Origin of the sequence: Chitinophaga lutea (assembly GCF_003813775.1) — a bacterium.
In the GTDB taxonomy this organism is placed as follows: Bacteria; Bacteroidota; Bacteroidia; order Chitinophagales; family Chitinophagaceae; genus Chitinophaga; species Chitinophaga lutea.
Genome location: NZ_RPDH01000001.1, coordinates 1,095,757 through 1,326,442, shown reverse-complemented (window position 1 = coordinate 1,326,442; position 230,686 = coordinate 1,095,757). Strand labels below are relative to the sequence as shown.

The 230,686-nt window shown below is 54.4% G+C and carries 181 protein-coding genes (2 of these 181 running past the window's edge); 113 read left to right on the top strand and 68 right to left on the bottom strand.

Going from position 1 to position 230,686, the window contains the following annotated elements:
- The 3 genes from EGT74_RS05105 to EGT74_RS05095 all read left to right on the top strand — a co-directional run.
- Positions 1-929: the 3' portion of an NAD(P)/FAD-dependent oxidoreductase gene (locus tag EGT74_RS05105; protein ID WP_123845448.1), read on the top strand. Its footprint begins 631 nt before the window's first position; only the last 929 of its 1,560 coding nucleotides appear in the window; the start codon falls outside the window, past its left edge; the stop codon is at positions 927-929.
- A gap of 97 nt (positions 930-1,026) precedes the next feature.
- Positions 1,027-1,947 (top strand): ABC transporter ATP-binding protein, encoded by a 921-nt coding sequence (locus tag EGT74_RS05100; protein WP_123845447.1) that lies wholly within the window; start codon positions 1,027-1,029, stop codon positions 1,945-1,947.
- A 38-nt stretch (positions 1,948-1,985) separates the two neighbouring features.
- Entirely contained in the window at positions 1,986-3,287 is a 1,302-nt protein-coding gene (locus EGT74_RS05095; protein WP_123845446.1) for an ABC transporter permease, read from the top strand.
- 50 nt (positions 3,288-3,337) lie between these two features.
- On the opposite strand, the gene EGT74_RS05090 is transcribed toward EGT74_RS05095, so the two are convergent.
- Together EGT74_RS05090 and EGT74_RS05085 are read right to left on the bottom strand one after the other, a co-directional pair.
- Entirely contained in the window at positions 3,338-4,285 is a 948-nt protein-coding gene (locus EGT74_RS05090) for an NAD(P)H-dependent flavin oxidoreductase (RefSeq protein WP_123845445.1), read from the bottom strand.
- A 44-nt stretch (positions 4,286-4,329) separates the two neighbouring features.
- On the bottom strand, positions 4,330-5,322 hold the full coding sequence (locus EGT74_RS05085) for a sugar phosphate nucleotidyltransferase (protein ID WP_123845444.1): 993 nt from the start codon (positions 5,320-5,322) through the stop codon (positions 4,330-4,332).
- Between the two features lie 286 nt (positions 5,323-5,608).
- Between EGT74_RS05085 and EGT74_RS05080 the strand changes: the two genes are divergently transcribed.
- The 5 genes from EGT74_RS05080 (at position 5,609) to EGT74_RS05060 (ending at position 9,914) form a co-directional block, all read left to right on the top strand.
- A complete protein-coding gene (locus tag EGT74_RS05080; RefSeq protein WP_123845443.1) occupies positions 5,609-6,889 on the top strand; it encodes a serine hydroxymethyltransferase in 1,281 nt (426 codons plus the stop codon).
- Between the two features lie 136 nt (positions 6,890-7,025).
- On the top strand, positions 7,026-7,868 hold the full coding sequence (locus tag EGT74_RS05075) for an ABC transporter ATP-binding protein (protein ID WP_246008123.1): 843 nt from the start codon (positions 7,026-7,028) through the stop codon (positions 7,866-7,868).
- 12 nt (positions 7,869-7,880) lie between these two features.
- Positions 7,881-8,732 carry a hypothetical protein gene (locus EGT74_RS05070; RefSeq protein WP_123845442.1) on the top strand — a complete coding sequence of 284 codons (852 nt, stop codon included), beginning with the start codon at positions 7,881-7,883 and terminating at the stop codon, positions 8,730-8,732.
- A 10-nt stretch (positions 8,733-8,742) separates the two neighbouring features.
- A complete protein-coding gene (locus EGT74_RS05065; RefSeq protein WP_123845441.1) occupies positions 8,743-9,120 on the top strand; it encodes a GntR family transcriptional regulator in 378 nt (125 codons plus the stop codon).
- A 14-nt stretch (positions 9,121-9,134) separates the two neighbouring features.
- Positions 9,135-9,914, top strand: coding sequence for a hypothetical protein (locus EGT74_RS05060; protein ID WP_123845440.1), 780 nt, complete (start codon positions 9,135-9,137; stop codon positions 9,912-9,914).
- Positions 9,915-9,973: 59 nt separating this feature from the next.
- Here the strand turns inward: EGT74_RS05060 and EGT74_RS05055 are convergent, their stop codons facing one another.
- From EGT74_RS05055 to secA, 4 genes are all read right to left on the bottom strand, one after another.
- A complete protein-coding gene (locus EGT74_RS05055) occupies positions 9,974-11,149 on the bottom strand; it encodes a M20 metallopeptidase family protein (RefSeq protein WP_123845439.1) in 1,176 nt (391 codons plus the stop codon).
- Positions 11,146-11,565 carry an SPOR domain-containing protein gene (locus tag EGT74_RS05050; protein WP_123845438.1) on the bottom strand — a complete coding sequence of 140 codons (420 nt, stop codon included), beginning with the start codon at positions 11,563-11,565 and terminating at the stop codon, positions 11,146-11,148. The genes EGT74_RS05055 and EGT74_RS05050 overlap by 4 nt, the downstream gene beginning before the upstream one ends.
- A 10-nt stretch (positions 11,566-11,575) precedes the next feature.
- A complete protein-coding gene (gene deoC / locus EGT74_RS05045) occupies positions 11,576-12,253 on the bottom strand; it encodes a deoxyribose-phosphate aldolase (RefSeq protein WP_123845437.1) in 678 nt (225 codons plus the stop codon).
- 81 nt (positions 12,254-12,334) lie between these two features.
- A complete protein-coding gene (secA, locus tag EGT74_RS05040) occupies positions 12,335-15,652 on the bottom strand; it encodes a preprotein translocase subunit SecA (protein WP_123845436.1) in 3,318 nt (1,105 codons plus the stop codon).
- 379 nt (positions 15,653-16,031) lie between these two features.
- Here secA and EGT74_RS05035 point away from each other — a divergent pair, with 379 nt between their 5' ends.
- The 7 genes from EGT74_RS05035 to EGT74_RS05005 all read left to right on the top strand — a co-directional run bounded on the left by EGT74_RS05035 (position 16,032) and on the right by EGT74_RS05005 (position 25,187).
- The gene (locus EGT74_RS05035) at positions 16,032-17,321 is read left to right on the top strand and encodes an MFS transporter (protein WP_123845435.1); all 1,290 of its coding nucleotides are present in this window, start codon (positions 16,032-16,034) and stop codon (positions 17,319-17,321) included.
- Between the two features lie 87 nt (positions 17,322-17,408).
- The gene (locus EGT74_RS05030; RefSeq protein WP_123845434.1) at positions 17,409-18,572 is read left to right on the top strand and encodes a Gfo/Idh/MocA family protein; all 1,164 of its coding nucleotides are present in this window, start codon (positions 17,409-17,411) and stop codon (positions 18,570-18,572) included.
- A 153-nt stretch (positions 18,573-18,725) separates the two neighbouring features.
- Positions 18,726-19,778 carry a sugar phosphate isomerase/epimerase family protein gene (locus EGT74_RS05025; protein WP_123845433.1) on the top strand — a complete coding sequence of 351 codons (1,053 nt, stop codon included), beginning with the start codon at positions 18,726-18,728 and terminating at the stop codon, positions 19,776-19,778.
- A gap of 49 nt (positions 19,779-19,827) precedes the next feature.
- On the top strand, positions 19,828-20,226 hold the full coding sequence (locus EGT74_RS05020; protein WP_123845432.1) for a c-type cytochrome: 399 nt from the start codon (positions 19,828-19,830) through the stop codon (positions 20,224-20,226).
- Between the two features lie 16 nt (positions 20,227-20,242).
- The gene (locus EGT74_RS05015) at positions 20,243-20,965 is read left to right on the top strand and encodes a 3-keto-disaccharide hydrolase (protein WP_123845431.1); all 723 of its coding nucleotides are present in this window, start codon (positions 20,243-20,245) and stop codon (positions 20,963-20,965) included.
- Positions 20,966-20,968: 3 nt separating this feature from the next.
- Positions 20,969-21,700, top strand: coding sequence for a ThuA domain-containing protein (locus tag EGT74_RS05010; protein ID WP_123845430.1), 732 nt, complete (start codon positions 20,969-20,971; stop codon positions 21,698-21,700).
- Between the two features lie 97 nt (positions 21,701-21,797).
- Entirely contained in the window at positions 21,798-25,187 is a 3,390-nt protein-coding gene (locus EGT74_RS05005) for a ThuA domain-containing protein (RefSeq protein WP_123845429.1), read from the top strand.
- Between the two features lie 58 nt (positions 25,188-25,245).
- Here EGT74_RS05005 and EGT74_RS05000 read toward each other — a convergent pair whose 3' ends face one another.
- Positions 25,246-25,653: a transmembrane 220 family protein gene (locus EGT74_RS05000; RefSeq protein ID WP_123845428.1), complete on the bottom strand. Its 408-nt coding sequence runs from the start codon at positions 25,651-25,653 to the stop codon at positions 25,246-25,248.
- Positions 25,654-26,326: 673 nt separating this feature from the next.
- Between EGT74_RS05000 and EGT74_RS04995 the strand changes: the two genes are divergently transcribed.
- The 7 genes from EGT74_RS04995 (at position 26,327) to EGT74_RS04965 (ending at position 34,573) form a co-directional block, all read left to right on the top strand.
- Entirely contained in the window at positions 26,327-27,202 is an 876-nt protein-coding gene (locus EGT74_RS04995) for an EboA domain-containing protein (protein WP_123845427.1), read from the top strand.
- Between the two features lie 63 nt (positions 27,203-27,265).
- The gene (locus EGT74_RS04990) at positions 27,266-28,252 is read left to right on the top strand and encodes a TatD family hydrolase (protein ID WP_123845426.1); all 987 of its coding nucleotides are present in this window, start codon (positions 27,266-27,268) and stop codon (positions 28,250-28,252) included.
- A gap of 46 nt (positions 28,253-28,298) precedes the next feature.
- Positions 28,299-29,201 carry a UbiA-like protein EboC gene (gene eboC / locus EGT74_RS04985; RefSeq protein ID WP_246008122.1) on the top strand — a complete coding sequence of 301 codons (903 nt, stop codon included), beginning with the start codon at positions 28,299-28,301 and terminating at the stop codon, positions 29,199-29,201.
- 102 nt (positions 29,202-29,303) lie between these two features.
- On the top strand, positions 29,304-30,455 hold the full coding sequence (locus EGT74_RS04980) for a 3-dehydroquinate synthase (protein WP_123845425.1): 1,152 nt from the start codon (positions 29,304-29,306) through the stop codon (positions 30,453-30,455).
- Between the two features lie 32 nt (positions 30,456-30,487).
- Positions 30,488-31,699: a metabolite traffic protein EboE gene (eboE, locus tag EGT74_RS04975; protein WP_123845424.1), complete on the top strand. Its 1,212-nt coding sequence runs from the start codon at positions 30,488-30,490 to the stop codon at positions 31,697-31,699.
- Between the two features lie 45 nt (positions 31,700-31,744).
- Entirely contained in the window at positions 31,745-33,109 is a 1,365-nt protein-coding gene (locus EGT74_RS04970; protein ID WP_123845423.1) for an alkaline phosphatase family protein, read from the top strand.
- A 129-nt stretch (positions 33,110-33,238) separates the two neighbouring features.
- Positions 33,239-34,573, top strand: a complete 1,335-nt coding sequence (locus EGT74_RS04965) for a Gfo/Idh/MocA family protein (protein WP_123845422.1) — start codon at positions 33,239-33,241, stop codon at positions 34,571-34,573.
- A gap of 136 nt (positions 34,574-34,709) precedes the next feature.
- Here EGT74_RS04965 and EGT74_RS04960 read toward each other — a convergent pair whose 3' ends face one another.
- Together EGT74_RS04960 and EGT74_RS04955 are read right to left on the bottom strand one after the other, a co-directional pair.
- A complete protein-coding gene (locus tag EGT74_RS04960) occupies positions 34,710-35,048 on the bottom strand; it encodes an MmcQ/YjbR family DNA-binding protein (protein ID WP_123845421.1) in 339 nt (112 codons plus the stop codon).
- A 96-nt stretch (positions 35,049-35,144) separates the two neighbouring features.
- Positions 35,145-36,506, bottom strand: coding sequence for a 3-keto-disaccharide hydrolase (locus EGT74_RS04955; RefSeq protein ID WP_123845420.1), 1,362 nt, complete (start codon positions 36,504-36,506; stop codon positions 35,145-35,147).
- A 313-nt stretch (positions 36,507-36,819) separates the two neighbouring features.
- Between EGT74_RS04955 and EGT74_RS04950 the strand changes: the two genes are divergently transcribed.
- From EGT74_RS04950 to EGT74_RS04915, 8 genes are all read left to right on the top strand, one after another.
- Positions 36,820-37,401, top strand: a complete 582-nt coding sequence (locus EGT74_RS04950) for a DJ-1/PfpI family protein (protein ID WP_123845419.1) — start codon at positions 36,820-36,822, stop codon at positions 37,399-37,401.
- 121 nt (positions 37,402-37,522) lie between these two features.
- Complete coding sequence (gene atpG, locus EGT74_RS04945) at positions 37,523-38,410, top strand: ATP synthase F1 subunit gamma (protein WP_123845418.1); 888 nt, start codon at positions 37,523-37,525, stop codon at positions 38,408-38,410.
- 117 nt (positions 38,411-38,527) lie between these two features.
- Positions 38,528-39,682 carry an SMC-Scp complex subunit ScpB gene (scpB, locus tag EGT74_RS04940; protein WP_123845417.1) on the top strand — a complete coding sequence of 385 codons (1,155 nt, stop codon included), beginning with the start codon at positions 38,528-38,530 and terminating at the stop codon, positions 39,680-39,682.
- A gap of 218 nt (positions 39,683-39,900) precedes the next feature.
- Positions 39,901-41,676, top strand: coding sequence for an O-antigen ligase family protein (locus EGT74_RS04935; protein WP_158618008.1), 1,776 nt, complete (start codon positions 39,901-39,903; stop codon positions 41,674-41,676).
- Positions 41,663-43,192: a transglutaminase-like domain-containing protein gene (locus EGT74_RS04930; protein ID WP_123845415.1), complete on the top strand. Its 1,530-nt coding sequence runs from the start codon at positions 41,663-41,665 to the stop codon at positions 43,190-43,192. Before EGT74_RS04935 ends, EGT74_RS04930 begins: the two co-directional genes overlap by 14 nt.
- Before the next feature lie 105 nt (positions 43,193-43,297).
- Positions 43,298-44,638 carry a hypothetical protein gene (locus EGT74_RS04925; RefSeq protein ID WP_123845414.1) on the top strand — a complete coding sequence of 447 codons (1,341 nt, stop codon included), beginning with the start codon at positions 43,298-43,300 and terminating at the stop codon, positions 44,636-44,638.
- A gap of 70 nt (positions 44,639-44,708) precedes the next feature.
- Entirely contained in the window at positions 44,709-45,308 is a 600-nt protein-coding gene (locus EGT74_RS04920) for a hypothetical protein (protein ID WP_123845413.1), read from the top strand.
- Positions 45,289-45,855, top strand: coding sequence for a hypothetical protein (locus tag EGT74_RS04915; RefSeq protein WP_123845412.1), 567 nt, complete (start codon positions 45,289-45,291; stop codon positions 45,853-45,855). The genes EGT74_RS04920 and EGT74_RS04915 overlap by 20 nt, the downstream gene beginning before the upstream one ends.
- Before the next feature lie 163 nt (positions 45,856-46,018).
- Here EGT74_RS04915 and EGT74_RS04910 read toward each other — a convergent pair whose 3' ends face one another.
- The 5 genes from EGT74_RS04910 to EGT74_RS04890 form a co-directional block, all read right to left on the bottom strand.
- Complete coding sequence (locus EGT74_RS04910; protein ID WP_123845411.1) at positions 46,019-46,657, bottom strand: hypothetical protein; 639 nt, start codon at positions 46,655-46,657, stop codon at positions 46,019-46,021.
- A 159-nt stretch (positions 46,658-46,816) separates the two neighbouring features.
- On the bottom strand, positions 46,817-47,842 hold the full coding sequence (locus EGT74_RS04905) for a pyocin knob domain-containing protein (protein ID WP_123845410.1): 1,026 nt from the start codon (positions 47,840-47,842) through the stop codon (positions 46,817-46,819).
- Between the two features lie 109 nt (positions 47,843-47,951).
- A complete protein-coding gene (locus EGT74_RS04900; RefSeq protein ID WP_123845409.1) occupies positions 47,952-48,560 on the bottom strand; it encodes a 3-keto-disaccharide hydrolase in 609 nt (202 codons plus the stop codon).
- A gap of 137 nt (positions 48,561-48,697) precedes the next feature.
- Complete coding sequence (rny, locus tag EGT74_RS04895) at positions 48,698-50,263, bottom strand: ribonuclease Y (protein WP_123845408.1); 1,566 nt, start codon at positions 50,261-50,263, stop codon at positions 48,698-48,700.
- Positions 50,264-50,420: 157 nt separating this feature from the next.
- On the bottom strand, positions 50,421-50,714 hold the full coding sequence (locus EGT74_RS04890) for a cell division protein ZapA (RefSeq protein WP_119076914.1): 294 nt from the start codon (positions 50,712-50,714) through the stop codon (positions 50,421-50,423).
- 303 nt (positions 50,715-51,017) lie between these two features.
- Here EGT74_RS04890 and EGT74_RS04885 point away from each other — a divergent pair, with 303 nt between their 5' ends.
- Complete coding sequence (locus EGT74_RS04885; RefSeq protein ID WP_123845407.1) at positions 51,018-51,500, top strand: antitoxin Xre/MbcA/ParS toxin-binding domain-containing protein; 483 nt, start codon at positions 51,018-51,020, stop codon at positions 51,498-51,500.
- A gap of 29 nt (positions 51,501-51,529) precedes the next feature.
- Entirely contained in the window at positions 51,530-51,961 is a 432-nt protein-coding gene (locus EGT74_RS04880; RefSeq protein WP_123845406.1) for an RES family NAD+ phosphorylase, read from the top strand.
- 207 nt (positions 51,962-52,168) lie between these two features.
- On the opposite strand, the gene EGT74_RS04875 is transcribed toward EGT74_RS04880, so the two are convergent.
- Positions 52,169-52,474, bottom strand: coding sequence for a hypothetical protein (locus EGT74_RS04875; protein WP_123845405.1), 306 nt, complete (start codon positions 52,472-52,474; stop codon positions 52,169-52,171).
- Positions 52,474-54,906 carry a phenylalanine--tRNA ligase subunit beta gene (pheT, locus tag EGT74_RS04870; protein WP_123845404.1) on the bottom strand — a complete coding sequence of 811 codons (2,433 nt, stop codon included), beginning with the start codon at positions 54,904-54,906 and terminating at the stop codon, positions 52,474-52,476. Before pheT ends, EGT74_RS04875 begins: the two co-directional genes overlap by 1 nt.
- Before the next feature lie 479 nt (positions 54,907-55,385).
- On the opposite strand from pheT, the gene dnaB reads away from it, so the two are divergent.
- The 3 genes from dnaB (at position 55,386) to EGT74_RS04855 (ending at position 59,205) form a co-directional block, all read left to right on the top strand.
- Positions 55,386-56,960 (top strand): replicative DNA helicase, encoded by a 1,575-nt coding sequence (gene dnaB, locus EGT74_RS04865; protein WP_123845403.1) that lies wholly within the window; start codon positions 55,386-55,388, stop codon positions 56,958-56,960.
- An 84-nt stretch (positions 56,961-57,044) separates the two neighbouring features.
- Entirely contained in the window at positions 57,045-58,409 is a 1,365-nt protein-coding gene (locus EGT74_RS04860) for an MATE family efflux transporter (RefSeq protein ID WP_123845402.1), read from the top strand.
- A 91-nt stretch (positions 58,410-58,500) separates the two neighbouring features.
- The gene (locus EGT74_RS04855; RefSeq protein ID WP_123845401.1) at positions 58,501-59,205 is read left to right on the top strand and encodes an RsmE family RNA methyltransferase; all 705 of its coding nucleotides are present in this window, start codon (positions 58,501-58,503) and stop codon (positions 59,203-59,205) included.
- Positions 59,206-59,376: 171 nt separating this feature from the next.
- On the opposite strand, the gene EGT74_RS04850 is transcribed toward EGT74_RS04855, so the two are convergent.
- Both EGT74_RS04850 and EGT74_RS04845 read right to left on the bottom strand, forming a co-directional pair.
- Complete coding sequence (locus EGT74_RS04850) at positions 59,377-60,147, bottom strand: TerC family protein (RefSeq protein WP_123845400.1); 771 nt, start codon at positions 60,145-60,147, stop codon at positions 59,377-59,379.
- Positions 60,148-60,151: 4 nt separating this feature from the next.
- Positions 60,152-61,183, bottom strand: coding sequence for a quinone-dependent dihydroorotate dehydrogenase (locus tag EGT74_RS04845; protein WP_123845399.1), 1,032 nt, complete (start codon positions 61,181-61,183; stop codon positions 60,152-60,154).
- 76 nt (positions 61,184-61,259) lie between these two features.
- Here EGT74_RS04845 and EGT74_RS04840 point away from each other — a divergent pair, with 76 nt between their 5' ends.
- From EGT74_RS04840 to EGT74_RS04795, 10 genes are all read left to right on the top strand, one after another.
- On the top strand, positions 61,260-61,766 hold the full coding sequence (locus EGT74_RS04840; RefSeq protein WP_123845398.1) for an RNA polymerase sigma-70 factor: 507 nt from the start codon (positions 61,260-61,262) through the stop codon (positions 61,764-61,766).
- A 73-nt stretch (positions 61,767-61,839) separates the two neighbouring features.
- Positions 61,840-62,802, top strand: coding sequence for a FecR family protein (locus tag EGT74_RS04835; protein ID WP_123845397.1), 963 nt, complete (start codon positions 61,840-61,842; stop codon positions 62,800-62,802).
- Positions 62,803-62,826: 24 nt separating this feature from the next.
- Positions 62,827-65,475, top strand: coding sequence for a TonB-dependent receptor domain-containing protein (locus EGT74_RS04830; protein ID WP_123845396.1), 2,649 nt, complete (start codon positions 62,827-62,829; stop codon positions 65,473-65,475).
- Between the two features lie 17 nt (positions 65,476-65,492).
- The gene (locus tag EGT74_RS04825) at positions 65,493-66,341 is read left to right on the top strand and encodes a DUF4249 domain-containing protein (protein WP_158618007.1); all 849 of its coding nucleotides are present in this window, start codon (positions 65,493-65,495) and stop codon (positions 66,339-66,341) included.
- A gap of 46 nt (positions 66,342-66,387) precedes the next feature.
- Positions 66,388-67,566 carry a thiolase family protein gene (locus tag EGT74_RS04820; RefSeq protein WP_123845394.1) on the top strand — a complete coding sequence of 393 codons (1,179 nt, stop codon included), beginning with the start codon at positions 66,388-66,390 and terminating at the stop codon, positions 67,564-67,566.
- 233 nt (positions 67,567-67,799) lie between these two features.
- On the top strand, positions 67,800-69,440 hold the full coding sequence (locus tag EGT74_RS04815) for a DUF1800 domain-containing protein (RefSeq protein ID WP_123845393.1): 1,641 nt from the start codon (positions 67,800-67,802) through the stop codon (positions 69,438-69,440).
- A gap of 19 nt (positions 69,441-69,459) precedes the next feature.
- A complete protein-coding gene (locus EGT74_RS04810) occupies positions 69,460-71,040 on the top strand; it encodes a DUF1501 domain-containing protein (protein WP_123845392.1) in 1,581 nt (526 codons plus the stop codon).
- A gap of 172 nt (positions 71,041-71,212) precedes the next feature.
- The gene (locus tag EGT74_RS04805) at positions 71,213-71,545 is read left to right on the top strand and encodes a hypothetical protein (protein WP_123845391.1); all 333 of its coding nucleotides are present in this window, start codon (positions 71,213-71,215) and stop codon (positions 71,543-71,545) included.
- 70 nt (positions 71,546-71,615) lie between these two features.
- A complete protein-coding gene (locus tag EGT74_RS04800) occupies positions 71,616-73,976 on the top strand; it encodes a TonB-dependent receptor (protein ID WP_123845390.1) in 2,361 nt (786 codons plus the stop codon).
- Between the two features lie 22 nt (positions 73,977-73,998).
- Positions 73,999-74,568: a hypothetical protein gene (locus EGT74_RS04795; protein WP_220392813.1), complete on the top strand. Its 570-nt coding sequence runs from the start codon at positions 73,999-74,001 to the stop codon at positions 74,566-74,568.
- A gap of 107 nt (positions 74,569-74,675) precedes the next feature.
- Here the strand turns inward: EGT74_RS04795 and EGT74_RS04790 are convergent, their stop codons facing one another.
- The 3 genes from EGT74_RS04790 to EGT74_RS04780 form a co-directional block, all read right to left on the bottom strand.
- Entirely contained in the window at positions 74,676-75,875 is a 1,200-nt protein-coding gene (locus EGT74_RS04790) for a YncE family protein (protein WP_123845388.1), read from the bottom strand.
- Between the two features lie 335 nt (positions 75,876-76,210).
- Positions 76,211-76,675 carry a DUF983 domain-containing protein gene (locus EGT74_RS04785; RefSeq protein WP_123845387.1) on the bottom strand — a complete coding sequence of 155 codons (465 nt, stop codon included), beginning with the start codon at positions 76,673-76,675 and terminating at the stop codon, positions 76,211-76,213.
- A 90-nt stretch (positions 76,676-76,765) separates the two neighbouring features.
- Positions 76,766-78,562, bottom strand: a complete 1,797-nt coding sequence (locus EGT74_RS04780) for an ABC transporter ATP-binding protein (RefSeq protein WP_123845386.1) — start codon at positions 78,560-78,562, stop codon at positions 76,766-76,768.
- 286 nt (positions 78,563-78,848) lie between these two features.
- Between EGT74_RS04780 and EGT74_RS04775 the strand changes: the two genes are divergently transcribed.
- A complete protein-coding gene (locus EGT74_RS04775; RefSeq protein WP_123845385.1) occupies positions 78,849-80,987 on the top strand; it encodes an elongation factor G in 2,139 nt (712 codons plus the stop codon).
- Here the strand turns inward: EGT74_RS04775 and EGT74_RS04770 are convergent.
- The 5 genes from EGT74_RS04770 to ubiE all read right to left on the bottom strand — a co-directional run bounded on the left by EGT74_RS04770 (position 80,984) and on the right by ubiE (position 86,772).
- Positions 80,984-82,537 (bottom strand): YifB family Mg chelatase-like AAA ATPase, encoded by a 1,554-nt coding sequence (locus EGT74_RS04770; protein ID WP_123845384.1) that lies wholly within the window; start codon positions 82,535-82,537, stop codon positions 80,984-80,986. The genes EGT74_RS04775 and EGT74_RS04770 overlap by 4 nt on opposite strands.
- Positions 82,538-82,633: 96 nt before the next feature.
- Positions 82,634-83,965 carry a MutS-related protein gene (locus EGT74_RS04765; RefSeq protein ID WP_123845383.1) on the bottom strand — a complete coding sequence of 444 codons (1,332 nt, stop codon included), beginning with the start codon at positions 83,963-83,965 and terminating at the stop codon, positions 82,634-82,636.
- 111 nt (positions 83,966-84,076) lie between these two features.
- Positions 84,077-85,414, bottom strand: a complete 1,338-nt coding sequence (locus tag EGT74_RS04760; protein ID WP_123845382.1) for a dihydroorotase — start codon at positions 85,412-85,414, stop codon at positions 84,077-84,079.
- 18 nt (positions 85,415-85,432) lie between these two features.
- Entirely contained in the window at positions 85,433-86,131 is a 699-nt protein-coding gene (gene porT, locus EGT74_RS04755) for a type IX secretion/gliding motility protein PorT/SprT (protein WP_123845381.1), read from the bottom strand.
- Complete coding sequence (gene ubiE, locus EGT74_RS04750; protein ID WP_246008120.1) at positions 86,104-86,772, bottom strand: bifunctional demethylmenaquinone methyltransferase/2-methoxy-6-polyprenyl-1,4-benzoquinol methylase UbiE; 669 nt, start codon at positions 86,770-86,772, stop codon at positions 86,104-86,106. Before ubiE ends, porT begins: the two co-directional genes overlap by 28 nt.
- 116 nt (positions 86,773-86,888) lie before the next feature.
- Here ubiE and yihA point away from each other — a divergent pair, with 116 nt between their 5' ends.
- Positions 86,889-87,497 carry a ribosome biogenesis GTP-binding protein YihA/YsxC gene (gene yihA / locus EGT74_RS04745; protein ID WP_123845379.1) on the top strand — a complete coding sequence of 203 codons (609 nt, stop codon included), beginning with the start codon at positions 86,889-86,891 and terminating at the stop codon, positions 87,495-87,497.
- Here yihA and EGT74_RS04740 read toward each other — a convergent pair.
- From EGT74_RS04740 to EGT74_RS04705, 8 genes are all read right to left on the bottom strand, one after another.
- A complete protein-coding gene (locus EGT74_RS04740) occupies positions 87,494-87,967 on the bottom strand; it encodes a ribonuclease H-like YkuK family protein (RefSeq protein ID WP_119076844.1) in 474 nt (157 codons plus the stop codon). The genes yihA and EGT74_RS04740 overlap by 4 nt on opposite strands.
- 172 nt (positions 87,968-88,139) lie before the next feature.
- Positions 88,140-88,508: a CoA-binding protein gene (locus EGT74_RS04735; RefSeq protein WP_123845378.1), complete on the bottom strand. Its 369-nt coding sequence runs from the start codon at positions 88,506-88,508 to the stop codon at positions 88,140-88,142.
- Between the two features lie 89 nt (positions 88,509-88,597).
- On the bottom strand, positions 88,598-89,542 hold the full coding sequence (locus EGT74_RS04730; protein WP_123845377.1) for a TIGR01777 family oxidoreductase: 945 nt from the start codon (positions 89,540-89,542) through the stop codon (positions 88,598-88,600).
- A gap of 79 nt (positions 89,543-89,621) precedes the next feature.
- Complete coding sequence (locus tag EGT74_RS04725) at positions 89,622-90,128, bottom strand: GbsR/MarR family transcriptional regulator (protein WP_123845376.1); 507 nt, start codon at positions 90,126-90,128, stop codon at positions 89,622-89,624.
- 198 nt (positions 90,129-90,326) lie between these two features.
- A complete protein-coding gene (locus EGT74_RS04720; RefSeq protein ID WP_123845375.1) occupies positions 90,327-90,707 on the bottom strand; it encodes a VOC family protein in 381 nt (126 codons plus the stop codon).
- 313 nt (positions 90,708-91,020) lie between these two features.
- Entirely contained in the window at positions 91,021-92,688 is a 1,668-nt protein-coding gene (locus EGT74_RS04715; protein ID WP_123845374.1) for a pyruvate dehydrogenase complex dihydrolipoamide acetyltransferase, read from the bottom strand.
- 107 nt (positions 92,689-92,795) lie between these two features.
- On the bottom strand, positions 92,796-94,697 hold the full coding sequence (locus EGT74_RS04710; protein WP_123845373.1) for a DNA polymerase III subunit gamma/tau: 1,902 nt from the start codon (positions 94,695-94,697) through the stop codon (positions 92,796-92,798).
- Between the two features lie 129 nt (positions 94,698-94,826).
- Positions 94,827-95,987: a hypothetical protein gene (locus tag EGT74_RS04705; RefSeq protein WP_123845372.1), complete on the bottom strand. Its 1,161-nt coding sequence runs from the start codon at positions 95,985-95,987 to the stop codon at positions 94,827-94,829.
- A gap of 301 nt (positions 95,988-96,288) precedes the next feature.
- On the opposite strand from EGT74_RS04705, the gene EGT74_RS04700 reads away from it, so the two are divergent.
- From EGT74_RS04700 to EGT74_RS04660, 9 genes are all read left to right on the top strand, one after another.
- Positions 96,289-97,539, top strand: a complete 1,251-nt coding sequence (locus EGT74_RS04700; protein ID WP_123845371.1) for an efflux RND transporter periplasmic adaptor subunit — start codon at positions 96,289-96,291, stop codon at positions 97,537-97,539.
- Positions 97,540-97,550: 11 nt separating this feature from the next.
- A complete protein-coding gene (locus EGT74_RS04695; protein ID WP_123845370.1) occupies positions 97,551-98,900 on the top strand; it encodes an ABC transporter permease in 1,350 nt (449 codons plus the stop codon).
- Positions 98,893-100,362, top strand: coding sequence for a TolC family protein (locus EGT74_RS04690; protein ID WP_123845369.1), 1,470 nt, complete (start codon positions 98,893-98,895; stop codon positions 100,360-100,362). The genes EGT74_RS04695 and EGT74_RS04690 overlap by 8 nt, the downstream gene beginning before the upstream one ends.
- 166 nt (positions 100,363-100,528) lie before the next feature.
- Positions 100,529-101,119 carry a hypothetical protein gene (locus EGT74_RS04685; RefSeq protein WP_123845368.1) on the top strand — a complete coding sequence of 197 codons (591 nt, stop codon included), beginning with the start codon at positions 100,529-100,531 and terminating at the stop codon, positions 101,117-101,119.
- Positions 101,120-101,266: 147 nt separating this feature from the next.
- On the top strand, positions 101,267-101,890 hold the full coding sequence (locus tag EGT74_RS04680; protein ID WP_123845367.1) for an RNA polymerase sigma-70 factor: 624 nt from the start codon (positions 101,267-101,269) through the stop codon (positions 101,888-101,890).
- 64 nt (positions 101,891-101,954) lie between these two features.
- Positions 101,955-102,914, top strand: a complete 960-nt coding sequence (locus tag EGT74_RS04675; RefSeq protein ID WP_123845366.1) for a FecR family protein — start codon at positions 101,955-101,957, stop codon at positions 102,912-102,914.
- Positions 102,915-102,944: 30 nt separating this feature from the next.
- Positions 102,945-106,304 (top strand): SusC/RagA family TonB-linked outer membrane protein, encoded by a 3,360-nt coding sequence (locus EGT74_RS04670; protein WP_123845365.1) that lies wholly within the window; start codon positions 102,945-102,947, stop codon positions 106,302-106,304.
- A 10-nt stretch (positions 106,305-106,314) separates the two neighbouring features.
- A complete protein-coding gene (locus EGT74_RS04665) occupies positions 106,315-107,847 on the top strand; it encodes a SusD/RagB family nutrient-binding outer membrane lipoprotein (protein ID WP_123845364.1) in 1,533 nt (510 codons plus the stop codon).
- An 88-nt stretch (positions 107,848-107,935) separates the two neighbouring features.
- Positions 107,936-109,042 (top strand): hypothetical protein, encoded by a 1,107-nt coding sequence (locus EGT74_RS04660; protein WP_123845363.1) that lies wholly within the window; start codon positions 107,936-107,938, stop codon positions 109,040-109,042.
- A 32-nt stretch (positions 109,043-109,074) separates the two neighbouring features.
- Here the strand turns inward: EGT74_RS04660 and EGT74_RS04655 are convergent, their stop codons facing one another.
- A complete protein-coding gene (locus EGT74_RS04655; RefSeq protein ID WP_123845362.1) occupies positions 109,075-110,301 on the bottom strand; it encodes a purple acid phosphatase family protein in 1,227 nt (408 codons plus the stop codon).
- A gap of 259 nt (positions 110,302-110,560) precedes the next feature.
- On the opposite strand from EGT74_RS04655, the gene atpD reads away from it, so the two are divergent.
- Together atpD and atpC are read left to right on the top strand one after the other, a co-directional pair.
- Positions 110,561-112,060 (top strand): F0F1 ATP synthase subunit beta, encoded by a 1,500-nt coding sequence (atpD, locus tag EGT74_RS04650; RefSeq protein ID WP_123845361.1) that lies wholly within the window; start codon positions 110,561-110,563, stop codon positions 112,058-112,060.
- Between the two features lie 38 nt (positions 112,061-112,098).
- Entirely contained in the window at positions 112,099-112,350 is a 252-nt protein-coding gene (gene atpC, locus EGT74_RS04645; RefSeq protein ID WP_123845360.1) for an ATP synthase F1 subunit epsilon, read from the top strand.
- Between the two features lie 79 nt (positions 112,351-112,429).
- Here atpC and EGT74_RS04640 read toward each other — a convergent pair whose 3' ends face one another.
- Positions 112,430-112,981, bottom strand: a complete 552-nt coding sequence (locus EGT74_RS04640; protein WP_123845359.1) for a YqgE/AlgH family protein — start codon at positions 112,979-112,981, stop codon at positions 112,430-112,432.
- A gap of 1,040 nt (positions 112,982-114,021) precedes the next feature.
- On the opposite strand from EGT74_RS04640, the gene EGT74_RS04635 reads away from it, so the two are divergent.
- From EGT74_RS04635 to EGT74_RS04620, 4 genes are read left to right on the top strand one after another with little or no spacing between them, the layout of a single operon-like run.
- Positions 114,022-115,353 (top strand): sensor histidine kinase, encoded by a 1,332-nt coding sequence (locus tag EGT74_RS04635; protein WP_123845358.1) that lies wholly within the window; start codon positions 114,022-114,024, stop codon positions 115,351-115,353.
- Positions 115,354-115,407: 54 nt separating this feature from the next.
- Positions 115,408-116,214 (top strand): HesA/MoeB/ThiF family protein, encoded by an 807-nt coding sequence (locus EGT74_RS04630; protein ID WP_158618006.1) that lies wholly within the window; start codon positions 115,408-115,410, stop codon positions 116,212-116,214.
- A gap of 2 nt (positions 116,215-116,216) precedes the next feature.
- The gene (locus tag EGT74_RS04625; RefSeq protein ID WP_123845356.1) at positions 116,217-117,005 is read left to right on the top strand and encodes an alpha/beta hydrolase; all 789 of its coding nucleotides are present in this window, start codon (positions 116,217-116,219) and stop codon (positions 117,003-117,005) included.
- A gap of 9 nt (positions 117,006-117,014) precedes the next feature.
- Positions 117,015-117,833, top strand: coding sequence for an alpha/beta hydrolase (locus EGT74_RS04620; RefSeq protein ID WP_123845355.1), 819 nt, complete (start codon positions 117,015-117,017; stop codon positions 117,831-117,833).
- A 298-nt stretch (positions 117,834-118,131) separates the two neighbouring features.
- Here EGT74_RS04620 and EGT74_RS04615 read toward each other — a convergent pair whose 3' ends face one another.
- On the bottom strand, positions 118,132-119,043 hold the full coding sequence (locus tag EGT74_RS04615) for a S66 peptidase family protein (protein WP_246008119.1): 912 nt from the start codon (positions 119,041-119,043) through the stop codon (positions 118,132-118,134).
- A 156-nt stretch (positions 119,044-119,199) separates the two neighbouring features.
- Between EGT74_RS04615 and metG the strand changes: the two genes are divergently transcribed.
- From metG to lpxB, 7 genes are all read left to right on the top strand, one after another.
- Positions 119,200-121,284, top strand: coding sequence for a methionine--tRNA ligase (gene metG, locus EGT74_RS04610; RefSeq protein WP_181954730.1), 2,085 nt, complete (start codon positions 119,200-119,202; stop codon positions 121,282-121,284).
- Positions 121,285-121,413: 129 nt separating this feature from the next.
- On the top strand, positions 121,414-123,813 hold the full coding sequence (locus EGT74_RS04605; protein ID WP_123845353.1) for a 3-hydroxyacyl-CoA dehydrogenase/enoyl-CoA hydratase family protein: 2,400 nt from the start codon (positions 121,414-121,416) through the stop codon (positions 123,811-123,813).
- A gap of 32 nt (positions 123,814-123,845) precedes the next feature.
- On the top strand, positions 123,846-124,742 hold the full coding sequence (locus EGT74_RS04600) for an ABC transporter ATP-binding protein (protein WP_246008118.1): 897 nt from the start codon (positions 123,846-123,848) through the stop codon (positions 124,740-124,742).
- Positions 124,743-124,771: 29 nt separating this feature from the next.
- Positions 124,772-125,548, top strand: a complete 777-nt coding sequence (locus tag EGT74_RS04595) for an ABC transporter permease (RefSeq protein WP_123845352.1) — start codon at positions 124,772-124,774, stop codon at positions 125,546-125,548.
- A 70-nt stretch (positions 125,549-125,618) separates the two neighbouring features.
- Complete coding sequence (gene surE / locus EGT74_RS04590; protein ID WP_123845351.1) at positions 125,619-126,398, top strand: 5'/3'-nucleotidase SurE; 780 nt, start codon at positions 125,619-125,621, stop codon at positions 126,396-126,398.
- A 10-nt stretch (positions 126,399-126,408) separates the two neighbouring features.
- The gene (locus tag EGT74_RS04585) at positions 126,409-126,705 is read left to right on the top strand and encodes a hypothetical protein (protein WP_123845350.1); all 297 of its coding nucleotides are present in this window, start codon (positions 126,409-126,411) and stop codon (positions 126,703-126,705) included.
- A 59-nt stretch (positions 126,706-126,764) separates the two neighbouring features.
- The gene (lpxB, locus tag EGT74_RS04580; protein WP_123845349.1) at positions 126,765-127,859 is read left to right on the top strand and encodes a lipid-A-disaccharide synthase; all 1,095 of its coding nucleotides are present in this window, start codon (positions 126,765-126,767) and stop codon (positions 127,857-127,859) included.
- On the opposite strand, the gene EGT74_RS27000 is transcribed toward lpxB, so the two are convergent.
- Positions 127,849-128,016, bottom strand: coding sequence for a DUF6728 family protein (locus tag EGT74_RS27000; protein WP_181954729.1), 168 nt, complete (start codon positions 128,014-128,016; stop codon positions 127,849-127,851). The genes lpxB and EGT74_RS27000 overlap by 11 nt on opposite strands.
- Positions 128,017-128,104: 88 nt before the next feature.
- Here EGT74_RS27000 and EGT74_RS04575 point away from each other — a divergent pair, with 88 nt between their 5' ends.
- Both EGT74_RS04575 and EGT74_RS04570 read left to right on the top strand, forming a co-directional pair.
- Positions 128,105-130,654, top strand: a complete 2,550-nt coding sequence (locus EGT74_RS04575) for a beta-mannosidase (protein ID WP_123845348.1) — start codon at positions 128,105-128,107, stop codon at positions 130,652-130,654.
- Between the two features lie 4 nt (positions 130,655-130,658).
- On the top strand, positions 130,659-132,074 hold the full coding sequence (locus EGT74_RS04570) for an alpha-L-fucosidase (protein ID WP_123845347.1): 1,416 nt from the start codon (positions 130,659-130,661) through the stop codon (positions 132,072-132,074).
- A gap of 57 nt (positions 132,075-132,131) precedes the next feature.
- On the opposite strand, the gene EGT74_RS04565 is transcribed toward EGT74_RS04570, so the two are convergent.
- Both EGT74_RS04565 and EGT74_RS04560 read right to left on the bottom strand, forming a co-directional pair.
- Positions 132,132-132,953 carry a hypothetical protein gene (locus EGT74_RS04565; protein WP_123845346.1) on the bottom strand — a complete coding sequence of 274 codons (822 nt, stop codon included), beginning with the start codon at positions 132,951-132,953 and terminating at the stop codon, positions 132,132-132,134.
- A gap of 28 nt (positions 132,954-132,981) precedes the next feature.
- Entirely contained in the window at positions 132,982-134,013 is a 1,032-nt protein-coding gene (locus EGT74_RS04560; RefSeq protein ID WP_158618005.1) for a LacI family DNA-binding transcriptional regulator, read from the bottom strand.
- A 121-nt stretch (positions 134,014-134,134) separates the two neighbouring features.
- Here EGT74_RS04560 and EGT74_RS04555 point away from each other — a divergent pair, with 121 nt between their 5' ends.
- A complete protein-coding gene (locus EGT74_RS04555; RefSeq protein ID WP_123845344.1) occupies positions 134,135-134,698 on the top strand; it encodes an HPP family protein in 564 nt (187 codons plus the stop codon).
- Between the two features lie 447 nt (positions 134,699-135,145).
- On the opposite strand, the gene EGT74_RS04550 is transcribed toward EGT74_RS04555, so the two are convergent.
- Positions 135,146-137,656, bottom strand: coding sequence for a zinc-dependent metalloprotease (locus tag EGT74_RS04550; RefSeq protein ID WP_246008117.1), 2,511 nt, complete (start codon positions 137,654-137,656; stop codon positions 135,146-135,148).
- Positions 137,657-138,245: 589 nt separating this feature from the next.
- Between EGT74_RS04550 and EGT74_RS04545 the strand changes: the two genes are divergently transcribed.
- The 7 genes from EGT74_RS04545 (at position 138,246) to EGT74_RS04515 (ending at position 145,430) form a co-directional block, all read left to right on the top strand.
- Complete coding sequence (locus EGT74_RS04545) at positions 138,246-139,100, top strand: MotA/TolQ/ExbB proton channel family protein (protein WP_123845342.1); 855 nt, start codon at positions 138,246-138,248, stop codon at positions 139,098-139,100.
- A gap of 72 nt (positions 139,101-139,172) precedes the next feature.
- Positions 139,173-139,850 (top strand): ExbD/TolR family protein, encoded by a 678-nt coding sequence (locus EGT74_RS04540; RefSeq protein ID WP_123845341.1) that lies wholly within the window; start codon positions 139,173-139,175, stop codon positions 139,848-139,850.
- Positions 139,851-139,901: 51 nt separating this feature from the next.
- Complete coding sequence (locus tag EGT74_RS04535; RefSeq protein WP_123845340.1) at positions 139,902-140,489, top strand: ExbD/TolR family protein; 588 nt, start codon at positions 139,902-139,904, stop codon at positions 140,487-140,489.
- A 45-nt stretch (positions 140,490-140,534) separates the two neighbouring features.
- Positions 140,535-141,371 carry an energy transducer TonB gene (locus tag EGT74_RS04530; RefSeq protein ID WP_123845339.1) on the top strand — a complete coding sequence of 279 codons (837 nt, stop codon included), beginning with the start codon at positions 140,535-140,537 and terminating at the stop codon, positions 141,369-141,371.
- A 125-nt stretch (positions 141,372-141,496) separates the two neighbouring features.
- Positions 141,497-142,879: a tRNA uridine-5-carboxymethylaminomethyl(34) synthesis GTPase MnmE gene (mnmE, locus tag EGT74_RS04525; RefSeq protein ID WP_123845338.1), complete on the top strand. Its 1,383-nt coding sequence runs from the start codon at positions 141,497-141,499 to the stop codon at positions 142,877-142,879.
- A gap of 215 nt (positions 142,880-143,094) precedes the next feature.
- Positions 143,095-144,603: a hypothetical protein gene (locus EGT74_RS04520; protein WP_123845337.1), complete on the top strand. Its 1,509-nt coding sequence runs from the start codon at positions 143,095-143,097 to the stop codon at positions 144,601-144,603.
- A 458-nt stretch (positions 144,604-145,061) separates the two neighbouring features.
- Positions 145,062-145,430: a DUF1801 domain-containing protein gene (locus tag EGT74_RS04515; RefSeq protein WP_123845336.1), complete on the top strand. Its 369-nt coding sequence runs from the start codon at positions 145,062-145,064 to the stop codon at positions 145,428-145,430.
- Positions 145,431-145,498: 68 nt separating this feature from the next.
- Here EGT74_RS04515 and EGT74_RS04510 read toward each other — a convergent pair whose 3' ends face one another.
- The gene (locus EGT74_RS04510; protein WP_123845335.1) at positions 145,499-147,757 is read right to left on the bottom strand and encodes a glycosyl hydrolase family 95 catalytic domain-containing protein; all 2,259 of its coding nucleotides are present in this window, start codon (positions 147,755-147,757) and stop codon (positions 145,499-145,501) included.
- Between the two features lie 499 nt (positions 147,758-148,256).
- Between EGT74_RS04510 and EGT74_RS04505 the strand changes: the two genes are divergently transcribed.
- From EGT74_RS04505 to EGT74_RS04480, 6 genes are all read left to right on the top strand, one after another.
- A complete protein-coding gene (locus EGT74_RS04505; RefSeq protein ID WP_158618004.1) occupies positions 148,257-148,883 on the top strand; it encodes an RNA polymerase sigma factor in 627 nt (208 codons plus the stop codon).
- A gap of 110 nt (positions 148,884-148,993) precedes the next feature.
- Positions 148,994-150,199, top strand: coding sequence for a FecR family protein (locus tag EGT74_RS04500; protein ID WP_123845333.1), 1,206 nt, complete (start codon positions 148,994-148,996; stop codon positions 150,197-150,199).
- A 229-nt stretch (positions 150,200-150,428) separates the two neighbouring features.
- On the top strand, positions 150,429-153,686 hold the full coding sequence (locus tag EGT74_RS04495; RefSeq protein WP_158618003.1) for a TonB-dependent receptor: 3,258 nt from the start codon (positions 150,429-150,431) through the stop codon (positions 153,684-153,686).
- A 20-nt stretch (positions 153,687-153,706) separates the two neighbouring features.
- The gene (locus tag EGT74_RS04490) at positions 153,707-155,344 is read left to right on the top strand and encodes a RagB/SusD family nutrient uptake outer membrane protein (RefSeq protein ID WP_123845331.1); all 1,638 of its coding nucleotides are present in this window, start codon (positions 153,707-153,709) and stop codon (positions 155,342-155,344) included.
- Positions 155,345-155,453: 109 nt separating this feature from the next.
- Positions 155,454-156,578 (top strand): aryl-sulfate sulfotransferase, encoded by a 1,125-nt coding sequence (locus EGT74_RS04485; RefSeq protein ID WP_123845330.1) that lies wholly within the window; start codon positions 155,454-155,456, stop codon positions 156,576-156,578.
- A 28-nt stretch (positions 156,579-156,606) separates the two neighbouring features.
- The gene (locus tag EGT74_RS04480) at positions 156,607-157,614 is read left to right on the top strand and encodes a c-type cytochrome (protein WP_220392812.1); all 1,008 of its coding nucleotides are present in this window, start codon (positions 156,607-156,609) and stop codon (positions 157,612-157,614) included.
- A 143-nt stretch (positions 157,615-157,757) separates the two neighbouring features.
- Here EGT74_RS04480 and EGT74_RS04475 read toward each other — a convergent pair whose 3' ends face one another.
- The 4 genes from EGT74_RS04475 to EGT74_RS04460 all read right to left on the bottom strand — a co-directional run bounded on the left by EGT74_RS04475 (position 157,758) and on the right by EGT74_RS04460 (position 162,386).
- Positions 157,758-158,510: a LytR/AlgR family response regulator transcription factor gene (locus EGT74_RS04475; RefSeq protein WP_220392811.1), complete on the bottom strand. Its 753-nt coding sequence runs from the start codon at positions 158,508-158,510 to the stop codon at positions 157,758-157,760.
- A 12-nt stretch (positions 158,511-158,522) separates the two neighbouring features.
- The gene (locus tag EGT74_RS04470; RefSeq protein ID WP_123845329.1) at positions 158,523-160,430 is read right to left on the bottom strand and encodes a histidine kinase; all 1,908 of its coding nucleotides are present in this window, start codon (positions 160,428-160,430) and stop codon (positions 158,523-158,525) included.
- A 278-nt stretch (positions 160,431-160,708) separates the two neighbouring features.
- Entirely contained in the window at positions 160,709-161,044 is a 336-nt protein-coding gene (locus tag EGT74_RS04465) for a potassium transporter KefB (protein WP_123845328.1), read from the bottom strand.
- Positions 161,045-161,066: 22 nt separating this feature from the next.
- Entirely contained in the window at positions 161,067-162,386 is a 1,320-nt protein-coding gene (locus EGT74_RS04460) for a serine hydrolase domain-containing protein (protein ID WP_123845327.1), read from the bottom strand.
- Positions 162,387-162,622: 236 nt separating this feature from the next.
- On the opposite strand from EGT74_RS04460, the gene EGT74_RS04455 reads away from it, so the two are divergent.
- Positions 162,623-164,446 (top strand): glycoside hydrolase family 97 protein, encoded by a 1,824-nt coding sequence (locus tag EGT74_RS04455; protein WP_123845326.1) that lies wholly within the window; start codon positions 162,623-162,625, stop codon positions 164,444-164,446.
- 103 nt (positions 164,447-164,549) lie between these two features.
- On the opposite strand, the gene EGT74_RS04450 is transcribed toward EGT74_RS04455, so the two are convergent.
- Positions 164,550-165,383, bottom strand: a complete 834-nt coding sequence (locus EGT74_RS04450; protein WP_158618002.1) for a universal stress protein — start codon at positions 165,381-165,383, stop codon at positions 164,550-164,552.
- 204 nt (positions 165,384-165,587) lie between these two features.
- Between EGT74_RS04450 and EGT74_RS04445 the strand changes: the two genes are divergently transcribed.
- The 3 genes from EGT74_RS04445 (at position 165,588) to EGT74_RS04435 (ending at position 170,451) form a co-directional block, all read left to right on the top strand.
- Positions 165,588-169,505, top strand: coding sequence for a glycosyl hydrolase (locus EGT74_RS04445; protein WP_158618001.1), 3,918 nt, complete (start codon positions 165,588-165,590; stop codon positions 169,503-169,505).
- A 13-nt stretch (positions 169,506-169,518) separates the two neighbouring features.
- Complete coding sequence (locus tag EGT74_RS04440; RefSeq protein WP_123845323.1) at positions 169,519-169,845, top strand: hypothetical protein; 327 nt, start codon at positions 169,519-169,521, stop codon at positions 169,843-169,845.
- Between the two features lie 72 nt (positions 169,846-169,917).
- Positions 169,918-170,451: a DUF4240 domain-containing protein gene (locus EGT74_RS04435; protein WP_123845322.1), complete on the top strand. Its 534-nt coding sequence runs from the start codon at positions 169,918-169,920 to the stop codon at positions 170,449-170,451.
- Positions 170,452-170,513: 62 nt separating this feature from the next.
- Here EGT74_RS04435 and EGT74_RS04430 read toward each other — a convergent pair whose 3' ends face one another.
- From EGT74_RS04430 to EGT74_RS04390, 9 genes are all read right to left on the bottom strand, one after another.
- Complete coding sequence (locus EGT74_RS04430) at positions 170,514-171,737, bottom strand: right-handed parallel beta-helix repeat-containing protein (protein WP_158618000.1); 1,224 nt, start codon at positions 171,735-171,737, stop codon at positions 170,514-170,516.
- 231 nt (positions 171,738-171,968) lie between these two features.
- Positions 171,969-172,826, bottom strand: coding sequence for an N-acetylglucosamine kinase (locus EGT74_RS04425; RefSeq protein WP_123845320.1), 858 nt, complete (start codon positions 172,824-172,826; stop codon positions 171,969-171,971).
- A 9-nt stretch (positions 172,827-172,835) separates the two neighbouring features.
- Positions 172,836-174,116 carry a sugar MFS transporter gene (locus EGT74_RS04420; protein ID WP_123845319.1) on the bottom strand — a complete coding sequence of 427 codons (1,281 nt, stop codon included), beginning with the start codon at positions 174,114-174,116 and terminating at the stop codon, positions 172,836-172,838.
- A gap of 5 nt (positions 174,117-174,121) precedes the next feature.
- Positions 174,122-176,059 carry a hypothetical protein gene (locus EGT74_RS04415; RefSeq protein WP_123845318.1) on the bottom strand — a complete coding sequence of 646 codons (1,938 nt, stop codon included), beginning with the start codon at positions 176,057-176,059 and terminating at the stop codon, positions 174,122-174,124.
- Positions 176,060-176,080: 21 nt separating this feature from the next.
- A complete protein-coding gene (locus EGT74_RS04410) occupies positions 176,081-177,430 on the bottom strand; it encodes a DegT/DnrJ/EryC1/StrS family aminotransferase (protein ID WP_123845317.1) in 1,350 nt (449 codons plus the stop codon).
- Between the two features lie 33 nt (positions 177,431-177,463).
- Positions 177,464-178,285 (bottom strand): N-acetylmuramic acid 6-phosphate etherase, encoded by an 822-nt coding sequence (locus EGT74_RS04405; RefSeq protein WP_123845316.1) that lies wholly within the window; start codon positions 178,283-178,285, stop codon positions 177,464-177,466.
- Between the two features lie 26 nt (positions 178,286-178,311).
- The gene (locus EGT74_RS04400; RefSeq protein ID WP_123845315.1) at positions 178,312-179,523 is read right to left on the bottom strand and encodes a BT_3987 domain-containing protein; all 1,212 of its coding nucleotides are present in this window, start codon (positions 179,521-179,523) and stop codon (positions 178,312-178,314) included.
- Between the two features lie 25 nt (positions 179,524-179,548).
- A complete protein-coding gene (locus EGT74_RS04395; RefSeq protein WP_123845314.1) occupies positions 179,549-181,348 on the bottom strand; it encodes a RagB/SusD family nutrient uptake outer membrane protein in 1,800 nt (599 codons plus the stop codon).
- A gap of 15 nt (positions 181,349-181,363) precedes the next feature.
- Positions 181,364-184,444 (bottom strand): SusC/RagA family TonB-linked outer membrane protein, encoded by a 3,081-nt coding sequence (locus EGT74_RS04390; protein WP_123845313.1) that lies wholly within the window; start codon positions 184,442-184,444, stop codon positions 181,364-181,366.
- 241 nt (positions 184,445-184,685) lie between these two features.
- Between EGT74_RS04390 and EGT74_RS04385 the strand changes: the two genes are divergently transcribed.
- Positions 184,686-185,432, top strand: coding sequence for a DeoR/GlpR family DNA-binding transcription regulator (locus EGT74_RS04385; protein WP_123845312.1), 747 nt, complete (start codon positions 184,686-184,688; stop codon positions 185,430-185,432).
- 247 nt (positions 185,433-185,679) lie between these two features.
- Positions 185,680-186,126, top strand: coding sequence for a hypothetical protein (locus EGT74_RS04380; RefSeq protein WP_123845311.1), 447 nt, complete (start codon positions 185,680-185,682; stop codon positions 186,124-186,126).
- Positions 186,127-186,277: 151 nt separating this feature from the next.
- Here the strand turns inward: EGT74_RS04380 and EGT74_RS04375 are convergent, their stop codons facing one another.
- The 7 genes from EGT74_RS04375 to EGT74_RS04345 all read right to left on the bottom strand — a co-directional run bounded on the left by EGT74_RS04375 (position 186,278) and on the right by EGT74_RS04345 (position 191,714).
- Positions 186,278-187,459: an alpha/beta hydrolase family protein gene (locus tag EGT74_RS04375; RefSeq protein ID WP_123845310.1), complete on the bottom strand. Its 1,182-nt coding sequence runs from the start codon at positions 187,457-187,459 to the stop codon at positions 186,278-186,280.
- Between the two features lie 306 nt (positions 187,460-187,765).
- On the bottom strand, positions 187,766-188,089 hold the full coding sequence (locus EGT74_RS04370) for a hypothetical protein (RefSeq protein WP_123845309.1): 324 nt from the start codon (positions 188,087-188,089) through the stop codon (positions 187,766-187,768).
- Between the two features lie 257 nt (positions 188,090-188,346).
- Positions 188,347-188,763 (bottom strand): hypothetical protein, encoded by a 417-nt coding sequence (locus EGT74_RS04365; protein ID WP_123845308.1) that lies wholly within the window; start codon positions 188,761-188,763, stop codon positions 188,347-188,349.
- A 429-nt stretch (positions 188,764-189,192) separates the two neighbouring features.
- On the bottom strand, positions 189,193-190,173 hold the full coding sequence (locus tag EGT74_RS04360) for a hypothetical protein (RefSeq protein WP_123845307.1): 981 nt from the start codon (positions 190,171-190,173) through the stop codon (positions 189,193-189,195).
- A gap of 11 nt (positions 190,174-190,184) precedes the next feature.
- The gene (locus tag EGT74_RS04355; RefSeq protein ID WP_123845306.1) at positions 190,185-190,721 is read right to left on the bottom strand and encodes a hypothetical protein; all 537 of its coding nucleotides are present in this window, start codon (positions 190,719-190,721) and stop codon (positions 190,185-190,187) included.
- A 9-nt stretch (positions 190,722-190,730) separates the two neighbouring features.
- Positions 190,731-191,222, bottom strand: coding sequence for a hypothetical protein (locus tag EGT74_RS04350; protein WP_123845305.1), 492 nt, complete (start codon positions 191,220-191,222; stop codon positions 190,731-190,733).
- Between the two features lie 12 nt (positions 191,223-191,234).
- Positions 191,235-191,714, bottom strand: a complete 480-nt coding sequence (locus EGT74_RS04345) for a hypothetical protein (RefSeq protein ID WP_123845304.1) — start codon at positions 191,712-191,714, stop codon at positions 191,235-191,237.
- Between the two features lie 213 nt (positions 191,715-191,927).
- Between EGT74_RS04345 and EGT74_RS04340 the strand changes: the two genes are divergently transcribed.
- The 12 genes from EGT74_RS04340 to amaB all read left to right on the top strand — a co-directional run bounded on the left by EGT74_RS04340 (position 191,928) and on the right by amaB (position 216,148).
- Positions 191,928-193,784, top strand: coding sequence for a helix-turn-helix transcriptional regulator (locus EGT74_RS04340; RefSeq protein ID WP_123845303.1), 1,857 nt, complete (start codon positions 191,928-191,930; stop codon positions 193,782-193,784).
- Positions 193,785-194,143: 359 nt separating this feature from the next.
- Positions 194,144-194,575, top strand: coding sequence for a hypothetical protein (locus tag EGT74_RS04335; protein ID WP_123845302.1), 432 nt, complete (start codon positions 194,144-194,146; stop codon positions 194,573-194,575).
- Positions 194,576-194,607: 32 nt separating this feature from the next.
- Positions 194,608-197,385 (top strand): RICIN domain-containing protein, encoded by a 2,778-nt coding sequence (locus tag EGT74_RS04330; protein ID WP_123845301.1) that lies wholly within the window; start codon positions 194,608-194,610, stop codon positions 197,383-197,385.
- A 28-nt stretch (positions 197,386-197,413) separates the two neighbouring features.
- Entirely contained in the window at positions 197,414-199,624 is a 2,211-nt protein-coding gene (locus tag EGT74_RS04325) for a TonB-dependent receptor plug domain-containing protein (protein ID WP_123845300.1), read from the top strand.
- Positions 199,625-199,858: 234 nt separating this feature from the next.
- A complete protein-coding gene (locus tag EGT74_RS04320) occupies positions 199,859-201,529 on the top strand; it encodes a tetratricopeptide repeat protein (RefSeq protein ID WP_158617999.1) in 1,671 nt (556 codons plus the stop codon).
- A gap of 221 nt (positions 201,530-201,750) precedes the next feature.
- The gene (locus EGT74_RS04315; protein WP_158617998.1) at positions 201,751-204,831 is read left to right on the top strand and encodes a SusC/RagA family TonB-linked outer membrane protein; all 3,081 of its coding nucleotides are present in this window, start codon (positions 201,751-201,753) and stop codon (positions 204,829-204,831) included.
- A 22-nt stretch (positions 204,832-204,853) separates the two neighbouring features.
- Positions 204,854-206,374, top strand: coding sequence for a RagB/SusD family nutrient uptake outer membrane protein (locus EGT74_RS04310; RefSeq protein ID WP_123845297.1), 1,521 nt, complete (start codon positions 204,854-204,856; stop codon positions 206,372-206,374).
- A 65-nt stretch (positions 206,375-206,439) separates the two neighbouring features.
- Positions 206,440-209,529: a glycoside hydrolase family 2 TIM barrel-domain containing protein gene (locus EGT74_RS04305; RefSeq protein WP_123845296.1), complete on the top strand. Its 3,090-nt coding sequence runs from the start codon at positions 206,440-206,442 to the stop codon at positions 209,527-209,529.
- Positions 209,530-209,534: 5 nt separating this feature from the next.
- A complete protein-coding gene (locus EGT74_RS04300) occupies positions 209,535-211,424 on the top strand; it encodes an MGH1-like glycoside hydrolase domain-containing protein (protein WP_220392810.1) in 1,890 nt (629 codons plus the stop codon).
- Positions 211,425-211,428: 4 nt separating this feature from the next.
- Entirely contained in the window at positions 211,429-213,720 is a 2,292-nt protein-coding gene (locus tag EGT74_RS04295) for an aminotransferase class III-fold pyridoxal phosphate-dependent enzyme (RefSeq protein WP_123845294.1), read from the top strand.
- 14 nt (positions 213,721-213,734) lie between these two features.
- A complete protein-coding gene (locus EGT74_RS04290; RefSeq protein WP_123845293.1) occupies positions 213,735-214,628 on the top strand; it encodes a DUF1338 domain-containing protein in 894 nt (297 codons plus the stop codon).
- The gene (amaB, locus tag EGT74_RS04285) at positions 214,628-216,148 is read left to right on the top strand and encodes an L-piperidine-6-carboxylate dehydrogenase (protein ID WP_123845292.1); all 1,521 of its coding nucleotides are present in this window, start codon (positions 214,628-214,630) and stop codon (positions 216,146-216,148) included. The genes EGT74_RS04290 and amaB overlap by 1 nt, the downstream gene beginning before the upstream one ends.
- Before the next feature lie 105 nt (positions 216,149-216,253).
- Here the strand turns inward: amaB and EGT74_RS04280 are convergent, their stop codons facing one another.
- Positions 216,254-216,946: a WG repeat-containing protein gene (locus EGT74_RS04280; protein ID WP_158617997.1), complete on the bottom strand. Its 693-nt coding sequence runs from the start codon at positions 216,944-216,946 to the stop codon at positions 216,254-216,256.
- 227 nt (positions 216,947-217,173) lie between these two features.
- On the opposite strand from EGT74_RS04280, the gene EGT74_RS04275 reads away from it, so the two are divergent.
- The 6 genes from EGT74_RS04275 to EGT74_RS04250 all read left to right on the top strand — a co-directional run bounded on the left by EGT74_RS04275 (position 217,174) and on the right by EGT74_RS04250 (position 222,956).
- On the top strand, positions 217,174-217,926 hold the full coding sequence (locus EGT74_RS04275; protein ID WP_123845290.1) for a LytR/AlgR family response regulator transcription factor: 753 nt from the start codon (positions 217,174-217,176) through the stop codon (positions 217,924-217,926).
- On the top strand, positions 217,926-219,851 hold the full coding sequence (locus EGT74_RS04270; protein WP_123845289.1) for a sensor histidine kinase: 1,926 nt from the start codon (positions 217,926-217,928) through the stop codon (positions 219,849-219,851). Before EGT74_RS04275 ends, EGT74_RS04270 begins: the two co-directional genes overlap by 1 nt.
- Before the next feature lie 129 nt (positions 219,852-219,980).
- Positions 219,981-220,430 (top strand): hypothetical protein, encoded by a 450-nt coding sequence (locus EGT74_RS04265; protein ID WP_123845288.1) that lies wholly within the window; start codon positions 219,981-219,983, stop codon positions 220,428-220,430.
- A 12-nt stretch (positions 220,431-220,442) separates the two neighbouring features.
- Entirely contained in the window at positions 220,443-221,582 is a 1,140-nt protein-coding gene (locus tag EGT74_RS04260; protein WP_123845287.1) for a tetratricopeptide repeat protein, read from the top strand.
- A 106-nt stretch (positions 221,583-221,688) separates the two neighbouring features.
- Complete coding sequence (locus EGT74_RS04255; RefSeq protein WP_123845286.1) at positions 221,689-222,453, top strand: helix-turn-helix domain-containing protein; 765 nt, start codon at positions 221,689-221,691, stop codon at positions 222,451-222,453.
- A gap of 86 nt (positions 222,454-222,539) precedes the next feature.
- A complete protein-coding gene (locus EGT74_RS04250; RefSeq protein ID WP_123845285.1) occupies positions 222,540-222,956 on the top strand; it encodes a hypothetical protein in 417 nt (138 codons plus the stop codon).
- Here the strand turns inward: EGT74_RS04250 and EGT74_RS04245 are convergent.
- Entirely contained in the window at positions 222,953-223,567 is a 615-nt protein-coding gene (locus EGT74_RS04245) for a 5'-methylthioadenosine/S-adenosylhomocysteine nucleosidase family protein (protein WP_123845284.1), read from the bottom strand. The two genes, EGT74_RS04250 and EGT74_RS04245, sit on opposite strands and share 4 nt — an antisense overlap.
- Positions 223,568-223,638: 71 nt before the next feature.
- Positions 223,639-224,349 carry a Crp/Fnr family transcriptional regulator gene (locus EGT74_RS04240; protein WP_123845283.1) on the bottom strand — a complete coding sequence of 237 codons (711 nt, stop codon included), beginning with the start codon at positions 224,347-224,349 and terminating at the stop codon, positions 223,639-223,641.
- 86 nt (positions 224,350-224,435) lie between these two features.
- On the opposite strand from EGT74_RS04240, the gene EGT74_RS04235 reads away from it, so the two are divergent.
- The 3 genes from EGT74_RS04235 to EGT74_RS04225 are packed head-to-tail and all read left to right on the top strand — an operon-like array spanning position 224,436 to position 227,121.
- On the top strand, positions 224,436-224,843 hold the full coding sequence (locus tag EGT74_RS04235) for a glycine cleavage system protein H (protein WP_123845282.1): 408 nt from the start codon (positions 224,436-224,438) through the stop codon (positions 224,841-224,843).
- Complete coding sequence (locus EGT74_RS04230; RefSeq protein ID WP_123845281.1) at positions 224,843-225,442, top strand: class I SAM-dependent methyltransferase; 600 nt, start codon at positions 224,843-224,845, stop codon at positions 225,440-225,442. Before EGT74_RS04235 ends, EGT74_RS04230 begins: the two co-directional genes overlap by 1 nt.
- 23 nt (positions 225,443-225,465) lie before the next feature.
- Positions 225,466-227,121 (top strand): SulP family inorganic anion transporter, encoded by a 1,656-nt coding sequence (locus EGT74_RS04225; RefSeq protein WP_123845280.1) that lies wholly within the window; start codon positions 225,466-225,468, stop codon positions 227,119-227,121.
- Positions 227,122-227,310: 189 nt separating this feature from the next.
- Here EGT74_RS04225 and EGT74_RS04220 read toward each other — a convergent pair whose 3' ends face one another.
- Entirely contained in the window at positions 227,311-227,781 is a 471-nt protein-coding gene (locus EGT74_RS04220; protein WP_246008116.1) for a VOC family protein, read from the bottom strand.
- 160 nt (positions 227,782-227,941) lie between these two features.
- A complete protein-coding gene (locus EGT74_RS04215) occupies positions 227,942-228,772 on the bottom strand; it encodes an isocitrate lyase/PEP mutase family protein (protein ID WP_123845279.1) in 831 nt (276 codons plus the stop codon).
- Between the two features lie 248 nt (positions 228,773-229,020).
- Between EGT74_RS04215 and EGT74_RS04210 the strand changes: the two genes are divergently transcribed.
- Positions 229,021-230,686 carry the 5' portion of a TonB-dependent receptor gene (locus EGT74_RS04210; RefSeq protein ID WP_123845278.1) on the top strand. It continues 683 nt past the right edge of the window, so only the first 1,666 of its 2,349 coding nucleotides appear in the window; it begins with the start codon at positions 229,021-229,023; the stop codon falls past the right edge of the window.

Sequence of the window (230,686 nt, the reverse complement as noted above, 5' to 3'; positions counted from 1 at the left end):
AAGTGCATTTCGGGCAGAAGGTGACGGGGCTCCTCCGCAACGGCGACCGCATCACGGGCGTTAAAACCGCCAACGGCGAAAGCTGGCAGGCGCCTGCTGTCATATTGGCTACCGGGCATTCCGCCCGCGACATCTTCACCATGCTGCACGCGCAGCAGGTGCTGATCGAAGCCAAACCCTTCGCCCTCGGCGTACGGGTAGAACATCCCCAGTCGCTGATCGACAACGCACAATACCACAGCCTCTTCCGCGACGAATACCTGCCACCTGCCAGCTACAGCCTCGTTGAGCAGGTACAGGGCCGCGGCGTGTTCTCTTTCTGCATGTGCCCTGGCGGCATCATCGCGCCGGCCGCCACCGCGCCAGGCGAACTGGTGGTCAACGGCTGGTCGCCCTCCAAGCGCAATAACCCCTACGCCAACTCGGGCATGGTGGTAACGGTGGACGAAAGCGATTTCGCTCCTTTCGCCAAAGAAGGCCCGCTGGCCGCCATGTATTACCAGCAGATGGTGGAGCGCTCCGCCTACGAAGCGGGTGGGGGTAATTTCGTGGCGCCCGCCCAGCGCATGACCGATTTCGTGAACGGAAAAGTATCGGCCTCGCTGCCCGACTGCTCCTACATCCCCGGTGTGAAAAGCACAGACCTGCGCCAGGTGCTGCCCGCGGCGGTACACGTGCGCCTCCGCGAAGCTTTCAAGGCGTTCGGCAAAAAGATAAGAGGGTACTATACGGAAAATGCCATACTGGTCGCCACGGAATCACGCACCTCTTCTCCCGTGCGCATCCCCCGCGACGCGGATTCCCTCGAACATCCGCAGCTCAAAGGACTATACCCCTGCGGCGAAGGCGCAGGGTATGCCGGCGGCATCGTGTCTGCCGCCATGGACGGCGAACGCGTGGCGGAAGCCATTGCCCGGCAGATAGCATAAAGCCGGTTCGTATAGTGAATATTCGGGTTGGTGTATTATTATGAAAATCTAACATGAATTCTTTGGCTGCATTACCCCAATTGGGTAATTTAACAGCATGAACGTACTTGAACTGCAGCATCTGAAAAAGCACTACGCTACCCATAAAGCGGTAGACGATATCAGCTTCACCATCCCTAAAGGAAGTATTTTCGGGTTACTGGGCCCCAACGGCGCCGGCAAAACCACCCTCCTCCGCATGATCACCGGTATTTTTTATCCCGATGCGGGCAACATCATTTTCGACGGTAAACGCTTCGACCCCGAAAACGATGTGCAATACATCGGGTATATGCCGGAAGAGCGCGGTCTCTACAAAAAGATGAAAGTCGGCGAACAGGCGCTGTACCTGGCTCAACTGAAAGGACTGAGCCGGAAAGACGCCCTGGAGAAAATCGACTACTGGTTTAAAAAATTCGACATTACCTCATGGACCCACAAAAGAGTGGAAGAGCTCAGTAAAGGCATGCAGCAGAAGGTGCAGTTCATTTCCACCGTGATGCATCACCCCAAACTGCTGATCCTCGACGAACCCTTCTCCGGCCTCGACCCCATCAACTCCCAGCTGATCCAGAACGAGATCTTCGAGATGGCCCGCAACGGCACCACCGTGATCTTTTCCACCCACCGCATGGAGCAGGTGGAAGAAATCTGCGACCACATCGTGCTGGTCAACAAAGGCCGCAAGGTGCTCGACGGACCGGTGAAGCAGATCAAACAGGACTTCAAGCAGCATCTTTTCCATATCGCCCTCGACCAGCAGCCCAACCCGGCGCAGATGGCCACTCATCACTTCACCATCATCGGGCAGGAAGACAAAGCCTATACCGTAAGGCTGAACGAATACAGCCAGACGAACGACATCCTCAAACACTTTATCCATCACGATATACAGGTCAACGCATTCAGGGAAATATTGCCCACCATCCACGAGGTGTTCATCACCCAGGTGCGCAGTACGGAAATCGCAGCAGTATAAGACCCACGTATACCTATTATCACATTTAACGCAGTACCATGAACAAAATCTGGATAATCATCAAGAGAGAATACCTCACAAGGGTCAGAAAAAAATCATTCGTCATCTTTACCCTCCTGCTTCCCGTGCTGTTTGTAGGCATGTTCCTCATCCCCATTTTTGTAATGAAGAGCGGCGACGACGAGAAAGTGGCCGTGGTGGACGAAAGCAAAATATTCCAGGGCAAGCTGGCCGATGATGGCGGCGTGCACTATAAATTCATCGATGCCCGCATCGATACCTTAAAAAATACATACCAGCAACTGGGTTACACCGGCGTGCTGCATATTCCCGCGATGGACGTGAACCGTCCGCCCAGCATAGTGTACTACAGCAAAGGACAGATGAACGTGATGCTGAAAAGCAGCATGGAGCGCAAGCTGGAAAACGTGCTGGAAGACAAGCGCATGGAACTGGCCGGCATCGACAAAAACAAGCTGGAAGACATCCGGGCGGATATCGACATCGTGAACCTGGCCGGCAAAGAAGAAAAGAAGGGCAGCGCAGGCCTGGCGTACGCCATCGGTTATGGGGCGGCCTTCCTCGTATACATCATCCTGCTGGTATTCGGCACCACCGTGATGCGCGGCGTGATGGAAGAAAAGATGAACCGCGTGGCGGAGGTCATGGTATCGACCGTCAAACCTTTCCAGCTGATGATGGGAAAAATCGTCGGCATCGCCGGTGTGGGGCTCACGCAATTCCTTATATGGATGGTGCTGATCATCGGCTTGTACACCCTGATGGGCCTCTTCATTGATCCTGAAACGATGAATGCCGCCGCCAACAACGGCATGGCCGGCGGCCAGAACGAAACGGCGATGAAAGCCATGAAGCAGATCACTTTCGTGGTGGAGAGCGCCAACTGGCCCGTCATCATTTCCTGCTTCATATTTTATTTCCTGGGCGGCTACCTGTTTTACGCTGCGTTGTTCGCCGCGGTGGGCAGCCTGGTGAATGAAGATCCGAACGAGGCGCAGTCGCTCACGTTCCCCATCACCCTGCCTGTGATCATCTCCATCTTCATCATGTTTGCCGCCGTGCGCAATCCCAACGGGCAGCTGGCGGTGTGGGGGAGTATCATCCCCTTCTCGTCTCCCGTGGTGATGATGGCCCGCATTCCTTACGGGGTGCCCGGTACGGTGCCTTACTGGCAATTGGCATTGTCGGTGATTTTCCTGGTAGCTGGTTTCATCGGCACCACCTGGGTGGCCGCAAAGATCTACCGCACGGGCATTCTGCTGTACGGCAAGAAGGTGACGCTGAAAGAAGCGGTGCGGTGGTTAGGCAGAAAAAATTGATTGCCGGATAGAACTGAAACGGGTGCATTGCAAAGCAGTGCGCCCGTTTTTTATTCCGCCAGTTTTTTGCGGACGGCGTTGAATTCTTCCCAGATATGCTGCAGCACGGTGGCGGCGGGTTGTATGTCGCGGATGAGGGCGCTTACCTGGCCGATTTCGAGCTCGCCTTCGTCGAGGTTGCCGTCGAACATGCCGCGTTTGGCCCGGCCCCGGCCCAGCAGGGCAGCGAGTGTTTCGGCGTTGGCGCCGGCCAGTTCGGCCTGCCGCACGGCTTCAAAAAAAGTATTTTTCAGCAGGCGAACAGGAGTCAGTTTTTTGAGAGACAGCTGGGTGTCGCCCTCCTGTGCTTTGATCACGGCTTCTTTGAAGCTTTGGTGCGATGAGGCTTCGGGCGTGGCTACAAAACGGCTGCCCACCTGCACGCCCTCGGCGCCCAGTGCAAAAGCCGCTGCCATGGCTCTTCCGGAACCGATGCCTCCGGCTGAGATCACAGGTATCGACACCGCGTCCGCCACACCGGGTGTCAACACCATGGTGGTGGTTTCTTCGCGGCCATTATGCCCGCCCGCTTCGAACCCTTCGGCTACCACCGCATCCACACCGGCTTCCTGGCTCTTCAGCGCAAACTTCGAACTGGACACCACATGCACCACCGTGATGCCATGCTGTTTGAGCACGGGCGTCCAGGTTTTGGGATTGCCGGCGGAGGTGAACACGATGCGCACCCCTTCATCGAGGATGATCTGGATATGTTTGTCGATATCAGGATAGAGGAGCGGCAGGTTCACGCCGAACGACCGGCTGGTGGCTGCCTTGCATTTCTGGATGTGCTCGCGCAATACGTCGGGGTACATGCTGCCCGCGCCGAGTAAGCCCAGTCCGCCGGCATTGCTGACCGCGCTGGCCAAACGCCAGCCGCTGGCCCATATCATGCCGGCCTGTACAATGGGATAGTCTGTCGAAAAAAGCCTGGTAACGCGGTTGCTGTATGCGGCCATGTGAAATCGTATTGGTTCCTGGCCGGCAATTTAAGATAAAACGCTTAACCCAGGTCAATCTCGGTATTATCGCCGATGTTGAGGCTTTGGCTCAGCCCGCGGATATTGGCGTCGCTGCCGATGAGGGAAGATTTGAGCACCACCTCGTAAAGATTACTGAAAGAGCCGATGATGGAGTCTTTCACGATGGAATAACTCACCACGGTATTGTCGCCGATGGCCACATTGGGCCCGATGATGCTGTTTTTGATATTGCAGCCTTCGCCAATGCTTACGGGTGGGATGATGATGGTGTTTTCGTAAGGCAGCACCGGGTTGGTGGCCAGTTTGTATTTTTTAAGGAGGATGGCGTTGGTTTCGAGCAGGGTGTCTTTCCGCCCGCAGTCGAACCAGTTGCTGACCTTAAAGGCATTGAACTGCACGCCGTGCTCGATCATGCACTCCAGCGCATCGGTGAGCTGGAACTCGTCGTGCGAGCGCAGCTGCCGCTCGATGTTATCCTGCAGGCATTTGTACATCTGCTCCGTTTCCCGGATTTTGTACAGGCCCACCAACGCGAGGTTCGATTTGGGGATCTGCGGTTTCTCCACCACCCGGGTGATGGTCTGCTGATCGTTGATCTCCGCCACGCCGAAGCTGCGCGGGTCGTCGACTTTCTTCACGCCCAGCAGGGAGTGGGGATAATTGATCACTTCCTTGAAGTCGCATTCCACGATGGTGTCGCCGAGCACAATGAGCACTTCGTCGTTCTGCACCACTTCCCGTGTGAGCAGAATAGCGTGGCCCGTGCCTTCGCGGGAATTCTGCTGTACAAAATGCACCTTCAGGTCGGGGTACTTCTTTTCCACGTAATGCTGGATCTTCTCACCGAGGTAACCCACCACAAATACGAATTCACGGATGCCGGCTTCCACCAGCTGGTCTACGATAATGCTCAGGATGGTGCGGCCTGCCAGCGGAATCAGGGCTTTGGGCTGCGTATATGTATGTGGGCGCAGTTTGGTGCCTGCTCCTGCGACTGGAATGATTGCCTTCATGTATCGGGTTTAGAGATGGTTCACTGCGCGAATAAACCGTCGTCACATTACTATTTGCGGGCAAATTACGGAATCAATCAGTAATTATAAAGAAACATTCATCAGGCCACCCCGAAAAACAAGGGGCACGGGAGCCACCAGCGGCGCTTTATATTACGAAATTCGCACATTCGGGAGATAGGGGCCTTTTCTGCCATAAATTGACATTTGAGGCCCATCTGAATGCTTTTGCATTTCTTATTTATGAATTAGATGATTAATTTTGCGTCTTAAATTTTCCTTCACCATGCAAAGAGACCAGCAGATATTTGACATCATTGGCCAGGAACTGGAAAGACAGCGCCACGGCATTGAGCTGATAGCTTCGGAGAACTTCACCAGCCTTCAGGTTATGCAGGCCATGGGCAATGTTATGACCAATAAATACGCAGAAGGGTACCCCGGCCGCCGCTACTATGGTGGTTGCGAAGTGGTGGACCTGAGCGAACAACTGGCCATTGACCGTGCCAAACAGATGTTCGGGGCCGTATATGCCAACGTGCAGCCGCACTCCGGCGCACAGGCCAACGCTGCCGTTATGCTGGCCATCCTGCAGCCCGGCGACAAAATCCTGGGCCTCGACCTGAGCATGGGGGGGCACCTTACCCACGGTTCTGCCGTTAACTTCTCCGGCAAACTGTACCAGCCTTTCTTTTACGGTGTGAATAAAGAAACCGGCCTGGTGGAATACGACAAAATGGAAGAAGTGGCCCTGGCCGAAAAACCGAAACTGATCGTTTGCGGTGCCTCTGCTTACAGCCGCGACTGGGACTATAAACGCATCCGCGAAATCGCCGACAAAGTTGGCGCCTTCGTACTGGCAGACATTGCCCACCCCGCCGGCCTCATCGCGAAAGGGCTGCTTAACTCCCCCTTCGCGCATTGCCATTTCGTGACCACTACCACGCATAAAACACTGCGCGGTCCCCGTGGCGGTTTGATCCTCATGGGCCAGGACTTCGAGAATCCCTTCGGCCTGAAAACGCCCAAAGGTGAGGTGCGCATGATGAGTTCCCTGATCGACACGGCCGTTTTCCCCGGCATACAGGGCGGTCCCCTCGAACATGTGATCGCCGCGAAAGCGGTATCGTTCTTCGAAGTGCTGTCTGACGAGTACGACGTATACGCCCGCCAGGTGATCCGCAATGCCCAGGCCATGGCCCGCGCGTTTATGGAGAAAAATTACCAGATCGTTTCCGGCGGTACCGATAACCACCTGCTGCTGATCGATCTGCGCAATAAAAACATCAGCGGTAAAAAAGCCGAACAGGTGCTCGTGAAAGCAGACATTACCGTGAACAAGAACATGGTGCCGTTCGATGATAAGTCCCCCTTCATCACTTCCGGTATCCGCGTAGGCGTGCCGGCTGTAACCACCCGCGGTTTGCAGGAAGAGCACATGCCGCAGATCGTTGAGTGGATGGATAAACTGCTGCTCGATGCCGACAACGAAGGCCTCATTACCAAAGTACGCGGTGAAGTGAACGAATTTATGAAACAGTTCCAGCTGTATCCTGAGCTGGGTTAAGATAGAGTAATGGAATTTGAAGAGGGTGTACCGGATGGTGCACCCTCTTTTTTTTAACCCAACATTTGGAAATTTAAAAAATACTCCTACTTTTACAGTGTACTATTTAACTAGTACACTAAGTCAACTGAAACTTATGACTATGATATCCCTGCAACATCTGAATTTTTCCTACCGCAAAGGACGGCCGGTGTTAAGCGATCTGCAGCTCGATTTGCAGCCGGGCCGTATCTATGGCCTGTTGGGGAAGAACGGTGCCGGGAAAAGCAGCCTCCTGTATAACATTTGCGGCCTGCTGTTCCCCCAATCCGGCCACTGCAACGTGCTCGGCTTTAACCCCGCCCGCCGGCAGCCTGCATTCCTCCAACAGGTGTATTTACTGCCCGAAACGTTCGATCTGCCCGACGTCGGCATCGACGATTATGTAAGGCTGTATGCGCCGTTTTATCCCGCATTCGATGAGGCGGCCTTTAAAAAACACCTCGGTGTGTTTGATGTGCCTCACGGGCCAACATTGCACGCCCTCAGCCACGGACAGCAGAAAAAGGTACTGATCAGTTTTGCATTGGCTACGGGTGCCAAAGTTTTGCTGATGGACGAGCCGACCAATGGCCTCGACATCCCCTCCAAACGCCAGTTCCGCAAAGTGATCGCCGGCTGCCTCCGCGACGATCAGTGCATGATCATCAGCACCCACCAGGTAAAGGATCTCGACAGCCTCATCGATGATGTACTGATCCTGGAAGACAGCCGTATCATTCTCCAGGAGCCGGTCAGCCGCATTACCGAAAAACTCTCCTTCCGCCAGGTTATGAGTCTTGAGGAAACGGAGCCTCCCATTTACAGCGAGGGCGCACTCAAAGGCTACGCCGTGGTAGCCGTCAACCGCCGCGAAGAGCATTCCGGCCTGGATATGGAAATGTTTTTCAACGCCGTGATGGTGGAAAAAGAGAAAATCCTTCCCTTGTTTAACCGGTAAAATTATTCCCGTATGCAATTTTCGTTTACACGTTTCAACTTTCTGTTCAAACTGCAACTGGCTACCCACCTGCGGTTTTACCTCCTGGGTATGGCGGCGCTCACCGGTATCCTGATGGTCTTTATGCTGTTTGTCGCCAGCAACAACAGCGCGGGCCTGCATTACAACTCACAGCAGGTGATCTTCTTTATTGGTCTGCTGCTTGCGTCAGGCGTATATACCTCCACCATTTTCAGGCAGTTCTCGCAGAAAGCCGGGCGCATACAGGCCATCATGTTGCCTGTTTCCGCTATGGAACGCCTGGCGGTAGCCATTCTCTTTACACTGGTGCTTTTCCCGGTGCTATATACCATGATCTGCCTGGCCTGCCTGTGGCTGACCAATCTCGTTGACCTCTACGCGCTGGGGCATGTCAATCGTGTGTTCTTGCTGGATGATGGCATGCTGAGGGTATATCTCTTCCTGTTTTATTTCATGCAGGCCATGGTGATGCTGGGGGCCATCTGGTTCCGCCGGTACACCTTCGTCAAAACGGCGGTGATGGTATGTGTGGTGATACTCGGATTCCAGGGATTCAACGATGTAGTGGTCAGGAAGATGATGGCGAATGCCCGGCCCGCCAGGATGGAGGAGGTGTCCAAAAAGCTGGGTGAAGATGTAAGGGAGCTCCGGGTCGATGGTGCCAATCCGTTCTTTAACATCCTCGCGTCGGGGTACGCGGTAAGAGGCGATCGATGGGAACAGGAGTATTATGAAGTGAAACTGCCTTCTCCCTTATATGGAATAATGATGGCGGTATTGATTTTCTTCCCGTTTTTCCTATGGTTCATTACCCTGCTGAGATTACGTGAGCAGCAACTTTAAAAACTGACAAATGGAATTCAATAATACACTGGCCATTTACCTGCAGATAGCGGATTATGTGTGCGACCAGGTGCAGTTGCGTCACTGGCCGCCGGATGCCAAAGTGCCGTCGGTCCGCGAACTGGCCGTTACACTAGAAGTGAACCCGAACACCGTGATGCGCTCTTACGAGCACCTGCAGCAGCAGGGCATCATCTATACCCGCCGGGGCATGGGCTACTTCGTCAGCGACGACGCGGTGAAAAAAATCGCGGTGCTCCGCAAAGAGCAATTCCTCCAGGAAGAGCTTCCCCAATTTTTCCGGAAGATGTTCCTGCTGGGCATCGAACTGGATGAATTGAAAGGACGGTACGAAAAATATAAACAGCAGCATGTTAAAGCAAACTAAAATCTGGCAACCTCATGAAAACAAGCAGTAAATTATTGATCGTATTCTTCATATTGATGCCCGTGCTGATGGTGGTATTCAACCTGTTGCTGAAAGACCAGTTCGTGAAAGGCAATATTACCAGGAGAAGACCGGACTCGGCGAAGCCCCCTGTTATCCACGAACTGAAGCCGTTTAAATATGTGGTGTACAACGGTAAAGTGGTATACCGGAAAGGCGGCCGGGAAAAAACGATGAGCAACAACCAGCAGCTGCGCCTAGCGGTGGCCAGGGGCAATACCTATCGCATCGACATTGACCGGCGGTGGAAGGACATGCTGGAATACAGTTATCATGCCGATACGTTGTTTATCTCGTACAAGCTGAATGAGCAGGGCGATATGGACTTCTATTACTGGGGCGGATCGACAATCCTGTATGCTCCGGAGCTGGATGGTGTATCCGCAGGCGATGGTTCGGTGAGCCTCTGGCCCTGCCGCCAGGTAACCCCGCTGAAAGTAGAGGTATTACCTTCCGGCTCCATTTCTGCATTGGACGTGAATTTGCCGCAACTGCACCTGTCCGTAGCCGGCAATGCTAAAGTAGATCTTCAGCAGGCCGACATCGATACGCTGGCATATGACCTGAAGGCACAGAGTGAACTCTCGATCAAACAATCCTATACGATAAAAGCATTAAAACCTGGTATGGTGGATTCGACGAGCATCATTTCCATATCAGCAAGCGCGGCCAGAATGGTGGAGATGGTGCCATCCGGACTGCATGCGCCCAAGACTGTTGTTACGAAACAATAATTCTAGTCTCACTAAAAATGTCATAACCGTTCCGATATCGATCGGAACGGTTTTTATTTTCAGAATTGTGTAGCGAGGTAAGCCATGGTGCCGGCGCCGATTTCCAGCGCATTTTCATCCACGTCGAACAGGGGCGTGTGCACGCCTGCAGTGATGCCGCGGGCTTTGTTGCCGGTGCCCAGCCGGAAGAAGCAGGCGGGGATCACCTGTGAGTAGAAAGCGAAATCTTCGGCGCCCATGCGCAGCTCGGTGTCTTCCACATTATCGCGGCCGATGAAGTCTTCTGCCAGCGAGCGGGCGGTAGCGGTAACGCCTTCGTTGTTATATACCATGGGATAACCCACGAGGATATCTATGTCTATTTCCGCGCCCATGGCATGCACGAGCTCGGTGCTTTGTTTGCGGATAAGTTCGTGCGCCTTGAAACGCCATGTTTCGTCCATCGCCCTGAAAGTGCCCATCAGCTTCACTTCGCTGGGAATCACGTTGGTGGTGAAGCCGCCGTTGAATGCGCAGATGGACAATACGGAAGGGGAGAACGGGTTGTTGTTGCGGCTGATGATCTGCTGCAGGCTCACCACGAGGTTCGATGCAATCAGGATGGTATCGGCGGTGAGGTGGGGCGCGGCTGCGTGCCCGCCTTTGCTTTTTACCGTGATATAGATTTCATCTGCGCTGGCCATGTACTGTCCCGCCCTGAATCCCAGCTTCCCGGTTTCCATGGTGGGCAATACGTGAAGGCCCAGGATGGCCTGGGGTTTGGGGTTTTCGAGGGCCCCGTCTTTGATCATGAGGCTGGCCCCGCCGGGATGTTTTTCTTCACCCGGCTGGAACAATATCTTAACGGTACCTTCAAATTCGTCGCGCACTTCCTGCAGAATGCGGGCTGCGCCCAGCACTACGGTGGTATGCACATCGTGCCCGCAGGCGTGCATCACGCCGGGAGTTTGCGACTTGTAAGGTACGTCGTTCGCTTCTTCGATCGGCAGGGCGTCTATGTCTGCGCGCAGGGCAACGATCTTTTTATCTGGATTTTTGCCTTTGATCAGCGCCACGATGCCCGTGCCCGCCACACCGGCGGTGTAGGGGATGCCGTATTCGTCCAGTTTGGACTGTATGAATTTGGATGTTTCGTATTCCTGGAAAGAAAGCTCGGGATGGGAGTGTAAATGCCGTCTGCAGGCGATCAGGTCAGGTGTATATGCTTTGGCCAGCGATTGAATCCGCTCCTTCATTCTAATTCTTTTTCCGGTGATACGTTGATAATGGTAGGCACAACAAATACGCCTCCGCTGTAATGGTCTGCTAATTTGTTTCTGAGATCGGTGGCTTCCTGGCGGGTTTTGAAATCACCCACGCGCACCTTGAAATAAGGCGCTTCCCAGTCGAGGTAACTGCGGAATTCAGGGAACAGCTGCATGGCCTTCGCTTTTGCATCGTTGGCCTCGTTGCGTTTGTTGGTAGTGAGCACCTGCACGCGGAAGCCCGGCTGATTGCGGATGGCCAGGGTGTTGATATAGATCTGTTTTTTGATGAGAACGTCGATCCGGTTGTCTTTCACCACTTTCACATTGCCGCCGCCATTGTCCTGGGCGCGCAGCGCAAGCGCGGAAAACATCACGATCAATAAACAGCCTGTTCTTAATATCATATGTAAATAGTTAGTTTGTCTCTTTTTTACCGGCCAGTACGGATTCTTTCATAATGGCCACGCCTGAACTGGTGCCGATACGGGTGGCGCCTGCATCTATCAGATCCTTCGCAAATGCAAAGGTACGAACTCCGCCGGAAGCCTTGATATGGATATTGGCGGGCAGATGTTTGCGCATCAGGGCCACTGCTTCCACGCTGGCGCCTTTTTCGGCGTACCCGGTGGACGTTTTCACGAAATCCACCCCGTACTTCGCATACAGCTCGCAGCACCTGATGATCTCTTCCTCCAATAATATGCCACTTTCGATAATTACCTTGATGGACCGTTGTTTATTGCGGATAAGGGGCATAATGGTGGCGATTTCCTTCTCGAGGTACCCCCAGTCGCCATTACGGATAGCCAGCAGGTTGGCCACCATGTCCAGCTCGTCGGCCTCGTCGATGATGGCCAGCACCGTTTCGGCCACTTTGGCCTCTATGGCTGAATAACCGAAAGGGAACCCGGTAACGGTGGCTACTTTAGTGGGAGTGCTTCCCACGAAGGTCTTGGCCAGTTTTACAAAAGGGGGCGGCACGCACACGGCGGCAAAGTCGTATTCCACGGCCTCCATGCAGAGTTTTTTGATATCCTCCAGGGTGGTGACCGGTTTGAGTATGGTATGATCGATGTAGCGGTTCAGTTTCATGGTGACGGTTTATCCTTAAAAACACAACGGAGTTACGCCGGCCGACCGTGTAACTCCGCTATACATTATTCCGGTATGATTTTACAGGTCTTTACCATGACAGTTTTTGAACTTCTTGCCGCTTCCGCAGGGGCAGGGATCGTTACGGCCTACTTTCGGGCCTACGCGTACCGGCTCGGGACGGTGAGGCTCTTCGGCAGGGGCGTATTCTTCCCGGCGCTGCGCGGGTGCTGCGCCGCCGCCGTTGTCGAAATCCTGGTGGGAAGCGCGCATCCGGCTCATGTCGGTTTTTTCCTCATGGCCTTCGGTGATCTGCTCTTCCGGCTGCTGGCTGGGAATGCCTGACTTGCAGAGGAACGATACGATCTCCTTGCTGGTATCGGCGCTCATCTGTTTGAACAGTTCGAACGCTTCGAATTTATAGATCAGCAGCGGATCCTTTTGTTCGTACACGGCGCTTTGCACGGATTGTTTCAGGTCGTCCATGGCGCGCAGGTGCTCTTTCCAGGCTTCGTCGATCAAGGCGAGGGTGATGCTGCGTTCCAGTGCGGCTACGGTTTCGCGGCCTTCCGTTTCCACCACTTTTTTCAGCGGCGCCAGTACGTTGATGCCTTTCCGGCCGTCGGTAAACGGAATGGAAATGTTCTCGATATGCTGGCCCTGTTCTTCGTAGATCTTTTTGATCACGGGCAGGGTACCGTTGGTGAGCTCGGCGTTCCTGCGGCGGTAGTTGGCCGTGGCCTCGCCGTAGAGTTTCTCGGCGATCTCGTTCGTCTGGCTTTTCTGCAGCTCGTCTTCCGAGATAGAGGTATCTATCGCGAAGTTCATGATCACATCCAGCTTGAAGGCTTCGTAATCGCCGCTTTGACGGTGAGTGGTAACGATATTTTCTGCTACTTCGTAGAAGGAGTTGTCGGTGTCGATCGCGAGGCGCTCGCCAAACAGGGCGTGGTTACGTTTGGAGTAGATCACGGTACGCTGTTTGTTCATCACGTCGTCATATTCCAGCAGGCGCTTACGGATACCGAAGTTGTTTTCTTCCACTTTCTTCTGGGCCCTTTCGATGGAGCGGGTGATCATGCTGTGCTGGATCACTTCGCCTTCTTTATAACCCATCCTGTCCATCAGCGCGGCGATACGGTCGGAGCCGAACATGCGCATCAGGTCGTCTTCAAGGGAAACAAAGAACTGGGAGCTGCCGGGGTCGCCCTGGCGGCCCGCACGGCCACGCAGCTGGCGGTCTACACGGCGGCTTTCGTGCCGCTCCGTACCGATGATGGCCAAACCACCGGCCTCTTTCACGCCGGGGCCGAGCTTGATGTCCGTACCACGACCGGCCATGTTGGTGGCGATGGTCACCGCGCCGGGCAAACCTGCTTCGGCAACGATCTGTGCTTCACGGGCGTGCTGTTTGGCGTTGAGTACGTTGTGGGGAATCTTCTCGAAGGTGAGCATTTTGCCCAGCAGTTCGGATACCTCCACGGAGGTGGTACCTACCAGTACGGGGCGGCCTGCGGCCTTGAGGGTTTTGATTTCCTCTATAACGGCTTTGTATTTGTCGCGTTTGGTTTTATACACCAGGTCTTCGGCATCTTTACGGGTGATGGGAAGGTTGGTGGGGATGTTCACCACATCGAGCTTGTAGATTTCCCAGAACTCACCGGCTTCGGTGGTAGCCGTACCGGTCATACCGGCCAGCTTGTGGTACATCCTGAAATAGTTCTGCAGGGTGATGGTGGCGAACGTTTGTGTGGCGGCTTCCACTTTCACATTTTCCTTTGCTTCGATGGCCTGGTGCAGACCGTCTGAATAACGGCGCCCGTCCAGGATACGGCCGGTCTGCTCGTCCACGATCTTCACCTTTCCGTCCATCACCACGTATTCCACGTCTTTATCGAACAGGGTGTAGGCTTTCAGCAATTGCTGCACGGAGTGGATGCGCTCGGATTTGATGGCGAAATCCTGGAGCAGCTGGTCTTTCCGTAACATTTTTTCTTCCGCGCTGAGATCGAGCTTTTCCAGTTCGGCAATCTCGGAGCCGACATCGGGCATCAGGAAGAAGTTGGGATCTTCGCCGGCGCCGGTGATGAGGGCGATACCCTTCTCCGTCAACTCCACACTGTTATTTTTCTCCTCGATATGGAAGTACAGGCCTTCGTCTACCTTGGGCATTTCGCGCTGCTGGTCGGCAATGTAATAGTTCTCCGCTTTTTGCTGGAGCACCTTGATGCCGGGCTCGCTTAAATATTTGATGGTGGCGCTGTTCTTGGGGAGGCCGCGGTGGGCGCGCATCAGGGCCAGACCACCGGTTTTCGGGTCGTCTTTTCCTTCTGCGATCAGTTTTTTGGCTTCGAGCAGGTAGCCGTTCACCACTTTCCGTTGTTCTTCCACGAGGCGCTGGATGCGGGGTTTCAGGGCGTGAAACTCCTGCTCGTCGCCACGGGGAATGGGCCCGGAGATGATCAGGGGGGTACGCGCATCGTCAATCAACACGCTGTCCACCTCATCCACCATAGCGAAGTGGTGCTTACGCTGCACCATCTCTTCAGGGCTGTGCACCATGTTGTCGCGCAGGTAGTCGAAACCGAATTCGTTGTTGGTGCCGTACGTAATGTCTGCCTGGTAGGCCGCGCGGCGCTCCGGAGAGTTGGGCGTATGTTTGTCGATACAGTCCACGGTCAGGCCGAGGAACTCGAACAGGGGACCGTTCCACTCGGAGTCACGTTTCGCCAGGTAATCGTTCACGGTTACGATATGTACGCCCTGGCCGGCCAGCGCATTGAGGTAAGCAGGCAGTGTAGATACGAGCGTTTTACCTTCACCGGTCGCCATTTCGGCGATTTTACCCTGGTGCAGCACCGACCCGCCGATGAGCTGTACGTCGTAGTGCACCATGTTCCAGGTCACGGGCGTGCCGTTGGCATCCCAGGAATTGGCCCAGGTCACTTTGTCACCTTCGATGCGCAGATAGTTGCGGGTAACGGCCAGCTGGCGGTCGAGATCGGTAGCGGTGGCAGTGATACTGCTGTTTTCCTTCAGTCTGCGTGCTGTTTCCTTTACAACGGCGAATGCCTCGGGTAACAGCTGCTGCAGTATTTCTTCAATTTTTTTATCGCGGTCTTTAGTGAGTTTATCTATTTCGCGGTAGGTAAGATCTTTGGTGTTCACATCTTCTTCAGCTTCCGCCGCTTCTTTTTTGGAAGCGATCTCCCGGTCTATATCGGCCAGATGGGATTGGATACGTGCACGGAAATCCTGCGTTTTGCGGCGCAGGTCGTCGATAGGCAGGGACGACAGTTTTTCATACTCCTCATTAATCTGCTTCACGATGGGAAGGATCAGTTTGATATCGCGTTCAGACTTGTTTCCTCCAAAGAGCTTTGTTAAAAAACCTAGCATGTTAAAATTTCGATTTCGTAAGATAAAAGTAACCTCTGCGGCCGTTCTATATTGTCAAATATTGCGCCCGGCCGGGAGGTTGTGCCAAGGTGTCAGGCATGCGCCTTTTTTCCGAGGCTCGTAAAATTAGGAATTTTTAGGGGAAAACATCGAAAATAGCGTTCTATGCGGGGTTTTAATGAAAATTTAAGGAGCCCCGCACACAGCGGTGATGGCCGTTCATCAAAAAAATGACCTAATTTACCGCACCGCGCAATGCCGGATTGTTAAATTCTTAAATATATGGGGGCTATCCGTCATAAAAAGATAAGAATATGTAAATACTTTTTATAAATTTAAACGTTTTAATCACGCTATTGAATTTTATACAATCACGTCTATGAAGCAAATTCAGCCCAGGAGTCTTTTCGTTGCCAGTTGTTTGGCATTGCTTGTTACATCGCTATCCTTTGGAATCCGTGCCGGTATTCTCGGCCAGTTGGGTGTTCAGTTCCATCTCAGCGGGCAGGAGCTCGCGGTTATTACCGGTACCGCTTTCTGGGGCTTTCCCCTCGCCGTGGTGATCGGTGGTTTCATCGTAGATGCCATCGGCATGAAACGCCTGCTGGTAGCTGCCTTCGTGCTGCACCTGCTCGGCATCATCCTCACCATCAGCACACCTTATTTTTCTTCCGGCTTCTGGCCGCTGTTCATCTCCACTCTGTTCATCGGCATGGCCAATGGTACCGTGGAAGCAGCGTGCAACCCGCTGGTGGCCACCATTTTCCCGGACAACAAAACCACCAAGCTCAACCACTTCCACCTCTGGTTCCCCGGCGGTATTGTAGTAGGCACCCTGCTGGTGTTCTTCTTTAATGAGATCGGTCTGGGCTGGCAGCTGCAGGTAGCGACCATGATCATCCCCACGCTGATTTACGGGTATCTTTTCCTCCGCCTCGACTTCCCGGTAACGGAACGCGTAGCGGCCGGCGTGTCCAACAAACAGATGTACCGCTCCATCGCGAGCCCGCTGTTTCTCTTTATGTTTATCTGCATGTTTGGTACGGCCATCACGGAGCTGTTCACCAACCAGTGGATCGAAATACTGCTGAAAAATGTAACTACTTACGGCATTCTCATCCTGGCGCTCACCGCGGGCGTGCAGGTGCTGGGGCGCGCAGTGGCCGGACCTATCGTGCACCGGATGTCGCCCACCGGCGTGCTGCTGGGCTCCGCGATTTTGTCCGCACTCGGCCTGTACCTGATGGGCAGCGCAAGCGGCAACATGCTCTTCGTGGCGGCCATCATCTTCGGGATGGGCATCACCTATTTCTGGCCCACCATGCTGGGCTTTGTGTCCGAGAACATCCCTGAATCCGGCGCCCTCGGCATGAACCTGATGGGCGGCGCGGGCATGTTCGCCGTATCCATCTACACCATTTTTATGGGCGGTTTTTACGATAACATCATTGCGAAAAACCTTCCCGCCGGCGCTACCCTCGATGCCTACCGCTCCGCTGCGGCCGGATCAACGGAAGCCGCCGCATTCGCACAGGCGCAGGCGGTGGCCGGCCCCGAAATCATCAACGTGACGCTGGTGATCCCCATTATTCTGATCGTTGCATTCGGTGGCCTGTTCTTTTACATGAGAGGAAGGAACAAGCAGCAGTTGCAGACGGCCAATGCCTGATCAGGAAGTAAGCGCTGCATAATATTATAAATGCAGCCGCTGTGGAAAAACAATATTTACGAACACATAAAATCATACGTGATATATATGAACAGGAAACTTAGAATGGGAATGATCGGCGGGGGGAAAGACGCATTTATCGGCGCCATCCACCGCATTGCCGCCAACATGGACGGCCTGATTGAACTGAAAGCCGGCGCGCTGAGCATCAACCCCGAAGTGGCAAAAGACTCAGGGAAATCCCTCTTCCTCGAAGAAGACCGCATTTATCTTGATTTTAAAACGATGCTGGAGAAAGAAGCGACGATGCCGGAAGACAAGCGGCTCGACTTCGTGACCATCGTTACGCCTAACTTCGCGCACTTTGAGCCTGCCATGATGGCGCTGGACAAAGGGTTTAACGTGGTGATCGAAAAGCCGATCACTTTTACGCTCGACGAAGCCAAACAACTGAAGGCGAAAGTAGAAGAGACCGGCCGCACCCTGCTGCTGACGCATACTTACACGGGTTATCCCATGGTGAAACAGGCCCGGCAGATGGTGAAGAGCGGCGTGCTCGGCAAGCTGCGCAAAGTGTGGGTGGAATACCCGCAGGGCTGGCTCAGCAAAATGAGCGAGCGCGAAGGCAATGCACAGGCCGCCTGGCGCACCGACCCTAAACGTTCCGGTAAAGCCGGCGCGATGGGCGATATCGGTACGCATGCCGCCAACCTCGCAGAATATATTTCCGGTCAGAAAATCGATAAATTGTGCGCCGACCTGAACATCATGGTGGAAGGTCGCCTGCTCGACGACGACGGCGCCGTATTGCTCCGTTTCGACGGTGGCGCCGCCGGTGTGCTGATGGCTTCGCAGGTTGCCGCAGGTGAGGAAAACGCACTGAAAATCCGCGTGTACGGCGAAAAAGGCGGCCTCGAATGGGCGCAACAGGAGCCGAATACATTGCTGGTGAAGTGGCTCGACAAACCCACGGAAATCCTCCGTGCCGGTGCCGGCAACCCGCACCTCGACGGCTTTGCTACACACAACTGCCGCACGCCTGGCGGTCACCCCGAAGGGTACCTCGAAGCATTCGGTAACCTCTATCGCAACTTCGCCCTCACCCTGCAGGCTAAAATCGACGGCGTAACGCCCACGAATGCCATGCTCGATTTCCCGGGTGTGGACGACGGTATCCGCGGCATGGCGTTCATCGACATGGTGGTGAAATCATCCGCCAGCGACGCCAAATGGACCAGGTTTGAAATCTGATACCTGAGCAAAATCAGGCGCCATAAAGAGAAAGATCAGTGCGGGCCTCCGGGAAAGCACTGATCTTGAACCGCAAAGGTTTCATCCGGCAGGCATAAAAACAACCCGCCGGTCAGTGAACAAATAAAAAGTATCGCGATAAATTATTAACGGATGAAAACGATCAAAGGACCCGGTATTTTCCTGGCGCAGTTCCTCGACGATAAAGCCCCCTTCAATTCCCTCGACGCCATCTGTAAATGGGCGGCGGGCCTTGGGTTTAAAGGCGTGCAGATCCCTACCTGGGACGCGCGGGTGATCGACCTGCAGAAAGCGGCCGAGAGCAAAACATATGCAGACGAGATCAAAGGTATCGTGGAAAGCGCCGGCATGCAGATCACCGAACTGTCTACCCACCTCCAGGGCCAGCTGGTGGCATCGCACCCGGCTTACAACGAGCTGTTCGACAGTTTTGCGCCCAAAGCCGTGCACGGCAATGTGAAAGCCCGCACCGAATGGGCCGTACAGCAGCTGAAATATGCCGCCAAAGCCAGCAGCAACCTGGGCCTCAATGCCCTTGCCACTTTCAGCGGCGCATTGCTCTGGCATACGGTGTACCCCTGGCCGCAACGCCCCGCAGGGCTCGTGGAAACAGGATTTAAGGAGCTCGGCGACCGCTGGCTGCCTATCCTCAATGAAATGGACGCCCACGGCATCGACCTCTGTTATGAGCTGCACCCCGGCGAAGACCTGCACGACGGCATCACGTTCGAGCGCTTCCTGGAGGCCACCGGCAACCACAGCCGCGCCAACCTGCTGTACGACGCCAGCCATTTTGTGCTGCAATGCCTCGACTATCTTTCTTTCATCGATATCTACCACGAAAGAATCAGGATGTTCCACGTAAAAGACGCGGAATTCAATCCCACCGGGCGCTCCGGCGTATACGGCGGTTACCAGGGCTGGCTCGAAAGGCCCGGCAGGTTCCGCTCCCTCGGCGACGGACAGGTGGATTACAACGGCGTTTTCAGTAAATTGACCCAGTATAATTACTCCGGATGGGCCGTAATGGAATGGGAATGTTGCATGAAACACCCCGAAGACGGCGCCCGCGAAGGAGCACCTTTTATTCAGAACCACATCATCCGCGTCACCGAAAAAGCTTTCGACGATTTCGCAGGCACCGGTCCGGATGAAAATTTAAACAAAAGAATATTAGGTTTGTAAAACGACAATGCTAAAACGATTTCTCAATTATAACAAACAACCAATAAAGATGAAGAAAAACATATGGATGCCGGCTTGCCTGAGTCTGGCAATGTTCCTGGCAGCGTGCGGGGGCGGTGAAAAAAAAGCGGAAGAAAAAAAGGCGGAGGAATCCACTGCGCCGGCTGCAGACAACTCCATGGTACAGGATGTTGCCGGTAAAGGGAAAGAACTGATGGCTGCGCAGGATTGCGCCACCTGCCACAAGGAAACCGAAAAAGTGATCGGGCCTTCTTTCAAGGAAGTTGCGGCAAAATATCCGGCTACGGACGAAAACATCGCCACCCTGGCCGACAAAATCATCAAAGGCGGTTCCGGTAACTGGGGCGAAGTGCCCATGGCGCCGCACTCTGCGATTTCCCAGGACGATGCGAAAGAAATGGTGAAATACATCCTTTCGGTTAAATAGTTTTTAAAATCCGATTATGAAAAAAATACTATCCTCCGCGCTGCTGGCGGCCCTGTTGATGGGCTCCGTGGCCACATATGCCCAAAGCGGTCCTGCGTTGAGCAAAAAAGAGAAAAAAGCGGGATGGAAACTGCTGTTCGACGGCACTTCCACTGCGGGCTGGCGCGGTTATCTGAAGAAAGAAGCACCCGGCGCCTGGAAGGTGCAGGACGGTGCGCTTTTCCTCGATACCGACGCTAAAAAAGCCGGCGCTTCCGGCGGCGATCTCATTACAGACGGTGAGTACGAAAACTACGAACTGCAGCTGGAATGGAAAATCTCCGAAGGCGGTAACAGCGGCATTATCTTCGGCGTGCATGAAGACCCGAAGTTCAAAGCCACCTACGCCACCGGCCCGGAAATGCAGGTGCTCGACGATGCCAAACATGCCGACGGTAAAATCCACAAGCATAATTCCGGCGACCTGTACGACCTGATCGCTTCACCCGCCCGCTATGCCAAACCGGTAGGAGAGTGGAACACCGCCAAAATCATCAAAAAAGACGGTAAGCTCACCCTCATCTTCAACGGCCACAAAACCGCTGAAACGACCATGGCCAGCGCAGAGTGGAAAGAACTGGTAGGCAAGAGCAAATTCAAAACCTGGGAAGGTTTCGGCGCTTTCGCCAAAGGTCACATCGCTTTGCAGGACCATGGCGATAAAGTATGGTACCGCAACATCAAGATCCGAGAACTGTAATCTATGGTAAAGTATAAATACCTGCTGCTGGTGGCAGGCCTGTTCATCGTTGCCGCCGGCTCCGCCTTCAAAAAAGCGAAGCCCCGCATCCTGGTGTTTTCCAAAACCGCCGGCTTCCGCCACGATTGTATCCCCGATGCCAAACTCGCGATGCTCAAACTGGGCGCGGAAAACGGCTTCGACGTGGACACAACGGAAGACGCCGCCGTGTTCACCGCAAAAAAACTGCAGCAATACAAAGCCGTGATGTTCCTGAACACCACCGGCAATGTGCTGGACGATGCGCAGCAGGCCGCCATGGAATCGTATATCCGTAAGGGTGGTGGTTACGTGGGCGTGCATGCGGCCACCGATACGGAATACGACTGGCCCTGGTACAACCAGCTGGTAGGCGCTTATTTCCTCAGTCATCCCAATCAGCAAACGGCCACCCTCCGGGTCATCGATCGCAGCCATCCTGCCACGAAGCACCTGGATACGACCTGGATCCGCAGGGATGAATGGTACAATTTCAAAAGCATCGTGCCCGGCCTGAAGGTGCTGATCAAAATCGACGAACAGTCGTACAAAGGCGGCAAAAACGGCGACGATCACCCGATGAGCTGGTACCGCGAATTTGACGGCGGGCGCACTTTCTATACGGAACTGGGCCATACCAAAGAATCGTACAGGGAAGAAGCTTTTCTGAAGCATGTGCTGGGAGGAATTGAATACGCAATCCGTAAAAAGAAATGATCAGAAACCGTAATACGGCATTTTTCGTAGAGACGCATTGTACATGCGTCTCTACGTGCTTTAATAACAGCCACGTTTACATTACAATCACCCTTTCATGATGAAACAATTATCATTCCTGCTCCTGGGCGCCGCCATCGTTTTCGGCATGGCCTCGTGCAGCAAGTCTCGGCCCGGCAACCCTAAAGTGCTGGTGTTTACCAAAACCGCCGGCTTCCGCCATGCATCCATCCCTGCCGGCATCAAAGCGCTTCAGCAGCTGGGCAAAGACAACGGTTTTGAAGTGGATACCACCGAAAATGCGGAACGTTTTACGGAAGATTCACTGCAACAGTATGCCGCCGTTATTTTCCTGAACACTACCGGCGACGTGCTCGATAACCGCCAGGAAGCCGACTTTGAGCGGTATATCCAGGCGGGCGGCGGTTTCGTGGGTATCCATGCCGCTACCGATACGGAATACGACTGGCCCTGGTACGGCAAAATGGTGGGCGCCTATTTCAGCGATCACCCCGCCGGCACCGCCAAAGCCAAACTGACGGTAACGGATAAGAACCATCCTTCCACCGAAAAACTGCCGGATACCTGGGAGCATGTAGACGAATGGTACAACTTCAAAAAAGTGAACAGCGCCACTAAGGTGCTGATGAAAGTAGACGAAAAAACTTACCAGGGCGGCAAGATGGGAGATCACCCGATCAGCTGGTACCACGACTACGACGGCGGCCGCGCATTTTACACCGAACTGGGCCATACGACCGAATCTTATACCGAAGCGAATTTCCTCCAGCATGTGCTCGGCGGCATCCAGTACGCGATCGGCAAAAACCGTGTGCTCGATTACGCGAAGGCCACCTCGCAGCGTGTGCCGGAAGAAGACCGCTTTACGGTGCAGACGCTGACCAGCGGTGAATTTTTCGAGCCCACCGAAATGGCCATCCTGCCCAATCTCGATGTACTGGTAGCGCAGCGCCGTGGTGAGATCCTCCTGTATAACAACACCACCAAAGCATTGACACAGGTCGGTTTCCTGAACGTTTATCACAAAACGGAAGTGCCGAAAGTGAACGCGGAAGAAGGGCTCATGGGCCTCGCCGCCGATCCTGAATTTGCCAGGAACAATTTCATCTATCTTTTTTATTCCCCCGCCGATACTTCCGTGAACCGCCTCAGCCGTTTTGAATTCAAAGACAACAAGGTGGTGCCGGAAAGCGAAAAGATCATCCTGCAGTTTTATTCACAACGCGATATCTGCTGCCATACCGGTGGTTCCATCGCATTTGGCCCCGATGGCCTGCTGTACCTCTCTACCGGCGACAATACCACGCCGTTCGACGAGCCCGGCCAGCCTTACGTGAGCAAAGGATATGGCCCGGTAGACGACCGCCCCGGCCACCTGCAGTATGACGGCCGCAGAACCTCGTCCAACACCAACGACCTGCGCGGAAAGATCATCCGCATCCGCCTGAAAGCAGACGGTTCGTATGAAATCCCCGAAGGCAACCTCTTCAAGGCATCCGATAAAACCAAAGCCGAGATTTACGTGATGGGCACCCGTAACCCTTATCGTATTTCCATCGACCCGAAAACGAATTACCTCTATTGGGGTGAGGTAGGGCCCGATGCGGCGAACGACGATTCCACCCGCGGGCCGCGCGGCTACGATGAAGTGAACCAGGCGAAGAAGGCCGGCTACTACGGTTACCCGCTGTTCATCGGCGACAACAAACCCTACCGCGCGTATAACTATGAAACGGGCGAAGTAGGGCCTTATCACAACCCGGAGAAACCCGTCAATAATTCCCGCAACAATACCGGTTTAACGGAGCTGCCGCCTGCGCAGAAAGCATTCATCTGGTACCCTTATGGCAAATCGGAAGAATTCCCGCTGGTAGGCACCGGCGGCCGGAATGCCGAAGCCGGCCCGGTGTATTACAGCGATCTGTACCCGGCTGCCACGCGCTTCCCGGACTATTATAACGGCAAACTGTTCATCTACGACTGGATCAGGGGCTGGGTGATGGCCGTTACCATGGATAAAGACGGGAACTACCAGAAGATGGAACGCTTTATGCCTTCCGTTAAATTCAAGGCGCCGATAGACATGGAAATGGGCCCCGACGGGCGCCTGTACGTGCTGGAATACGGCAACGGCTGGTTCAGCAAGAACGCAGATGCAGGGCTGGTGCGCATCGATTTCAATGGCGGCAACCGTCCCCCGAAAACCGACCTGAAAGTAGACAAACTGACCGGCGGCCTTCCCTTCAAAGTGAAGCTGGAAGCAGTGGGCGCGAAAGACCCCGACGGCGATGCCGTAACATACCTGTGGAACTTCGGCAACGGCAGCACCAAAGAAACGAAAGAGCCTGTGGTGGAACAGACCTACACCGTAGCCGGTGAATATCCCGTGTTCGTGGACGTGATCGACAGCCACGGCGCCAGCGTGCGGAGTAAAATGATCAACCTTTACGCCGGGAACGAAACACCGGATGTGCAGATCAACGTAAGCGGGAACAAGATGTTCTATTTCCCCGGGAAGCAGGTGCAGTACAGTGTAACCGTGAAAGACAAGGAAGATACCGCCATCGATCAGTCGAACCTGTACATCAAAGCCATGTACATGGAAGGCCGCGATAAGGCCGGGCTGCCGCAGGGGCACCAGATCGTATCCGGCGCCATTGCAGGAAAGAACATCATCGAAACTTCCGATTGTAAAACCTGCCATAAAACGAATGAAAAGTCCATCGGCCCCAGCTTCATGGATGTTGCAGGCAAATACAAGGACGATCCGAAATCGCCCGATTACCTCGCAGACAAGATCATCAAAGGCGGCGGCGGCGTATGGGGCGAAACCGTGATGGCGGCGCATCCGTCTATCAGCAAGGGAGAAGCCAAACAGATCGTGGAGTATATTTTCTCGCTGGCCGGCAAATCGCAGCAGGAGCCTTCATTGCCGCAATCCGGCAGCGTTTCGCCCACGGTAGGCGGTGAGTTGAAAGACAACGGCGTGTTCTACATGATCGCCAGCTATACCGATAAAGGTGGCGCCGGTATCCGGCCCATCACCGGTACGGCCAACGTGGAGCTGCGCAACCCGAGGATGCAGGCGGAAAACTATAAAACCGCAGACGGTGCGGCCGTAGTGGAGATCAACGGGATGAAACTGCTGATACCGACGGCGAATGCGGTAGTTGGATATAAGGAGCTGGATTTTGCCGCTATCACCGGCATTGAGTTCACCTACTTCGTACAGGAGCCGCTGCAGCATGGTTATACCGTATCCGCGCACCTCGACAGGGCCGACGGTGAAAAACTCGGCGAAGTGAACATCGGCGCGGGCGCCAAAAAAGAAGCGCCCAATACGGCGGTGATCAGTTTCCCCGCGCGGACCGATAACAAACCGCACACGTTGTACCTGGTGTTCAAGGCAGACGCTGCCGAGAAAGCGCCGGTAGGCATCGATATCATCAAACTGCTGGCCAAGTAAAGCCGGCGGAGCATATCAAAAAAAAGGCCTGGTGCGTTTGCATCAGGCCTTTTTGATATCAGCGGATTTTCATCATTTTTTTACGCATCTTTTTGGCGCTTTTCTGGCCCGTATTCACGAAGTTCACCAATAGCACGATGACGATGATGAACAGCCCGAAAAACTCGCGGGTATCTTCTATCCAGGGTTTTTCCGCTTTCATGGTGCCGGCGATGTTTTCCGCCTGGTGCTCCGTCATCCAGCTGAGCACGCCGTCTTTGGCGAAAAACAGGTATACCGCGTAGGTCAGCGCGGCCAGGATGCCGAAAAGATACCAGCCTTTGTAATATTTACCCGCTACGGCCAGGGCGCAGAAAATGGCGCCGTAAAGGTAGATCGGCACCCATATGTACGGGTCCGGATCGTTAAACTGCAACGCCGCAAACAGCACAAACAGCACACAAAAAACAACATTGAAGATTTTCATGATAAATTGAGTGAAAATGAAACAGCTAAATTGTTTAAACTTACGGAAAATCTGCAATACAAAACGCCATTCGCCCAAGGGGAAAAATATTTTAAGAAAAAATGAGCCAGATGTTTGTGGTTGTTAAATTAATGTTATAATTTTAGAACATAAGATCAAACGGAATCGAACTAAACCTTTTGCATTATAAGAAACATCCACACTTTGACCGGTCAGCCATTAAAATATTAGCCTTTATAAATTCCACCTTGTTCAGCCTGAATTGCTGATCTGTACGCAAATCTGGAGGACCGGTCAATTTTATTCTTTTCTTGCAAAATCGTTTTTCCAAAGACAATGTTAAAATTTTGACACTTTGGTTTGAGCGCCGAACGATTTTTAATCCTTATATTGCATTGCAAAGGCCGGTACACGGTATCTTCAGTGAAAGAAACCGTTTCCGGGGCGCCATCCGGGCCTGGACGCAACAGGCGGATGGAGCTGACGAAACAAGAAAAATTGGGCTATGCCCCTGAAGAATATCCTGGTTACTAATCAGGTTTTAGAATGGCGGAAGGAGAGGCACTAGTTGCCTCTCTTTTATTTTACGGAAACACTCCTTCGTCCTCCCCGGCGAGACATGCTGAACCCGGCCGGGGCTTGAGACAGGGGGAAAAATTATTACTTTAGCCGAATGGGATACGCATACGATGAGCAACAAACAGGAGCACTGTTAGAGCAGATCATTTCTCGCCATACCACCGCAAAGCAGGCCCAATGGGTGGCCGACCGGCTCGCCGCCTGGCAGCAGCAACATGCCTTACAGCAATTCAATCTCGCATTTGCCGCCGCCCCGCGCTTCCTCGGCCGCGAACCGGTAGCAGTGGAAGAAGCGGAGGCTGCCGCATTGCCCCTTTCCCTGGAAGGGTACACCCTCGACCGCCTGTTCCGCATCTGGTGGCTGTTACAGATCCCGGCAGAGGATAAGGAACGGTATGTGGATATCATCGAAAACCTCTTCCATAGCGCCGAAATGAACGAGCTGGTAGCCCTGTACGGCGCCCTGCCCATGCTGGCCTGGCCCGAAGCCTGGAAGCTCCGCACCGCCGAAGGCATCCGCTCCAATATCGGCAGCGTACTGGAAGCCATCATGGAACGCAATCCGTATCCCGCGGCTTACCTCGACGAGGCTGCCTGGAACCAGCTGGTGCTCAAAGCCTTTTTTACTGAAAAACAGGTGCATCTCATCAGCGGCCTCGACCAGCGCGCCAACCCCGAACTGGCCCGGATACTGCTGGATTACAGCCATGAGCGCCGCGCCGCAGGCAGGGCCGTGCATCCCATGCTCTGGCGCCTCGTAGGGCCTTACATCAGCGAAGCCAGCTTCGAAGACATCGAACGCCTCTGGTTTTCAGAGTATAACGCCGAGCGCGAAGCCGCTGCCCTGGCATGTTATGCCTCCGGCTACGAGCCCGCGCGGCAGCTGCTCGATAAAAAACCGGAAATCAGGGCGGAAATCGAAGCGGGACAGCTGACCTGGGAAACCGTGGCACACCGGATAAATGACTAATTAATGCTATTCCGGGATGTGAATTTTATGATTAATTTAATGACAATTGTAATATAATTTAATATGTGTTGTAGTGCTCAGCTGACGGAAACGGATTTGGCGCCCCAATCAATGAACCCGGCCTACCTGGATGCGATCAAAGGCATGCGCTTTTTTGACCCGCATATCCATATGACTTCCCGTACCACCGACGATTACCAGGCGATGGCCGACGCCGGCGTAGTGGCGATTATAGAGCCCGCCTTCTGGCTGGGACAGCCCCGGACGGGCGTGGATACCTTCAAGGATTATTACAGCAGCCTCGTGGGCTGGGAACGCTTCCGCTCGTCCCAGTTCGGCATCAAACATTACTGCACCATCGGGCTCAATTCCAAGGAAGCCAATAACGAAAAGCTCAGCGAGCAGGTGATGGAAATACTGCCCCTGTTCATTTACAAGGAAGGTGTGGTGGGCATCGGCGAGATCGGTTTCGACGATCAGACCGCCCTCGAAGAAAAATATTACCGCGCACAGCTGCAGCTGGCCAGGGAAGCCGGTTTGCCCGTGCAGATACATACGCCGCACCGCGATAAAAAGCAGGGCACCCAGCGCAGCATGGACATTGCACTGGAAATGGGCCTCGACCCGCATATGGTGATCGTAGACCATAACAACGAAGAAACCGTGAAGGAAGTGCTCGATAGGGGTTTCTGGGCGGCCTTCACCATTTACCCTTTTACGAAAATGGGAAATGAAAGGATGGTGGAAATCGTCAAACAATACGGTACGGAGCGCATCATGGTGAACTCCGCGGCTGACTGGGGCATCAGCGATCCGCTGGCCGTTCCCAAAACCGCGGCGCTCATGCTGGAAAGAGGCATCGACAGGGCCGCCGTGGAACTGGTGACCTACCGCAACGCCATCACCGCCTTCGCACAAAGCGGCCAGATCAGCGAAGCTGATTTCGACAGCGTGAAAGAAATCGATCAGAGTCTCAAATACAACGGCAGCACCATTTTACGGGGCGGCCAACAGCCAAGGCCCAACAAACAGTCGACCATTATCCGGTAGGAGTGGCATATCCCTTGTTACCTTATCGAAAACCTTACTGAGAAACGTGAACTATATCTTATATAAACTGGGGGGGTATCTCCGCCTGATGAGGCCTGCCAACATTGTTACCGCTATCACGGATATCATGGCCGGCATTGCCATTGCCGGTTTTCTGAGCACGGGCCTGCACGATGTACAGGCGGTGCTGCAGGTGATTTGCCTGGCCATTGCCGCCATGGGCCTTTACGGCGGGGGCGTGGTGTTCAACGACGTGTTCGATGCCGACCTCGACCGCATTGAACGCCCTGAAAGGCCGATCCCCAGCGGCGCAGTGTCGCGCATACAGGCCGCCGTGCTGGGCATTTACCTGCTGCTGCTGGGCATACTGGCCGCATTCAGCGTGGGAGAGTGGCCGGGCGCCATTGCCGTCGCCATCGCCGTTACCGCCCTCGTTTACGACAAATGGGGCAAACACAATACCCTGCTGGGGCCCATTAACATGGGGCTGTGCAGGGGGCTGAACCTGCTCATGGGCATCAGCATCATCCCGCAAGCGATACCCCAATACGGCTGGCTCGCTTTCGTGCCCATCCTTTACATCGCCGCCATCACCATGATCAGTCGCGATGAAGTGCACGGCGGTAAAAAACGCACCCTCTGGATAGCCGCCGCCGGGTATGGCGTGGTTTGCCTGATCATCCTGGTGGAAGCCGCCATGCATCACAAACTGCCGCATGTCATCCCCTACATCCTCGTGTTTCTCTGGCTCATCATGCGCCCGCTGTTAAAGGCCATCCGCGAGCCCATCGGCCCCAATATCGGCAAGGCGGTAAAGGGCGGCATCATCGGCCTGATCGCCATGAACGCCGCATGGGTAGCCGCATTCGCCATCTTCCCCTATCCGCTGATCGTACTGGCCCTGTTACCCCTTTCTTTCCTGCTGGCCAGGGCCTTCGCCGTTACCTGAGCCACCCGCGCAGACCGTCAGAAAAAAGGGTGTTTTAATTACCCTTTTTCGTACTTTTAAACGTTTTTTAAAATTCAACGGACCTGCGTAGGGCGCATAGCTATGTCATACATTCAGCAATCATTCAATATTCAGTTTGAATACAGGGTTTTTTTCACCGAAAAATTATTCGATCCCGCCAATACAATTTTCGCCGACTTTCTGAACGCCCGTGCAACGGAAGGGACCCGCAAAAAGTTATTGTTTATCGTGGACGATGGTGTCACCAAACACCACGACTACCTGCAAAGCCAGATCACGGCGTATTGCAGCGGGCTCGACAATTATGAGCTGGTGCAGGACATCATTGTGGTGCCCGGCGGCGAAGCGGCGAAGAACGATCTGCAATTGTTTTACTGGCTCGTGAACGCGGTAGACCAGCATGGCATCGACCGGCATTCGTTCATCGTCTGCATCGGCGGCGGCTCCGTGCTCGACCTCGTTGGTTATGTGGCCGCAGTCAGTCACCGCGGCGTGAAACACATCCGCATACCCACCACCGTACTGTCGCAGAACGATTCCGGCGTGGGCGTGAAAAACGGCATCAACTACCACGGCAAAAAGAATTTCCTCGGCACTTTCGCACCGCCGGCCGCAGTGTTCAACGATGCGCATTTCCTGCATACGCTGGACGAGCGCGACTGGCGCTCCGGCATGATCGAAGCGGTGAAAGTGGCGCTGATAAAAGACGCGGCTTTTTTCGAGTGGATGGAAACTTACGCCCATCTGCTGGCCGAAGCCGATCCGCAGAGCCTGCAATATCTCATTTACCGCTGCGCCGAATTGCACATGGCGCACATCGGCGGGGCCGGCGATCCGTTTGAAAGCGGCTCTTCGAGGCCCCTTGATTTCGGCCACTGGAGTGCGCACAAGCTGGAGCAGCTGACCGACTTCGAACTGCGGCACGGTGAGGCCGTGTCGATCGGCATCGCGCTCGACAGCGTGTATTCCTGGCTGTTGGGCATGCTCGACGAAAAATCCCTGCACCGCATCATTCACCTGCTGAAAGCGCTGCGGCTGCCGCTGTACCATCCCCTCCTCGAAATAGAAGACGGCGAATCGGCCATCGTGGCCGGCATGGAAGAGTTCCGCGAGCATCTCGGCGGCAGGCTCACCATCTCGCTGCTGCGGGCCATCGGTAAAGGGGAAGAAGTGCATACCATGGACCTGGAGCTGCTGCGCAAAGCGGTAAACATGCTCCGCGAAAAATGGTAATACCCATCTCTTGATCTGAATAACTATATGCCATGTACACTCCATTCGGGCACCTTTCGTATTGTTCCAACATTCACGCAGGTGAAAACTGGGGAGAACACTTTTCTCAATTAAAAAAATACATCCCTGCCGTCAAAGCGCAGGTGCAGCCGGACGCGCCTTTCGGCATCGGCCTGCGCCTCAGCAACCTGGCCAGCCTCGAACTGTCGAAAGAGCCGGCGCTGGAAGAATTCAGGGACTGGCTGACAACGAACGACTGTTACGTGTTTACCATGAACGGTTTTCCGTACGGCGGTTTTCACGGCGAGCGCGTAAAAGACCAGGTGCATACGCCCGACTGGGCCACGGCCGAACGGGTGGCGTACACCATCCGCCTCTTCCGCATCCTGGCGGCTTTGCTGCCGGCGGGCATGGAAGGCGGCATCTCCACCTCCCCGCTGTCGTATAAACTGTGGCACCGCTGCGTGGAGGAACACAATGCCGTGATGGAAAGCGCCACGCTGAACATGCTGCTCGTAGTGGAACAGCTGATCAGCATACACCGCAACGGCGGGCCGCTCCTCCACCTCGATGTGGAGCCGGAGCCGGACGGCGTGCTCGAAAATTCCAAAGAATATATCGACTGGTATTTCCAGCACCTGCTGCCAGCAGGCGTGATGATGTTCGGTGAGAAATTCGGGATGAGCGAAGAAGAGGCCATCGCCGCCATCAAACAGCATGTGCAGCTGTGCTACGATGTATGCCATTTTGCGGTGAGTTATGAAGACCCACTGGTGGTGCTCGAGCGCCTGCATTATTTCGGCCTCCGCATCGGCAAGGTACAGATCAGCGCCGCCCTCAAAGCCTTGCTGCCGAAAGACGGCGGCCGGCAGCAAATCGTGGACGCGTTTAAGGATTTCAACGAATCCACCTACCTGCACCAGGTGATCGCCCGCAGGAGCGACGATAAAAAAATACATTACCCCGATCTGCCGGAAGCGCTGGCGGATGCGGAAAATATGGACGTGGAAGAATGGCGCGCGCATTTTCACGTACCGGTGTTCGTAAAGGATTTCGGTGTACTGAGTTCCACCCGCGACGATATCAGCCGCGTGCTGGCGCGGCAGGCCGCCAAACCGTTCACCCGGCACCTCGAGGTGGAAACTTACACCTGGGACGTATTGCCCCAGGGCCTGAAGCAGGAAATGGGCGCTTCCATTGCCCGGGAAATGAAATGGGTGCTGCAACAGTTGGAATTATCCTGAGAGCGGGGTAGCTTTGAAGCGGATTAGAAACGGAGAACGATATCTATGAGAAAAACTGTGGTATTAGACGTTGTAGGCCTCTCTGCAACGCTGGTTGGCGAACATACACCATTCCTGGCGGCATTTGCAAAAAAGCACCATCAGTCCACCATTGCACCGATGCTGCCGGCAGTGACCACCGCCGTGCAATCTACCTACCTCACCGGGCAATGGCCCAGCGAGCACGGGATTGTGGGGAATGGCTGGTACGACAGAACGGATGCCGAGATCAAATTCTGGAAACAATCCAATCACCTCGTGCAGGGCGACAAAGTGTGGGAGCAAGCCCGGCGCCTGCACCCCGGTTTCACCTGTTCGAAAATGTTCTGGTGGTACAACATGTACTCCAGCGCCGACTTCTCCGTAACGCCGCGCCCGCAGTATTTATCCGACGGCCGCAAAATGCCCGACTGTTATTCGCATCCCGCATCGCTGCGCGATGAGTTGCAGCAAGCGCTCGGGCAGTTCCCGCTTTTCCAGTTCTGGGGCCCCGGCGCCAACATCGTTTCTTCCCAGTGGATCGCCGATGCGTCCATCCTTACAGACAAATGGCATAACCCGAACCTGACGCTGATCTACCTGCCGCACCTCGATTATTGCCTGCAGAAATACGGACACGATTACACGAAAATAGCGCCCGAGCTGCAGGCGGTCGACAAGCTCTGCCGGCAGATCGTAGAGCATTATGAAAAGCAGGGTTGCGAAATCATCATATTATCCGAATATGGCATCACCAACGTGAGCCGTCCCATCCACCTCAACCGCCTGCTGCGCGAAAAAGGGCTGCTGTCCGTGCGCGTGGAGCGCGGCCTCGAGCTGCTCGATGCGGGCGCTTCCAGGGCTTTCGTGGTGGCGGATCACCAGTTCGCTCATGTATATATCAACGACCGCTCGTGCTACCGGCAGGTGCGCGAACTGATGGAACAGGTGCCCGGCGTGGAACTGGTGCTCGACCGCGACGGCAAGCGCACGCATCACCTGCACCACGAGCGCAGCGGCGACCTCGTGCTGGTAGCGGACGCCGAAAGCTGGTTCACGTATTATTACTGGCTCGACGATGCCAAAGCGCCCGACTTCGCGCGCATCGTAGACATTCACCGCAAGCCCGGTTACGACCCCGTGGAGATGTTTCTCAACCCCGCCGACCCGCTGGTGAAACTGAAAGTGATCGGGAAGGTGCTCAAAAAGAAACTGGGCTTCCGTTACCTGATGGATGTGATCCCGCTGGACGCCACCCTCATCCGGGGATCTCACGGCCGCATCGCGGAGAACGCCAAAGACCATCCCGTGCTCATCACCACGCAACCCGTGAAAAGCAACGTGGTGGCTACCGATGTGCATAACATCATCCTCGATCACCTGGCATTGTAACAGCGCCGTTCCGCTCATCATTATTTACACCGATAATCGCATTGGTTTCCTATTTTTATTTGCAACCGGTTGTATCCAACAGGGGCAGGGGTTGAACGCCCTTCCACGTAAACTGAAAACAATTTCAACATGAAACGCAGAGATTTCCTGAAAACCGGTACCATAGCCGGTGTAGGGGCAGGTTTAACCATTCTCAACTTTCCCGTGTTCGGGAAACATGCCCCCAGTAATAAAATCGTCATCGGTATGATGGGCGTAAACTCCCGCGGCAGCTGGCTGGCGCAGGTGGCCTCCAAACTCCCGGATGTGGAAGTGGGTTTTATCTGCGACGTGGAAGACGGCGCCATCCAGAAAGGCCTGAAAGCCGTGAGCGCACAGGCCCGCAAGCCGGAGGTGATCAAAGACGTCCGCAAAATGCTGGAGCGGAAAGACCTCGATGCGGTGATGATCGCCGCACCTGACCACTGGCATGCGCCGGCCGCCATCATGGCCTGCACCGCCGGTAAGGATGTGTACGTGGAGAAACCCCTCAGCCACAATCCCCAGGAAGGCGAATGGCTCGTTGCCGCCGCGCGTAAACACGGCCGCAAGGTGCAGATGGGCAACCAGCGCCGCTCCTGGCCGAACATGATACAGGCGGTGAAGGATGTGCGGGAAGACGGAATGATCGGCCGGGTGTACTATGCCCGCGGCTGGTATGTGAACGACCGCAAATCCATCGGCACAGGTAAAAAAATAGCGGTGCCTTCCACGCTCAACTGGGACCTCTGGCAGGGCCCCGCGCCCAGGAGCACGTTCCTAGATAACATTGTGCACTACGACTGGCACTGGCGCTGGGAGTGGGGCACCGGCGAGGCCTGCAACAACGGCACACATGAGGTGGACTGTATGCGCTGGCTGATGGGCGTGGACTATCCCGTGAAGGTGACATCTACCGGCGGCCGTTTCGCCCACAGCGGCGACGACTGGGTAACGCCCGATACGCAGGCGATCACTTTCGAATTTGAAGGCAACCGCGCCATCGTATGGGAAGGCCGTAGCTGCCATCCCTACAAACTGGAAGGCAGCGGCCGCGGTTTTACGGTATTCGGTGAAAAAGGGGCGCTTTACTGCGATGGGAACGACAGTTACCGCATCGTGGACAACAAGGGCGCGGTGATCAAGGAAGTGAAACAGAACAACAGGGAAAACCGGGACGCCACCAACGTGGTGAGCCCCGCCGGCGAGTTCCTCGACGCGGTGCATATCAGCAACTGGCTGGAGGCCATCCGCGGGAAGGCGAAGCTCAATTCGGATATCGAAGAAGGGCATAAAAGCGTGCTGCTCTGCCAGCTCGGGAATATTTCGCACCGGGCGGGCGCTATACTGCATACCGATCCGAAAAACGGGCACATCCTGCAAAATAAAGACGCCGCCAAATTCTGGGGGCGCACGTACGAGCGGGGATGGCAACCAAAATACTGATCGCAAAAAAGGCCGTATAAAAAACGCCAGGAGAATACAGGAAGGGATAACCGGTTCCTGCCAGGCGCTTGAATAAAGAAAGAGGCTGTATCAAAGTCCGATACAGCCTCTTTCGTTTTTATCGCAGCCGTTTCTTTTACCCCAGCTGTGCCTGTGTTTTTTTCGGTAATTTATTCCGTACCAGTGTGTACGACTCTTTCACCAGCGCTTCCAGCTCGCTTTTTTTCAGGGCGGAAGGTTTGCGGATGGCCACCCAGTGATGTTTCGCCATGTATGGCGCAGGAATGATCCCCTCGCGTTCCGTCAGCTCCTCGAAATTTTCTTCCGTGCATTTGAACGAAAAATGATGTGGCGGCTCCATGCCCACCACACAGAACATTTTGGCGCCCACGCAGAAACAGAGATCGGCTCCCCATTTCACGTCTTCCGTCACGGACGGCAGGCTGCTGCATATTTTCCGCAAAGCATCGATCATACGGCAAAGTTCGGCAAAAAAAAGACATCCCGAAGAGTCGGGATGTCGGTTGAAAAACAGTGAACAATGAAATAGTCGCTGACTATCTCAAAATCTTTATTTCAGCGTTTTGATTTTTATACTGCGGTAGCTCACGGCATCGCCGTGGTCTTGCAGCAAAATACGTCCTTTTTCGGCAAGACCGAAGTTCTCGAACTTTTCATATTTGCTGCGGGCCACCAGGGCCTTGAAAATATTGTCGCCTCTTACATAGCTCACTACAAGATGGCCGTTCAGCCAGTGTTCCACACGGTTGTTCGGGTACACCACCACGCGGCCGTGGTTCCATTCGCCCACCTTTTTATGGGAATTGCCGAATTTGTAAGCCGGGATCAGGTCGTACAGCGAACCGATTTTACGGTTGCCGGCCGCGCCCAGTTTGGCATCGGGATGCTTTTCGTCGTCGAGCACCTGGAATTCCAGGCCGATGGCGGAGCCCGTGTTGCCTTCTTTTTCCGTTACGAAATATTTCACACCGCTGTTGGCGCCTTCGGTGAGTTTGAAGTCAAACTCCAGGTCGAAAGCGGAAAACTCTTCGGTGGTCACGATGTCGCCGCCGTTGGTGGATTCTTTACCGTCGGAGGGCGCCACGTTGAGGGTGCCGTCTTTGATTTCCCAGCCTTTCGCGGGGAAGGCCGGTTTGTAAGCGCCGCGCCAGCCGTTGGTGGTGGCGCCGTCCCACAGGAGGCGTACCCCGTTCTGTTTTTCCTGCGCGGAGATATTGTTCGGGATGTTGTTCACCACGTAGATGCTGTCGTACGGAGCGTACTGGGAAGCAGCCGGATTTTCGATGATGCGGATGTTTCTCCAGTGGATCTTTTTGCCCACGTCTTCCTGTTTTTTACCGATGCCGTGTACCTGCAGGGCGATAAAGCCGGAGGGCAGTTCGGGATCGATGAGGTGCGCCGCCGGAACGCCGTTGATGAACGTGCGGATTTCGGGGCCGCGGCATTCGATCCGGTATTTGTTCCAGGCATTCGCTTTATAGGCGTTCTGCGCGGTGGGGTTCAGGTCGAGCGGATAGAGCCATCCGCGGCGCCCTTCTTCGTACACGCCACCGCTCCAGCGGCGGGGCGAAGGGTCTACCTCCATCTGGTAACCGAACACACGGCCGTTGTTGAAATCCGGCTTGCTCTGGCTGCGGAACTGGATGCCGGAGTTGAAATCCCGCTCCAGCTTATATTCTACCTCGAAAATAAAATCACCGTAGTTCTTTTCAGTGGCCAAAAAGGAATTCGGCTCGGCGATCACCGTGGTGCCGATAATTTCCCCGTTCTTCACTTCATAGGTGGCTTTACCGTTCAGCTGTTTCCAGCCTTTGAGGTCTTTACCGTTGAACAGGTTCTGCCATTTGCCGTTCTGCGCCTGCGAGGCTGTCATCAGGATTAATCCGCAGCCAAGAAGGAAATACTTTTTCATGGAACTTTGTTTGTATCAGAAAGCCGCTGTTTGCAATGCGGGCTCTTTTGCAATTTGCTGCTTCGTTTTTTTAGTTGACTCGTTAGTTGGCGCTCCCTGCCCGTAGTGGCGCCGCTCAAAGGCCCTCATTATCAGAATAAAAATGCCCTCGGCGGGAGCCAAGATAAATAAATCCTGTCAATATTTGCAAACGATTGCAAAAAAGTTATCTCACATGATTTCCGGTACCCAAGATAGCGAAATCTGCTTTTGGTAGTATGCTTTGGCAGAAATATCTTTATAAGATCAGTTGACCTTTTAAAATTTCTCCACTATGGCAAAGAAAAAAATAGTGTTCCTGACCGGCGATTACGCGGAAGATTATGAAACGATGGTGCCTTTCCAGATGCTGCAGATGATCGGGCACGATGTGCATGCCGTTTGCCCGGACAAGGCGGCCGGCGAAAAGATCATCACGGCCATTCATGATTTTGAGGGCGACCAGACTTACAGCGAGAAGCGGGGCCACCTTTTTGTGCTGAACGCCTCCTTTTCGGACGTTAACCCCGCGGAATACGACGCCCTGGTGATTGCCGGCGGCCGGGCCCCGGAATACCTGCGGCTGAACCGGAAGGTGATCGACCTGGTGAAGCACTTCGCGGGGGCAGGCAAGCCCATTGCGGCCATTTGCCACGGTATCCAGATACTGACGGCGGCCGACGTGGTCAGGGGCCGGAAACTCACCGCTTACCCCGCCGTGGAGCCCGAGGTGACCATGGCCGGGGGCACATATGAGTCTGTGAACGTATATGAGGCGGTAACCGACGGTAACCTGGTGACCGCGCCCGCATGGCCCGCCCACCCCCAGTGGATGGCCGCTTTCCTGCAGGTACTGGGCACTACGGTTACTTTGTGAATTCCTGACCAGAATCAGGAGAAATATATCGGACAGGTATTTCCGAATTATACCGCCTTTACTTACCTTTGCAGCCGAAATTGAAGGGGGAATCCTCTTTTATATAAATCATATATAATATATGTCTGGACAGCTTAAAGAAGTTCGTAACCGTATTAAATCCATCCAGTCTACCCAGCAGATCACCAAAGCCATGAAAATGGTAAGTGCTGCGAAGCTGCGCCGTGCACAGGATGCCATCGTTCAAATGCGCCCTTATGCCGAGAAACTGCAGGAAATGCTGCAGAACATCGTGAGCAATTCCGAAGGCGACATCGACATGGCGCTGGCTGCCAACCGCCAGGTAGAAAAGGTATTGATTGTGGCCATCACGTCAGACCGCGGATTGTGCGGGGCTTACAACACCAACGTGATTAAGCTGGCCAAACAGACCATCCGTGAAAAGTACGCCGCGCAGTTCGCGAAAGGCCACGTGGAAGTACTCCCCATCGGTAAAAAAGCATACGAACATTTCTCCAAAAACGGCTACAAGGTGAACGACCGCTTCTGGCAGCTGTTTACCCGCCTCACTTTCGAAAACGTGAAAGAAGCCGCCGCGGTGGCCCTGGATGGTTTCGTGAAAGGTGAGTACGACGCGGTAGACATCGTGTACAGCGAGTTCAAGAATGCCGCTACCCAGCGCTTTAAAGTGGAGCAGTTCCTGCCCATCGGCAAAGTAGAGCCGAAAGAAGGCGTTAAACAACAGAAAGCGGATTTCATTTTCGAGCCGGAAAAAGCAACCCTGATTGCCGAACTGATGCCGAAAATCCTGAATACACAGTTCTTCAAAGCCGTACTGGACGGTCATGCTTCCGAGCACGGCGCCCGTATGACGGCTATGGATAAAGCCACCGAAAACGCCGGCGAACTGCTGCGCAGCCTGAAGATCGAATACAACCGCGCCCGCCAGGCAGCCATCACTACCGAGCTGACCGAGATCGTGAGCGGCGCCGCAGCGCTGATGGGTTGATCTTATTCACAACTAATCAACAGCAGAATATTTATATTTCTAAAAGAATGTCAAAGGTCTTATTTTCGGCCTTTGACATTTTTGTTTTCGGCCGTGTGCCGTACAAATTGAAAGACCATGGAAATTTCTCAGCTCATACCGCATGTGGAAGCATTGATCTTCGCCGCAGACCGCCCGCTGCCGGCGGCCGACATCCTCGAGCTGCTCAATAATGCCCTGGCTTTCCTTGAAGACCGCGCCACCGCCGAACAGGTAGACGCCGCCATCGAGGCTATCCAGGAAAAATATAACTCGGAATTTTATGCCTTCAGCGTGCGCGAAAGCGGCGGCGGCTACCAGTTCCTGACCAAAAAAGATTATTACCAGACGGTGGCCCAGCTCAACGGTGAGAAGTTCCTCAAACGCCTCTCTACCGCAGCGCTGGAAACCCTTGCCATCATTGCCTATAAACAGCCCATTTCAAAAGGCGAGATCGAACATATCCGCGGCGTAAGCACCGATTATTCCATTACCAAACTGCTGGAAAAGGAACTGATCGTGATCTCCGGCCGCAGCGAGGAGCTGCCCGGCAAACCCTTGCTATATTCCACTTCCAAGGCATTCATGGATTATTTCGGCCTCAACTCCCCGGCGGATCTTCCCAAACTGAAAGAAGTATTCGAAGAGGATTTCGTGGCGCCCACCCAGCTGACACTCGAAGCCACCGAACCCGCGGAGGCCGTGGCCGAAGATGAAGATGGCTTCCTCGTGGTATCCGAAAACGGCGAACTGACCGAAACCACTACCATCGTGATGGACGATACACTGCCGGAAGAACCGACGGAAGAACACGAAGCGGAAGCGGGCGAAACTGCGGAGGAAACGGAGGAGGCAGCAACAGAGATAGCGGCTTCGGTGGAGGAAGAAGCGAAAGAACCGGGTGAAAAGAAAGGTGAGGAAGGGGATGATGAAGAGGAGGATGAGGATGAAGAGGATGATGAGGAAGATGAAGAAGAGGATGAAGACGAAGAAGAGGATGACGACGACGAGGATGAGAATGAGGATGAAGAAGAAGGCAATGAAGAAGAAGATGAAGAGGGGGAAGAAGGCGACGAAGATGGATCGGTTGAAGAAGGTGGGGAGCCGGAAAATACGATTGTCGAATTCAAGGAAGATGCATACGAAGAAGATGACGAAGAAAAAGCGGACGATGCGGATGCTGAAATTGAAGATGCCGACGACCGCCTGAGCGATGAAGAAGATGAGGAGGAAGGCGAAGAACCTAAAAGCTGATTTCCGATCGATATTTTATCCCTGCAAAATACTTGCAGGGATTTTTTTGCTCCTGCTATGCCATCGAAGCCGCCAACAGAACAAACAATTTTGCGATCCTTGTAAATCGAACATTTAGTGTTTGATTTGCAAGGAAGAGACTGCATGGGTTTACCTAATCTTCGCCTTACTAAATACGGGATTGATTTGAAGTTGTTTTTTTAATATATTTGGATCTTTTGGTAATACTTATGAGGATTTGTGCTTCAGTAGCAAAAAAGATTGGAGTTAGCCCGCTGATGTTATACCCACTCATTGCAGCTGCAATAATATTTGTTCCCAATGTAAGCGGGTGGCCAGCAACGCCAAGCGTTTATTTAGTCTTCCTGGGTTTTTCGATTTTACCGTTTTTTCTCATTAGTTCGGTAGCCAAAAGAATAAAGTTGAATGTAACCTGGCTTGATCTCGCGGTGGGTGTAGCCGGTATCTATTTCTTGGGTTGGTATATCTGGATGCCTTGCAGTAGCGATTATTTATTTGTCTTTTTGGCACTGGGGGGTGTTTACATTTTTTCCAGATGTTATAAGATTTGCCAAAATAACATCCAATATATCGTTGGGTTGTCTGTATATACTGTCATTTTATCATGTATTCCGGAGTTGTTTCGTGCCGTCCACGCTACACCATCGCCTTATGTTCCACTTAGGGGCTCCATTGGGAATTCCGGTTTGCTGTCAATTGCCTTGGCCTTATCATGTCCCATATTTATTGACGCAATTATCCGGAATTTTCCTCGTAACAGAACAAAAGCAAATGCGGCACTACTACTGTTCTGTCCAATATTAATTATTGTGGCTCAAAGCGGCTCCAGAACAGCAACGCTTATACTCGCTTTCGGCCTTTTGTTGCCCGTTGCCCGAATGATCAGCAACAGTGCAGGGAAAACCTTGTACTTCCTGTTTATGGGCTTTGCCGTTGCTTTGTCAGCCTGCTTGTCGGGCCTGACTGTAAAACAGGGGTCGGCCAACGGGCGTATATTGATTTGGAATGTGTCTATGGATATGTTTAGAGATAATCCCGTCTTTGGGGTTGGGCCCGGACAATATCAGGTTCAATATCTTGATTACCAGGAACATTATTTTCGTGATGATGCCGCAAGGATATCCAGAGCGGGTACCTATGCTGACAATAACCAATTAGCTTTCAACGAAGCGTTACATTGGACTGTTGAATTCGGTGTAGTTGGATTATTTTTGCTTGCAGTGATAATTTATCTCGCATTTAAAGGTGGAATGTCGCTTCTTGAAAACGGCTCTTGCGTTTCCTTTGATATGTTGTTTTTGTTTTTTGTCGCCTGTTCATTTTCATACCCCCTGCATATTACGCCCCTGCTGGTATTTTTTTTGATGCTGCTGGCTTCTTTGAGTAATGGGTTGCAGCCTATTCGAGCGGGCTACTTCTCGGCAGTTATTTCGGGAAAATATGCATCATTTTTTCTGATTATGATAGGTATGTCGGGAACAATTGCATCAATTAATCAATTTCGCCTGCACGTAAGATGGAAAAGTGCTTCGATGAGTATACTTTCCAACGAGGAAACTGCACTTAAAGAATACCAAGATCTTTACCCGTTCCTGCAATCGCGGGGGACATTTTTGTACAACTATGGAGCCGAGCTATTTGAGGTAGGGCGGTACCGGGAGTGCATTGAAGTTCTTGATAAAGCGTCGGAGCAATTCAATCACACGGATCTTCATCTATATTTGGGCAAGGCGTATGAGAAGCTCGGTAAACTGGATAGCGCAATATTCCGTTACACGAAAGCAGACTACATGATTCCCTCAAGATTTTATCCAAAGTATTTTCTGGCAATGTTATACCAAGCAAATGGTCAGCGGGATCTCGCCAAAGAGTTTGCTTACAAAATTCTTTCCATGAGTGCAAAGGTGCCGTCAAAGTCCATCGACGACATGAAGACCAAAATGCGTAAAATCATTGCAAATGAAGTGGAGTAAACATATTGTTTCCGGGCTGGTGGCTATTTTTTTTGCAATGGCAATCAGCGTCAGTTGCAGGCGCTTGCCTCCGGAGATTAGCAAAGTACTTGATGCGTCCAGGAATCGGAAAGAACTTATTGCTGCGATAGATCATTTTAGAAAAGAGGGGGCTAAGGAGGAATTGAAAGCGTGTTACTACCTAATTTCGCATCTACAAAACCATGCAACGATAGATATAGTACTTTCGGATACGTTAGGGCATACCTTGTGCCGAAGGGATGCCGGGTATCTTCAGGCGCTCAGAGAGAAATCTACTTCCCTCATAGGAAAATATGAGGCATATTTCCCGGTAAAAGTAATAAAATACGATGTAGATAGTCTGGGCGCATCGAGTATTATAAAGAATATTTCAATGGCTTATTCTGTAAGGCGTCAATTTCCCTGGGCGAAGAAATTAAGTGATGAAGTATTCATGAACTATGTGCTGCCTCATCGAATTGGAAACGAACAGTCGGAAGATTGGAGATCATTTTTTTTGAATCGTTACCAAAGCACGTTGCTGAATTTACCGGATTCTGCAACATCAATGGACGTCTATCGTCTATTGAATGAAGATCTTAACTCCTGGTTTGGTTATGACAAGAACTACAAACCAGTGATACCGTCACTTTCCGTGGGTCAATGTGCAGAGTTGAAAATAGGTGGATGCGAAGAAGTGGCCAATCTTCATGCGTTGGCGCTTCGAGCCGTTGGAATTCCCGCGGCCATAGAAATCGCTCCATTTTGGGGAAAATCAGATTTCGGCCACGCTGAAATAGTTCTGTTAGCTCCTAATGGAAAGCTGGCACCTCCTGATCCAGATCGATTCAGGGGCATTGCTGCCAAAGTATTTCGGAAAACATATGCAGTTTCTCCGAGCGCGGCAGACTCAATGCGGCTATTAGGGGAGATTCCTGAGAATATACCGCCGTTATTTGCTATTACCAATCTATTAGACGTTACCTCTGATAGAACATCGGTATCGGATGTGAGTGTTGAGCTCAATGCCGCCTTTACCAATTGCAGGGTAGCATACATTTGTGTATACAATAACGGCGAATGGACGCCGATAGAGTGGAGCGGGTTGAAGAATGGGCAATACGCAACTTTTCACGATATGGGCTGTGATATTCTTTATCATATTGCTTTTGTTAGTGGCGGTGAATTGATATTGTATGGAAATCCTTTTGTTCTCAAAGGCGTCAATAACCTTGATGTGATGAATGGTACGAAGATCTCATTTCCTGTTGCGAATGTTGAAAAGTTTGGCCCCAATGAGTGGAATCGCGTGGTTGCCGGAAGGGAATATTTGTTGTCAATATGGGATATTGATAATAAAAGATGGAGGCCTCTGACAAAAAAAAGATGTTCTCAGAACGGAGAGCTCCAGTTCAAAGATATTTTCTCTTCCCGCCTGTATAAATTAGATGATGTCTCCGCGCCAGGAACAGGAAGGCCTTTTTCGTTCCGCAGAGCAAAACAAATTTGGTGGTAAGGCATTCGAAATGTATTTTCGCGCCGTTGATTTAACCCGTTATTAAAATTTAACCCAGTAATCAAAAATCTCATTATTAGAGAATCCATTTAAACCAGCTTATCAATGCTAAAAAGATCCCTTTTATTTGCTCTCCTGTTATCTGCGGGGTTTCTAGTTTTTTTTGCCTGCAGAAAAGGTAGCGAGCAGAATGTAAAGCAATCTCAAGTTCAGAATCAAAGTTTATCAGTCATTTCGGTCAAAGAGGCCAAGTCCTGGTACGCGAACATGTTATCGTCGAAAGCCAATGCCAAGGGCTCGGAGGTTCTGGCGTTGGCAACTAGTTCAGACACCTATGCCGGCATTCCGGATTTTAATCGTTCTTTTTCAGTGGACCTGGGAAACGGTATGGGCATTCTCAAGGTGCCAATTGAGGAATATGCGGTATCTGGATACGGATTCCGCGACGTTCTGTTTCAAAAAGAAGCTGACAATTCCACAAGGTCATTTGTGATGGAAGTCCGGCTCGATCCGAACTACTTACGGGCCAAAATCCAACAGAAAGGAGTGCAGGATCAAAGTCTGCGATTTTATGTAGATAATAATGATTTTACAGGGCTTATTCTCATTTATAACTCAAGCAACCGTTTTGTTAGAGGAAGGCAAATGGTGAATGGGCAGGTTAAATATGAAATGGTGCCTTCTGGCGGTGCCAGTACCCTCACTGCCGTATCTTCCACGATGAGGACAGGCGGAATAGAGATTGATGGAGATAATTCAAGCGGTTACATCATTACAGGGGTTGAGATAATTGCACCAGCTCCCGAACCTCCACCGATGCCATGGTGGATATTTCCGCCTATAAGCACCGGAATTAATCCGCCGACACAACCTTTCCCAGTTGGAGGGAATGGCGCTGGTGGCAGCAGCAGTCCAAGTACAGAGTATAATAAAAATCCAACTACAGTAACGGCTGGACCCGGAGGGGGGTTAAAGTGTTCCAGTTTTAACTTTGTTGAGATTGTTAAAGTTGACCCCGAAGGATTTGGCGGTGGTTGGCAGGAATGCGCGGTTACCAATTTGCGGTTTACCGTGGTGCTAATTGACTTAAATACAATGGAGGTTAAAAATAGGATACCCGTAAAAATTGACAGCCCCATGTATTTCGGTATGCGTATTCGCGGCTGGAGCGACGAACATATTTCGCCAGGGAAAGCTGCTGAGCTTTCAGCTCAAGCGGTCAATGACGCTAGCGACAGGGTGATAAGAGAGTATAAAAATAACCTTACAGTATTGCCCGGCCAACTGCAAGCCAAGTTTATTGAGTACATTAAAAGTAATATGGTGTCAGCCGGTGGTGGAAGGGCCGACTTTACTGGTAGTAACACGACTATTTTCCGTCCGGTTAACGCAGCAGAGTACAAAATTCCGTTTATTAGCGACCTTTTTGGAAGTGGGTGTAATTAAAAAATGAAGTAATAACGGGTTAATACCTGGAACTTGTATAAAGTTCCAGGTATTTTTTAAATTTGATTTTATGGAAGAGGATATGTTGTCAATGTTTCTGTTGGAAAATATACATCGATATTTTCCACGATTGCCGCTCATTAATGAGATGAAGTATGCGGAAACTGCAGAAGTGAAAAGTTTGGGTCAACTTTGTCAGTACCACCAGGAGCACTCTGCTCAGTGGAATGCATTCCGAAAAATGGTAAAAGACACATTCCCCGGATACGTGGTGAAAGATCCTACACGATTATTTTTGAGGGACAGGTGTTTCCATCTTACCTTATGTATGGATAAAAACGAGGATGTCAAAGTACTTCACCTGTTCGTTAGTATCATTGTACCGTATTTTCATATCTGCAAAGCTGAATACAGGAAGTTTGAAATAGAACCTGGAAACATTTCGTTTCAGCGTATGAACATATATCATGAAATAAATGAAATGGCCGAAATGAAATCCGATGCACGCGCGTTATCTGAACTGGCTATTTCGAAATTCCGATTCGCACCGTTTCCAATTGAGTATTTGCATGTTCCCGTACAAGATATAGCAGTTGATGATATTACCATAAAGAGGTATGATTTTTTTGACGCCTTATTCCTGAATATAGATGAAAGCGGTTTTTTTTAATTTTTGGGTTGTTTTAGGGAGCTTTTTTGTTTCCGATGTTGCATTTGCGCAACAATCAGAACTTTTTAAAAGGGCTTTTCAGGGTATTGAGCTTGGACAATCGATAGATTCAATTCAGCATGCAAGGCAAATAGAAATTCAACCGGATAATGCGAAGCTGAAATCAATTGCATATGATAAAAGTGTGAATTACTACTTGCCGGCAGGAGCACGCCATGATTCTGTGTTTCATTTAAAAGTGGCAGGTTTTTTCATTAAAGTCAATGAGGAAGGCAAAATCAACGCAATGCAGATTGTTTGTTACTATAAGGCCGGTATCCTTCGCAACATGGTTGCGTCTTTAGGATGCTTTTATATCGCAGGTGGGGCTTCCGCAAGCGATGATGTTGAAGATGACTGTTTGAGATGTTTGGAAACCCTGAGTTTTTATGAATGGTATCTTACTGGGAAAAGCTTTTTAAGTTTAAATCTAACAACTAACTGGTTTTTGATGCCGGGTGGAGAAAAAAAGGAAGCCTTGGCTGTGTTAACATGGTATCCATCGTAAGTTATGCAAATCAGGAATTCATCTGACACGGAGATATCAATGTCCCGAATGTGTTATCGTTTAGTCTGGTACTGATCTTTATCTGCTTTCAAGAAATACAATTCTTATTCCCTTGCTGGAAATGATGAAGGAAATACAAACTTTAGGCGCGTAGCCCATCGTTTCACTCATTTAATGCACGCTCCACATAAGCCACCTTTCCGGATTCCTTTCGTATAAACACGCGGCTGCTGACATTCCCCATCCAGTCTTCCGTCGTAATGCGCAGCATGTTTTGCGCACCTATTTTGCCGCGGAATGTATACGCCCACGCCTGGCTTTTTTCTGAAAACACAGCATACCCTTTCTCTTCCTCGTACCCGGAACGGTGAACCAGGTAAATGGTGACCCGTTGCAGACGGGCCCGGGCCGGTTTAACGGACAGCAGTCCGCCACCCCGCGGCCGGCGCATCTTTTTGGTCACCTGCACGGTGACCGTCTGCTGGTCGACAGACAGCCCGATGTCCGGAATGCCCTCGCCGTGGAACGCATCCTTAAACGCCGCATTGTAAGCCGACTGCCCCGGCTTTGCTTTAGCCGCGTAATACTTTTTCTTTTCCGGGTCCAGAATGGCCGTTTTAGCAAACTCATTTGCTTTCCTGAACCGTTCGCGGTTCTGCAGCTGTCCTTTGGTTGGCGGCTTCTCGTAAGGCTTTGGCAGCTTGCAGATCACGGCCTTGCCATTCCGCTGCCTCACAACAAAAAGTCCCCCTACTTTCCCATACACGCCGTGCAGCAATACGTTGGTGGTGGATGTTGCCATAAAACAGGTTTTACAGTATATAACAGCGGCAATCGCAGATAGTTTATAAAGTGAAGAACCTTTTTTAAGCCTATGTGAAGCCTATGTAAACAGTTGACATAGGCTTCACATAGGGTATACATAGGTTGAAAACCAGCTTGTTACCTTATCGACATCCATTTAGGGGAGTTGTCGGCCGGCTTTTAGCTGTGTAATTTCCTTTTGCTGTGATTTTACCTGCTGCTGGAGGTCTATCATGTACAGCGTAAGCTCTTCAATCTTTTGCAGGAGCTTTTTATTCATCTCGCCTACATCCTGCCCCTCTTTTTCTACTTCGGCGGCGGAAGGGATTCCAGGCAGGCGCTGATGGGTTTTTATATGTTGTTCTACCTCCTGCAAAGAAGGCAGCGTATAACCGGGTTGGAAAACATAATCGGGCCAGCCGGTGGTGGTGACCTTTACTCTCTGCGCGGTGATGGTGCCGGCTACCGCCAGCTTTGACTGCGGATTGGTGGTGCCGATGCCGATGTTGCCGTTTCCTGCGAAAGGATTCAGCAGGATGCTCGACTGGCCCTGGCCTGCAATCATATAAATATCTTTACCGCCATTGGTATTTAAATCTGTGGCAATCTCTGCGACCGGTGTTTCGCCTTTGGTAAATACAATGGCGCTGGAGTTACTGCCGCCGTAGTGGTAGGCATCCAGGTATAGCGGGTTTCGCCCTCCTATTAGCGGGTGGGAAGCGGAAGCGCTTTTGACCTTAGCTGAACCGTTTACAAGAAGCGTGGAGGTGCCATCGTCGACAGGGTTGTTGACCAGTATCCGGGGAGCGCCGGTATGGAATATCTCCTGCCAGTTCTGCCACGCGCCGTTGTAATGAGACCGGAAGAACATCCTGTTGATATGTGCAGTCATCCCGAAAGTGATTTGCCCGCCCCAGTTATTACCGTCTCCTTCGCCGTTCCTGTGACGGATGTTAATAACGTTCCACCACATGCTGTTAAGCGGAGCGTTGGGAACATACGGATCAAAGCCTACGGAGCCTACAAAGGAACGGGCTGTTAATGCTGACGAGTTAAAGTCACCACTGGCCACATCGTGATAAGCGCCGGCTTTGGTAACCTGGGCTTCGGTTAACTGGCCGTGTACAGTATTAATGGAACATGCGGCGGTTAGCGCCAGGCAGAAAAATGGAATCCATTTCATAGGTCATTTTTATTGTGGGTTAAGAATAAAAACAAGATAAGGGTTTAAAATAAAAAAGCGGCCGCACCCATGGCGCAGCCGCATTTTTTAAATGCCGTGAAAAATGGAATTAAGACTTCAGTTCTTTCACGGTAATGTTTTTCCAGCGCACTTTGATGCCGCCGCCGGAGTGGATTTGCAGGGCGATCTGGCCGCCTTTTGCACCGATCTTCTCGTCGTCGAGGGTGATCATTTCCACGCCGTTGAGGTAAGTGGTGACGTTGTTGCCTTTCACCACCACTTTCATGGTGTTCCACTCGCCCATTTTCAGGTTTTTGTCTTTTTCAGCTGCCGGCTTGATGAGCCAGCCGCGGCCGTACGACTCGTAAATGCCGCCGGTGTTGCTGCCGGGAGGCGCTACTTCTGCCTGCCAGCCGGAGATTTTGGTGCCTTCCAGGGAGGAGTGGAAAAACACGCCGCTGTTGCCGTTGGCTTCCTGTTTGAATTGTACGGTCAGTTCAAAATCCTTGAACGTTTTGTCGGTAGCGAGGTAGCCGTACTCTTTGTCCGGGCCGCTTTCACATACCAGTTCTCCTTTTTCCACATACCACTTTTCCGTGCCGTGTATTTTCCAGCCGTCGAGGTTTTTACCGTTGAACAGCTTTTGTGTTTTCTGCGCGAAGGCAGTGCTGATGGAGAGCAGGCCCAGCACCGCCAGCGTCATGAATCTCTTTTTCATACAACCGTAGTTTTTTTGATAGGGGGTAAGATACCTAATCCTGCGTTCAGATGCAATAAAGGAGGGCTGAACGGCGGCACGAGATGACAAAAAAAGGCGCACCTGGGAGGGTGCGCCTTTTGAAAATATGTGACGGACTAGCGTGCTACGTTCACGGCCCTGCGTTCACGGATAACCGTTACTTTGATCTGGCCGGGGTATTGCATGTCGTTCTGGATTTTATTGGCGATCTCGAAGCTCAGGCGGTCCGCATCGTTGTCGGATACTTTTTCGCTTTCCACGATCACGCGCAGTTCGCGGCCGGCCTGGATGGCGTATGCCTTTTCCACGCCGTCGTAAGCCATGGCGAGATTTTCGAGGTCTTTGATCCTTTGCAGGTAGCTCTGCATGATTTCGCGGCGGGCGCCGGGGCGGGCGCCGCTGATGGCGTCGCAGGCCTGTACGATGGGGGAAATCACGTAAGCCATTTCCATTTCATCGTGGTGGGCGCCGATCGCGTTGACGATGGCCGGGTGCTCACCGTATTTTTCCGCCAGTTTCGCGCCGAGGAGGGCGTGGCTCAGTTCGGATTCTTCGTCGGGCACTTTACCAATGTCGTGCAGCAGGCCGGCGCGTTTGGCCAGTTTGGGATTGAGGCCCAGTTCGGCGGCCATCACGGCGCAGAGATTAGCGGTTTCTTTGGAGTGCATCAGCAGGTTCTGGCCGTAAGAGGAGCGGAAACGCATTTTACCGACCATCCGCACCAGTTCCTTATGCAGGCCGTGGATGCCGAGCTCGATCACGGTACGTTCGCCGATTTCCATCACCTGCTCTTCGAGCTGGCGTTTGGTTTTTTCCACTACTTCCTCGATACGGGCGGGGTGGATACGGCCGTCCTGTACCAGGCGTTGCAGGCTCAGGCGGGCGATTTCGCGGCGCAGCGGGTCGAATGAAGACAGTACGATGGCCTCGGGGGTATCGTCCACGATCAGGTCAACGCCGGTAGCGGCTTCGATGGCGCGGATGTTACGGCCTTCACGGCCGATGATCTGGCCTTTGATTTCGTCGCTTTCCAGGTTGAACACGGTGATGGCGTTCTCGATGGTCTGTTCGGCGGCGGTGCGCTGAATGGACTGTATGATGATTTTCTTGGCTTCTTTGTTCGCTTTGATCTTCGCGTCTTCGATGATTTCCTGGATGTGGCTGAGGGCCTGGGTGCGGGCCTCTTCCTTCAGGCTTTCGACGAGCTGGTGACGGGCTTCTTCAGCCGTGAGGGCCGCTACTTTTTCGAGGCGGCGGATATGCTCTTCCTGGTGTTTTTCCAGCTCGGAGCGTTTGATGTTGACCAGTTCGATCTGCCGGCCGAGGTTTTCCTTGATCGCCTCGTTTTCGGCAGCCTGTTTCTGCAGTTGTTCGGTTTTCTGGTTGAGGGTGTGCTCTTTCTGCTTGATGCGGTTTTCGGACTCGGAGATTTTCTGGTTACGCTGCATCACTTCTTTTTCGTGCTCGCTCTTCAGTTGCAGGTATTTCTCTTTGGCTTCCAGTAATCTGTCTTTTTTCAGGTTTTCGGCTGATAACTGGCCTTCCGCGATAATGCGTTTCGCCTGTTCTTCCGCTTCCTGAATCTTTATTTGGGTGTTTTTAGCAAAAATTAGTTTTCCGAGCAGTATACCTAAAGCCAGCGCAACGACCCCGGCCACTATGATCATTAAAGGATCTGTCATATTTCAATAAGTTTAAAAAGTATTTATAAATGCATCCCCGGCCCATTTTTGGCGAACAGGCGGGAACAGACCCGCGAAAATAACAAAAAAATAGCACCAAAGCACAGGGACGATGTGATAATGAGTTAATTAGGGATTAAAAATGCAGCACGGGCAGTTATTTCAAATGCTCATCCAGCAGATTGTCAAGGTGTTGCAGTTTTTCCAGTAAAAAAGGGGCCACGCCGGCCTGGGCTTTCCCGCCGCTCGTGGCGGGGTGAGTGGCGTACATGATGAGGGCCATGGCAATGTAGTCCTGGATGTCTTTGCCGGCATACGCCGCCTTGAATTCGATGATCTTTTCGTTCACCTCCTTCATAACGCGGCGCACGTCTTCCTCCTCCTCCGTCCGGATTTTTATCCGGTACGTACGGTCGGCCACTACAATATTGACAGGTATGAGTGTTTCCATTGTGTTTGGTTATACGTGGATAAGTGTGATGGCTACAAATGTAGTAAAATGAATCAGATGGCGCGTTTCCCCGGGATTTTTCATAAAAAGTCCGTTTCCCGGAGTTATTTTCTTTTGCAGGCACAGCCTGAAATGCAGGCTGCTGGCTGATATTTTTCTCCCCACATGGGAATAGCTTCAGTAAAATTCATGAAACATTTCACTAGTTTGGACAAATGTTTTGCACGTATCCGTGCAAAATGGCGCGCGACAGGGAAATATCTCCGCCGCGTACCGAATTTGTTCACCTAAAACAATCATGGCATGAATGCTTCGCCTGTAAAAGGCAAATCCGGAAAGGAAGAAAGGGAAAAAAGCTTCGTAAAAAAAGGCGGCGGGGATTTGCTGGACAGTTTTGAGTCGATCCTGGGTCTGCAAACAATTATGTTTACAGAAAAAGAGAAAATCGTAAAGCGCGGCATTTCCAAGGAACAACTCGCGGCCATCAAGGAGGTTTTCGAGTTCGATTACAACACGCTCAGCGATCTGCTGGCGGTTACCGACCGCACCCTGCATCTGAAAAAAGGGAAAGAAACGTTCAGCATGATCGTGAGCGACCGCATCATGGCGCTCGTTGAGCTATACAGTTACGGGTACGCCGTTTTCGGCGACAAGGACCTGTTCCACACCTGGATGAAAAGCCCCAACCGCGCGCTCGGCGGCCGCATGCCGCTGGAAGTGATCGAGACCCATCCCGGTCTGCTCGAAGTGAGAAGCCTCATCCGCAAAGTCAGGAAAGGGGTGTGATAGCATTGGCACGATGAAAAACAGCTGAAATGGAATTATTCAAACTGGGGCACCGGGAAGACGCTTACGACCTCAAAGGCGCCGATATGGAAAACGGCCGCTGGAACTACGCGGACGATCATTGCATCTACGTGTTCGATTCCTGGCCCCTCTGCATACTCGAAAGCAACATCTACACCACCACGGGCAAACTCCCGCCGACCATGGTGATTTCCGTACTGGACGTGCCGGACGGAAGCTGCCTGCTGTTCGAAGAAAACAGCCTCCCGCCGGGATGGCGGAACGAACCGCGCCCCAAAGCCTGCCTCGACCTGGGCTCCGCCGTACTCCGCGCCGCCGGGGCGCTGCTCCTGGGATTCCCTTCCCTCTACTGGCCGGGGCAAAAAAATTACCTCCTTAACCCCAGGCATGACCTGATGAAGGAGGTAAGTATCATTCGTATTGAAAAATGTAGTTACTAAAAGGGGGATGATGGTAGGGTACACCAGCGCGACCTGGGAGCCATCGTAACACGTTATTGAAAAATGCGCTTACTAAAAGAGGAATGATAGCGGGATACGCCCTGGTCTGTCGCTTTACCGGATGTCCGCGCCACACATTCCCGTTTCCCGGACTGGAGCCCCGTTCCATACACCGCCGTTTCCCCATTGCAAGCGGCGGCCGTTTCCCTACGAGTTCAGCAATGCAATGCACCGGTCTATTTCCCGGATGTAATCGTTGATCTTTCCCCGTACTTCTTTCCGGAACGCATCTTCTTCCTCGTTCAGGCCATTGCCCTGCGTAACGGTGGCAATCCTGGCCAGTTTCAGCTTTTCGTCGAGCGAAAGGATGGTGGCCTCCTGCCGGCGCAGCGCTTCCTGGTGCTCCAGCACCTGCTCGCGCAGCATGGCGTTGTCGGCCTGCGACTGCTGGAGTTTTTTGATCAGCTGCTGCAGCTTGTCTTCAATGCGTTGTATGTATTGTTCCAGTGCCATTATTTGCGGATCTCCGCCTGTAATTGCGTTTCGAAAGCTTTGACGAATTTGCTCATCAGCGCGTCCGTTTCCTGGTCGGTCAGCGTTTTCTGCCGGTCCTGGAAAGTAAAGCTGACAGCATATGATTTTTTCCCTGCGCCGAGTTTTTCACTCTCGAAAACGTCGAACAGGTTGATATGTTGCAAAAGGTTCGTTTTCACGGAACGGGCGGCGGTCTCCACGGCGGCGAACGTCACCTGTTTGTCCAGCACCAGCGCCAGATCTCTCCGCACGGCCGGGAATTTCGGGATCTCTTCAAAGAAGGTATCCTTCGTTTGCAGCTGCTCCAGCACCACATCCCAGTAAAAGTCGGCATACCATACGGGCTGTTTGATATCGAAGGCCTTCAGCTTCTGCGGGGCCACGCCGCCCAGTACCGCCACTACTTTCCCGTTCACGGTCACTTCGAATGCAGGCTGCAAACCATGCACGTTGGCGGCCGTCATTTGCGGAGCGGGCAGGGCCAGCTGCTGCAGGATATTGCCGATATAGCTTTTAAGATAATAAAAATCCACGGGTTGTGGCGGATGTACCCAGTTTTCCGGCAATTTCTGGCCGGTGAGGTACAGGCTCAGGTGGGCCGCTTCGGGATACTGGCCGGTCGCCTCGCGGGAATAGGTTTTACCGAATTCGAAAAACAGCAGGTCGTCGTTGCGGCGGTTCAGGTTGTACGCGATCCGCTCCAGGCCCGATTCGAGCATGGAAGGGCGCATCACGTCGAGGTCCGCGCTCAGGCTGTTCAGCATCTTCACCAGGCTGTCCGCATCGAGGTGCTGGTAGTACTGGCTGTTGGTGATGGAGTTGGTGAATATCTCGGAGAAGCCGTTGGCGGCGAGGTAATCGGCGATTTTTTCCTTCACCCTTTCTTTGTCCGGTTGTGCCTGGCGCGAAGGTACCATGCGCACGAACTCGGGGATGGGGATATTGTCGAGGCCGTCGATGCGCATCACTTCCTCCACGATGTCGGCGGGAATGGTGATGTCGGGTTTGTAGAGCGGGGGGCTGACTTTCAGGTCGGCCGCTGTTTCCGCATGAATGGTGAAGCCCAGGCTGTGCAGGATGTTTTTCACCTGTTCCGGGGCGTATTGATGACCGCTGAGGCGGTTGATGTAAGCGTAGGTCACGGAAATGGACGGGCTTTCGACGGGTTTGGGATATACGTCCGTCACCCCGGAAGCGGGCAGTCCGTGTGCGATTTCGCCGATGAGGGCTACGGCGCGCTCGAGCGCGAAAGGCGCCAGGCTCACGTCGAGCCCCTTTTCGAAACGCACGGCGGCGTCTGTACGAAGGCCGTGGCGCATGGACGTTTTTCGGATACCGGCCGCACTGAAATAGGCGCTTTCCAGGAAAATGCTGGTGGTGCTGTCTTTCACGCCGGAATTGAGGCCGCCGAACACCCCGGCGATACACATGCCGTTGTTCTCTCCGTCGCAGATCATCAGGTCGCCTTCGTCCAGCTTGCGTTCCTTGCCATCAAGGGAAACGAACACGGTGCCGGCGGGCAGGTTCTGCACGATCACCTTGCCGCCTTTGATCTGGTCCGCGTCGAACGCATGCAGCGGCTGGCCGGTTTCGTGCAGCACGTAGTTGGTGATATCCACGATATTATTGATGGGCCGTACGCCGATGGCCTGCAGGCGGTGCTGCATCCATAACGGGGAGGGCCCTATTTTGACGCCGGTAATGCTTTGGCCGCAGTAGCGGGGGCAGGCTTCGGTGTTTTTCACCTCCACGGCTATCTGTAAAGGCTGGTCGGCCGCGCAGGTAGTGTTGAGGCCGGGTTTGCGCACATGGTAAGCCTGAGTTTTTTCGCGGTTGTTGAGGTAGGCGCACACGTCGCGGGCCACGCCGATGTGGCTCATGGCGTCCATATGGTTGGGCGTGAGGCCGATTTCGTATACCCAGTCCTGTGCCGGTTTGAACAAATCCCTGGCGGCGAGGCCGGGTTGCAGGGCGGCGTCGAGCACCAGGATGCCGTCGTGACCGCTGCCGAGGCCGATCTCGTCTTCCGCGCAGATCATCCCGAAGCTTTCTTCCCCGCGGATCTTCGCTTTTTTCATGGTCAGGGGCTCGCCGGAAACGGGGTAGATGGTGGCGCCGATGGGAGCGACCACTACTTTCTGGCCGGCGGCCACGTTGGGAGCGCCGCATACGATGCTCAGCGGTTCCCCGTTGCCGATGTTTACTTTAGTTAATCGCAGCTTGTCTGCATTGGGGTGTTGTTCCACGCTCAGCACCTCGCCGATCACGAGGCCTTCGAGGCTTCCTTTCACGCTTTCAAACCGTTCCAGGCTCTCTACTTCCAGGCCGATGGCCGTCAATATCACAGAAAGTTCCTCCGGGCTGGGTTTTACCGGCAAATAGTCACATAACCAGTTATACGAAATTGTCATCTGTTATTCCTTCGGTACCAGGGGTACCGTTTTAATTTTGTGAAAATCAATTATTTCCGTCACATTTGCACCCCTCGTGCAGCCGTGGCGGCGCCGCGTAAAGTTAACAACTTCTGCTGTACGGAACGGGGGAAATTTCCGCAAGAAAAATGTGGAAAATCTTTTTGCACAGGAAGTGTGAATAATCGGAACTTTGCTAGGGATTTTTCCCGGTTTTGGTGGATAACCTCCCTCAAAACGGTGGATAACCCGGTATAGGTGTTAGCATAACCTGTGCGTTACTGACGAATAAATATAGTTCCGGAGAATCAGGGTTATATTGGAAAAATGCCGTTACCTTAGTTTTCCCGGCTTAAAAAAATTTACAATTTGTTAAAGTTGATGCCTGCAATGGAATGCAAAGAAAGTTGTAAAACCTGTTAGAGTCTAAGGAATCTTCGGTAACCATTTTTTTAACCTTACTTAACTAATTAACATAAATGGATCTCAATCTTAAGAAAGACCGTAACGCGCGTCGCAAGCCGGGTATCGACATTTCCACGATGGTGTATGGCAAGGTTCCCCCCCAGGCGAAAGAACTGGAGGAGGCGGTGCTGGGCGCACTGATGCTGGAAAAAGGCGCATTTGACACGGTCATCGAGATCCTCAAGGCAGAATGTTTTTACGTAGAGGCGCACCAGAAAGTGTTCGCCGCCATGCAGCGGCTGGCCGCCAAATCCATGCCGGTCGATATCCTCACCGTTGTGGAAGAACTGAAATCCACCGCTGAACTGGAAGCCGTGGGCGGCCCCTTCTTCATCAGCCGCCTCACCAACATGGTGGTGTCCTCTGCCAATATCGAAGCGCACGCCCGTATCGTGCTCCAGAAATTCATCCAGCGCGAGCTGATCCGGATTTCGGGTGAAATCATCAGTGAAGCGTACGAAGATACGGCCGACGTGTTCGACCTGCTCGACGCCGCGGAGTCGAAACTGTTCGAGGTGACCAACAACCACCTCCGCAAAAACTACGATTCCATCGACCGTATCCTGGTTAATACCATCAAACGTATCGAAGACCTCCGGAATAAAGGCGACGATATCACCGGGGTGCCTTCAGGCTTCCCCACGCTCGACAAAATCACCTACGGCTGGCAGCCATCGGATTTGATCATCCTCGCGGCCCGTCCCGCGGTAGGTAAAACCGCCTTCGCACTGAACCTCGTGCGGAACGCGGCGCTTCACCCCAAGTTCCCGAAAGGGGCGGCGGTGTTCTCGCTGGAGATGTCGAGCGGACAGATCGTACAGCGTATCCTTTCCGCCGAGTCCGAGATCAAACTCGAAAAAATCACCAGGGGTAAACTGGAGGAGTATGAAATGCGGAAATTGATGACCCATGGTATCGAAAAGCTGGCGAAAGCGCCTATTTTTATCGACGATACCCCCGGTCTGAACATCTTCGAGCTGCGTGCGAAAGCCCGGCGTCTCGTGCACAACCACGGGGTGGGTCTGATCATCATCGACTACCTGCAGCTGATGAGCGGCTCCAACGACGGCCGGAATACCAACCGCGAACAGGAGATCAGTAAAATCTCCCGCGACCTGAAGATGCTCGCCAAGGAGCTGCACATTCCCGTGATCGCCCTGTCGCAGTTGAGCCGTGATGTGGAGAAAAGGAAAGACGGCAACAAGATGCCCCAGCTGAGCGACCTTCGTGAATCGGGCGCCATCGAGCAGGATGCGGACATGGTTATGTTCATTTACCGCCCCGAATACTACGATATCACCACCAACGAAATGGGTGAGTCCAACAAAGGGGAAACGCACGTACGTATCGCGAAACACCGTAACGGCCAGCTCGATACCGTAAAACTCCGGGCAGTACTGGAGTTCCAGCGTTTCGAAGACGACGGTTTCGTAGACGGTCCCCCGCAGCAACCCGCCAGCAGCCCCTTCGCGGGCATGAAAGGCCACGGAGGCGGCGGGCACGATGAAGCGAAGATCTTCATCCAGAAAGGTTCGAAGATGAACGACATGAATTTTGACGACGACGCATTCGGAGATGCTCCATTCTAACCAGCGAAGCATCCCGATATATTAACGGAAAAGCCGGCGTCGACACCAGGACGCCGGCTTTTTATTTGAAACAGGACGGACACCATGAAGCAGTTATACAGGAAGTACCAGGCGCATTACCAGGACAATTTTCACCTCGCCTACCCCGTAGTCATTTCGCAGCTCGGCCACACGCTGGTGGGGCTGAGCGACAGCATCATCATCGGCCATACCGGCAAAGTGCCCCTGGCGGCCGTATCGCTGGGCAACAGCATTTTTACCGTGTTTATGGTAACGGGCATCGGCATGTCGTACGGCCTTACGCCGCTCATCGCGCAGGAAAACGGCCGCGGCAACCGCAGCAATTGCGGCTACCTGCTGTCGCACAGCCTCATCATCAACATCATCACCGGCATCGTGCTGTTCTTCGCCATCCTGGCCGTAGGCCATAATCTCGAACGGATGAACCAGCCGGCCGACGTGGCCGTGCAGGCCAAACTGTTCCTGCAGTACCTCGCGTTTTCTTTCCTGCCGCTGATGGTGTACCTCACCTTCAAACAGTTCGCGGAGGGGCTCGGCTTTACGCGCCAGGCCATGAACATCAGCATCGCGGGCAACGTGCTGAACATCCTGCTCGGCATCACGCTCGTGTACGGCCTTTTCGGCATGCCCAAAATGGGCATTGCGGGCGTGGGCATCGCCACGTTTACAGACCGGTTGCTGATGGGCATCACCATGGCCTGGTATGTGCTCACGTCGCCCCGTTTCAAGGAATACCTGCAAACGTTCAACCTGCGCAATATTCACCGGGCCACGATGAAAAAAATAGCGGGACTGGGCACGCCGGTGGCGCTGCAATATATTTTCGAAGTGAGCGCTTTCAGCGGCGCGGCGCTGATGGTGGGCTGGATAGGCGCTACCGAACTGGCCGCGCACCAGATCGCCATCAGTCTTGCTTCGATGACGTACATGATGGCCAGCGGCATCGCAGCCGCAGCCGGCATCCGCAGCGGCAACAACCTCGGCCGCGGCAACTTCACCGACCTGCGCCATTCCGCCATCGCCAGCTATCATATGGTGCTGGTGATGATGGGTATCACGGCCATCGTGTTCATGGCCGGCTACCGCCTGTTGCCCGCCATGTATATCAACGACCCGGCGGTGATCAGCGTGGCCTCCGGCCTGTTGCTCATTGCGGCGTTCTTCCAGTTGTTCGACGGTACACAGGTGGTAGGGCTGGGTGTGCTCAGGGGATTGGGCGACGTGAAAATTCCCACGATCATCACCCTGCTGGCGTACTGGGGCATGGGCCTGCCCGTGGGCTACCTGCTGGGCTTCCATTTCAACCTCGGCGTGCAGGGCATCTGGTATGGGCTGCTGCTGGGATTGTTAGGCGCATCGGTGCTGCTGTTTTTCCGTTTTCAGTCCATTACCCGCCGCCTCGAAAAGCAGCCGCAAAACGGGGCGTAGGGGCATTCTTTCTCACCGGGATATTTTCATGCGAGGGCATCCGGCCTGTGAAAAATCACCGTTGAACGGATGAAAGCTATAATTTTACACGATGGAATTACCGGTTTTTTATGCCCGGGATGCACAGTCCGGCTTTTATACCATGGATGAGCCCACATCCAAATACTGCATACAGGTGTTGCGGAAAGAAAAGGGCGACGCCGTGCTGCTGGCCGATGGCCGCGGTACGCGTTTCGAAGCCGTGATCACGGACGATCACCGTAAAAAATGCGTGGTGCAGGTCACCGAGCAGGTAGCGATGCCGGCGCCCGCCGTGCATTTGCGTATAGCCATCGCGTTTACCAAAAACGCCGCCCGCATGGAGTGGTTCCTGGAAAAAGCGGTGGAGATCGGGGTGCAGCAGATCGTGCCCCTCATCACCCTGCGCACCGAAAAAGAAAAACTCAAAACCGAAAGGCTGCAGAATATACTGGTATCGGCCATGCTGCAATCGCGGCAATGGTATTTGCCCCTGCTGTCCGAGCCTGCACCGCTGGAAAGCCTGATGGCCGCCACGGAGCAGCGTTTCATCGCCCATTGCCTGCCCGATGGGAAAATGCACCTGCTCGATGTGATGAAGCCGGGAGAAAACACACTGCTGCTCATCGGCCCCGAAGGTGATTTCGCGCCCGCAGAGATAGAACTGGCGCTGCAATACGGCTTCGTGCCCGTGTCGCTGGGGGATACCCGGTTGCGTACGGAAACGGCCGGGATGGTGGGCTGCACGCTGATGGCGGCGGTGAACCGGTTGAAATGAATTTGTCCGGAAGGCGGTTCTCAGGTGCTGCACAGGGAGTGAGAACATCCGGACGCCCGTGCAGGATTGGCTGAAATGCCGGTTTCAGGGAGCCGTGCGTGGTCAGGGAAAGATATAAAAAGGGGCTGTATCACATTTTGATACAGCCCCTTTTCTTTTTTATAGCATGCATTAAGGTTCCTGTTTGATCTGCGGTTCGCGCAGTTCCACCGGCGGAACGGTTTTCTTTCTCATCCGCATGTTCAGCAGTTCCACCGCAAAGGAGAACGCCATCGCGAAGTACACGTAGTTCTTCAGGTGGAAATCATGCACCACGGTGGGGTTCCAGCCTTCGATGATGAGGATGCCGCCTACCATGATGAGGAACGACAGCGCCAGCATTTTCAGGGTGGGGTGTTTGTGGATGAAGTTGCTGATGCGGGGCGCAAAAGCGAACATGATGACCATCGCGATGATCACCGCCACGATCATGATCTCCACGTGTTTGGCGAGGCCCACGGCCGTGATGATACTGTCGAAGGAAAACACCATGTCGATGAGGATGATCTGTCCCACCACGTTCATCAGGGTAGCGCCGCCTTTGCCGCCCTTCACCGTCGTTTCTTCCTCGCCTTCCAGTTTGTGGTGGATCTCGAGCGTGGTTTTCACCAGCAGGAAGAGGCCGCCGGCCAGCATGATGAGATCGCGGAGGCTGATGCCTTTATCAAAAATATGGAACAGGGGGTTCACGGCTTTCACGATGTAACCGATGCACAGCAGCAGGATTACTCGAACGGCGATGCCGGTGAACATCCAGATGCGGCGCGCCTGGTTCCTTTTGTGCTCCGGCAGGCGGTTCATCACGATGGATACGAAAATAACGTTGTCGATGCCCAGTACCACTTCCATGAGGGTGAGCGTCAGCAGGCTGATGAGCGAGTCGAGGGTCAGAAGTTCTTGCATAATGTTATTGGTGTTGAGATAATCCCTGGCAAATTTTCTTCACAATAGCGGGCCCCTCATAAATGAATCCGGTGTATACCTGAACGAGCGATGCGCCCGCGTCGAGTTTTTCCTGTGCGTCGGCGGCGGTAAAGATGCCGCCCACGGCGATAATGGGAATGGTGCCGCCCGACTTCCGGTGGATGTAACGGATCACTTCGGTGGCTCTTTCCTTGACGGGCAAGCCGCTCAGACCGCCGGCGCCGATCTGTTCCAGTTCCGCCTGCGGCGTTTGCAGGTTGGCCCGGCTGATGGTGGTGTTGGTGGCTACGATGCCCGCCAGCCCGGTTTCCTTTACGATTTCAATGATATCGTCGAGCTGTTCGTTCGTCAGGTCCGGCGCGATTTTCAGCAGGATGGGCTTCTGCCTGCTTTTCTGCATGTTCAGCGTTTGCAGGTGATGCAGCAATTGTTTGAGCGGTTCTTTTTCCTGGAGCGCCCGCAGGTTGGGGGTATTGGGAGAGCTGACGTTCACCACGAAATAATCCACCCCGTCGAACAGCGCATGGAAACACTTCTCATAGTCGCTGATCGCCTCTTCGTTGGGCGTTACTTTGTTTTTGCCGATGTTGCCGCCGATGATGATATTGGTCCGGCGTTTCTGCAGCCGTTTGGCGGCCGCCCGTGCGCCTTCGTTGTTGAAGCCCATCCGGTTGATGAGGGCCTGGTCCGCCGGCAGCCGGAACAGCCTGGGCTGATCGTTGCCGGGCTGGGGCAGCGGGGTGACGGTGCCGATTTCCACGAACCCGAAACCGAGATGTGCCAGTTCGTCGAGGTATTTTGCGTCTTTGTCGAATCCTGCCGCCAGGCCAACGGGGTTGGGGAAACGAAGGCCCCATAAAGTCCGCTCGAGGCCGGCATTTTTGGGCTGGCAGAAAGCGTCGAGCAGGTTTTTGCCGAACGGCAGCGCGTTTACAATCTTTAAGCCCCGCATCACACCGTGGTGGATGGTTTCAGGAGCGAAACCGAAGAGTATTTTCTTTATAAAACCGTACATGTTAGGGGCAAAGATATAAAATCAGGGCCTATTTGGTTAATCAGCCATAGCCGCCTAATTTTGCCACCGTTGTAACATGCTGGACCTCCGGACTTTTGAAAGGCTTTTTAAAGAGCACCACCCGCACTGCATCGCCTTCGCCGTACATTATACCGGCGACCCCTACGATGCGGAAGAAGTGGTGCAGCTCGTGTTTGCCCAGTTGTGGGAAAAGCGGGCGACCATCGAGATCACCGGCTCGGAGCGTTCCTATCTGTTTACGGCCATCCGCAACACCGCCATCAGCCAGTGGCGCAAACAATCCGTGCGCAGCGAAAAAGAAACCTCGTTCGGGCAGATGCAGGAAGTGGAAGTGCATTTTTCGCTGCAGGCCAAAGAGCTCGAAAAAAGGCTGGAGCAGGCGCTCGTCAAACTGCCGGAGCGCTGCCGGGAGGTATTTCTCCTGAGCCGCCGGCAGCAGCTGAAATATGCCGAAATAGCGGCGGTGATGGATATTTCCGTCAAAACTGTTGAGAACCAGATGGGTAAGGCGCTCAAAATACTCCACCAGGAGCTGAAAGAGTACCTGCACCTGTTTTTATGATATATCGGATAGGGGGAGCGGCTAACGGCAGGCGTCATCTATCCGGAAAACTGATTAACTATTACAACTGTACATGAGCAATTTGCAACCAGATGAGGCATTATATTCCCTGCTATGCAAGTATCTGCTGAATGAAGCGGATACCGTTGAACGGCAATGGGTGGAGGCCTGGCGCATGGAACAGCCTGTAAATGAAGAAGTGCTGAACGGGATCCGCCAGGTGCTGGAAGCGTCTGCTTCGGCCGCAGCCCATCCCGGCATCGACACGGGCGCCAGCTGGGAGCGCCTGAAAACAACCATCACCGCCGGCGGGGAAGAGAATGTAGTACCTATCCGCCGTCCCTTTCCCTGGCTCCGCATAGCCGCCGTTCTGCTGGTGGCCGTGGGCGCCGCGTTCTGGCTCTGGCCCCGCCAGGCGCAACAGGAAACAGCGTTTTCCGGCGGACAGAAAGCCGTGCTCAAAGACGGCAGCCAGGTGGCCCTGCAGCCCAACGCAGACCTCAAACTGGCGGGCGGCTTCGGGAAGAAGGAGCGCCGCGTACGGTTGACGGGCAAAGCGATCTTTACCGTGGCGCAGGACCCGGAAGCGCCTTTCGTAGTGGAAGTAGATCAGACTGAAATAAAAGTGCTGGGAACGGAGTTTACGGTGGATTACGGCCCTCAAACCGGACTTACCGTACACGTGAACAGCGGGAAAGTACTCGTCACAGACCGCCGGCATGGCGACAGCGCCGTGCTCACACCCGGCATGGTGCTGCGGCAGGAAGTAAAGGAAACCGGATTTTCAGTCGCGGAAAATATAATCAACTTGTCCAGCAAACAATTAGTGTTCCGTAATGTACCTTTACACAAAGTGCTGGCTGCCGTGGAAGCAGTGTACGATGTGGACGTGAAAGTGGCGGACAGCGCACTTTTACAGAAGGAGATCACTGCCAACTTTGAAAATGAGTCTATTGAAAACGTGATGGCCGCCATCACCTACATGACCAATTCTCAGGCCGAAAAAACCGGGCAGCAGCAGTTTTCCATTAAATAAGGGACCTAACTAAAAATTTAACGAATGTCGTTGGCGAGGACGCTCCTGCTGGGTTTGATCATCGCGTTGATCCCGATGCAGGTATTTGCCTGGAACTGGCGCACCAAGATTTCACTGTCGCTTAACAACCAACCCCTCTCTGCTGCCTGCGAATTGATCGAAAAGGAATACGGCATTCACTTTTCCTATAGTCGCGACGTGGTGAGCATGACCCGGCGCGTGTCCGTCAACGTAAAAGACATGCCCCTGCGCCGCGTGCTCGACCTGCTTTTCGACGACAGCAACATCCAGTATAAACGCATCGGCGACCAGCTGGTGCTCGCCTTCAAACACGCCGGCACCCGCACCATCAACGGTTTTGTGGAAGACGCCCTCACCGGAGAAAAACTCATCGGCGCCACCGTGTACATGCCCCACCTGCACACCGGCACCACCACGAATCAATTCGGCTTTTTCAGTCTCACCACCGCCAAGGACACCGGCACCCTCAACGTATCGTACATCGGTTACAACGCCGGCGCGGCGCAGCTGAAAGACAAAGAGAACCGCCTCGTCAATATCAAACTGTCGCCCTCCAATACCTTGCAGGAAGTGGAGGTGACCGACAACCTGCCGAAGCTCCAGGAACAGACGCAGATGAGCAAGCTCAACCTCGCCATTTCGCAGACCAAAACCATGCCCCGCATGCTCGGAGAAGCAGACGTGCTGCGCACGATACAGGCCATGCCCGGTGTGAGCGGCGGCGCGGACGGCTCCAGCGGTATTCATGTGCGCGGCGGCAGCCCCGATCAGAACCTCATCCTGCTCGATGGTACGCCCGTGTACAACGCCACCCATGCGTTCGGTATTTTTTCCGTGTTCAATCCCGATATGGTCAAGAACGTGGAACTGTACAAAGGCGCTTTTCCCGCGCGCTATGGCGGCCGTTTATCGTCGGTGGTCGATATTTCGATGAAAGACGGGGATATGTACGAATACCACGGCGAAGTGTCGCTCGGCCTGCTGGCGTCGAAGTTTATGGTGGAAGGGCCCATCGATAAAGGCAAAACCTCTTTCATCGTCACCGCCCGCCGCACATATGCGGATCTGATATTGCAGGACGTTGCGCACAAGCAGTTCAACCTCGGGGAGGAAGGCGAATTCTGGCTGTATTTCTTCGACGGCAACGCGAAGATCAATCATATCTTTTCCCCGAAAGACCGCATCTACCTCAGCGCCTACGGCGGCAAGGACCATATGACGGTAGACCGCAACCACCGTTTCGACAGCATCAACGGCATGCCCAAAAGGTACCACGAAGAAATGCGTTTCCGCCTCGGCTGGGGCAACCAGGCATATGCGCTCCGCTGGAACCATATTTTCAGTCCCCGGCTGTTCTCCAACACCACGCTCAATTATTCGCAGTTCTATTTCAACACCGACTACCGCTACAAATACATGGCGCTCGATACGCCGCTGGTGAAGGAATCCGATAACATGAACGGCCGCTATTTTTCGAAGGTGCAGAACGCCGGCGGGAAAATCGATTTCGATTATCGCCCCAATCCCGAGCACGCCGTGCGTTTCGGTTTGCAGGCTACCTACAATATCTTCCAGCCCGGCATCCTCCGGTTCAATAATATGTCTGACGACCTGCAGCTGATTGATACTGCTTACAACGATGAAACGTCCGGCGGGCTGGAACTGGCCCTGTATGCGGAAGACGACTGGAAGATCGGCAACTCCGTGCACCTGAATCTCGGCCTGCACGCCTCTTCTTTCATCGTGCCCGGCAGGGTGTACGCGTCGCTGCAACCGAGGATGGGTTTTCGTTTCCTGCTCCCGCAACGCTGGGCGCTGAAGATGTCGCATACCGTGATGACGCAGTACCTGCACCTGCTTACCAACAGCGCTACCTACATGCCCACCGATCTGTGGGTGGCCGCTACGGACAAGGTGCCGCCCATGCACGCCAACCAGGTGGCGCTGGGCCTTGCCAAAACCACGCAGAGCGGCATGTTCGAAATGTCGGTGGAAGGGTACTACAAGGAAATGCGGAATGTGATCGAATACAACGAGCTGTCGAACGATTTTCAATCCGCCACACCCAGCTGGGAAAGCAACGTGGTGACCGGCAAAGGCTGGAGCTACGGCGGTGAACTGATGTTGCAGAAAAAGAAAGGCGATTTCAGGGGCTGGATCGGTTATACGCTCGCCTGGGCCGACCGGCAGTTCCCGACCGTGAACCAGGGGAAACGATTCCCTTACAAATACGACCGGCGGCACGATGTGGAAGTGGTGCTCACGCAGCGCCTCGGCAAACGCTGGGAATTGTCCGCGCAATGGCAGTATTCCACCGGGGCGCCGTTGTCGCTTCCGGTAGGCAGCTACGAGCAGCAGGACGATCCTTCGCCGCACACCCCCGGTGGTACCGGCGGGCCCAATGAGATAGACATCGTGGGTAACCGCAACATGCTGCGCATGCAGGACGTGCACCGCCTCGACATCGGCGCCACGCATGTGAAACAGCGGAAAAAAACGCGCTACACGCTCAACATCAGCCTGTACAACGCATACAGCCAGAAGAACCCGTTTTTTTATTACTATAAACGCGACGACGACGGCAAACGCCAGCTCACAATGCTGAGCATTCTGCCCATACTGCCCAGCGTTACGTATGCGATCAGATTTTAAGAAAAATGGATCTCGTCATGAAAAAAACAGCAGCATTCATATCCGCCATTTTGTTGCTCGCGGCCTGCGAGAAGAGTGTGCATATACCCATTCCGTACGACGGCGATAAAATCGTGGTAAACAGCCTGATGCAGCCCGACAGTGTGCTGTACATCCGCGTTACGCGCTCGCAGCCGCCCGGCGCCACCAGCTTTCCCGCCATCAGGGATGCCGGCGTCACCGTGAAAGCCGGCGATCTGGAAGTGCCGTTGCAATGGCAGGAGATCGGCGGGAAGGGATACTTCGTTTCCACGCAGCCGGTGTCCGCCGCGCTGCGTTACACCATCCAGGTGGCGGCAGACGGTCTTGACACCGTGCGGGCGGCAGATACATTGCCCCGCCGCCCCGTGCTGGCCGACCCGTTCGCGCAGGTCCAGGGCAACCGTGTGAAGTTTACGCTGAAAGATGTGCGGGGGAAGGATTTTTACCGCTTCCGGCTGTACGCCGGGGAGATGAACGCGGCGGGGCGGATAGTGCCCGTGAAACGGCTGCGCTACAGGTTCGATCCCTCTTACAATAACAGCTTCACCGACCTGATCACCAACAACTACCTCGAAAGCACCCTCATCCCGGACGAGCGTTTCGACGGCCACAACATCGCCGTCGTGATGCAGACCGAACGGGTCAGCCAGCCCGGCGATTTCCTGGTGCTGGAAGTGACCGGCCTCACCTGGCACAGCTGGCAGTATCTCAAAACGCTCGAGCTGCAGAACGCCAATGAAGGCAACCTGCTGGTGGAGCAAAACCGTGTGCATACCAATGTGGCCGGCGGTTACGGTATATTCGGCGGGGTGAACGCCGCACATTTGAACATCGAGATCAAATAAGGCCTAAAATCCTTAAATTTGATTACACCAAAAAAAGGACCCAATCATGCAGGACGCATATATAGTAGCAGGATTCAGAACAGCGGTAACGAAATCGAAGAAAGGCGGATTCCGTTTTTACCGGCCGGACGATCTGGCCGTGGAGGTGATCACGGGTTTGCTCAAAACCATCCCGCAGCTGGAGCCGAACAGGGTGGATGATCTGATTGTGGGCAACGCGGTGCCGGAAGCGGAACAGGGCCTGCAGATCGGCCGGATGATTTCCGTGCGCGCGCTGGGTATCGAGGTGCCCGGCATGACGGTGAACCGGTATTGCGCCTCCGGCCTTGAAACCATCGGCATCGCCACCGCCAAAATCCAGAGCGGCCAGGCGCATTGCATCATCGCCGGCGGTACCGAAAGCATGAGCCTGGTGCCGGTAGCAGGATGGAAAACAGTGCCCGCTTACAGTGTGGCTTCCACCACGCCGGACTATTACCTCAGCATGGGCAACACCGCAGAGGCCGTGGCGAAAGAGTTTTCCGTGAGCCGCGAGCAGCAGGACGAATTTTCGTTCCGCTCCCATCAACGCGCCATCAACGCCATCCAGAACGGATATTTCAAAGGAGGCATTCTGCCCATTAACGTGGAAGAAATATATCTCAACGAAAAAGGGAAAAAACAGGCCCGCAATTTTGTGGTGGATACCGACGAAGGGCCGCGCCACGATACTTCGCTCGAGGTGCTCGCCAAACTCAAGCCCGTATTCGCCGCCGGCGGAACGGTAACGGCCGGTAACTCCTCGCAGACCAGCGACGGCGCCGCGTTTGTGGTAGTGATGAGTGAAAAGATGATGAAAGAGCTGAACCTGCAGCCCATCGGGCGGCTGGTATCCTGCGTGAGCGCAGGCGTGCATCCCCGCATCATGGGCATCGGCCCCGTGGCCGCGGTGCCCAAAGCCCTGCAGGTAGCCGGCAAAACGTTGCAGGACATCGACCTCGTGGAGTTGAACGAAGCCTTCGCTTCCCAGTCCGTAGCCGTTATCCGCGAACTGGGCCTCGACCCTGAAAAAGTGAATATCAACGGCGGCGCCATCGCCCTCGGCCACCCGCTCGGCTGTACCGGCGCCAAGCTCACCATTCAATTGTTGCAGGACATGAAACGCCTGAACAAAAAATACGGCATCGTGACCGCCTGCGTCGGCGGCGGGCAGGGCATCGCCGGTGTGATCGAGAATCTTGCGTAACAACGGATGTAATCAACATACGAAGGGCGCGCCAACCGGTGCGCCCTTCCTGTTTCCGGCCCTCTAACCCTGTGAAAATCATCTGCTTTCTGCGAACACTTGTCGTTTCGGGCGGCGGAACGTACATTTCATATAAAATAATATGATTGAATTAAACTTTTTACTAATTTGCTTTCGGAAAACCGCTATTATCCTGCCCTAACAGGGTAACAGCCCCTAAAACCGTATCCCAGATGGACCGTAGAGACTTCTTAACACTAGCCCCCTCCCGCAAAAAAACGTCGAAACCGGCGGCTGCCAGAACATATTCCGGCCTTGCGCCTTACACCGGCGAATGGGGAACGGCACAGGTGGTGCATTTGCTGAAACGCGCCATGTTCGGCGCCGCGCCGGCGGATGTGAAGCACTTCAGGGCAATGTCGATGGACCAGGCCGTGGATGCCCTGATCCAGAACAACACCGTTACGCCGGCTCCGCCCGTGAATAATTACAGCCAGGGTGCGCCGGACAGTACCGGTGTGGCGCCGGGCGCCACATGGGTGACCGCGCCGGAAGGGGACGAAGATCTCAACAACGACCGCCGCACGTCCTACAAAGCATGGTGGACGGGCGTGATGCTCAGTCAGCAGCGCACCATCCACGAAAAGCTGGTGCTTTTCTGGCATAACCACTGGGCTACCGAAACACAAACGATCGGGGATGCGCGTTTTATGTACCTGCATAACGTAACCCTTCGCCAATATGCGCTCGGCAATTTCAGGGCCATGGCCAAAGCCATTACCCTGGATCCCGCCATGCTCGTATATCTCAACGGATACCTGAATGAGAAAACCGCGGCCGACGAAAACTACGCGCGCGAACTGCTCGAACTGTTCACCTGCGGTAAAGGCCCCGCCTCGCTGTACCAGGAGGAAGACGTACGCGCCGGCGCGCACGTGCTCACCGGTTACAAAGTGGACAAGATCAACATCCGTTCTTATTTCGATCCCAGCAAACACGATATCACCAACAAACAGTTTTCTCCCTGGTTTTCCAACAAGGTGATCAGCGGGAAAACAGGCGAGATGGGCGCTACGGAGCTAGACGATATGCTCCAGATAATTTTCGCGCAGCACGAAGTGGCGAAGTTCATCTGCCGGAAATTCTACCAGTTTTTTATTTACTACGAAATAGACGATGCTACCGAAACCAATGTGATCGAGCCGTTGGCGAAAATATTCCGAGATGCGAATTATGAAATAAAACCTTTGTTGCTGGCGCTGTTCAAGTGCGAGCACTTTTATGATCCGCTGAACATGAGCTGCCTGATCAAAAGTCCCGTAGATTTCACCGTGGGCCTTTGCCGCGAATTCGGCGTCACCGTCGCTCCCGCGGCCGATTACGCCAACGCCTATCCGCAATGGCAGGCCCTGCAAAGCGCCGCCGGCCGGCAGCAGCAGAACATCGGTGATCCGCCGGGCGTGTCCGGCTGGGAAGCGTATTACCTCGCCCCGCAGTTTCATGAGCTCTGGATCAATACCGATACGCTGCCGCAGCGGAACATGTTTGCCGACCAGATGATCGGCAACGGTTACCGCGGTTTGCGCATCGACCCGATCGCATTCGCCGAACAGTTGTCCGATCCCTCCAACCCCGTGCTGCTCGTCAGGGATTCGCTCGATATCCTGTACAGGATGGGCGTGAGCGATACCACCAAAAGTTTCCTGAAAGACAATATCCTCCTCGGCGGTACAGAACAGGATTATTACTGGACGCAGGCATGGAACGTGTACAAGGCGGATACGTCCAACGCCGCCAATAAGGCCGTTGTGGTGCAGCACCTCCGCGCGTTGTACAAATACATCATGAACCTGTCTGAATACCATTTAGCCTGATCACGCTGAAAACCTATTTATGAAACGTAGAGACTTCCTCAAGTATACCGCTCCGGCAGCCATCCTGCCATCCTTCATCAACGGTTTTTCCGTGAAGGCTTTCGGCGCTTCGCCTTTGCTGGCGGCCCTGCAGGGCGCAGCTGAAGAAAACGACCACGTGCTCGTGATGATCCAGCTGAACGGCGGCAACGACGGGCTCAACATGGTGATCCCGCGCGACCAGTACGGCAAATACCAGGCTGCGCGCACCAATATCGCCATCCCCGAAGGCCGCGTGCTGGCGCTCGCCGGGCAAACCAAAACCGGCTTGCACCCGGCCATGACAGGCATCCGCGATCTGTATAACGACGGGCATGTGGGCATCATCCACAGCGTGGGGTACCCTTCGCCCAACTTCTCGCATTTCCGCGCCACCGACATCTGGCTCACCGGTTCCGATGCCAACGAAGTGCTGCCGACGGGCTGGGGAGGCCGTTACCTCGAAACGCAATACCCCGGTTTCCCCGTGGGATATCCCAACGCGGATATGCCCGACCCGCTGGCCATCCAGATCGGCTCCGTGGTGTCGCCCGCATTCCAGGGAACGGACGTGAACATGGGGATGGCCGTGACCAGCGCCACCGATTTCTACAACCTGCTCAACGGGGTGGAAGACCCCGTGCCCAACACCAAAGCGGGCAAAGAGCTGAAATATATCCGCCTCATCCAGAAACAAACCAACCGGTTTGCCGATGCGATCAAACTGGCGGCTTCCAAAGTGACCAACCAGGGCGCTTACCCGGCCAACAACCACCTGGCCCAACAATTGAAAATTGTGGCGCGCCTCGTGGCGGGCGGGCTCAAAACGCGCCTGTACATGGTGAGCATCGGCGGGTTCGACACACACGCCAGCCAGACCAACAGCGGCGATACCACCACCGGTTCGCACGCCAAACTGCTGGGTGACGTATCGTCTGCCGTAAAAGCCTTCATGGACGACCTGAAAGGCCTCAAAAAATCGCAGCGCGTGGTAGGGATGACCTTCTCCGAGTTTGGCCGCCGCATCCGCTCCAACGGCAGTATGGGCACCGACCACGGCGCCAGCGCTCCCATGATCATTTTCGGCGACTATGTGAACCAGCAGGTGCTCGGCAATACGCCCACCATGCCGGACTCCGCCGGGGCTTCGGACAATGTGCCCATGCAGTACGATTTCCGCTCCGTATACGCGTCGCTGTTAGAACAGTGGTTCTGTGTGAAAAGCACCGACCTCAACCACATCATGCTGCGCAACTACCAGAGCCTTCCGCTCGTGAACGGGCTGGCCTGCGGGGTGGTGACCAACATTCCCGGCATCAACGACGGGCTGCAGTTCATCACCAACTATCCCAATCCTTTCTCCGCCAAAACCACCATCGCCTACAAAACCAAGGGAGGCCACACCATGATCCAGGTGTTCGACACCATGGGCCGCCTCATCAGCACGCCGGTAGACAAAGTGCATGCCGCCGGTGACTACACCATCCCGTTCGACGGGGAGCGCCTCGCCAACGGCGTGTATTACGCCCGCCTGCAAAACGGGCCCATCCAGCAGGTGAGGAGCATGCTGAAGGTGAGATAAGGGCACGCGTGGAAATCATTTATGCATGTGTATCAGTGCAACAACGGACAGGATGCCACGGCATCCCATGATGCATAAAACAGGCGGGATAACGGCCATGTCAGGCATGCCCTAACCGCAACAATGTTGCAATCCTTCGATTTTATGTATCTTTGCCTTCTAAACCAGGCAGGTGAAGCAATTTTTCCAACAAATAGGAGCCATTTTACTGCTGGGCGTGTTTTGTTTATACATTACGCCCAGGGATTATGTGCACCATTTTGTGGGGCACGAAGATACCATCGACGAAGCCTGTAACCTGGTGTACACGGACGGGCCCGTGCTCTCCGGCCAACACCAGCACTGCGAATGGCTGCACTGGGAAGTGGAAGCCTATCTTCCGGGATATCACACAGCCGTCCCCGCCACGCCACACGAATATGCAACGCTTAGCCAAACGCTGCCGCTGCACATTTTTTCATATCCCGCTTATTACTTTTCCCTGCGCGCTCCCCCGCATGCGTAACCCCATCTCATCCGGTATTTTATCTGATTTTATTGCCGGCAGCACAGGCTGCCAATGATCTTCTGTACACATGCAAGTGATTAAAAAAATCGCATGGGCGGCAGTGTTGATGCAATTGATGTTTGCAGCGGCCGCCAGTGCGCAATGTACCATCCGTTTGAGCGGGACGGTTACCGACAGTGAAACGAAACAGCCACTGCCGGGCGCCACCATCGTTATCAAGGAGAACGGGCTCTCCGTCAAAAGCGACGACAAAGGCGTTTACCGGCTGGAAGGGCTTTGTCCGGGTTTTTATACCCTTCACATCAGCCACATCGGCTGCCTGCCGGTGGAAGTAGCCTGGCAGGTGAGTGCAGACGAGCGCCGTAATATCTCCCTGCCGCACAGCGTCACGCAGTTGCAGGAAGTGGCCGTTACCGGTCACGCCGCCAAAGAAGTGACCACCGCGCCGGTAGAATCACTCAGCGGGAAGGAACTGGAAAAAACGAGGGGGCTCACGCTCGGGGAAGCGCTGAAAAAAGTGAACGGCGTTACCTCGCTCACCACCGGGCCGAACGTATCCAAGCCCGTGATCAACGGCCTGCACAGCAACCGCGTGCTGATCCTCAACAACGGCATCCGCCAGGAAGGCCAGCAATGGGGCTCGGAACATGCGCCGGAAGTGGACCCGTTCCTCGCCAATAAAATGGTGGTGATCAAAGGCGCGGGCGCGCTTCGCTACGGTGGCGATGCGATCGGCGGCGTGGTGCTCGTGGAACCGAAAGCGCTGCCCGTAACGCCGGGCCTCGGCGGTGAGGTGAACTTCGCCGGTTTTTCCAACAACAGGCTGGGCGCCGTGTCGGCCATCATCGAACAGCAGGTGCCCAAACTGCCGGGCCTCAGCTGGCGGTTGCAGGGTACGCTGCGCAAAGGCGGCAACGTAAAAACGCCGGATTACTGGCTCGATAATACCGGCGTGGAGGAATACAATTTCTCCGGCGCCATCGGCTGGAAAAAACCGCAGTACGGCGTTGAACTGTTCTACAGTCAGTTCAACACCAACCTCGGCGTATTCGAAGGTTCCCACATCGGCAACCGCGAAGACCTCGACAACGTGATCAAACAACAGCGCCCCCTGCCGGAATTCACCGAAGGGTTTTCATATGATATCGAAAGGCCATACCAGCATGTGGAGCACGAGCTGTTCAAAATCAAAAGTTACCTGAACACCGGGAAAGCCGGCCGCCTCAACCTGGTGCTGGCCCGCCAGTTCAATTACCGCGATGAGCTGGACCGTAAATCCGCCCTCTCCGTCAACAAAATGAACCTGAATCTCACCACCTACAACGCTGAGTTGCTCTGGGATCATTTCAGCTGGAAAGGGCTGCGCGGCACCGTCGGCGCTACCGGCACCTACCAGGAGAACAGCTACCGCAGCAGGCTTTTTATCCCGAATTACGAGAGCCTGCAATGGGGGGCGTTCTGGACGGAGAAATGGGAAAGCGCCAACCAGCAATGGCTGGTGGAAGGCGGTATCCGCTACGACAACAAACAGTACTATAACCTGGGCGACAACGCCGGTGCGATCCATTATCCCGAACAGGATTATGCCAGCATCTCCGGCTCGCTCGGCGCACAATACCGCGTTACCGATAACTTTCACGTGTCGGTGAATGCCGCCCGCGCCTGGCGCCCGCCCGGTGTGAACGAACTGTATGCCACCGGCCTGCACCACGGCGCGGCGGTGTATGTGGACGGCGATCCGTACCTGAAACCGGAAGACGCCGCCAAGTTCAACACCACCCTGCACTACGATATCAGCGACAAACTGGAGGCAGATGTGAACCTGTATTACAACCACATCAGCAACTTCATTTTCCAGCAGCCGACAGACAGTATCGTGGTCACCATCCGCGGTGCGTTCCCTTACACGTTTTACCGCCAGTCCGACGTCACCATGAAAGGCATGGACGCGCAGGTGCGCTGGCAGTTCCTCCCGAAATGGCAGCTCACTTCCAAAGCCTCCATTCTGCGGGCTTACAACGAAACCGATAACGACTGGCTGATCAATATGCCCGCCGACCGGTTCGAGAACGAGCTGAGTTTTACGCCGGGGAACTACAAAGCGTTTAAGGAAAATTATATATCCGTTAGCGTTAGTAACGTGCTGAAGCAGACACGCACGCCCGCGAACCTCCAGGACAAAAACGATCCACGCGGCCAGGACCTGCTGGCGCCGCCCTCCGGGTACACGCTGGTGGGTTTGGAAGCCGGCAGTACGGTGCATTTCGGCAAGCAGCCCGTGTCGTTTATTCTCGGCGCTGCCAACCTGCTGAACACCCGGTACCGCGATTACCTGAACTTCTTCCGCTACTTCGCGGACGAGCCGGGCCGTAACATTTATCTCAAAGTAAAGATGCCCCTCCAGTTTGGAAAGAAAGCATCCATTTAAAACATTATAACCGACAATGAGTATGAAAAAGAACCTTCGACTGACCGTATTTGCCGCTGCCGCCGCACTGTTATTCGCCGCCTGCAAAAAAGAAAAGAACGAAACACCGACAGAGAACGCCAACGAAGAAATTACGACGGTGAAGCTCACGTTCACCAACGCCGCCAACGCAGCCGATAAGGTGGTGGCCACCTGGAAAGACCTCACCGGCAATCCGGTGATCGAGAAGGTGACGTTAAAGGCCAATACCACCTACAACCTCTCGACAGAACTGTTCGACGAGCGCAAGAACCCGGCCGATACCATCACGCATGAAATCGAAGAAGAAGCGGACGAGCACCGTTTGTTCCACCTCTTTTTCAGCAAGGCCAACGCCAACCTGCAGGATTCACTGAGCACCGTGGCTACCGTTACGCCGCTCGATAAGGACGGCAATAACCTGCCCATCGGCCTGGAAGTAAGCGTGGCCACCAAAGGCGCATTCACCGGTTATCTGCGGATGGTGGTAAGGCATCAGCCCGGCAACAAAAACGGCTCTTACGGCCCCGGCAGCACCGATGTGCTCACGGAGTTCCCGCTGGAGATCAAATAATATTTCCTGAAAACCCGGGAAAAAAAGGGACTGCCAATGATTTGGCAGTCCTTTTTTATGCGTGAGCTGGGGTAAAATACCGGGCCGACAGTAGGCCCCGGAGCAAGTTAATCGTCGCCGGCCTGGAGCCCTTCCTGGTCGCCGACTACTATCAGTTTGAATGGTTTGTTGCCCACCGGGATGGCGCTGAGCTCGCGCAGCGTGGCCGCTTCGAACATTTTCACATGGCCCGCGCCCTGGTCGGTCACGTAAACGCATTTGCGCGATACGGCGAAGTAAGGTTTCTGCGCGGCCGTGGCGCCGGCGGGAATGGCCGTTGTTATCTTACCTTCCTTTTTCAGCTGTGCGCTGCCGGCGTCGAATATTTTCAGCGTACCGTCGGTGAGCAGTACATAAAGATTTTTGCCCTCTTCGTCGAGCATGTACTGGTGAATGTTATTGTTTTCGTTTTTCAGTACCAGGGTGATTTTTTTCGTGGCGGGGTCGATTTTGTAGAGGCCGAGCGATACATAACCGAAAAAGTGCGGCAATGCCTTGTTGCCGAGCACGGTGCCTATCCAGGCGGTGCCGAAATCCGCCGGGTAGGGCACGAGCGACTGCTCGCCGTTCTGCGCTACCAGCAGGATGCCGTCGGGGCTGCCGAAGGCCGCCGTTTTACCGTTGCCCGCATCGCCATGGATGCCTTTGGTGGCGATGGTGGACTGGTGCAGTACCGTACCGAAGCGGTCGATGATCTTCACCCTTTCCGGCAGGGTGCCGGATACCGAGCCGTCTTTCTGCGTCACCGCAATCGTCTGGTCGTCGAAAATGACCATGGCGCCGTGATGAGGTGTGGCCACCGGCAGTACCTTGCCGGCCGCGCCTTCCAGCTCGCTGTCTTTAAACAGGCTGAGGCTGCCCGTACCGTCGTTGAAAATGGCATTGAGGCCGTTGTAGGCGTAGAAGTGGGTGGGGCCGGCTTCCGTGAATTTTTGTGCCGCCATTTCCGGGTTGTGCACATGCAGGTGCCCGCCGTGCTTTTCAATGCCCGAATTGAAAAACTCAACCGTGTTGGCCGCTCTGCTGAGGACGGCCGCAAACTGGCCGGTGCTGGTGGCGTACAGGGTGGGTTGCGCGGCTTTCACCGGGTACACCGTGGTTTTTTTGGAAAGCGGCTCCACCACGGTGATCTGGGCCTTGTCTACGTCAGATACCACCAGGCGGAGGTAGCCCGCTTCGGGTTGAACAGGGTCAGCAGGTTTGTCGTTCTTCCGGCAGCCTGCTATGATCAAAGCCAGGCCCAGCGCGGGAATTAGTAATCTTTTCATGTTGTCAGGTTATTTTAAGTGCAACTAAGTTGCAAATCTATATATTTGCATCGATGTTGCAAATAGTGATTTCAGCCTTTCTTCCTGTACAGGGTGTACCGGTCATACCGGATTAAGGCATGCGGCACACGTTTTCACGACCGTTCAAATAATCAGGAAATAAAAAAGTAACCGGGAAGAATTATATTTGTTAGTTGTTGCATCGTTAACAGGGAAACCTGTTTCAACATATTGAAATGTACTAAAGATGATCTGACATACTGCTCAGATTTTGGATGAAAAGCAAAAAGGGCCGTTTTTACGGCCCTTGATTAACAAGCTATCTTTATGTCTTTTTAATGTGAATGCCCTGCCGGATGCGGATGGGAGTGTTCACCATGCTTATGAACCGTGTCCGGCAGGCGCTCCGTCTCTTCGTCATAATACACGAAGAAATACAGATATATCGTGCGTGAAATGCGCATCAACCAGGGTTGCACCAGCACCAGTATTACCCCGTTCACCGCCAGCCAGTAAAAAATGCTGTTATCCCGCCAGGAGATACCAAAAAAGAACCAGTACCAGATCAGGTTGAATACGGAGAGGGCTACGGACAGCGCATAGCTGACATAACCTGTTCCGAACCAGAAGCCGGTTTCGAGCTCGAATTGCTGGTCGCAGACGGGGCAGCGGTCGTGCATGTCGAAGATCCTGGAAAAGCGCCAGTGGAACGGATTCTTGGTGCGGTACATATTACCCTTCCGGCACCGGGGGCATTTCATCTTCAGGATGCTGAGAAAATAATTCGGTCTTTTTGCCATGGTAGGGCAAAGTTACATTTTTTCCGCGGCGGTGTGCGATACTGCCGGCGGGCGCACCACCGTTTCCGCCGGTGCGCCGGCCGTATATCATCAGGCCGGTTGTGCCGATTCCTGCGTTTTGCGCTCACCGATCTGCTGGCGCCACATGGCGTAATAGAGGCCTTTTTCTTCGAGCAGGGTATGATGGGCCCCGGTTTCCACAATGCGGCCTTTTTCGAGCACATAAATGCGGTCTGCGTGCATGATGGTAGACAGTCTATGGGCGATCATCACCGTGATGTGCTCCTTGCTGGAAGTAACGTTTCTGACGGTTTGGGTGATCTCTTCCTCGGTGATGGAGTCGAGGGCGGAGGTGGCCTCATCGAACACCAGCAGCCTTGGGTGCCGCAGGAGCGCCCGCGCAATGGAGAGGCGCTGTTTTTCACCGCCGGAAATTTTGATGCCGCCTTCTCCGATCACCGTATCGATCCCCTTCTCCGCACGCGCCAGCAGGCTGTAGCAGGCGGCCCTTTGCAGGGCGCTCATCAGCTCTTCGTCGGTGGCGCGCGGGTTCACGAACAGGAGGTTTTCACGGATGGTGCCGGAAAAGAGCTGTGTGTCCTGCGTCACGAACCCGATCTGGTGCCGCAGCTCTTCTATGTCGATGGCGGAGGCGTCGATGCCGTTATACAGAATGCGGCCTTCGCCGGCTTTGTATAATCCCACCAGCAGCTTCACCAGCGTGGTTTTGCCGCTGCCGGAAGGGCCCACGAAAGCGATGCTTTCGCCGATCTTCACGTTGAAGCTGATATCGTCGAGCGCCTTGCCCAGCGCGGTGAGGTGTTTGAAACTCACATGGTCGAACTCCAGTTCGCGGATGCCCGACAGTTTCGGGGGATTCTGCGGGGTGGCTTCCACCGGCGTTTGCAGAATGCGCTCGAAATTCCCGAGCGATACTTCGGCCTCACGGTAGGCCAGGATGATGTTGCCCAACTCCTGTAGCGGACCGAACAGGAAGAACGAATAAAGCTGGAGGGTGAAGATCTGGCCGAGGGTGGCCGTGTCTTTATACACCAGGTACAGCAGCAGGAAGAGGATGCTCGACCGCAGCAGGTTCACAAAAGTGCCCTGCACAAACGCGATACTGCGCACGCTTCTCACTTTTTTCAGTTCGAGCAGCAGTATTTTCATGGTGTTGGCGTTGAGCCGGCGGATTTCCTGGTTGGTGAGGCCGAGGCTTTTCACCAGCTCGATGTTGCGCAGCGACTCGGTAGTGGCGCCGGCCAGCACGGTGGTTTCCTTCACGATGCTTTTCTGGATGAACTTGATCTTTTTGCTCAATACGTTCATCAGCCAGCCCAGCAGCACGCAACCGCCAAAGTATACGAATACGAGCGACCAGTGCACGCGGTAGGCGAACACCATCACGAACACCACGCCCACGAGGGTGGTGAAGAGGATGTTAATGAACTGGGAAATGAATTTTTCGGAGTCGACGCGCACCTTCTGCAGCACGGCCAGCGTTTCCCCGCTCCGCTGGTCTTCAAACTCCTGGTAAGGCAGCCGCATGGAGTGCCGCAGCCCGTCGGTGTACATCTGTGCGCCCAGCTTCTGGGTGATGGCGCTCACAAAATAATCCTGGAACGCCTTGGCGATGCGCGATACCATGGCCACCCCGATGGAGGCCAGCAACAGCATTAAAACGCCGTACAGGTATTCGTGCTGCCCGCGCGGTACTACAGGCTCACCGGTTTTGTTGTAAGAGTGGGGATGGGCGGCAAACTGGTCCACGATCTTTCCGAAGATCCAGGGGTCCATCAGGGAAAAAACCTGGTTGACGGTGGCGAGCAGCAATGCCAGCGCGATCAGCCACTTATAGTTCTGTAAATATTTCAGCAACAATTTCATTCGTACGTGTGGTTTTGGATGGTCGATGGGGCCGCACGGTTGTATGCGCAAAACGCACGCCGCCGGCTATATCCGGCAAAGTTAGGGTAAAATGGGCCTGTAACGGTGTTGGAACATCAATTTTAAGCTGTACTTATCACGGTATTTACCCTAAAAATTGCGTAATTTAATAGTACAAGCCGGGAAATATAAAAAGCCAGTAAGTAGCCTGAAAAACTGATACTATTCCCCTGACCGGCCATACGCAATAACCCGGCATCGCTCACCACGCTAAATTGCCTGCCGTATGAAAATGTATGATGAAAAACACCTGAAAAACGTTGTGCTCATTGGCGCTGCCAAGAGCGGCAAAACAACGCTGGCCGAGGACATGCTGTTCGAGGCCGGCATCATCAGTAAAAGGGGTACCGTGGAGGAAAGGAACACGGTATCCGATTACCACGAAGTGGAGTATGAGAGAGGTAACTCCGTGTACGCCACCACCCTGCATACGGAATGGAGGGATTACAAGATCAATATCATCGATACGCCCGGCCTGGAAGATTTTTCGGGGGAGCTGGTGTCGTCTATCCGCGTTTGCGATACGGCCGTGATGCTGCTGCACGCGTACAACGGGGTGGAAGTAGGCACCGAGCTCATCTGGGATTACGTGGATCGCTACAATAAACCAACCATCCTGGCCATCAACCACCTCGACCATGAAAATGCCAACTACCAGCAGGTGCTTGACCAGGCCAGACAATTCTTTGGCTCCGCGGTGACCGTGATGCAATACCCGGTGAACCAGGGGCCCGGCTTCAATGCCATCATCGATCTGCTGAAAATGACCATGTACCGCTTTCCGGCGGGCGGGGGCAAACCGGAAAAGTTGCCGATACCCGCGGAAGAAAAAGAGCAGGCGGACGTACTGCACAACGAGCTTGTAGAAAAAGCGGCTGAAAACGACGATGCACTGATGGAACTGTTTTTCGAAAAGGGGAGCCTAGATGAAGATGAGCTTCGGCAGGGGCTCAAGATCGGGATGATGAAACACCAGGTGTTCCCCGTGTTCTGCCTCAGCGCCCGCAACAATATGGGCAGCGGCCGCCTGATGGGATTCATCGACAACGTGGCGCCTTCGGCGGTGGAAATGCCGCCGGAACAAACGGAAGACGGCAAGGAAATCCCCTGCGACCCGGCCGGCCCCACCTGCTTGTTCGTGTTCAAAACGCTCCTCGAACCGCACATCGGCAAACTCTCGTTTTTTAAAGTGATGAGCGGGGAAGTGAAGGCAGGGCAGGAGCTCTACAACGAAAAAGGCAATACCACCGAACGCCTCAACCAGCTGTTCATTGCAGACGGTAAAAACCGGCAGCCCGTGGAGCGGCTGCGCTCCGGCGACATCGGCTGCACGCTCAAACTGAAAAACACCTTCACCAATCATACCCTCAATGAAAAGAATTTTACCGCACAGGTAGACCCCATTCATTTCCCGCCACCGAAAGTACGCGTAGCCATCGTGGCCAAAAACAAAGGCGACGACGAAAAGCTAGGCGAAGTGCTGGCGGAAATACACATGGAAGACCCCACGCTGGAAGTGGAATACAACCGCGAACTGAAACAGGTGATCCTGCATGGCCAGGGGGATCTGCACCTGGCGGTTACCAAATGGCGGCTGGAAAACGTCTACAACATGCAGGTGGAATACCTCCCCGCGCGCATCCCTTACCGTGAAACCATCCAGCGCCCGGCCATGGCTTCTTACCGGCATAAAAAACAATCCGGCGGGGCAGGGCAGTTCGGTGAAGTGTTCATGAAAATAGAGCCCTATTATGAGGGCATGCCCGTCAGCAAAGAATTCCCGGTGCGCGACACGGAAGAGATCGCCCTCAACTGGGGCGGTAAACTGGTGTTCAACAACTGCATCGTAGGCGGCGCGATCGATACGCGTTTCCTGCCTTCCATCCTCAAAGGCGTGATGGAAAAAATGCAGGAAGGGCCGCTTACCGGCTCCTATGTGCGCGATGTGCGCGTGAGCGTGTACGACGGTAAAATGCACCCGGTAGACAGTAACGATATTTCCTTCAAAATAGCCGGCATGATGGCTTTCCGCGAAGCCTTCCACCAGGCGGCTCCCCAATTGCTGGAGCCGGTGTTCGACCTCGAAGCCTCCGCGCCCGATGTGATGATGGGCGACATCATGAGCGAATTGCAAACACACCGCAGCGTGATCACGGGAATGGACAGCGGCAAGGCCAGCCAGGTGATCAAAGCGAAAATTCCGCAGGCGGAGCTCGACAAACTGTTCGCTTCGCTGCGCAACGTGACCCAGGGCAAGGCCAAGGTGAAAGCGGTGTTCGCCGAATATGCGCCGGTGCCGCCTGAAGTGCAGAAAAAATTAAGCGAAGAATACAAAAAGGTGGAGCAACAGAACGGGCAGCATTAAAAGGTCCTGCGCGCCCAGTTCTCCCGGTCGAGGCTCCTGAACTGTATCGCTTCTGCAATATGATGCGTGCCGAGTTCTGCATGCCCGGCGAGGTCTGCGATGGTTCGGCTCACTTTCAGGATGCGGTCGTATGCCCTGGCGGACAATTGCAGCCGCTTCATCGCCGATTCCAGCAGCTGCCGCGCCGCGGGCTCGAGCCGGCAATGCCGCTGCAGTTGCCGGTTATTCATGTGGGCGTTGCAGTGTACCATCTGTTCGTCGCCCGCAAACCGCTCCAGCTGGATGTTCCGCGCCGCCATCACACGCCGGCGGATAATTTCACTGGTCTCTTCCACCGCTTTGCCTGTAATGTCTGCCGGTTGCACGGGCGTCACTTCAATGTGCAGGTCTATCCGGTCGAGCAGCGGCCCGGATAATTTGTTGAGATAATGCTGCACGTTCCCCGGCGGACAGGAGCACTCCTTTTCCGGATGGTTGTAATACCCGCAGGGGCAGGGGTTCATGGAAGTAACGAGCATAAACCCCGCCGGAAACTCCACGGAGAGCGCCGCTCTCGCAATCGTCACTTTTCTTTCTTCCATCGGCTGCCGCAGCACTTCCAGCGCGGAGCGCCGGTATTCGGGCAGTTCATCCAGAAATAAAATGCCGTGGTGCGCCAGGGAGATTTCTCCCGGAACGGGAATGGTGCCGCCACCCGCCAGTGCGTAGTTACTGATGGTATGATGCGGTGCGCGGAAAGGCCGGTGTACGATCATGCCGGGATGGCCGGAGAGTTTGCCGGCCACGGAATGTATCTTGGTGCTTTCCAGTGCTTCGGCCAGGCTGAGGGGCGGCAGGATGGTAGGCAGGCGCTTCGCCAGCATGGTTTTGCCGGCGCCGGGCGGACCGATCAGGATGATATTGTGCCCGCCTGCCGCGGCGATTTCCATCGCGCGTTTGACGAACTGCTGCCCTTTCACTTCATCAAAATCGATGTCGAAATGGAACTGGTGATGCAGGAAATCCGCAGGCACGTTTCCTTTCACCGGCAGCAGCTCCGCCTTGCCTTCTAGGAAGTTCACCACCTCACTGAAATGCCCGGCGCCCAGGACATCAAGGCCCTCCACCATGGCGGCCTCGCCGGCGTTCTGTTTGGGCAGCACGATACCTTTGAAACCTTCCTGCTTCGCCCGCAACGCCATCGGCAAAGCGCCCCTCACGGGCCGCAGGGTACCGTCGAGCGAGAGCTCGCCCATGATGACGTAAGCCTCCGGTGAAACAGCGCAGGTGATCTGCCGCGATGCGGCGAGTATGCCGGTGGCGATGGGCAGGTCGTAAGCGGAGCCCGCTTTCCGGATATCGGCAGGCGCCATGTTTACCACGGTGCGCAGCCGCGGCATTTTAAAGCCGGTGTTCTTGATAACGGTTTCGATCCGGTAGGCGCTTTCTTTCACCGCATTGTCAGGCAGGCCGACGAGGAAAAATTTGGTGCCCTGGCCTACGTTGACTTCGATCGTAATAGTGATGGCTTCCACGCCGTGCACGGCGCTTCCGTAAATTTTAGTGAGCATATGTAACAAACAATGGTTATTCCGAAGATAAGAAATCCCGCTTGTTTTCTGTTGTACAAAAGAACACAAGCGGGATTGCGGAATATGGCGGGAGTTTTATTCTTTCATGCTGGCCAGCAGCTCGATCACTTTTTCTTTCTTCAGGATCAGATAACCCAGCTTCTCTTTGGCGATGCCGTCTCTCAGCTCGTACGTGAACCGCAGGTTGTCGTCGATCACCTCCGACTGGAAGTATTTGAAAATGATCTGGTCTTCGTTCTGTAGCTCTTCTGCGATTTCGTACAGGTGCGTGGAGAGGATGTAGAGGCACTGGTGATTGTGCAGCAGCCCGTTGATCACGGCGAGGGAACAGTTTTTCGCGTCTTCCACGTTCGTGCCCTTGAACATCTCGTCGATCAGGATGAGCCAGTTTTTACGGTCGCTGATTTTGATGATGGTGTTTTTGATGCGCTGCACTTCGTTGTAGAAATAACTTTCGCCTTTGAAGATATTGTCTTTCACATCGATGTTGCTGAGAATGCCGTGGAAAAAACTCAGCGTCATTTCCTTTGCCGGCACGCCCATGCCCAGGTGGGCAAGAAACACCGAAATGCCGACCGCTTTGATGAACGTGGTTTTACCGGCCATGTTGGCGCCTGTCAGGAAAATGAAGTGGCGGTGCGGGTCCATGGCGATATCATACGCCACCGGCTGCGGCAGTATCAGGTGATACAGCTGTTTGATGGCGATGTGCGGTTTCTGTTCTTCTGAAAAAGCCGGGAAGTTGAGCTTGAAATGCCGGATGGCCATGGCCATGCTGTGATACGCGTCGAGGCGGGTATACAGCTCGGTCAGTTCCCAGAGCACCTTTTTAAGCCGGCTGCGGATGAGCTTGTCGTACCGCAGGATCTGCACGAAGTTGAAGCGGCCGTTGGCCTTCAGTTCCGCTACCTCCTGGAACTCCTTGTGCTGGATGAGTACCCGCGCCCTTTCCAGGATGGAACGGAGGGTGGACGGTGCGTTCACGATGTCGACCGTATCCGTGAGATGTCTGAAACCGTTGATGAGGTTGATGATCTGGTCGAACGAAAACTTGATGAACCCGAAATCCGGCGCATAGATCGTTTTGGTGATCACGGCGTTGAGGTACAGCGCGGGCCCTTCCGAATTCGAAATCGGCTCTATTTCCGCATTCAGGTAATTTTCCACCACCACGATAGTGCCGTTGGAGATCATGGGCGGCCAGGCGCCTTCATGATCGAGCAGGTACTGCAGCATCTGCTGGCGGTTGTGAATGGCGGCGATGTCTTTCAGCGGGTTGCTGAAAAGCGTGCGCAGGTATTCGCGGCCGCCGGAGGTGGTACTGAAGTCGAGTTTATGGAACAGGGAATATTCATCTTCACGGTTGAAGATCGAAAGATCGAGATAGGTTGTTTTATCCAGCTCCATTCGCGGAAATTTATGTGAATTTACAGTGAATCGTATTAAGGAGGTAGATGCAGGATAGCAAAAATTCCACAGAAAATTTTTACGGCAGGGGATTTTCCCTGCCGTAAAAGCTTATGCGTTGAACAGCAGGCGCTGTCCGAGCTGATTTTCATTGAATTGCCCGTTTTCGTAAGCGAGGTGGCCGTTCACGAAAGTATGGGTGATGGCGGCGGGGAACGTATGCCCTTCGAAGGGGCTCCAGCCGCATTTGTAATAAATGTTGTTTTTCTCCACGGTGGTGGTGGCCGCCAGGTCCACGATCACGGCATCCGCAAAGTATCCTTCGCGCAGGTAGCCTCTTTCCCGGATGCGGAAACAGTCGGCGGGGGCATGGCTCATTTTCTGCACCATCTGTTCGATGGTGAAGCGGCCGGCCTTCACCTGCTCGAGCATCATCAGCAGGCTGTGCTGCACCAGGGGCACGCCGGACGGCGCCTGTACATATGTCTGCTGTTTTTCGTCCCAGGTGTGGGGCGCATGGTCGGTGGCGATGATATCCAGCTTGTCGCTGAGCAGGCCCTGCCAGAGCGCTTCGCGGTGATGCGGGGCTTTGATGGCGGGATTGCATTTGATCAGGTTGCCGTACTTCGTGTAGTCGTCTGCGGTGAACCACAGGTGATGCACGCACACTTCCGCCGTAATACGTTTTTCGGTGAGCGGCAGCAGGTTGCTGAACAGCTGTAATTCCTTTTCGGTGGAAATATGGAGGATGTGCAGGCGGGCATTGTGTTTTTTAGCGAACTGGATGGCCACCAGCGACGATTCGAAACAGGCTTCCTCGTTGCGGATGAGGGGATGGTCGGCCGCCGTGAGGGCGTCGCCTTTGTCCTGTTTGAATTTTTCCATGTTGGCGCGAATGATCTTTTCATCCTCGCAGTGGGTGGCGATGAGCAGCTCGGTTTCCGAGAAGATCTTCTCGAGGGTGAGGTAATTGTCTACCAGCATATTGCCGGTAGAAGAGCCCATGAATATTTTCACGCCGCACACGCGGTCTTTTTTGGCATTGGTTTTCAGTACTTCCTCGGCGTTATCGTTGGCCACGCCCATAAAAAACGAATAGTTGGCCAGGGAGCCGGCGGCGGCGATGCTGTATTTGTCTTCCAGCCTTTCCTGGGTCACCGCTTCGGGTTTGGTGTTGGGCATTTCCATAAAACTGGTGGTGCCGCCGGCTACGGCCGCACGGGCTTCGGTGGCGATGGTGGCTTTGTGGGTGAGGCCCGGTTCGCGGAAGTGCACCTGATCGTCGATAACGCCCGGCAGCAGGTGTTTGCCTTCGCCGTTGATTTCTTTGCCCTCCGCATTGATCTGCGGGGCTATTTTTTCGATGCGGCCATGACGGATGAGCACATCCTGCACGGTAGTGCGGCCTTCGTTCACAACGGCTATATTTCTGAGGATGATATTTTGCATCCGGCAAAGTTACAAAACTTAGCCTTGCAGATGGATGGAAAACACGATCATGCGCGAGTTCAGCTGGTCGATCACATTGGAGTACCGCAGGGCGGGATCCTTGATGTGCACATTGTTCAGCCCGCTGCTGATCTTGAATTCGGGGGTGAAGATGAAGGAGGGGAAATAAAACTCGAAACCCGCGCCCAGTTCGTACCCGTAGGTGGTTTTATTGATTTTGACGAGGTCTTCGGCTTTGCGGGAGTTTTTATTGGAGGCCAGGTCGTGGTCGATTTTCATCCCGGCGATCGTGTAAACGCGCATGTTGTTGATGCGGTCCGACTTGAACTTGATCTGCAGGGGGAAGCTCACTACGATGGATTCCACTTTCTTTTCGGTGTCCCTTTTGGGATAGTTTTCCTTATAAAAGAGGTTCTTGTTGGCAAAAAGCAGCTGGGGGTTGATGCGAAGGTCGAACCGGTTGCTGAGGCGCAGGTTGGCCAGCAGTCCGAGGTTGAAGCCTACGGTTTTGAGGGGCTCGGCTACCATGATGGAATCCTGGTGCAGGAAAATATCGGCATGGGTCAGCCGGAAATACGACTGGTTGGCGGCCAGGGTGATGCCGAAATAATAAGGTTTGCGGTCGTGCTCTTCCATATTGATTTGCGCCGTGGCCGGCAGTGCGCTGAGCAGCAGTAACAGCGCCCCGGTTAGCGGGTAGCGCAATAAATGGAACATATGCCGAATGTTAGCGTTTTGCATGTAACAGCCTGGAAGCCAACTTTGTGTAAAATATCGCACATTGCCTGCCCTTGCGGAAACGCTTTGACGGAGCTCGGCAGGTAAGAATAAGCTGCTTTGTTCCGCGCAATGTATTTCCCAATCCAGGGAGTAATATAACGAAAATAAAAGTTATATAATTGTTTTACGGGCGTTTTGGTGGGATTGGAAAATTCAAGTATCACCGCTTTCCCTCCGGGTTTGAGCACCCTGCACATTTCCGCGAGCCCCTTTTCCAGGTTTTCAAAGTTCCGCACCCCGAAAGCCGCCGTTATGGCATCAAACGTCGCATCCGGAAAGTTTATTGTTTCGCTGTCGCCCTGCTGGAGGGTGATGTAGCGGTCGAAACCTGCTTTGGTGACCTTGATGCGGCCCAGTTCCAGCATGCCTTCGGAGATATCGATGCCGGTGATATGGTCCGGCTGCAGCATGCGCTGGGCCATAATGGCCACATCGCCCGTGCCGGTGGCTACATCGAGCATTTTCTTAGGCTGCAGCGGCCTGAGCATCTTCAGGGCTTTTTTGCGCCAGATGACGTCAATGCCGAGGCTCATGAAATGGTTCATGAAGTCGTACTTGCCCGCAATATCATCAAACATGTGGGCGATCTGCTCCTTCTTGCTTAATTTTGACCCTTCAAAAGGGACCAATTTCTGTACATCTTTGCTCGCCATAGTGCCGCAAAGGTAGTTGAGGGGCCGCAAATGGAAAAATTATGGTGATCAAATCTGCAGAATACCTGATCAGTAATGTCGACTGGACGAAATGCCCGGTGGCCGATAAACCGGAATACGCCTTCATCGGCCGTTCCAACGTGGGGAAATCGAGCCTCATCAACATGCTGGCCAACCACGAAAAGCTGGCCAAAACGTCGGGCACGCCTGGTAAAACACAGCTGATCAATCACTTTCTCATCAATAAGGAATGGTACCTGGTGGATTTGCCGGGGTACGGTTTCGCGAAAGTGTCGCAAAGCCAGCGCAGAAGCTGGGAGCAGATGATCGAAAACTACCTGCGCAAACGTCCCAATCTCATGAATGTTTTTGTGCTGATAGACAGCCGGTTAACCCCCCAGAAGATAGACCTGGAGTTTGTGAACCAGCTCGGCGAGTGGCAAATCCCCTTTCAACTGGTGTTCACGAAGGCAGACAAAAATACACAGCTGGAAACCAGCCGTAATGTAAAGGCATTCCTGAACAAACTCCGCGAAACCTGGCAGTTCCTGCCCGCGAACTACGTTACGTCAACGGTAAAAAAGACAGGCCGGGATAAAATCCTGGAATTTATCGCGGAGATGAACGCCCGTTTCCAGGGCATCGCCTAATTCACGATCTTGTTGGCACAGCTGCTGCTGGCAAAGGCTTCCGGTTTGGCTTTGAAAGCGAAGCCCATGCCCAGTATGTAGCCCATCGCTTCCCGTAAAGCCAGGTTGCTTTTGAACTGCGGATTGGTGTTGATGTCCGCATGCACTTCCATGTCCACATCGTACTCGGTGAACAGGTCGCACAGCTCATAAGCGATTTCGATGCTTTTGGCCACTTCCACCAGCATTCTTTCTTTGATGGAATACACGTCGCGGGTTCTTTCGTTGTGAATAAACATAAACCCGCCGTGCCCTTCGCGAAGGAATACGATCACGGTGGCAAATTCGGTGTCAGGCCCTTTCACCTGGGAGTCGGTGCCGATGCAGACTTTTAAACGGTTGCCAAGGCCGGTTTCCCGGACGATGGCATGCCGCACTTCCTCCTTAATGGGCAGGTGAATAGGATCGCCATTAAATCTTCTCCATTTCATGCGTGTAAAATTTAAAATGAATACTAACGGTAACGGATATCCGGTCTGATGGGTCTTTGTGCCAAAGGGGGTAACAGGATGTATGAAGTATTATCCGAATATACGAATTTTACAGCAGTACAGCGAGGGACTGGGGTATAAATGGCCGGGTTGGGGAAATTGTGTGGATTTCTCAGAACTGCCCGGTGCTCAGCATCACCAGGGTGCAGGCTTCTTTGGGCTCGATGCCGTTTTCACGGGCAAGGGCGATCAGTTCGGTGTTTTCGGTGCCGGGATTAAAAATGATGCGTTTGGGTTTCAGGCCCAGGATGTAGTCGTAATACTCCTGCTGCAGGGTGGGGTTGAGGTATAACGTCACCGTATCAACGCCCTCTACCGCCGGATGCTCTTTGGTAATGGGGGTATCGCCGATCTGCCCGGCCCGTTTGCCGATGGCCACTACGGGATGCCCGCCGGCCCGCAGGCGGTTCACGGCCAGAAAGCTGTAGCGCTGCGGATTTTCGGAAGCGCCTATCACTACGGTCAGTTTGGGAGTGCTCATACCGTCCTTTCCCGCAAATCACATACCATCGTTGCTTACTGCCGTGGTGGCAGCCTGCCGCATGGCAATTGCATCATTTCCGACAGGAATTAGAAAAGATGATACTTCCGGCGCGGCAGTTCCCCGATAATCTGTTCCATCGCACCTTTCAGCGCCGGATACCGAAACCGGAACCCCGCTTCGGTGATGCGCGTGGGCAACACCCACCTGCTTTTCAATAAAAGTTCCGCTTCCGTGCCGATAAGAGCAGCGCCGATTTTAAGCATCCATGCAGCGGCTGGGAAACCGAAAGGCTGTCCGGCTGCTTTTCTTACGGTGGCCATAAACTCGCGGTTGGTAACAGGCCCTGGCGCCGCGCAATTATAAGTGCCGCTGCATTCGGGATGTTCATACAGCCATTCCATCATGCGGGCCACGTCGGTGATGTGCACCCAGCTGTACATCTGGCGGCCGCTACCCTGATGCCCGCCCAGACCGAATTTCACGAGGTTGAGATAAGGGAACATCACACCGCCCTGTTTACCGAGGGTAATGGCGATGCGGAGTACGGCCTTCCGTGTATGCGGAAGGGTTATTTCGTTGAACGTCTTTTCCCAGCGTTTGCACACCTGCACGGAAAAATCATCGTGGTATTCGCCGGTGAATTCGTCCATCGGCCGGTCTTCGGCATGCCGGTAAATGGTGGCGGAAGCGGAATTTATCCAGAGTGCCGGCGGATTTTGCAGGCTTTTGACGGCCTCGCCCAATATGGCGGTACTCTCCGTCCGGCTGGCGAAAATGGCGGCTTTATGGGCCTCCGTATACCGGCAGTTCACACTCTTGCCCGCGAGGTTCACCAGCATATCGGCCCCTTCGAGGGCCTGCATCCATGGACCGGCCGTTCGGCCATCCCACTGGATATAGATCACATTCTCGCGCGCGGGTTTGGGCTGCCTGCTGAGGATGATGAGGGTGTTACCGGGACTGAAATATTCGATCAGCCCGTCCCCGATAAATCCGGTGCCACCGGCGATAACGATCTTTTTGTTGTGCATGGCAGGGATGTTTTTAATCTTTCAGAAAATATTGAAACATAGGTGCAGGGATAAACAACAGATGAAAGGCGGCCGTTGATTAACGGATGACTTTCAGCAAAGTGCTGTAAAACCAGTTTTCTTCCGACTTGATGAATGCGTTGAGTGCGGCATCTGTCTGGTTGGCGAACTTCTGGATGTTCTGAATGGTTTCCCGGAAGGCTTTGACGTGTTTGTCCTTCTGGTCGCCGTCTACTTTATTGAGTTGCAGCAATACTTTCAGGATGGGGTCCAGCTCTCTTTTTTTCCTTTCACGGGCGATGGCGATGCCTACTTTCCAGATATCTTTTTCGGCCACGAAAAATTCTTTCCTTTCACCCGGCACCAGCATTTTCTCCACAATCCCCCAGTTCATGAGCTCGCGTACGTTCATGTTGGCATTGCCCCGGGAAATATCCAGCGCTTCCATGATCTCTTCGGCGCTCAGCGGGTCGGGCGCAATCAGCAGCAACGCATGGATCTGGGCCATCGTGCGGTTAACGCCCCATTGCGCGCCCAGCAACCCCCAGGCCTGGATGAATTGTGCTTTGGCTTCTGACAATTTCATATACCAAAGCTATAGAATGTTTTTGAACTTTCAAAAGTTATTGAAATATAATTTGGGAAGGAACGGGAGATTTGCAGGCGCCCGGTGTGAAATGAACGGGAACGGCCGACGGGCAGGTGCGATGGATATGGCAGTTTGGGTCAACGGGCACCATTTTTACGGATTGCCGGCCGGTCACAGGTCGTGTGCATCGGCCGTTTATTCATCCCCATACAACGCCACGCGGTTACCCTCGCTGTCCACTATGACCGCGTATTGACCGGCTTCGGGAAAAGGGGAGGCTTCCCGTTCTATCCGTCCGCCTGCCGCCAGCACGCGGTCGAGCACACCGGCTACGCCGCCGCTGCAGTAAAGGTAAACAAGGCATCCGCGCTGGCTGCTGAGAAAATCGGGGCCATGCACAATGGCGCCGCCAATGCCGCCTTCATCCGCATCAAACGGCAATAGCCCTCTGCGGTCCGCACCCTGAAAGTATTCCTGTATATCTGTCTGGAGGATGGCGCTGTAGAACTCCTTCGCCCGTTCGAAGTTCATAACAGGTATTTCAAACCAGCGAATGGCGTGTTTGACGTGCGGCATTGCGATTCATTTTGGGGGTATGAATATAAATTTAACAAAATATGGTGGCATTTTTAGAATTATTCTAAAAAATCGAACGGCGCTCACGCACACGTTTGCGGCGGCTGCAGTAAAGGAGCGCGGGTTGTCTGCGGTGGATGAAATGGTTACCGGATGATGATGGCGCCGCCCCTCTTCAGTAACGTTGCCGGGGCTGCGCGGAGCGTCGCGGCCCGGAAACCATCATACTGCTGCGGAATGCAGCCGGCAGAACGGGGCGAAATAAAAACGCCCCCGCGGGTGCGGAGGCGTTCCTGTCTATCAATGCAATAAACTATACGAACATTGTTACCGGGTTTTCCAGGAAACCTTTCAGGGTTACCAGGAAACGGGCGCCCACAGCACCGTCTACGGTCCGGTGGTCGCAGCTCATGGTCACTTTCATGATGTTGGCGGTCTTGAACTGGCCGTTTTCCACCACTACGGTTTCCTTGATGCCGCCTACAGCCAGGATGGCGGAGTCGGGCGGGTTGATGATGGCGGTGAACTGTTCGATGCCCATCATACCCAGGTTCGACACGGTAAAGGTGTTACCGGTAAACTCCTGCGGCTGCAGTTTTTTGTTTTTGGCTTTGTCGTTCAGCTGTTTGGTTTCGGCCGCGATCTGGGAGAAGCTCTTCTGATCGGCGAAGCGGATAACCGGTACGATCAGGCCTTCGTCTACCGCAACAGCCGACCCGATGTGGATGTGCTGATTGTGGCGGATGAAATCGCCCATCCAGCTGCTGTTCACGTCAGGGTGCAGGCGCAGCGCCATGGCGCAGGCTTTGATCACCATATCGTTGAAGGAAACCTTCACGGGAGAAACCTTGTTGATACCTTCGCGGGCTTCGATAGCCTTGTCCATGTTGATTTCCATGGTCAGGTAGAAGTGCGGCGCGCTGAATTTGCTTTCGCCGAGGCGGCGTGCAATTACCTTGCGCATCTGCGATACGGGGGTATCGGTATAACCTTCCTGGCCTGCGGGTGCGAATGCGGCCACTTTGGGGGCGGCTGCAGGGCCGCCGGCTGCGGGAGCAGCGGCAGGTGCGGCTTTGGAAGGAACGAAACTGTCAACGTCTTTTTTCACGATACGGCCACCGTCCCCGCTGCCGGGAACCTGGCGGATATCGATGCCTTTTTCCTCCGCCAGTTTTTTAGCGAGGGGAGAAGCTTTCACGCGGCCGTCGCCGGAGTCGGCTGCGGCAGCAGCAGGAGCTGCTTCGGTTGCGGCCGGGGCTGCAGCGGCGGGTGCGCCTGCTGCTGCGGCTTTGGGAGCGGCGCTACCTGCTTTTTCGGCAGACAGGATGGCTTCTATATTGGCTTCTTTTTTACCTACGATGGCGATAATGCCGTTCACTTTGGCGGCTTCCCCTTCGGGAACGCCGATATACAGCAGCGTACCGTCTGCGTAACCGATCACTTCCATGGTGGCTTTGTCGGTTTCCACTTCGGCCAGCACGTCGTCGCTCTTCACAGCATCGCCTACTTTTTTATTCCATGCTACGATCTTGCCTTCGGTCATAGTGTCGCTCAGCAGCGGCATACGGATAACCGTAGCGTCTTTCAGGGCCTGTTCCAGCGCGCCGTTATCGGCGGCGGGAGCGGCTGTGGCAGGTGCGGCGGGTTTTTCCTCGGCAGGAGCGGGAGCGGCGGCCTGCGCTGCGGGTGCAGCGGCTTTGGCGGCGCCACCGTTGCCTTCCAGCAGCGGTTTATAATCTTCACCGGCTTTCCCCACAATGGCGATGATCTCATTCACCTTTGCGGCTTTACCTTTCTCCACACCTATATATAACAACGTTCCGTCCACATAACCCACTACTTCCATGGTCGCCTTGTCGGTTTCCACTTCCGCAATCACATCGTCGGACTTAACGGTATCGCCTACCTTCTTATGCCATTCCGCAATCACCCCTTCCGTCATTGTATCGCTTAAAAGGGGCATTCTGATAACTTCTGCCATAGTGTTTCTTCGAAATTTTGCCCAAACCTACAAGTTTTTGCGCAAAAACGCAAAGCATACGGGTGGAGGGTGTTTAAAAAATAGATATTATCCAAAAAGGACCGGATTTAAAAATCGAGTTCCATGTTGAGCCTGTCTTTCAGCTCTTTCACCAGCGGATATTTTTCGATCATGCGGGCGAACTGCTCCCGGCTCGAGAGCGGGGCGGGACCGGTATCGGCCACTTCCTGCTGGCTTTCGTCGAGCGAAAGGGTGAGCACCAGGTCTTTATTCCGGAATTTCTTCTTAAAGAAATCGGCTATTTCGAGTTTTTCTTCTTCCATGAAGCGGAACTGCACGATGTTCCGGCTGATGAGCCCGATCTCTTCAGGGGCAAGCAGTACTACCTGCGCCAGCTGGAGGTTGCCCACGATGGTCATTTTATTGGCCTGGCGGAAGCGGTCGATGAATTCTTCCCAGTACACCACGAGGGCGCCGGCCGTTAAGGCGATGGTGGAAGAAGCGGCCGCGGCTGCGTTGGCGGTTTCGTGCTGCTGTTTGGCGGCCAGGGCTTCGCGCATGGCGACCAGGCCGGTGAGTTTGGTTTGCGGCGCTGCGGTGGCGGCGGGCTTGGGTGCCGGCGGCGGAGCAGGCGCGGTGTATGGCTGGGCGGCCGGAGCGGATGCTGCCGGCGGCGCGGGTGCGGCCTGTACGGGTTGGGCCGGCTGGGTATGGCCGGTATTGGCGGCGGGCGCCTGGGCGCCTTTCTCCACTTCTATCGTCAGGCGCGGTGCTTCGGGTGTGATTGTCTTACTGGTGGCGGGTTTGCCGTAAATAGGCTGCGCCATCGGGGCCCTCAGCCGTTGCGGGGCGCCTTCAGGAATCAGGTTTTTTTTTACCACTTCACCGCTCTGATCGTTGCTCACGAGGGTGACGGCCTGCTGCAGGTAACAAAGCCTGATCAGCGCCATTTCCACATGCAGCCGTTTGTTCCGCGCCATGCGGTAGCCGATCTCGGTTTCGTTCAGCAGGTGCAGCGCGGTCACCAGGTAAGCGGCGCTCACCCGCCCGCTCATCTGCCTGTAGCGGTCTTTGAGGTTGGCGCTTACTTCCATGAGGTGCAGCACCTTCTCTTCCTTGCACACCAGCAGGTTGCGGAGGAATTCGGCCCAGCCCCCGAGGAAGTTGTCGCCCTCGAAGCCCTTCTGGAGAATTTCATCGAAGATCAGCAGGGCGCCGGCCACGTCCTGTACGAGCACGGCATCCATCACCTTGAAGAAATAATCGTAGTCTAGGATGTTCAGGTGCTCGAGGGTGTTCTGGTAGGTCAGTTTGCCCCCGGTAAAACTCACGATTTTGTCGAGCGTACTGAGGGAATCGCGCATACAGCCGTCTGTTTTCTGCGCAATGAGGTGCAGGGCGTCGCCTTCCGCGGTCATGTGCTCTTTGGTCACAATTTCCTGGAGGTGGTCCACCGTGTCCTGTATGGTGATGCGTTTGAAATCGAATATCTGGCAACGGCTCAGGATAGTGGGCAATATCTTGTGCTTTTCCGTGGTGGCCAGGATGAAGATGGCATATGAGGGCGGCTCTTCCAGCGTTTTCAGGAATGCGTTGAACGCCGAGGAGCTGAGCATGTGCACCTCATCTATGATATAAATCTTGTATTTGCCGGCCTGGGGGGCGAAGCGCACCTGGTCTACCAGGGTGCGGATATCGTCTACCGAGTTATTGGAAGCCGCATCCAGCTCATGGATATTAAAGGAGCTGCCTTCGTTGAAGGTGCGGCAGGAATTACATTCGTTGCAGGCTTCCCCGTCTGGCTGCAGGTTTTCGCAGTTGATGGTTTTGGCCAGAATACGGGCGCAGGTGGTTTTACCCACGCCGCGCGGCCCGCAAAACAGGAAGGCATGCGCCAGCTGGTTGTTGCGGATGGCATTTTTAAGTGTCGTGGTGATATGGGCTTGCCCTACTACCGTTGAGAAGTTCTGCGGACGGTACTTACGGGCGGATACAATAAAATTTTCCATGATGGGACTTGACTCCTTTCCAAAGTTCGAAAGTAAAGCAAAAAGCAGGAATTAAAAAGTGAATTCGCTGCTCCGGGCTGGTGGCGGCTTCGGGGCTGGGAGGGCGCCCTTCCCTTTTGAGGCCGGGAATTACAGGATCGGGTGCCGTTTGAACTCCTTCTGCCGGTCGAACAGGTAACGGTAGGTCACCAGCCGGCGGCTCCGGTACGTGCCCAGGCTTTCGGCGATGTTGATCATTTTCGGGTTGAAGTCGCCGATCCACTGCATTTCATAATCGTCGTACAGGTGCTGCCCCTGGATGATGGCGGCGCCTTCCATGATCATGAACGCGTCAACGCCTTTGCCCTGGAACTCTGGCACCACCCCGAACACGATGCCGGTAAACTTCCGGCACGAGCCGGTCCATTTCAGCCAGAGGAACTGCAATTTCTGCAGCAGGCCGAATTTGCCGCCCATGTGTTTGAAGTACTGGTTCAGCTCCGGCAGGTTCAGCCAGCAGGCGATGGGCTCGTCGTTATGATAGGCGAACCAGACGATTTTCTCATCCATGGCGGGTTTCATCTTCCGGAAAATCAGCATGGTCTGCTCCTTGGTGATCTCCTTGCCGCCGCCATGGCCGGCCCAGGCTTTGTTGTAGATGGTGGTGAAGTCCTGCGCGAACTTGTCGAGCTGGTTCTTCCGGATGTGCCTGGCGGAGTAGGCGGGATCTTTGGCCAGCGCCGCGTGGCGGGTATAAAACTTCTCCTGCACGCGGTCTTTCACGTTCAGGGCGAAACAGATCTGGTTAAAAAACAGCCCGAACCCGTAGTTTTCGAACAGTTGCTGATAATAGGGGGGATTGTAGGCCATGCCGTAGGGCGGGTTTACATATCCTTCCACCTGCAGCCCCCACCAGCGGTCGCGGTCGCCGAAGTTGATAGGCCCGTCCATGGCGCCCATTCCCCTTTCCTGCAGCCACGTCTTGGCGGTATCGAACAGCAGGTTGGCGGCCTCCTGGTCGTTAATGCAGTCAAAAAAGCCGATGCCGCCTACGGGCACATCGTCGCCTTTGGTTTTATACCGCTTGTTGACAAAAGCGGCAATCCGTCCCGTCAGCCGCCCTTTTTCGTCCGTCATAATCCAGCGCACACACTCCCCCGAACGGAAAGTCTTGTTCCTTGCCGGGTCAAACACCTCCTCTATATCCTTGTCCAGTGGCTGGATCCAGCCCTCGTGCCCACGGTTCAGCTCCACATGCACGTCCAGGAACTGGCGGGCGGTTTTGGCATCATTGACAACAATTAATCGCATCGGGATCATTTTGCAAAAATAAAAGTTAATGTCGTTCCGTTAATACTTTCGTGCAGAGAGCCCTGTTTTTTTATTGTTTTATCCCGGAACCGGCATCGCCCATCACAATTAACATTTCGTTTAGTCTTCGGCGTATATATTTATGACAGAATGTTCCGCGTGGAATAATATTCTGAAGATTGTTGTCCCTTTTTTATGGAAAATAGGAACCCGTGCATCCCTGAAAGGAAACCAGAAGAAGCGGCATTGGATACCGAGCGCAATTTACCCTAGTCACATAACACACACATGCATTTGACCTATGTTGAAGAAAAAATGGTGGCTCATCGCCGCATCTCTTGTTGTTTGCCTGATCGTTGCCTATTACGTGTTTGCAAGCAAACCCACGGGCGTCATCCCGCTGGCTGAAGTAAAGAAAGGCCATTTCCGCGACGTGGTGGTCAGTGCCGGAGAACTGATGGCGGAAAACACCGTGTATATCCAGGCCCCGTCCGGCCTGCAGTCCAACCAGATTTACGAGGAGATCAAGATCCAGGACATGGCGGCCGAAGGCAGCCATGTAAAGGAAGGCGACTACATCGCTTCCCTCGACCCGGCCGTGGTCAACAAAAAAATCGGGGACGTGCAGCTGGAGCTCGACCGGGCGATCACCACCCTGTCGCAGACCTCGCTCGACACCACGCTGCAGATGCGGGAATCGCGTGACAATATGCAGAACCTCCGTTTCCAGATGGAGCAGAAAAAACTGGCCCTGGAACTGAGCAAATATGAGCCGCCGGCAACCATCCGCCAGGCGGAGCTGGACCTCGAAAAGGCGCAGCGAGACCTCAACCAGCTGATGGAGAAATACAAGATCCAGCAGCGCCAGGCCTCCGCCAAAATGGACCAGGCGGCCCGCGAGGTGAAGCGCCGCCAGGAGCAGGTGGCCAACCTGGTGGAGCTGCGCGACAAATTCCGCATCACCGCCCCCAAAAAGGGATTGCTCGTCTACATCGTGGATTATTCGGCGGGCGGTAAAAAGAAAGCCGGCTCGGCCATTCGCTCCTGGGACCCGCGCCTCGCCATGCTGCCGGACCTGTCGAGCATGATGTCCAAAACCTATATCAACGAAGTGGACATCAGCAAAATCAAAAAAGAACAGAAAGTGACCATGGGCCTCGACGCCTTTCCCGAGGTGAAACTCAGCGGCGTGGTGACCTCCGTGGCCAATATCGGCGAAAACCGCCCCGGTTCCAACGCCAAGGTGTTCGAAGTGCTCATCAAGCTCGATAAGGTGGATTCCATCCTGAAACCGGGCATGACCACCTCCAACAACATCCTCATCAACCAGATACCGGACAAACTGATCATCCCGCTCGAATGCGTGTTCAGCGAAAAAACGCACAGCTTCGTGTATATCAGTAAAGGCAACGCCGTTGAAAAGCGCGAGGTGAAACTCGGTAAAAGCAACGACGAAGAAGTGGTGGTGGAAAAAGGCCTGGAGAAAGGTGACCGCCTTTACATGGCCGAACCGCCGTCCGCGAAAGACAACAAGCTAACCCTCCTCAAATAAAAACGAACAGCATGCGAAAAATATGGGGAGCCCGTAACATGAACAATCTCAACATTGCGCTGGATTCGCTCGTGGCCAACCGTCTCAGGTCTTTCCTGACCGCGCTGGGCATCATTTTCGGCGTAGGTGCGGTGATTGCGATGCTGGCCATCGGCCGCGGCGCCAAAGAAGAGATCATGAACCAGATGAAACTGGTGGGCGTCAACAACATCGTGATCAAACCCGTACTGGAAGATAAAAAGGAGGAGGAAGAAAAAACGGCGGCCGGGAAAAACACAGAAGAAGAAAAGAAGAAGTTCTCCAAAGGCCTCAGCCTTCAGGATGCGCACAGCATCATGAAAATGGTGCCCACCGTGGAAGCCATCAGCCCGGAGATGATCATGGACCAGGACGTGATTTACAGCGGCAAAAGCAAGCGGCTGAAAATGGTGGGCGTGGAGCCGGCTTTTTTCGCGCTGAACAACATCGGCCTCTCCACGGGCAAGATGTTCAACGAGCAGCAATTGCTCGGCGGGGAAGGCGTCTGTATCATCGGCGCCGGCGTGAAAAGGAAATTCTTCATCTCCGAGGACCCGCTCGGGAAAGTGATCAAATGCGGCTCGCAGTGGCTGAAAGTGATCGCCGTTACGGACGAAAAACTGATCAGCAGCGCCACCAAGCAGAACCTCGGCATCCGCGACTACAACATGGATATTTACGTGCCCATCCGCACCACCCTCGTGCGTTTCCGCAACCCCGCCATCCGCATCGAGCACAGGGGCTGGTTTGAAGACGACGGCGGCAACAATAATCAGAGTAAAAATCCTTCCGTTCACCAGCTCGACCAGCTGGTGGTGAAAGTGCAGCAGCCCGAACAGCTCACCGCTTCCGCCGGCATCATCAGCCGCATGCTGAAGCGCCGGCACAGCGATGTGATGGACTTTGAAGTGAGCATTCCCGAGCAGCTGCTGCAGCAACAGCAGAAAACGAAAGACGTGTTCAACATCGTGCTCAGCGCCATCGCCGGCATCTCGCTGCTGGTAGGCGGCATCGGCATCATGAACATCATGCTCGCCTCCGTGCTGGAGCGCACCAAAGAAATCGGCATCCGCATGGCTTTGGGCGCGCAGAAAAGAGATATCGTGATGCAGTTCCTGTTCGAAGCCGTGCTCATCAGCCTTTGCGGCGGGGTGATCGGCATCCTGCTCGGGGTGCTGGGCGCGTATATCGTCGACAAGGTGGCCGATATCAAAACCATCATTTCCGTTATCTCCATCCTGTTATCTTTTGTACTGGCTTCTTCCGTAGGGCTCATCTTCGGCATCTCGCCGGCACGGAAGGCCGCTAACCAGAACCCGATTGAATGTTTACGCCATGCCTAGAATAAAGATTTTTTTACTGTCGCTTTGCACCTTTGCCACCGTTAGTCTATCCGCGCAACAGCAAATGGTGCTGCACGATGTGGTGGGCATGGCGCAGCGCAGCTCGCCTTCCTATTACCGCGCCCAGAGCCGCGCCATGAACTCGCTCTATGCCTACCGGTATTTCCGGGCCGGCCAGCTGCCGCAGCTGCTGCTGGACCTGCAGAATAACAGCAGCCCGCTCGGTGAAACCGTGGAAGTGTTGCAGCCGGACGGGAAAATCGAATACCGCCGCCGGTCTACTTCCAATACCTCCCTCGGCCTGGGCTTGCGCCAGATCGTGCCCTGGACGGGTGGTTCCTTTTCCGTGCGGTCAGACCTCGCACGGTTCGACCAGTTTTCTCCCGACAAGCGCACCGCCTACCTGGCCACACCTTTTTCCATCAACTACAACCAGCCGTCGGTGGTCTACAATCCCTATTACTGGGAACGGAAAATATCGCCCATTGTCTACGAAGAAAGCAAGCGCACGTATATCGAAGACCTGGAAAGGGTGGCGCTCGACGCATCCGATTATTTCTTCGCGGCGCTTTCCGCCCAGGTGCAGGAAAAGATCTACCAGCTCAATGTGCAGAATACCGACACGCTGTATAAAATCTCCAAGGGCCGCTTCGATCTCGGGAAGATCGCCGAAAACGAACTGCTGCAGATCGAGCTGAGCCTGCTGAACGCCAGCAACTCCCTGGAGCAGGCCACTTTACAGAAAGAGATCGCGTACCAGGAGCTGAAACGGTTTTTGAATATGCCGAAAGACGCGGCGATCGAACTGTCGCTGCCTAACAATACCCCCCTGTTCAATGTGCCGCTGGACAAGGCGATAGCCGAAGCCGGCAACAACCGGCAGAGCGTACTGGAGTTCCGCCGCCGGCGGCTGCAGGCGGAGCAGGATGTGGCCGAGGCGCGGGGCAACAGCGGGTATTCGCTCAATCTCCGCGCGCAGCTGGGGCAGTCGAACAACGACTCCACTTTCGGCGGTGTATACCGCGGTGGCGACGTGCAGCAGAATCTTTCCGTAGGTATCGCCATTCCGATCATGGACTGGGGCCGGGCACGCAACCGGGTAAGGCAGGCGAAGGCCAACCGCGATCTCATCGAAATAGACGTACAGCAGGCCGAGCGCTCCTTCGAGCAGGAAGTGTACCTGCAAACGCAGCAATTCAATATCCAGAAAAAACTGCTCGCCAGCGCCGCCAAGGCGGATACCATCGCCCAGCTGCGGTATGAGATCACCAAGCAGCGCTACCTGATCGGTAAAATCTCCATCACGGACCTCAACCTCGCCCAATCCGAAAAAGACGGCGCCAGCCAGAACTACATCCGCGCCCTGCGCTCCTTCTGGAACGCATATTATACGGTGCGGCGCCTGACGCTGTACGATTTTGAGCAGGACCGGAAAATCCGGTACGAGTTTATGGAAAGGTGAGAGGAGTCTTCCGGACGGGCCCGCTTCCCTGAAACGGAGCACAACCAAAGCCCGCTTAACGCCCTTTTGTGACCAGGCGCCATTTTACCCGATTATACAAATGCCGGATTTCCTGTAAATCCGGCATTATTTTTTCTGTGAAGAGGGTATGAGTCAAAAATGGATCATGTTTGCGGTACTGGGGGTTTTTATCGTGGCGCTGGGCATCAGGTCGTGCGCCGAACAGAAACGTACCGGCCAGCTCCTCCGCGAAAATGAGCGCCTTATCCGTGAAAACCGCGACCTCCGCAACAGTCTCACCCTCTCCAGCCGCACCGCCCAGCAGATTGCCGACCGGAAAGACATGCAGGTACAGGCCCAGGCGCAGTTCATCGACCGCCGGGAATATTTCCGCCGTAACTGGAAACAATACATCTCCGTCAATACCGGCGACTATAAAACCGGCTTCCTGGGAGGCATCAAAGACCTCCGGATCACCGTGCGCAACCAGACGGAGTACCCGCTCGACAATGCAGTCGTGCAGGTGCAGTATCTCCGCGGTAACGGCGGCGTTTTCAAAACAGAACAATATACGGTGCACAATATCCCCGAGAAGGGCGCGCTGAGCGTGCAGGCCTCCAACTCCCGGAAGGGCACCAAAGTGAATATCTCCCTCTTGAGCGTCACCAGCCAGCCCATGAACTTCTGCTGGTCGAGAGACAAACGCGCCGCCCCCGGTGATGCCGACCCCTGGGCCTGTGTGCCGGCGGCCAAATAAGCGTTAACAGCCCCGTTAACAAAAGGGTGCCTTGCCGCTATGCACGGTTCTGCTCCAATTGCGTATCTTGACATCAAAGAATGCCTTTACCGAAAATTAATCTCCCGATTCCCGGAATTTGCATTTATTTGATATTTTGTACGCCACATGTATATGAACACTGATGTGAACAATGAATACGCCACGGAAGATGATGTGCGCTTAAGCGAACTGGTCAGCCAGGGCGACGAAGCCGCATTCCGCCGCCTGTTCAACAAGTACCATCAACCTGTTTTCGGTTATGCCGTCAAACTGACCCGCTCCAGGGAAATAGCGCTGGATGCGGTGCAGGAGGTTTTTATGAAAACCTGGCTCAACCGCGGCGGCCTCGATGCCGGTTTGTCCATCAAAGCCTACCTTTTCACGGCCATCCGCAATTACGTGTTCGATTATCTTAAAAAAGCCATGCACAGCGAAAAGCTGCGCCAACATATCTTATATCACCAGCCCGGCAGCGAGGCGGGTACAGACCACCGGGTGATCATCCGGGAGCTGGAAGCCGCGCAGGCGAAGGTAATCGAGAGCCTTCCGCCGCAACGCCGGCAGATTTTTAAAATGAGCAGGTTAGAAGGCCTGAGCCACGAAGAAATAGCCAACAGACTAGGCATTTCCCGGAATACAGTGAAAGATCAGATTGTAAAAGCGTCACGCGTGATACGCGAACAATTGGGCGGCCATAACCACATGCTGGTCGCCATAGCCATAGCAGTAGCCTTTCAGACCGAAATGTAAATTTTTTTTCAGGCACAGTCGTCCCTCCTGCCTTCCCGGTCGTATTACTTACTGGAGACACATTATGGAGGAAAGGGAACACATTAAAACACTCTTTATTCGTTTGGCCGAAGGCGACGCCACAGCCGCAGAAAAGGAGCAGATCAGCGAATATTTGCTGGAGGGCGGGAGCGCCGATGACCTTCCCATGCCTGATGAACTGCAGGCTTACGGCCCGCAGATGACGGTGGAAGAGGCAGATCAGCTCTTCACGGCTATTACCGCAGCGCCGGTCCGTTACCGCCGCCTCACCTGGCCGCGGGTCGCTGCCGCCGCCGTATTGGTCGGTGCCATCGCTACCCTCTGCCTGTACTGGTTCAGCCGCCGGCCGGCCGATACCTTGTACACCGCCGAAGGCGTCTCCAAAACCGTCCACCTCAGCGACGGCTCGGTGGTGCAATTGAAAGCAGGTTCCGTATTAAAAGTACCCGGCCGTTTCGGGAAAGATAAAAGAGACGTGGAGATCACCGGCGCCGCCTTCTTTACGGTAGAAGCCGATGCCGGGAAGCCCTTCATCGTGCATACACCGCATGCGTTTGACGTGGAAGTGCTGGGAACGGCTTTCAACGTGGATGCCCGCGGCGGCAAAGCCAAAGTGGTGCTCACCAGGGGAAGCGTGAAAGTCATGGCCGCCACGCAGAAGGCCATCCGTGAAATGGTACTGAAGCCCGGTGAGATGGCCGATTTCGACCCTGCGGCCAGGACCTTGTCGCGGCGCCCGGTGAATACTTTATTTTATTCCGCCTGGAGCGATCACCTCATGACCTTCCGCAACGAAACGCTCGCGGGCGTGGCGCAACACATCCGGGAAGAGTTCGGGCAGGAACTGCGGTTTGCAGATCCTTCGCTGCAGCAGCTCGTTTTCACGGGTTACCTATCATCAGCTGATATTAGAGAAACGATAAAAACACTGGAACAGACTTTTGACCTGCAGGCACAACGTATCAACCAAACAATCATCCTAATTCAGAAAAAAACAAAGTAGTCATTACTCTTAACTAACGAATCCGAAGGTATGCGAATAACATTACTGGGCGGCTTGATCCTGCTTGGCAGCCATCAGTTTGCCTACTCCCAGACATACGCCACGTCGAAGATGATCCCTGCCAGGACCTATGGCGCCAGTGCGCAGCAGACCTCGCTGAGCACGTTGCTGGCCGACCTGGAGGCCGCGCTGAACGTGAAGTTCAGCTACAACGCGGCACTGATCGGACATAAAAAAGTACGTGCCGCCAGTGCGGCCACCCTGATCAAAAACGGCTGGGACCGCGAGCTCAGGGAGCGCCTGCAACAGGTGGGGCTGACCATGACGCCGAACGGCCTGCAGCATTATATCATCAAACCGGTGGAAGCGATCCCGTTCGTGCAGCAGCATACGATCACTGCGCCGGTGGAGCGCATCGAAGTACGCGGTGTGATCAAAGACTCCGCCACACAAGCCGCCCTCCCGGGCGTGGCGGTAGGCATCAAAGGCACGCTCATCGGGACCATGTCCAGCCCCAACGGCGAGTACAGCCTGAAAAACGTGCCCGATAACGCGGTGCTGGTTTTTAACATGCTGGGCTACCGCGCCCTGGAAGTGCCTGTGAACGGGCGTTCCTCCATCAACATCGAAATGGCTACGGAAAACCGGGTGCTCGACCAGTTTGTGGTGACGGCGCTGGGTATCAAACGCGAAGAAAAATCACTGGGCTACGCCGTGCAGAAAATTTCCGGCGATGCGGTGCAGACCGTGAAAGGCACCAACATCGGTACCGCCCTCACGGGTAAAGTATCGGGCCTGCTCATCAAAAACAGCACGGAGTTTTTCCAGGCGCCTTCCATCGAACTGCGCGGCGCCTCGCCGCTGCTGGTGATCGACGGGGTGCCGTACGGCAACCTTTCCCTGCGCGACATCAGCCCGGACGATATTGAAAGCATGGACATCCTCAAAGGCGCTACCGCCGCGGCTTTGTACGGCCAGCGGGGCGGTGCGGGCGCCATCATCATCGTCACCAAAAAAGGTAACAGCGGCAAAGGGCTTTCCGTTTCCGTGAACAGCAACACCATGTTCACCGCGGGTTTCCTCGCGCTGCCCAAAGGCCAGACCTCCTATAGCGCCGGCCTCGGCGGTGAGTACGACCCCACGGATTATGTATGGGGCGCCAAACTGGACATCGGGCAAAAAGCCATGCAGTGGAATCCCGAAACCAAACAGATGGAAAACATGGAACTGACCTCCCGCGGGAAAGACAACTTCCGCAACTTCCTGGAGACCGGGTATGTGACGAATAATAACATCAGCGTGGCGCAAACCGGCGAGTACGGGAGCTTCCGCGTATCGATGTCGCACATCCACGATAAAGGCCAGTACCCCAACGCCAAGCTCGACATGATGAACTTCACCGTGGGCGGCGAAATCAAGCTGGGCGACCGCTTTTCACTGGAAAGCCATATGGGTTACAACAAAAGGCTCAGCCCCCAGATTGCCGGTAAAGGGTATGGCGATCAGGGGTATATCTACAATATCCTGATGTGGACCGGTCCGGAATACGATCTCAGCAAGTACCGCGATTACTGGGTAACGCCGCACGAAAAACAGAACTGGATGTACAATGCCTGGTACGACAACCCGTACCTGATGGCGTACGAAAAACTGCGCGGCATCGACCAGAATACGCTCAACGCCAGCATCACCATGAACTATAAACTGTTCGAAGGCGCGAAAGTGATTTTCCGCAGCGGCTGGGATTATTACGGCAATAACGAAACGCGCCGCAACCCCAAAGGCATCAACGCCACCCGCGGCTGGCATGCGTTGGGTATGTATTCCCAGAACCGCGCCACCGGGTACAGCACCAACAACGATCTGATCCTGACATACGATAAAAAGTTTGGTGACTTTGCCGTAGACGCGCTCGCGGGCGGAACGGTGTATTATTACAAAGACGAGTACAACAACGCCTCCACCCGCAACGGCCTCAGTATTCCCGGCTTCTATTCACTGGCATCGTCTGTGGAAAGAGCCGATGTGACCGCTTCACAAAGCCGGAAGCAGGTGAACAGCCTCTTTGCGAAAGCCAGCCTCGGATGGCGTAACCGCGTTTTCCTGGATGTAACAGGGCGTAACGACTGGAGCTCATCATTGCCGAAGAATACCGGGTCCTATTTTTACCCTTCCTATGGCGCTTCAGTGGTACTGTCTGAGTTCATGCAAATGCCAGCCTGGCTTACATTCTGGAAAGTGAGAGGCTCGTGGGCGCAGTCTAAAAACGACATCCCCGTGTATGCTACCAACCGTACCTATACCATTACCAGTGCCGCCTGGGAAGCCTACAATGCCGCTACTTATCCAACGAATCTGCTGGGTGCCGACTCGAGGCCCCGGACGGACAGAACATGGGAAATCGGCTCCTCGGCGTATTTCCTGAAAAAAAGGATCCGGCTGGATGCTACTTACTATAATAAATTCACCTACAATCTGTTCAAGGAAGATGCCCTGATTTCTTCCGCATCCGGGTTTAGAGTCAAAGCGGTCAACATCGACGAAACGTACGTACGCCGCGGCATCGAGGTCACGGCCGATGCTACCGTGCTCAAACAGGGCAAGTTCCAGTGGGAGACCATTGTGAACTGGTCTACTTCCCGCCGGTATTACAAGTCGCTCGACTCCGTGTATTCCGCAGATAACCTCTGGACCAAAGTGGGCGCACGTACAGATGCTGCCACCGTGTACGCCTGGGAACGTGACCCCCAGGGTAACCTCATCCACCAAAGCAACGGCATGCCGCTCGACAGCGATTATCCTACCCGCATCGGCTACTCCGACCCCGACTGGATCTGGGGATGGGGCAACACCTTCACCTACGGCAACTTCAGCCTGTCTTTCAACTTCGACGGCAGGGTAGGCGGATTGCTGAACAACTACACCAACTCCAAGATGTGGGATACCGGGTCGCACCCGGACAGTGATAACCCCTGGCGGTACGATGAGGTGGTGAACGGGAAGACCAACTACGTTGGCGAAGGCGTGAAAGTGGTATCGGGCAGCGCGCAGCGCGACAAATACGGCCAGATCACCAAAGACGACCGGGTGTATGCGAAGAACGACAAGGCAGTGTCTTACGAAAGTTATGCCCGTAACTACCAGGGCGGCGTTGCCGGCGGCCTGCTGGACCCGACGTTCCTGAAGCTCCGCGACCTGTCGCTCGGCTACCGCCTGCCTGCCTCCGCGGCGGCGAGGATCGGCGCCCGCAGCGCCAGCGTGGCCATCACCGGGCAGAACCTGCTGCTGAAGACCAAGGAATTCCGGTTCGTGGATCCGGACAGCGGCAACGACGATGTGAGCTCTCCCTCGCTCCGTTACATTGGTATGAACCTCAAGGTGACCTTTTAAATTGAATGCAATGACCAGAAATATCACACGATACATCGTAGCTGCATTGGTTGTTATGGCGGCCGGATGCTCCAAGTTTGAAGAGATCAATACCAACCCGGACAAACCGACGCACGTAACGTCCGGCATGCTGGCCACCAGACTGATCCTGAACATCACCAAAGACGACATCTCCACGCAGAAAGGGTTCCTGCAAAACTTTATGCTGAGCAAATACATCGCCTGGTCCGAGTTCCCGGAGAACACGCAGTACAACAAGTTCGGTCGTACCGATTTCGACGGGCTGGTAATACTGAACAACGTGCCGCAGATGATCAAATATGCTACCGACCAGCAGAAGTACAATTCGTATAAAGGGTTGGGCCACTTCCTACGTGCCTGGAGATTTTTCCAACATACCATGCGGGTAGGTGATATGCCATATAGCCAGGCTCTGCTCGGTGAATCGGAGAATATCATCCAGCCCAAATACGATTCGCAGAAAGAAGTGTTCAAAGGCATCCTGGCCGAACTGGATTCCGCCGACGTGCTGTTTTCCAAAGGTGGCAAGTTCGATGGCGATCCGGTATATAACGGCGATGTGGCCAAATGGCGCAAGCTGGCCAATACCTTCCAGCTGCGCGTGCTCATCAACCTGTACAAAAAAACTGGCGATGCCGATCTGAAAGTGAAGGAACGTTTCCAGCAGATCGTGACCGGCCGCCCCGTGTTTGAAAGCAATGCGGATAATTTCGCGCTGAAATATTCCGACAAGGCAGGGCAAAAGTACCCCTTCTTCAAGGAAGGCAACCAGTTCATCATCTACAACATGGTGACCGACGTGCTGATCAACCGCCTGAAAACGCTGCAGGACCGCCGCCTGTTCTACTACGCGAAACCTTCGCCGGTACAGATCACGGCTGGCAAGCCGGTGAACGATTGGGATGCTTACAAAGGCGTGGACCCCGCCGCTATTTATTCCGACCTCAGCAAAGTGGCCAGCAGCAAAGATTTCAGTGGTATGAACGAACGTTATACCGAAATTCCGCAGGGCGAACCGTTTTGCCTGCTGAGTTATGCGCAGCTGAAATTCATGCTGGCCGAAGCAGGCGTAAGAGGATGGATCACCGGCGCGGAAGGATATTACAAGCAGGGCATTACCGCCGCAATGGAGTTCGTGGCTTCCAATACACCGGAAGACGTGCGTTTTCATCACAACATGAAGATAGACGCTGCCTACATCCTGACCTACCTGGCCGGCCCCGGCGTGGTGTTTGCAGCCACACCTGCCGCCCAGCTGGAGCAGATCATCACGCAGCAATACATCGCCACCTTCCTGCACGCACCGTTCAGCGGGTATTACGAATACCGCCGCACCGGCTACCCGGCCCTCCCGGTAAACCCGGCCTCCAACCAGAACGTGATGCCCGACCGTATCCCCAAACGCTGGCTGTACCCGCAGAAAGAGCTGGACTACAACGGCGAGCACGTGAAGTCGGCCATCGGCGCGCAGTATGGCGGGAACGACGATGTGAACGCGGATATGTGGATATTGAAAGACTAACTGTTACGAGGTGTTATACTGAAAAAGGACAGGCTGTTATGGCCTGTCCTTTTTTGTATATTCGCTTCAATCTTAAATTCCTGTATCTATGTTCATTTCAAAAAAACATTGTTTGCGCCTGTTCGCAATGGCGGCGATGGCCGCAGGTTCGGGCACACAGGCAACGGCCCAAAGCACTTTTTCCAGGCTGGACGTGTTGAATGCTGGTGATAATGCCACTTTTGTGTTCGGGAAAAACAGCACGGAGCACTATTTCATGCGGTATATTAACGCCAGCCCGGCCGTATTCGAGTATTTTAACGATGGTACAGAACATCTGATCGCTGAGAAAAGAACCAGTGGCATCATGTATTATCCCAAGCTTTTTCTCGATAAAGACCTGCTTGTGCAGGGCAATGTCGGTATCGGGACCAACACGCCGCTTTACAAACTGCATGTAGAAACACCGGCGAGCGTCGGGTTCCTGTTGCGGACCGTAAACTCTAGCGTACAAACACCGGCCGTAGATTTTTTAGACCATACCAGAGGCGTGGAGACGATAATCAGCAGTACGGATAACTCGGTTAACGGCACCTATATCGCATCGTACAGTAATCATCCGCTTTTATTTGGTACCAATGCGGGCACTACGCCTGCTGCCAAAATGAAATTGCAGCCCAATGGCGATCTTGTTGTGCTGGGCAATTCAAACTTCCTGGGAAACACATTCGTGGCGGAAACTGACTGGACCTATACCACCGCAAGCGGTAGCTGGCAGGTCGGCAGCAATCATCTCGGCGGTACGGGCAACCAGTTTTTTATCTGGAATGACCAGGACAGCAAATATCACTTTGTTGTGCAGCGGGTCACCGGGAATGTAGGGATTGGTGTAACATCACCTCCGGCTGATTATAAACTCGCCGTGGGCGGAACGATTGGTGCACGCAGGGTGAAAGTGACCAGCGAAACCTGGGCTGATTTTGTATTCAAACCCGGTTACAGTCTACGGACATTGCAGGATGTCGAGACTTTTATCAAAGATCATGGCCATTTGCCGGACATTCCTTCGGAAGCAACCGTGAAGAAAAACGGTATCGACCTGGGAGACATGAACGCCAGGTTACTGCAGAAAATCGAAGAGTTGACGCTGTACCTGATTGAACAGAAAAAAGAAATAAGCGAACTGCGCGAAGCAGTCAAAAAATTGAAGCAATAGAAAAGGAGCGGGTAAAACCGCTCCTTTTCGTTTTATCTTTTACTCCTCAAATCCACTTTCCCCACTTCCGTTCCGTCGTCTTTCAGCATCACGAGATTTAAATCCTTATTCATCGCTTTCACTTTGATCAGGGTACGGTTGCCGTCTTTGGGCCCGCCGCCGATCACGATCGGGTAGGCGTGCTGCCCGGCCACCGGCTGGTGTACGCCGTAGCGGTGGGTGTGGCCGGCGAGAAAGAGGTCTATTTTGTGTTTTTCGAACAGCGGCGCGAAGAGGCGGCGGCATTCCATGGGGCCGTGCCAGTCGCCCGAATAATAATGCGGGATGTGCATCATCACCACCCGGAAAGGCGCTTTTTTGAACTCCGGCGTCTGCACCACTTTCTGGAACCATTCTGCCTGCTGTTCGCGGTATTTGTCGAAATCGACGATGCCGGCATACACGGGGTGGTCGTCCGTTTTGTCTTCTCCCGTATCGATCACCGTAAAATGCACCGGTCCCCATGTTTTCGTGAAATAGTAGGGGCCGTCGAAATAATTCCCCAGTTCGCGGCGGAATTTACCCCGGGTTTCGTGATTGCCGCGGGTGAAGATGAAGGGTTTCACCGAAGCGAAGGCCTGGCCGGCGGGTTGGAGCAGGTGGTCGATGATCTGTTTTTCGTCCGTCTGGTAGTCGAATATATCCCCGTTGAAGAACACAAAATCGTACGGGTCTTTGTTCAGGCCCACCAGGTGGGGGATGCTTTGCGGGCGGTCGTGAATGTCGTTCAGCACCAGCCAGCTCACTTCCTGCGGTTTGCGCGCCGGTGTTTTGAAACTGAACATCTGGCTGCTGATGGTTTCGCCGTAGGTGAGCTTATAAGGCTGGAAATCAGCGATTTCCTTCGATTTGACGCAATAATAGTAAGTGGTGTCCGGCTGCAGGTTTTCGAGGCGCACCCGGTGCAGGGTATTGTAGGAGTCTACGATCCCGCCTTCGGAGTGGTGGGCCGTTTTTCCCAGCGTTTCGGTTTCCCCGTGCTCCACCCATGCGTAGGAGGGCCTGTTGCTCATCCACATGATGGTAACGGCCGTGGGCTCCGGGTTTTGGAGGTACGGCGGGCAGGCAAATGCGTATGCGGCCGGTTCGATGGCCGCTTCGGTGTCCGTAACGGCTTTGGCGGCGGCGGCCAGCGGCGTAAGGCCGATGCTGCCCATGATGCCGGCTTTGGTCAGGGTGCCGAGGAAATTCCGGCGGTCGGTAACGTGTTTTTCGCTCATCAGAGAAGGATTTTAAAGAATTGAGTAGCGGCGTAAAAATAGGGCGCGGAGACGGAAAATTCTATCTTATAACACAAACTTAATATGTGATCGGGCAAAGGGAAACCTGACGAAAATCACCTTTAAACAAATTCGTATTATTTTGGGTTTTCAGGCTTCAAACATTACCTTTGCGCAAATTTTGCGTTTAGTACATCACTCGTACTTTGTTGTGAGTTGCTGTTGTGAGTTGCTTTTAATTTATAAATCACTAAGAAATATGCCTAACACAGGTAAGATCAAACAAATCATCGGTCCCGTTGTGGACGTGCATTTTGAAGGAAAATTGCCCGAAATTTATAACGCCCTCGAACTCACCCGTGAAAACGGCCAGAAAGTGGTGCTGGAAGTGCAGCAACACCTGGGCGAGGACAGCGTTCGTACCGTAGCCATGGACTCTACCGATGGCCTGGTGCGCGGTATGGCCGTTACCGACAAAGGCGCCCCCATCAAAATGCCTACCGGTGATGCCATCAAAGGCCGTTTGTTCAACGTGGTAGGTGAAGCGATCGACGGTCTGGGCCAGCTGGACACGACCAACGGCGCTCCCATCCACCGTCAGCCTCCCCGTTTCGAAGACCTCGCTACCGATACTGAAGTGCTCTTCACCGGTATCAAGGTAATCGACCTGATCGAGCCTTACGCAAAAGGTGGTAAAATCGGTCTGTTCGGCGGTGCGGGTGTAGGTAAAACCGTATTGATCCAGGAGCTGATCAACAACATCGCAAAAGGCCACGCCGGTCTGTCCGTATTCGCCGGTGTAGGGGAGCGTACCCGTGAAGGGAACGACCTGATGCGCGAGATGATCGAAGCCAACATCGTACGTTACGGTGATAAATTCAAAGAATCCATGGAGCATGGCGGCTGGGACCTGGCGTCCGTAGACCGTGAAGCCCTGAAAGAATCACAGGCGACCTTCATTTTCGGCCAGATGAACGAACCTCCCGGCGCCCGTGCGCGTGTGGCCCTCTCCGGTCTGACCATGGCGGAATACTTCCGCGATGGCGACGGTACCGCAGGTGGCGGCCGCGACATCCTCTTCTTCGTAGACAACATCTTCCGTTTCACCCAGGCAGGTTCCGAAGTATCCGCGCTGTTAGGCCGTATGCCTTCAGCGGTAGGTTACCAGCCCACCCTGGCCACTGAAATGGGCCTGATGCAGGAGCGTATCACATCCACCAAAAACGGTTCCATTACCTCCGTACAGGCGGTATACGTACCGGCGGATGACTTGACCGACCCGGCTCCGGCAACTACCTTCTCCCACCTGGATGCTACCACCGTACTGTCCCGTAAGATCTCCGACAAGGGTATTTACCCTGCGGTGGATCCCCTGGACTCTACCAGCCGTATCCTGAGCCCCGCTATCGTGGGTGAATCTCACTACAACTGCGCACAGCGTGTGAAAATGATCCTCCAGCGCTATAAAGAGCTGCAGGACATCATCGCCATCCTCGGTATGGACGAGCTGAGCGACGAAGATAAACTCACCGTATCCCGCGCCCGCCGCGTGGAGCGTTTCCTGAGCCAGCCCTTCCACGTGGCAGAGCAGTTCACCGGTCTGAAAGGCGTACTGGTTCCCATCGAGGAAACTATCCGCGGTTTCAACATGATCATGGACGGCGAGGTAGACGAGTATCCGGAAGCAGCCTTCAACCTGGTAGGTTCCATCGACGATGCTATCGAAAAAGGCAAGAAACTGCTGGCTTCTGCCAAATAAGGCAGGCGGCCGGATGAACAATCACTAAACCGATTAACATGTTATTGGAAATATTGACACCGGAAAGAAAGCTTTACTCAGGCGACGTTTATGGCGTACAGCTGCCGGGTGTGGACGGTTCCTTCGAGATACTGGACCGCCACGCACCCCTGATCGCCGCCCTGGGCAAAGGCAAGATGAAGGTGCTGAAAGATAAGGCCCATATGGAACACTACACCATCGAAGGTGGTTTCGTGGAGGTGCTGAACAACAAGGCCACCGTGCTGGTAGAAGGCGCAGCCGTTGTTTAAACCGAAAAGGCATATAATACAGAAAGCCGGGCTTGACGCCCGGCTTTTTTTGTTTTATATCGAATCAGGTGGTATCGAATCAGTTGAGGGAAGGGTCGATGGGGAAATTGGCCATCATGGCGAAGTTGGTGCCTTTATCCTGGAGGGACTGCTTCCAGATCTCCTGCTCGTCGCCGGAAAAGAGGACGGGCGGGTTGATGCTGGAAATGATCCAGCTCTTTTCCGTCAGTTCCCCTTCTAGCTGGCCGCTGCTCCAGCCGGAGTAGCCGATGAAGAACTTGATCTTCTGCAGGTCGAGCACGCCGGCGTTGATCAGTTCCACCACGGCCGCGAAATCGCCGCCCCAGTAAATACCCGGGAATACTTCGGAACCGCCCTCGATGAGGTCGGGCAGCTGGTGAATGAAATGTATGGTGTCCATCTGTACGGGACCGCCGAAAAATACGGGGATGTTGGGGGTGAGCACTGCGGGGATGAGCTCGTCCAGTTTCTGTTCAAACTGCCGGTTCACCACGAAACCGAAACTGCCTTCTTCCTGGTGTTCGCACAGCAGGACGACCGTCCGGGCGAAATTCGGATCTTTCAGAAAAGGGTCCGCTATCAGCAATATTCCTGGCGCCAATGTATCCATACCTTTTTTCCTTGAGCTCAAACCAAATTTAACCAAGAAAAGGGAAAACAGGCGTTATTTTTTGGATAATTTGAAGGGGATGGGGACTTGGTCATTTTTATGATAAACGGGGCAGAAACGGCTGTTTAAGGGCTCCGGAGGGTATCCCGGAAAAAGAGGGGGAAAGACATGAGCAAACCCGCCACCAGCCAAACAATCAGAAAAACGCCCCACGCCAGGCGGGCCTTTGCACGGTGTTCAACGAACCTTCAACGAACGTCCAACGAACCTCCAACGAAGGATGAGAATTCCGGTGTTCCTTCGTTGAACACCCGGGGAAGCTTCGTTGATCCTTCGTTGAAAACGGCTCTTTCTGATATCTTCACCTATTCTGATGCTATTTTAACTTTCGGGCGGGCGCCTGCCCGGCGCATGGAATTACGGGTCGGTCAAACTACTTTACAGCCACCGGGTTGGCCGTTACCCGGGGGTAAAGCGCTGCGCTGCGCCCGGAGCGACAGTCAGGATTTCTATCTTATTGAAATACAATCTCATCGGACATATATCGCTTTCCGGTACCGACAACTGGCGCCTGCCTGAATGACGGCAACCACGCCCACGCAATACCGTCACGCATCCCCATGGAAGCGCTCTATCTCATTGAAATACAAATGAATCCGGGATTTACGGTTACGTACCCAGCAGCCGGGGAGTAGGGGAAAAGAAAAAGGGACCTAGACAGATCCCTTACCATTTTATCAACCAAAATCTAAATCGCTTATGGAACGAATCCACGTCGATGTATGTAGAAAGTTTATTCGCTTTTTTGTGTGTTATCTGTGTACTGCAAATTTGGTACCAGATGACAAGGCAAAGTTATGGAAACTGCTAAGAATTACAGCATAAAATCTGCGTTAAAATTACGTTAAAGTGGACGCTTTTTGCGGATCGCCCAATGGATAAGCCTTTTGGCGGTTTAATTTTGTATCATAGTTGCTATAGCAATTAGTTCTTGCGGAGGGGATTTTCCCTATATTTATCGTTTTATACCGGACCGTAACATGTTGCCTTTAAAGAAGATATTTCCTGTCATCATTGCATTGATCACCCTCTCGCTGCTGGGTATCATCTACATTCAATACAGCTGGATCACCAGTGCTGCGCTCATCAAGAAAGAAGAAAAACAGGAACGGATGGTCGAAGCGATCTCCGTTGTTGCGGAAGAAATGGTGGTGAGCAAAAAACAGCTGCGCAACGTGCTGAAAATGGATCAGTACAAACAGGCCGGCGTGGCGGGCTCCATTTTCATTCCCGAAGTAGTGAAGCCCAATGTATCCGTGAGCCAGCGTTTCACCCAACCCGAAGTGCGCGACATGCTGAAGAAAGCGATGAAGGACCGCAAGCTCGATACGGTGTTTGAATTCGGTATCGTCAGCAGCGGCCTCCCGCAACTGGCGTCTCCGCTTTTCGGAGAAAGGCTGCTGGGTGCGGCGGAAGATTCCCTGTTGTATGAGCGTTTCATTTCACCGCTGTTCGAAGACATCAACGAGCCCGCCACCGAGGCCCTCATCGTGTTCGTGCCGAAGAGCAGCTTCGCGGTTTTCAAATGGATGGGCTGGATGATTTTCGGAGGCATCCTGTTTACGATCATCATCGTCACCGCTTTTGCGCTCACTATCCGCACCATGCTGGGGCAGAAAAAGCTCTCCGAAATCAAAAGCGACTTCATCAACAACATGACCCACGAACTGAAAACGCCGCTGGCCACCATTTCGCTGGCCATCGACGCCATCGGCAACGAACGGGTGATGGACAATAAGGAAAAAATCCGTTACTTCTCCGGCATCATCAAGGAAGAGAACCGGCGCATGAACAAACAGGTGGAATCCATCCTGCAATCCGCCCTGATGGAAAAAGAAGAGATCACGCTGAACCTGCAGCCGATCGACGTGCACCAGCTCATTTCCAGCACCGTCGAAAACCTGCAGCTGCAGCTCGCCGGCAAGAACGGCCGGGTAGACCTGCAGCTCAACGCGCATCAGCCCATCATCAAAGCGGATGAAGTGCATTTTTCGAACCTCATTTTCAACCTGCTCGATAACGCGATCAAATACTCGAAAGATAATCTCGAAGTGCGCATCTCCACCAGCAACACCCGCAAGAACCTGGTGATCTCGATTGCGGACAACGGCATCGGCATGAGCCGCGACACGGTGTCGCGCATCTTCGAAAAATTTTACCGCGCGCATACGGGAAACGTGCACAACGTGAAAGGTTTCGGCCTGGGCCTCAGTTATGTGAAAGCCATCGTGGACGCGCACAAGGGCAAAATCAGGGTGGAGAGCATCCTCGGCAAGGGAAGCCGCTTCACCATGGAGTTCCCGCAGGAATAAAAACCGCTTTCTACCTATCTTTGTGGTTCATTCATGAATCAACAGCTACCATACATGCTCTCAGAAAAAGAACTGGAACGATATAAACACCCCATCGCCGTGCCGGGCATGGGCGCCGGCCTGCAGGAAACGCTGAAGAACGCGCGCATCCTCGTGATCGGCGCGGGCGGGCTGGGCAGTCCCCTCATCCAATACCTCAGCGCCGCCGGAGTAGGGGTGATCGGCATCGCGGACTACGGTGTGATACTGGAAGAAGACCTCCACCGCCAGCCGCTTTTCAACATGCAGGACCTGCGCAAGCATAAAGCCAAAATGGCCGCCAGCCGGCTGTTTTCCCTCAATCCGTGGAACAAGCATTACCCGTTCCTGTTACAGGTACGGCCCGATAATGCGGTGCAGGTCATCAGCGGGTTCGACCTCGTGATAGACTGCTCGCAGCACCGCGCCACGCACCTGGTGGTGAGCGATGCCTGCCTGCTGCAGGACAAACCTTTCATCACCGGTGAAGTGCATAACTGGGTAGCCTGGTGGGGCGGTTTCAACATGCTGCTCGACAATGGCAGCCGCTCCGGTTCGTACCGCTGCAACGAATTGCAGGTGGACGAGTTCCGGAACTTCGACGCCGGCGCCATGGGCGCCACGCATGGCGCTACGGCCCTGCTGATGGTGAACGAAGTGATCAAATACCTGGCCGGTGTGCCGGGCCTCGCGGGAAAAATGCACTCGTTCAACTACCTGCACCAGCAGTTCGAAAAAACGGAACTGGCGCTGGATGCCACGGGCGTGGCGGCCGTAAAGGAACGCGGCCTGCTCACGGCAGACGAGTACGGGCTTGAAGTGGTGCCCGACGTGGAAGACTAAACATGTCCCCAACGATCATATACATCATTGCCGGTTACCTCTTGCTGCTGCTCCTGGTGTATTTTATCCAGGAACGGTTCATTTTCAAGCCGGAGAAGCTGCGGGCGGATTTTGTGTTCCGGTACGACCAGCCTTTCAGCGAACTGTTCTTCGAACCGGCGCCGGGCGTGCGCATCAACGGCCTTCATTTTACGGTGGCGGAGCCCAAGGGCATTTTGCTGTATTTCCACGGCAATACCCGCAGCATCAAGGGCTGGGGCAAGTTCGCCAGGGACTTTACCCGCTACGGCTACGAGGTGGTGATGATCGACTACCGCGGTTTCGGGAAAAGCACGGGCAAACGCAGCGAGTCGCAGCTCATGCACGACGCGCAGTTCGTGTACGACTCCCTCACCGCCGTGCACCCGGAAAACCATATACTCGTGTACGGCCGCAGCATCGGCAGCGGGTTCGCCGCCAAACTGGCCAGCGACAATCATCCCCGCTACCTGATACTGGACGCGCCGTATTACAGTTTTGCCCGCGTGGTGAAACGTTTTTTGCCTATTTTACCGCTGCGCTGGGTGCTGCGCTATCACCTGCGGACGGATTTGTGGATCAGGAAAGTGCAATGCCATACGTACATCCTGCACGGCACCAAAGACCGGCTTATCCCCATCCGGCACAGCGAACATTTGCAGGCGCTCAATCCGCGGAGGATCACACTCATCCGCATCACGGGCGGCAGGCATAACAACCTGCCATCCTTTCCGGAATATCATGCATTCATCAGGGACATCCTGCAGGAATAAAACAGTCATATGGAACCGAAAAGCAAGACGCTGAAATATGTGAAGAAAATCGCCATCTGGGCCATCGCGCTGTATTTTACCGCGGGTATCGTGCTGTATTTCGTGCAGGATAAACTGATTTTCCACCCGGAGGTGCTGCCGGCCAACTACCAGTACAAATTCGACATCCCTTTCCAGGAGCTGCTCATTCCCGTCAATAAAAAAGTAAAACTGAGCGCCGTGCTGTTCAAGGCCGAGCGCCCGCGCGGCATGGTGCTGTACTTTCACGGCAACTCCAGCAATATCAACCGATACGCCAAAGTGGCGCCTGATTTTACCAGGCACGGCTACGATGTGCTGATGATGGATTACCGGGAGTTCGGCAAAAGCACCGGGCGGCTCACGGAAGCCGCCATGTACGAAGATGCGCTGCTGATGTACAAAGTGGCGCGCACGCGGTTCGCGCCATGGCAGATCGTGATTTACGGGAAGTCGCTCGGAACGGGCATCGCCGCCCAACTGGCCTCCGTGCGGGATTGCAAGCGCCTGCTGCTGGAAACGCCCTACTACAGCCTGAGCGACGTGGCCTCCGAAGCCGCGCCCATCTACCCGTACAGCCTGCTGCTCGAGTTCAATCTGCCCACCAACGAATACCTTCCCAAAGTTTCCGCCCCGGTCACGATTTTTCACGGCACCAAAGACGAAACGGTGCCCTATGCATCCGGGAAAAAACTGGATACGCTGCTCAAAAAAGGCGATGAGTTTGTGACCATCAAGGGCGGGAAGCACAATAACCTCCGCGAATACCCGCATTACCGGGAAAAGCTCGATTCCCTGCTGGCGCAATGAGGTGCGTCACACAAAGGCGGGAAAACACAATAACCTCCGCGGATACCCGCATATCGGGGGAAGCCGCATTAATTGCCGGCGCAATAAGGTGTGTCACACAAAGGCGGAAAAACATAATGACCTCCACGAATACCCGCATTACTGGGATTCGGTCCGGTAAAGGAATCCGGATAATCTCCTGAAATAATGTGCGACAAAAGACTGCCGGTGCAGCCAATCCCGGATTTGCACCCGGCAGGCCAAAGAAAAAGGCCGGATGGCCGGCCTTTGTGTTTATTCCAATTCGTTTGTGCTGTGATTATTTCAATTCTATCAGGCTCACACCCTTATCGCTCACCTTCAGTTCGTGCGGCATGCCCAGTTTGAGGGCGTAGTTCTGCTCCTGGTGCCCCACGGGGAAACCATAGGTGACCGGGTAATCGTATTCCTGCACGAGGTTGCGGATGATCTCATATTCGTTCTGGCCGAAGGGCGTGTCGGTTTCGCGCTCATCCGTGAACGAGCCTACAATGAGGCCCGCCAGATCGTCAAGCCAGCCGGCGCGTTTGAGGTTGTACATCATCCGGTCCACATTGTACCGGTACTCCCCGATATCTTCCAGCACGAGGATTTTGCCCTTCGTATTGATCTGCGAGCGGGAGCCCGATATGTTGGCCAGCAGGGAGAGGTTGCCGCCTACCAGGGCGCCTTTCGTTTTGCCGTTGCGGTTCATGGGATGGGTGTTACAGCTATAGCTGCTGCGTTTGCCCAGCAGTGCGTCGCGGAGGCTGCCCACATACACGTTTTCCGCCGTGGCTTTGGTGATGCCGCTGCACATGGTGGAGTGGATGCTGGCGATTTTATGCCGCTGCTGCAGATGGGCGTGCAGTGCGGTGATGTCGCTGTAGCCGCACAGCCATTTGGGGTGCTTGCGGAAACGGCTGAAATCGATACGGTCGAGGATACAGATCATCCCGTAGCCCCCGCGGCCGAAAATGATGGCCTTGATGTCCGGGTGGTCCATCATATCCTGCAATTCCTCCAGCCGCAGCTCGTCCGGGGCGGAAAAGTTGTGAAAACTGGTACCCACCGTAATGCCCAGGTGCACCCGGAAACCCCACGATTCGATTACACCGGCCGCATACTCGGCCGCGCTGAGTTCCATTTTACTGCTGGGGCAGGTGATGCCTATCAGGTCGCCTTTTTTCAGGTACGGCGGAATTTTGATCATTCTACAGAGCTTTAGTTTACCTTTGCTGATTAATATCAAATATAGAACGGGTACTTTACCCGGCGCACAAAATAAATGATATTGCCACAATTTTAATTTTTTAATAGGCCGGCGGCGTCATGAGCCGCCGGGAACCAAAAAGACGAATCAAAACTGATGAAGCAATTTAACAGATATCTGGTAACCGCGGCGCTTCCCTATGCAAACGGTCCCGTGCACATCGGCCACCTGGCCGGGTGCTACCTGCCTTCGGATATTTACGTACGGTATCTGAGAGCCCGGAAAACAGATGTAAAATTTGTATGCGGTACGGACGAACACGGCGTTCCCATCACCATCAAGGCGATGCAGGAAGGCGTGAACCCGCAGGACGTGGTAGACAAATATTACAAGATCATCAAAGAGAGCTTCGATACCATGGGCATCTCTTTCGACATATTTTCACGCACCTCGCGCCAGATCCATCATCAGACGGCTGCCGACTTCTTTAAAAAACTCTACGACGACGGGGTTTTCGAAGAGAAGGAGTCCGAACAATATTTCGATGAAGTGAAACAGGTGTTCCTGGCCGACCGCTACATCATCGGTACCTGCCCCAAATGCGGGAACGATAAAGCTTATGGCGACCAGTGCGAACGCTGCGGCAGCTCCCTCAGCCCTGACGAGCTCATCAACCCCCGTTCCGCCCTCAGCGACGCGGTGCCCGTGAAACGTACCACCAAACACTGGTACATGCCGCTCCAAAATTATGAGCCCTGGCTGAAACAATACATCATTGAAGACCACAAAGAGTGGAAAAATAACGTGTACGGCCAGTGCAAAAGCTGGCTCGACAACGGGCTGCAAAGCCGCGCCATGACCCGCGACAGCAACTGGGGCATCAAGGTGCCGCTGAAAGACGCGGAAGGCAAGGTGCTCTACGTGTGGTTCGACGCCCCCATCGGGTACATTTCCGCCACCAAGGAACTGACCGACCAATGGGCCGATTACTGGTGCAAGGACGATACGCGCCTGATCCATTTCATCGGGAAAGACAACATCGTGTTCCACTGCATCATTTTCCCGGCCATGCTCAAGGCGCACGGCGGGTTTGTGGTGCCAGACAATGTGCCGGCCAACGAATTTCTCAACATCGAAGGCGAAAAAGTGTCCACCTCCCGCAACTGGGCCGTGTGGGTGCACGACTACGTGAAGGATTTCCCCGACCAGCAGGACGTGCTGCGGTACGTGCTCTGCTCCACCGCACCGGAAACGAAAGACAACGACTTCACCTGGAAGGATTTCCAGGACCGCAATAACAACGAGCTGGTGGCTATTTTCGGCAACTTCGTGAACCGCACCATGGTGCTGATGCACAAGCTCTGCGGTGGGAAGGTGCCGCCCATGCACGCCGCCGCCAAAGATGCGGCCGACGACGCCATTTTCGCCATGCTGCAGGAAGCGAAGGTGAAAATCGCCGAGTCCATCGAAAACTTCCGCTTCCGCGACGCCCTGTCAGAAGTGATGAACGTGGCCCGCGAAGGCAACCGTTATTTACAGGAAAAACAGCCCTGGATACTGGCCAAAACACCCGAACTGCAGGCGCAGAACCAGCAGGTGATCGACAACTGCCTGCACGTGTGCCTGCAGCTCACCGCCAACCTCGCCATCTTCATCAATCCCTTCCTGCCGTTCACGGCGCAGAAGATCTGCCACATGCTGAAGGTGGTAGACCGGATGCTGGAGTGGGAGAACGCCGGCAGCATGAAACTCGTGAGCGTGGGGTATTCCCTGCGTGCGCCCGAACTGCTGTTCAAAAAGGTGGAAGACGAGCAGGTGAAAGCCCAGGTAGATAAGTTGCATGCCGGCCTTAAACAGTCGGCCGCCGCACAGCAGGCCGCTGCCACACCGGCCGCGCCCGTGAAAGAAAAGAAAGCCGAGATCCAGTACGACGATTTCGCCAAACTGGAACTGCGCGTAGGCACCATCACACAGGCCGAAAAAGTAGAGAAGGCGGACAAACTGCTGAAACTGACGGTAGACCTCGGCGACGAGCAGCGCACCGTGGTGAGCGGCATCGCCATGCACTATGCGCCTGATGTCATTGTAGGCAAACAGGTCACACTGGTGGCCAACCTCGCCCCGCGTAAAATGCGCGGCATCGAAAGCCAGGGCATGATACTGATGGCGGAAGATAAAGACGGGCGCCTCGTCTTCGTCAATCCTTCCGAAGCCGTAGCCCCCGGCAGCGGCGTCAGCTGATCATCAATTTAACATATCGTTATACGGCATCAACCCTGCGATTCTCCGGATATCGCAGGGTTTTTTATTTGCCCCCGGCTTTCCAACGACAAAAAATGCTAAATTCATTACTCAAAAGCTGGAAAAACTATGCAAAGAAGGATCAACAAGGTTGCCGTGCTCGGTTCCGGTGTAATGGGCTCAAGAATAGCCTGTCATTTCGCCGGCGTAGGCGTCAAGGTGTTATTGCTCGATATTGTGCCGAAAGAGCCCAACGATGCGGAAAAAGCCAAAGGATTAACGACAGACCATCCGGCCGTGCGCAACAGGATCGTGAACGAAGCGCTGCAGGCGGCGATCAAATCCAATCCCTCGCCCCTGTACACCAAATCCGCCGCCAAACATATCACCACCGGGAACTTTACCGACAACATGAAAGGTATAGCCGACTGCGACTGGGTGATAGAAGTAGTGGTGGAAAACCTCGATATCAAAAAGAAAGTGTTCGAACAGGTGGAGCAGTTCCGCAAACCCGGTACGCTCATCACTTCCAATACGTCCGGCATTCCCATCCACCTGATGACGGAGGGCCGGAGCGACGATTTCAAAAAACATTTCTGCGGCACCCACTTCTTCAACCCGCCGCGTTACCTGCGCCTGCTGGAGATCATTCCCACCCCGCACACCGATCAAGCGGTGGTGGACTTCCTCATGCACTACGGCGACCTCATCCTCGGCAAAACCACCGTGCTCTGTAAAGACACGCCGGCTTTCATCGCCAACCGCGTGGGTGTGTTTTCCATCATGGCCATCTTTCACATCATGCAGCAGATGGAGCTGGGGATAGATGAGGTGGATGCGCTCACCGGCCCTGTCATCGGCCGCCCGAAATCCGCCACCTTCCGCACGGCGGACGTGGTGGGCATCGATACGCTGGTGAAAGTGGCGAAAGGTGTGGAGGAGAATTGTCCGGAGGATGAAGCGCGCGACATCATGAAGATCCCGCCCTTCCTGCAGAAAGTAGTCGACAACAACTGGCTCGGCGATAAGACCGGGCAGGGTTTCTATAAAAAAACAAAAGGCGAGGGCGGCAAGGAAATCCTGACGCTCGACCTGAAAACCATGGAGTACGGCCCCAAACAGAAAGCGAAGTTCGCCAGCGTGGAAGCTGCCAAACCCGTCGAAGACCTGAAGCAGCGCATCAAAATGCTGGCTGCTTCCGGCGATAAAGCGGGGCAGTTCTACCAGCATTTCCATGCCCGCCTGTTTTCGTATATCTCTCACCGTATCCCCGAGATCGCGGACGACCTGTACAAGGTGGACGACGCCATGAAAGCAGGCTTCGGCTGGGAAATCGGCGCGTTCGAAACCTGGGATTTGCTGGGTGTGGAAGCCGGCATCAAGAACATCACCGATAAAGGCCTCACCGTGGCCCCGTGGGTGAACGAAATGCTGGCCGCAGGGGTCAAACAGTTCTACAAGGTGGAGAACGGGAAGAAGTTTTATTACGACCTGGCCACGAAGGCCTACAAGCCCGTGCCCGGCGCGGACAGCTTCATCATCCTCGAAAACTACAGCAGCAATATTATCTGGAAAAACAGCGCCGCCAACGTATATGATCTCGGCGACGGCATTCTCGGCCTCGACTGGAAAACGAAAATGAATTCCATCGGCGGCGAGGTGCTCGAAGGGCTGCACAAAGCCATCGACCTGGCGGAGAAAGACTTCCGCGGGCTGGTGATCGGCAACGACGGGGCCAACTTTTCCGCCGGCGCCAACGTGGCCATGATCTTCATGCTGGCGGCCGAGCAGGAATACGACGAGCTGGACATGGCCATCCGGCTGTTCCAGCGCAGCACCATGCGCATCCGTTATTCCTCCATTCCCGTGATCGTGGCGCCACACGCGCTGACGCTGGGCGGCGGTTGCGAAATGAGCCTGCATGCAGACAAGGTGCAGGCCGCGGCCGAAACCTATATCGGCCTGGTGGAGCTCGGCGTGGGCCTCATCCCCGGCGGGGGCGGCACCAAGGAACTGACGCTGCGCGCTTCCGACGAATACGAAGAAGGCCGCATCGAAATGCCCATCCTCCAGGAAAAATACCTCACCATCGCACAGGCCAAAGTATCCACTTCCGCGCAGGAAGGGTTCGAGCTGGGCATCCTGCGGCCGGGTGTGGACGATATCAGCTATAACCAGAGCCGCGTGATCGCCGACGCCAAGGAAAAAGCCATCGAGCTGGCCAACGAAGGGTATACCCGCCCCATCGAACGGACAGACATCAAGGTGATGGGCCGTTCCGCCCTCGGGGCCATGCTGGCCGGCGTGAACGGGATGAAATTCGGGAACTACATCTCCGAGCACGACGCCAAAATAGCCCAGAAGCTGGCCTACGTAATGTGTGGCGGCGACCTGAGCGAACCTACCCTGGTGAGTGAACAATACCTGCTCGACCTCGAAAGGGAGGCTTTCCTCAGCCTTTGCGGAGAGCGTAAAACGCTGGAAAGGCTGCAAAGCGTCATAAAAACAGGTAAACCGCTGCGTAATTAGTTATATATTGCATTAATTTTAATATCATTTCATTGGAACAGCAGCAACAAATTCTATCCCTGCACCAGATCTCGAAGCGCTACGGGGCCATCCAGGCTTTGAACGATGTGTCATTTTCCGTGCCCCAGGGCAGCGTATTCGGGGTACTGGGACCTAACGGCAGCGGCAAAACCACGCTCCTCGGCATTATCATGGACGTGCTGAAGGCCAATGCCGGCACTTACAGCTGGTTCGGGCTGCCCCCGCACGAAGACCAGCGCAAGCGCATCGGTTCCCTGCTCGAAACCCCCAACTTCTACCACTACTATTCCGCTGCGCGCAACCTGCAGATCACCGCAGCCATCAAAGGCCGCGGGGCCGACGATATCGAGCGCGTACTGAAACTGACGGAACTGTGGGAGCGAAGAGATTCCAAATTCAGCACGTTTTCGCTTGGCATGAAACAACGCCTCGCCATCGCGAACGCCCTGCTGGGCGGCCCCGAAGTGCTGCTGCTCGACGAGCCCACCAACGGCCTCGACCCGGCCGGCATCGCCGAAATACGCGAGCTTATCCGCAAGCTCGGCCAGGAAGGCACCACCGTGATCATGGCGAGCCATCTGCTCGATGAGGTGGAGAAAGTATGTACCCACGTGGCCATTCTCAAAAAAGGCGTATTGCTCACTTCCGGCCATGTAGACGAAGTGCTGGCCGCTGAGGATATGATCGAAATGGGCGCGAACGACCTCGCCAGGCTGGAAGACGTGCTCAGGAACCTGCCCGGCCTCAAGTCGATCCGCCGGCACAACGGCAGCTTCCAGGTCGTGCTCGAAGACAGCCGCTCCGCCGAACAGATGAACCGCTACTGTTTCGAGAACGGCATCACGCTGAGTTACCTCGCCGTTAAACGCAAAAGCCTCGAAGCCCGTTTCATCGAGCTCACCAACTGATCTTTCACCCACCTTAATTTTTTTTTCGCATGATACAGTTATTAAAAATAGAGTGGTTGAAAGTGAAGGCCTACCGCACTTTCTGGATACTCATCTCCATATTCACCGCTGCCGCCCCGTTGCTTTGCTCCGCTTACCTGAGCATCAACAAACAGGTGCTGGCGAAATTGCCGTTCGGGGGAACGCCGTTCGCATTTCCCCAGGTATGGGAAACCGTAGCCTGGCTGACCAGCTTTATGACGCCGGTGATGGGCATCCTGCTGCTCATCCTGCTGACGAACGAAAACAACTTCCGGACCATCCGGCAGAACATCATCGACGGCTGGAGCAGAGACCAGTTCATTGCCGCCAAGTTCGGCGTGATGATCGGGATGGTGCTGTACATCACCCTGCTGGTGGTGCTCACCGCGCTGGTATTCGGCATGCAGCATGGCGGCGACGCATCGCAGAACCTGCACATCATCCTATGGTCCGCTTTGCAGAGCCTCACGTACCTGTCCGCCGCATTTTTCCTGGGCACCTTCATGAAACGCTCCGGCATCGCCATCGCCATTTATGTGTTCTACTGTTACGTGGGTGAGTTCATGGCCGCCGGGCTGCTCGATTTCAAAGTGAAGTTCCACCTGGGCGGCTTCCTGCCCATGGAAAGCACGGACAGGCTGTTACCCGGAGAAGGAAAGATTTTCAGGAAGCTGATGGAGCAGGCCCCACCGCCCGACGTAAGCGTGTACATCCTGACGGCGTGCGCATATATAGCGCTGTTCTGCTTTCTCAGCTGGCGTAAAATGAAGAAGGCCGACCTTTAACGGTTGTTTATATAAATGTTAATGCGAGGAATTGTAAATCGCAGCATGTAAATTTGTTGATAAAAGTAAAATGGTGAAGCAACAGAAGCTGATACTGGTAACGAACGACGATGGCATCACCTCGCCGGGCATACGAACGCTGATCGAAGCGGTGAAGATGCTGGGCAGGGTAGTGGTAGTGGCGCCCGACAGTCCGCAGTCGGGAAAAGGCCACGCGATCACGCTGGGTTTTCCGCTGCGCCTGAGTGAAGTGAACATTTTTGAGGGCATCGAAGCCTGGACCTGTTCCGGTACGCCGGTAGACTGTGTGAAGCTGGCCCGCGACAAAATACTCGACCGCGTGCCCGACATCTGTGTGAGCGGCATCAACCACGGGGCCAACCATTCCATCAACATTATCTATTCCGGCACCATGTCGGCCGCCATGGAAGCGGCGATAGAGGGTATTCCCTCCGTAGGCTTCTCCTATCTCAACTATTCTTACGAGGCCGACCTCAGCATCTGCCGGCAGGTAGCGCACGACGTCACCAAAAAGATGATCGAGACGCCGTTGCCGCCGCATACGCTGTTCAATGTCAATATTCCCGACGTGGAAGCATCGCAGTACAGGGGCATCCGCCTCTCCCGCCAGGCCAACGCCAAATGGGTGGAGGAGTTCGACGAGCGCCGCGACCCGACGGGCAAAAAATACTACTGGCTCACCGGTGAATTTAAAAACCTCGATGCCGGTGAAGATACAGACGTGTGGGCGCTCGACAACGGGTACACCTCGCTGGTGCCCGTACAGTTCGACCTCACCGATTTCCGATTGAAGAAAAAGCTGGAAGATGAATGGAGCTTCCAGGCCTAATCCTATTGCCATGTTGAAACAAGACAAATTATCGCTGGGCATCCTGCTGGGTTTTCTGACCCCCGGCATTGCTTTTTTTATTTATTACCTCGGTGTTTTTCTTCCCCGTGATCTGAGTCTTGCCGATTTTTTCGTAATGCTGAAAAACAACAAACAGCTCATCCCGAAGATCATCAGCATCTGCCTGCTGGCCAACGGCCTGGTGTTTTACCTCTACACCCGCAAACGCCGCGATCTCACTGCGCGCGGCATTTTCCTCATCACATTATTGTACGCAATCGTTATCTTGCTGCTTAAAATTATCTGAGCGGAAGGAATGAAGCCGGCATGGCGCCGTCCGGACGCTGAAAGATCAACTGATAACGGATGAAATACTACATCATAGCCGGCGAAGCCTCCGGAGACCTGCACGGCAGCAACCTCATCAAACAGATCAGGCAGCTCGACGCTGCGGCCGATATCCGTTGCTGGGGCGGCGACCTCATGGAGCAGGCCGGCGCCACCGTAGTAAAACATTACCGCGACCTGGCGTTTATGGGCTTCATCGAAGTGGTGATGAACCTGCGCACGATCTTCAAAAACATCGACGCCTGCAAGGCAGACATACAGTCCTGGAAACCCGATGTGCTCGTGCTGATCGACTACCCCGGCTTCAACATGCGCATCGCCGAATGGGCGAAGCAGCAGGGGCTCAAAGTGGTGTATTACATCAGCCCGCAGGTGTGGGCCTGGAAAGAAGGCCGCGTGAAAAAGATCAGGGAGTACGTCGATAAAATGCTGGTGATACTGCCGTTTGAAAAAGACTTTTACCGCAAGTGGGACTATGAAGTGGAATACGTGGGCCATCCGCTGATCGAGGCCGTGAAGGTCGCACAGCCCGCGCCGCCTTTTTCCGATAAACCCATTATCGCCCTGCTGCCCGGCAGCCGCAAGCAGGAAGTCAAGGAAAAACTGCCCGTGATGCTGTCGATGGCGAAATATTTTCCCGAATACCAGTTCATCATGGCCCAGGCGCCCAGCCTCGACGATAGTTTCATCCGCCCTTTCACCGAAGCGTACCCCAACGTATCGGTCGTGAAGAACCAGACGTACCAGCTGCTGCTGCAGGCTTCCGCCGCGCTGGTCACCTCCGGCACCGCCACGCTCGAAACCGCGCTGTTCGGCGTTCCCGAAGTGGTGTGTTACAAGGGAAGCCCCGTTTCTTATTTCTTCGCCAAATACCTGATCAAGGTGAAATACATTTCGCTGGTGAACCTCATCATGGACAAACCCGTGGTGAAGGAACTGATCCAGCATGACTTTACCGAAGAAAACCTCCTTAAGGAGCTGACCCTTCTGCTCAAAGACGAAGCCCGCCGCGGGCAGATGCAGGCCGATTACGCCGTGCTGTGGACCCTGCTGGGCGACGGCACCGCATCGCGCAAGGCCGCCGAAGCCATCGTGGGCGCGGTTAGCGCCTGATCAGCTTGATAATCAGAATAATGATAGCGATGAGGAAAAGGATGATCGAGATCCGGTTCATCCCGTGCATCAGTTTGATGTTGGTGTTGACGGGATCGTTCGGGTCCCTTTTTTTGATGTAGAGATATTGCAATATCTGGCGCCAGATGCTTTTCATGGTGGGGTAAACTTAATGAATTTGGGGGGAATGCCACTGATTACAATGTAAATGGTTTGCAAGGTTATTGTCCGTATTTTTACGGACTATGAGGAATTTATTGAAAAGCTTGCTGCTCGCCGCCCTGGCGACGCCTGCTTTTGCACAGACAAACAGTGAACTGAAGGGGAACTGGGAGTTCCGCCGTACCGACGAAAACATCTGGAGAACCGCTACTGTGCCAGGCACGGTGCATACCGACCTGCTGGCCCACCGCCTCATTCCCGACCCGTTCCAGGGCGCGAATGAAAAAGGGCTGCAATGGATCGATAAAAAAGACTGGGAATACCGCTGCTCTTTTGATGTAACGGGGGCCCAGCTGCAGCATGATGCATTGTCGCTCGACTTCACCGGCCTCGATACCTATGCCGATGTGTACCTGAACGACGCGCTCATCCTGAAAGCGGTGAACATGTTCGCGGGGAAAGAAGTGGCCGTGAAACCGCTGCTGAAGGCGGGAAAAAACCAGCTGCGCATTCTCTTTCACAGTCCCGTCGCGTATGATATGCCGAAGTTCCTGGAGAGCCGGCTCGTATATCCAGCGGGCAACGACGCCAGCGACATTCCCCTGAGCATCTTCGCGCGCAAAGCGCCTTACCATTATGGCTGGGACTGGGGCCCGCGCTACGTTACCAGCGGCATCTGGCGCCCGGTATACCTGAAGGCGTGGAACAAGGTGCAGCTCGCCGACAGCTGGCTGCGCCAGGAATCGCTGAACAGCGAACAGGCGAACCTCAATGCCGCGCTCACGCTGAACGTGCAGGAGGCAGGCACTTACCGCCTGCTCGTCGTACACGAAAAAGGCACTGCCGCCATCAACCATACGCTGACCGCCGGCACACAAACCGTCAACATTCCTTTCACCATCCGGAAACCGGAGCTCTGGTGGCCCAACGGGCTGGGAGCGCAGCGGCTGTACAATGTTACCGTGGCCGTGATGCAGGGGAAAGACACGCTGCAAAAACAAGAGCAGCGCATCGGGCTGAGAACGGTGACGGTGAAGAACGAAAAAGACGCGCAGGGCACCAGTTTCACGGTGATGGTGAACGGCCACCCCGTGTTTATGAAAGGCACCAACTACATCCCATCGGATAATTTTTTACCCCGTGTTACGCCGGAGCGTTACCGCAAGATGTTCGCCGACATGCAGGAATCGAACTTCAACATGGTGCGTGTGTGGGGCGGCGGCATTTATGAAAACGACCAGTTCTACGACCTCGCCGATGAAAAAGGCATCCTCGTATGGCAGGATTTTATGTTTGCCTGCACGCTGTATCCTTCAGACACCGCTTTTTTGCGGCAGGTGAAAGAGGAAGCGGCCTACAACATCCGGCGGCTGCGCAACCATGCGTCGCTGGCGCTGTGGTGCGGCAATAACGAAGTGGCCGTGGCCATCAAAAACTGGGGCTGGAAAGACGGTTACGCCTATTCCGACGCACAATGGGCATCGATGCTGAAAGGATACGAAACATTGTTTGGGGAACTGCTGCGGGATGAGGTGAAGACCCACGACCCCGGCCGCTTTTATTTCCCTTCGTCGCCGATCAGCAACTGGGGCAGGAAAGAAGACTTTTCGCACGGCGACAACCACTATTGGGGCGTATGGCACGGCATGGAATGGTTCGAAGCCTTCGCCACGCATGTGCCGCGGTTCATGAGCGAATACGGTTTCCAGTCGTTTCCCGACATCCATACCGTTCGCCGCTATGCGGACAGCAGCCAGTGGGACATTCACTCCTTCGTGATGCAGGCCCATCAGAAGAGCTTCACGCGGGGCAATGCGGCGATCAAAACTTACATGGACCATTATCATCACCAGCCGAAAGACTTTCCGGCGTTCCTCTATCTCAGCCAGGTATTGCAGGCCGAAGGCATGAAAACGGGGATGGAAGCGCACCGCAGGGCCATGCCGTTCTGCATGGGCTCGCTGTACTGGCAGTTCAACGACTGCTGGCCCGGCGCATCGTGGAGCGGCATCGATTATTTCGGGCGCTGGAAGGCGATGCAGTACTTCGTGAAAAAAGCCTACAACCCGCTGCTGGTAAGCACCGTGCAGGACGGTGGGAGCGTATCCACCTACATCGTGAACGACCATCTCCGCAACGAATCGCTGCTGCTCGACATGCAGTTGACAGACCTCGACGGCCGCGTGCTATGGGAAAAACAAACGCCCGTGACCGCCAAAGCGAACACCAGCGCCGTGCAGCACAGCATCCGCCGCGATGCGCTGCTCAAAGGCGCAGACAGCACAAGGGTAATATTGTACACCAAACTGCTAAAGAACAACAAGGTATTGAGCGATAATGTGTTTTATTTTGCTGCATCCCGCCAGATGCCGCTTCCCGCAACGGAAGTAGGCGTAACGGTGGAGGACAATAAAGGGGCCGTTACGCTGAAACTGAAAAGCAGCCAGCTGGCGCGAAACGTTTACCTGCTGCTGGATGGCGATGCAGACAGCCACTTCTCCGACAATTATTTCGACCTGCTGCCCGGCCGCGAAACGACGGTGACGGTGCAAACGAAACTGACGGCGGAAGAAGTGAAAAAACAGTTACAGGTGCAGCACCTGGCCCTTGCTTACAAAGTTGAAAAACAGTGACAATATGAAAAAACTAACGCTGGCAGGCTGCCTGTTGATGGCCGGCCTTGCCCTCAAGGCGCAGCACGAGCCTTACGTGAAAGAAACCGACCCGCAGGTGCTGCAGAAGCTGGAAGAATGGCAGAACTGGAAATTCGGCCTGATGATGCACTGGGGTACTTACTCCCAGTGGGGCATCGTGGAATCGTGGAGCCTCTGCCCGGAAGACGAAGGCTGGACCCAGCGCAAACCCGCCGGCATCCCCTATTACGAGTACGTGCAGAAGTACGAAGCCCTCGCCAACACGTTCAACCCGGTGAAGTTCGACCCGGCCAGATGGGCCGCCGCCGCCAAAAAAGCGGGCATGAAGTACATGGTGTTCACCACCAAACACCACGACGGTTTCAACATGTTCGATACCAGGCAATCGAATTACAAGATCACCGCCCCGAACGTACCCTTCAGTAAAGACCCGCGCGCCGACGTGACGAAAGCCACCTTCGAGGCATTCCGGAAAGAAGGCATCCGTATCGGCGCTTATTTCTCCAAACCCGACTGGAACGTGGATTCTTACTGGTGGCGTTATTTTCCGCCGAAAGACCGCAATCCCAGCTACGACCTGGCCAAATATCCCGAGCGCTGGAAACAGTTCCAGCAGTTCACCTACAACCAGATCGAAGAGCTGATGACCGGCTACGGGAAAGTGGACATCCTGTGGCTCGACGGCGGATGGGTGCGGCCGCTGAGCATGCAAACCAAAGAATCGCTCTCCTGGAGCAAAACACCGCCGCAGGACCAGGACATCAACATGCCCGCCATCGCCTCGATGGCCCGCAAACACCAGCCCGGCCTGATCGTGGTGGACAGGAGCGTGCACGGCCCGTATGAAAACTACCGCACACCGGAGCAGCAGATCCCCGAAAAGCCGCTCGACTATCCCTGGGAAACCTGTATGACCATGGGCGGCTCCTGGTCGTACGTGCCGGACGATCAATACAAACCCGTGAACACCATCATCCACAACCTGGTAGACATCATCGCCAAAGGCGGCAACTACCTGCTCAACATCGGTCCCGGCCCCGACGGCACCTGGCACGATGAAGCGTACCGCAAGCTCGACAGCATCGGCGCGTGGATGCAGGTAAACGGCGAGGCGATTTACGACACCCGTTCCGTGGCTCCGTACAAAAGCGGTAAAGTATGTTTTTCGCAAAAGAAAGACGGTACCGTATATGCGATCTACCTGCTGGAACAGGGAGAAGCCGTGCCCGCCGAAATCCGCTTCAGCGGCTTCGCACCGCGCAAAGGCGCGGCGATGAACGTGGTAGGGGACAAGAAGAAGTTAAGCTGGAAAAAAGTGCAGAACGAAATAGTGGTGCAACTGCCTGCGGCGCTCGCTCAAAGCGGCCGCCAGCATGCGGTGGCGATCCGGATCAAATAAGAAGACACAACACATAACAAAGCGGGCTGACTTTTCAAAGGTCAGCCCGCTTTGTTTTTATCTTCTTCCCGCATCTTTCACCCACTGCCCGAAGTTGAGCGTAACGCCCATGGTGACGGACACCGGCTGGAAATAATCGTTCACGTTGTAGTTGTTGTACTGCTCGTCGTTCAGCGGAACGGAGAACAGCAGCTGGCCGTACCATTTGATATACCGGTAGCCCGCGCGCACGGTAAAGGTGGGCTCGAAGAAAGGCACCGCCCTGTCGCCGAGGCGCATGAAGTTGGCGCGGCGGTCCGGGTCGTTTTCGAATGCTTTCGGGCCCATGGTCTGGCTGTTGAATTTCACCAGGGAGAAGCGCGAGGTGAAGGCCGCTTCCACTACTTTATGCGCCAGGCCGAAGCTGGGCTGCACGAAGAATTTGGTGAAGCGGGTGCGCAGCTGGTACTCCGTGGCCGCCGTGCCTTCCGGGGCTTCATTATACGCCCCGTCGAGCGTTTTGAAGGCGCCCTGCCCGAAGCCGGCATATACGTCGAATACGGCCCTCTTTTTGGAGTCTACGGGTTTGAAGAAACCCACGCCGCCTTCCAGTACGCCGCCGCGGGTGTTGCGGTCCACGAACAGGTCGTCGTTATCCGTATTGTTGCTGTTATCGCTGTAGAACCAGTTGCGGTATACATACTGGCCGTTCACCATTACGGCGATGTTGTCTGTAATGGCATAGGCGGCCTGCCAGTTGGAAAGGGACAGGTTGGCTTTGAATTCGTTCTTTTCTTTCAGTAACGGCACGTTGACCTGGTTGGGCACGTAAATGTCCCGGCTGCAGGAAACCAGCGCAAGCACAGGCAGGGCCATCAGAAAAAGGTGGACTTTTTTCATAGTAAAGTTGTTGTAGGTTTTGTGATGCTTACCGCGCAGAAGATTCGCGTGGAATAAGCTCTACTTCAAATACGAAATTTTTGGTGACTTTGATTTTTTCGTCCTTGTTGATCAGCTGCACGAGTGTTTCCACCGCCTTTTCGCCCATCCGGTAGCCCGATTGTTCGATCGTGGTCAGGGAGGGGCTGATGATGCGGGAGGAGAGGTCGTTGGAATAACCGACCACTTTCACCTGTTCCGGCACTTTTACGCCTTTCTTTTTGGCTTCCTGGATAAATGCCACGGCGGAGGAGTCGTTGGCCGCAAAAAGCCCGTCCGGGATGTTGCCGCCGGCAAAGATCTGCCGGGCCGCTTCCGCGCCTGCGTCGAGGGTGAGGTTGTGCACGTACACCAGCGATTCGTCGAAGGGGATCTTGTATTTGGCCAAAGCCGCTTTGTAACCCGCCAGGCGTTGCTGGTAGAGGTTGCAGGTGAGTACGCCGGCATAGTGCGCAATCCTTTTACAGCCCTGCTGGATCAGGTGTTCGGTGGCCAGGAAACCGCCTTTGAAATCGTCGCCCGTAATGGTGTAGCCGGGGAAGTCGAGCGGAACGCGGTCGTAAAAAACAAGGGGGATATTATTCCTGATAAATGGAGAGAAATGGTCGAAGTTGGTGGTAAACATGGAGGATACCGCCAGGAGGCCGTCTACGCGCAGGGAAAAGAAGGTATGCACCAGTTCTTTTTCCATGGCCACGGTTTCGTCGGACTGGCCGATCACGATGCTGAACCCGTACTTGTGCGCTTCGTGCTGGATACCGCTGATGGCGGTGCTCTGGAAGTACATGCTGGTGCGGGGCACGATGAGGCCGATGATGTTGGAGCGTTTTTTCCGCAGGCTGGACGCTATCCAGTTGGGCACATAATTCATTTCCGCGGCCAGTTCCTGCACCTTGCTGCGGGTTTCCTCGTTGATGAGCGGATTGTTCTGCAAAGCCCTTGATACCGTGGAGGCGCTCAGGCCGAGCGCTTGCGCTATATCGTAGATGGTGATCTTATTGGTGTTCTGTCGATCTTTCACGTTAGAGGATGAATAATGTAGGGCGATATTAAGAAAATTTATTGATAGGTGTATTTTTGCGCCCGGCGAAACATCCGGCCGGTATTTTCCACCCGGCCGGTCAAAAGCCGGCTTATCACGAATGAAACACCGCATCAAACGAACGTATCGCATCGCCCGCTATGTGATTTACCGGGAAACGCTGGTAGACCAACGCGACATGGCCTGGTCGTTTACCGGGGCCTTCCTCGGCGTGGGCCTCATCGGGCTGCTCAATCATTTTTACCTGCCCGCGAAGGATAATCTTTTCGTGCTCGGCTCTTTCGGCGCCTCCGCGGTGCTGATCTACGGGCATACCCAAAGCCCGCTGGCGCAGCCCCGCAACGTGATCGGCGGGCATGTGCTGAGCGCTGCCGTAGGCGTTACCATATGTACCCTCATCCCCTGGGCCGACTGGGAATGGCTGGCCGGCGCGCTGGCGGTGGCCAGCTCCATCGTGGTGATGCAGCTCACCAAAACGATACACCCGCCGGGCGGCGCTACGGCACTGCTGGCGGTGGCCGGCAGCGCCAAGATCAGGGCGCTCGGGTTCTGGTATGTGCTCTCGCCCGTGGCGACCGGCGTGTTCCTGCTGCTGCTGGTAGCTTTTATCGTGAATAATATTCCCGGCAACAGGAGTTACCCGGCGAGAGGGAAGTGGTGGTGATGCCTTGCCGGTGACGGCGGATGTGATGCGAAAATAATATTACCCGGAGATCGTGCGCATGGCGGAAGCCGGCGGTTCGAGGGCGATGAAGTGGCTTTTAGGCCGTTGATAAACAATGCTTTACGGGAGCCTCTCCAAAGCCTCCCCGCACCAAAAGCGTAGCAAGAGCATAGCTGAAGCATAGATGAAGCGTAGATACCTGCGTATGCAATTGTGTTGCAATTTCAGGAAAATGGGGTACGGAGATGTACTATTTAAACCAGAGGCATGTAACGCCGGGGATCGCTGGATCAGAAGGTCTCCGGATAAAAAGACGAAGAATTAGCCCCGGGAGGAAGTATCAAAAATAAAAGTGGGCCTGAGCATCGCATAAAAGATACCCGGATAAAAAAGGGGCTGTATCGCATTGATACAGCCCCTTTTGTTTTTATGATACGGAAACCGGATTTATTTCTTCGGTTCCAGCTGTTCGGTGATTCTTTCTGCAAGGTCTTGCAGGTGGTAACGGCTCATGGCGTCAGCCGCACCGGCGGCAGCTGCGCGCACCTCGCTCCGCAGCGACACCAGGTAGGCGCGGCCTACGCTGGACACGTCGGATTTGGTGGGGTTCGGGAACATGCTTGCAAAAGCAGGCGGCAAACCGGCCGGCAGCTCGGGCGCTTTCATCAGGTTGCCGAGGGCCGTTACGTAAGCCTTTTGCAGGTTACGGCGGTAGATGTCGATCGGTTTGCGGGTCGACAGTTCGCTGAACACTCCTTTCTTCAGGTCGCTCATATACTCGGTTACCGTGTAGGTATTGCTGTTGAGGGCTTCCGCGTTCACCAGTTTGTTCAGCGTGCCTACGCTCAGCAGGCGGCCGAGCACGGCTTCCTGGCGGCTGAGGATGATGGTGGCGGCATTGCCGTTGATGCGGGTGAGGATGTCTTTATCGATCAGCCAGGTAGGCGTCGTAAAGAGCTGCGCCTGCAGGAACTGCACCGCTTCCTTCTGGGTGGCTTTCGGTACGGTTTCGTACACCGCGCCGGATTGCTCAACGGTTTTCGGCGTTTCGTAGATGCCGGCTACGTTTTTGGCCACGTGGCCCATGTAGCGGGAATACTGGCCGATCACTTCGCTGTAGAGCTCGCTCAGGGTACTGTAGCCTTCATTGTCCTGGCGGGTCCAGGCCATGAGGTTGGGCATGATGCGCTGGAGGTTCTTAACGCCGTAAGCGCTGGCCTTCATGGCGTTGTCGCCAAGGTCTTCGTTCTGTGAACGGGGATCGTCCGGATTGGTTTCCGTACCGAACCAGAATTTTTTATCCTGCAGGCGGTTGATGGTCCACTGGTTGAGGGTAGCCCTTTCGCTGTCCGCATCTTTGCCGGGAATGGCTTTGTAACCCCATTCGATGGCCCATTTGTCGTAGTAGTTGATGCGGGGGTAAAGGTCCGCGCCGGTGATGCCGTCTCCCGGCTGCGCCACGTAGTTGAAGCGGGCGTAGTCCATGATGGAAGCGGCGTGGCCGTTCTTTTTCACCCATTCCCTGTCGCGCAGTTTCTCAACCGGGTAGGTGGAGCTGGAACCGAAGTTATGGCGCAGGCCGAGGGTGTGGCCTACTTCGTGTGACGATACGAAGCGGATGAGCTCGCCCATCAGTTCGTCGTCGAACTGCATTTTACGGGCGCGTTCGTCGTTCGGGGACGCCTGGATGAAGTACCAGTTGCGCAGCAGGCGCATTACGTTATGATACCAGTTGATGTGGCTTTCGAGGATCTCGCCGGAGCGCGGGTCGTGCACGTGCGGGCCGGAGGCGTTGGGCACTTCGGAGGGTTTGTACACGATGGCCGAGAAGCGAGCGTCTTCCAGGCTCCAGGTGGAGTCTTCCGCAGGGGTGGGGGCCATCTTGGCGTAGATGGCGTTTTTGAAGCCCGCCTGTTCGAAGGCCGATTGCCAGTCGTTCACACCCTGGATGAGGTATTTACGCCATTTCGCCGGGGTAGCCGGGTCGATGTAGAAGACGATCGGTTTTTTGGGTTCCACCAGTTCGCCTTTGCGGAATTTCTCCATGTCTTCCGGCTTCGGCTCCAGGCGCCAGCGGGTGATCATGGTGAGGCGTTTCACGCTTTGTGGGTCAGCATCGAAGTCGGTGAGGCTGGTGGCGAAGAAACCCACACGCGGGTCGAAGTAGCGCGGCTGCATGGGCACCAGGGGCAGCAGCACCAGGGAGCTGTTCAGTTCCACGGTAGCGAAGCCGCCGCCGGTGGGGGGCATGCCCGGCATCGGGGAAGAGCCGCTTTTGGTGTAGGTTTTCACCGTTTTGATCTCGATGTTTTCCGGGTACGACTTCACGTCCTGGATGTAAGATTTATCCGCCTGCGGCATGCCCAGTTTGATCTGCGATTTGAGGCTTGCGTCGAAGAACAGGATGTCGTTATCGCCGCTGATATAATCCGTGAAATCCAGTACCGAACCGTTGTTCCCTTTGGAGAACGCTTTAACGTCGAACGACGCCACGATCGGCTGGATGTTGGAGTTCATCACGGAAACATACATCGGCTGGGTGGAGTCTTTCGATCTTTCCGCGAAGGAGATGTTTTTGAGGAAGATGCGGTTGTTCGGGCCTTTCTCGAAGCGGATCACGTTTTCGTTGATCTGGTCGCCGCCGAATCCGAACATGCCCACGCGCATGCCTGCGGCGGCTTTGGACATACGGCTCACCACGAGGATGTCTCGGCCGAGGAGGTTATCCGGTATTTCCACGAAAAATTTATCGTCCTGTTTGTAGACGTTGAACATCCCCGAGTCCGCTTTCGCTTTGGGGGTGATGATCTCAGCAAACTTTTTCGGAGCTGCTTTCGGAGGGCCGCCGGGGCCGGCCATGGGCGGGCGGGCGGTGGTATCTTTGGCAGGGGCGGCGGCAGGTACGGGATTCTTATCCTTTTTCTTACGCTGGGCAGTGGCTGCAGCGGTTGTGAGCAAACAGGTTGCACATAACACACCCGCAACAGCATGGGTAAATTTGCGCTGTAAATGCATGGGAATAGTGTTGGTTTATTTGATTTTGACAGATTTTAGTTGCGGCAAAGAAAGGGGAAAGGTTGATAAAAAATCGTTAAAATCCATAAATGCGCCAAAAGATGTTAAGAGCGGAAATAAAAAGCCGTAAATTGCTCAAATGAGCTGGTAGCAGGAGGGAAACTGAATTTTAAAAATTTAGTTGGAACATTTGAAAATTTTCTTAAATTGTGCGTCCAACTTTGAAAAAAAATCAATCGATTTCGGTTGCCACGGACTACAAAGTTGGAGAGGACAGTTAGAACAATATTATTCTTTTTGTTTATTTAAGTGTTTGCTCAACAAAATGTGAAGATGGAAAAGCCCCACAGGTGGGGCTTTTGAAGGGTTGGTTAAATTTTTTGGGTGACACTTGTTTTTTTGAGTTAGGCTTATAACTTTGCGAATCACTGGTTATGAGCCGCTAAGGGCGTGAATTTGGAACAGACAATCGATCTAAATCTTATTACTAACAAACAAACAGTTTAATTTTTAACACTAAAATTCAATCAACATGGCTGAGACTAAAACAACTGTGACTGCAGCTGCTGCCAAAACCTCTTCACATCAGGCAAAAAAGTCGTCCAACTTGTTTGCTTTGCTGGCTGTGCCCATTTGCATCGCCATTGCTTATGTATTTTTCTATCTCGTATTGGGTAATCCTGACAACTTCCAGGGCGGCAATCCTGACAATCACCCTGTTGAGGAAGGTATCGGCAAATGGTTCGGTACTGTTTACAAAGGAGGTCTCATCGTACCGATTCTGATCTCAGTATTGTTGATCTGTCTGACTTTCGTAATCGAGCGTTTCCTGTATCTGGCAAAAGCCAAAGGTAAGTTCAGCGGCGCTGAGCTGGTACGTAAAGTACAGTACCACCTGGCTAACAAGAATGTTGACGCGGCCCTGGCTGAGTGCGACAAACAGAAAGGCTCCGTAGGTAACGTAATCAAAGCCGGCCTGAAAAAATACAAGGAAATGATCGGTAACACCGAGCTGGATACCGACCAGAAAATCCTGTCCATCAAAAACGAAATCGAAGAAACCACTGCGCTGGAACTGCCGATGATGGAGAAAAACCTCGTGTTCCTGTCTACCATTGCTTCCGTAGCTACCCTGCTGGGTCTGTTCGGTACGGTACTGGGTATGATCAAGGCGTTCGCGGCGATGTCTTCCGGTGGTGCACCCGATTCTGCCCAGCTGGCTCTTGGTATCTCCGAGGCGCTGATCAACACGGCACTGGGTATCGGTACTTCCGCTGTGGCAATCATCATGTATAACTACTTCACTACCAATATCGACAGCATCACTTACGCGATCGACGAGTCTGGTTTTACTTTAACGCAGAGCTTCGCTGCAAATCACAAATAATTTTCGTAAATTATCTGTGGAATTAGTGCAGAATTGAATCTTATAAGTGAACCAAATTAAAAAGGAGTAAGTATGCCAAAAGTAAAAATGCCCAGGAAAAGCACGAACATCGACATGACGGCGATGTGCGACGTGGCGTTCCTGTTGCTGACTTTCTTCATGCTGGCGACCAAGTTCAAACCGGACGAGCCGGTAGCGGTGGTTACTCCGTCTTCTATCAATACCCAGTTATTGCCTGATTCCGATGTTATTCTGCTGACGGTAGCAAAGGACGGCAGGGTGTTTTTTAGCATGGACGGTCAGCCTAAAAGAAGGCAGCTCATAGAAGATCTCAACACCAACTTCAAACTGGGGCTGGAGAAAAAAGAGATCAATAACTTCATAGTTGGTTCCAGCGTTGGTACGGACTTCAAGAACCTGAAACAGGTATTGAACATGAGTGCCGACCAGCGTAAATCTTCCAATATCGAAAAAGGCATTCCGATGGACTCTGCCAATAACGAACTGGGGATCTGGATCGAATACGCCCGCGCAGCACAAGGTGCCGCAGGCGGTGGGATGAGCAAACTGAAGTATTGCATCCAGGCGGACAACGACGTTCCTTATCCGGTGATCAAAAAGGTTCTGGACACTTTCAAGGACAAGAAGATCCAGAAACTGAACCTGGTAACGAACCTGGAAGCAAAACCGGCAGGCTCTGCCGCTGCGATTTACGAAGAACAGCAGCAGTCCCAGTCTAAGAAAAAGTAGTAACGGGGGGACCGTTAGTACAATTGTTTCAACAAAAAAAGAAATGCTACCATGGCTGAAATGGATACCAGCAGTAGTGGCGGTGGTAAGAAACACCAGGGAACGAAATCCAAAAAGCTTTCGACCCGTGTTGACATGACCCCGATGGTGGATTTGGGTTTTCTCCTGATTACCTTCTTCATGCTCACCACCACTATGTCTAAGCCCAAGACGATGGATCTGGTGATGCCCAAGGATACTGAGAAAGAGGAAGAGCAGAACAAAGTGAAGGAAAGCACCGCTCTCACTATCCTGTTAGGCAAGAAAGACCAGGTTTATTACTACGAGGGATTGGCGCAAGACCCCAATGCCTCCAGTAATCCGGACTTCTTCAAAGCGACAACTTTTGCCAACACGAACGGCATCCGTGACGTGATTATCAAAAAACGCGATGAAGTGTCCAAATTCAGGAACTCAAAAGGAGAGCCCGAAGATGTGGTGGTGATCATCAAAGCTGATGACGGCTCCACATACAAGAACTTTGTAGATTTATTGGATGAAATGGCAATCAACCGTATCCAGCGCTATGCAACGGTGGATATCAGCGACCAGGACAAGCAATGGATCAAAACTACTGAGACCTCCAACGGGATCCAGTAGTATGGAAAAACTAATTTTTTTGCATCCATCTATAAACAATTAACAATGGATTCAGCTAAAATCCTTAAGTCCGATTTTCTTGACATCCTGTTTGAAGACAGGAACAAGAGCTACGGTGCTTATGAACTTCGCAAGAAGTACGACAAACGCGTGCGGAATTCCATTCTGGCCACAGCGGGCCTGGCCCTGCTGATCGTTGGCGGCTACCTTCTGTATTTAAATGCGAAGGGCGACAACTCAGATATGGTAAAGAAGCCGATCGTGGAGGATATCAAACTGGAGGACGTGAAGTTGCCGGATGATCCGAAAACGCCGCCTCCGCCGCCTCCGCCGCCCGCTCCGCCGCCCCCGGTAAAACCGTCCGTGCAGTTTACGCCGCCGGTAATCAAGAAAGACGAAGAAGTAAAAGCCGAAGAGGAACTGGTGAAGATCGAAGAGATCAAAGATAAAGCCGTGAGCACCAAAACTGTGGAAGGCGATCCCAACGGTATTGACCCGGGATTGATCAACGACAGTAAAGGTACCGGTGTAATCGACGCACCCGCACCTCCCCCGAAAGACGAGATCTTCACGTTCGTGGAGCAACCTCCGACCTTCCCTGGTGGTGAAGAGGCGCTGGCCAAGTACCTCAATAACAACATCCGCTACCCACCCATGGCAACGGAAAACGGCATCTCCGGTACAGTGTTCGTATCATTCGTGGTGGACTCTGAAGGTACCATCAAGGATGTGAAAACCGTAGGCGCCCCGAAAGGCGGTGGCCTCGAAGAGGAAGCCATCCGCGTGGTGAAAAAAATGCCGAAGTGGAAACCCGGTAAGCAGAACGGACGCCAGGTATCTGTGCAGTTCAACCTGCCGATCCGCTTTACACTGCAAGAGTAGTAATAAGTCTCACGCTAGTAAGAATACATGTTCCCCCGTCTGTAAAGGCGGGGGAATTTTTTTTGGGGGGGATTGTATGGTGGGCCCCATTCTTCAGTGCGGCGTATTTTATTTAATTTCGGCCTATGATTGGAAAAACAGGCGGTCACGACGATACGATAGTAGCCATTGCCACCGCGCCCGGCGTAGGCGCCATTGCGGTGATACGGCTGAGCGGCCCACAGGCCATCGGCATTACAGACAAACTGTTCCCCGCCAAAAAACTGGCGGAGCAACCCGGGCATACCTTGCATTTCGGGAGCCTGCAGCTGCACGGCCGTGTGATAGACGAAGTGGTGGTGAGCCTGTACCGCGCCCCGAAATCATACACCGGCGAAGAAGTGGTGGAAATCTCCTGCCATGGTTCGCCTTACATCCAGCAACAGATACTCGAAGCCTGCATCGCCATGGGCGCCCGCCTCGCCCGGCCGGGAGAATTCACGCAGCGCGCTTTCCTGAACGGCAAGCTCGACCTCACACAGGCCGAGTCTGTCGCCGACCTGATTGCCAGCAATACCGCCGCTTCCCATCAAACCGCGATGCAACAGATGCGCGGCGGCTTTTCCAAAGAGCTGTTCGCCCTGCGGGAGCAGCTGATCAAATTCTCCGCGCTGATAGAACTGGAACTGGACTTCAGCCAGGAAGACGTGGAGTTTGCCGACCGTACGGCGCTGTATACACTGGTGGACGACTCGCTTAACGAAGTGGAACGCCTCGTGCATTCCTTCAAAGTAGGCAACGTGATCAAAAACGGCGTCAACACCGCCATCATCGGGCGTCCCAACGCCGGTAAATCCACTTTGCTGAATACGCTGCTCAATGAAAACCGCGCCATCGTCAGCGATATCGCCGGCACCACGCGCGATACCATTGAGGAAGTGCTCAACATCGGCGGAATCCTCTTCCGCCTGATCGATACCGCCGGCATCCGTGAAAGCACGGATACCATCGAAAGCATCGGCGTCGCTAAATCACTGGAGAAAATGAGAGAGGCCGGCATTGTGGTGTATCTCTTCGACGTGTCCGAACTCTCAGTGGACGATCTGCTCGCGCAGGTGCGGGAGTTCGACCGTGAAGGCATTCAGTTTTTGCTGGTGGGGAATAAGGCGGATACCCTCGGGTTTGAGGAGGCGCGTGCGAAATTCGGGATGGTGCCGGATGTGATTTTCATCTCCGCCAAACAACACGGGCATATCGATGACCTGAAAGACAAACTCGTTTCCCACGTGATGGGCGGCGCGGTCAATACCGAAAACACCATCATCACCAACGTACGCCACTACGCCGCATTACAGGAAGTATATGCCGCCCTGATGGACGTGAAGAAGGGCATGGATAACCGGCTGCCGGGGGATTTGCTGGCGCTGGACATCCGGCGCTGCCTGTTCTTCCTGGCTGATATTGCGGGGGAGGTGACGAACGAGGACCGGTTGGATTTTATCTTTTCGAAGTTTTGTATCGGGAAGTAGAACGACTTAATATCAGAACACTCTGATAGGTGAGGGGACACGAGTCTGGCAATTTAGTGTAGTCCTGCCCGGTAGGCTTACGGGTGTAAAGATAGGAGGATGTAGACAAATTGTAGACGCTAGTTTAATAAACTGTAGACTGTTGAATTTGTGGGTTATTTTTATAAACTGTAGCTTTATCAGAGCAATAATCCGCTTTCAACTTTGACAGAATAATGGAGAAGAAATACGACTTTACAACAGAGAACTTCACTAGGATCATCAATTCTGACACTGTTCCCGCTCATGATCACAATGGACTTGACCTTGAATTTGGCGATACGGAAATTACCATAAAAAAGCCCTACATCGATGCTGATGGGGAGGAAATGGGCAACAGTATCTTTATTCTGCACGACAATACGCTGTGTATCTCCATGCGGAGTGAAGGCGGCTTTTTGTTTACTTTTTACCGGGAAAACGAAAATGAAAGTTTTAAAAACCTCGAAGCCGGTAGCCCGGATAGCATCAAAGAATTTACCTGGCAGATCTGGACTAAAATTGTAAACTATATAGATGATATGAATGCTGGGAAAACCCCTTTCCATGCCTTCCGAGAACAATTCGGTATATATAGCGTTCCTTACGATCTGGAAAAACTTTTTGAATTTGAGAAGGAGTATGGTGGAGGCAGCTATGCGGATGGCTTTTACCTGAACGCGATTGATAAGACCGGACTAAAGACCTATTCAGAGGAAGAAGGTTTTTTGAATTCTTTTATAGAGTTCGCGACAGCAACAGGCGGAGGAAGCATCTATGCCATTTGGGTGATTAATGAAAACCTGGACAAATGCCCTATTGTGGTTTTTGGAGATGAGGGCGGAATACATCTGGTGGCTAAAAACACAACGGATTTGATCCACCTGCTCGGTTATGATGTGGAAATTTTCGTAGACTGGAGTTCAGCTTATTTTTATAAAGGCGGGGAAAACGATAACAGAAGCGAACACCGGGACGCTTTTTTGGCCTGGTCCAAAACAAACTTCGGGCTGGAACCGGTACGAACAGATGAAGAAGCGGCGGCCATTGTGCAGGTCGCCAGTGATCAGTATGCCGATAGTCTGTATGATTTTTTAATAAAATACGATATTGATGTGGAAGAGGGGTATGAAACAGTACAGAAACACAGGAGCTTTGAAGCATTTGAAAAGAATTTTCAGGGAAGAGAAACCCCTCAGGAATTGGTTTCGCTTTACGCTTTTCAGCAAAGCCATGCTAATTATTCACAATATTTCCTGCTTAGAGGATACGATTCTTCTATTTTGAAAACATGGAGCCAGAGCGATGCGTTTATAAGCGCCGTTATACCTTTTGCAAGGGCCACGAGCTTCGGGGCATGCTACGCTTTGTGGGATGAGAGGCTGGGTAAAGAAACTAAAGATATGCCCGTAATTGTACTGGATAGGGAAAACGGAATAGATGTCGTCGCTGAAAACGTATTGCAACTCCTGCGTTTACTCACTTACGATATTGAACCTGTGCTGGATGGCGAATGCTTTAAGCTCAGTAATGATAAGGACAGTTATTCTTTGAGCAATAATATAGACGCTTACAGATCCTGGCTAACCGATAATTTTAAAATAGCGCCTGTAGAAGAACCTTATGAGGAAATTATAGATCCTGCTCAGGCAAAATTTTCTGATGCATTTTGGCACTGGGAAAATCTTCACCGGCCCGATAAGTAATGCAGCTATCCTAACTAAGCATATTTTGTACTATGAAACCGCTAAAAGCACATGTTTGAAGTGTATTTTTAGCTCAAAAAAGTATTTGCTGAGGCGGTTCGTTTCTTATGTTTTAGTTTGTCTTGTTTAGCTTATTATTGTCCCTCATTTGCCCCTCGTAATTAGTATCTAACTGTAAATCAGCATTGACTAAGTTCTGTATCGGGGGAAGTAATATCTCGAAAACACCATATCAAACCGCCCTCATTTACCGGGTCTAAAATCACATAACACACATAACAAAAGCAAGGCGGATAAAAAATCCCTGGAGATGATTGATATTACCAACGGTTGCCTGCAGCTTTCCGGATAGATGAAGCTGTTACCCTGGATGAAAAAAACGCCTCGCCCGTACACTGTTGGCGAGGCGTTTTGCCGTTGTGTTGGCACGAGCCTGAAATATTGCTAAATTCACTCTCATGGAAGCCATCACATTTTTACAACAGTACCCCGACCAGGTTTCCAGCCTGGCCACTCAGCTACGTGAGGTACTACTGGAAAATTTACCCGGCGTTACCGAACAGGTTGACTTGCCTGCTAAAATGGTCGCTTACGTTTACGGGGAAAAATATGCTGACATGATCTGCACGATCATCCCTTCAAAAAAAGGATTAAAACTGGGCTTTTATAAAGGAAGTGAACTTCATGATCCGGGTCATTTGCTGGAGGGAAGCGGCAAAATTTCCCGCTACGTGGTGATCGGAAATCAGGAAGATATTTACAGCGGCGCTTTAAAAAAGTTACTTGGTAATGCGCTGGAAGCCTATCAGCAAAGAACCCGGCGTTAACCCGCTGAAGTCTCACCCGGGTAAACCGGGGCTTTTTCGGAGCCTTCAGGTCTTTACCCCATCCTCCATTATTGCAGATGCGTGATCAACAACGCTTCCCCTGTTATCGTGGGCAAGGTTACCATAGCCCCGCTACTTTTTACCGTCGCTTTTTTATTGCTTTTAACGATCAGGGTTTTCCCCGGCCAGGGATTCTGTAATATACAATCGCGGCCTTTTTCGCTGACGACTTTTACATATTGCACCACGCCGTTTTTTAATGCCGCAGAAACGAGGAAGGCCCCTTCACTCCGGATATTCGTAAAGGAGCAATCTTTTTCACGGGGCCACACTGCAAATACCCGCAACACATGCTGGTTGGACATGCATAGCATTTCGTTGATGGTATTGGGGACAGTGCTGCAATTTTCAATACCGTGAGGGTTATTCAGTTGGAAGCCGTTCGGGTATGTGTGTAATGTGTAGTCACGCAACTTCTGCAGGATGGTATCGGCATTATATCCTACCCTGACGGCGGCGGGGAAAAAACTATTCGAACCGTTCATGTCGAGCCAGCGGTTCATTTCGCGGATGGTATGTTGCGAAATTTCCAATAGCCTGGGGCTGCTGCTCAGGCCAATCTGACCGGCAGGATAAATATGCTGAATGCCGAGCGTATTATCTCCCCACCAGGCGGTTCCCTGTTCGCTGTAACGGAAAACAGTTCTGCCATTGCGTTGTTGTACGGGATAATCTGCCAGGAGATCCGCTTTCTCCTGCCAGACATTTCGTAATTCCGCGTCTTCGCCCAACAGCGCGCTCATGTCAATGGCGGTTTTCAATACCATCGGCAGGAGGCCTAACGTCAGAATGGGATTCCTGGTGCCTATTGTTCCTTCATGAATGGCATCATTCTCGATAACGTAGCGGGCGCCTTCCCTTTTGAGATAGTGCTGCCAAAAGACAGCCACTGATCGGACAAAGGGATACACCCTTCTAGTAAACGCCGTGTCGTACGTGCGGTAGAACTGCGTGGAAAGATTGGTGACGCAATAAGCCGCGTTGCTTTTTTGCCCGAAAAACAATCCTTCATCTTCCGTCTGCCCGCCAGTGATGTATCCACCAAAGCTTTTGCGCATGATGTCATTCTTCCTGGTGCTTTCGATGCCCAATGGGCCAATGCCAACAGGATACAAGACGCCGTCGGCGATGCCGGTAATTTTTTCCGCATAATATTTGCCCCTGGATATAAAATCGATCAGCGGCGTTTCGTAGGGCGATGCCTGTTGTAAATGATTGGATGAATAGAGGGCGTAGAACGGCGCGGAGTAATTATAGTTGAGATGATAATCGCCATTCCATGCCGGCAGTTCCCGCGTCACCCAACTTCCGAAAATACCGGGAGGGAACTTTGGATCGCGGCTGCAGGAGGCCATGGTGTATTGCGACTTGTAATATTGTTGTTCGATCAAGGAATCGCCGATATCTACAAAACTTTCATTCCAGAAGTGGCTCCACCAGGCGGCATGTTCCCTGCGGATTTTTGCAACTGCGGCATTGCCGGCCTGCTGCGCCTGTTGCCGGGCGGCCTGCAGGCAGTCATTTGCTTGCATATTACTGGTAAATACACAAACGAGTGTAATGGTTTTTCCCGGAGAGATAGTAAACCCGTTCGATGACTTCCCCAATATTCTTACTGCGGCTGCCGCGTTGGAAGGTATATCCACACCTTGCCGGAACCCTCGTAATATCCATTGTGTACCCTGTCCATTATCGCCCGACGAAACGGTATCCACGAATTTATTCACGGCGGGATGGGCTATGTGAAACTGGTCGGCTCCAGGCAGGCTTAATGATACCTTCCCCTTCAGGAGAACATGGCCGCTGTTCGTTATGTCGATAACAAGCCAATCATTTTTGGCCGCCATCATGGATGTTATTCGTATGGAAGTGTCCTGTTTTTTGAAATCGGCGATAGTGACAGCCCGGAACAAATCCTGCTCCACGCGGTAGGACGCGCCTTTCAGTTCGGGGATTAAAATTTCCAGTTTACCCAGTACGGCGGGATAGGATTCGTTGAACCCTGATTTCAGGCGCCAGAAATCGTTCCTGGAAAGATAATAGGTTTGTTGTTCGGGGCGCCCTGCCATGGCCGCGGCGGCAAAGCCATTCCCCAGCAGCGGCCCGTCAACGGCAACGCTAGCAGGCGTTCTGGCGGGCGGGGCTGTAAACACGTTTTTGTATTTGCCCACCACCTGTCCGGCGCCTGTTTGCGCCCTGGTTTTGAATGGAGAGGATAAGAGCGCGCAAATGCCCGCAATGTATATTCCGCTGTTTGTAAATTTCATCGTGGCGCGGCTGCCGGTTTTGTAGACGGCAGTCTGCTTCGTTCCAAAATCTGTTCTTTTGAGGTCTCAAACAACCACTATTTTGCTCGCTTGTTGTTCATAATTTGCAATTTCCCGGCTGCCGGTAAAAACGAGGCATCATGGAATAAGCAGGTGAAGAATATCTCTTCGGTTCCCCGTTTCCTGTCTTTTGCAGAAAAATTTGAAGAATGGAAAAATAAAGTATCTTGGCAGCCAAAATTGATCAGTTGCCGCAAAGTGACCCTGGAAAGAAATTGACAAGTGCAGGGACTGATCATGCCTGTTATGAATGCAGGTCGCAATTAGAACGGCCAACCTCTTTCACCTGTGTTCGGTAAATGTTATGAAAAAAGGGTGTTTGAAGTGATGCTCGCCGCGGTATGCATATGCTCCGCCTGTATCTGTAAATACCTTAACGGGCAGCTTGAAGTGCCCATCCGTGCTACTTTTAAGAAATCGCTGATTACCGATGAGCAGTGTGCAACCAACACCATCCCACGAACAATTGAATGCCGGCGCCGGTATGCAGGAAGGGGCCGCTGACGTGCAACTTTGGAATCGTGTGCGCCTGCATGAGCAGGAAGCTCTGGTAACGCTTTACGAACGGCTGTATTTTTATCTGTTGAATTATGGAGCCCGCACCTGCGGTGACGTGGAGCGTACGCGCGATGCGATCAACGATGTATTCCTGGAGCTGTGGGACCGCCGGCTCAAGCTCCCGGACGTTTCCAATGTAAAATCATATCTCCTCACTTACCTGCGCCGTAAAATCTTCGCCAATATGAAGGAAGAACAGATGAGCAGCGAAGCTGCCGGCCGCCTGTCGGAAACATCGGATGCCTATGAATTTTCCTACGAAGATTGCATTGTCGCCCTTCAGGCTTCCGATGAGGTAAAGGCGAAAATAAAGCGCGCCATGGCCCTGCTGACCCCCCGTCAGAAGGAGCTTGTGCAGCTGCGTTTTTTTGACGGCCTCAGTATGGAAGATACCGGCAAAAGGGCCGGGATCTCTACCAAAACGGCTTACAACACACTGGCAGCCGCCCTGAAAACCCTGTCTGCCGGACTAATGGCGGCTTTATTTTATTACTGGCTGATGCGCTGAGCCCGCGGCGACCCGCGGCCGGGCCGTTATGAGCACTGGGGAAAAGAAAATCCGAAAATAGTTCTGTTTTTTTTGGGAATAATCGCCCGTTTCTTACACAATACATTACAATGGAGCATCAATATCACAATGCAGAGGACTTCCTGTTGGATGATTCTTTTCTGCGCTACCGTATGGGAGTAGATAAAGAGGCGGTGCAATACTGGGAGGGATGGCTGGCCGCTCACCCGGAAAAACAGCCGGCTTTTGAGGAGGCCTGCCGGATATTCGAGGTGCTGAACGGCCGTCAGGGTCGGCTGGATATTGAAGTAAGCCGTTTCAGGGGGTTGCTGCAGGAACATGTTGAACAACAAACTGCTGCGGCGGCAAAAATAACGCGTATCCGCTGGTGGCGTGTGGCTGCAGCGGCGGTGCTGCTGCTGTCGGCATCCGTTGCGGGGTGGAAGCTGCTGTATAAAGCGGAGGAGCCGGGGCAGGATGCAGTGGTGGCCGCCGCCGGGAATGACGTATTACCGGGCAGGTCAAGAGCGCAACTGGTGATGGGAGACGGTAAGGCGGTGGAGTTGGACGAAATGAGCGAACAGGCGTTGCACGAAAAGGATGGCACACGCATCGGTAAAAAGAAAGGCCATGTGGTGTATGATGCCGCTGACGGAACGGACGGGGAGATTATTTACAACACGCTCACCACCCCCCGGGGCGGAGAATACAAAGTAACGTTGCCGGACGGTTCGCAGGTATGGATGAATGCAGGTTCTTCCCTTCGTTTCCCGACAAGGTTCACAGGCAAAGAGAGGACCGTTTACCTCACGGGGGAAGCTTATTTTGAGGTGGCGCAAAACGCTGCTCAGCCCTTCCAGGTCCGGATGGCGAACGGGCTGAAAGTTGCCGTATTGGGAACCGGCTTCAATATCATGGCTTATGAAGATGAGAACGCCGTCAACACTACACTGGTGACCGGCAAGGTAAAAGTAATATCGCCGGACGGCAAGGATGTGGTGCTTTCTCCCTCGCAGCAGGCCATCCTGTCCAGGGAAAATGGGCAGTTGAAGGTAGAAGAGGCGAATGTAGACAAGGTGATTGCCTGGAAAGGAGGGATGTTTGAGTTTGATGATGATGACATATCAGCCGTTATGCGGCAACTGTCACGCTGGTACGACGTGGAGGTGAAATTCTCCGGCCCTGTGCCCAATAAACATTACACGGGCTCCATCCGTAAGTTGTCCACGTTATCGCAGGCTTTGCGCATTTTAAAAACTGCGGGAATCAGGTTTAGCATTGAAGGCAGGCAGATCATAGTAGAAGCGCAGCAGTAAACGATATCAACAGAAAAATATATAACAACCAGGATCTTCACGTAATGTGACTTTGGCAAAACAAAACCGGGAACGAGGCAACGTTCCCGGCAGAATTTGTCTGGCTGGCACATTCGCGTGTATTTGACGTAAACAGCTCAATGCTCACCCTAAACTATTCAAATCTATGCAATTTCGAGAAGCTGGCAAACACCGGATTAGTCCGGCGCTTGCAAAAACGCTGAAAGTTATGAAACTGACCGCCTTTCTGCTACTGGTTTTGGTGCTGCAGGGAAGGGCTTCCACGGCCTACTCGCAGAAACTGACCTTTAGCATGCGCAATGCTCCGCTGTCCAAGGTGTTTAAAGAGATCCGGAAACAAACCGGTTATATCTTCTTTTACAACACCGAAATGCTGGAAGAGACCAGCAGGGTTTCCCTGACGGTGGTGCAGGCGGACCTGGAGGATGTACTGAACAAATGCCTGCAGAATAAAAGGCTTAATTACAGCATTGTCGACAATACGATCGTCCTTTCCGCAAAAACGAAAGACGAGGCGGAGAAAACTCCTGAAGCCGTTGTGAACATATCGGTATTCGGGCGGGTAACGGACGCCGTAACGAATGAGCCGCTGGCGGGCGCTTCCGTGAAACTGAAGGGTACCTCGCAAGGCACCAGTACAGATGCGAAAGGCAATTACACCCTGCAGGTGCCGGAAAAAGGCGGCGTGCTGATCATCTCCTATATCGGCTATGAAATAGAAGAAAAAAACGTTTCAGCGGCGGGTGCCCTGAACGTGGCGCTGAAACCGAAAGCGGTGCTGACGGACGAGCTGGTGGTAGTGGGGTACGGCACGCAGAAACGGAAGGACATTACAGGCGCGGTATCCTCGGTAAGAGTGAGCGAAATCAGTCCCAATGTTTCCAAAAACATCAGCTCGGCCATCCAGGGCCGCGTGCCGGGCGTATCTGTGGAGTCTGCCAGCGGCGCTCCCGGAGCTGGCCTGATCATCACCATCCGCGGCATGAGCACGCTCGGCAACAATGCGCCGTTGTTCGTTGTGGATGGAGTGTTTGTTGGCGGCATCGACGGGGTAAGCCCCAACGATGTGGAATCCATCGAAATACTTAAAGATGCGGCAACCGCCAGTATCTATGGCTCCAGGGCTGCCAACGGGGTGGTGATCGTTACCACCAAGAGGGGCCGGAAGGAATCGGCCCCCCGGCTGGAAATCGACAGCTGGATAGGCACGCAGTCCATCCCTAAAAGAATGAGCATGCTGAACGGCGAACAGTGGACGACCCTGTTCAAGAAATATGTACCGGGGATTCCGGATTACAATGGCGTCAATACCAACTGGCAGGACGAAATTTTCAGGACGGCCATGGTGGCCCGTACGAACCTGAACTTCAGCGGCGGTTCCAAAAACTTTACCTATAACCTGTCTGGCGGCTACCTGAAAGAAGAAGGGACCATCCTGAACACCAACTATTCCGCAGCCAATTTCAGGGTGAAAACAGAGTATGAGAAAGGCCGGATACGGGTCGGAGAAACCGTTATCATCAAACGGGGAATAACCAGGAACAACCCCGGCGGCGGTGACCAGTCGCACAGTATTGTCGGAAGCTCCCTGATGATGCCTTCCACCGTACCGGTGTATGACCCTGCGCAGGACATGGGCGGTTTTGGCAGAAGGCCGACATACATGAAGAACCTTTCCAACCCCGTGGCCAGACTGGAAACAATCGAGAACGGTGCGAAAGACCTCTCCTTGCTGCTGAATGCCTTTGTGGAAGTGAAGCTGATCGAAGGCCTGAAATATAAATTCAATGTCGGGCTTACCGAAGGGCATAGCAGCTCAAGGGTTTACACCGGTATATATCACGACGGCAACAATGGCAATGCGATGCCGGACCTGAGTGAAAGCACCGGTACCAGTAACTCCTGGCTGCTGGAAAACACCTTGGCGTATACCAAAAAAATTGGCCGTCATAATTTTGACGCGCTGCTGGGGTACACGGCACAGAAGAACTCGTACAGCGGTTTCAATGCACAGCGCGATGACCTGCCTGACGGCACTACGGTACTCGGAGCTGGCACGGCGTCGTCACAGAAGAACGGCGGCAGCGCCAATGTGAGTACCATCGTTTCCCGCTTTGCCCGGCTCATGTATTCCTACGACTCCCGGTACCTGTTTTCCGCGTCCGTGCGCAGGGATGGCTCTTCCCGCTTCGCTACGGATTATCAATACGGCTCTTTCCCTTCTTTCTCGTTTGGCTGGAACGCGCATAACGAAGCCTTCTTTGCCGGTATCCGGCACATTGTAAGCTCCCTGAAACTGCGGGGCAGCTGGGGCGTGCTGGGTAACCAGGAAATCGGTAACTACCTTACGCAAAACAGCATCAACAGCGGGCTTAACTATGTACAGGGCGGGGTGTTATGGCCGGGTGCCACCGCCAGCGGATATGCTTCGCCAACGGACCTATCCTGGGAAGAAACAAAAATCACGAACATTGGGGCAGACTTCGGGTTCCTGAATAATAAACTGCTGGTGATCATAGATGTTTTCAACAAGAAAACGGAAGGCGTGCTGCTCAATGTACCGTTCCCGCCTTCCGTCGGTAAAACGGGCTCGCCCACACTGAATGCCGGTATCATTGATAACAAAGGTTATGAAGCCACGATAGAGTACACCGATAAAAGCGGCAACCTGAGCTACCGGCTGGGGTTGAACTTCTCGCATGTTTCGAATAAAATGAGGGCGATCACCATCGGCTCGGGCAGGCAGGAATTCGGTTCCATTTCCCGGGCGGTAGTCGGCCACCCCATCGGCGGTTTCTGGCTGATCGCCACGGACGGCATCTTCAATTCAAAAGAAGAAGTGCAGGCGCATAACAAAGGCGGTGTCGCCATTCAGCCGAATGCCCAGCCAGGTGATATCCGGTTCGTAGACTTCAACAACGACGGGATCATCGACAACAAGGATGAACAGTACATGGGCAGCCCGTTCCCCAATATGACCATGGGGCTTTCTGCCAACCTGGCCTGGAAGGGATTTGACCTGAACCTGTTCCTGGAAGGCCTGACAGGGAATAAAATCTACAACGCCAGGAGAAAGTGGATGGAGAAGATGAACGAAGTCACCAATTTGTCCACCGACGTGCTCAATGCCTGGACGCCGGAGAACCACAGCGATTTCCCGCGTTTTATTCTTGCCGACCCCAATAATAACAACCGCAGTAACATCAACAGGTGGCTGGAAGACGGCTCGTACATGCGTCTGAAAAGGGTAGAACTGGGTTATGCCCTGCCAACACGGCTCCTTGCAAAACACGGGATTGAAAAATTGAGGGTATTTGCTTCCGGCGAAAATCTTTTCACCATCACGAAGTACAAGGGCTACAACCCGGATATCGGTGGCGGTGCGCTGGTGCGGGGTGTAGACGATTCGTGGGATGCCTATCCTCTTGCCCGCACCGTATTGTTTGGCCTGAACCTCACCTTTTAACCGACAAACTGTTTAGTACCATGAAAAGAAAATATCGATATATAGCGACCTTCACACTGCTGCTGGCCGCCGCCGGTTGCAACGAAAAAGAATTTCTTACCCAGAATGATCCCAACAAGGTAACCGACGCCAGGTTCTGGAAAGATGAAAGCAGCGTTCTGTCCGCGCTGGCTGCAACATACAGCCCGCTTCGCCCGTCACTGTACGGTTACTGGGGCTCGTTTACGGGCATACAGGATATCAATTCACTGGGCGACGACGTGTTTACCATCCCGGGAGGAGAGCCTGCCACCTGGGGCGTGGCCAGTTTCACCAATGACGAGAACAACAGCGACCTCAACGATGTTTTTAACAACCTGTACAAAGGCATTCACCGGGCCAACCTGCTGCTGTCGAAAATAGAGGAGGTGAAGCTGGATGCGGCGAAAAAAGCACAGTATATCGCGGAAACGAAGTTCCTGCGCGGGCTGGCATACTTCATCCTGGCTTCCAACTGGGGGCCCGTGCCGATCAGAACCGCGCCGGTGGAAACAACGGACGGGTATGCCGTGCCTTGCGGTACGAAGGAAGAAGTGTGGAAACTGGTGATCAGCGACTTCACGGAAGCCGCGGCTGGTTTGCCGCCGGCGCGGGATGCAAAGGAGAAAGGCAGGGCCACCAGCGGCGCTGCATTAGCTTACCTGGGGAAATCGTACATGTTCCTGGAAGACTACGGGAAAGCGGAAACCACACTCGACCTGTTGAGCAAACCGCCCTATGCGTATGATCTGGTGAGTAACTTTGAGGATAATTTCACGGATAAAAACGAGTACAATGCAGAGTCTGTGTTTGAATGGACCTTTGCGCCGCTGGGCGACCAATATGGCGCCTGGAGCGTGGAATCGCCCAATTCCCCGATGTACAACTACCTGCCCCAGTTTATCGGCCCCCCTTCTGCCGGCGGCTGGTTCAAATATGTGCCGTCCAATTACATGGTGCGCGAATTCGTAAAAGAACAACGCCCGGCAGGTTCCGATACTAAATTCGATAAACGGATGTACGCCTCCCTGATGTGGAAATACTCCGTTCTCGGTGAGGCAGATGCCACGTTTTACGATAATCAAACATTCGAGCGGATGTGGACGTCCGCCATCTCCACCATTGTACGGCTTCACCCGGGCACACAGCTGGATACCGTTACATACGGAAGGTTCCTGATCAGGAAAGGCACCAATGCATGGCGGAATGTAAAGGACGCCGATAATTACTGGGGCGCTACGCCTTCTACAGCCAACTTCCGGGTATTCCGTTTCGCCGAAGTTTTACTGCTGCGTGCAGAGGCGGCAGCGCAGAACGGAAAGAACGGCAAGGCGCTGGACGATATCAACCGCATCCGGAGAAGAGCCGGCCTCGCAGACAAAACCGGCGCGGACCTGCCAGGGAAAACGGACCTGCTCAAAGAAATCGACCACCAGAAATTGCTGGAGTTGTTTTTTGAACAGAATCGTGTGTACGACCTCAGGAGGTGGCACAAAACCGCGGCGGAGCTGTCGCAGGTGCTGAAAGCCCGCGAGAAGCAGGGTGCGAACGTATTTCAAGCGAAACACTATGTATTCCCTATTCCGGCCAGTGAGTTGAAGTCGAATCCCAAGGCCAGGCAGAACAGCCTGTGGCAGTAAAGTGGATCAACGCCGGATTAACTGAAAAGCGGGCTGCGGCCTACCCGGTGAAAAAGCACCGGATGTGCTGCAGCCTGCCGGTTAAGCTGCGGAATTAATCATTGCATCTATGAAATTATTTTCCTGCCTTTTATTGGCGGTTTTATGCCTGGCTTGCCGGCAACAGAAAAGAAGCCCGGTGCCTTACTGGGCACAGGAAGGTTTTCAACTGGACAGTCCGCAGATGGACCGGGTGCCTGCCGTGTTCAGAAACGGTTATATCCTGCTCAGCCGGCGCGACGAGCCGGGGGCGCTCTACCTGCTGAATGCGCAGGGTAAAGTGGTGTGGCATCACCAGGTAAAAGGAGCCGGTTTCAAAACGGCGCATTTTACCGGACATAAAACCATCCTCTGTATCCTGGGCAGCCGGGAGTACGCCACCAGCTATGGCAACCAGGTGCTGGAGCTCTCGCTGGAAGGAGATACGCTCCTGCATCTGCAGAAAGGCCAGGGTGATTTTACGACCAACGCACATCACGACGTACTGCCGGGCCCCGGCGGCAATATCGTGATGCTGAATACGGTTGAAAAACAATACGACCTGCGCGCGAAAGGAGGGGGCGTTGCGGATACGGTGAAAGGCGACGGCATCCTGGTGTTGGACCGTAAAGGGCGCAAAGTGTGGGAATGGACGGTATTCGGCGCACTGAACCCGCTGGACGATGACGATATCGTAAACACGCGGAAAGACTGGATGCATGCCAACAGCCTGAGCTTCGACAAAGACGGCAACTACCTCGTTTCGTTTTATAACAATGGCCAGGTCTGGAAGCTGGATGCCCGGACAGGGGCGGTCATCTGGAAGTTCGGCCGGCTGGGTGATTTCAGTTTTCCCGATTCAGCCGCTTTTGACATGGGGCATGCGGTACACCTGAATGATGAAGGCGACCTGATGTTGTTTGATAATGGCGTATCGCGCAAACAATCACAAACGCTTGCATTCCGGCTGAATGAAAAGGCGCGGACCGCGATACCTGTCATCCGCACTCCCATTCCCGCGTACCTGTTTAACGACCGGATGGGAAGCGCTTACCAGGCAGGCCCGGAGCATATCCTGCAATGCTGCTCGAAAAAGAACACCGTATTGCTGACAGACAGGCAGGGGACCATCTGCTGGCGCCTGCGCTGTGACTTTATCCCTTACCGTGCCGAGTTCATCCGGAAAGAAGCATTACCTGATTTTATTACAGATTGATCACCGGCGTTAACAAACAATTGTACACATGAAAATGAATGCATCCCGGATTGTATGGAGCTGCTTCCTGGCAGCTACCGCTGTAACCGTTGTCTATTCCTGCCAAACGAACGTAAAAGGAAAGAATGTTGAGCCGGAAGAAACGGCGCCCGCCGCTGTTTTGCTGAAGGCAGACAGTGCGGCGATTCCTGATGATAAATATGGAGCGGCCGTAAAATACGGGCAGGAACTGATGTACAGGACCGCCTACTACATCGGCCCCGACGGCGTCAACGGCCGCTACCTCGGCAACAGGATGAACTGTACCAACTGCCATCAGAACGGAGGTACAAAGCCTTATTCGTTCAACCTGATGCTCTCGCACGAGCAATACCCGCAGTACCGTGCGAGGGAAGGGAAGGTGCTCACGCTCGCGGAACGGGTAAACAATTGCATTAACCGGCCCCACAACGGCAAATCCCTGCCGCTGGACAGTAAAGAAATGGTGGCATTCCTGGCCTACTTCAGATGGATCAATAGTTTTGTGCCTAAAGGGAAACCTCACAAAGGCGGCAAAAACCTGGATATCGTACTGCCCGATGTAGCGGCCAGCCCGGAACGCGGGGAACTGTTGTATGCACAGCATTGTTCAAGATGCCATGGCGCTGACGGAGAGGGGATACTGATCGAAGATAAAAAAGGATACGCCTACCCGCCCCTATGGGGCCCGGAAGGTTACCAGCCCGGGTCCAGCATGCACCGCATCATTAAGCAGGCTCAATGGCTGAAGGCCAATATGCCGTTCGATAAAGCCACCTGGGAGAAACCATTCCTCTCGGATCTGGAAGCCCTCGACATTGCCGCTTTTGTAAACGATGACAGCCGGCACCGCCGGCAAACTCCTGCAACTTTCGACTATCCGCACATCGCGGAAAAAGCACTGGACTACGACAAGGGCCCTTTTGCGGATACGTTTTCCGCAGTAGCGCATAAATATGGCCCTTACAAGCCAATGATCGATTACTGGAAAAGCAAAGGGCAGAAAGTTACCTATTGATTGTTAACACGCAGGGGTTGTTTCAATGGGTGCCCTTTTATCCGGGTACTGTTGAAGCGGCCCCATTGCTTTTTATGTACATTGATGTTCCCGGTTTTGCAATGGCCTGCCCGGCGGATGTTTATATTGCCGGGAAGCCCGGGTCACGAAATATTCTCCAGGTACTTCATCACCTCCTCCTTCTTGCGGCTCGACACCGGCACCTGTTCGCCGTTCTGCATCTGCAGAATGCCTTCCCTGTAGTATTTTTTTACGTACTGGAAATTGACGAGGTAGGATTGATGGCAGCGCAGAAAGCCGCTGGGAACGAGGATGCTTTCATATTCTATCAGGCCTTTTGAAACGAGCAGTTCCCGTTTATCGTTGAGGAAAAAGGTGGTATATCCTTTATCGCTTTTGCAGTACATGATGTCTTCGATGGATATGATCTCCATGTATTCCACCCGCTTCAGCGCAAGCCGTTTGGCGGCCGTGGCGCCCTGGGCGGCATAGTGCTGCCGGGCTATTTCCAGCTGCTGCCGGTCGAACTGCTCCTGCTGGCGGTGATGGTAACATTTGTCCAGGGCGGCGGCCAGGGCCGCTTCATCGATCGGCTTCAGCAGGTAGCCGAATGCGCCCATGTTGAGGGCCTGAATGGCGTACTGATCGTAAGCGGTGAGGAAAATAACCTGGAAGCCGGTATCGCCGATTTCATCGAACAGCCGGAAGCTGTCGCCGTCTTTCAGGCGGATGTCGGCCAGGATGATGTCCGGTTGCAGGCGGGGAACTTCTTCGGCGGCCTGTGCAATTTCAGGGGAGTGCCCCACCAGCTGCACGTAGGGAATGTTTTCAACCACCTGCAACAGGTGCTGCAGGATACGTTTTTCATCTTCCAGGATATAGAGTTTCATGCGCATATCGTGGTCCGTTTAGTCTTTAATGGCGGGGATAACGATGTGTACCGTTACACCGTGCCGCCCGTTTTCCTTTTTGTTTTCGATCTCGAATTTCGCTTCCTGGCCCCGGGAATTGAACAGTACGTCGAGGCGTTCTTTCAGGATGGTGCCGGCCAGGGATTGTTTTTTCTGGCCGTTGACCACTTTGGCGCCCAGCCCGGTGCCGTTATCGTCTACGGTGATGAGCATCCGGCCGTTTTCAGAGCGGAAGGATACCGACAAAAGCCCCTTGTAGCCGATGTTCCGGAAGCCGTGCTCGATTGCGTTCTCGACGAAGGGCTGTACCAGCATGGGCGGGATCAGCAGATCGTCCTGGTGGAGTTGTTCCGCCACGCTGATGCGGTAGTCGAACAGGCCCGCGAAGCGCATCTGCTGCAGCTGCAGGTAATGTTCGAGGGAAACGATTTCTTCCTCCAGGCTGATAAAATCGCGGCGGCTTTGTTCCAGTACGTTGCGCAACAGGCCGGAGAAAGCGGAGAGGTAACGCACCGATTCCTTCGTGTCACCGGTGGCGATGAGGCTTTGCAGGTTGGCTACCGAGTTGAAGATAAAATGCGGGTTCAGCTGCGCCTGCAGCAGCTTGTGCTCCATGTTCAGACGGCGGTTTTCAGACTGCAGGAGTTTGTTCTTTTCGGTGAGGCGGTATTGCTGGTGCATGAAGTAGAAGAAAGACAGCACGCCCACAAACACGAGGAATGCCAGCACCAGCGTCCAGCGCTGCTGCCGGATGATCTTTTCATTCAGGGTATTGCGGCTGTTCAATTCGGCGATGCTCTGGTCTTTTTTCTCCGCTTCGTATTTTTTCTCGATGTCCGCAATTCTGACCGCCTCAATTTCCCGGATGCGCTTGATCTCCACGCCATAAGCGGAATCGATCATCTCCAGGGCGAATTCGTAATCTTTTTTCTTTTTATACGATTCCACCAGCCCTTTGAGGTACGAAGGATGCATCAGACCACCGCTATTTTTTTGGGAAAGTGCGATGGCTTCCCTGAAATAGGGTATGGCCGAGTCTGGCAGGTTATTTTTCAAAAGGCTGTTCCCCAGGTTGTTCGGGGCGGTTTCGTTCATGTTGTTCGTGCGCTTCAGGTATTCATAATACAGCCTGCTGCTGGCAAGCGTTTTGTCGAACTGTCCCCGTTTTGCGTAGATCTGGGCGTCGTTGTCGAAAGTACGGGCGATCGCCAGGCTGTCCCCGATATGTTCCGCCAGGCGGCGGGCCTTGCTATTGAAATCCGCCATTTTATCCGCGTCGCCCATTCTGGCGGACAACAGGAAAGAAATATCATAGTACCGCTGCTGGATGACCGGGTGGGATTGATACGGATGGTGTTTGAAGTAACGGGCGGAATAATCGAGGGATTCCTTTTCATTCTCGTTCTGGTAGTAGGATCTGGCCACCAGGTCGTAAAATTTGTAGGTGAGTTTGCTGTGGAGCCGTTCCGCCGTTTTGACGGAGGACAGCAGCCTGTCCATGACGACGCCGTCCACGACCCTGCCGCTCCGGGTGTCCAGTGCCAGCAGGCCGTAGCGCTTGAGTTGCGCTATTTCGCCGGTGCTGTCGCCCGCCATTTTTTCGTATTCCATCCGGGCGCTGTCGAACTGATTTTCCAGGACGTACCGGCGCGCGCGGAAAAAATGCGCATATGGGTTGGCGCTGTCGGCCTGGTGCCGCAGCAGGCTGTCTTCCCGGTAAATCGCTTTCCGGTAGTCGGCAAAGGACAAGGTGTCCATGGCCAGGATCACCGGGAGGTAGTCCCTGTTCTGCAGCGTAGCCGCCCGGCGTTGTTCCTGGTCCGGCGTTTTCGTTCTTTCCCCGCAGGAAACGGCCAGCACCGATATTAAAAGTCCCCATACAGCGGAAGCAAATCTTCCATTCATGCGCGTATCGAATTAATCCAGCGAAAAAACGGAAAAAAAGCTATAAAAAGTCAATGGGGGCCAAAACTAATCAACCGGGCAAATATCCGGCGGGTTCCAGTCCATATCCGTAACGGGGTTTCCTCAGCCGACGGCTGCATCCAGGGAGGGGACACCAATCATACGAATAAGGTTGTTCCGGCGCGGGAACAGTGAGGCAAATCCTGATTCGGATGCTCCGATAGGGGCTTGCGGAAGCAGGGCGTTTTACTGAAGATGGCGTTCGCGTTCAAACCTCCTTAATCCCACAATGTTCCGTCGAGCCCCAGCACCGTTCCCATCCAGAGGCCGATGATATAGATCACCACGCTTACAATGACGATGAGTGCTTTCCTTCGCCCGCCTTCGCCGAACAGGTATTCGAGGAAATAAGAACATGCGCCGCCTGCCGCACCCGCTAAAGGAACGATGATGAGCGGCCGCACCTTCCAGAAGTTCCCCCACTCAGGTTTGCCTTCGACCGGCAGCACGAAAAGCGCGATCAGCACCAGTGCGATCGCTGCGCCGATCAGCATGCGTTTCACCAGTGAAGCGGTACGGATCGATTTTGTTGTTGAACTGTTTTGAGTTGACATCTTGCGATATATTTGACGTGAGTTAATTTTCTTTGTTGAATACACGCTGACCACCGCCGCGCTTTACGATCATCTGTTTTTTAGCGGGGTCGAATTCAAAAACTATCCCGGGGCCTTCGAGCCGGAATTTGTCCACAGCGGTGGGTTCCAGCGGGAAGGGGGATGTTTGCCCCGGCGGCTGTGCGTACAGCGTGGCGCCGTTGCGGGTGATGGTAAACTTGACGGGCGCCTCGGATGTGCCATATACGCCTACGTATTTATCCAGCACGTCTATGCTCACGGCGAAGGGCTCAAAAGAGGGGATTGTAAAAGGCCTGTTGCCGTAGATATCCGTGATGCCGTTCATGATGTTGCCGACCGGGTACACCTTGCCGTTCGTCGCATAAGCCAAAGCCAGTTTTTCCTCCGGAAGGTAGGCCAGCCAGGCGCCGAAACCATCTACCCCGCCGGTGTGGCCATAATAGGTTTTCCCCGCGAACTGGAAAGTGTCGATGCCCGATCTTTCCTGTATCATCCGGTTAAGATCGCTCCGGGAGATGAGTTGGCCGTCGAAGAGGGCCCGGATGAATTTTGCAAGGTCCGGCGGGGTAGACACCAGGAAGCCGGCGCCGAAGAGGATGCTGGGGTGCGTTTCCGGCCCGTTTTGCCATTCGGAGATATAGTGGAAGGATGCGCTTTCGCGGTTATCTGCGGTGGTACCGGCGGGGTAGGTGTCGTGCAGCCCGATCTTTCCAGTGATCTGTTCCTGCAGTGTTTTCTCATACGGCTCGCCGGTCAGTTTTTCGATCAGGCAGCCCAGCAGGAAATACCCGGCGTTGCTGTAAGCATACCTCGCACCCGGCTCAAATTCCGGTGTTCCCTTCGCCATCGATGCCAGCATCTCTTCTTTCGTTCGGGGGACCGTTTTCGGCAGCCTGGACTCCCTGTCAGCGTAGATGGGAGGAAGGCCGCTCCGGTGCCCCAGGATGTGAGCAATGGTGATCTTCCCGGCATTCGGCATCTGCGGGAAATACTTCCCCAGCGTGTCGCTCAGTTTCAACCGGTTCTTTTCAGCCAGCTGGAAGATCATCGTGGCGGTGAACATTTTCGTGACCGACCCGATGCGGTACCTCGTGGTGGCCGAGGCGGGTATCTTTCCATCTGCGGAGATACGGCTGTAACCGATGGAACGGCTGTACTGTACTTTCCCGTCTTTGACGATACAAAGGGTGCCCATGGCCTTGTTCTTCTCTGCCAGCCGGTCAAAGAAACGGTTGAGTTTGGCCGTGTCCGGCGCCTGGGTGTAGCCCGGGATGCAGTATGCCAGTATCAATAAGCCGAGGCATAATGTTTTAATACTCATTATTGTAGAGATTGAAGGTGCAGTGTATGAGGTGTCCGGCCTGAAGGAATAATTCCGCTCTTAAAGTGCTTTGTAGTTCAAAGGTAATGAAAAGTACTTTGTATTTCAAAGTATTTAATTGAGAATATTATATCACATCCATCACCCTGGGAACCTTCCCGTAAAAAGGGAATGTTCCCAACGCAATTGCAGGCAGGGGCGCAGACCATCTATGGACGCACGCCTTAAATTTGAGGATGCACGTTAAATTCCACTTCATGGCGCAGTTCCTCGTGGCGCAGCTCATCGCGTTTCAGGTACAGGCGCAGCAAACACTTCAATTCCACGATCCTTCCGGAAAGATATCCGCACAATTATCGGTGCAAAATGGCCGGTTAACCTGGTCGGCGGCAGCGGGCAACAAAACGCTCGTCGGGCCGTCTGCCGCCGGGGTGGTGTTGCACGACGCAGAGCTGGGCAGCAGCGTGAGCGGCATCTCCCTCATCCGCCAATCCGCCACCAGCAACAGCCGTATATACGAGGTAGCCGTAAAAGGCGCGACGTATTCGTTCGGGATCGAGTTCCGCCTGTTCAAAGACGGTTGCGCATTCCGGTACAGGCTGCCGGGCGAAGGGCCAAAAAGAATCAGGAAAGAACGCACGGTATTTACGATACCCGCCTCCTCCCGCGTATGGTTCTTCGAACGGAACAGCGCCTGGAAATTAAAGTCGTACGCCGGGTGGTGGACGCATACGGCTGTCGACAGCCTGCCCGTTATTTCGTCCTCCGGCCCGGTGCAGGGCAAGCCGCTGGTGATGCAGCTGTCCGATAAAAGTTACATGGTCATCACCGAAGCCGCGCTCTACGATTACAGCGGCATGCGGCTGGAAGCTACCGGCCACCGCACCGTACAGGTGAATTTCACGGAAGGCGAACAGGGATTCGAGGTGCAGGGCGGCAGTTTTTCGCCGTGGAGGGTCGTGATGTATGCGGAAGACCTGAACAGCCTGGTGAATAACGGGATGATAGCGGCATTGAATCCCCGCCCCGATAAATCCCTGTACGGCGACGTGTCTTATATTCAGCCGGGAAAGGCCGTCTGGAGCTGGATCACAAGAAAAAACAACTACATGCAGCCGGATGAAGAAAAACGCTTCATCGATGCCGCCGCCACACTGAAATTCAATTATACCCTGCTCGACGAAGGCTGGGAAACGGTGTGGCCCGATAAATGGACGCAGCTGAAGGATATCTGTGCATACGCGGCGAAAAAACAGGTGAAGGTGTGGGTGTGGCGCGATTCCAAATGGCTGCGCGAACCCCGACAAAGGGATGGTTTCCTCGACAGCCTCGTGCTGTGCGGGGTTGCTGGCGTCAAAACGGATTTTATGAACAGCGAGGCGAAAGAACTGGTGGATTTCGAGATCGGTTTTCTGAAGGCCACGGCCATCCGGAAGCTGATGGTGAATTTCCACGGATGCCACGCTCCGACGGGCGAAAGTATTACCTATCCGAATGAGATGACGAGGGAAGGCATCAGGGGCCTGGAGCTGAATAACATGAACGAACCGGTACCGGCCTGGCACAACGCCGCGCTGCCGTTCACCAGGTTGCTATGCGGCCATGGCGATTATACACCGGGCTTCTTCACCAACAAAGGCCCCACCACTTATACGCATCAGCTGGCGTTGATGTATCTCTTCAATTCCCCGTTCCAATGTATGGCTGAAAGCCCCGTCACGATTGTGAATGATCCGTTGTACGCGCCGGTCATTCCGCTGCTGCAAACCCTGCCGGTTACCTGGGATGAAACCCGGGTGCTGGAAGGAAGCGAGATCGGAAAGCTGGCGGCCCTTGCAAAGCGGAAAGGGAAAGAGTGGTATGTGTCTGTGATCAACGGAACGGATCAGCCGCAGGCGTTTACCTTACGCCCGGATTTTCTGCCGCGTAAAAATCATAAGGCCCTGATAGTAAGCGACGGCGATGGTTTTGTAGTGCAGGAAAGAAATATCGGTAACGGGGAAACGGTAAGGTTTACCATACCGCCCACGGGCGGCCTGGTGATCCGGCTGACGCGGTAAGTGGTTCATTGATTCTTGCAAAGGATATGGCGGTGCCGGTTGAATGAGACATAAAGTCTACAAAGTGTGGAACCTTAACAGGCATCCATATGGCGGCAGCATGTCATTCCAGACCCGGCAGAAACAGCAGCGGCACGTTGGAGTTGTACGCCAGTTTTTTAGAAATGCTTTTATGGAAAAGGGCGGAAAAACCACCGTGTTTTTTCGGAACGGAAATGATCATCGAAGCCTGCCGTTCTTTCGCGTAGCTCAGTATCCCATCCACCACATCATCCCGGCTGATATACCCGAAAGTCGGATTGTATTTTTCCAGCAGGCGGTGCAGGTCGGTGATGGCTTCGAAGGTTTCCGGCCTGTATTTTTCGTCCGTTTCCCCGCCTACATTCACGATATACAATTGGGCCTTGAAAGCACCTAGAAAATCATCCAGCCGGGCGGCCGACAGGTGATTCACATCTTTCAGATCGGTGGCAAAAACCACGGTTTTAACAGGCCTGCCCACCAGCGCGTCTCCCGGTACCACCAGCACGGGTACGGTGCTTGTTTTCAGTATCTCCGCCGTGACGCTGCCCAGGAGCAACGCCTCCAGGCCGGACTTTCCTGACACGCCCATTACAATGGCGGCAATGTTTTCCTGCTCCGCGTAGGCGGCAATCGTATCGGTGAGTAAGCCTTCCCTGGCCATCATTTCGATCTTTACGCCAGGGCCGGCCAGGGTGCTGAGCCGGTCGTGCTGCAGGCCCAGGGACTCCATGCTGGCCAGGTACACCTCGTGGCTGTCTTCGATAATGGGTATTTCCGTTCCACCCACGTAGGTCTGGTAGGCGTGGTAAAGAATGAACCGGTCCACCTGCAGCAATGGTGCTATTCCGCAGGCATATTCCGCCGCACGGAAGGCGGCTTCGGAAAAATCGGTCAGTATCAGCAGTGATTTCATGATCCGTTTTAGGGAAATAGCCGAAATAATTATGCCATCATCGTACATCCGGGCCGGTTTTTTGAAGCGGCAACAGAACAATTCCCGATAGTACGAATGGACGGGCCGCTCACACCGGGCGTCAGATCTGGCAACGGCCTTTTCCTGAAAAGCCACCGCGCTAAATTCACTATCTTGTCATAGCTTTTCAACAAGATGGCTTTTATGCAAAGAAGGGATTTCCTGAAGAATACACTGATCACTGCAACGGGTATGTTGGTATGGCCGGCGTTGAGCCGTGGGGGTAATGCAGCGGAAGTACTGAACGAGGCGGGGTTTTTACGCCCACCCGCCCACTGCCGCCCGCAGGTGCTGTGGATCTGGCTCAACGGGCACGTGACGGAAGAAGGCATCCGCAAAGACCTGGAGGCGATGCGGCAAATGGGCCTCGGCGGCGCGTTGCTCTTCAATACGGAAGGCGCCGTGCCGCGTGGCCCGGTAGATATGGGCGGCACGCAATGGCGCAGCCTGATGCTGTATACGATGCAGGAAGCGCAGCGGTTGCAGCTGCAGATCATGATACACAATTCAGCGGGTTTCTCCGGTACGGGCGGTTCGTTCGTTCAGCCGCAGCAGAGCATGCAGCAGCTGGTTTGGCGTACCGTGAAAGCGGCGCCGGGCCAAAAGGAATATTCCATCCCCCCGCCTTTCACCAAGCTGGGTTATTATCGCGATATCGCCGTGGTGGCCTTTCCTGAACTACCTGTGCCGGCATTGCGGAAACTGATGCTGAACGGGAAGGAAGAACAACCGGATGCCTGCTTCGACCAGGATCCTGAAACGGCCCTGCGGCTGGAGAAAACGGGTGATATCGTTTTTGAGTTTGCGGAAGAGGGCGCCTTTCAGTCCGTCACGATCTGGCGCAAGCCGGAAGTGCCGCGGGATGTGTACGACGGCCCGCCCGACAGTCCGCCTACCTTCCAGCTGGAAAGCGCTCCGGACGGGATAAATTATTCCACGGTATGCACCATCGTGATGCCGCAGCTGCGTAAAATGAATGCGCCCGGCGCGGCGGTTTTTCCCGCAGTGAAAACAAAATTCTTCCGCCTGCGCACCAACATCAGCACCTGGTTATCCGAAGTGCAATGGCATGCACATGCGGCGGTAACCAACTGGCCGGGCAAAGCCAATTTTTACCAGCATGTGGCGGAAAGCGTAACCACGGCAACGGCGGATGAGGGCATCGATAAAAAACAGGTGCTGGATCTGACGAATCTTTTGCAACCCAACGGCACACTGCAGTGGGAGCCACCTTCCGGCCACTGGACCATCCTGCGCATCGGCCATACCGCCACCGGTCAGCTTGGCGCCTCGCAACCCGATGCGGCGGTAGGGCTGGAGCTGGACAAATTCAGTCGTGATGCGGTAGACGGTTGGTTCCGGCATATGGACGAATACCTCTTCAACGCGTTACAACGCTATCCATCCTGCCGGGGCCTGCTGATCGACAGCTGGGAAGTGGGCGTGCAAAACTGGACGCAGCGCATGCCGGAAGCTTTTCTTCAACAGCATGACTACGCCATCTCCCAATGGCTGCCTGCCCTGACCGGCCGCATCGTCGGCAATGCGGAGGCTACCAACGCCTTCCTGTTCGACTTCAGGCGCACGCAGGCAACCCTGGTGGCTAAAGAATACTACGCGGGTTTTAAGACCCATTGCAACGCCAAAGGCTGGCAGTTGTGGGGCGAGCCGTATGGCGACGGGATGTTTGACAGCCTGCAGATTTCGCAGTCGATGGATTTGCCGATGGGCGAATTCTGGACGCGTTACGCGCCCGGCACCATGAATAGCATCGGCGTGGCGCTCTCCGCGGGCCATACCGCCGGCAAACGCGTGATCGGCGCGGAAGCGTTCACCGGCCTGCCGGAAACATCGCGGTGGACGGAATACCCCTACGCCCTCAAAGTGCAGGGCGATCATTTTTATTCGCTCGGCATCAACCAGCTGATGTTGTCCGTGATGGTGCATCAGCCATATGCGCACGGCCTGCCCGGCTTTTGTATGGGCCCTTTCGGATCGCACTTCGACAGGACCAATACCTGGGCCGCTTTCACCCATGGCTGGACCAGCTACCTAACCCGCACGCAGTACATGTTGCAGCAGGGGCATTACGCGGCGGACTTTGTATTCTTCAAAGGAGAAGAATCCGCCGCATCTATCCCGGACATAGATCACGTAATGCCGAACAGCCCCACCGGCTATGGCGCCGATGTAATCGGGCCGGATGCGCTGTTCCAGGATATTCAAATCCGCGACCACCGGATCGTTTTCCCAGATGGCATGACGTACAATGTAATGGTGATGATCCAGCTGCGGAAGGTATCGCTGCCCGTGCTGCAAAGACTGAAAGAGCTGGTGGAAGCCGGCATGCTGCTGGCCGTCAATGAAAAACCCGAATCCCCGCCGGGCCTTAGCGGCGACGCAGCCGCCCTGCGCGCGCTGGCCGATGAGATCTGGGGAGACCTGGACGGCATCAAAGTGAAGGAACGCAAATTGGGCAAAGGGACCCTATACAGGAATAAGTTGTTGGCCGACATCGTACAGCTGCCGCCGGATTTCAGATACACGTCGGTAAGGCGAGATGCGGCCATCCGTTTCACGCACCGCCGCACGGCGGATGCCGATATTTATTTTGTGAGTAACCGCCTGCGCCGCCATGAGCGCGTCATCGCTGAATTCAGGATAAAAGGCATGTTGCCCGAGCTGTGGAACGCGGAAGACGGCAGCATCACGGAAGCGGCGATGTACCAGCCTACCGACAACGGCATCCGTGTGCCGCTGGAGTTTACACCTACCGGCTCGTGGCTGGTGGTATTCCGGAAGCCATTGCCGGGTAAAGGCATCGAAGCGTTGACCCAAAACGGCGAACTGCTTTGTTCCGCGCTGCCCGCTGCTGTACCGGCTGCGGATTACTGGGCGCAGGTGCAGCAGACATTTTCGATAGAAGTATGGATCAAACCGGATACTTATGCCATGCCGGGCAAAGGATACGTGGTGTATCCGCCCGAAGGGGAGCAGGTCTACGGCAAGGGATATGCCTGCGCGGGTATCGCCGCGGGCCAGAACGTTATCCGCATCTGCGAGCGTACGAAAGGCGCCGCCTATTTCTCGAAAGACGTGGTGGCCGTGTATCAGCCCGTTTCCGGCTGGACGCACGTGGTGGCGGTATATCACGATGGAATACCCGCCCTGTACATCAACGGTAAACTGGCAGGCCGCGGCGTTGCGGGTGAATACAAAGTGATTCCGGGCCTTGGCACCAAACCCACCGGTGAATTGCATTCCAGCGTTTTTGAAGGGAATGCCACCGAACCGGCGCTGCACCGCGAAGCGCTTGGTCCTGAGAAGATAGCGGCGCTGTATGCCGCTAAACTGCCGGCTCCTGCATTGCCGGATGGCCTTCTGCTGCGCCGGCAGGGCAAGCGTGTCAAAGCACTGGCCTGGCAGAACGGGAATTACCATGTAGACGGATATGAAATCAACGTAAAAGATAAATGCGCCGTGCAAACGCTGAAAGGCGCATGGCAATTGCAATTCGAGCCGGGGCGGGGCGCTCCGGCAAGCATGCGGCTGCCGGAACTGATATCGCTGCACCGCCATACCGATTTTAACGTGCGTCACTTTGCGGGAGTGGTAACCTATAAAAAGCAGTTCCACATCACACCCGTCGCTCTACAGAAAGGCAAGCGGGTGTTTCTCGACCTGGGCAGGGTGGAGGTACTCGCCGATGTCAGCATCAATGGGAAAAAAGCAGGCATGTGCTGGAAAGAGCCTTATCGCATCGATATTACGTCCTTCATCAGAGCGGGCGACAACAGCATGAGCATACAGGTAGCCACGCTCTGGCCCAACCGCCAGATCGGCGATGAGCAGCTGCCGGCAGAGAATGCTTACACGCCGTCTCATTACATTGCAACAATGCCGGAATGGTTCGTGCAGAACAAAAGTAACCCCGGCCGGCGCGTTACGTTCGCTACCTGGAATAATTATAAACCGGAAGACCCTTTACTGGAAGCCGGCTTGCTCGGGCCGGTGCGATTGATCACCGCATGGGAACTGCAGCTTCCGGCAACCGCGCAATAAGCCCGTTTGTATTATGACAAATAAGATCAATGAAATGCTGGCCATGTATGGCCTGCGCGAAGAGGGGAACCTCGGCGCCATGCTGGATGAATCCTGGGACGACGATGCCGTCAGGAAATATTGCCGGGATGTGCTGGCAACGTATCCCGATCTGAAAAAAGAAACCTGGATCGTCGGGATAGAAGGAGGGGATTATATCTACAGCTTTGGCGGCAACTTCGTTTTTATCACGGATGACATCTGGAGTTTTAACGTGGTGGCCACACAACCGGTATTGGCGTTGCTGGCGGAAAGCATGGTGGCGCTGAGAGAGCGGCAGAGGAATGATACGCAGCAATAATTACGTTCAAAATTATTCGTTAAATTCCGGGTGTTTGAACGCTGTCATGTCGTAACGAAAAACCTAAAAGAAATGAACGAACAGGAATTCTGGAAAATAATCGACCGTTCGGCTGTTGAATCGAAGCTGGACACCTCCTTACAAAGCAATATCATCACGGAAATGCTGGACAGTTACACGATCGAACAGATGATTGAGTTCGAGATTATTTTCCGGCAGCTGGTGATAGCAGCAGACGACTTCAAGATCCTGGGCGCCCAGAAAATAATCGACGGCTATGTATCGGACGATTCCTACCTGTACTTTCGCTGCTGGCTCATCGGGCTGGGTGAAAGCACATTCCGGGAAGCCTTGCAAAACCCCGATATTCTTGCCGATGTGGTGCATGAAGGAACGGTGGCGGACTTCGAGGAACTGATGTATGTGACAACCACGGCCTTCTTGAAAAAGACAGGTAAAGAAGAGGAGGATGATAGCTGCCCGAGAGCCATTGCTTTGTACAAGGGATATGATTATGATTTTAATACCCCGCCTACAAAAGGAACGGACTGGACGGAAGACCAGTTGCCTGTCTTATATCCAAGATTGTGGGCTAAGTTTCATTGAGGGTATTGAAGCGGCAGCTGCCGGAACCGGTTGGATTTTCAGGAAGATCGCCCCGCAGCCGGTTATTGTTTCACTTCAAAAGCGCCAATCGCTCTGTTGGATTTGAATCGCGTGCCCGCATGATCCTTTTCCGGATGCTGCACAGCAAAACCCGCACCCGCAGCAGGACTGCCGGCTTTAATGGAAAAATCTTCCTTCGCCGTATCCCTGAACAGCGGATCCTTCCCTGTCAATGTGCTTTTTTCATGCGCCGGTAATTGTGGCCCCGGCCATGCACTGTCGCCGGTATGGAACCAGAGGTTGTTGGAAAACGTAAAACTTTCCGCTGCGGTACCCGGGCCTGTGCTGCAGGCCGTGCGCACCTGCTCGTCGAAACAGATGATATTGTTGCGGAAGGTATTGTTGCCGCATTTCCCGAAACGGGCCGTATCCTTGTTTTCCTGCAAGATGCGGATCACCCACCTGCCGGGTTTATAGATGGTGTTGTTGACCACTTCCGAACGGGTGCATCCTACAAAAGCAACCGGCACCTCCGACCCGATGAATACATTGCTGTGAACTTTCAGGCCTTCCGCTTCCCAGGCGGCATTGGCCGGCCTGAAAAACGCGGTGCCCGTGCTGCCGCCCAGGTTGATGGCCCTGCTGCCTGCATTTTTAAACACACATGCCTCTACGAAGATATTGCTGCTGCCGCCTTTCATCTGCACCGCATTGGCGCCCATGTTTTCAAACCGGCACCGGCGGATGAGGCTGTTGTGGCAGCCCACCATATCGATGCCGCTGCCGCCCGGTGAGCCGTTCAGGAAGGTGCATTCTTCGATGGTGAGATCGTTCGCGCCGGATAATTTCAGCAGGTCGTTGTTGCCGGTAGCGGCCATGTCGCGGAAAATACAATGCCGGAACACGATGTGATGCGAGGGGGAGGCGTAAGTGCCGCCATCGTCGAGGTTGAGGCCGTTGCCCGTTTGCCCTGTGAATACCATGCCTTCGATGTGCAGGTAGGCGATATCGCTGCCCCGCCACGCCGAGGTTCCTCCCTTGAACAACACATCGCCGTTTTTTTCTGCGAGTAGGTATATCCAGCGATCGGGTTTGCCTTGCAGGCCCTGTAACGATTGGTCGCCGGCATGAGTGCCGTTGTGCAGCAGAATGGTGTCGCCGGGAACGGCGGCCTTCGCCGCGACGGTCAGATCAGGATATGGCTGCCCGTGACCGGTGTGCAGCACGTTGGCTGACGAAAAAACATGCAGACAGAGAAGCGGCAACAGGATGCAAAGCAGGCGCATAAGGGCAGGCATTTGCTTAAAAGTAATGCAAAAAAACGTTTCTTCTGCCGGTAGGGCAGCCTTGCCGGTGGAAAGAGCACAGGCAGGGCGTGGCATTGGAGGTGATAGATATTCACGACCTCAATGAAGAACAACGCCGGCATCTCGTGAAATTGAAATAATACCCAGCTTGGGGCAGTTCGTTCTGGCGGATCTGTGCCGGGGAGTACAACCGGTAGGCAACGATACCTCCTACCCGGTAATCACCGCTTTGCGGTGATGTTTCACCAGGTGGCTGATCAGGTCGGGAATGATGACGCGGGTGCGCATGTTGAAGCCGGCGGCAATTTCGGTGATGATGTCGCGGAAGTGATAACCGACGGAGCCTACGCAGTTAAATGAGTATCCGTCGTAACCGGGATAACAGCTGACGAGGTTGGTGAAGAACTCCGTAAAAGCGGTATGCAGCACGGCGTGCGCGTAGTCGCTGTCCGTGCCGGGCTGGTTGAGGAACCTGGTGAAGCCAGCACAGAAGCGGTTCGGCATAGGTTCTTTGTACACTTTGTGCATCACGACTTCCTCACTCAGCCCATACGTCTCCACAAACAAACGCCGCACTGCGGCCGGCATTTTATGCCGCAGGAAATCCGAGAGTATTTTTTTGCCGATGGCGGCGCCGCTGCCTTCGTCGCCGAGCATGAAGCCCAGCGAGTCGATGTTGTGGGTAATGGCATGGCCGTCGTAAAGACAGGTGTTCGTACCGGTGCCCAGTATGGCGGCAAAACCCGGCTCGTCGCTCAGCAGGCCGCGGGCGGCGGCCAGCAGGTCTACTTCCGCGGACACATGCGTGGCCCGGTCAAAGAGTTTGCGCAGCATCTGTTCCATTTCACCGGCCTTGTCGTCCTGGCAGCCCGCGCCGTAAAAATGCAGCCGGCTGATGAGAGCCGGGGCAGCATAGGCAGGGAAGCTGCTTTGGATGGAGTGGGCAATGTATTCCCCCGACATAAAATAGGGGTTGTACCCTTCGGTGCTGAAATAGGTTTCCGTGCCTTCGTTGTTCACCAGGCACCAGTCTGTTTTTGTGGAGCCGCTATCTGCTATCAGTAACATGTTTTTCTTTTAGAAAGTGGACAGATCTTTTTTGCGCCCGATGAGGTGCCCTTTTACGGCAAAGAATCCGATCACGGCATAACAGGGAATGACCAGCCAATACGCCTGTTGTTCGTTAAAACGGTCCGCCAGCCTGCCGTATAGCAGCGGCAACACGGCTCCGCCGCTGATGGCCATTACCAGCAAGGATGCGCCGGCGTTGGTGAACCGGCCCAGGCCATGGATGGAAAGCGGCCAGATGGCCGGGTACATCAGTGAATTGGCCAGTCCCAGCAGCGCAATGAACAATACCGAGGTATAACCGCTGGTAAAGATGGCCCCTAGCGCAAACACGATGCCCATCAGCGCCGAATACTTCAATGCCGCCTGCTGGCTGAGGTAACGCGGTATCAGGATGATGCCGGCCAGGTAACCCACCAGCATGGCGAGCAATGTGAACGACGTGAAAAAACGCGCCGTCGACATTTTAATGCCCTGGTAAGCGCCATAACTGATAATGGTGTTGCCTGCGATCACTTCCACGCCAACGTACAAAAAAAGCGTGAACACACCCAGCAGGAGATAGGGAAAACGGAAAACACCGCCACGTTCAGCCGGCGCGTCTTCTTCTTCCGGCGAAATTTCCGGCAGCGGCGAACGGTAAATGAGTACCGCCAGTATCACCAGCAATGCGGTGATCACCATGTACGGCATCATCACTTTCTCCGCCAGTGCATCCAGCGCCATTGTTTTTTGCGCGGCAGTCATCAGCTGCAGATCGGCCGTCAGCGTATCCACATCGTTCAGGATGATGGCGCCCAGTATCAGGGGCGCCACAATGCCGGCTATGCCATTACAGATGCCCATGATGCTCATTCTCCGGGCCGCGCTTTCCACGGGTCCGAGGATGGTCACATACGGATTGGAAGCGGTTTGCAATACCGCCAGCCCCGCACCCTGCACAAACAGGCCCGTCAGGAAAACGATGTATTGCCGGTACATGGCGGCAGGCAGGAAGAGCAGGGAGCCGGCAGCTACCAGTAACAGCCCGGCCGACATCCCGTTTTTATACCCGGTTATTTTCAATAACCACGCGGAAGGTGTCGCCATCACGAAATACGAAATGTAAAACGCAAACGCCACCAGGTACGATTGAAAGCTGGTGAGCTCGCAGGCTATTTGCAGGTAGGGGATCAGCACGGAGCTCAGCCAGGTCACAAACCCGAAAATGAAAAACAGCGCGCCGATGATGATCAGCGGATGCAGGCGGGCAGGTGCGGCGCCCGTGATGGAAACGGAAGATTGCGGCATGTCGGTTAGCGGTTTTTACGGCGGATGTTATCCAGCACGGTTTCATAAACGTCAACGGGAAACTGGGAGGGTTGCCCATACCAGAAAAAGGAATCAAGTCCTTCGTAAGTACCTTCCTTCATATGGCGCGAGGTGGGCAGGTAACTGGCCACGTCATTACAGTACCCGGCCACGCTCACAAGGCTGCCGGGGTACAGCGCTTTGATACCGCTGCCGTACTCCGTTACAACCTCACGGGAAAGCCCTACCAGTTTCCAGTTGCCGATGTTGATGGTTTGCACGTATACCGGCATCGTGGCCGGCATCGTGTTGGTGTTGTAATAATGCTGCATCATCCGGGCCCAGCGCACATTGCGGTCGGGGATCATCTGCCCGGCATTTTTTGCATTGTCGTTGTACATGGTTTGCACCGCTGCTTTTGCCATGGGCCGGGTAGGGAAGGAAATGCTGTCTGTATAACAGGTGATGGGGCCGGTGATGGGCGTCATGCTGCCTGCCATGGCCTGCCGTACGTCCGCGGCCAGTGCGTTGCCGGTGTTGGTGTGGTTGGCGTCCTGCGGGTTGATGTCGCCCGCGCAGCCCTGTACGAATACGGCATGACGGATGTTGTCCTTCCCTTCCAGCGCGGTGCGTGCCACCGCAGGGTAATTGGCGCTGAGGGTAACGCCTTCGCGCCCGGAGGCATTAAATACGGGATGGCAGCCGGTGAGGAACAGCACGGTCTTTTCCTGGTTGTCCGACCGCACGGCGGTGATCACATCCACATCGTTGTCGTACGGCAAGGGAGCGGTGCTCAGGCAGCGGTTGCGGCCAATGGCGGTTTTGCTCCGGCTGAAGTACAGGCTGGATGGGGCGAGGTTGCGGATGGCGTTGCTCACGGCGCGCACCACCGCCGGCCTCACCACGGCATGGAGGTAACTGCTGTCCGGTTGCTGACAGGGCGGATGCCAGGTGATATAAGGCTGCGCCACGGGCGCAAAATGTGTATGCGAAGCATTGAGCATAACGGCCTGCGGAGGAATGCGCAGCTTTTTGCTGATCTCCTGCTTCACTTCGCCGGCAAAGGCATGATCGAACCCGCAGACATCCAGGCCCACGATCACGACACGCTGTTTGCCTGCTGCAATAGCGAGTGCGGAGGCGCTCATGTTACCGTCGCTGTTGTGCTTCGCGATGAACAGGTTGCCACCTGCGTCGCAGCCGTAGAGTGTGTTGCCCGCTACTGCAATGTGCCGCAGTCTGACGTTGTAGGTAAGCCCGTTGTGCCGCGCCATGCGCAACCAGTTACTGTCTTTGGCGGGATTGCGCCGGTAAATATTGTCATCGGCGGTAAGGACGTACAGTTCGTTGTTGTATGCGGCAAGACTGATGACATTCCCGGGCGCCGGCATGTTTTTCCATTGGAGGTTTCCGCCGCGCACATCCGTGTATTGCAGCCCCGCCGGGGTAGCGATGTACAGCTTGCGATGCAATACGGCGATCGCGGTGGCGTTGCCTGCGCTGCCTTTGGATGCCCACACCGGGCGTTTCTGTTTTTGCAGCGGCAAACGCGTTTCCAGTAACGCGCCGCCGGCATCGATGGCGTACAGGGTATTCCCTGCCGCCGCCAGCAGCCGTACGTTGGCGGCAGCGCCGGCTTCCTGCCAGGCGGGATTATTATGGCCTGCCGGTGCAGTGAACAGGGAGTGGCCGTCCGTGGCAAAGAGCGCGCTGCCCCCGCCCGTGAGTGCAACGCCACCTCCGGCGATCTCGCCTGTTTTGATCCACTCCAGGCTGAAGCGGCCTTCCGTTGGAGCGCCGTATCCGGCCAGTGTCAGGGAAAACGGCCAGGCGGCCGGTTCAGTGCTTTCCCTGGCAAACCCTGCCCTGTACTGCTGCCCCTTGCCGGGCAGGTAACAGTACAGAAACAGGAAAGTGCAGAGTAGGTATCTGGAAAATTGCATGTTCATGATGTTTGAAACAGATCAGAGTTTGGCGAGCGCTTTCGCGTTTTTCTGGATTTTGCGGATAGCGGCCGCAATTTGATCCATATCGGTACGACTGCCCAGCAGCATGGTCTGGAAAAACCAGATGGCCTGTTCGCCGCAGAGTTTGTCGTTTTGCGGGCACTGGCTTCTTTCCAGCCACTGGCGCATGGTTTTTTCACCGTAGATTTTCAGGTAGTGTTTGTTTTTGGCCAGACCCGTTACATATTCGTTGCGGTTCATCATGCCGTATCCTTCCGAGCAGGGCACGCCTTCCGCTTCCAGCGCTTTCAGGAAAGTGGCGCGGCTGAGACCGTCGAAGTGGTTGCGGTCGTAGCGGAACATGTACAGATGGAATGCGCTGAGCGTGGTGCCTTCGTACAGTTTGGCGGGATAGATGCCTTTGATGTCTTTCAGCAGCGAAGTGAGATAGGCGGCGTTTTCCGCACGGCGCTTTGCCTGCGCCTGTAACCTCGTCATCTGCGCCAGCAGCAGGTTACCCTGGAACTCGGTGAGGCGGAGATTGGTGGCTCTTGTGCCGGTACCGGTGCCGTAAGAGGTGGTGTGCCCGCCCTGACCCTGGTTGTGGAAGGTGTAACAGGTCTGCGCGAAATCACCGTCGTTGGTGGTGATGGCGCCGCCTTCCGCGCAGTTCAGGTTTTTGGATGCCTGGAAGCTGAATGCGCCGGCCAGGCCAAAGCCGCCTACCTTCTTGCCTTTCCATTCCGCCAGGTGCGCCTGGCAGGCATCTTCTATCAGCGGGATGCCGGTTTTCTGTGCGATGGCCATCAGCTTGTCGAGGTTGGCGGGTGAACCGCCGATGTGCACCGGCATAATGAGCCGGGTCTGCGGCGTGATGGCGGCTTCCACTTTACTGGCGTCGATCTGGAAACTTTCGATATCGGTATCCACGAATACCGGCAGTGCATAGTTCAGTACCACTACGTTGTAGGTGGCGATGAACGTGTAAACGGGAATGATCACCTCATCGCCCGGACCAATATCTTTTGCACCGAGGATCGTATACAACGCGCTGGTGCCGCTGGACACGCCGAGGCTGTGTTTGACGCCCAGCATTTTAGCGTATTCTTTTTCGAAAGAAGACACCACATTGCCGCCCAGCCGGCCCCAGGTGCCGCTTTTTAATACGTCTGTAACGGCCTTTTCTTCCGTTTTGTCGAACAGCGGCCATCCGGAGAAGCCGCCGGGGTGGGCTTTGGGACCGCCGAGTATGGCCGGTTTTCCGTTGTCTGCTGCGTTGGCGATGTGGGGGAGGCCCAGTACCATGCCTGCGCCGGCTATGGCCATGTTGCTGATGAATGTCCTGCGTGGCAAATTATTTTTTGTCATAGTAAGGTTTTTATGAGTAGACGGAATGTTTGATTATGCTTTGTGCGTACCGTTGAGTGCCGTCATGGCTTTTTTAACGCTGCCGTGTTCCAGCAGGATGGCCTTGGCCTGGTCGTATGCGGCGATGCCGGATTTCTGCATGAGCATTTTCACGGCGCGGTCGGTGATCTTGTCGTTGATGAGTTTGACGTTCACCATACTGTTCCCTTCCACGCGGCCCAGTTGTATCATGACGGTCGTCGATATCATGTCGAACAGCATTTTCTGCGCGGTGCCGCATTTCATGCGCGTGCTGCCGGTGATGAACTCGGGCCCGGTGATTACTTCCACAGGCAAATCGGCCGCTGCCGCAATGGGGGACTCCGGGTTGCTCACGATGCAACCCGTGATAACGCCCAGCCGCCGGCATTCCTGCAATCCCGCCAGTACAAACGGGGTGGAGCCGCTCGCGGAAATGCCGATCACGATATCGTTGGGGGTGAGCTGCTCCCGGCTTAGCCGCTCGAGCGCTTCGTTCACATCGTCTTCTTTCTCTTCCGGCGCCTCGGCGAGGTTTTCCACACCACCCGCCAGGATGACGTTGACGATGCCTTTGGGAATGCCGTAGGTGGTGGGCAGTTCCAGCGCGTCCAGTACCGACAGCCTGCCTCCGCTGCCGGCGCCCATGTAGTACATGCGCCCGCCGCTGCGGAGCTTTTCCACGATTGCTTTTATCAGCGTGCTCACCTGCGGCAGCGCTTTTTTGATGGCCACGGCAACGGATGCGTCTTCGTTATTGATCAATTCGACCAGTTCCTCAACCGGTTTGTTTTCCAGGTTGTCGTGCCTGGAGGGTTGTTCAGTAATGCGCGTCATATAGATAATTGATTTTTTCTGCTCAGTTAAGTTTTTTTCAATGCCCACAGCCCGGCGGGGTTAAACTTGTAGCGCCACAGGTCGCCGTTGCCGTCGAGGGCCAGCAGGTCGGTGCCTGCGGTGATGATATGCACGTACATGTCCCAGCCCGTGCCCACCAGTCTTCGGCTGCCGAATACGCCACTGTCGGAGAGCGGGAACTGCCACATGTTGCCGTTTGCTTCAATGGCCATCAGCGAATGCTCATAGGCGAAAATGTGGACGAACCCGCCCCATCCGCTGCCGATGCCTTTGATGTTGGCGAAATCGAAATTACCGTCTGCATCCAGCGGGTATTTGGTCATATTGCCGTCTGCGCTGATGCCCAGCAGCAAGCCTTTGAACGGAACGATTTTCTTCAGTCCGCCCCAGCCCCAGCCAACGGTCCTGCCGGCGCCGATCTGGCCCTGTGCGGTAACGGGATACTGGGCGAGGTCGCCGCCGCCCGCGGCATACCGGCCGATCAGGCGGTTGCCGCCGTAAAAGAAGATGATGTTGAAGATGTTCCAGCCCTGCCCGATGGTGACGGGCGCCGCCGTGAACAGGCCGCTTTGGGCATCGGGCGTGTACAGCAGCAGGTTGCCGCTCACAGGATCTTTCCGGATGAATTTTTCACCGAAACTGATGAGGTTCGTGCCGGCGGCGGCGCCGAACGAAATCGCTTTTTCCCGCGGCACTTCACCCGGCATGTACCCGCCCGTCACTACAAAATAAGTAGTGCTCAGCGCGGGATTTACCGTGCCGGTTTTGCCGGGCTGCGAGAGTGTAACGGGCAGCAGGTAACTGACGAACGGCGATAAAAAGCCTTTGGTCCGCAGCACCAGCGGCTGCGGGCCGGTAGTAAGCTGCCCTGCGGGAATGTGAACGGAAGGAGTGGTGATGCTGTAGCTGCCCTCCGGCATGGCCGGGTAATTCGTGCCGTTAGCCTGGTTAAAAGCCGCCACGGCGGCGGGCGTAACGGCAAACGTTACGGGAACGTCCGCGCCGGGCCGTGCAATGCCGCCCATGTAGGCGTTGATCGCAATGGTGTCCGGTTTGTCCGCGATCGTTACGGAAGTGGTGACCGGGCCGTTGATGGCCTGGGGCATATACAGCAGCGAATATTTTTCCATGCCGGGAAAGTCTTTTTTTACCGGCACTTCCTTTGAACAGGCCAGCAGCAACAAGGTGCAGCCAAGTGGTATGATGGATTTGTGCATCGTGTTAAATTTTTTACACCGTGATTTACCAACCGGGATTTTGAATCAGGGCCGGTGCCTTGTCTATTTCGGATTGCGGAATGGGGAAGAGGTAGTGTTTCGGCGACTGGAACACCCTTGTTTCCACCAGCGTGCGTTTGTAAAAAGCGTTATCCTGCAAGCTGCTCCCTGCGCTGATGTTCATGCCGTACACCGGCCCACCGTCGGTTTGCGCCGCAATTTTCCAGCGGTGGCAATCGAAGTAGCGGTGCGATTCGTACGCCAGCTCTACCCGTCTTTCCTGCCATATCCTGGCGCGCATGCCGGCTTTGTCGAGCCCCTGCGGCAGTTTGGGCATACCCGCGCGGGTGCGGATGGCGTCTACATACTGGTACACTTCCGCTACGGGCCCTTTGGCTTCATTGAGCGCTTCGGCATAATCGAGATACACGCCGCCGAGGCGGAAAAATATCCAGGTGCCCAGCAGGAAACGGCCTTGCGGAATATTAGCCGCGGGGTTGACGAATTTTCTCAGCAGGTAACCCGTGGTGTTATAGTCGCGCCCCGCGTTGCCCCTTCCGTCAGCCCCGCTTTGCCAGAATTGCATGCGGCGGTCCACGAAATAGGCGCCGTTGAAATTCACGGTGGCATAAAAACGGGGATCGCGGCGTACGTACATATTGCTTACACCGGCGAGCCATCTTTTGTTGGGATCGTCTGCGGCGGCATAACCGTCTTCCCGGTACCCGGAGGCCGGGTCGATGACCGGCGCACCGCCTGCTTGGTAGCCGGTAATGGGCGCGATGCCGTTATCCATTTCATATGCGTCCACCTGCGCCTGTGTGGGATTGTAGCCGTTCCATCCGCCCAGGCTGCCGGGGAATGCGCATTTTTCCATCCAGCCGCTTACGCCTGCGTTGTAGGCGAACAATACCTCGTCGTTATGATTGTCGAGGAACAGTTGCTGGTAGTTCACGACGGGGTCTGCATGTTTTTTATACAGCGTGTAGCCGGCTCCTTCGCAGATGTCTATACAGGCTTTCGATGCGGCGGCGGCTTGTTCCCAGCGCGCGGCATCGAATTGCTGCGGGAAAAGTTTGTTGCCGTCTTTGTCCGCAACATTCACATAGTCCGGATTGCCGTTAAACAACGGACTGGCGCGGTACAGGAGGATGCGCGCTTTCAGTGCGAGCGCCGCCGCAGCGGTGGCGCGGCCGTAGTCGCGGGCGGACGACAGTTTGACAGGAAGTTTCGGAATGGCCAGGTCGCATTCGCGTACGATGAAATCGATACAGCTGTCCAGCGAAGCCCTGCGCAGTTTCGAAAAATCGTCCGCCACGCCGGAAGGCGCGTCCATCAACGGCACGCCGCCGTAAATACGCACCAGCCTGAAGTGGTAGTAGGCGCGGAGAAACGTCGCCTCACCTATCCACCGCTGTTTATCGGCTTCGGAAAATACGGCGTCCAGCGGTGTTTTGGGAATGTTCACGAGAAAGATGTTGGCTTTCCGGATGCCTTCGTACATGTTTTTCCAGAGCTGGGCATCCACGTTATAAGGGTTCCAGGAGCCTTTGTTCATCAGCTTCTCGAACTTCTCGGGCCACGGGATGTTCATTTCGTCGGAGGCAATGACATACGGGTTGGGCGAGGTGCCGAGGTAGTCGGTAAAATAATATTCGTTGCCCATGGAAGCGTACGCGTCCGTCAGGAATGCTTCCGCGTATGCCCGCTTCTGAAAAGCCTGCTCGATGGTAATGGATTCGTCCGGCTGCTTGTCCAGAAAGTTTTTCTGGCAGGCAGTACCTGCAAGCAGCAATATGGCGATGTAGTATTGGATACGTTTCATAATGCCGGTTTAATGCTATTTAAAATCGATTTGCAAACCTGCGTTCAGCGAGCGCTGCAGCGGGTAGCTGCCGGTGCCGTCGTTGGATTCGGGATCCATGATTTTGATATGGTCCCAGGTGTAAAGGTTGACGGCGTTGACAAAGAAACGGAGGCCGCGTATGCCGGTGCGGGTATTGAACCGTTCCGGCATGTTATAGCCGATTTCGGCATTGCGGAGGCGCAGGTAGTTGCCGTTGCGCATCCAGAAATCGGAAGTGGTGTAGTTGTTCGGGTTGTTGCCCACATCGATGGCCGGGTATTTGGCGTTGCGGTTGCCCGGCGTCCAGCGGTTGTCGTAATACTCCCGCATCACATTGTTCACGCCGAGGCCATCTGCAAAGGCATACATGGAGGTGCCGGTGATCAGGATGCTGGTATTGGCCGCGCCGGTGAAATAGATGCTCAGGTCGAACCCTTTGTAGGCCAGCGTACCCCCGAAACCGAACGTCATTTCCGGCAGGCGCGGGTGGCCGATGGGCAGGCGGTCGTAAGAATCGATCACGCCGTCGCTGTTGATATCACGGTATTTGATATCGCCGGGGCGCGGTGTGGCGAAGGTCTGTTTGGGACTGTGATTGATTTCCGCCTGGTCTTTAAACAGCCCGTCGGATACGAGCGATACGATCTGCCCCAGCCGAAGGCCGCGTGTTTGCAGGTAAGCGTACGGCGGTGTGGGCGTGGCGTCCTCTATCACTTTGTTGCGGGCATACGTGTAGTTGCCGCGGAAGGTATAGAACAGGCCGCTTTCCGTGGTGTGTTTGATCTCAAGTAACGCATCGATGCCTTTGTTTTCCACTACACCGAGGTTGCCGTAGGGAATAGACCAGGGATAGAAGCCGGTGATGGAGGGCACTGTTTTCTGCTGTAGCAGGATGCCGCGGCGGTTTTCCCTGAAGGCGTCCACCTGTAGCGTAATGCGGTCGTTAAGAAAACCGAGGTCCAGGCCGATGTTGGCCTTCCGGGCTTTTTCCCAGGTAACGTCGGGATTGCCGATCTGGTTTTCTTCCATGCCGCGATACGTTTGCTGGTCGAGCCCGAAACGGTATTGCTGGCCGTTCAGCAGGGTAGTGGTGAGGAACAGGAAACGCGCGCCGCCGATCTGGTCGTTGCCGACCAGGCCGTAAGAGCCGCGCAGTTTGAGGTTGCTGACAACATCCAGGCCCCAGAATTTTTCATTGCTGACGATCCATCCGGCGGAGAAGGCCGGGAAGAAACCGAACCGCTTGCCTTTCGGGAAGTTCTCGGAACCGTTGTAGCCCATGTTTACTTCGGCGAGGTAACGGTTGTCGTACGCATAGGTGATCCTGCCGGCGAGACCCTGGCGGCGGTATGGCAGGTTGGTGAGCGATGAGCCTGCCGTTAGCGCCACATAGTCGCGCTGGTTGTACAGGAACATGCCGGTCAGCATATGGCCGCCGAACGTTCGTTCGTAATTCACCTGCGCTTCCATGTAAATGGCGCGGTCGCTGGACGAACCGGCGCTGTAAGCGAGCGGCTGCTCTTCGCGGTATGGTGTGCTGTAGAGATCGTTGCCGTCGGTGTCTTTACCGAGATATCTTTTTACGAGGAAGGCCTTGTGGCGGACGTTGCTGACGGAGGCGTTCCGGTCGTACGAAAACAGGCCGCGTACAGACAGGCCTTCGGTAACGAGCGACGACAGGTTCCACCGCGCGCCGAAAGTGCCTTGCAGCGTACTGTTGTCTTGCGTGGTATAACCGCTCTGCGTGGCCCTGGCCCAGGGGTTCCAGCCTACGTAGGTGGAGGAGCCGCCCGGCGTGCCGTCCGGATTGCGGATGGGGTAGGCGATGGGCGCGATCACTTTCATGGCGCTGAAAATATCGCCGGAAGCGAAGCCAGGGTAGTTGCCGTTCTGGATGATGCCGCCCAGGCCGAGCTGCATCAGAAGGTTTTTGGACAGATTGATGTCTACGTTGCTGCGGAAGTTGTATCGTTTGATCGTTGCGTTGGTACTGTATTCATAGGCAGGATCCTGTTTATACAATCCATCCTGCAGGGTAAAACCGACATTGGTGTAATATTTTATCACGTCGGTGCCGCCGGTTACGCTGAGGTTGTTGATGGTTTGCCAGGTGTTCTTTTTCAGTACGGCATTTGTCCAGTCGGAATTAGGATAGAGATACGGGTCTGAGCCGCTGCGGTATTTTTCCAGTTCTTCTTCGCTCCAGCGAGGCTGCTGGCCGTTATGCACCAGCGCTTCGTTCATCAGTCCTGCATATTCGCCGGCGTTGATGTATTGCGGTAGCCGCAGGGCTTGCAGGGAAGCGGTTTCCGTACGGAAGCTCACCTGCGGTTTGCCGGTGGCGCCGCGGCGGGTATTGATGAGGATAACCCCGTTGGCGCCCCGTACGCCATACACGGCGGTGGCGGATGCGTCTTTCAGGATGGTGAAACTTTCCACTTCCTGCGCGTTGATCTGGTTCATGTTGCGTTCCACACCATCTATCAGTACCAGCGGAGCATTGTTGCCGAAGGTGGCCAATCCGCGGATAACCACCTGCGCCGCGTCGTAACCGGGCTCGCCGGAACTTTGGCGGGTAATGATGCCGGGCAGTTTACCCGCAATGGCGTTGGAAAGCGCCGGGGTCGATACTTTCGAGATCTCGCGGGTGGAAATGCTGGTGACCGCACCGGTTACGGAGATTTTCTTCTGCCTGCCGAAACCCACCACCACTACTTCATTCAGTTTGTCGGCGGTGGACGCCATATCGATGATCACGATCTTGTTGCCGGCCACGGGGAATTCCCGGGTGGTGTAACCGACATAAGATAATACCAGCGTGGCCCGCGGCGGCACGCGGAGCTGGAATACCCCTTCCTTGTCTGTTACCGCACGGGCGCTGCCGTCTTTTTCGGTAACGGATACGCCGGCGAGCCGTACGCCGGACTCATTCAACACAGTGCCTGCCACCAGTATCCGCGCGGTGTCTGCCTGCGCGCGGGCCCTGCTGTGAAACGAAGTACAAAGCAGAAGGGCCAGGAAGTACAGGGCATAGCAGGTCCTGCCGGTTTCCGCATAAGTTTGAATTTTCTTCATAATTCATCTTGGTTGAGAACTGGTCAATAAAATGCGTGTCCACGATGCGTGAATGCGCAGAGTTACATGGTTGAATAGTGATTTATCTGCATGTCAAAGGCGTTTGTACGTGAAATATTGCTCTCTACAAGGTAAAACAATTATGCGCATATATGCAAATTAAAACCGCAAAAAAACTTATATGCGCATATTTTGCGTGATTTAAGTTACTTTGGGGCATCATTGCAGTTAATTTAACAGTATGTTGAAAGAGGAACGACATAAACTCATCATGCGGGAGGTAAACCTGCACAACAAGGTGCTGTCTGCAGACCTGAGCCGGCTGCTCGACGTATCTGAAGACACTATCCGCCGCGATTTTAAAGAACTGATAGATGCAGGTAAAATACTGAAGGTGCACGGCGGCGCCGTGAGCCCGTCATTTCACTTTCCGCACAACATGCAAAGCGACGTGTACGCCAGGGAAGCGAAACAGGTCATTGCGGAGAAAACGAAAAAACTGCTGAAGAAAGACAGTACGGTATTGATCGAAGGAGGCACCACCATCATAGAGCTGGCGAAAGCCATTTCAAACGACCTGCGCGCCACTTTTTTCGTGCTGAGCCCGCAGGTGGCCATCGCCCTGTCTGACCGCGAAAAGCTGGAGGTGATCAGCATCGGCGGCAAACTCTCTAAAAACGCCAACGTGCATACCGGCGCCAGCGTGATCAACCAGTTGGCCGACATCAAGACGGATCTGTGCATCATCGGCGCTAACGGCCTCTCTGTAACGGACGGGTTGACGGACAGCGACTGGGAAATCGTGCAGATCATCAAAGCCATGATGCGTTCTTCCCAGAAGGTGGCCGTACTGAGCATCTCTGAAAAACTCAATACCACCCAGCGCCTTAAGGTGTGCGACCTCCAGGCCATCGATTACCTGATCACCGAATTGCCGCCGGATGATGCGTTCCTGGCGCAATACAAAGGCAGTGTGGAGTTGTTGTAACATGCGGGCCGTTAAAAATCCCGGTAAACGCCCATCAGTTCCATAATGATTTAACCTGTCCGTCACCGGAGGAAGCTCTTGTTTGCGTGCGGGTTTCGCGTACCGGAAAGTCTGTGGCAAGTGTTGAAAAAAGTAATCAGGCATGAATCCCTGCAAATAAAAATCAATCCCCCGCGAATCTGAATTGCCTGCACGCAGTCCGGAAATATTGTCGCAAATTCGCCCCAGTGAAAAATAACCACACCTCATGAAAAAGTATTTCCTCCTGGCATGCGGCCTCATCCTGGCAACCATGCACGCTGCGGCGCAAAAAGCGGGCGTTCCCCGTTTGTTTACCGGTACCATCGACGGCAAGATCGGCATCACCCTGTACCTGCAGGAAGAAGAGCATCACTGCGAGCCGCGGATGCTGTACAGCGCGATCTATAAATACGACAAGGTGCCCGGGAACGATAGCTGGCTGTGGCTGGATGTGGATTATAACGAAGCCAACCAGTTCATCATGACGGAAGAAAGGTTCTCCGGCGTGATGATCCTGCGCAAGGAAAAAGACGGCTTCTCCGGCATCTGGATCCACCCTGACGGTGTGACGCAGCGGAAGGTGGTGCTGAAGCAGAAACAGGTGTCGAAGGAAGTGCTGGAAAAACACGCGGAGTATTTCGAAGAAACCAATCACCGGTATCACGACTGCTAACCGGTTCCGTTGAAGGTATGCAAACAAGGCATCAGGGGCCGTTATCACGATTGTGATCCATTCACCTGGAACATGCCATCCGCTTTATAACGATGCGGTCAATTCCGCAGGAATCTGTATAGGGGGAATTGCCCCGCCGTACAGGCGTCCATCACTTCCGTTTAAAATGAATGTCCGCAAACCGGATAAAATGCCGCCAGTCGGTTTCCGTCATGTCGTGTTCGCCTTCGCGGTTATGATAACCGAGGATGGAATTTTCCACGGCTACATTGACGGCCGGCGGTGTAGCCGGCAACGCGGAACGCAGGCCGTACAAGGCAAATACCTTCTCCGCGTTCTTCAGGGCAAGAAAGGTGCCGGTAGGGTCGGCCCAGAGGTCTTTCGTGGCATTGGTGGCGTACACCGGCCGCGGCGCGATCAGGGCGATGAGCATATGCTGGTCTACCGGCAGATCGTTTTCCCGGTCGTTATACTTTTTATAATTGTTATTGAACCAGTGGGGGAAAGTGGTGTTGATGCGGGTGATGCGCTCACCGAACTGCCGCCGCGCCAGTGCCGCGCCGGTATTGCCGGAGCAGTTGGTTACGCAAAGTGCGAACCGCTGGTCCTGCGCGGCTGCCCAAAGGGAAGTTTTCCCTCCCCTCGAATGCCCTGCCAATGCTATGCGGGAGGCATCCACAAGGGACTCTTTTTCGAAGTAGTCCATCACCCTGGAAGCGCCCCAGGCCCAGGCGCCGATGGCTTTCATGCCGTTGTCTGCGGTCAGTTGCTCCGGGTATAAACGCAGGAGCCCGTTCACATAATCCGTTTTATCGTCGGGCGCCAGGTCGCTGACATGGAAGGCGGCGATGGCATATCCGCTTTCTGTCACCAGCTCCGCCGGCCAGAAAGGGCTTTTGACTTTCCTGTCCGGGTCTGTGTTGTTTTTGCCGCGGTTGTTGATCAGTAAAAACACCGGCGCAGGCCGGGAAACGTTTTTCGGAACGAACAGCACCAGGTGGATAGACACCTGCCGGCCGGAGCGGTACACGTCGATGCGGGTTTCTTTCAGCAGGGCTTTCCCTTCCATCGCACCCGGATCTTCCCGCTCCACCGTAAAGCGGATGCTGTCGAAATCCTTCGGCATCTGCCCGTAGACATTATCTTCAAACAACCGGCGTATTTCCGGCCGTCTTACGGTTTCCCATGTACGAATATTTTTAACTGCCTGGCCCTGGAGTGTCGTGAGCGGGTCGGGGAGGGTATAGGCGGGTACTTTGGACTCGTCGTATTGTTGCGCCTGCGCGTGCAGAATGAAGGAGAGCAGTGCAAAAATGAAACCGGCTGTTTTCATGCGGAGTTTTTATGCGGGTGAGGTGGCGGCGCATAAATTTAATATCTCCCCGCAAAAATCCGGGGATTTTTTACCGGGAGGGTGTGCGGCCCCGCAGTAAACATTGCATCCTGGGGCTCATTGCCTTCCGCCACTGTGGCCTTTACGAGCTTAAAATACTTCCTCACCGGCGATGTATTTCCTTTTGAAGTGGGTGCTACTTCGTTGCCTGCTATACTTTTTCTCCAGCGCGCGTATCCTTATGAGGCAGGCATTACCTCGTTGCCTGCATGACTTTACAATACTTCTCATTGGTAACACATATCCTTAGGGCGCAGGTGTTTCGTCATTGCCTGCTGCCCGCGCCGCTTTAAAATATTCCCTCACCAGCGAAGTGTACAATTTGTTGCTGGTCACATTCAGCCGCACCTGTGCTGCATGCCGCAGCTCCTCGTCCGCCATGATGCGCTTGGCCTCGTAGTTGGCTTCTTCCATGATCTCGTTATTCCGCACCTGCTTCGGGCTGAGCGTGCGGTTGCTCATATCCGGGTATTTGCTCACCACGGTCTTGTCGCCGTATTGTTTGAAAACCACCTCCCGGCCTACGTGCCCGGACAGTTTCTTCAATAAAAGGTGTTTGCTGATCGCCATAATAGACAGATTTTAGTGACTGTTTATCCATCCTAACAGATTTTAAGGGAAAAAGTTGGGTATTCCTGGGGTTTTCTTAGGCTTTTTTCATAGAATTACCTATGATAACCCAAGAATAACCCTAAGAATACCCTAAGATGAAATCATTTTGATCGGGGACTCGCACCCGGACGCATCGTCCGAAGAAAGGTTACATGCGGTGGCGGGCCCTCCCCGACGCTTTACTTCGCACCAAAAAATCCTTCTCAGGTTTTACCCTATTCCTGCTCCAATACCACCTTCCCGCTGTCCTTTTCAAAACGGATCTGCTCACCGGTTGCGCCTGCACCAGGCGTCAGCCGTATCTGGTGGCCGTTGATGGAAATGCTGATGGTCGACGCGCTGTCTGTTCCATTAGCCTGCGCATTCTTCTCCTGGTACATCTGCAGCGCTTTGGCGAGCAGAATGGAGTCTTTCGCGGAGAGAAGCGGGATATCGGTGGTAATGCTGATGCTCGTGCTGGTGGTCGTGATGGAGTGATGGTCGGAGTAGGAAACTGCCTCTTCCTGTGGGGATTGGGGGCTGCGGGGAATGATGGTGTCCCTGGGGTGAAAAGTATCTTCCACTGTCCTGGAAATCTGCCGGCAGGCTCCCAGCAGTATGGTGCAGATCAATATGGGAATTATTTTTTTCATGGAGTGTGTTATCTGGATTACTGCCGAAGCCCACCCGCTGCGGGTTTCATTCGGTATTAAATATTTCGTTTCACCGGGCATTGTCTGGAACACTCGAAGTTCACCGGCCGTGGTTTCATTCGGCATTAAATACTTTTTCTTTCACCGGATGTTTTCTGAATCACTCATTGAATCCACCAACCGAAAATTCATTAGATATCATCCAGATCACTGGCGAACGCTGCCCGTTGCGGATTTCATTCGTTATTAAATATTCTTCTTTCACTGCATGTTTTCTGAATCACTCATTGAATCCACCAACCGAAAATTCATTAGATATCATCCAGATCACTGGCGAACGCTGCCCGTTGCGGATTTCATTCGGGATTAAGTATTTTTCTTTCACCGGATGTTTTTCTGAATCACTCATTGAATCCACCAGCTGAAAACTCACTGGACGTCATCCAGATCACTGGCAAACGCCACCCGCTGCGGGTTTTCCTTCAGGTAAAATATCTCCGCCGTTTCCTGGCGGGCAACGTCGAGGTGCAACAGGTCCACTACTTTTTTCAGGCTCACCTTGTGCTGTTGATGCCGCTCATCCGTGAACTCCAGGTCGAAGCGCACCATGGGCTGCTCATTGATATACATCCCGGTCTGGCTGGCATTGACGAGCCGCGCTGTGGTCGAAAGCCCCTTGAATTTGATGAATGCCGCATCTTTCGGGTTGGCGCCGACCCTGAGGATAAGTTTTCCGATGAGGCGATAGAACAGCAAAACGACCGGGCAAATAAACAATGGATGAACGAAACTCATGAAACGCCACCCCATCCCGAAACTTTCAAACTCATAGGAAAATACATAGTACCAGCCGATGAGAGCGACCAGCGCACACCAGCCGAGAACGATCGCAGCTACGATGGATTTGTGGATGGTGGCTTCAGTGCTGGCAAAAATGAAATACGGGATCGACCGCATGTCGCGGTCGATCAGGATGTCGATCTTTTTCCCGGGCACAAAACGATGCTCATGCGGTTTGCCGTCGTTCACCGCGGCTTTCTGGATAATGGGCGTGCCGGCCAGGTTGTTGAACGAAAGACTGAGCTGATAACTGTTGAACGCGGCGCCGTTTTTCGAAATCCTCTCGGCGGATAAAATCTCCGCACTCCGGCGCACGCCGTGCTCTTTCAGCCGCTCTATATTCCGCTTCGCGGTAAAGGTGGACAGTACCCATTTGCGGAAGTACCCCGCCAGCACAATGCACCATAGTATGACCGAAAGGGCCACAATGCCCATCGCGAGCCATGGATTTTTGCCGGGCAGTCCGTTTACATCAAACCGGTCGTTGATGTTGTAATACAGCAGCATAGGGAAACCGGTGGCGAAAAAAAGTCCGTAAAGGGCGCCGAAGATGAGAAAGGCTCGTGTCATGATGGGCTGGTTTACCGGTTAAAAGTGGGCATTTCCGCTAGCTTGATGCCATGGTCTTTGGCGTACCGGGTGCCGATGCCATGGAGCTTTTCGTATTTGGCGAGGAAGGTTTCGTACGACTTCCTGTCCAGCGCCTCCATGGCCCGGGCGATCGTTTCCGCCGGCGCTTTCTGGTCGATCATCCGGGCGATTGGCAGATGATCAGTGCGGTAGCTGTCCAGCGTAAACCGGAACAGATCCCTGGACGCATCCAGCAAAGCTTCCGTGTCGTTGGTGGCCATCAGGCCGTCCACATTTTTCAGGTAGCCTTCCACCCGCTGTATGGCGAAGCCGATCTGCTCCTCATAACTGTACGGGCCGGCGCCGGCAGATATGGGCCGTTTCCCGTATCCCAGTGCGGTGATGAAATAGTCGCTGCCGAAATGCGACACGGCATTGGCGTTCAGGGCCGCCGTATCGAAATACTTTTCGGGCGAGGCGGGCAGTTTGCAGGCCGCCAGGAAGCAGCAGCAAAAGAGGATGGTCCGGATGTAAGATCGTGTAAGCATGGTATCCGTTTAATGATGAATGAATGTCAGAATAGGCTGAAGGATGTGCTCGCGGTATTCTGCTTCCCTGTCCCGGCTCTTCCGGCTATTCCCGAAAGGCGCGCTGATCGGGTAGTTTTTGAGGAACTGGTTCTTTTTGCGGCCCATGGAATATTCCCTGTCCCCATACTCGGATGTGGTGAGTATCGTCATGTCTTCAAAGCTCATCAGCCGCTTTTTGAAGAAGATGCCATTGATCCTGTAAATCGAGCGTGTCCTTTTATCGAACAAAAACTTTGCGCTCGCGTGGAACAGGTAGTCGTAGAGGGCATACAAAAGCAGGATGCCGCCGGCGGCACAGATCACCCTGGTCACATCGGGTGTTAACTGCCGCTGGAGGAAAGGCAGGCTGGTGAATAGAGCGACGGCCAGGCAGGCCAATACCCTTATTTTCGGCAGGTAGCCGAAGTATGGCCGGATGGTCAGTTCGCAGGGCGTGATGGTCAGTTGGTACTTGTGCATGGCGTGAATTTTTCAGGCGGCTTCGAAGCCCATGATGGCGCTCATCTCGTTCACGGCGTTTTGCGCCGGCCGGGCACTGAAGAGGCCGACCACCACCGGTACCTGTTTTTCCCGGCCCTCCTGCCCGAACACCAGGAAGGCGGTGCAGTCGAGCATGATGAACCTGAACAGGTAGCTGTGGCGGAGCACGTAAAACTGCACGAACTCATCAAAACGGTAAGTCGCCTCCGCAGTCAGGGCGTTGTTTTTATGAACGACGGTTTTGGCGGCGACGTCGATCGTCAGTTTTTTGGTAGACCGGAGCAGGTTGATGAGGGCGAAGAATACGAACAAACCCGCACCCCAGAGGCCGATCTTTTTTTCCGGGGGGATCAGGAAATAGATGCCGGCGGCCATCGCCAGGCAAAGCACCGACCGGACGATGGCGGCGGATGTGTTTGACCGGAGGTGGAATTTGTCGCCCTCCTGTGTGAAATACCGATAGTGCGTCATAGCATGAATTTGATACTGCAAATGTCCCCGCCGGCGTTCCCTGTTCCAAATCCCGCTATCCTACACGGCATCTACTATCTACAAAAATCCCGTCTACAATATATCTACAGGTTTGCTTAATGATCTATAGAATTGATAATTACAGATTATTTATTTAATCAATGCAAAATGCGGGCATGGCTGATTGCAGCCTATTTATTGTAATTTGGACGCATGAAATCCTGCTTCCATATCCTGATGATGTGCATCTTCATAGCGGTGTCGTCCGGCAGCGCTGCCCAGAATTCCCTGCCGGACAGTTTGCGGTCGGCCATTAGCGGCGCCGGGCAGGAGGAAGAAAGAAAGCCTGCGTTGCTGAACCAGCTGGCCGAGATCTACCGGATAAACAAGGATTATGCGTCGGCGGAATCCCGGGCGCGGCAAAGCGCCGTCATCGCCCTGCGGCTGCGGCGGTATACCGATGCCGTTAAGGCATACACCCTTCTTACCAATATCCGCATCAACAGCCAGCAGTACCCCAACCTGAAGCAGGTGAGCGATTCCGCCCTGGCGCTGGCGCAGCAGGCGAAAGACCCGGTGGCCATGGCGTATGGGTATTATGCCCAGGTGCTGCTGTACAAAATGCTCGACAACGGGGAAGAGGTGGTGCGCTTTTGCAACCAGGGACTCAAAGAACTGGAGCGCGCAGACGACCCGTACATCGCCGGCAAAATCTATTACCAGCTGTATGCCGTGTACGCCGGCTGGAACAACGAAGCCCGGATCAACATCTATGCGCGGAAAGCCACCGAAAACGCCCTGCTCACCAAAGACTATAACCTGCTGAGCAATTGCCTGATGGCGATGTCTACCGCCCATGAGTATAATTACAACGCCACCAAAAGCGCCCCTCAACTTGACAGTACCCTGTTGTACCTCAACCGGGCCGGGTCGCTTTACCAGCAATACCCCGGGCGGGTGGCCAACTACACTTACGCCATCGCCTGCGTCAACCTGGCCAACTATTACCTGCGATATTTTCCTGAAACCGACAAAGCGGCCGAAGCCCAAGGCATTCATTATGCCAACACGGCCCGGGCCGTATTAAGAGGTGTGCCCAACTGCGAGGAAGTAGTGGGCAGCAGCCTGGGCATCCTCAGTGAATACGCCTCCCGCGCCGGCAACAAGGCGCAGGCCGGGGAGCATTTGCTGGAAGCCTGGCGTGTGATGAAAGCCACGCCGTCGCCTTATTATTATACGCTGATCAATGTGGTGCAGGCGCTTTCGCAGTATTATGCGGCACAGGGGGATTATAAAAAAGCCCTGGAGTTCCAGCAGGCGGTAACGGAGTACAGCAACAAGAACTTCAACCAGAAGCAGGCGCTCAATGCCCAGAAGCTCGACATCCAGTACGAAACCGAGAAGAAAAATAACGAAATGCAGATGCTGAAGGAGCAGGAGCGGAGCCGCCGGCTGCAGAACTATTTGTATGGCTCCATCGCCGCTGCCGCTGTGCTGGGGCTGATATTCATGTTCCGCGCGTATCATTTCAGCGTACGGTATGCCGCCCAGCGCGAAAAGCAGCTGCAGCTCGAAAAACTGGAATCCGAGCTCCAGGTAAAACTCGAAAAGGAAGAGCAGGCGCGGCTGAAAGCGGAGCAGCAACTGTTGGAAACGCAGCAGCAGCAGTTGAAAAAAGAAGTGATGGCGAACGTGCTGCAACTGGAACACAAAAACCAGACGCTGCTGAATATCAAAGACAAGCTGGCCGGTGGCGACCCCGTCAACATGCAGAAAATCCTGAAAGAGGAAATGATGCTCGACGGTAATTTCGAACAGGCCAAAATTCAGATACAACAGGTGCACCCCGATTTTTTTTTCCTGCTCAGCGAAAGGGCCCAGAAAAAACTCACCCTGCTCGATCTCAAACTCTGCGCCTACTTTTATCTCCAGATGGATACCCGGCAGATTGCGCAACTGATGCACATAGAGGCCAAAAGCGTCAGGATGAGCCGCTACCGCATCAAACAGAAGCTGGGCCTCGACCGGGAAGACGACCTGAATAGCTTCCTGCAGGGGCTCGGGGCCTGATGAACAATAATGTGCCGTACTGTTATTTTGGTAAACCCGGTAGACAGTTGAATCCCGCCTTCATCTCCTTCATGATCGAATGACACAAGCTCCCTGCTATATCGCCTCCATTGTCATATTACTTTCAGAATTTGTATAACCAATATGTTTGTGTGGATAGAAAAGAATATTTTCAAGGTATCTATTCCCGTGATGAAGCGAACCCTTGACTAGTTTGTTGTTGTATGATATATTGTAGCCTTTCGAGCAGAGCACCGAGATCCTCTTTTTACACTCATCAAGGAAATAAATAGTTATTGTTTCGCATGTGCGTAGGGGAACACCCTTGTCTTTAATTATCGATATAAAACCAAAATCCAATGAGACACACACTATGCACGTTCCTGTTAGGGGCATGTCTGCTGGCGGCAGCCTGCAGCGCCTCGCGCAAAGCCCGTACGGCCGGGATGGCTCCACCCGGCAATAATACCGCCTGGATCCAGATGATGGACGACCCTAAAGTCAATTACTTCGCAGCAGTCAAAGTATTTGAGGAATACTGGAAAGACAAGCCCCGCCCGACGACCGAGCATGAGCTGTTCTCCGCAGAGGATAAAGATGCGGCACTCCGCAGCAGCAGCTACAGCACCAGCCGTAACCCGGAAGACCCGGCCGTGAAATACCGCTTCGAGTACAAAAAATTCCTGCATTGGAAAGAAGAAGTGGCGCCCTATGTGCAACCCGACGGCCGCATCCTTACGCCGGAAGAACGCATCAACATATGGCAGCAACAGAAGGCGCAACGCCAGTAACCATCAGGCTTTTCATCTTTTAAACACATTTTATGCAAAAGATCACTACTCTTTTGGCAGGTTTCCTGCTGCTGACGGCGTATGCCCTGAAAGCCCAGACCAGTCAGCCCTGGACCGAAATCGGCCCCATCAAATTCCCCACTAATAAAGTTGGCCAGATCAATGGTATCGGCCGCATCGTGCAGATCAAGTTCCATCCCACCACCGCAGCGAAAATGTACGCCGTGAGCGCGCACGCGTTGTGGAAAACCACGGATACCGGCAGAACCTGGGCCATCGTACCGGGCACCGACGATATGCCTACCATGGCCTGCGCATCGGTGTGCGTAGACCGTACCGACGAAAACATCATGTACCTCGGCACCGGCGATCCGAATTATTACAGCCAGTCGCTTGGTGTGTGGAAGTCGACCGACGGCGGCGTGCTGTTCAACCGCATCGGCGAAAGCACCATCGGCTCGAGGATGGCGGTGGAAATACTGCAGTCGCCTTCCGCTACCAACACGCTGCTGGCGGCCACGAACGACGGTATCTGGAAAAGCACCGACGCCGGTGTGACCTGGACCAAAACGCAGGCCGACGTCAATTTTTGCGACATGCGGGTGAATGCGGCTTCGGGCAGCAATACCGTGTACGCGATTACGCGGCAGGCGGAGTTTTATAAATCCACCGATTTCGGCGACACCTGGACGCTCATCACTTCCGTTGCGCCCGCCGTGCCCGGCAGCGGCAGCCGCATCGCGGTAACACCCGCCAATACTTCCGTGGTGTATGTCAGCTGCATCGGCAGCAACAACGACAAAGGCGGCATCATTTATAAATCCACCGACAGCGGCAATACCTTCACGCAAATCCGCGGCGACATCACGCCCAACCTCGCCGGCTACTCCGGTACATCCGGCGGGCAGGGCAACTACAACTTCGACATTACCGCCGGCTGGAGCGATGCGAACACGCTGTTCCTCGTATCGCACCTCGTTTGGCGCAGCCTCGACGGGGGCGTTACCTGGAGCCAGATGCAGACGAACTGGGCCACGGAGATCCATACGGACATGCACTGCATCCGTTATCATCCGCTTATCCCTACACAGATATACAATTGCAACGACGGCGGCATCTGGATCAGTACCGATGGCGGCAGCCTCTGGACGCCGAAGTCGGACGGCCTTGCCTCTACGGAATTTTATCACATGGGCAACAGCCACAAAACCATCGGCGTGATGGGCGGCGGAACGCAGGACAACGGGGAGGTGTATTACAACATCAACACCTGGTACACCAACCGGGGTGGTGACTACACGCCCTTTTACCAGTTCGACCGCACGCTCACCAACAGCGCCTATTACGGTGCCACCCAGCGCCGCGAGCTGCTGGCGAACACCACCCAGAATCTTGGTTTGCCCGCCGCCGCCACCGGCGCCACGCGCATCGCTTTTTCCCGCGATGCCAATATCGCTTTTGTAGGGAACGACACAATTTTCCGCACATCGAACATGCAGACCAATCCGCCGACGTGGACGGCCATTTACAATACCGCCAAGTCGCTGAAAGCCATCGAGCCGTCGGCCGCCAACACCAGCTACCTGTACCTTGTATTGAACACGGAATTTTACATCAGCCAGAACGCCACAGCCGGTACGCCGGTATTCACCAAACAAAGCGACGTGCCTGCCAGCATCACCGGCGGCGTGCAGATCGCCACGGTGGCCAACGATCAGAACGTGGTGTATCTTTCCTGCGGCAGCCGCATGTACCGCTCTACCGATGCGGGCGTTACCTGGACCAATATCAGCGGCTCGCTGCCCACGGTGAACATCCGCGAGATCATCACCGATACCACGAGCACCGACGAAAGCACTTACCTGATCAACAACGTGGTGTATTACAAGAACAGGAACATGACGGACTGGATCGTCTATTCTCATGGCATGCCTTCCAGCAGCCAGTTCCGCGACATCGATATTTATTATTCCGGCGCCACCAAACTGCTGCGCGTAGGCACTTACGGGCGCGGCATCTGGGAAGTGCCGCTGGCAACGGCTGCTTCGGTGCTGGTGCCGGGCGGTGTGTATGAAATCAAATCCGCGGCCGCACTCACCCGCAACGTCGACGTGCCGGGCAGCGCCACCACCAATGGCACCGACCTGATCATTTATTCAGACGGAAATACCAACAACCAGCGCTGGCAGATCGCGCACCTCGGCGGCGGGTATTACAAACTGATCCCGCAGCATGCCACCGGCAAGGTGATGGACGTAGAAGGCGCCGCTACCGCGAATGGTACGCCGGTGCAGATTTACGACAGCGCCAGCGTGCCCCAGCAGCAATGGCGCATTGAAGGCGCGGGAGGCGGTTATTATCGCCTGGTGCCCAAACATGCGCCGGGTAAGTCGCTCGACCTCAACGGCGGCACCGATGCGAACATGACCAAAGTACAGATCTGGGACAGCAACAATACCAACGCGCAGAAATGGCGCTTCGACCTGATCAGCAGTCCGCCGGCGCCGTTGCTTATCGCCGCCAGCGGCAAACAGGAACCGGTGCAGGAAATTGCGGCCACCATGCCGGTGCGGTTGTATCCCAACCCTGCCAGCCAGTCGGCCGTGATCGAATTCTCCAACACCAAAGACGCTACCGCATTGCTGACCGTATCTACCAGCGACGGGCGTGTGGTGATGTGGCGCAAGCAGCAGCTGGTGAAAGGTGTAAACAAGGTAACGCTGCAGGTGAGCGAGCTGGCGAAGGGTATTTATTTTATCAAAGTGGATACCGGCAGCCAGTCTGTAACGGAGAAGCTCGTGGTACAATAATTTTTCGGAATCTACTACGGACAATGATATGTTGAAACACAAACTGATTTTTTGCTCCCTGTTGTGGAGCGGGCCGGTACTGGCGCAGAAAGCTGCGCCGGATACGGCCCGCCCCCTCCGGGAGGTGATCGTGACGGCCAATAAATTCGAAGAGAACCGCCGGCACGTGGCGGCCAAGGTGGAAGTGCTGCAGCCCGACGATATCGCGCGCTCGTTGTCGAACAACACCGGCGGGCTGCTGGAGCAGAGCGGGAAAGTATTCGTACAGCGCAGCCAGCTGGGCGGCGGCAGCCCTGTGCTGCGGGGATTCGAGGCCAGCCGCATTCTGCTGGTGGTAGACGGGGTGCGGATGAACAATGCGATTTACCGAACGGGCCATCTGCAAAACGTGATCACCATCGACGATGATATCGTAGACAAGGTGGAAATCCTCTTCGGTCCCGCTTCCACGATATACGGCTCCGACGCGCTCGGCGGCATTATCCATTTCCAGACCCGCAAGCCGGCGTTCTCGGAAACCGGGCGCGTCTATACGAAAACGAACATCGCCGCGCGTTACAGCAGCGCGTACGGGGAGTACACCGGGCATGTGGATGTGATGGCGGGAGGGAAGCGCCTCGCTTCGCTGACTTCTTTCAGCTACAGCAATTTCGGCGACCTCCGCGCGGGCAGCAACCACCGCGATGCGTATGGCGACTTCGGGAAGCGGCCTGCCTGCATTACGCAGGTAAACGGCATCGATTCCGTGATGCGGAATGCGGACGACCGCGTGCAGCGCTTCAGCGCCTACAAACAGTACGACCTGCTGCAGAAATTGCGCTGGCAGCCCAAGGCCGGTCATATTCATGAGCTCAACCTGCAATATTCCACCAGCAGCGACATCCCGCGGTACGATAGGTTGACCGACCGCCGCAATGGCCAGCTGCGCTGGGCGGAATGGTACTACGGCCCACAGGACCGGCTGCTGGCATCTTACACCTATAATGCCCAACGGCAGGGCCGTTTCTTCGACCGGCTGATGGCCGGGGCCAGTTACCAGCAGATCGAGGAAAGCCGTATGCAGCGCGCGTACCGGAACGACACGCGGGAGCATCGTATCGAGAATATCGGCGTAGCCGCCTTTCATGTCGACCTGCGCAAAAGCAGCGGCCGGCATGAGCTGAGCACCGGTGTGGACGGGCAGTTCAACTTTCTGCAATCCACCGCCTTCCGCATGAATGTAAAAAGCGGCGCGAAAGGGTACGGTCTCGGCACGCGGTATCCCGATGGCCGGAATAACATGTATTACACCGGTGCCTACGCGCAGCATTTGTGGAAGATCGTTCCCGGCAAACTGATTCTTAACGACGGCCTGCGGGTGAACTACGTGAGCCTTGAAAGCAGTTTCCGCGACACGGCGATTCTGCATCTTCCCTTCACCGAAGCCTCGCAGCGGAATGTAACGTTCAGCGCCAATGCCGGCCTGATCTATCTGCCCGATGATGCTACAAAACTGACGTTTAACACCAGCACCGGCTTCCGCGCCCCCAACATCGACGACCTCGCCAAGGTATTCGAATCCGCCGGCGGTACGCAGCTGGTGGTGCCCAATCCCTCGCTGCGCCCGGAGCAGACGCTGAACTTCGACCTCGGCGTGAGCCGGCATTTCGGCGGATGGGCTACCGTGGATGCGACGGCGTTTTACAGCCTGTTCCGCAACGCCATTGTGCTGGACCGTTTTACGCTCAACGGCGAGAGTGAAATTCTCTACGACGGGAAGATGACCCCGGTAGTCGCCAACCAGAACAAAGCCAGCGCCAGCATCCGTGGTTTGCAGGCCGGTGTGGAGCTGGAGCCTGTTGAAGGGCTGGCGCTGAACAGCACCATCACGTATACGCATGGCCGTTATAAAGGGAAAGACGGGAAACAGGTGCCGATGGACCACATCCCCCCGCTGTTCGGCAAAACCGGCGTGCAATACCGATACCGCTTCATGGAGCTGGAAGCGTACGCACTCTATAACGGCTGGAAACGTCTCAAAGACTACAACCCTTACGGGGAGGACAACCAGCAGTACGCCCCCGCGGAAGGTATGCCGGCCTGGTATACGCTGAACTTTTCTTCCGTATGGAAATTAGGTTCGCGCTTCCGGGTGCAGGCCGCCGTGGAAAATATCCTCGACAGGCATTACCGCCTGTTTTCGTCCGGCATCAGCAGCGCCGGGCGGAACGTGGTGCTGAAAGTGAATGTGCGGATATAGTATAAAAAAGCGCCCCGATCACTATCGGGGCGCTTTTTTATACGCTGTTCTTAGGCAAACTACCGGTACCGGGTGACGGCCGGCAGGATGAACGCCTGCAAAAGCGGGGTAACTTATCACGTCGCGCGGAAAGGAGGAAGGTTAAACGCATGTGGGGAACACCTCCAACTTTTCGAAATAAAAAAGTGCGCACCCGCCCCGCTCGAGGATGTAAAAATTTATTACTTTTCCTGCATGATGAGATGGCTACTCCTTTTTGCAGTGTGTTTGTACATCGGCGTGCCGGCCAGGGCGCAGCTGAATATGGATAGCCTGGGCCGGGTGCTCACAGATAAAAGCCTTCACGCGCCTGAAAGGATCAGGATCCTGAACCAGCTGGCGGCCTATTATAATAAGGACTCTACCAACCACGCCCTCGTGCTGGCCAACGAGGCCTACCTGCTGTCGCTGAAGGAAGAAAACACCGCCCTGCAGGCCGCGTCCCTGCTGAACCTCTCGGAAGGATACCTGTATAACGACCAGTACGACCAGGCGCTGAACTATGGCTATACCGCGCTGGACCTGTGCCTCGCCGCCAAAAACGACAGCGCCATCGCCCGTTGCGTGACCAACCTGGGCTGGATATTTTACGATACCGAGAACACCCAGTTTGCCCTCCAATACCATCAGCAGGCGCACGACATCTATCGGAAAGCCGGCAATACCCGCCGGCTGGCCGTGTCGATGAACGCGCTGGGGCTGGTGTACCTGCTGAAAGATGATTTCGAGACGGCCCGCCGGTACTTCGACAGTACCTTCGCCATCGCCCGGCAGCACGGCATGGACAACATGATGGCCGCCGCCCTCAGCAACCGCGGCATCTGCGAAAATGAATTCGGGCAGTACCGGGAAGCCATCGCGGATTTTGACCAGTCCCTCGCCGTTTACAGCCGCACGGAAGTATTGTCGCACGCCGAGGTGCTGAACCAGATGGCCTATTCCCGTATCATGCTCAAGGAATACCCCGAAGCGGAACGGCTCCTCCGTGACGCCAGGGCCCTCATCGCCCGGTCGAATTCCAATACGAAAAAAGAAAAACTGCTCGATAACCTGACCAACTCCGTTTTGCTGTACCAGGAACTGGGGGAATACAAAAAGGCCTTCGAAGAGCTGCAGGAATACACCAAAGTCCGGAACCAGATTCTTTCCAAAAGCAAAAGCGAAGCGATTTCGGCCCTCAAGCTCAAAAGGGAAGCCCAGGAAAACGAAACCCGGATCATCACCCTCGTGGCCCAGAAGGAGCTGCGCGCCTTCCAGCGGAACGCGCTGGCTGTGGGGGTAGTCCTTATTATTATAATAGGACTGCTCTTTTACAGCAAGCTGAGGCAAAAGCAGAAAAAAGAACAGGAGCTGGAGGCGGTGCGGCGCGCCCTGATCAAACAGGAACTTGACGGCGCCCTCATGGAAAAGGCGGCCCTGAACGACAAGCTGGAGTTCCGGGACAACGACCTCAAAAATTACGCGCTCTACATCTCCCAGCGCAACGAAATGATCCGGCACTTCATAGACGAACTGACCAGTCTCGATATCCACAACGAGGCCAAAAAGGAAAACATCGCCCGCTTTAACCGGATGGTTCATAAATTCCAGCACGACCTCGACATCAATAAAGACGCGCAGGATTTCAACCTTTCCGTAAACGAGATACATAAAGATTTTTTCTATAACCTCCTGCAACAATTCCCCGGCCTCACCGAAAATGAGCGCCGCCTTTGCGCGCAGATCCGCCTGAACTTATCTATTAAAGACATCGCATCCCTCAATAATATCTCCGTAAAGTCCGTGGAAATGGCGCGCTACCGTCTGCGGAAAGTATTCAACCTCGAACACAAAGACAGCCTGTCTGACTTCCTGAAAAATTTCTAATTACTTATTTATCAGCTTGTTAACTCCCCTGTAGAGGTCATGTAGAGGTGCCTGTAAGGCCTGGATAGAGGCGTCGGATGCCGCTGCGCCTGTTTTTCTGCTCTATTTTACTTTCCTGTTTCAGTACTGCCTTTTCACGTCCATTTTCAGATAACCTATGCGTGCAGTAGCTGGATAAGTCCATGTTATTTTTTTCAAAAAAACCAAAAACCAAAATGCGTATGTGGAAACTATTACGGGGGAACGGAATATTATTATTCCTTTTTTTAACCGGGTTAACGGTCATCGCTCAGGCCGCTCCCGCCAGCTGGACCCTCAAAGGTAAAGTGACGGACACGAATGGCAAGCCCATCCCGGGCGCCAGCGTGGGGGTTAAAAACACATCTGCCGGAACGCTCACCGGAGAAACCGGCGCCTTTACCCTGACGGTCCCCGAAAATGCCACTCTGGTCATTTCCTCGATCGGGTTTCAGACCCGGGAAATTGTGCTCACCAGTAATAAAGACCTGGTGGTAGTGCTGGAAGAAAACGTAAAAGGCCTCGATGAGGTATTGGTGATCGGGTATGGCACCCAGAAGAAAGGCGACGTAACGGCTGCGATTTCTTCCGTGAACACCAAGAACCTGTCGAAGCAGCCCTCCGGCAACATCGGCACCATGCTCCAGGGGCAGGCGGCCGGCGTGATCGTGAGCGCCGGTACGGGCAACCCGGCCGCCAACCCGGTGGTGCTGGTGCGCGGGCTCAACAGTATCAATAACTCCAACCCGCTGTATGTGGTGGACGGGATACCCCTGGGCTATGCGTACGACATCAACCCGAACGACATCGAATCCGTGAGCATCCTCAAAGACGCCTCCGCCGCCACCATTTATGGTGCCCGTGCCGCGGGCGGGGTGATCATCATCACCACCAAAAAAGGAAAAACCGGCGAGCCGCGGATTACCTTCAACTCTTACGTATCCCTGCATCGCCTGAACAACAACATAGACCTGCTGGGGAAAGCGCCCATGAACAAGGTGGTGAAGGAAGCCTACGCCAACGACGGTGAAACGCCGCCCATCTATGTGCAGGACGACAGCAAATATGCGAACTCGGACTGGCTCGGGGCTTTCACCAAACAGGGCGTGGAGCAGAAATATGACGTGGATGTAGCCGGCGCGTCGGAAAAAATATCCTACCGCCTGTCGCTGGGCCACTGGGAACATTCCGGCTCCATCATCAATTCCGGTTCCAAAAGAGACAACGTGCGCCTGAACACGGAGATCAAACTGCTGAACAACCGTCTTAAAATAAGCCCCATTCTCGCTTACACCCGGTTCAACAATAAAAACTTCGGGGATGTGAATGGTGACGGGAACGCCGGTTTTTCCCCGATCATGAACGTGTACAACACCCTTCCCCACAAACGCATTTACGATGCGGCGTCGGTGAACGGGTTCGCCAAACCTGAAACAGAGCTCGGCTCCGGCAACCCGGTGGGTGAAAGAATGCTGAACAACGGCAGTACGATCGACGATCACCTGCAGTTCAACATCGCCGCCGATCTGAAACTGTGGAAAGGATTTTCGTACAACTTCACGTTGGGCCGCAACATTGTGAACACCTTCGATTATACGCAAACCGACCCGTACGACTTCGGCGCGCAGGCGCTGGTGGAAAACCCGAGCCGCTCCGAAAGCCGTGGAAGGAATGAGTTTACCGTGTTCACTCACCTGCTCAACTATGAAAAACAACTGGGCGACCACAATTTCAAAGCCATGTACGGTTTCTCCCGTGAGAAATCCGTGAGCCAGGGTACTTCCGGCGCAGGCAATCACCTCAGCAGTCCGCTGATCGAGTCGCTCTCTGGCCTGATCATCGACGGTACGGGCGACTTTATCCGCGCCGGCGGCTGGAACTTCTCCAGCACCCTGCAATCATACTTCGGCCGCGCGAGTTATAATTATGACGATAAGTACTTCCTGCAGGCGAGCCTTCGCCGCGACGGCTCTTCCCGGTTCGGGTCGCTGAACCGTTACGGTAATTTCTATTCTTTCTCCGCCGGCTGGAACCTCCACAAGGAAAACTTCTTCAACATTCCCTGGATTTCCGAGCTGAAGCCCCGCGTGAGCTACGGCACCGTGGGCAACCAGAACGTGAGCAACTTCCAGTACCTGGCCAAGATCTTCCTGGCAGGCTCCGACCCGTACCTGAACTATCCCTTCGGCAGCTCGCTGAGCCAGCAGGTATACGTGGGCGCAATTGCGGCCACCCTCGCCAACAACAACATCAAATGGGAGCAGACGGCCACGCTCAATGCCGGTGTGAATTTCGGTTTCCTGAAAGGCGCCATCACCGGCAGCTTCGACTATTTCAGCTCGAAAACGTCCGACATGCTGGCCGAAACGCCTATCCCCACTTCATCCGGCATCACGGCCCTGCCGCTGACCAATATCGCCGACATGGAGAATAAAGGATGGGAGCTGACCGCCACGTACCGCCCCGCTCCAAGGGCTTTCAACTGGGATGTGACCGTGAACGTATCGCACAGCCGCAACAAGATCATCCGCCTGGGTTACGACGAAGGCGTGATCGCCGACGGGTATGTGGACTTTAACAACCGCGGCACCACGCTCACCAAAAAAGGCGAAGCCCTCGCATCTTTCTATCTCTACAAAACCGCCGGTATTTTCCGTTCGCAGGCCGAGGTGGATGCGCATGTGGGCAAAACCGGTGATCCGCTGCAGCCCAATGCCAAACCCGGTGACCTCCGTTTTGTGGACACCAACGGCGACGGCGCGCTCGACGATAACGACAAACAACTGATGGGCAACGGCCTGCCTAATCTCGATTACGGCCTCACCTTCAACGCGAGCTATAAAAACTTCGACCTGATGGTGTTCTTCAACGGCAAACAGGGTCAGAAGATGTACAACGGCGCGAAGATGTTCCTGTACCGTTTTTATCGTTCCGCCGACCTGCTGAACGCCTGGAGCCCTTCCAACCCGAACGGCTCCGTGTACCGCCTGTCCAACGCCGACGAAAACGAGAACCTCCGCGTGTCCGATTATTTCCTGGAAGATGCGTCGTTCCTGCGTTTGCGTAACCTGCAGATCGGTTACACCCTCCCGCAACAGCTCAGCTCCAGGATGCACCTCGACCGTTTGCGGATTTATGCGGGCGCTTACAACCTGCTCACGTTTACGAAATACACCGGTTTTGATCCGGACCTGTCCAACACCGGCATTTTCAGCCGCGGGATAGACCGTGGATATTACCCGCTGAGCCGCTCTTTTGTGTTCGGCCTCAACGTTGGATTCTAATCTAAATTTTAAACCGACAATTATGCGATTAAAAATAGCCGTCCTCTTTTTGCTTTCCGCCACGCTACTGACCGCGTGCTCCGATAAATTCCTGGAACTGGACGATAAACAGAACCTCACCGAGAACACCTTCTGGACCACCCGCCAGCATGCGTTGCAGGGCATTACCGCCACCTACGCGGCATTGCAGGGCCACGACGGGTCGAAGTGGACGTTCTTTGAAGAAGTGTATATCACCATGGCGTTCAAAGCCGACGATGTGGACAATAACAAAAACGAGCCGTACGGCAAGAACCTGGCGGCGTTTGTGAACAGTCCCGATGAAAGCGGCCCCTGGAATCTGTGGGCCACCTGTTACGCCGGCATCGGCCGCGCCAACCAGGTGATCGAAAAAGTGCCGGGCATTACCGTGATGACGGAACAGGAACGGAATGAAATTGTAGCCGAAGCCAAGTTCCTGCGGGCGTACAATTATTTCGTGCTCGTGAATGGTTTTGAAAATGTACCGCTGGTGCTGAAGTTCGAAAAAGATCTCACCAAACTCCAGGTAGCCCAGGCGGCTGCGGCCGACGTGTGGACGCAGATCGAAAAAGACCTTACCGAAGCCGAAGGTGTATTACCGGCGGCGTACCCGGACACCTATAAAGGCCGCGCTACCAAAGGCGCCGCCAAAGCATTGCTGGGCAAGGTTTACCTGTTCCGCGAAAAATGGGCGCTGGCCGAAGCGAAATTCATGGAGATCTATGGTCAGTATACGCTCAACGCCAACTACATCGACAACTTCAACGGCACGAAAGAAAACGGCCCCGAGTCGGTGTTTGAAGTGCAGTTCAGCGGCGACCGTGCCGTGTCTGACGAAAGGCATCCTTTCAATTTCGAAGTAAGGCCTTATGCGCTCGACGGCTGGGAGATCTATTACCCCTCCGACTGGCTGGTGACAACGATGAAGAACGACAAAACCGCCGGTGGCGGCTACAGCGACCGGGTGTACGGCAGCATCTTCTTCAACGACCCCGCTTCGAAAATGTGGGACCTGAACATTCCCGCTACGCTGGTGCCTTATGCGGATGTGGCGTCCAAACTGTCGCGGCCCGCATTCTTCAATAAATACGCTTACCCGAACGACCGCGGCGGCGCTTATGTGGGCACCAATATTTCCGTGATCCGATATGCGGACGTGCTGCTGATGCTGGCGGAAGCCGCCAACGAAAACGGCAAAACGGTGGAAGCCACCGGCTTTGTGAACGAAGTGCGCAACCGCAGTCATGCCAAACCCATCGCCGGCCTCAACAAAGACCAGCTGCGCGAACAGATCCGCAACCATGAAAGGCCGGTAGAGCTGGCCATGGAGTGGGGCATCCGCTGGTTCGACCTGGTGCGCTGGGGCCGTGGCGCCACTGCCAAACAACCGGTGAAAGCCCTGCTGACGGCGCATGGTAAACCTTCTGCGAACAATTATGTGGAAGACAAACACATCAGATTCCCTATACCATTGAAAGAAATCAACGTAAACCCGTTGTTGAAACAGAACAATTTGTACTAAGCGATCGCGCCGGCGTGCAGCCGCATGCCGGCGCGATAATTTTTTCACGACAAGCACGGACCTGAATGAGATACACCGGATTGATGATTGGCCTGTTGGTATGGCTGAATGTTTTGACCGCCCGTTCGCAACAAACCCAACCCCCGTGGCAGCACCCCGGCATTCAAACGGAAAACGCCCTGGCGCCGCACGCGTCTTTTGTACCCGCCGTGTCGGAAGCCGCGGCGCTCGCGCAATCGCCTTCGCCTTACGCTTTGCTGCTCGACGGCATGTGGAAATTCAGGCTCTCCCCTTCGCCGGCCGCACGGCCCGTTGATTTTTACCTCGACCGGTACGACGTGAGCCAATGGAACGATATCAAAGTGCCCGCCCACTGGCAAACAGAAGGATTCGACCGGTTCATATTCACGGATGTGGAATACCCCATCCCGGTGAATCCTCCTTTCCCGCCGCAGGATGATAATCCGGTCGGTTCCTACCGCCGCAGTTTTACGGTGCCGGCGGGATGGGACGGCAGGGAGGTGCGGTTGCGCTTCGGTGCGGTGAATTCATTTTTTTACTGCTGGGTCAACGGGCAGTACGTGGGCCTGAGCAAAGACAGCAAAACCGCCGTGGAGTTCGATGTTACCCGCTACCTCCGGAAAGGGGAGAACACGGTTTCCGTGCAGGTATTCCGGTTTAGTGATGCCACCTACCTCGAGGGGCAGGACATGTGGAAACTCAGCGGCATCGAACGCAGCGTGCAATTGATCGCCCGGCCCAAAGTGGCCGTGCACGACTTTTTTGTGAAAGCCGGTTTGGACAGCACCTATGCCAACGGTGTTTTCAGCCTCGATGTATGGATGAGTGCCCCCGCCAAAAACGGCCGCCTCCAGATCAAACTACTCGATGCAAAAGGAAATACCGTGATGCAGCAGCAGCGGGCATTCGACGGGACGGACAGTTACCGCTTTTCCGCAACATTGAGCCATGTAAAAAGCTGGAATGCGGAAAGCCCCCATCTTTATACACTGCTCATCTCACAGTTCGATAAAAGCGGGAAACTGGTGGAATGTATCGCTCACAAAACCGGCTTCCGTACGGTGGAAATCCGGAACGGATTGCTGCTGGTGAACGGGGTGGCGGTGAAGATCAAAGGCGTGAACCGCCATGAGCACAATATGCACACCGGCAAGGTGATCACCGTGGAGAGCATGGTGGAAGACATCCGGCTGATGAAACAATACAATATCAACGCCGCTCGCGCGAGCCATTATCCCAACAGTCCCGACTGGTACCGGCTTTGCGACGAATACGGCATTTACGTGGTGGATGAGGCCAACATCGAGTGCGACGGCATGTCGTTTCACCCGTTGAAAACCTTGTCCGACAAACCCGAGTGGAAAGAAGCTTACCTGCACCGCACCCGGCGAATGTTTGAAGCAAACAAGAACCACTGCTCCGTGATCACCTGGAGCCTGGGGAATGAAAGCGGGTTCGGCGAAAACTTCATCGCCACTTACCGCTATCTCAAATCAAAAGACGACACCCGCCCGGTGCAGTATGAAGCGGCGGGCAGGAATGAATTTACGGATATCGTTTGCCCGATGTACAAATCCACCAGCGTGCTGCTGGAGTATGTGCGGGATTGGCGCGACCGGCCGTTCATCCTCTGCGAGTACGCTCACATGATGGGCAACGGCGGCGGCAACCTGAAGGCTTACTGGGATTTGATGTACCGTCACCCGCAGTTGCAGGGCGGTTTCATCTGGGACTTTTCCGATCAGACGTTTAAGAAGAAAGATAAAGCGGGCAGGGATATCTGGGCTTACGGCCGCGATATGGGGAACGTAGGGCTTACCAGTGATACCAGTTATTGCGCGGACGGATTGTTTGCGGCTGACCGCACCCCGCACCCGCAGGCGTTTGAATTCAAAAAAGTGATACAACCGGTGGATTTCGAAGCGGTGACATTTTCATCGAACAGCGTCCGCCTCATTAACCGGATGGATTTTACCGATCTTGATCAGTATTCGTTCAGCTGGTTCATCCGGGCTGACGGGAAAAATATCGCGTCGGGGGAATTGCAGGCCGGTGCCCTTGCGCCGCATGCCAGCAAAATCATTGCATTGCCGCTGCCCCGGTTCGAAGCGGTTCCGGGTGCGGAATATTTCCTGACGCTCGAAGCCAGGACACGTTACGCTACACCTGCCATACCGGCGCAACACCTCGTGGCGTGGGAACAGTTTCCGCTGCCGGTTGCTCAGGCAACCCTGCCTGCAGTGACTGGGACCAATCAATTAACGGTACAGGAAGACCGGCAGCAGGTAAAGATTTCCGACGGCGATGCCGATATCGTTTTCAGCAAACAGACCGGCTGGCTGAGCGCATATGCCTGGAAAGGGACGCCTGTTATGAAATCCGCGCTGGAACCGCATTTCTGGCGCGCCGCGACCGACAACGATATCGGCAACAGCCAGCAGATGCGGTGCGCCGTATGGAAAGATGTAGTGAAAACCGCGCGGCTGGATTCCATACAGGTACACAAAGACGCCAAGGGACAGGTGACGGTCCGCACCCGGCATGTGCTGCCGGCTGTGAAGGCTGTTTACATGGCAACCTATACGATCACATCCGGGGGAATCATCAACGTGACCGTAGCGATGAAAACCGGCAGCGGGCGTTTGCCCGAATTGCCGCGTTTCGGGATGCGCATGCTGCTGCATGGCGCGTTCGACCAGGTGACCTGGCTGGGCCGCGGGCCCTTTGACAATTATGCAGACAGGAATACGGCTGCTGCTGTGGATGTGTACAGCATGAAGGCGGACCGGTTGTTCCATCCTTACCCCCGTGCGCAGGAAAGCGGCTACAGAACGGACGTACGGTGGATGACACTGGCGAATGCAAATGGCATCGGCCTGACGGCTGCCGGCAGTCCATTGATCTGTACCGGTGTGCTGCACTTTGACATGGACCGCCTCGAATTCGACCGGCACGCCAAAGAAAACAATCACGGCGGCTCCATGACGAATGAAGACCTGGTATGGTGGAACATCGATGATAAACAGATGGGCGTAGGCGGCGACAACAGCTGGGGCGCCACGCCGCATGCGGAATACATCCTGCCTTACACGGATTACAGTTATTCGTTCACCCTTCGCCCGGCTGTAAAATGAAGCAGATGAGAACGTGGATATTATTACTCCTGGTGGTGCAATCCGCCAGCGCACAGCGCAGTCGTTATCCGGATGTGCTGGAACTGCGCACCGAACCTCCGGCAGGCAAAAGCATCACGGGGAACGTGTTCAGCGACAAAGGCGCCTGGCATGCTTATGCACTGCCTTTGCGGAAAGAAGACAACGGCGCATTTATCGGGCCGCTGCTGATGGATATGAGCGGGAAGTGGCTGTCGGGCTCGTTTTCACGGCTATCCCTCTTCGAAAATGACCAGAATATCGACCTGGCGGCAGCGAAAGCAACCGCCACTTATTACCCCGGGCTGTTGCAGCAGGATTTGGAAGTAGCCGGGCTGGTTATCCGCCAGCAGCTGATTTTCGTCTCCAACAGGGAGGCTTTGCTCTATACGGGAGTCGTCAATAAAACAGGCCGCGCGCGGCACCTGGAATTACGGTACAGCGGGCAGAGCCAGGGTATTACGGCTGTCCGGAATGCAATACAGGTACAGGGTTTCGCGATCACATTCCCGGAAAAAACAATGCTGATGGCTGATAGTCTGCAATATGTGGCGAAGTGGGATGTTGCCATTCCCGCAGGCGGAAAATATGAACAGACGCAGGTGCAGGCGTATTTCCCGGATGGGGTGCGGCCTGCGCGGCGGTATGATTTTGCTGACGAATTGAAAAAGAATGAAACCCGCTGGAACGGCTATCTCGCCCGTTATTTCCCACCCGCGTCCAAACTGACGGCCCCGGAAAAAAGACTGGCGGTAAAATGCATGGTCACACTCATGACCAACTGGCGCAGCGCGTCCAAAGACATTCTGCACGATGGCGTTTTCCCGTCCGTCAACTATCAGGGTTTTTACGGCGTGTGGAGCTGGGACAGCTGGAAGCAAGCCGCCGGGCTGGCGACGTTCTTTCCGCAACTCGCCAAAGACAACATGCGTTGCATGTTCGATTACCAGGACGAGCACGGCATGATTGCCGATTGCATCTACGCCGATAAAAAGGAAAACAACTGGCGCGACACGAAACCGCCGCTGGCCGCATGGGCCGTTTGGGAAATCTACCGCCACACGAAAGACGCCGCTTTCGTCCGCGAGATGTGGCCGAAACTGGTGCGCTACCACGAATGGTGGTACCAGCACCGCGATCACGACCGTAACGGCCTTTGTGAATACGGCGCCACCGACGGCACCCGCGTTGCCGCCGCCTGGGAAAGCGGGATGGATAACGCCGTCCGATTCGACAGCGCCGTGATGCTGCAAAACGGCAAAGGCGCCTGGTCGCTTAACCAGGAAAGCGTGGATCTGAACGCCTACCTCTATGCGGAGAAGCTGTACCTGTCGAAACTTGCGGCGGTAGCCGGGAGCAGGGGCGATGTTTATCGTAGCGAGGCGGAAAAGCTCCGGCAGCGGATCAGCGCACAGTTTTACGATGAGCGCAGGGGGTATTTCTACGACCGATTGCTGGGCGCGCCCGGGCATGTTGCGGTGGATGGGCCCGAAGGATGGATTCCTTTATGGGCGGGCGTTGCCACACCACAACAGGCCGCCGCGGTAAAAGAGAAAATGGCCAGCCCGGAAAAATTCAGCACAAAAATACCCTTGCCCACGCTGGCGGCAGACCACCCTGCATTCGACCCGATGAAGGGATATTGGAGAGGGCCGGTGTGGCTCGACCAGTTTGCTTTCGGAACAGAAGGGCTACGCAAATATGGTTATAGCACTCTTGCCGCAAAACTCGAAGCGCAATTGCTGGAGCAGGCGGAAGGTATGCTGACGGACGGCCCTGTATATGAAAACTATCACCCGCTCAGCGGGAAAGGTTTGAACGCGAGGAATTTCAGCTGGTCGGCAGCGCATCTCTTAATGATATTGAAAAACAAATAACGTCATGGAATTTACAGCACACGAAGTAAAGGAGCTGGTTCAGAAAAATTACCTGCTCGCTGTGGAGGTGGATACACTCCAGGGCTACGATGAATTCAACTATAAAATAACCGATGCCTCCGGCCGGAAGTTCATCCTCAAAATTACGGGCGAGGAAAAACGGTATTCCTTCCTTGATGCGCAGCTCCGCATCCTGGATCATCTCACCGTAAGCCCGGTGGCCTGGAAATTCCAGCAGATACTCCGGAACAAGAACCGGCAGGAACTGACGCCCGTGTTCAAAAACGGCAAACAATATTACCTGCGCATTCTCACCTGGCTCGACGGCGAATGCTGGGCGCAGGTGCGGCAGAAAACGAAAGAACTGTACACCGGCCTCGGCAGCTTTCTCGGCAAAACGGATGAATCGATGCAGGACTTTGAGCACGACGCCCTTCACCGCCATTACGTTTGGGACATCAGCACCGCCATGGATGCCAACCGCTTCCTGCATTGCATCCCCGATCACGAAAAACGCCGGCTCGCCGGCTATTTCCTGCTGGCTTTCGAAACGGAAGTAGTGCCCGTGCTGGCTACGCTCCGGCACGCCTGCATTCATAACGACGCCAACGATTATAACGTGCTGGTGAAAGACGGTGAAGTGAGCGGTCTGATCGATCTCGGCGATATGGTGTACACGGCCCTTGTCAACAACGTGGCCATCGCCTGTACTTACGCCATGCTGAACACGCCGGACCCGCTGCAGGCCGCCACCTGGGTGATACAGGGATACCATGCGGCCTTCCCGCTCACGGAACAGGAAACCGATCTGATCTACTATCTCATCGCGGCAAGGCTTTGTATCAGCGTTACACAATCCGCCTGGCAGGCTTCGCTGGGCTCCGACAATGGCCATCATTTTGTAACAGAACAGCATGCCTGGCAACTGCTGGACCAGCTTATCAAAATCAACCCCATCAAGGCGGCCGATACTTTCCGGAAAGCCTGCGGCATGACGCCCCTGATCAATGCCAATGAAGATTATGCCCCGCTATTGCAGGAACGCAAAACCTTCGTCGGCAAAAACCTCAGCATCAGCTACCGCCAGCCGCTGAAGATCGTGAAAGGCGCATTGCAGTACCTCTACGACGACAAGGGCGGCACCTTCATCGACTGTGTGAACAACGTGAGCCATGTGGGCCACTGCCACCCGGTAGTGGTGAAAGCCATGCAGCGGCAGATCGCCACGCTTAATACCAATACCCGTTACCTCAACGATCACCTGGTGGAGTTTGCGAAGGCGCTGCACCGTACGTTGCCTTCCCGGTTGTCGGTTTGTTATTTCACGAACTCGGGCAGCGAGGCCAACGACCTGGCCATCCGGATGAGCCGGCACTTCACGGGCAGGAAGGACGTGATCGTACTGGATCATGCCTACCACGGCACTTCCACCGTGGCCATAGAAATGAGCCCCTACAAGTTCGACGGGAAAGGCGGTTTCGGGCAGATGCCTTACGTGCATAAAGCCGATTCTCCCGATTTATACCGAGGTCCGTTTGGCTACAACGATCCGCGGGCCGGCGAGAAATATGCGGAGAGCGTGCAATCCATTCTCACGCAAAACAAAGGCAAGGTAGCCGCATTCATCTGTGAAACGCTGCTGGGTGTGGGCGGGCAAATCCCCCTCCCCGACAACTACCTCAAAGCGGTGTACAGCCACGTGCGGGAAGCCGGCGGCGTATGTATTGCGGACGAAGTGCAGGTAGGTTTCGGCAGAGTGGGTGAAAAGTTCTGGGGCTTCGAGCTGCAGGGCGTGGAGCCGGACATCGTGGTGCTGGGCAAACCTATCGGTAACGGGCATCCCCTGGCCGCCGTGGTGGTCACGCAGGAAATCGCGGACGCCTTCAACAACGGGATGGAATATTTCAACACCTTCGGCGGCAACCCCGTTTCCATGGCTACGGGCAGGGTGGTGCTGGACGTGATACAGTCGGAAGGCATGCAGCAGCATGCGCTGGAGACAGGCAACTTCCTGATGGAAGGGCTGCGCGGTTTGATGGACAAACATCCCGTTATCAGCGACGTACGCGGGCATGGTCTTTTTGTAGGCGCGGAAATGGTGAAAGACAGAACCACGAAGGAACCGGCGGTGGATGAGATCAACCGGGTGGTGGAAAAGATGAAAGAGAGAGGGTTTCTGCTCAGTACTGACGGGCCACTGTACAATGTGCTGAAAATTAAACCGCCGCTGGTGTTCAGTCGAGATAACGCCGCCGAGATGGTGCGTTGCCTGGATGAAGTATTGTCTACTCTTTAACAAAATATAACAGCATGAACAAGCTGCAATTGATACTCGACGGCCTGATGCGCCGTTACAAAGAAAGGGTGCCGGATGTGGAAAAAGTGATATCCGCCATGATCGCGGAAGGCCTCATCCGGCGCGCGGACGACATCGAAAACGACCACATCGCTTTCCGGACAATGGGCGTTCCGCATCTCGGGATCCAGTCGCTCGAAAAGATTTTCCTGCACCACGGGTACATTAAAAAGGACTACTACTATTTTGCGGAAAAGCGGCTGGACGCTTACTGGTATGCACCGCCCGAGCCGTCGCTGCCGCGTATTTTCATCAGCGAGCTGCGGGTAAAAGACCTGCCGGCCGCCACGCGCGACATGATCCACAATTACACCAGCGAAGTGACCGCCGACCCCGTGCTGCAACTCGACCTCGATGATGTGGCGGCCGTGGATGCGTTCCTGCACAGTGGCCTCTGGCGTACGCCTTCCTACCGTGATTATACAGTACTGGCCGGTGTAAGCGAATACGCATCATGGGCCATCTACAACAGTTATTATCTCAATCACTTCACCATCAGTGTACACAACCTGCCGGCCGGTTACAACGAGATCGGCCGGTTCAACGATTTCCTCGAAAAGCAGGGCCTGCAGCTGAACGATGCCGGCGGGAAATTCAAGAAGAGTCCGGATGGGCTGTTGCTGCAGAGCTCTACGGTGGCCGGTATGATCGAAGCGGAATTTGCCGGCGGTGAAAAACACGCTATTGCAGGCTCGTATGTGGAGTTTGCGGAGCGTAGAGTATTGCCGGAATTCAGTCACCTGGATCCTGCCGCCATCAAACGGGTACACCGGAGAGAAGGTTTTGAGGCCGCGAATGCCGACAAAATATTTGAAAGCACCTATTCATCACAAACCAACAAAAGATAATGGATTTTTTAAAGGAGTTGGGCATTTTGCCACAGAACCCCGGCGTCAGCACCGGCGCAGCATGGCTGCCGGGCGGCGGGGAGATCGTTTCGTTTTCACCTGTCGACGGGCAACAGATCGCGACCGTCACCGCTACGGACGCGCCCGCTTATGAAGCCGTGATCCTGACGGCTGCCAAAGCGTTTGAGCATTGGCGCACCGTACCTGCGCCGCAGCGGGGAGAAGTGGTTAGGCAGATCGGGGAAGCGCTGCGCGAAAAAAAACAGGCGCTGGGCCGGCTCGTGAGCTTTGAAATGGGCAAAAGCCTGCAGGAAGGTTTGGGTGAAGTACAGGAGATGATCGACATCTGTGATTTTGCCGTGGGCCTGAGCCGCCAGTTGTACGGGCTCACGATGCATAGCGAACGCCCGCAGCACCGCATGTACGAGCAATGGCATCCGCTGGGGATTGTGGGCATCATTTCCGCATTTAACTTCCCCGTGGCGGTATGGAGCTGGAATGCGATGCTGGCGATGGTTTGCGGGAACGTGTGCGTGTGGAAGCCCAGTGAAAAAACGCCGTTGTCCGCCGTCGCCTGCCAGCACATTATCGCCGGCGTGCTGCAACGGAACAACGTGCCGGAAGGCGTCAGCTGCCTGATCAACGGGGGCGCGGAAACAGGGAGATTATTAGCTGCGGATGAGAGAGTGCCGCTCGTGTCGGCCACCGGCTCCACCGTGATGGGCAGGGCCGTGGGCATTACCGTGGCGGGGAGGTTCGGTCGCAGCCTGCTGGAACTGGGCGGCAACAACGCGATCATTGTTTCCAAAAACGCCGACCTCGATATGGCGCTGATCGGCAGTGTATTCGGCGCAGCCGGAACGGCCGGGCAACGTTGCACCACCACACGCCGCCTCATCATTCACGAAGATGTTTACGACCGCTTTCGCGATAAGCTGGTACATGCGTATGGCCAGCTCCGGATCGGCAATCCGCTCGATGAGGCGAACCACGTGGGACCGCTGATCGATAAAGCGGCGGTGGATACTTACCTGCGGGCCATTGCCGCCTGCCGTGAACAGGGCGGCCGCTTCCTCGTGGAAGGCGGCGTACTGGAAGGGCAGGGGTACGAAAGCGGTTGTTATGTAAAACCCTGCATCGCGGAAGTACAGCCGCAGTTCCCGGTAGTGCAGACGGAAACCTTCGCCCCCATCCTGTACCTGATGAAGTACAGTACGCTGGAAGAAGCGGTGGCGATGCAGAACGACGTGCCGCAGGGTCTTTCTTCCGCCATCATGACGATGGACCTGCGCGAAGCGGAATATTTCCTGTCGGCCGCCGGCAGCGACTGCGGTATCGCCAATGTGAACATCGGCACCTCCGGGGCCGAGATCGGCGGAGCCTTCGGCGGGGAAAAAGAAACCGGCGGCGGCCGAGAAAGCGGCAGCGATGCCTGGAAAGCTTACATGAGACGACAAACCAACACGATTAACTATGGAACCCGACTGCCACTGGCACAGGGGATTCAGTTCAACCTCTGATACACCGGTGTACGGCCGGCAGACAAAAGGCTATCCCGGAAGGGGTAGCTTTTTTTGTTGCCGGCGTACACCGTGATTTCACTGTTTCTGAACCGTCGCTGCAGGTTATTGTTTCTCTATTTTCCCGTTTTTATAGATGGTGTAGTTCTCGCCGTCGGTTTTCTGCACAGACGCCTGCCCGTTTTCAAAACGGCCCGGCGCCGTGAATTCCGGCTGGAACACGATCTCGTTTTTCAGGTTGACATAACCCCATCGCTGTGGAACGGCCATCACGGCAACCATCCCGTCGCCGGCAGCCTGGGCGTCCTGGTATTCCAGGGGGATGACGATGTCCCCTTTCAGGTTCATCATGCCGTACCGGTCGTTTTTCCCGACCCGGAGCAATCCGTCTTCCGCGTATTGGGCAATGTATTCATACGACGGCGGAACGATTTCGCGGCCGGTGGTGTCCACCAGTCCACGCAGGTCTCCTTTCACAACCTGGCATACGCCGTCATTGAACCCCATGTCGATGCCTTCGTACACAATGGGCACCACAATTTCTCCCCGCCGGTTGATCAGGCCTATTCCTTTGCTGTTACCGCTTTCATCTACATGCGAAACGGTGGCGTACGCGCCTGCGTTGCCTGAAAATTCATCCGGGATATAGTGTGCATCCGCGGATACCCAGATATTTTCTTTTTCATCGAGGTAGCCGCTCAGCGTCGCCAGCGCAACAGGCTGCTGCCGGGTTTGGGTCTGTGATTGGGGGTGACATGCCGCCATCAGCAGCGGGATCATACAATAAACATATCTCATTCGTATGTTTTTAAATGAATAAATGAATGCCGGCGGCTGCAAACATACACCTGCGCGAAGCCGGAAAACGGGCCGATTTATATCCGCATGACCCATCAGGGCATTCGTGGTATCCGGGCATAAATTGCAGAGCAGGGCGTGTTAAAAAAAAGACCGTATGGCAGCAGTATGATTATTTATCCTAATTTCGGCCGCCGCTTCATCCAAACGGCCTAATACTTTGCAGTATGCATCGTTTCAAAACACTGATCATAGAAGATGAGCCTGCCATCCGGAAAGAACTGGAATGGATGGTGACGCAAAAAGAAGAACTGGCGCTGACGGCCGTGGCCGATTCCGTGGCGAAGGCCCTCGACCTGCTGGCGCAAACCACGCCGGACCTGGTGCTGATGGACATTCAGCTGGAAGACGGCACCGCCTTCGACATCCTGCACCATCATCCTTCTCCCGCGTTCCGCATTATTTTTATCACGGCATACGATCATTATGCCATCAGGGCCATCCGTTACGGTGCATTGGACTACCTGCTGAAGCCCATCGATCAGCAGGATTTCAACGGCGCCATCGAAAGGCTGAAAAAGCAGGAGGTCGCCGGTTTGCCGGGGCGCCTGGATATTGCCAGGCAGATGGCCATACCGGAAAAGGCGGTGGACATGAACGCGCAGATCTGTATCGCGGCCACCGATTGCCTGCAGATGATCCGCCTGGCAGACGTGATGCATCTCTCCGGAGAAGGCGCCTATACCAAAATTTTCCTGCAGCAGGGGAAACGCATCACCGCCTCGAAGCCGCTGAAATACTATGAGGAACTGTTGCCGGGAGAAAATTTTATCCGTCCCCATCAGTCGTATATCGTTAACCGGCAGTACATCGACAAATACCTGAAAAGCGGCATCCTGGTGATGCGCGACCAGACGGAAATTCCTGTGGCTACCCGCAGGAAGGAATTCATCATCAACTGCCTGACCACGCTCAAATAATGAAAAATAGCCTATCCCTGTGCCTGTTGCTGTGGTTCTGCGCCTGCCGCTCACAGCCCGGTGCATCTCCCGCCGCCGGGCGGAACCTCCTGCCGGAACTGGAACAGTTGTCTGACAGCCTGGACAAACAAAAACAGGGCGACCGTCTCGCCTTCTGGCGAAGCCGGCTCGATGCGCCTGCTTACCGGCACAGCAGCGAGGCGTTGGCGTACCTCCACTACCAGGTGGCGAAGTACCTGGTAAAGGCGAATGCAGACAGTGCGGCATACCATATCGGCAGGGCGCTGGAACTGGCGGACGCTGGTGAGCCGGTGCCCCGCCTGAAATTTGCCATCTGCAACGGGGCCGGCATCATCGCGGAAGCGCAGGCAAAATTTTACCTGGCCGGGTATTATTACAATGAATCGGCCGCCATTATCACCAGCACCGACTCCCTCGATGCGAAGCCCCTGTCGAAAGCAGTATGTCTCCTCAGTGCGGCGCAATACAATAACAAGGTCAGCCAAAGCGGCAAGGCGGCGGCGCAAAACCGCATGGCGCTGCAATTACTGCAACAGATGCCGGTGCCCAGTCCCCGGCATATTTTCCGTGCTTATTCACAACTGTTTGCAGCCGGCTCTGACGGCGGGCTGTTCACCACGGATTCGCTTTTTGTGTGCCTGAGTGCGATGGAGCGCTGGGCGGCGGCTTCGGAAGATTCCCTGCAGCGGCGATTCTTACAGGAGCATACCGCATATTATTATACCAAAACCCAACGGTTCGATTCCGCTGTTCACTTTTACGAACAGGTGAAAGCGTTTGATGAAAACAGCCTGCACAACAAAGCACCGAACGCCATCAGGAACCTGTACATCACTTTATCCAATCTCGCGGATTTATATATCCGTTCCGGTCAATTGCAACAGGCCGCCGCGGCGATACGGCGCGCGGATGAACTGGATAATCAATATCCCGGAAAGCTGGCCGGTGACGAAAAAGTGCTGGGGGCGAAGGCTGTCATGCATCTTCGTTTCGCGGCCGGTGATCGTGCGGGCGCAACCAAAGCGGCCGGTGACCTGTATGACCTTCAACAGGGCGTTATCCGCAACGCGGGTGTACTGGCGAACGAAGAAATGGAATCGGTATACCAGCTGCGCGCCAAAGACCGGTCGATTGCCTCGCTCAACCGGCAGGTCGACTTTGCCGCGCAACGGATCGAGAACAACCGGTTGCTGTTACTGGTCATTGCATTGCTCGCGCTGCTCGCGGTTTCCTGGGCGCTGATGATCTATTTCGCGCAAAAACAGAAAAGAGCGCTGCAGGAAAGGGAAAACGTACTGTTGCAGCAGCAATTGCTGCGCGCGCAGATGGAACCTCATTTTATCTTCAATACCCTGTCTGCCCTGCAGAGTTTTATCCGGTTCGACGAAAAAGAAAAGTCGATCCATTACCTCAGCCAGTTCAGCAAGCTGCTGCGCAGCAACCTGGAACTGAGCCGTCAGCAATACGTGCCCCTCAGCGATGAGCTGGAGGCGATCGGGCATTACCTCAGCCTGCAGCAAATGCGCTACGAAGAGGCATTCCATTACAACATCATTGCACCGGAGGCCGACACCGACATGCTGCTGATTCCCCCGATGCTGATACAGCCGTTCGTGGAAAACGCCATCCTGCACGGCATCAGCAGCACCGCCGCCAACGGCGTCGTGACGGTGGAGGTATTGGCCTGCGAAAAACAGGTCGTTGTAAATATTACAGACAATGGTAAAGGGATGGCCGCCGGCCGGAACGGCAAAAGCGCCCACAAGTCGCTTTCAGGTGCCATTGCCAGGGAACGCCTGGAGATCCTCGCCAAAGAAAAAGGTATGCAGGCCGGTCTGGATATCGTATCCGGCGACGGCGGCACGACGGTGCGGCTGACCCTGCCGGTGAAATCTGCCCTGTAGTGCGGTTTTAAACCAAACCGGCGCAACTCCCCTGATAAATCCCGCGGATTTAAATCGTCCCGCGCAGGAAATAGCCGTTATGCGAATTTCGCAGCCGGAAGGCCCGCAATAAAAGGCCGCCGGTAATTTATGCAGAGATATTTGCTATGGATCATTTTGACATGCCTGCTGGCCAGCCTGCAGGCCCATGCGCAGGAAGGCGGTACGCCATATTTGTACAAGGGGACGGTAGACGGGAAACTGCCAGTGACCATGTTCCTCCACGCCGTTCCCAGCGAATGTTCGGGAGAGATGATATACCAGGGTATTTACCGGTACGACAAAACAGCGGAGCCGGACAACTGGCTGCTGCTGAATATTGACCATAACGGGAAGAACCAGTTCGTGATGGTCGAAACAGGTTTTTCGGGCGTGCTGGTCCTCCGGAAAGTCGGGGATACCCTGACCGGGATCTGGCTGCACCCGGATGGCCAGAAGCAGATGAAAGTAGAGCTGAAAAAGAAACCCGTCACGGAGGGGCAGGCGGAGAAATACATGAATGAGTTGGATGCCGCTAATGAGCGCGACCATGACTGTTAAAATTAGGATCCTATGAAAATTCCCGGTAAATGGATGTTCACGTCCGCATTACTTGTTTGCCATACCCTCATCTGTTCCGCCCAGGACGCGCGGAAGGAAGTGAATTACATCCGCGGTCTGCGGGAGGAAGAAAACAAAACAATCGTGGAACTGGGGAAGATACCGCGTATCTGTTTTCTGTCCGCGGAGGACAAACAGCAGTACATAAAACTGCTCGCCACGCTGCGGACTGTGAAAAAAGGAGAAACGATCAACTCTGACCGCTTGTTCGAATTGGGCATTTACCCTGACGGCCGCATTTCATACGCGCGCGCCCTGACGAAGCAGGAGCAGGAAAAACACCACAACCTGCTTCCGAAGCAGGACGTGGCGGTAGCTGCTGTTGACAACGGTCAGCCTGCCGCGTTTTACAAAAAAGCGGAAGCACTGTTCGAGGAGGAAAAGTTCGAACAGGCCGTTATTACGCTGAACAAGGCCATTTCCATCAATACGCAGAATCCCGATTTTCACCGGCTGAAGGCGCTCAGCCTGAGCCGGCTGGAGCGGTATGAGGAAGCCATCCGCGAAGCGGCGTTCGCGCTCCGGATGGACCAGGCCAACAGCCAGCTGTACGGCATCATTGCCAACGGCTATTATTTTATGGGCGAACTGGAAAAGGCCGTGGAGCAATACGAAATCGCTGTGCAATATGACAGGGGATATAGTTCCCTTGTTTTTCATAACTACATCAGGTGCCTGATCGAAATGCCGCGGCCGGAAAGAGCGCTGGAGGTGTACCGTGTGTATTTATTCCGTACCGGACGGGATTGGGAGGAGGATTTGCTGTCTGACAGTTATTCCGCCGATCTGGCCTTTTATGCGGGCCAGGCATTTCAGCAACTCCGCCAATGGAGCAAGGCGCTGGATATTTACAACGCGCTGATTGTCGTAAAGCCGGAGTTTTACGGGTATATGGCACAGCGCGCCCGTCTGTACCTGGCGCAGGGCGCATGTGTAAAAGCCCAGGCGGATTTCAGGACGGCCATGCAGCTGGCGCCTGCGCCCGAACAGGCGCGGCTCTGCGAGGAAGCAGCTGCTGCGTATGATGCCTGCCTGCAACAGTCACCTCAATCCGCAGACTCGCTTGGGCTCCGGTGCGGCTCCGGTCAGTGAATAGTTTGTACGGCGCTGCGTCAGCGTCCATGGATGGCTGCCGCTGCGGGTATCACCAGACCGCAGCAGCACGCCGGTTATTTGCGGGAGACAATTTGAAAGCCGGATGAACCCTTATCTTTGCAAAAAAAAGATGGAACTCCGGGAATACACGCCAGGCGCTCATCTCTCTTCATTTATCGAAGCCTACTGGGAGGCATTTGCCAGCCCCGGCCAATGCCGGATGGATAAGATCGTTCCCGACGGCTGTGTGGATGTCATCTTTAACGCCGCCGGCGATTTTTACATCGATTCGCTGGGCCTTACCCTCAAAAGCGAAGGCATATACCTCGGCGGCGCCATCACACAATTCATGGAAGCCCGTATGCCGGAGCATACGCGTCTGATCGGCGCACGCTTCAAACCTGCCGCCTTTTCCTGTTTTTATTCATTCGCTTCCTTGCATGAAGTGACCAATACTTTCGTTGAACTGCCATCGGCATTCCTTCCGGCTGTAAAACCCTTGCTGCACCAACCCGCGGTGGCGTTCGACCGGTTTTTTGCCGGCCGTTATGCTGCACCAGGCCACCGCCTGCTGCCTGTGGTGAACGACATCTTACAATCGCGCGGAAAGGTATCGGTGCAGGATTTGACAAAGACCCATTTTATCACGGAACGGCAGCTGGAAAGATATTTCCGGTATCATACCGGTTTAGGCCCCAAAACATTCATCAGCATTATCCGTTACAAATCCGCCAGCCGGCTGATTCTCGAAGAGCATCCCGCCAGAAGCCTCTCTGACATCGCCCTGGAAAGCGGGTACTACGATCAGGCGCACCTGAGCCGGGAAATAAAGAAGTACGGCGGGCTAGCGCCTACCGCGCTGCGATAGGTGTCTGATTCCTTTTCATTTTGTCGGGTTTTTACAAGTGCGGGATTTCCTGCGGGGATAACTTTGCAGTATAAAATATTCGTGTTATGCTGAGAACCGGCGGGTATATCAATCTGCTCATTGCACTGGCGCATGTGGTAGGGCTTATCTGGGCGCAGCCATTTTTCGAAGTGACCGGCGTAGGCCGGGAAATGCAGGAAATGTCGCAGGTGCATCCCTCCCTGCCTTACCTCATTACCCTGTTCGTGACGGTAATCTTTACCATTTTCGGATTGTACGGACTGTCTGCCGCCAACCGCTTCAGGCCCATGCCTTTCACCAAAGCAGCGATCTTTATTATCGCCTTTATCTATATCGCGCGCGGTACGGCGCAGGTATTCACCGATTTTATCATCGAAGGAGAAGGCATCATCCTGGGCACCATTTATTCGTTGATCGCGCTGGGGATCGGCGTGCTGTACCTGGTGGGCGGGTTGAAAAAATGGGTGTTCAGAACCGCTTAGATGCCTTGCTGTATACCGGCTTCGGCATACAGGTCACCGATGATTTTCCGGAATGCGGTGGCGGCATGATGTACCTGTACCTGCCAGTCTTCCGCCGCATTACCGTCGGCCCCATCTGAAATATATTTCAGGCAGAGAAAAGGGATTTGCGCCTTCATGGCGATCAGCCCGAGGGGATAGGCTTCCATGTCGATCACGTTATAATCGTCGGTGGTATGTTCCATTTCAAAGCTGTCGCCCGTACCGCAAATGCCTTCCGGGAGGCCCGGCAGGGAAAGGCCGTAGTGGAGCACGGGATCCTGGCCGGAAAGGGGTGTTTCGTATTTTTTGAATCCCAGTCCCCGTACATCCATATCCCGCTGGATGAACCGGGTGCAGCAAACCACTTCGCCCCGTTTGAACCGGTGACTGCCGGCGGAGCCCAGGTTGATGATGATGCCGGGTTTGTCTTCCGCGATGCGTTTGGTGAGATGATAGGCGGCATTCACCTTTCCGATGCCCACAAACAGGGGATTGTAGGATTCAAATTCCCCGGCGGCTTCAGATTCCAAAGCAAAAACAAAAAGCGGGCGCTGGTGCAAAAGTCCCGTGATGGCTGCGTTGTTATTCATGTAAAAAAAATAATATCGGCAAATTTAACGGATAACCTTGCCAGTTCAAAATCGGCGGGAAGGGAGCGGTTCTAGAGCCCGCAGCCGGACTGTTCCACCAGTTTTTTCACGTCGTGAATGAAAATCTTCCTGCCTTTTGTTTCCAGGATACCCGACAGTTTGAATTCCTTCAATATCCGCACTACGTTTTCATTGCCGGTACCTGCCATGTTGGCCAGGTCGTGCCGGGAAATATCCACTACGATCTCTTCGCCGGGTTTGGCCTCCGCTTTAAATTTTTCCCGCAAAACAATCAGCGCAATGGCCAGTCTTTCTTTTACCGGACGGGTGGCTATAATGGAAATGCTGTTGGCCAGCACCGAAAATTCGTGGCTCAGCGTTTTCAGCAACCGCCGGGGCAGAACGGTCGATTTTTCGAGAACACTTACAAAGTCTTCTTTGGGAATAAACGCGATGAGGCTTTTCTCCAGGGTGGAGGCGGTGTCCGGATAACGCTCCCCGGCCAGTATGGCGTGATAGCCGATCATTTCGCCGGAATTGGCCACATAGATGATCTGTTCTTTCCCGTCACGCCCGGTTTTGTATTTCTTTACCTTTCCCTGCCTGACAAAGAATATTCCCTGTGGCACGGCCCCTTCGCGGAAAAGTGTTTCGCCTTTATGATATTCCTGCTCGGTCATGTGCCGGCTCAATTCGTCGTACTCCTCCGCAGGCAGATCGTTGAGGATGGAATGTGATTTGAAATTCCATTTGTCGATGGGAAACAGGCCGGTCAAACTCATGGTCGATAGTTTAGAAAATTGATTTTTTTCAATTTTTCGATGGGGTAAAATGCAACGGATGGAACCTGCTGTGAAGGTAAATTTGTATGATGAGAATATCAACAATTTCCCGCCCGCGCATGCAGTTTACCGATAGCCATGCCTGGATAGATCTGAACGGTTCGGTGGGATTTGTAGGAGTGTCGGCTCACCGCCTGCAGGGTATAGAGAAAATTTTGCATGTGAAATGGTGCTGCCGCAAAGGAACGATTGAACAGGGAGTGTTAGTTGCCGAGGTTACAACCAGCAATGCCGTTATTCCCGTATATGCGCCGGTAGCCTGCCGGTTCCTGGGCGCCAACCACCAGGTGGAGAATAATCCCGACCTGATGTTGCAGAGCCCGCATGATAAGGGCTGGCTGTTTTTTGTGAGCCCGCTGAAAGCGCCGGGGCAGGTCAAACTACTTTCACCCGGCGACTACCAGAAGCTGGTACAGGAAAAAAGCAGAGGGTAATGATGGAGCATATTATCACGAACGGCGGTTTGCACACGAGCAATGTGATGTTTGACAACCTGTACCCAGAAACGATCAGGCGCCTGTCGAAGCATCACTGGACGCCGGTTGCCATTGCCCGGCAGGCAGCGCATTTCCTGGCCGACGCACCCGGCAGGCGGGTACTGGACATCGGCAGCGGTGTGGGCAAATTTTGTTTGATAGGCGCATATTTCTACCCGGAGGCCCATTTCTACGGGGTGGAACAGCGGAAGGAACTGTATGCGCATGCAGAGTCAGCCAGGACGCTGACGCAGCAGGCCAACGTACATTTTATTCACGGCAACTTTACGGCATTGGATTTCGAGGATTACGACAACTTTTATTTTTACAATGCCTTCTTCGAGAACCTCGATGAAGGGAATCGCATCGATCATCAGATCGAATTTTCCGAAAGCCTGTTCGTGTATTATTCGCAATACCTGTACACCGTGCTCGACCACAAGCCGGCAGGCACCCGGCTGGTGACCTTTCACAGCCTGGAAAACGAAGTGCCGCCCCGCTATGAGGTGCGGGGAGCGTCGGCCGACCGGTTACTGAAAATGTGGGAGAAAGTATAGCGGCGTACAAAACAAAGACGCACATGTTTCAGCCGGAATTATTTCATACGTTGAAGGGATATACCCGGGCGCAGTTTTTCCGCGACCTGCTTGCAGGCATTATAGTGGGGATTGTGGCATTGCCGCTGGCCATCGCGTTTGCGATTGCTTCGGGCGTGCCGCCGGAGAAAGGGCTGTATACGGCCATCATCGGCGGTTTCATTATCTCCGCTTTTGGCGGCAGCAGGGTGCAGATCGGCGGCCCGACCGGAGCTTTCATCGTGATTGTATACGGCATCGTGCAGGAGAGCGGGGTCAACGGATTGATCATCGCCACCTTCATTGCGGGTATATTGCTGGTGGCGATGGGTGTTGCAAAACTGGGCAGCGTGATAAAATACATTCCGCATCCGCTGATAGTCGGTTTTACGACGGGCATCGCCGTCATTATATTCTCGTCCCAGGTAAAAGACCTGCTGGGATTGCAGATGGCAGCCGTGCCGGCTGATTTTGCGGGCAAGTGGATCGCCTATTACCAGCACATAGGCACTATCAGCATACCGGCCACCGCAATTGCCTTGTCGACCGTCGCCATCATCGTGATTTTTCCACGCTTCACCCGTACAGTGCCCGGTTCCCTGGTTGCGATCATCCTGGCGACCCTGGCCGTTCAGCTGTTCGACCTGGAGGTGGCAACCATCGGCAGCCGTTTTGGTAACATATCCTCTTCTTTCCCTATACCTGTGTTTCCCCAACTGAGTTGGGCATCCATCAAAAGTGCCATTCAGCCCGCGGTGGCCATTGCGCTGCTGGGCGGGATAGAATCCCTCCTGTCCGCCGTTGTGGCGGACGGGATGACGGGCGGGCAACATAAAAGCAATACCGAACTGGTGGCGCAGGGCGGGGCGAACATCGCGTCTGCGATATTCGGCGGCATACCCGCCACAGGCGCCATCGCCCGTACCGCGACCAATGTGAAAAGCGGCGGGCGTACGCCCGTTGCCGGCATTGTGCATGCCATCGTGCTGTTGATATTGGTGCTTGCAGTCGGCCAATGGGCCTCGCTGATACCGATGAGCTGCCTGGCTGGCATACTGGTAGTGGTGGCCTATAACATGAGCGAACTGCGTACATTCATCGACATCTCGCGGGGGCTTCGCAGTGACGCCGCTGTTTTACTGACGACATTTTTACTGACCGTTATTTTCGACCTCACCATCGCCATAGAAGTAGGCATGGTGCTGGCAAGTTTTCTGTTCATGCGGAGCATGATCCGGATCAGCGATGTCAGTATTCTGCTGAAGGAAAACGGTGAAAACGATGATCCCGCTGCTGTCGGCAGTTTCAGCATCCCGGAAGGGGTAGAGGTATTTGAACTGAATGGCCCGTTGTTTTTCGGGGCCGCTTATAAATTCAGGGATTCCATCCGCCTGATAGAGAAAAAGCCCGTGATATTGATTGTGCGGATGCGGAAAGTGCCCGTGATTGACAGCACGGGATTGCAGACGATCAGGGATGTGCTTCGGGCATGCGAGCACGATAAAATCCGGCTTGTAATATCGGGAGTGCAGCCCGGGGTGTACGATGCAATAAAAAAAAGCCGGCTGCTTTTCCGGATTGGGAAACGGTTTGTGGTCCCCAATTTTGGCAGTGCCGTGGCGCTTTCGCGGCAACTATTGCAGAAAAATCCGATACCATAACTGCTTCATAAAAGTGGCGGCGTATCCTTTTTTGGAATATGCCGCCGCTCATTTTGCTGAAGTCGCCCGCAGGCTTTTCGGGATGCGCTGATACAAAGTGTCTATCCGTATTTGTTTTCGTTCCGGTATCGAATACGAGGGACTGAAGAGCGCTGGAGGAAAATACCCGCACGCCCTTCCCTTCGCTGTTTATTGTTGCGGCGGCGCGTATTTCACGAGGTCGATCCCGATGCCGTTCGGGTCCTGGATGGCGAAGTGACGGTCGCCCCAGGGTTCATCGCGGATGTCGATTTTAATAGGAATGCCCTTCTTTTTGAAATCTTCGTACAGTTTGTCCACATCCTCCACTTCAATGGTCAGGTACATGCCCTGGCCCTGGAAGGGTTGCCGGAAAAGAGGCTGCTGCGAAGGATGGCCGGGCAGCAGGAAGCTGATTTCCGCCTCGTGGCCGGGCGTATGCAGCAGGAGGTAAAATTCGTTTTCAAAAGTGACGCCGAAGCCCAGCACCGTGGTGTAGAATTCTTTGCTTTCGGCCAGTTTAGCGGTGATCACACCTGCGTTCAGTTTCATTTTATCCGTTTTTTGTTTGTTGGATGCGGTTTGCGCACCGGCATTGACTGCCAGGCATACAAAGGTTAGAATGGCGAGTAAGGATTTCATGGGTTGCAATGATTTAACAGCACAAAGTTGGAGCAATAGTATCACCCGGTATTGTAAAAAACGGACAAACATGACGGGTGGGTGCGGAACACACATCGCCTCCCAATACCTGGGGATAACACGCAACACCGGCTGTCAATTTGCAGTGCGGTAATCGGGCTTATTTCATCAGCTCATTGAACCGCGCATACGCCATGGCATCGGTCGCTAAAGTGAAGCGGCCGTTGTTCCGTATTTCTTCGGCGGCCTGGAAGAACCCGCCATATGCCGCGCGTGCAAGGGAAGAGCCAAGGCTTACCCGTTTTACGCCCATTTCTGCCAGCTCGCCGAGCGTGAATGCCAGCTTGCCTAATCCCATCACTACGTTCACGGGTTTCGGCGCTACCGCTTTCACCACGCTTTCGATTTCTTCCCGTGTTTTTAAGCCGGGCGCGAACAATACATCGGCGCCTGCTTCCGCGTAGGCCACCAGCCGCCGGATGGTGTCTTTCAGATCCGGCCGGCCGTAAATGAGGTTTTCCGCCCGCGCGGTGAAGGTGAAGGGCGTATCGAGGCTGTGCGCCGCATGTGCGGCCGCACGCACGCGCTCAACGGCGAGCTCGAACGGATAGATGGGATCGCCGGGCCGCCCTGTGGCGTCTTCGATGGAGCCGCCTGCCAGTCCCGCCTGGGCTGCCTGCACGATTGTGTCGGCACAGGTTTCCGGTGCATCGCCGTACCCGTTTTCAAGGTCCGCTGCTACGGGGAGCGGCGTGGCGGCAACGATGTCGTGTACATTTTTCAGTGTTTCTTCGCGCGTTACGCGGCCTGCCCCATCCGGTTTGCCGAGCGAGAAAGCGAGGCCGGCGCTGGTGGTGGCGAGCGCTTCAAAACCAAGACTGGCCAGCAGTTTGGCGGAGCCCGCATCCCAGGGGTTGGGAATTACAAAAATACCGGAACGTTCGTGGAGCGCTTTAAATGTGAGGGCTTTTTCGGAATGAGGAGTTGCCATGACGGGTAATTGAGTTACAACAATAAAAGCTAAAATTACGGAAACTGCGGCGATGTGCTGCTCCGGATAGAGCCGGGCTGTTTAAATGGCAGCTGTTGTTCCGCCTGGCAAAGGGCCCTTTTATGGCAAGGTTGGGGCGCAAGCTACGGCTGCACAGGTTTTTCCCGATTGCGTAAATAATTTTCCCGATTGGATGAGGCGCCAGTTTCCACCGTAATAACTTTGCCGCAAATCTCAGGAAGCAAAAAATGATAAAATCCGCCAAATCTATTCTGCTGGCTGTTGTATGCTGTTTTACAGCCCTCATCGCATCCGCCCAGCAAACCATTATCAAAGGAATCATTCAATCGAAACAAGGTCCGCTCCGGTACGGTACCGTTCGTATTAAAGGCACCGCCGATGCGGCTTACGCTGATAAAAACGGTCAATACAGCATTTCCACCAGCCGCCAGGGAGCGGTGACGCTCGAAGCCTCCCTGATGGGCTACGGCACCCAGACCCAAACGGCGACACTGGCTCCGGGGCAGGATGTTACGGTAGATTGGCAGCTGGAGCCCGCTTCCCGCGAACTGGGAGAAGTGATCGTGTCCGCCAGCCGGAAGCCGGAAGTGCTCGATAACGTGCCTTCGTCGGTAACGGTGCTCAGCCGCAAAACGATTGAAGACAACATGGCCGTTACCACCGATATCACCCAGATACTGGCCAATGAAGTGCCTGGCCTGGCGCCATCCGCGCAAACGAACAGCAACGTGGGGCAGTCGCTCCGCGGCCGCTCCGTGCTGATCATGATCGACGGCATTCCGCAATCCACCCCGCTGCGCAACGGCGAAGTGGACCTCCGTTCCATCGACCCGGCCGTGCTGCAACGCATCGATGTGCTCAAGGGCGCCACGGCGATTTACGGCAACGGCGCCACGGGTGGCCTCATCAACTATATCACGTTCACGCCGCAGGACGATGCCGTGATCGCAGGCAAAACCACCCTCAACCTCACCGGTTCGCTCGCCGGCCTGAAAAACAGTGCAGGCGGCAGGGTAGGGCAGCTGCTGCACGGGAAGTACAAAAAATTCGACTACGCCGTGAGTGGCGTGTACGAGCGCACCGGCGAATGGAAGGACGCAAAGGGCAAACTGCTCGGCCCGAATTACAGTCTCGGCGAAACCGACAGCTACAACGCTTTTGTGAAGCTGGGCTTCGCGCCCAACCGGCGCCAGCGCATCCAGCTGATGTACAACTATTACAACAGCCAGCAAAACTCCAACTATACTTTGGTGAACGGCGATTACCTGACCGGCAAACCCGCTACGGGCGTGCTGGGCAAACAGGCCGGTAAACCCACGGGCATCAACGGCAACCAGAACCTGCAACTGTCGTATTCGGCGGACAGCCTTATCGGCGGTACCTCGCTGCAGGCGGACGTTTATTATGAGTCCCGCGACGACGTGTTTTACGTATCGTTCGGCCGCTTTGAAGGCGGCGACGGGCAATCGCACACACTGGCGAAGAAAAAAGGATTCCGTTTCATGTTCAGTTCTCCGCTGGGGAAAACGGGGTCGTTGTCGTACGGCGCCGACCTGGTGAATGATGTAACCTCCCAGCCGCTGGTAGACGGCCGGGTATGGGTGCCGGAAATGAAAATGTTCAACATGGCGCCTTTCGCGGAAACGCAGTGGACGGTGCTTGATCACCTTATCCTGAAAGGCGGCGTGCGCGTGGAGCGGGTGAATATCGGGGTGGAGGATTATACCACATTGCGTATCACCAACGCGGCAGGGCAAACGGTTACGCCGAGTTTTGCGGTGAAGGGGGGCGATCTCAATTATACCGCCACCCTGTTTAACGCCGGTATCCGGTACAACCGCCTGCTTGCCTTTACACCGTACTTCAGTTTCTCGCAGGGTTTCTCCGTGGCCG

Bases quoted from the DNA above. Each gene is read 5' to 3' on its own strand.
- EGT74_RS05100 (WP_123845447.1), top strand. From the start codon at position 1,027: ATGAACGTACTTGAACTGCAGCATCTGAAAAAGCACTACGCTACCCAT.
- EGT74_RS05095 (WP_123845446.1), top strand. From the start codon at position 1,986: ATGAACAAAATCTGGATAATCATCAAGAGAGAATACCTCACAAGGGTC.
- EGT74_RS05090 (WP_123845445.1), bottom strand. From the start codon at position 4,285: ATGGCCGCATACAGCAACCGCGTTACCAGGCTTTTTTCGACAGACTAT.
- EGT74_RS05085 (WP_123845444.1), bottom strand. From the start codon at position 5,322: ATGAAGGCAATCATTCCAGTCGCAGGAGCAGGCACCAAACTGCGCCCA.
- EGT74_RS05080 (WP_123845443.1), top strand. From the start codon at position 5,609: ATGCAAAGAGACCAGCAGATATTTGACATCATTGGCCAGGAACTGGAA.
- EGT74_RS05075 (WP_246008123.1), top strand. From the start codon at position 7,026: ATGACTATGATATCCCTGCAACATCTGAATTTTTCCTACCGCAAAGGA.
- EGT74_RS05070 (WP_123845442.1), top strand. From the start codon at position 7,881: ATGCAATTTTCGTTTACACGTTTCAACTTTCTGTTCAAACTGCAACTG.
- EGT74_RS05065 (WP_123845441.1), top strand. From the start codon at position 8,743: ATGGAATTCAATAATACACTGGCCATTTACCTGCAGATAGCGGATTAT.
- EGT74_RS05060 (WP_123845440.1), top strand. From the start codon at position 9,135: ATGAAAACAAGCAGTAAATTATTGATCGTATTCTTCATATTGATGCCC.
- EGT74_RS05055 (WP_123845439.1), bottom strand. From the start codon at position 11,149: ATGAAGGAGCGGATTCAATCGCTGGCCAAAGCATATACACCTGACCTG.
- EGT74_RS05050 (WP_123845438.1), bottom strand. From the start codon at position 11,565: ATGATATTAAGAACAGGCTGTTTATTGATCGTGATGTTTTCCGCGCTT.
- deoC (WP_123845437.1), bottom strand. From the start codon at position 12,253: ATGAAACTGAACCGCTACATCGATCATACCATACTCAAACCGGTCACC.
- secA (WP_123845436.1), bottom strand. From the start codon at position 15,652: ATGCTAGGTTTTTTAACAAAGCTCTTTGGAGGAAACAAGTCTGAACGC.
- EGT74_RS05035 (WP_123845435.1), top strand. From the start codon at position 16,032: ATGAAGCAAATTCAGCCCAGGAGTCTTTTCGTTGCCAGTTGTTTGGCA.
- EGT74_RS05030 (WP_123845434.1), top strand. From the start codon at position 17,409: ATGAACAGGAAACTTAGAATGGGAATGATCGGCGGGGGGAAAGACGCA.
- EGT74_RS05025 (WP_123845433.1), top strand. From the start codon at position 18,726: ATGAAAACGATCAAAGGACCCGGTATTTTCCTGGCGCAGTTCCTCGAC.
- EGT74_RS05020 (WP_123845432.1), top strand. From the start codon at position 19,828: ATGAAGAAAAACATATGGATGCCGGCTTGCCTGAGTCTGGCAATGTTC.
- EGT74_RS05015 (WP_123845431.1), top strand. From the start codon at position 20,243: ATGAAAAAAATACTATCCTCCGCGCTGCTGGCGGCCCTGTTGATGGGC.
- EGT74_RS05010 (WP_123845430.1), top strand. From the start codon at position 20,969: ATGGTAAAGTATAAATACCTGCTGCTGGTGGCAGGCCTGTTCATCGTT.
- EGT74_RS05005 (WP_123845429.1), top strand. From the start codon at position 21,798: ATGATGAAACAATTATCATTCCTGCTCCTGGGCGCCGCCATCGTTTTC.
- EGT74_RS05000 (WP_123845428.1), bottom strand. From the start codon at position 25,653: ATGAAAATCTTCAATGTTGTTTTTTGTGTGCTGTTTGTGCTGTTTGCG.
- EGT74_RS04995 (WP_123845427.1), top strand. From the start codon at position 26,327: ATGGGATACGCATACGATGAGCAACAAACAGGAGCACTGTTAGAGCAG.
- EGT74_RS04990 (WP_123845426.1), top strand. From the start codon at position 27,266: ATGTGTTGTAGTGCTCAGCTGACGGAAACGGATTTGGCGCCCCAATCA.
- EGT74_RS04980 (WP_123845425.1), top strand. From the start codon at position 29,304: ATGTCATACATTCAGCAATCATTCAATATTCAGTTTGAATACAGGGTT.
- eboE (WP_123845424.1), top strand. From the start codon at position 30,488: ATGTACACTCCATTCGGGCACCTTTCGTATTGTTCCAACATTCACGCA.
- EGT74_RS04970 (WP_123845423.1), top strand. From the start codon at position 31,745: ATGAGAAAAACTGTGGTATTAGACGTTGTAGGCCTCTCTGCAACGCTG.
- EGT74_RS04965 (WP_123845422.1), top strand. From the start codon at position 33,239: ATGAAACGCAGAGATTTCCTGAAAACCGGTACCATAGCCGGTGTAGGG.
- EGT74_RS04960 (WP_123845421.1), bottom strand. From the start codon at position 35,048: ATGATCGATGCTTTGCGGAAAATATGCAGCAGCCTGCCGTCCGTGACG.
- EGT74_RS04955 (WP_123845420.1), bottom strand. From the start codon at position 36,506: ATGAAAAAGTATTTCCTTCTTGGCTGCGGATTAATCCTGATGACAGCC.
- EGT74_RS04950 (WP_123845419.1), top strand. From the start codon at position 36,820: ATGGCAAAGAAAAAAATAGTGTTCCTGACCGGCGATTACGCGGAAGAT.
- atpG (WP_123845418.1), top strand. From the start codon at position 37,523: ATGTCTGGACAGCTTAAAGAAGTTCGTAACCGTATTAAATCCATCCAG.
- scpB (WP_123845417.1), top strand. From the start codon at position 38,528: ATGGAAATTTCTCAGCTCATACCGCATGTGGAAGCATTGATCTTCGCC.
- EGT74_RS04930 (WP_123845415.1), top strand. From the start codon at position 41,663: ATGAAGTGGAGTAAACATATTGTTTCCGGGCTGGTGGCTATTTTTTTT.
- EGT74_RS04925 (WP_123845414.1), top strand. From the start codon at position 43,298: ATGCTAAAAAGATCCCTTTTATTTGCTCTCCTGTTATCTGCGGGGTTT.
- EGT74_RS04920 (WP_123845413.1), top strand. From the start codon at position 44,709: ATGGAAGAGGATATGTTGTCAATGTTTCTGTTGGAAAATATACATCGA.
- EGT74_RS04915 (WP_123845412.1), top strand. From the start codon at position 45,289: ATGAAAGCGGTTTTTTTTAATTTTTGGGTTGTTTTAGGGAGCTTTTTT.
- EGT74_RS04910 (WP_123845411.1), bottom strand. From the start codon at position 46,657: ATGGCAACATCCACCACCAACGTATTGCTGCACGGCGTGTATGGGAAA.
- EGT74_RS04905 (WP_123845410.1), bottom strand. From the start codon at position 47,842: ATGAAATGGATTCCATTTTTCTGCCTGGCGCTAACCGCCGCATGTTCC.
- EGT74_RS04900 (WP_123845409.1), bottom strand. From the start codon at position 48,560: ATGAAAAAGAGATTCATGACGCTGGCGGTGCTGGGCCTGCTCTCCATC.
- rny (WP_123845408.1), bottom strand. From the start codon at position 50,263: ATGACAGATCCTTTAATGATCATAGTGGCCGGGGTCGTTGCGCTGGCT.
- EGT74_RS04890 (WP_119076914.1), bottom strand. From the start codon at position 50,714: ATGGAAACACTCATACCTGTCAATATTGTAGTGGCCGACCGTACGTAC.
- EGT74_RS04885 (WP_123845407.1), top strand. From the start codon at position 51,018: ATGAATGCTTCGCCTGTAAAAGGCAAATCCGGAAAGGAAGAAAGGGAA.
- EGT74_RS04880 (WP_123845406.1), top strand. From the start codon at position 51,530: ATGGAATTATTCAAACTGGGGCACCGGGAAGACGCTTACGACCTCAAA.
- EGT74_RS04875 (WP_123845405.1), bottom strand. From the start codon at position 52,474: ATGGCACTGGAACAATACATACAACGCATTGAAGACAAGCTGCAGCAG.
- pheT (WP_123845404.1), bottom strand. From the start codon at position 54,906: ATGACAATTTCGTATAACTGGTTATGTGACTATTTGCCGGTAAAACCC.
- dnaB (WP_123845403.1), top strand. From the start codon at position 55,386: ATGGATCTCAATCTTAAGAAAGACCGTAACGCGCGTCGCAAGCCGGGT.
- EGT74_RS04860 (WP_123845402.1), top strand. From the start codon at position 57,045: ATGAAGCAGTTATACAGGAAGTACCAGGCGCATTACCAGGACAATTTT.
- EGT74_RS04855 (WP_123845401.1), top strand. From the start codon at position 58,501: ATGGAATTACCGGTTTTTTATGCCCGGGATGCACAGTCCGGCTTTTAT.
- EGT74_RS04850 (WP_123845400.1), bottom strand. From the start codon at position 60,147: ATGCAAGAACTTCTGACCCTCGACTCGCTCATCAGCCTGCTGACGCTC.
- EGT74_RS04845 (WP_123845399.1), bottom strand. From the start codon at position 61,183: ATGTACGGTTTTATAAAGAAAATACTCTTCGGTTTCGCTCCTGAAACC.
- EGT74_RS04840 (WP_123845398.1), top strand. From the start codon at position 61,260: ATGCTGGACCTCCGGACTTTTGAAAGGCTTTTTAAAGAGCACCACCCG.
- EGT74_RS04835 (WP_123845397.1), top strand. From the start codon at position 61,840: ATGAGCAATTTGCAACCAGATGAGGCATTATATTCCCTGCTATGCAAG.
- EGT74_RS04830 (WP_123845396.1), top strand. From the start codon at position 62,827: ATGTCGTTGGCGAGGACGCTCCTGCTGGGTTTGATCATCGCGTTGATC.
- EGT74_RS04825 (WP_158618007.1), top strand. From the start codon at position 65,493: ATGAAAAAAACAGCAGCATTCATATCCGCCATTTTGTTGCTCGCGGCC.
- EGT74_RS04820 (WP_123845394.1), top strand. From the start codon at position 66,388: ATGCAGGACGCATATATAGTAGCAGGATTCAGAACAGCGGTAACGAAA.
- EGT74_RS04815 (WP_123845393.1), top strand. From the start codon at position 67,800: ATGGACCGTAGAGACTTCTTAACACTAGCCCCCTCCCGCAAAAAAACG.
- EGT74_RS04810 (WP_123845392.1), top strand. From the start codon at position 69,460: ATGAAACGTAGAGACTTCCTCAAGTATACCGCTCCGGCAGCCATCCTG.
- EGT74_RS04800 (WP_123845390.1), top strand. From the start codon at position 71,616: ATGCAAGTGATTAAAAAAATCGCATGGGCGGCAGTGTTGATGCAATTG.
- EGT74_RS04795 (WP_220392813.1), top strand. From the start codon at position 73,999: ATGAAAAAGAACCTTCGACTGACCGTATTTGCCGCTGCCGCCGCACTG.
- EGT74_RS04790 (WP_123845388.1), bottom strand. From the start codon at position 75,875: ATGAAAAGATTACTAATTCCCGCGCTGGGCCTGGCTTTGATCATAGCA.
- EGT74_RS04785 (WP_123845387.1), bottom strand. From the start codon at position 76,675: ATGGCAAAAAGACCGAATTATTTTCTCAGCATCCTGAAGATGAAATGC.
- EGT74_RS04780 (WP_123845386.1), bottom strand. From the start codon at position 78,562: ATGAAATTGTTGCTGAAATATTTACAGAACTATAAGTGGCTGATCGCG.
- EGT74_RS04775 (WP_123845385.1), top strand. From the start codon at position 78,849: ATGAAAATGTATGATGAAAAACACCTGAAAAACGTTGTGCTCATTGGC.
- EGT74_RS04770 (WP_123845384.1), bottom strand. From the start codon at position 82,537: ATGCTCACTAAAATTTACGGAAGCGCCGTGCACGGCGTGGAAGCCATC.
- EGT74_RS04765 (WP_123845383.1), bottom strand. From the start codon at position 83,965: ATGGAGCTGGATAAAACAACCTATCTCGATCTTTCGATCTTCAACCGT.
- EGT74_RS04760 (WP_123845382.1), bottom strand. From the start codon at position 85,414: ATGCAAAATATCATCCTCAGAAATATAGCCGTTGTGAACGAAGGCCGC.
- porT (WP_123845381.1), bottom strand. From the start codon at position 86,131: ATGTTCCATTTATTGCGCTACCCGCTAACCGGGGCGCTGTTACTGCTG.
- ubiE (WP_246008120.1), bottom strand. From the start codon at position 86,772: ATGTTTGATGATATTGCGGGCAAGTACGACTTCATGAACCATTTCATG.
- yihA (WP_123845379.1), top strand. From the start codon at position 86,889: ATGGTGATCAAATCTGCAGAATACCTGATCAGTAATGTCGACTGGACG.
- EGT74_RS04740 (WP_119076844.1), bottom strand. From the start codon at position 87,967: ATGAAATGGAGAAGATTTAATGGCGATCCTATTCACCTGCCCATTAAG.
- EGT74_RS04735 (WP_123845378.1), bottom strand. From the start codon at position 88,508: ATGAGCACTCCCAAACTGACCGTAGTGATAGGCGCTTCCGAAAATCCG.
- EGT74_RS04730 (WP_123845377.1), bottom strand. From the start codon at position 89,542: ATGCACAACAAAAAGATCGTTATCGCCGGTGGCACCGGATTTATCGGG.
- EGT74_RS04725 (WP_123845376.1), bottom strand. From the start codon at position 90,128: ATGAAATTGTCAGAAGCCAAAGCACAATTCATCCAGGCCTGGGGGTTG.
- EGT74_RS04720 (WP_123845375.1), bottom strand. From the start codon at position 90,707: ATGCCGCACGTCAAACACGCCATTCGCTGGTTTGAAATACCTGTTATG.
- EGT74_RS04715 (WP_123845374.1), bottom strand. From the start codon at position 92,688: ATGGCAGAAGTTATCAGAATGCCCCTTTTAAGCGATACAATGACGGAA.
- EGT74_RS04710 (WP_123845373.1), bottom strand. From the start codon at position 94,697: ATGGAAAATTTTATTGTATCCGCCCGTAAGTACCGTCCGCAGAACTTC.
- EGT74_RS04705 (WP_123845372.1), bottom strand. From the start codon at position 95,987: ATGCGATTAATTGTTGTCAATGATGCCAAAACCGCCCGCCAGTTCCTG.
- EGT74_RS04700 (WP_123845371.1), top strand. From the start codon at position 96,289: ATGTTGAAGAAAAAATGGTGGCTCATCGCCGCATCTCTTGTTGTTTGC.
- EGT74_RS04695 (WP_123845370.1), top strand. From the start codon at position 97,551: ATGCGAAAAATATGGGGAGCCCGTAACATGAACAATCTCAACATTGCG.
- EGT74_RS04690 (WP_123845369.1), top strand. From the start codon at position 98,893: ATGCCTAGAATAAAGATTTTTTTACTGTCGCTTTGCACCTTTGCCACC.
- EGT74_RS04685 (WP_123845368.1), top strand. From the start codon at position 100,529: ATGTTTGCGGTACTGGGGGTTTTTATCGTGGCGCTGGGCATCAGGTCG.
- EGT74_RS04680 (WP_123845367.1), top strand. From the start codon at position 101,267: ATGTATATGAACACTGATGTGAACAATGAATACGCCACGGAAGATGAT.
- EGT74_RS04675 (WP_123845366.1), top strand. From the start codon at position 101,955: ATGGAGGAAAGGGAACACATTAAAACACTCTTTATTCGTTTGGCCGAA.
- EGT74_RS04670 (WP_123845365.1), top strand. From the start codon at position 102,945: ATGCGAATAACATTACTGGGCGGCTTGATCCTGCTTGGCAGCCATCAG.
- EGT74_RS04665 (WP_123845364.1), top strand. From the start codon at position 106,315: ATGACCAGAAATATCACACGATACATCGTAGCTGCATTGGTTGTTATG.
- EGT74_RS04660 (WP_123845363.1), top strand. From the start codon at position 107,936: ATGTTCATTTCAAAAAAACATTGTTTGCGCCTGTTCGCAATGGCGGCG.
- EGT74_RS04655 (WP_123845362.1), bottom strand. From the start codon at position 110,301: ATGAGCGAAAAACACGTTACCGACCGCCGGAATTTCCTCGGCACCCTG.
- atpD (WP_123845361.1), top strand. From the start codon at position 110,561: ATGCCTAACACAGGTAAGATCAAACAAATCATCGGTCCCGTTGTGGAC.
- atpC (WP_123845360.1), top strand. From the start codon at position 112,099: ATGTTATTGGAAATATTGACACCGGAAAGAAAGCTTTACTCAGGCGAC.
- EGT74_RS04640 (WP_123845359.1), bottom strand. From the start codon at position 112,981: ATGGATACATTGGCGCCAGGAATATTGCTGATAGCGGACCCTTTTCTG.
- EGT74_RS04635 (WP_123845358.1), top strand. From the start codon at position 114,022: ATGTTGCCTTTAAAGAAGATATTTCCTGTCATCATTGCATTGATCACC.
- EGT74_RS04630 (WP_158618006.1), top strand. From the start codon at position 115,408: ATGCTCTCAGAAAAAGAACTGGAACGATATAAACACCCCATCGCCGTG.
- EGT74_RS04625 (WP_123845356.1), top strand. From the start codon at position 116,217: ATGTCCCCAACGATCATATACATCATTGCCGGTTACCTCTTGCTGCTG.
- EGT74_RS04620 (WP_123845355.1), top strand. From the start codon at position 117,015: ATGGAACCGAAAAGCAAGACGCTGAAATATGTGAAGAAAATCGCCATC.
- EGT74_RS04615 (WP_246008119.1), bottom strand. From the start codon at position 119,043: ATGATCAAAATTCCGCCGTACCTGAAAAAAGGCGACCTGATAGGCATC.
- metG (WP_181954730.1), top strand. From the start codon at position 119,200: ATGAAGCAATTTAACAGATATCTGGTAACCGCGGCGCTTCCCTATGCA.
- EGT74_RS04605 (WP_123845353.1), top strand. From the start codon at position 121,414: ATGCAAAGAAGGATCAACAAGGTTGCCGTGCTCGGTTCCGGTGTAATG.
- EGT74_RS04595 (WP_123845352.1), top strand. From the start codon at position 124,772: ATGATACAGTTATTAAAAATAGAGTGGTTGAAAGTGAAGGCCTACCGC.
- surE (WP_123845351.1), top strand. From the start codon at position 125,619: ATGGTGAAGCAACAGAAGCTGATACTGGTAACGAACGACGATGGCATC.
- EGT74_RS04585 (WP_123845350.1), top strand. From the start codon at position 126,409: ATGTTGAAACAAGACAAATTATCGCTGGGCATCCTGCTGGGTTTTCTG.
- lpxB (WP_123845349.1), top strand. From the start codon at position 126,765: ATGAAATACTACATCATAGCCGGCGAAGCCTCCGGAGACCTGCACGGC.
- EGT74_RS27000 (WP_181954729.1), bottom strand. From the start codon at position 128,016: ATGAAAAGCATCTGGCGCCAGATATTGCAATATCTCTACATCAAAAAA.
- EGT74_RS04575 (WP_123845348.1), top strand. From the start codon at position 128,105: ATGAGGAATTTATTGAAAAGCTTGCTGCTCGCCGCCCTGGCGACGCCT.
- EGT74_RS04570 (WP_123845347.1), top strand. From the start codon at position 130,659: ATGAAAAAACTAACGCTGGCAGGCTGCCTGTTGATGGCCGGCCTTGCC.
- EGT74_RS04565 (WP_123845346.1), bottom strand. From the start codon at position 132,953: ATGAAAAAAGTCCACCTTTTTCTGATGGCCCTGCCTGTGCTTGCGCTG.
- EGT74_RS04555 (WP_123845344.1), top strand. From the start codon at position 134,135: ATGAAACACCGCATCAAACGAACGTATCGCATCGCCCGCTATGTGATT.
- EGT74_RS04545 (WP_123845342.1), top strand. From the start codon at position 138,246: ATGGCTGAGACTAAAACAACTGTGACTGCAGCTGCTGCCAAAACCTCT.
- EGT74_RS04540 (WP_123845341.1), top strand. From the start codon at position 139,173: ATGCCAAAAGTAAAAATGCCCAGGAAAAGCACGAACATCGACATGACG.
- EGT74_RS04535 (WP_123845340.1), top strand. From the start codon at position 139,902: ATGGCTGAAATGGATACCAGCAGTAGTGGCGGTGGTAAGAAACACCAG.
- EGT74_RS04530 (WP_123845339.1), top strand. From the start codon at position 140,535: ATGGATTCAGCTAAAATCCTTAAGTCCGATTTTCTTGACATCCTGTTT.
- mnmE (WP_123845338.1), top strand. From the start codon at position 141,497: ATGATTGGAAAAACAGGCGGTCACGACGATACGATAGTAGCCATTGCC.
- EGT74_RS04520 (WP_123845337.1), top strand. From the start codon at position 143,095: ATGGAGAAGAAATACGACTTTACAACAGAGAACTTCACTAGGATCATC.
- EGT74_RS04515 (WP_123845336.1), top strand. From the start codon at position 145,062: ATGGAAGCCATCACATTTTTACAACAGTACCCCGACCAGGTTTCCAGC.
- EGT74_RS04510 (WP_123845335.1), bottom strand. From the start codon at position 147,757: ATGAAATTTACAAACAGCGGAATATACATTGCGGGCATTTGCGCGCTC.
- EGT74_RS04500 (WP_123845333.1), top strand. From the start codon at position 148,994: ATGGAGCATCAATATCACAATGCAGAGGACTTCCTGTTGGATGATTCT.
- EGT74_RS04495 (WP_158618003.1), top strand. From the start codon at position 150,429: ATGAAACTGACCGCCTTTCTGCTACTGGTTTTGGTGCTGCAGGGAAGG.
- EGT74_RS04490 (WP_123845331.1), top strand. From the start codon at position 153,707: ATGAAAAGAAAATATCGATATATAGCGACCTTCACACTGCTGCTGGCC.
- EGT74_RS04485 (WP_123845330.1), top strand. From the start codon at position 155,454: ATGAAATTATTTTCCTGCCTTTTATTGGCGGTTTTATGCCTGGCTTGC.
- EGT74_RS04480 (WP_220392812.1), top strand. From the start codon at position 156,607: ATGAAAATGAATGCATCCCGGATTGTATGGAGCTGCTTCCTGGCAGCT.
- EGT74_RS04475 (WP_220392811.1), bottom strand. From the start codon at position 158,510: ATGCGCATGAAACTCTATATCCTGGAAGATGAAAAACGTATCCTGCAG.
- EGT74_RS04470 (WP_123845329.1), bottom strand. From the start codon at position 160,430: ATGAATGGAAGATTTGCTTCCGCTGTATGGGGACTTTTAATATCGGTG.
- EGT74_RS04465 (WP_123845328.1), bottom strand. From the start codon at position 161,044: ATGTCAACTCAAAACAGTTCAACAACAAAATCGATCCGTACCGCTTCA.
- EGT74_RS04460 (WP_123845327.1), bottom strand. From the start codon at position 162,386: ATGAGTATTAAAACATTATGCCTCGGCTTATTGATACTGGCATACTGC.
- EGT74_RS04455 (WP_123845326.1), top strand. From the start codon at position 162,623: ATGCACGTTAAATTCCACTTCATGGCGCAGTTCCTCGTGGCGCAGCTC.
- EGT74_RS04450 (WP_158618002.1), bottom strand. From the start codon at position 165,383: ATGAAATCACTGCTGATACTGACCGATTTTTCCGAAGCCGCCTTCCGT.
- EGT74_RS04445 (WP_158618001.1), top strand. From the start codon at position 165,588: ATGCAAAGAAGGGATTTCCTGAAGAATACACTGATCACTGCAACGGGT.
- EGT74_RS04440 (WP_123845323.1), top strand. From the start codon at position 169,519: ATGACAAATAAGATCAATGAAATGCTGGCCATGTATGGCCTGCGCGAA.
- EGT74_RS04435 (WP_123845322.1), top strand. From the start codon at position 169,918: ATGAACGAACAGGAATTCTGGAAAATAATCGACCGTTCGGCTGTTGAA.
- EGT74_RS04430 (WP_158618000.1), bottom strand. From the start codon at position 171,737: ATGCGCCTGCTTTGCATCCTGTTGCCGCTTCTCTGTCTGCATGTTTTT.
- EGT74_RS04425 (WP_123845320.1), bottom strand. From the start codon at position 172,826: ATGTTACTGATAGCAGATAGCGGCTCCACAAAAACAGACTGGTGCCTG.
- EGT74_RS04420 (WP_123845319.1), bottom strand. From the start codon at position 174,116: ATGCCGCAATCTTCCGTTTCCATCACGGGCGCCGCACCTGCCCGCCTG.
- EGT74_RS04415 (WP_123845318.1), bottom strand. From the start codon at position 176,059: ATGCAATTTTCCAGATACCTACTCTGCACTTTCCTGTTTCTGTACTGT.
- EGT74_RS04410 (WP_123845317.1), bottom strand. From the start codon at position 177,430: ATGACAAAAAATAATTTGCCACGCAGGACATTCATCAGCAACATGGCC.
- EGT74_RS04405 (WP_123845316.1), bottom strand. From the start codon at position 178,285: ATGACGCGCATTACTGAACAACCCTCCAGGCACGACAACCTGGAAAAC.
- EGT74_RS04400 (WP_123845315.1), bottom strand. From the start codon at position 179,523: ATGCACAAATCCATCATACCACTTGGCTGCACCTTGTTGCTGCTGGCC.
- EGT74_RS04395 (WP_123845314.1), bottom strand. From the start codon at position 181,348: ATGAAACGTATCCAATACTACATCGCCATATTGCTGCTTGCAGGTACT.
- EGT74_RS04390 (WP_123845313.1), bottom strand. From the start codon at position 184,444: ATGAAGAAAATTCAAACTTATGCGGAAACCGGCAGGACCTGCTATGCC.
- EGT74_RS04385 (WP_123845312.1), top strand. From the start codon at position 184,686: ATGTTGAAAGAGGAACGACATAAACTCATCATGCGGGAGGTAAACCTG.
- EGT74_RS04380 (WP_123845311.1), top strand. From the start codon at position 185,680: ATGAAAAAGTATTTCCTCCTGGCATGCGGCCTCATCCTGGCAACCATG.
- EGT74_RS04375 (WP_123845310.1), bottom strand. From the start codon at position 187,459: ATGAAAACAGCCGGTTTCATTTTTGCACTGCTCTCCTTCATTCTGCAC.
- EGT74_RS04370 (WP_123845309.1), bottom strand. From the start codon at position 188,089: ATGGCGATCAGCAAACACCTTTTATTGAAGAAACTGTCCGGGCACGTA.
- EGT74_RS04365 (WP_123845308.1), bottom strand. From the start codon at position 188,763: ATGAAAAAAATAATTCCCATATTGATCTGCACCATACTGCTGGGAGCC.
- EGT74_RS04360 (WP_123845307.1), bottom strand. From the start codon at position 190,173: ATGACACGAGCCTTTCTCATCTTCGGCGCCCTTTACGGACTTTTTTTC.
- EGT74_RS04355 (WP_123845306.1), bottom strand. From the start codon at position 190,721: ATGCTTACACGATCTTACATCCGGACCATCCTCTTTTGCTGCTGCTTC.
- EGT74_RS04350 (WP_123845305.1), bottom strand. From the start codon at position 191,222: ATGCACAAGTACCAACTGACCATCACGCCCTGCGAACTGACCATCCGG.
- EGT74_RS04345 (WP_123845304.1), bottom strand. From the start codon at position 191,714: ATGACGCACTATCGGTATTTCACACAGGAGGGCGACAAATTCCACCTC.
- EGT74_RS04340 (WP_123845303.1), top strand. From the start codon at position 191,928: ATGAAATCCTGCTTCCATATCCTGATGATGTGCATCTTCATAGCGGTG.
- EGT74_RS04335 (WP_123845302.1), top strand. From the start codon at position 194,144: ATGAGACACACACTATGCACGTTCCTGTTAGGGGCATGTCTGCTGGCG.
- EGT74_RS04330 (WP_123845301.1), top strand. From the start codon at position 194,608: ATGCAAAAGATCACTACTCTTTTGGCAGGTTTCCTGCTGCTGACGGCG.
- EGT74_RS04325 (WP_123845300.1), top strand. From the start codon at position 197,414: ATGTTGAAACACAAACTGATTTTTTGCTCCCTGTTGTGGAGCGGGCCG.
- EGT74_RS04320 (WP_158617999.1), top strand. From the start codon at position 199,859: ATGATGAGATGGCTACTCCTTTTTGCAGTGTGTTTGTACATCGGCGTG.
- EGT74_RS04315 (WP_158617998.1), top strand. From the start codon at position 201,751: ATGTGGAAACTATTACGGGGGAACGGAATATTATTATTCCTTTTTTTA.
- EGT74_RS04310 (WP_123845297.1), top strand. From the start codon at position 204,854: ATGCGATTAAAAATAGCCGTCCTCTTTTTGCTTTCCGCCACGCTACTG.
- EGT74_RS04305 (WP_123845296.1), top strand. From the start codon at position 206,440: ATGAGATACACCGGATTGATGATTGGCCTGTTGGTATGGCTGAATGTT.
- EGT74_RS04300 (WP_220392810.1), top strand. From the start codon at position 209,535: ATGAGAACGTGGATATTATTACTCCTGGTGGTGCAATCCGCCAGCGCA.
- EGT74_RS04295 (WP_123845294.1), top strand. From the start codon at position 211,429: ATGGAATTTACAGCACACGAAGTAAAGGAGCTGGTTCAGAAAAATTAC.
- EGT74_RS04290 (WP_123845293.1), top strand. From the start codon at position 213,735: ATGAACAAGCTGCAATTGATACTCGACGGCCTGATGCGCCGTTACAAA.
- amaB (WP_123845292.1), top strand. From the start codon at position 214,628: ATGGATTTTTTAAAGGAGTTGGGCATTTTGCCACAGAACCCCGGCGTC.
- EGT74_RS04280 (WP_158617997.1), bottom strand. From the start codon at position 216,946: ATGAGATATGTTTATTGTATGATCCCGCTGCTGATGGCGGCATGTCAC.
- EGT74_RS04275 (WP_123845290.1), top strand. From the start codon at position 217,174: ATGCATCGTTTCAAAACACTGATCATAGAAGATGAGCCTGCCATCCGG.
- EGT74_RS04270 (WP_123845289.1), top strand. From the start codon at position 217,926: ATGAAAAATAGCCTATCCCTGTGCCTGTTGCTGTGGTTCTGCGCCTGC.
- EGT74_RS04265 (WP_123845288.1), top strand. From the start codon at position 219,981: ATGCAGAGATATTTGCTATGGATCATTTTGACATGCCTGCTGGCCAGC.
- EGT74_RS04260 (WP_123845287.1), top strand. From the start codon at position 220,443: ATGAAAATTCCCGGTAAATGGATGTTCACGTCCGCATTACTTGTTTGC.
- EGT74_RS04255 (WP_123845286.1), top strand. From the start codon at position 221,689: ATGAACCCTTATCTTTGCAAAAAAAAGATGGAACTCCGGGAATACACG.
- EGT74_RS04250 (WP_123845285.1), top strand. From the start codon at position 222,540: ATGCTGAGAACCGGCGGGTATATCAATCTGCTCATTGCACTGGCGCAT.
- EGT74_RS04245 (WP_123845284.1), bottom strand. From the start codon at position 223,567: ATGAATAACAACGCAGCCATCACGGGACTTTTGCACCAGCGCCCGCTT.
- EGT74_RS04240 (WP_123845283.1), bottom strand. From the start codon at position 224,349: ATGAGTTTGACCGGCCTGTTTCCCATCGACAAATGGAATTTCAAATCA.
- EGT74_RS04235 (WP_123845282.1), top strand. From the start codon at position 224,436: ATGATGAGAATATCAACAATTTCCCGCCCGCGCATGCAGTTTACCGAT.
- EGT74_RS04230 (WP_123845281.1), top strand. From the start codon at position 224,843: ATGATGGAGCATATTATCACGAACGGCGGTTTGCACACGAGCAATGTG.
- EGT74_RS04225 (WP_123845280.1), top strand. From the start codon at position 225,466: ATGTTTCAGCCGGAATTATTTCATACGTTGAAGGGATATACCCGGGCG.
- EGT74_RS04220 (WP_246008116.1), bottom strand. From the start codon at position 227,781: ATGAAATCCTTACTCGCCATTCTAACCTTTGTATGCCTGGCAGTCAAT.
- EGT74_RS04215 (WP_123845279.1), bottom strand. From the start codon at position 228,772: ATGGCAACTCCTCATTCCGAAAAAGCCCTCACATTTAAAGCGCTCCAC.